Source organism: Histidinibacterium aquaticum (assembly GCF_008710275.1).
Lineage (GTDB): Bacteria > Pseudomonadota > Alphaproteobacteria > Rhodobacterales > Rhodobacteraceae > Oceanicola > Oceanicola aquaticus.
The window spans coordinates 166,714-387,103 of the sequence record NZ_VYQE01000001.1; the positions used below are offsets into that span (position 1 = coordinate 166,714).

Annotated in this window: 226 protein-coding genes and 2 tRNA genes (1 of these 228 cut by a window edge); 112 read left to right on the forward strand and 116 right to left on the reverse strand. The window is 67.7% G+C overall.

The features are described 5' to 3' along the window. Positions 1-76: 76 nt before the first annotated feature. Complete coding sequence (locus tag F3S47_RS00790) at positions 77-412, forward strand: DnaJ family domain-containing protein (RefSeq protein ID WP_150443325.1); 336 nt, start codon at positions 77-79, stop codon at positions 410-412. Positions 413-475: 63 nt separating this feature from the next. Here F3S47_RS00790 and F3S47_RS00795 read toward each other — a convergent pair whose 3' ends face one another. After that, complete coding sequence (locus tag F3S47_RS00795) at positions 476-1,552, reverse strand: Mrp/NBP35 family ATP-binding protein (RefSeq protein WP_150443326.1); 1,077 nt, start codon at positions 1,550-1,552, stop codon at positions 476-478. Positions 1,553-1,811: 259 nt separating this feature from the next. Here F3S47_RS00795 and F3S47_RS00800 point away from each other — a divergent pair, with 259 nt between their 5' ends. Both F3S47_RS00800 and F3S47_RS00805 read left to right on the forward strand, forming a co-directional pair. Beyond that, a complete protein-coding gene (locus tag F3S47_RS00800; protein ID WP_150443327.1) occupies positions 1,812-2,018 on the forward strand; it encodes a DUF1127 domain-containing protein in 207 nt (68 codons plus the stop codon). A gap of 427 nt (positions 2,019-2,445) precedes the next feature. Further along, entirely contained in the window at positions 2,446-3,414 is a 969-nt protein-coding gene (locus tag F3S47_RS00805; RefSeq protein WP_150443328.1) for a ketopantoate reductase family protein, read from the forward strand. On the opposite strand, the gene F3S47_RS00810 is transcribed toward F3S47_RS00805, so the two are convergent. The 3 genes from F3S47_RS00810 to F3S47_RS00820 form a co-directional block, all read right to left on the reverse strand. Then, a complete protein-coding gene (locus tag F3S47_RS00810; RefSeq protein ID WP_150443329.1) occupies positions 3,411-4,106 on the reverse strand; it encodes an alpha/beta fold hydrolase in 696 nt (231 codons plus the stop codon). The genes F3S47_RS00805 and F3S47_RS00810 overlap by 4 nt on opposite strands. 78 nt (positions 4,107-4,184) lie before the next feature. Beyond that, positions 4,185-5,054 carry an alpha/beta hydrolase gene (locus tag F3S47_RS00815; RefSeq protein ID WP_150443330.1) on the reverse strand — a complete coding sequence of 290 codons (870 nt, stop codon included), beginning with the start codon at positions 5,052-5,054 and terminating at the stop codon, positions 4,185-4,187. Then, positions 5,047-6,408 carry an MFS transporter gene (locus F3S47_RS00820; protein WP_150443331.1) on the reverse strand — a complete coding sequence of 454 codons (1,362 nt, stop codon included), beginning with the start codon at positions 6,406-6,408 and terminating at the stop codon, positions 5,047-5,049. Before F3S47_RS00820 ends, F3S47_RS00815 begins: the two co-directional genes overlap by 8 nt. Positions 6,409-6,524: 116 nt before the next feature. Here F3S47_RS00820 and F3S47_RS00825 point away from each other — a divergent pair, with 116 nt between their 5' ends. Next, positions 6,525-7,745, forward strand: a complete 1,221-nt coding sequence (locus F3S47_RS00825; protein WP_150443332.1) for an Hsp70 family protein — start codon at positions 6,525-6,527, stop codon at positions 7,743-7,745. 1 nt (position 7,746) lies between these two features. Here the strand turns inward: F3S47_RS00825 and F3S47_RS00830 are convergent, their stop codons facing one another. After that, positions 7,747-8,490 (reverse strand): alpha/beta hydrolase, encoded by a 744-nt coding sequence (locus F3S47_RS00830; RefSeq protein ID WP_150443333.1) that lies wholly within the window; start codon positions 8,488-8,490, stop codon positions 7,747-7,749. 125 nt (positions 8,491-8,615) lie between these two features. Here F3S47_RS00830 and F3S47_RS00835 point away from each other — a divergent pair, with 125 nt between their 5' ends. After that, positions 8,616-9,773, forward strand: coding sequence for an MFS transporter (locus tag F3S47_RS00835; RefSeq protein ID WP_191090038.1), 1,158 nt, complete (start codon positions 8,616-8,618; stop codon positions 9,771-9,773). A gap of 86 nt (positions 9,774-9,859) precedes the next feature. After that, positions 9,860-11,821, forward strand: a complete 1,962-nt coding sequence (gene thrS, locus F3S47_RS00840; protein WP_150443335.1) for a threonine--tRNA ligase — start codon at positions 9,860-9,862, stop codon at positions 11,819-11,821. A gap of 15 nt (positions 11,822-11,836) precedes the next feature. Here the strand turns inward: thrS and F3S47_RS00845 are convergent, their stop codons facing one another. Next, entirely contained in the window at positions 11,837-12,205 is a 369-nt protein-coding gene (locus tag F3S47_RS00845; protein ID WP_150443336.1) for a hypothetical protein, read from the reverse strand. Positions 12,206-12,253: 48 nt separating this feature from the next. Then, positions 12,254-12,580 carry an arsenate reductase family protein gene (locus F3S47_RS00850; RefSeq protein ID WP_150443337.1) on the reverse strand — a complete coding sequence of 109 codons (327 nt, stop codon included), beginning with the start codon at positions 12,578-12,580 and terminating at the stop codon, positions 12,254-12,256. A 180-nt stretch (positions 12,581-12,760) separates the two neighbouring features. Here F3S47_RS00850 and F3S47_RS00855 point away from each other — a divergent pair, with 180 nt between their 5' ends. After that, entirely contained in the window at positions 12,761-12,967 is a 207-nt protein-coding gene (locus F3S47_RS00855; RefSeq protein WP_150443338.1) for a cold-shock protein, read from the forward strand. A gap of 119 nt (positions 12,968-13,086) precedes the next feature. On the opposite strand, the gene thyX is transcribed toward F3S47_RS00855, so the two are convergent. Then, positions 13,087-13,995 carry an FAD-dependent thymidylate synthase gene (gene thyX, locus F3S47_RS00860; protein ID WP_150443339.1) on the reverse strand — a complete coding sequence of 303 codons (909 nt, stop codon included), beginning with the start codon at positions 13,993-13,995 and terminating at the stop codon, positions 13,087-13,089. A 432-nt stretch (positions 13,996-14,427) separates the two neighbouring features. Here thyX and F3S47_RS00865 point away from each other — a divergent pair, with 432 nt between their 5' ends. From F3S47_RS00865 to F3S47_RS00890, 6 genes are all read left to right on the forward strand, one after another. Further along, a complete protein-coding gene (locus F3S47_RS00865) occupies positions 14,428-15,513 on the forward strand; it encodes a hypothetical protein (RefSeq protein ID WP_150443340.1) in 1,086 nt (361 codons plus the stop codon). Positions 15,514-15,537: 24 nt separating this feature from the next. Next, positions 15,538-16,881: a porin family protein gene (locus F3S47_RS00870; RefSeq protein WP_150443341.1), complete on the forward strand. Its 1,344-nt coding sequence runs from the start codon at positions 15,538-15,540 to the stop codon at positions 16,879-16,881. 68 nt (positions 16,882-16,949) lie between these two features. After that, entirely contained in the window at positions 16,950-17,378 is a 429-nt protein-coding gene (locus tag F3S47_RS00875; protein WP_150443342.1) for a VOC family protein, read from the forward strand. Positions 17,379-17,383: 5 nt separating this feature from the next. Beyond that, on the forward strand, positions 17,384-18,091 hold the full coding sequence (locus F3S47_RS00880) for a DUF1194 domain-containing protein (RefSeq protein WP_150443343.1): 708 nt from the start codon (positions 17,384-17,386) through the stop codon (positions 18,089-18,091). Next, a complete protein-coding gene (locus tag F3S47_RS00885; protein ID WP_150443344.1) occupies positions 18,088-18,810 on the forward strand; it encodes a DUF1194 domain-containing protein in 723 nt (240 codons plus the stop codon). Before F3S47_RS00880 ends, F3S47_RS00885 begins: the two co-directional genes overlap by 4 nt. A 100-nt stretch (positions 18,811-18,910) precedes the next feature. Further along, the gene (locus F3S47_RS00890) at positions 18,911-20,101 is read left to right on the forward strand and encodes a DegT/DnrJ/EryC1/StrS family aminotransferase (RefSeq protein WP_150443345.1); all 1,191 of its coding nucleotides are present in this window, start codon (positions 18,911-18,913) and stop codon (positions 20,099-20,101) included. Positions 20,102-20,162: 61 nt separating this feature from the next. Here the strand turns inward: F3S47_RS00890 and F3S47_RS00895 are convergent, their stop codons facing one another. Then, a complete protein-coding gene (locus tag F3S47_RS00895; protein WP_150443346.1) occupies positions 20,163-21,062 on the reverse strand; it encodes a DMT family transporter in 900 nt (299 codons plus the stop codon). Continuing rightward, positions 21,059-22,156, reverse strand: a complete 1,098-nt coding sequence (locus F3S47_RS00900; protein ID WP_150443347.1) for a THUMP domain-containing class I SAM-dependent RNA methyltransferase — start codon at positions 22,154-22,156, stop codon at positions 21,059-21,061. The genes F3S47_RS00895 and F3S47_RS00900 overlap by 4 nt, the downstream gene beginning before the upstream one ends. Positions 22,157-22,250: 94 nt before the next feature. On the opposite strand from F3S47_RS00900, the gene radA reads away from it, so the two are divergent. Continuing rightward, positions 22,251-23,615 carry a DNA repair protein RadA gene (gene radA, locus F3S47_RS00905; RefSeq protein ID WP_150443348.1) on the forward strand — a complete coding sequence of 455 codons (1,365 nt, stop codon included), beginning with the start codon at positions 22,251-22,253 and terminating at the stop codon, positions 23,613-23,615. 19 nt (positions 23,616-23,634) lie between these two features. Beyond that, positions 23,635-24,225 (forward strand): CvpA family protein, encoded by a 591-nt coding sequence (locus F3S47_RS00910; protein WP_150443349.1) that lies wholly within the window; start codon positions 23,635-23,637, stop codon positions 24,223-24,225. A gap of 4 nt (positions 24,226-24,229) precedes the next feature. On the opposite strand, the gene F3S47_RS00915 is transcribed toward F3S47_RS00910, so the two are convergent. From F3S47_RS00915 to F3S47_RS00930, 4 genes are read right to left on the reverse strand one after another with little or no spacing between them, the layout of a single operon-like run. Then, positions 24,230-24,466, reverse strand: a complete 237-nt coding sequence (locus F3S47_RS00915; RefSeq protein WP_150443350.1) for a hypothetical protein — start codon at positions 24,464-24,466, stop codon at positions 24,230-24,232. Between the two features lie 14 nt (positions 24,467-24,480). Then, the gene (locus tag F3S47_RS00920) at positions 24,481-24,576 is read right to left on the reverse strand and encodes a DUF2474 family protein (RefSeq protein WP_150443351.1); all 96 of its coding nucleotides are present in this window, start codon (positions 24,574-24,576) and stop codon (positions 24,481-24,483) included. After that, positions 24,576-25,583 carry a cytochrome d ubiquinol oxidase subunit II gene (gene cydB, locus F3S47_RS00925; RefSeq protein ID WP_150443352.1) on the reverse strand — a complete coding sequence of 336 codons (1,008 nt, stop codon included), beginning with the start codon at positions 25,581-25,583 and terminating at the stop codon, positions 24,576-24,578. The genes F3S47_RS00920 and cydB overlap by 1 nt, the downstream gene beginning before the upstream one ends. A gap of 4 nt (positions 25,584-25,587) precedes the next feature. Beyond that, complete coding sequence (locus F3S47_RS00930; protein WP_150443353.1) at positions 25,588-27,024, reverse strand: cytochrome ubiquinol oxidase subunit I; 1,437 nt, start codon at positions 27,022-27,024, stop codon at positions 25,588-25,590. Between the two features lie 264 nt (positions 27,025-27,288). On the opposite strand from F3S47_RS00930, the gene purF reads away from it, so the two are divergent. The 7 genes from purF to F3S47_RS00965 all read left to right on the forward strand — a co-directional run bounded on the left by purF (position 27,289) and on the right by F3S47_RS00965 (position 33,221). Then, positions 27,289-28,746 (forward strand): amidophosphoribosyltransferase, encoded by a 1,458-nt coding sequence (gene purF, locus F3S47_RS00935; RefSeq protein ID WP_150444162.1) that lies wholly within the window; start codon positions 27,289-27,291, stop codon positions 28,744-28,746. 143 nt (positions 28,747-28,889) lie between these two features. Beyond that, positions 28,890-29,162: a hypothetical protein gene (locus F3S47_RS00940; protein ID WP_150443354.1), complete on the forward strand. Its 273-nt coding sequence runs from the start codon at positions 28,890-28,892 to the stop codon at positions 29,160-29,162. A 38-nt stretch (positions 29,163-29,200) separates the two neighbouring features. Continuing rightward, a complete protein-coding gene (locus tag F3S47_RS00945) occupies positions 29,201-29,767 on the forward strand; it encodes a hypothetical protein (protein WP_150443355.1) in 567 nt (188 codons plus the stop codon). A 32-nt stretch (positions 29,768-29,799) separates the two neighbouring features. After that, positions 29,800-30,438 (forward strand): SDR family NAD(P)-dependent oxidoreductase, encoded by a 639-nt coding sequence (locus F3S47_RS00950; protein WP_150443356.1) that lies wholly within the window; start codon positions 29,800-29,802, stop codon positions 30,436-30,438. 94 nt (positions 30,439-30,532) lie between these two features. Then, positions 30,533-31,321, forward strand: coding sequence for a 5'/3'-nucleotidase SurE (surE, locus tag F3S47_RS00955; RefSeq protein ID WP_150443357.1), 789 nt, complete (start codon positions 30,533-30,535; stop codon positions 31,319-31,321). Continuing rightward, positions 31,318-31,962 (forward strand): protein-L-isoaspartate(D-aspartate) O-methyltransferase, encoded by a 645-nt coding sequence (locus tag F3S47_RS00960; protein ID WP_263405962.1) that lies wholly within the window; start codon positions 31,318-31,320, stop codon positions 31,960-31,962. Before surE ends, F3S47_RS00960 begins: the two co-directional genes overlap by 4 nt. 65 nt (positions 31,963-32,027) lie before the next feature. Continuing rightward, positions 32,028-33,221, forward strand: coding sequence for a peptidoglycan DD-metalloendopeptidase family protein (locus F3S47_RS00965; RefSeq protein ID WP_223877671.1), 1,194 nt, complete (start codon positions 32,028-32,030; stop codon positions 33,219-33,221). An 18-nt stretch (positions 33,222-33,239) separates the two neighbouring features. Here the strand turns inward: F3S47_RS00965 and F3S47_RS00970 are convergent, their stop codons facing one another. Genes F3S47_RS00970 through F3S47_RS00985 form a run of 4 tightly spaced genes read right to left on the reverse strand, consistent with a single transcriptional unit; the run spans position 33,240 to position 35,774 of the window. Continuing rightward, the gene (locus tag F3S47_RS00970; protein ID WP_223877672.1) at positions 33,240-34,079 is read right to left on the reverse strand and encodes an ATP-binding protein; all 840 of its coding nucleotides are present in this window, start codon (positions 34,077-34,079) and stop codon (positions 33,240-33,242) included. Next, positions 34,076-34,981: a twin-arginine translocase subunit TatC gene (tatC, locus tag F3S47_RS00975; RefSeq protein WP_150443359.1), complete on the reverse strand. Its 906-nt coding sequence runs from the start codon at positions 34,979-34,981 to the stop codon at positions 34,076-34,078. Before tatC ends, F3S47_RS00970 begins: the two co-directional genes overlap by 4 nt. Beyond that, on the reverse strand, positions 34,978-35,490 hold the full coding sequence (tatB, locus tag F3S47_RS00980) for a Sec-independent protein translocase protein TatB (protein ID WP_150443360.1): 513 nt from the start codon (positions 35,488-35,490) through the stop codon (positions 34,978-34,980). Before tatB ends, tatC begins: the two co-directional genes overlap by 4 nt. 17 nt (positions 35,491-35,507) lie before the next feature. Further along, positions 35,508-35,774, reverse strand: a complete 267-nt coding sequence (locus F3S47_RS00985; protein WP_150443361.1) for a twin-arginine translocase TatA/TatE family subunit — start codon at positions 35,772-35,774, stop codon at positions 35,508-35,510. A 158-nt stretch (positions 35,775-35,932) separates the two neighbouring features. Here F3S47_RS00985 and F3S47_RS00990 point away from each other — a divergent pair, with 158 nt between their 5' ends. Continuing rightward, complete coding sequence (locus F3S47_RS00990) at positions 35,933-36,547, forward strand: helix-turn-helix transcriptional regulator (protein ID WP_191090039.1); 615 nt, start codon at positions 35,933-35,935, stop codon at positions 36,545-36,547. 9 nt (positions 36,548-36,556) lie between these two features. Here the strand turns inward: F3S47_RS00990 and F3S47_RS00995 are convergent, their stop codons facing one another. Next, entirely contained in the window at positions 36,557-37,324 is a 768-nt protein-coding gene (locus F3S47_RS00995; RefSeq protein ID WP_150443362.1) for a MipA/OmpV family protein, read from the reverse strand. Between the two features lie 122 nt (positions 37,325-37,446). On the opposite strand from F3S47_RS00995, the gene F3S47_RS01000 reads away from it, so the two are divergent. The 10 genes from F3S47_RS01000 to F3S47_RS01045 all read left to right on the forward strand — a co-directional run bounded on the left by F3S47_RS01000 (position 37,447) and on the right by F3S47_RS01045 (position 47,169). After that, positions 37,447-37,890, forward strand: coding sequence for a tellurite resistance TerB family protein (locus F3S47_RS01000; RefSeq protein WP_150443363.1), 444 nt, complete (start codon positions 37,447-37,449; stop codon positions 37,888-37,890). A 7-nt stretch (positions 37,891-37,897) separates the two neighbouring features. After that, on the forward strand, positions 37,898-38,650 hold the full coding sequence (locus tag F3S47_RS01005) for a phosphate/phosphite/phosphonate ABC transporter substrate-binding protein (RefSeq protein ID WP_223877673.1): 753 nt from the start codon (positions 37,898-37,900) through the stop codon (positions 38,648-38,650). Positions 38,651-38,746: 96 nt separating this feature from the next. Continuing rightward, complete coding sequence (locus F3S47_RS01010) at positions 38,747-39,523, forward strand: ABC transporter ATP-binding protein (RefSeq protein ID WP_150443364.1); 777 nt, start codon at positions 38,747-38,749, stop codon at positions 39,521-39,523. Positions 39,524-39,673: 150 nt separating this feature from the next. Continuing rightward, on the forward strand, positions 39,674-40,399 hold the full coding sequence (locus F3S47_RS01015; protein WP_150443365.1) for a transporter substrate-binding domain-containing protein: 726 nt from the start codon (positions 39,674-39,676) through the stop codon (positions 40,397-40,399). Between the two features lie 45 nt (positions 40,400-40,444). Further along, positions 40,445-41,329 (forward strand): ABC transporter permease, encoded by an 885-nt coding sequence (locus F3S47_RS01020; protein WP_150443366.1) that lies wholly within the window; start codon positions 40,445-40,447, stop codon positions 41,327-41,329. A gap of 31 nt (positions 41,330-41,360) precedes the next feature. After that, on the forward strand, positions 41,361-42,173 hold the full coding sequence (locus F3S47_RS01025) for an ABC transporter permease (protein ID WP_150443367.1): 813 nt from the start codon (positions 41,361-41,363) through the stop codon (positions 42,171-42,173). 227 nt (positions 42,174-42,400) lie between these two features. Further along, positions 42,401-43,717 carry a glutamine synthetase family protein gene (locus F3S47_RS01030; RefSeq protein WP_223877721.1) on the forward strand — a complete coding sequence of 439 codons (1,317 nt, stop codon included), beginning with the start codon at positions 42,401-42,403 and terminating at the stop codon, positions 43,715-43,717. Between the two features lie 78 nt (positions 43,718-43,795). Continuing rightward, a complete protein-coding gene (locus F3S47_RS01035) occupies positions 43,796-44,473 on the forward strand; it encodes a type 1 glutamine amidotransferase (RefSeq protein WP_150443368.1) in 678 nt (225 codons plus the stop codon). Next, positions 44,470-45,825, forward strand: a complete 1,356-nt coding sequence (locus tag F3S47_RS01040; protein WP_150443369.1) for a glutamine synthetase family protein — start codon at positions 44,470-44,472, stop codon at positions 45,823-45,825. Before F3S47_RS01035 ends, F3S47_RS01040 begins: the two co-directional genes overlap by 4 nt. Before the next feature lie 39 nt (positions 45,826-45,864). Further along, complete coding sequence (locus F3S47_RS01045; RefSeq protein WP_150443370.1) at positions 45,865-47,169, forward strand: NAD(P)/FAD-dependent oxidoreductase; 1,305 nt, start codon at positions 45,865-45,867, stop codon at positions 47,167-47,169. A gap of 175 nt (positions 47,170-47,344) precedes the next feature. Here F3S47_RS01045 and F3S47_RS01050 read toward each other — a convergent pair whose 3' ends face one another. The 3 genes from F3S47_RS01050 to F3S47_RS01060 form a co-directional block, all read right to left on the reverse strand. Next, positions 47,345-47,854, reverse strand: coding sequence for a MarR family winged helix-turn-helix transcriptional regulator (locus tag F3S47_RS01050; RefSeq protein ID WP_150443371.1), 510 nt, complete (start codon positions 47,852-47,854; stop codon positions 47,345-47,347). Between the two features lie 113 nt (positions 47,855-47,967). Continuing rightward, positions 47,968-48,240, reverse strand: a complete 273-nt coding sequence (locus tag F3S47_RS01055) for an FAD assembly factor SdhE (RefSeq protein WP_150443372.1) — start codon at positions 48,238-48,240, stop codon at positions 47,968-47,970. Then, on the reverse strand, positions 48,240-48,635 hold the full coding sequence (locus F3S47_RS01060; RefSeq protein WP_150444168.1) for a helix-turn-helix domain-containing protein: 396 nt from the start codon (positions 48,633-48,635) through the stop codon (positions 48,240-48,242). The genes F3S47_RS01055 and F3S47_RS01060 overlap by 1 nt, the downstream gene beginning before the upstream one ends. 97 nt (positions 48,636-48,732) lie before the next feature. On the opposite strand from F3S47_RS01060, the gene F3S47_RS01065 reads away from it, so the two are divergent. From F3S47_RS01065 to F3S47_RS01075, 3 genes are all read left to right on the forward strand, one after another. After that, on the forward strand, positions 48,733-49,935 hold the full coding sequence (locus tag F3S47_RS01065; RefSeq protein WP_150443373.1) for a pyridoxal phosphate-dependent aminotransferase: 1,203 nt from the start codon (positions 48,733-48,735) through the stop codon (positions 49,933-49,935). A gap of 23 nt (positions 49,936-49,958) precedes the next feature. Then, positions 49,959-50,369: a hypothetical protein gene (locus tag F3S47_RS01070; protein ID WP_150443374.1), complete on the forward strand. Its 411-nt coding sequence runs from the start codon at positions 49,959-49,961 to the stop codon at positions 50,367-50,369. 70 nt (positions 50,370-50,439) lie between these two features. After that, positions 50,440-51,171 (forward strand): fused DSP-PTPase phosphatase/NAD kinase-like protein, encoded by a 732-nt coding sequence (locus tag F3S47_RS01075; protein WP_150443375.1) that lies wholly within the window; start codon positions 50,440-50,442, stop codon positions 51,169-51,171. Here the strand turns inward: F3S47_RS01075 and F3S47_RS01080 are convergent. After that, on the reverse strand, positions 51,119-52,501 hold the full coding sequence (locus tag F3S47_RS01080) for an MATE family efflux transporter (RefSeq protein WP_150443376.1): 1,383 nt from the start codon (positions 52,499-52,501) through the stop codon (positions 51,119-51,121). The genes F3S47_RS01075 and F3S47_RS01080 overlap by 53 nt on opposite strands. A gap of 155 nt (positions 52,502-52,656) precedes the next feature. Between F3S47_RS01080 and F3S47_RS01085 the strand changes: the two genes are divergently transcribed. Continuing rightward, on the forward strand, positions 52,657-53,898 hold the full coding sequence (locus F3S47_RS01085; RefSeq protein ID WP_150443377.1) for a lytic murein transglycosylase: 1,242 nt from the start codon (positions 52,657-52,659) through the stop codon (positions 53,896-53,898). A 135-nt stretch (positions 53,899-54,033) separates the two neighbouring features. On the opposite strand, the gene F3S47_RS01090 is transcribed toward F3S47_RS01085, so the two are convergent. Together F3S47_RS01090 and F3S47_RS01095 are read right to left on the reverse strand one after the other, a co-directional pair. Beyond that, complete coding sequence (locus F3S47_RS01090; protein WP_150443378.1) at positions 54,034-54,933, reverse strand: NAD-dependent epimerase/dehydratase family protein; 900 nt, start codon at positions 54,931-54,933, stop codon at positions 54,034-54,036. 148 nt (positions 54,934-55,081) lie between these two features. Next, a complete protein-coding gene (locus F3S47_RS01095; RefSeq protein WP_150443379.1) occupies positions 55,082-55,711 on the reverse strand; it encodes a redoxin domain-containing protein in 630 nt (209 codons plus the stop codon). A gap of 471 nt (positions 55,712-56,182) precedes the next feature. Here F3S47_RS01095 and parE point away from each other — a divergent pair, with 471 nt between their 5' ends. The 4 genes from parE (at position 56,183) to F3S47_RS01115 (ending at position 60,330) form a co-directional block, all read left to right on the forward strand. Continuing rightward, positions 56,183-58,141, forward strand: coding sequence for a DNA topoisomerase IV subunit B (parE, locus tag F3S47_RS01100; RefSeq protein WP_150443380.1), 1,959 nt, complete (start codon positions 56,183-56,185; stop codon positions 58,139-58,141). Between the two features lie 26 nt (positions 58,142-58,167). Continuing rightward, positions 58,168-58,788: a DUF6338 family protein gene (locus F3S47_RS01105; protein ID WP_150443381.1), complete on the forward strand. Its 621-nt coding sequence runs from the start codon at positions 58,168-58,170 to the stop codon at positions 58,786-58,788. A gap of 428 nt (positions 58,789-59,216) precedes the next feature. Continuing rightward, positions 59,217-59,504 carry a putative quinol monooxygenase gene (locus F3S47_RS01110; protein WP_150443382.1) on the forward strand — a complete coding sequence of 96 codons (288 nt, stop codon included), beginning with the start codon at positions 59,217-59,219 and terminating at the stop codon, positions 59,502-59,504. A gap of 151 nt (positions 59,505-59,655) precedes the next feature. Continuing rightward, complete coding sequence (locus F3S47_RS01115; protein ID WP_150443383.1) at positions 59,656-60,330, forward strand: hypothetical protein; 675 nt, start codon at positions 59,656-59,658, stop codon at positions 60,328-60,330. A gap of 4 nt (positions 60,331-60,334) precedes the next feature. On the opposite strand, the gene F3S47_RS01120 is transcribed toward F3S47_RS01115, so the two are convergent. From F3S47_RS01120 to F3S47_RS01135, 4 genes are all read right to left on the reverse strand, one after another. Next, the gene (locus F3S47_RS01120) at positions 60,335-60,739 is read right to left on the reverse strand and encodes a c-type cytochrome (protein WP_150443384.1); all 405 of its coding nucleotides are present in this window, start codon (positions 60,737-60,739) and stop codon (positions 60,335-60,337) included. A gap of 24 nt (positions 60,740-60,763) precedes the next feature. Then, positions 60,764-61,363, reverse strand: coding sequence for an MliC family protein (locus F3S47_RS01125; protein ID WP_191090040.1), 600 nt, complete (start codon positions 61,361-61,363; stop codon positions 60,764-60,766). Positions 61,364-61,430: 67 nt separating this feature from the next. Further along, on the reverse strand, positions 61,431-62,105 hold the full coding sequence (locus F3S47_RS01130; RefSeq protein ID WP_150443386.1) for an ABC transporter ATP-binding protein: 675 nt from the start codon (positions 62,103-62,105) through the stop codon (positions 61,431-61,433). Beyond that, positions 62,098-63,423 carry an ABC transporter permease gene (locus F3S47_RS01135; RefSeq protein ID WP_150443387.1) on the reverse strand — a complete coding sequence of 442 codons (1,326 nt, stop codon included), beginning with the start codon at positions 63,421-63,423 and terminating at the stop codon, positions 62,098-62,100. Before F3S47_RS01135 ends, F3S47_RS01130 begins: the two co-directional genes overlap by 8 nt. A 200-nt stretch (positions 63,424-63,623) precedes the next feature. Between F3S47_RS01135 and F3S47_RS01140 the strand changes: the two genes are divergently transcribed. Further along, the gene (locus F3S47_RS01140) at positions 63,624-65,231 is read left to right on the forward strand and encodes an ABC transporter substrate-binding protein (protein ID WP_150444169.1); all 1,608 of its coding nucleotides are present in this window, start codon (positions 63,624-63,626) and stop codon (positions 65,229-65,231) included. Between the two features lie 87 nt (positions 65,232-65,318). Here F3S47_RS01140 and F3S47_RS01145 read toward each other — a convergent pair whose 3' ends face one another. The 3 genes from F3S47_RS01145 to F3S47_RS01155 are packed head-to-tail and all read right to left on the reverse strand — an operon-like array spanning position 65,319 to position 67,216. Next, positions 65,319-66,038 carry a ThuA domain-containing protein gene (locus F3S47_RS01145; RefSeq protein WP_150443388.1) on the reverse strand — a complete coding sequence of 240 codons (720 nt, stop codon included), beginning with the start codon at positions 66,036-66,038 and terminating at the stop codon, positions 65,319-65,321. Between the two features lie 60 nt (positions 66,039-66,098). After that, entirely contained in the window at positions 66,099-66,566 is a 468-nt protein-coding gene (locus tag F3S47_RS01150) for a hypothetical protein (protein ID WP_150443389.1), read from the reverse strand. Further along, entirely contained in the window at positions 66,563-67,216 is a 654-nt protein-coding gene (locus F3S47_RS01155) for a DUF2937 family protein (protein WP_150443390.1), read from the reverse strand. The genes F3S47_RS01150 and F3S47_RS01155 overlap by 4 nt, the downstream gene beginning before the upstream one ends. Positions 67,217-67,411: 195 nt before the next feature. On the opposite strand from F3S47_RS01155, the gene F3S47_RS01160 reads away from it, so the two are divergent. Beyond that, positions 67,412-67,918 (forward strand): hypothetical protein, encoded by a 507-nt coding sequence (locus F3S47_RS01160; protein WP_150443391.1) that lies wholly within the window; start codon positions 67,412-67,414, stop codon positions 67,916-67,918. Between the two features lie 41 nt (positions 67,919-67,959). On the opposite strand, the gene proS is transcribed toward F3S47_RS01160, so the two are convergent. Further along, entirely contained in the window at positions 67,960-69,303 is a 1,344-nt protein-coding gene (gene proS / locus F3S47_RS01165; protein WP_150443392.1) for a proline--tRNA ligase, read from the reverse strand. Positions 69,304-69,437: 134 nt separating this feature from the next. Between proS and F3S47_RS01170 the strand changes: the two genes are divergently transcribed. The 4 genes from F3S47_RS01170 to F3S47_RS01185 all read left to right on the forward strand — a co-directional run bounded on the left by F3S47_RS01170 (position 69,438) and on the right by F3S47_RS01185 (position 75,094). After that, positions 69,438-70,517 carry an AI-2E family transporter gene (locus tag F3S47_RS01170; RefSeq protein ID WP_150443393.1) on the forward strand — a complete coding sequence of 360 codons (1,080 nt, stop codon included), beginning with the start codon at positions 69,438-69,440 and terminating at the stop codon, positions 70,515-70,517. Continuing rightward, positions 70,517-71,188 carry an HdaA/DnaA family protein gene (locus F3S47_RS01175; protein WP_150443394.1) on the forward strand — a complete coding sequence of 224 codons (672 nt, stop codon included), beginning with the start codon at positions 70,517-70,519 and terminating at the stop codon, positions 71,186-71,188. Before F3S47_RS01170 ends, F3S47_RS01175 begins: the two co-directional genes overlap by 1 nt. After that, positions 71,185-73,386 (forward strand): RNA degradosome polyphosphate kinase, encoded by a 2,202-nt coding sequence (locus F3S47_RS01180; RefSeq protein WP_150443395.1) that lies wholly within the window; start codon positions 71,185-71,187, stop codon positions 73,384-73,386. The genes F3S47_RS01175 and F3S47_RS01180 overlap by 4 nt, the downstream gene beginning before the upstream one ends. A 163-nt stretch (positions 73,387-73,549) precedes the next feature. Next, the gene (locus F3S47_RS01185; protein WP_150443396.1) at positions 73,550-75,094 is read left to right on the forward strand and encodes a Ppx/GppA family phosphatase; all 1,545 of its coding nucleotides are present in this window, start codon (positions 73,550-73,552) and stop codon (positions 75,092-75,094) included. On the opposite strand, the gene F3S47_RS01190 is transcribed toward F3S47_RS01185, so the two are convergent. The 6 genes from F3S47_RS01190 to scpA all read right to left on the reverse strand — a co-directional run bounded on the left by F3S47_RS01190 (position 75,091) and on the right by scpA (position 80,453). Then, entirely contained in the window at positions 75,091-75,474 is a 384-nt protein-coding gene (locus F3S47_RS01190) for a hypothetical protein (protein ID WP_150443397.1), read from the reverse strand. The genes F3S47_RS01185 and F3S47_RS01190 overlap by 4 nt on opposite strands. Before the next feature lie 64 nt (positions 75,475-75,538). Beyond that, entirely contained in the window at positions 75,539-76,549 is a 1,011-nt protein-coding gene (locus F3S47_RS01195) for an endonuclease/exonuclease/phosphatase family protein (RefSeq protein WP_150443398.1), read from the reverse strand. Further along, positions 76,546-77,226 carry a molecular chaperone DjiA gene (locus tag F3S47_RS01200; RefSeq protein WP_150443399.1) on the reverse strand — a complete coding sequence of 227 codons (681 nt, stop codon included), beginning with the start codon at positions 77,224-77,226 and terminating at the stop codon, positions 76,546-76,548. The genes F3S47_RS01195 and F3S47_RS01200 overlap by 4 nt, the downstream gene beginning before the upstream one ends. Positions 77,227-77,257: 31 nt before the next feature. Then, entirely contained in the window at positions 77,258-77,728 is a 471-nt protein-coding gene (locus F3S47_RS01205) for a GNAT family N-acetyltransferase (protein ID WP_150443400.1), read from the reverse strand. Further along, positions 77,725-78,321, reverse strand: coding sequence for a VOC family protein (locus F3S47_RS01210; protein ID WP_150443401.1), 597 nt, complete (start codon positions 78,319-78,321; stop codon positions 77,725-77,727). The genes F3S47_RS01205 and F3S47_RS01210 overlap by 4 nt, the downstream gene beginning before the upstream one ends. Next, a complete protein-coding gene (gene scpA / locus F3S47_RS01215; RefSeq protein ID WP_150443402.1) occupies positions 78,318-80,453 on the reverse strand; it encodes a methylmalonyl-CoA mutase in 2,136 nt (711 codons plus the stop codon). Before scpA ends, F3S47_RS01210 begins: the two co-directional genes overlap by 4 nt. Positions 80,454-80,581: 128 nt before the next feature. On the opposite strand from scpA, the gene F3S47_RS01220 reads away from it, so the two are divergent. Then, positions 80,582-81,073 (forward strand): DUF4174 domain-containing protein, encoded by a 492-nt coding sequence (locus tag F3S47_RS01220; protein WP_150443403.1) that lies wholly within the window; start codon positions 80,582-80,584, stop codon positions 81,071-81,073. Positions 81,074-81,080: 7 nt separating this feature from the next. On the opposite strand, the gene F3S47_RS01225 is transcribed toward F3S47_RS01220, so the two are convergent. The 7 genes from F3S47_RS01225 to F3S47_RS01255 all read right to left on the reverse strand — a co-directional run bounded on the left by F3S47_RS01225 (position 81,081) and on the right by F3S47_RS01255 (position 87,005). Continuing rightward, positions 81,081-81,578 (reverse strand): hypothetical protein, encoded by a 498-nt coding sequence (locus tag F3S47_RS01225; RefSeq protein WP_150443404.1) that lies wholly within the window; start codon positions 81,576-81,578, stop codon positions 81,081-81,083. A gap of 74 nt (positions 81,579-81,652) precedes the next feature. Beyond that, a complete protein-coding gene (locus F3S47_RS01230) occupies positions 81,653-83,653 on the reverse strand; it encodes an acetyl-CoA carboxylase biotin carboxylase subunit (RefSeq protein ID WP_150443405.1) in 2,001 nt (666 codons plus the stop codon). Between the two features lie 114 nt (positions 83,654-83,767). Beyond that, positions 83,768-83,992 (reverse strand): hypothetical protein, encoded by a 225-nt coding sequence (locus F3S47_RS01235; protein WP_150443406.1) that lies wholly within the window; start codon positions 83,990-83,992, stop codon positions 83,768-83,770. Positions 83,993-84,320: 328 nt separating this feature from the next. Continuing rightward, a complete protein-coding gene (locus F3S47_RS01240) occupies positions 84,321-84,680 on the reverse strand; it encodes a hypothetical protein (protein WP_150443407.1) in 360 nt (119 codons plus the stop codon). Continuing rightward, positions 84,680-85,069, reverse strand: a complete 390-nt coding sequence (locus F3S47_RS01245) for a DUF6497 family protein (RefSeq protein WP_150443408.1) — start codon at positions 85,067-85,069, stop codon at positions 84,680-84,682. Before F3S47_RS01245 ends, F3S47_RS01240 begins: the two co-directional genes overlap by 1 nt. Next, the gene (locus F3S47_RS01250; protein WP_223877674.1) at positions 85,069-85,467 is read right to left on the reverse strand and encodes a RidA family protein; all 399 of its coding nucleotides are present in this window, start codon (positions 85,465-85,467) and stop codon (positions 85,069-85,071) included. The genes F3S47_RS01245 and F3S47_RS01250 overlap by 1 nt, the downstream gene beginning before the upstream one ends. A gap of 5 nt (positions 85,468-85,472) precedes the next feature. Next, positions 85,473-87,005, reverse strand: a complete 1,533-nt coding sequence (locus F3S47_RS01255) for an acyl-CoA carboxylase subunit beta (protein WP_150443409.1) — start codon at positions 87,003-87,005, stop codon at positions 85,473-85,475. Positions 87,006-87,179: 174 nt separating this feature from the next. Between F3S47_RS01255 and F3S47_RS01260 the strand changes: the two genes are divergently transcribed. The 3 genes from F3S47_RS01260 to F3S47_RS01270 all read left to right on the forward strand — a co-directional run bounded on the left by F3S47_RS01260 (position 87,180) and on the right by F3S47_RS01270 (position 90,383). Beyond that, on the forward strand, positions 87,180-88,394 hold the full coding sequence (locus tag F3S47_RS01260) for a multidrug effflux MFS transporter (RefSeq protein WP_150443410.1): 1,215 nt from the start codon (positions 87,180-87,182) through the stop codon (positions 88,392-88,394). Positions 88,395-88,452: 58 nt separating this feature from the next. After that, positions 88,453-89,856: a helix-turn-helix domain-containing protein gene (locus tag F3S47_RS01265; protein ID WP_150443411.1), complete on the forward strand. Its 1,404-nt coding sequence runs from the start codon at positions 88,453-88,455 to the stop codon at positions 89,854-89,856. Between the two features lie 62 nt (positions 89,857-89,918). Next, a complete protein-coding gene (locus tag F3S47_RS01270; protein ID WP_150443412.1) occupies positions 89,919-90,383 on the forward strand; it encodes a CoxG family protein in 465 nt (154 codons plus the stop codon). 49 nt (positions 90,384-90,432) lie between these two features. Here the strand turns inward: F3S47_RS01270 and F3S47_RS01275 are convergent, their stop codons facing one another. The 5 genes from F3S47_RS01275 to F3S47_RS01295 all read right to left on the reverse strand — a co-directional run bounded on the left by F3S47_RS01275 (position 90,433) and on the right by F3S47_RS01295 (position 93,733). Continuing rightward, positions 90,433-90,711 carry a YdcH family protein gene (locus F3S47_RS01275; protein ID WP_150443413.1) on the reverse strand — a complete coding sequence of 93 codons (279 nt, stop codon included), beginning with the start codon at positions 90,709-90,711 and terminating at the stop codon, positions 90,433-90,435. A 74-nt stretch (positions 90,712-90,785) separates the two neighbouring features. Next, positions 90,786-91,436 (reverse strand): thermonuclease family protein, encoded by a 651-nt coding sequence (locus F3S47_RS01280; protein WP_150443414.1) that lies wholly within the window; start codon positions 91,434-91,436, stop codon positions 90,786-90,788. 49 nt (positions 91,437-91,485) lie between these two features. Further along, on the reverse strand, positions 91,486-92,388 hold the full coding sequence (locus tag F3S47_RS01285; protein ID WP_396279621.1) for a DMT family transporter: 903 nt from the start codon (positions 92,386-92,388) through the stop codon (positions 91,486-91,488). Beyond that, on the reverse strand, positions 92,385-93,119 hold the full coding sequence (locus tag F3S47_RS01290) for a glutamine amidotransferase (protein WP_150443415.1): 735 nt from the start codon (positions 93,117-93,119) through the stop codon (positions 92,385-92,387). The genes F3S47_RS01285 and F3S47_RS01290 overlap by 4 nt, the downstream gene beginning before the upstream one ends. 188 nt (positions 93,120-93,307) lie before the next feature. After that, positions 93,308-93,733 carry a SufE family protein gene (locus F3S47_RS01295; RefSeq protein ID WP_150443416.1) on the reverse strand — a complete coding sequence of 142 codons (426 nt, stop codon included), beginning with the start codon at positions 93,731-93,733 and terminating at the stop codon, positions 93,308-93,310. A gap of 123 nt (positions 93,734-93,856) precedes the next feature. On the opposite strand from F3S47_RS01295, the gene F3S47_RS01300 reads away from it, so the two are divergent. Next, positions 93,857-94,342, forward strand: coding sequence for a hypothetical protein (locus tag F3S47_RS01300; protein ID WP_150443417.1), 486 nt, complete (start codon positions 93,857-93,859; stop codon positions 94,340-94,342). A 1-nt stretch (position 94,343) separates the two neighbouring features. Here F3S47_RS01300 and rnd read toward each other — a convergent pair whose 3' ends face one another. From rnd to purM, 3 genes are all read right to left on the reverse strand, one after another. Continuing rightward, the gene (gene rnd, locus F3S47_RS01305) at positions 94,344-95,504 is read right to left on the reverse strand and encodes a ribonuclease D (RefSeq protein WP_150443418.1); all 1,161 of its coding nucleotides are present in this window, start codon (positions 95,502-95,504) and stop codon (positions 94,344-94,346) included. Positions 95,505-95,579: 75 nt separating this feature from the next. Next, on the reverse strand, positions 95,580-96,170 hold the full coding sequence (gene purN, locus F3S47_RS01310; protein WP_150443419.1) for a phosphoribosylglycinamide formyltransferase: 591 nt from the start codon (positions 96,168-96,170) through the stop codon (positions 95,580-95,582). Beyond that, complete coding sequence (purM, locus tag F3S47_RS01315) at positions 96,170-97,213, reverse strand: phosphoribosylformylglycinamidine cyclo-ligase (RefSeq protein ID WP_150443420.1); 1,044 nt, start codon at positions 97,211-97,213, stop codon at positions 96,170-96,172. The genes purN and purM overlap by 1 nt, the downstream gene beginning before the upstream one ends. A gap of 157 nt (positions 97,214-97,370) precedes the next feature. Here purM and F3S47_RS01320 point away from each other — a divergent pair, with 157 nt between their 5' ends. Together F3S47_RS01320 and F3S47_RS01325 are read left to right on the forward strand one after the other, a co-directional pair. Further along, on the forward strand, positions 97,371-97,652 hold the full coding sequence (locus F3S47_RS01320) for a hypothetical protein (protein ID WP_150443421.1): 282 nt from the start codon (positions 97,371-97,373) through the stop codon (positions 97,650-97,652). 36 nt (positions 97,653-97,688) lie between these two features. Next, positions 97,689-97,761, forward strand: a tRNA-Ile gene (locus F3S47_RS01325). On the opposite strand, the gene F3S47_RS01330 is transcribed toward F3S47_RS01325, so the two are convergent. Beyond that, positions 97,759-99,078 carry an ATP-binding protein gene (locus F3S47_RS01330; protein ID WP_150443422.1) on the reverse strand — a complete coding sequence of 440 codons (1,320 nt, stop codon included), beginning with the start codon at positions 99,076-99,078 and terminating at the stop codon, positions 97,759-97,761. The genes F3S47_RS01325 and F3S47_RS01330 overlap by 3 nt on opposite strands. On the opposite strand from F3S47_RS01330, the gene F3S47_RS01335 reads away from it, so the two are divergent. Continuing rightward, positions 99,077-100,009 carry an MBL fold metallo-hydrolase gene (locus tag F3S47_RS01335; protein WP_150443423.1) on the forward strand — a complete coding sequence of 311 codons (933 nt, stop codon included), beginning with the start codon at positions 99,077-99,079 and terminating at the stop codon, positions 100,007-100,009. The genes F3S47_RS01330 and F3S47_RS01335 overlap by 2 nt on opposite strands. A gap of 69 nt (positions 100,010-100,078) precedes the next feature. Then, positions 100,079-100,153 (forward strand) — tRNA-Asn (locus tag F3S47_RS01340). Positions 100,154-100,305: 152 nt separating this feature from the next. On the opposite strand, the gene lhgO is transcribed toward F3S47_RS01340, so the two are convergent. Both lhgO and F3S47_RS01350 read right to left on the reverse strand, forming a co-directional pair. Then, complete coding sequence (gene lhgO / locus F3S47_RS01345) at positions 100,306-101,502, reverse strand: L-2-hydroxyglutarate oxidase (protein ID WP_150443424.1); 1,197 nt, start codon at positions 101,500-101,502, stop codon at positions 100,306-100,308. Positions 101,503-101,520: 18 nt separating this feature from the next. Beyond that, positions 101,521-102,789, reverse strand: a complete 1,269-nt coding sequence (locus F3S47_RS01350; RefSeq protein ID WP_150443425.1) for an aminotransferase class V-fold PLP-dependent enzyme — start codon at positions 102,787-102,789, stop codon at positions 101,521-101,523. A 149-nt stretch (positions 102,790-102,938) separates the two neighbouring features. Here F3S47_RS01350 and F3S47_RS01355 point away from each other — a divergent pair, with 149 nt between their 5' ends. From F3S47_RS01355 to F3S47_RS01380, 6 genes are all read left to right on the forward strand, one after another. Beyond that, complete coding sequence (locus F3S47_RS01355) at positions 102,939-103,898, forward strand: TAXI family TRAP transporter solute-binding subunit (protein WP_150443426.1); 960 nt, start codon at positions 102,939-102,941, stop codon at positions 103,896-103,898. After that, positions 103,895-104,359 carry a DUF1850 domain-containing protein gene (locus F3S47_RS01360; RefSeq protein ID WP_223877675.1) on the forward strand — a complete coding sequence of 155 codons (465 nt, stop codon included), beginning with the start codon at positions 103,895-103,897 and terminating at the stop codon, positions 104,357-104,359. The genes F3S47_RS01355 and F3S47_RS01360 overlap by 4 nt, the downstream gene beginning before the upstream one ends. Beyond that, positions 104,356-106,347 carry a TRAP transporter permease gene (locus F3S47_RS01365; RefSeq protein WP_223877676.1) on the forward strand — a complete coding sequence of 664 codons (1,992 nt, stop codon included), beginning with the start codon at positions 104,356-104,358 and terminating at the stop codon, positions 106,345-106,347. Before F3S47_RS01360 ends, F3S47_RS01365 begins: the two co-directional genes overlap by 4 nt. A gap of 273 nt (positions 106,348-106,620) precedes the next feature. Then, on the forward strand, positions 106,621-108,792 hold the full coding sequence (locus F3S47_RS01370) for an FAD-dependent oxidoreductase (RefSeq protein WP_150443427.1): 2,172 nt from the start codon (positions 106,621-106,623) through the stop codon (positions 108,790-108,792). Between the two features lie 97 nt (positions 108,793-108,889). After that, positions 108,890-109,801 (forward strand): peptidase associated/transthyretin-like domain-containing protein, encoded by a 912-nt coding sequence (locus tag F3S47_RS01375; protein ID WP_150443428.1) that lies wholly within the window; start codon positions 108,890-108,892, stop codon positions 109,799-109,801. 42 nt (positions 109,802-109,843) lie between these two features. After that, positions 109,844-110,596, forward strand: a complete 753-nt coding sequence (locus tag F3S47_RS01380) for a c-type cytochrome (protein ID WP_150443429.1) — start codon at positions 109,844-109,846, stop codon at positions 110,594-110,596. A gap of 12 nt (positions 110,597-110,608) precedes the next feature. Here the strand turns inward: F3S47_RS01380 and fliI are convergent, their stop codons facing one another. After that, the gene (fliI, locus tag F3S47_RS01385) at positions 110,609-111,991 is read right to left on the reverse strand and encodes a flagellar protein export ATPase FliI (protein WP_150443430.1); all 1,383 of its coding nucleotides are present in this window, start codon (positions 111,989-111,991) and stop codon (positions 110,609-110,611) included. Positions 111,992-112,058: 67 nt separating this feature from the next. On the opposite strand from fliI, the gene F3S47_RS01390 reads away from it, so the two are divergent. The 8 genes from F3S47_RS01390 to F3S47_RS01425 are packed head-to-tail and all read left to right on the forward strand — an operon-like array spanning position 112,059 to position 118,247. Then, a complete protein-coding gene (locus F3S47_RS01390) occupies positions 112,059-112,454 on the forward strand; it encodes a flagellar basal body protein (protein WP_150443431.1) in 396 nt (131 codons plus the stop codon). Positions 112,455-112,469: 15 nt separating this feature from the next. Next, on the forward strand, positions 112,470-112,880 hold the full coding sequence (gene flgC, locus F3S47_RS01395; RefSeq protein WP_150443432.1) for a flagellar basal body rod protein FlgC: 411 nt from the start codon (positions 112,470-112,472) through the stop codon (positions 112,878-112,880). Between the two features lie 10 nt (positions 112,881-112,890). Next, positions 112,891-113,220, forward strand: a complete 330-nt coding sequence (locus F3S47_RS01400; RefSeq protein WP_150443433.1) for a flagellar hook-basal body complex protein FliE — start codon at positions 112,891-112,893, stop codon at positions 113,218-113,220. Positions 113,221-113,231: 11 nt separating this feature from the next. Beyond that, the gene (locus tag F3S47_RS01405; RefSeq protein ID WP_150443434.1) at positions 113,232-113,501 is read left to right on the forward strand and encodes a flagellar biosynthetic protein FliQ; all 270 of its coding nucleotides are present in this window, start codon (positions 113,232-113,234) and stop codon (positions 113,499-113,501) included. 6 nt (positions 113,502-113,507) lie between these two features. Continuing rightward, on the forward strand, positions 113,508-114,269 hold the full coding sequence (locus F3S47_RS01410) for a transglycosylase SLT domain-containing protein (RefSeq protein WP_150443435.1): 762 nt from the start codon (positions 113,508-113,510) through the stop codon (positions 114,267-114,269). After that, complete coding sequence (gene flhA, locus F3S47_RS01415; RefSeq protein WP_396279626.1) at positions 114,266-116,356, forward strand: flagellar biosynthesis protein FlhA; 2,091 nt, start codon at positions 114,266-114,268, stop codon at positions 116,354-116,356. The genes F3S47_RS01410 and flhA overlap by 4 nt, the downstream gene beginning before the upstream one ends. A gap of 1 nt (position 116,357) precedes the next feature. Continuing rightward, entirely contained in the window at positions 116,358-117,113 is a 756-nt protein-coding gene (locus tag F3S47_RS01420; RefSeq protein WP_150443436.1) for a flagellar biosynthetic protein FliR, read from the forward strand. Between the two features lie 12 nt (positions 117,114-117,125). Then, positions 117,126-118,247 (forward strand): EscU/YscU/HrcU family type III secretion system export apparatus switch protein, encoded by a 1,122-nt coding sequence (locus F3S47_RS01425; protein ID WP_150443437.1) that lies wholly within the window; start codon positions 117,126-117,128, stop codon positions 118,245-118,247. Between the two features lie 76 nt (positions 118,248-118,323). Here the strand turns inward: F3S47_RS01425 and F3S47_RS01430 are convergent, their stop codons facing one another. From F3S47_RS01430 to F3S47_RS01445, 4 genes are read right to left on the reverse strand one after another with little or no spacing between them, the layout of a single operon-like run. Next, positions 118,324-118,938, reverse strand: coding sequence for a MotE family protein (locus F3S47_RS01430; protein WP_150443438.1), 615 nt, complete (start codon positions 118,936-118,938; stop codon positions 118,324-118,326). A gap of 3 nt (positions 118,939-118,941) precedes the next feature. Further along, complete coding sequence (locus F3S47_RS01435) at positions 118,942-119,340, reverse strand: flagellar motor switch protein (protein WP_150443439.1); 399 nt, start codon at positions 119,338-119,340, stop codon at positions 118,942-118,944. Continuing rightward, positions 119,324-120,271 (reverse strand): flagellar motor switch protein FliM, encoded by a 948-nt coding sequence (locus F3S47_RS01440; RefSeq protein ID WP_150443440.1) that lies wholly within the window; start codon positions 120,269-120,271, stop codon positions 119,324-119,326. The genes F3S47_RS01435 and F3S47_RS01440 overlap by 17 nt, the downstream gene beginning before the upstream one ends. A gap of 10 nt (positions 120,272-120,281) precedes the next feature. After that, positions 120,282-120,842, reverse strand: a complete 561-nt coding sequence (locus tag F3S47_RS01445; RefSeq protein WP_150443441.1) for a flagellar basal body-associated FliL family protein — start codon at positions 120,840-120,842, stop codon at positions 120,282-120,284. 141 nt (positions 120,843-120,983) lie between these two features. On the opposite strand from F3S47_RS01445, the gene fliF reads away from it, so the two are divergent. The 5 genes from fliF to F3S47_RS01470 are packed head-to-tail and all read left to right on the forward strand — an operon-like array spanning position 120,984 to position 125,645. Beyond that, complete coding sequence (fliF, locus tag F3S47_RS01450; RefSeq protein WP_150443442.1) at positions 120,984-122,672, forward strand: flagellar basal-body MS-ring/collar protein FliF; 1,689 nt, start codon at positions 120,984-120,986, stop codon at positions 122,670-122,672. Positions 122,673-122,674: 2 nt separating this feature from the next. Further along, a complete protein-coding gene (locus F3S47_RS01455; protein WP_191090041.1) occupies positions 122,675-123,316 on the forward strand; it encodes a FliH/SctL family protein in 642 nt (213 codons plus the stop codon). Then, a complete protein-coding gene (locus F3S47_RS01460; protein WP_317978250.1) occupies positions 123,309-123,728 on the forward strand; it encodes a FliM/FliN family flagellar motor switch protein in 420 nt (139 codons plus the stop codon). The genes F3S47_RS01455 and F3S47_RS01460 overlap by 8 nt, the downstream gene beginning before the upstream one ends. Then, the gene (fliP, locus tag F3S47_RS01465; protein WP_150443444.1) at positions 123,725-124,555 is read left to right on the forward strand and encodes a flagellar type III secretion system pore protein FliP; all 831 of its coding nucleotides are present in this window, start codon (positions 123,725-123,727) and stop codon (positions 124,553-124,555) included. The genes F3S47_RS01460 and fliP overlap by 4 nt, the downstream gene beginning before the upstream one ends. A gap of 22 nt (positions 124,556-124,577) precedes the next feature. Continuing rightward, positions 124,578-125,645 (forward strand): flagellar motor switch protein FliG, encoded by a 1,068-nt coding sequence (locus F3S47_RS01470; protein WP_150443445.1) that lies wholly within the window; start codon positions 124,578-124,580, stop codon positions 125,643-125,645. An 18-nt stretch (positions 125,646-125,663) separates the two neighbouring features. Here the strand turns inward: F3S47_RS01470 and F3S47_RS01475 are convergent, their stop codons facing one another. The 7 genes from F3S47_RS01475 to F3S47_RS01505 form a co-directional block, all read right to left on the reverse strand. Further along, a complete protein-coding gene (locus F3S47_RS01475) occupies positions 125,664-126,488 on the reverse strand; it encodes a DUF1217 domain-containing protein (RefSeq protein WP_150443446.1) in 825 nt (274 codons plus the stop codon). Then, the gene (locus F3S47_RS01480) at positions 126,485-126,904 is read right to left on the reverse strand and encodes a flagellar biosynthesis repressor FlbT (protein WP_150443447.1); all 420 of its coding nucleotides are present in this window, start codon (positions 126,902-126,904) and stop codon (positions 126,485-126,487) included. Before F3S47_RS01480 ends, F3S47_RS01475 begins: the two co-directional genes overlap by 4 nt. A 10-nt stretch (positions 126,905-126,914) precedes the next feature. Then, positions 126,915-127,313: a flagellar biosynthesis regulator FlaF gene (locus F3S47_RS01485; protein ID WP_150443448.1), complete on the reverse strand. Its 399-nt coding sequence runs from the start codon at positions 127,311-127,313 to the stop codon at positions 126,915-126,917. Positions 127,314-127,412: 99 nt separating this feature from the next. Continuing rightward, on the reverse strand, positions 127,413-128,264 hold the full coding sequence (locus F3S47_RS01490) for a flagellin N-terminal helical domain-containing protein (RefSeq protein ID WP_150443449.1): 852 nt from the start codon (positions 128,262-128,264) through the stop codon (positions 127,413-127,415). 116 nt (positions 128,265-128,380) lie between these two features. Further along, positions 128,381-128,770, reverse strand: coding sequence for a hypothetical protein (locus F3S47_RS01495; protein WP_150443450.1), 390 nt, complete (start codon positions 128,768-128,770; stop codon positions 128,381-128,383). After that, positions 128,767-129,084 (reverse strand): rod-binding protein, encoded by a 318-nt coding sequence (locus tag F3S47_RS01500; protein ID WP_150443451.1) that lies wholly within the window; start codon positions 129,082-129,084, stop codon positions 128,767-128,769. The genes F3S47_RS01495 and F3S47_RS01500 overlap by 4 nt, the downstream gene beginning before the upstream one ends. Continuing rightward, complete coding sequence (locus tag F3S47_RS01505) at positions 129,084-130,139, reverse strand: flagellar basal body P-ring protein FlgI (protein WP_396279742.1); 1,056 nt, start codon at positions 130,137-130,139, stop codon at positions 129,084-129,086. The genes F3S47_RS01500 and F3S47_RS01505 overlap by 1 nt, the downstream gene beginning before the upstream one ends. A 245-nt stretch (positions 130,140-130,384) precedes the next feature. On the opposite strand from F3S47_RS01505, the gene F3S47_RS01510 reads away from it, so the two are divergent. Then, positions 130,385-131,122, forward strand: coding sequence for a response regulator transcription factor (locus F3S47_RS01510; protein ID WP_150443453.1), 738 nt, complete (start codon positions 130,385-130,387; stop codon positions 131,120-131,122). Positions 131,123-131,128: 6 nt separating this feature from the next. Here the strand turns inward: F3S47_RS01510 and F3S47_RS01515 are convergent, their stop codons facing one another. From F3S47_RS01515 to F3S47_RS01530, 4 genes are all read right to left on the reverse strand, one after another. Next, positions 131,129-132,208: a flagellin gene (locus tag F3S47_RS01515; RefSeq protein ID WP_150443454.1), complete on the reverse strand. Its 1,080-nt coding sequence runs from the start codon at positions 132,206-132,208 to the stop codon at positions 131,129-131,131. 10 nt (positions 132,209-132,218) lie between these two features. Next, a complete protein-coding gene (gene flgK, locus F3S47_RS01520; protein ID WP_150443455.1) occupies positions 132,219-133,637 on the reverse strand; it encodes a flagellar hook-associated protein FlgK in 1,419 nt (472 codons plus the stop codon). A gap of 24 nt (positions 133,638-133,661) precedes the next feature. Then, entirely contained in the window at positions 133,662-134,951 is a 1,290-nt protein-coding gene (locus F3S47_RS01525) for a flagellar hook protein FlgE (RefSeq protein WP_150443456.1), read from the reverse strand. Between the two features lie 92 nt (positions 134,952-135,043). Beyond that, a complete protein-coding gene (locus F3S47_RS01530; protein WP_150443457.1) occupies positions 135,044-136,792 on the reverse strand; it encodes a tetratricopeptide repeat protein in 1,749 nt (582 codons plus the stop codon). Between the two features lie 97 nt (positions 136,793-136,889). Here F3S47_RS01530 and flgF point away from each other — a divergent pair, with 97 nt between their 5' ends. The 5 genes from flgF (at position 136,890) to F3S47_RS01555 (ending at position 140,481) form a co-directional block, all read left to right on the forward strand. Beyond that, entirely contained in the window at positions 136,890-137,639 is a 750-nt protein-coding gene (gene flgF, locus F3S47_RS01535; RefSeq protein WP_150443458.1) for a flagellar basal-body rod protein FlgF, read from the forward strand. Between the two features lie 22 nt (positions 137,640-137,661). Then, entirely contained in the window at positions 137,662-138,447 is a 786-nt protein-coding gene (gene flgG, locus F3S47_RS01540; protein WP_150443459.1) for a flagellar basal-body rod protein FlgG, read from the forward strand. Positions 138,448-138,451: 4 nt separating this feature from the next. Next, entirely contained in the window at positions 138,452-139,102 is a 651-nt protein-coding gene (flgA, locus tag F3S47_RS01545) for a flagellar basal body P-ring formation chaperone FlgA (protein WP_150443460.1), read from the forward strand. Beyond that, entirely contained in the window at positions 139,099-139,851 is a 753-nt protein-coding gene (locus F3S47_RS01550; protein ID WP_191090042.1) for a flagellar basal body L-ring protein FlgH, read from the forward strand. Before flgA ends, F3S47_RS01550 begins: the two co-directional genes overlap by 4 nt. An 84-nt stretch (positions 139,852-139,935) precedes the next feature. Then, the gene (locus F3S47_RS01555) at positions 139,936-140,481 is read left to right on the forward strand and encodes a hypothetical protein (RefSeq protein ID WP_150443461.1); all 546 of its coding nucleotides are present in this window, start codon (positions 139,936-139,938) and stop codon (positions 140,479-140,481) included. Between the two features lies 1 nt (position 140,482). Here the strand turns inward: F3S47_RS01555 and F3S47_RS01560 are convergent, their stop codons facing one another. The 6 genes from F3S47_RS01560 to F3S47_RS01585 all read right to left on the reverse strand — a co-directional run bounded on the left by F3S47_RS01560 (position 140,483) and on the right by F3S47_RS01585 (position 145,875). After that, on the reverse strand, positions 140,483-141,157 hold the full coding sequence (locus F3S47_RS01560) for a flagellar hook assembly protein FlgD (RefSeq protein ID WP_150443462.1): 675 nt from the start codon (positions 141,155-141,157) through the stop codon (positions 140,483-140,485). An 18-nt stretch (positions 141,158-141,175) separates the two neighbouring features. Then, positions 141,176-142,465: a flagellar hook-length control protein FliK gene (locus tag F3S47_RS01565; protein WP_150443463.1), complete on the reverse strand. Its 1,290-nt coding sequence runs from the start codon at positions 142,463-142,465 to the stop codon at positions 141,176-141,178. Then, on the reverse strand, positions 142,465-143,214 hold the full coding sequence (locus F3S47_RS01570; RefSeq protein WP_150443464.1) for a sigma-70 family RNA polymerase sigma factor: 750 nt from the start codon (positions 143,212-143,214) through the stop codon (positions 142,465-142,467). The genes F3S47_RS01565 and F3S47_RS01570 overlap by 1 nt, the downstream gene beginning before the upstream one ends. 82 nt (positions 143,215-143,296) lie before the next feature. Further along, positions 143,297-143,950 (reverse strand): hypothetical protein, encoded by a 654-nt coding sequence (locus F3S47_RS01575; RefSeq protein ID WP_150443465.1) that lies wholly within the window; start codon positions 143,948-143,950, stop codon positions 143,297-143,299. A 371-nt stretch (positions 143,951-144,321) separates the two neighbouring features. Continuing rightward, positions 144,322-145,359 (reverse strand): flagellar motor protein MotB, encoded by a 1,038-nt coding sequence (locus F3S47_RS01580; protein ID WP_223877677.1) that lies wholly within the window; start codon positions 145,357-145,359, stop codon positions 144,322-144,324. A gap of 60 nt (positions 145,360-145,419) precedes the next feature. Next, positions 145,420-145,875 carry a MucR family transcriptional regulator gene (locus tag F3S47_RS01585; RefSeq protein ID WP_150443466.1) on the reverse strand — a complete coding sequence of 152 codons (456 nt, stop codon included), beginning with the start codon at positions 145,873-145,875 and terminating at the stop codon, positions 145,420-145,422. A gap of 409 nt (positions 145,876-146,284) precedes the next feature. Here F3S47_RS01585 and F3S47_RS01590 point away from each other — a divergent pair, with 409 nt between their 5' ends. Then, a complete protein-coding gene (locus F3S47_RS01590; protein WP_150443467.1) occupies positions 146,285-146,944 on the forward strand; it encodes a response regulator transcription factor in 660 nt (219 codons plus the stop codon). On the opposite strand, the gene F3S47_RS01595 is transcribed toward F3S47_RS01590, so the two are convergent. Then, positions 146,903-147,904, reverse strand: coding sequence for a hypothetical protein (locus tag F3S47_RS01595; RefSeq protein WP_191090043.1), 1,002 nt, complete (start codon positions 147,902-147,904; stop codon positions 146,903-146,905). The genes F3S47_RS01590 and F3S47_RS01595 overlap by 42 nt on opposite strands. 98 nt (positions 147,905-148,002) lie before the next feature. Here F3S47_RS01595 and motA point away from each other — a divergent pair, with 98 nt between their 5' ends. From motA to F3S47_RS01610, 3 genes are read left to right on the forward strand one after another with little or no spacing between them, the layout of a single operon-like run. Then, positions 148,003-148,869, forward strand: coding sequence for a flagellar motor stator protein MotA (gene motA / locus F3S47_RS01600; RefSeq protein WP_150443469.1), 867 nt, complete (start codon positions 148,003-148,005; stop codon positions 148,867-148,869). Continuing rightward, complete coding sequence (locus tag F3S47_RS01605) at positions 148,862-149,122, forward strand: hypothetical protein (protein ID WP_150443470.1); 261 nt, start codon at positions 148,862-148,864, stop codon at positions 149,120-149,122. The genes motA and F3S47_RS01605 overlap by 8 nt, the downstream gene beginning before the upstream one ends. Further along, complete coding sequence (locus F3S47_RS01610) at positions 149,119-149,556, forward strand: hypothetical protein (RefSeq protein WP_150443471.1); 438 nt, start codon at positions 149,119-149,121, stop codon at positions 149,554-149,556. Before F3S47_RS01605 ends, F3S47_RS01610 begins: the two co-directional genes overlap by 4 nt. Positions 149,557-149,960: 404 nt before the next feature. Here F3S47_RS01610 and F3S47_RS01615 read toward each other — a convergent pair whose 3' ends face one another. From F3S47_RS01615 to F3S47_RS01625, 3 genes are read right to left on the reverse strand one after another with little or no spacing between them, the layout of a single operon-like run. Next, positions 149,961-150,935 (reverse strand): ABC transporter permease, encoded by a 975-nt coding sequence (locus tag F3S47_RS01615; protein ID WP_150443472.1) that lies wholly within the window; start codon positions 150,933-150,935, stop codon positions 149,961-149,963. Next, positions 150,932-152,452 carry a sugar ABC transporter ATP-binding protein gene (locus tag F3S47_RS01620; protein ID WP_150443473.1) on the reverse strand — a complete coding sequence of 507 codons (1,521 nt, stop codon included), beginning with the start codon at positions 152,450-152,452 and terminating at the stop codon, positions 150,932-150,934. Before F3S47_RS01620 ends, F3S47_RS01615 begins: the two co-directional genes overlap by 4 nt. Before the next feature lie 38 nt (positions 152,453-152,490). Continuing rightward, on the reverse strand, positions 152,491-153,408 hold the full coding sequence (locus F3S47_RS01625) for a substrate-binding domain-containing protein (RefSeq protein ID WP_150443474.1): 918 nt from the start codon (positions 153,406-153,408) through the stop codon (positions 152,491-152,493). A gap of 96 nt (positions 153,409-153,504) precedes the next feature. Between F3S47_RS01625 and F3S47_RS01630 the strand changes: the two genes are divergently transcribed. Next, on the forward strand, positions 153,505-154,971 hold the full coding sequence (locus F3S47_RS01630; protein ID WP_150443475.1) for a xylulokinase: 1,467 nt from the start codon (positions 153,505-153,507) through the stop codon (positions 154,969-154,971). Between the two features lie 21 nt (positions 154,972-154,992). Here the strand turns inward: F3S47_RS01630 and F3S47_RS01635 are convergent, their stop codons facing one another. Next, a complete protein-coding gene (locus tag F3S47_RS01635) occupies positions 154,993-157,317 on the reverse strand; it encodes a mechanosensitive ion channel domain-containing protein (protein WP_150444177.1) in 2,325 nt (774 codons plus the stop codon). Positions 157,318-157,895: 578 nt separating this feature from the next. Between F3S47_RS01635 and F3S47_RS01640 the strand changes: the two genes are divergently transcribed. Beyond that, the gene (locus F3S47_RS01640) at positions 157,896-158,189 is read left to right on the forward strand and encodes an SH3 domain-containing protein (RefSeq protein ID WP_150443476.1); all 294 of its coding nucleotides are present in this window, start codon (positions 157,896-157,898) and stop codon (positions 158,187-158,189) included. A 46-nt stretch (positions 158,190-158,235) separates the two neighbouring features. Here the strand turns inward: F3S47_RS01640 and F3S47_RS01645 are convergent, their stop codons facing one another. After that, positions 158,236-158,868 (reverse strand): class I SAM-dependent methyltransferase, encoded by a 633-nt coding sequence (locus F3S47_RS01645; protein ID WP_150443477.1) that lies wholly within the window; start codon positions 158,866-158,868, stop codon positions 158,236-158,238. A gap of 200 nt (positions 158,869-159,068) precedes the next feature. Between F3S47_RS01645 and F3S47_RS01650 the strand changes: the two genes are divergently transcribed. The 3 genes from F3S47_RS01650 (at position 159,069) to F3S47_RS01660 (ending at position 163,580) form a co-directional block, all read left to right on the forward strand. Continuing rightward, on the forward strand, positions 159,069-160,151 hold the full coding sequence (locus tag F3S47_RS01650) for a C4-dicarboxylate TRAP transporter substrate-binding protein (protein ID WP_150443478.1): 1,083 nt from the start codon (positions 159,069-159,071) through the stop codon (positions 160,149-160,151). A gap of 67 nt (positions 160,152-160,218) precedes the next feature. After that, positions 160,219-162,165 carry a TRAP transporter large permease gene (locus tag F3S47_RS01655; RefSeq protein ID WP_223877679.1) on the forward strand — a complete coding sequence of 649 codons (1,947 nt, stop codon included), beginning with the start codon at positions 160,219-160,221 and terminating at the stop codon, positions 162,163-162,165. 41 nt (positions 162,166-162,206) lie between these two features. Then, a complete protein-coding gene (locus tag F3S47_RS01660; RefSeq protein ID WP_150443479.1) occupies positions 162,207-163,580 on the forward strand; it encodes an amidohydrolase family protein in 1,374 nt (457 codons plus the stop codon). 78 nt (positions 163,581-163,658) lie between these two features. Here F3S47_RS01660 and F3S47_RS01665 read toward each other — a convergent pair whose 3' ends face one another. The 4 genes from F3S47_RS01665 to F3S47_RS01680 form a co-directional block, all read right to left on the reverse strand. Further along, entirely contained in the window at positions 163,659-164,117 is a 459-nt protein-coding gene (locus F3S47_RS01665; protein WP_191090044.1) for a hypothetical protein, read from the reverse strand. Positions 164,118-164,208: 91 nt separating this feature from the next. Beyond that, positions 164,209-164,541: an aldehyde dehydrogenase gene (locus F3S47_RS19250; RefSeq protein WP_191090045.1), complete on the reverse strand. Its 333-nt coding sequence runs from the start codon at positions 164,539-164,541 to the stop codon at positions 164,209-164,211. Positions 164,542-164,546: 5 nt separating this feature from the next. Continuing rightward, positions 164,547-165,809 carry a sulfite oxidase gene (locus F3S47_RS01675; RefSeq protein ID WP_150443481.1) on the reverse strand — a complete coding sequence of 421 codons (1,263 nt, stop codon included), beginning with the start codon at positions 165,807-165,809 and terminating at the stop codon, positions 164,547-164,549. A 102-nt stretch (positions 165,810-165,911) separates the two neighbouring features. Continuing rightward, positions 165,912-166,625, reverse strand: a complete 714-nt coding sequence (locus F3S47_RS01680) for a winged helix-turn-helix transcriptional regulator (protein WP_191090046.1) — start codon at positions 166,623-166,625, stop codon at positions 165,912-165,914. A 156-nt stretch (positions 166,626-166,781) separates the two neighbouring features. On the opposite strand from F3S47_RS01680, the gene F3S47_RS01685 reads away from it, so the two are divergent. Both F3S47_RS01685 and F3S47_RS01690 read left to right on the forward strand, forming a co-directional pair. After that, positions 166,782-168,224: an FAD-binding oxidoreductase gene (locus F3S47_RS01685; protein ID WP_150443482.1), complete on the forward strand. Its 1,443-nt coding sequence runs from the start codon at positions 166,782-166,784 to the stop codon at positions 168,222-168,224. 180 nt (positions 168,225-168,404) lie between these two features. Then, the gene (locus F3S47_RS01690) at positions 168,405-169,265 is read left to right on the forward strand and encodes a DUF6544 family protein (RefSeq protein WP_150443483.1); all 861 of its coding nucleotides are present in this window, start codon (positions 168,405-168,407) and stop codon (positions 169,263-169,265) included. A 7-nt stretch (positions 169,266-169,272) separates the two neighbouring features. On the opposite strand, the gene F3S47_RS01695 is transcribed toward F3S47_RS01690, so the two are convergent. Then, positions 169,273-170,475, reverse strand: coding sequence for an ROK family transcriptional regulator (locus F3S47_RS01695; protein WP_150443484.1), 1,203 nt, complete (start codon positions 170,473-170,475; stop codon positions 169,273-169,275). A 145-nt stretch (positions 170,476-170,620) separates the two neighbouring features. Here F3S47_RS01695 and F3S47_RS01700 point away from each other — a divergent pair, with 145 nt between their 5' ends. The 6 genes from F3S47_RS01700 to F3S47_RS01725 all read left to right on the forward strand — a co-directional run bounded on the left by F3S47_RS01700 (position 170,621) and on the right by F3S47_RS01725 (position 175,259). Continuing rightward, on the forward strand, positions 170,621-171,652 hold the full coding sequence (locus F3S47_RS01700) for a sugar ABC transporter substrate-binding protein (RefSeq protein ID WP_150443485.1): 1,032 nt from the start codon (positions 170,621-170,623) through the stop codon (positions 171,650-171,652). A 119-nt stretch (positions 171,653-171,771) separates the two neighbouring features. After that, positions 171,772-172,836, forward strand: a complete 1,065-nt coding sequence (locus tag F3S47_RS01705; protein ID WP_150443486.1) for an ABC transporter permease — start codon at positions 171,772-171,774, stop codon at positions 172,834-172,836. Then, a complete protein-coding gene (locus F3S47_RS01710) occupies positions 172,836-173,612 on the forward strand; it encodes an ATP-binding cassette domain-containing protein (protein WP_150443487.1) in 777 nt (258 codons plus the stop codon). The genes F3S47_RS01705 and F3S47_RS01710 overlap by 1 nt, the downstream gene beginning before the upstream one ends. Beyond that, complete coding sequence (locus F3S47_RS01715; RefSeq protein WP_191090047.1) at positions 173,602-174,222, forward strand: nucleoside/nucleotide kinase family protein; 621 nt, start codon at positions 173,602-173,604, stop codon at positions 174,220-174,222. The genes F3S47_RS01710 and F3S47_RS01715 overlap by 11 nt, the downstream gene beginning before the upstream one ends. Before the next feature lie 100 nt (positions 174,223-174,322). Beyond that, positions 174,323-174,856: a cysteine dioxygenase family protein gene (locus F3S47_RS01720; protein ID WP_150443488.1), complete on the forward strand. Its 534-nt coding sequence runs from the start codon at positions 174,323-174,325 to the stop codon at positions 174,854-174,856. 100 nt (positions 174,857-174,956) lie between these two features. Next, positions 174,957-175,259, forward strand: coding sequence for an SHOCT domain-containing protein (locus F3S47_RS01725; RefSeq protein ID WP_223877680.1), 303 nt, complete (start codon positions 174,957-174,959; stop codon positions 175,257-175,259). A gap of 96 nt (positions 175,260-175,355) precedes the next feature. Here the strand turns inward: F3S47_RS01725 and copM are convergent, their stop codons facing one another. From copM to F3S47_RS01745, 4 genes are all read right to left on the reverse strand, one after another. Further along, complete coding sequence (gene copM, locus F3S47_RS01730) at positions 175,356-175,733, reverse strand: CopM family metallochaperone (RefSeq protein WP_150443490.1); 378 nt, start codon at positions 175,731-175,733, stop codon at positions 175,356-175,358. 55 nt (positions 175,734-175,788) lie between these two features. After that, the gene (locus F3S47_RS01735; protein WP_223877724.1) at positions 175,789-176,397 is read right to left on the reverse strand and encodes a TVP38/TMEM64 family protein; all 609 of its coding nucleotides are present in this window, start codon (positions 176,395-176,397) and stop codon (positions 175,789-175,791) included. Between the two features lie 98 nt (positions 176,398-176,495). Further along, positions 176,496-176,924 (reverse strand): ion channel, encoded by a 429-nt coding sequence (locus F3S47_RS01740; protein ID WP_150443491.1) that lies wholly within the window; start codon positions 176,922-176,924, stop codon positions 176,496-176,498. Positions 176,925-176,931: 7 nt separating this feature from the next. After that, positions 176,932-177,318, reverse strand: a complete 387-nt coding sequence (locus F3S47_RS01745; RefSeq protein ID WP_150443492.1) for a DUF302 domain-containing protein — start codon at positions 177,316-177,318, stop codon at positions 176,932-176,934. Between the two features lie 274 nt (positions 177,319-177,592). Between F3S47_RS01745 and F3S47_RS01750 the strand changes: the two genes are divergently transcribed. Further along, positions 177,593-179,134 (forward strand): helicase HerA-like domain-containing protein, encoded by a 1,542-nt coding sequence (locus F3S47_RS01750; protein WP_150443493.1) that lies wholly within the window; start codon positions 177,593-177,595, stop codon positions 179,132-179,134. 13 nt (positions 179,135-179,147) lie between these two features. Here F3S47_RS01750 and F3S47_RS01755 read toward each other — a convergent pair whose 3' ends face one another. The 6 genes from F3S47_RS01755 to F3S47_RS01780 form a co-directional block, all read right to left on the reverse strand. Beyond that, positions 179,148-180,824, reverse strand: a complete 1,677-nt coding sequence (locus tag F3S47_RS01755; protein WP_150443494.1) for a GH32 C-terminal domain-containing protein — start codon at positions 180,822-180,824, stop codon at positions 179,148-179,150. Then, entirely contained in the window at positions 180,821-182,242 is a 1,422-nt protein-coding gene (locus tag F3S47_RS01760; protein WP_223877681.1) for a NosD domain-containing protein, read from the reverse strand. The genes F3S47_RS01755 and F3S47_RS01760 overlap by 4 nt, the downstream gene beginning before the upstream one ends. A gap of 5 nt (positions 182,243-182,247) precedes the next feature. Further along, positions 182,248-183,396 (reverse strand): ABC transporter ATP-binding protein, encoded by a 1,149-nt coding sequence (locus tag F3S47_RS01765; RefSeq protein ID WP_150443495.1) that lies wholly within the window; start codon positions 183,394-183,396, stop codon positions 182,248-182,250. Between the two features lie 4 nt (positions 183,397-183,400). Then, positions 183,401-184,249: a carbohydrate ABC transporter permease gene (locus tag F3S47_RS01770; RefSeq protein ID WP_191090048.1), complete on the reverse strand. Its 849-nt coding sequence runs from the start codon at positions 184,247-184,249 to the stop codon at positions 183,401-183,403. Further along, positions 184,242-185,120, reverse strand: coding sequence for a carbohydrate ABC transporter permease (locus F3S47_RS01775; protein WP_223877682.1), 879 nt, complete (start codon positions 185,118-185,120; stop codon positions 184,242-184,244). The genes F3S47_RS01770 and F3S47_RS01775 overlap by 8 nt, the downstream gene beginning before the upstream one ends. Before the next feature lie 62 nt (positions 185,121-185,182). Further along, positions 185,183-186,421, reverse strand: coding sequence for an ABC transporter substrate-binding protein (locus F3S47_RS01780; protein ID WP_150443496.1), 1,239 nt, complete (start codon positions 186,419-186,421; stop codon positions 185,183-185,185). Between the two features lie 178 nt (positions 186,422-186,599). Between F3S47_RS01780 and F3S47_RS01785 the strand changes: the two genes are divergently transcribed. From F3S47_RS01785 to F3S47_RS01805, 5 genes are all read left to right on the forward strand, one after another. After that, on the forward strand, positions 186,600-187,628 hold the full coding sequence (locus F3S47_RS01785) for a LacI family DNA-binding transcriptional regulator (protein WP_150443497.1): 1,029 nt from the start codon (positions 186,600-186,602) through the stop codon (positions 187,626-187,628). A gap of 126 nt (positions 187,629-187,754) precedes the next feature. After that, entirely contained in the window at positions 187,755-188,570 is an 816-nt protein-coding gene (locus F3S47_RS01790) for a helix-turn-helix transcriptional regulator (RefSeq protein ID WP_223877683.1), read from the forward strand. A 254-nt stretch (positions 188,571-188,824) separates the two neighbouring features. Then, positions 188,825-189,805, forward strand: a complete 981-nt coding sequence (locus F3S47_RS01795) for a hypothetical protein (protein ID WP_150443499.1) — start codon at positions 188,825-188,827, stop codon at positions 189,803-189,805. Beyond that, a complete protein-coding gene (locus F3S47_RS01800; protein ID WP_150443500.1) occupies positions 189,802-190,962 on the forward strand; it encodes a hypothetical protein in 1,161 nt (386 codons plus the stop codon). The genes F3S47_RS01795 and F3S47_RS01800 overlap by 4 nt, the downstream gene beginning before the upstream one ends. Beyond that, positions 190,931-191,956 (forward strand): hypothetical protein, encoded by a 1,026-nt coding sequence (locus F3S47_RS01805; protein ID WP_150443501.1) that lies wholly within the window; start codon positions 190,931-190,933, stop codon positions 191,954-191,956. The genes F3S47_RS01800 and F3S47_RS01805 overlap by 32 nt, the downstream gene beginning before the upstream one ends. A gap of 176 nt (positions 191,957-192,132) precedes the next feature. On the opposite strand, the gene F3S47_RS01810 is transcribed toward F3S47_RS01805, so the two are convergent. After that, entirely contained in the window at positions 192,133-193,149 is a 1,017-nt protein-coding gene (locus F3S47_RS01810; protein WP_150443502.1) for a substrate-binding domain-containing protein, read from the reverse strand. Between the two features lie 10 nt (positions 193,150-193,159). Next, complete coding sequence (locus F3S47_RS01815; RefSeq protein WP_223877684.1) at positions 193,160-194,539, reverse strand: ROK family protein; 1,380 nt, start codon at positions 194,537-194,539, stop codon at positions 193,160-193,162. A gap of 207 nt (positions 194,540-194,746) precedes the next feature. On the opposite strand from F3S47_RS01815, the gene F3S47_RS01820 reads away from it, so the two are divergent. The 5 genes from F3S47_RS01820 (at position 194,747) to F3S47_RS01840 (ending at position 200,522) form a co-directional block, all read left to right on the forward strand. Further along, positions 194,747-195,568, forward strand: coding sequence for a sugar phosphate isomerase/epimerase family protein (locus F3S47_RS01820; protein WP_150443503.1), 822 nt, complete (start codon positions 194,747-194,749; stop codon positions 195,566-195,568). 43 nt (positions 195,569-195,611) lie between these two features. Beyond that, a complete protein-coding gene (locus F3S47_RS01825) occupies positions 195,612-196,727 on the forward strand; it encodes a substrate-binding domain-containing protein (protein WP_150443504.1) in 1,116 nt (371 codons plus the stop codon). An 84-nt stretch (positions 196,728-196,811) separates the two neighbouring features. Further along, positions 196,812-197,975 (forward strand): levoglucosan dehydrogenase, encoded by a 1,164-nt coding sequence (locus F3S47_RS01830; RefSeq protein ID WP_150443505.1) that lies wholly within the window; start codon positions 196,812-196,814, stop codon positions 197,973-197,975. Next, positions 197,975-199,561, forward strand: a complete 1,587-nt coding sequence (locus F3S47_RS01835; protein ID WP_150443506.1) for a sugar ABC transporter ATP-binding protein — start codon at positions 197,975-197,977, stop codon at positions 199,559-199,561. Before F3S47_RS01830 ends, F3S47_RS01835 begins: the two co-directional genes overlap by 1 nt. Beyond that, positions 199,548-200,522: an ABC transporter permease gene (locus tag F3S47_RS01840; RefSeq protein WP_150443507.1), complete on the forward strand. Its 975-nt coding sequence runs from the start codon at positions 199,548-199,550 to the stop codon at positions 200,520-200,522. The genes F3S47_RS01835 and F3S47_RS01840 overlap by 14 nt, the downstream gene beginning before the upstream one ends. A 185-nt stretch (positions 200,523-200,707) precedes the next feature. Here the strand turns inward: F3S47_RS01840 and F3S47_RS01845 are convergent, their stop codons facing one another. The 6 genes from F3S47_RS01845 to F3S47_RS01870 form a co-directional block, all read right to left on the reverse strand. Continuing rightward, complete coding sequence (locus F3S47_RS01845) at positions 200,708-201,427, reverse strand: aspartate/glutamate racemase family protein (protein ID WP_150443508.1); 720 nt, start codon at positions 201,425-201,427, stop codon at positions 200,708-200,710. Continuing rightward, on the reverse strand, positions 201,427-202,725 hold the full coding sequence (locus tag F3S47_RS01850) for a TRAP transporter large permease (protein WP_150443509.1): 1,299 nt from the start codon (positions 202,723-202,725) through the stop codon (positions 201,427-201,429). The genes F3S47_RS01845 and F3S47_RS01850 overlap by 1 nt, the downstream gene beginning before the upstream one ends. Beyond that, positions 202,722-203,279 carry a TRAP transporter small permease subunit gene (locus F3S47_RS01855; protein ID WP_150443510.1) on the reverse strand — a complete coding sequence of 186 codons (558 nt, stop codon included), beginning with the start codon at positions 203,277-203,279 and terminating at the stop codon, positions 202,722-202,724. Before F3S47_RS01855 ends, F3S47_RS01850 begins: the two co-directional genes overlap by 4 nt. 27 nt (positions 203,280-203,306) lie before the next feature. Next, a complete protein-coding gene (locus F3S47_RS01860) occupies positions 203,307-204,335 on the reverse strand; it encodes a TRAP transporter substrate-binding protein (RefSeq protein ID WP_150443511.1) in 1,029 nt (342 codons plus the stop codon). Positions 204,336-204,525: 190 nt separating this feature from the next. Further along, positions 204,526-205,359 carry a MurR/RpiR family transcriptional regulator gene (locus tag F3S47_RS01865; protein ID WP_150443512.1) on the reverse strand — a complete coding sequence of 278 codons (834 nt, stop codon included), beginning with the start codon at positions 205,357-205,359 and terminating at the stop codon, positions 204,526-204,528. 196 nt (positions 205,360-205,555) lie between these two features. Next, positions 205,556-206,500: a tyrosine-type recombinase/integrase gene (locus tag F3S47_RS01870; protein WP_150443513.1), complete on the reverse strand. Its 945-nt coding sequence runs from the start codon at positions 206,498-206,500 to the stop codon at positions 205,556-205,558. A gap of 210 nt (positions 206,501-206,710) precedes the next feature. Here F3S47_RS01870 and F3S47_RS01875 point away from each other — a divergent pair, with 210 nt between their 5' ends. Next, complete coding sequence (locus F3S47_RS01875; RefSeq protein ID WP_150443514.1) at positions 206,711-207,433, forward strand: hypothetical protein; 723 nt, start codon at positions 206,711-206,713, stop codon at positions 207,431-207,433. A gap of 973 nt (positions 207,434-208,406) precedes the next feature. Here the strand turns inward: F3S47_RS01875 and F3S47_RS01880 are convergent. From F3S47_RS01880 to F3S47_RS01915, 8 genes are all read right to left on the reverse strand, one after another. Further along, positions 208,407-209,720, reverse strand: a complete 1,314-nt coding sequence (locus F3S47_RS01880; protein ID WP_150443515.1) for a hypothetical protein — start codon at positions 209,718-209,720, stop codon at positions 208,407-208,409. A gap of 421 nt (positions 209,721-210,141) precedes the next feature. Next, on the reverse strand, positions 210,142-210,930 hold the full coding sequence (locus F3S47_RS01885) for a shikimate dehydrogenase family protein (RefSeq protein ID WP_191090049.1): 789 nt from the start codon (positions 210,928-210,930) through the stop codon (positions 210,142-210,144). Between the two features lie 2 nt (positions 210,931-210,932). Beyond that, positions 210,933-212,447: an aldehyde dehydrogenase family protein gene (locus tag F3S47_RS01890; protein WP_150443517.1), complete on the reverse strand. Its 1,515-nt coding sequence runs from the start codon at positions 212,445-212,447 to the stop codon at positions 210,933-210,935. Further along, positions 212,428-214,062 (reverse strand): GMC family oxidoreductase, encoded by a 1,635-nt coding sequence (locus F3S47_RS01895; RefSeq protein ID WP_150443518.1) that lies wholly within the window; start codon positions 214,060-214,062, stop codon positions 212,428-212,430. The genes F3S47_RS01890 and F3S47_RS01895 overlap by 20 nt, the downstream gene beginning before the upstream one ends. Next, a complete protein-coding gene (locus F3S47_RS01900; RefSeq protein WP_150443519.1) occupies positions 214,059-215,606 on the reverse strand; it encodes an acyl CoA:acetate/3-ketoacid CoA transferase in 1,548 nt (515 codons plus the stop codon). Before F3S47_RS01900 ends, F3S47_RS01895 begins: the two co-directional genes overlap by 4 nt. Positions 215,607-215,616: 10 nt before the next feature. Continuing rightward, positions 215,617-216,351, reverse strand: a complete 735-nt coding sequence (locus tag F3S47_RS01905; protein WP_150443520.1) for an ATP-binding cassette domain-containing protein — start codon at positions 216,349-216,351, stop codon at positions 215,617-215,619. A gap of 5 nt (positions 216,352-216,356) precedes the next feature. Next, positions 216,357-217,346 carry an ABC transporter permease gene (locus F3S47_RS01910; RefSeq protein ID WP_150443521.1) on the reverse strand — a complete coding sequence of 330 codons (990 nt, stop codon included), beginning with the start codon at positions 217,344-217,346 and terminating at the stop codon, positions 216,357-216,359. Positions 217,347-217,410: 64 nt separating this feature from the next. Beyond that, a complete protein-coding gene (locus F3S47_RS01915) occupies positions 217,411-218,388 on the reverse strand; it encodes a substrate-binding domain-containing protein (RefSeq protein ID WP_223877685.1) in 978 nt (325 codons plus the stop codon). A 252-nt stretch (positions 218,389-218,640) separates the two neighbouring features. Between F3S47_RS01915 and F3S47_RS01920 the strand changes: the two genes are divergently transcribed. Together F3S47_RS01920 and F3S47_RS01925 are read left to right on the forward strand one after the other, a co-directional pair. Beyond that, the gene (locus F3S47_RS01920) at positions 218,641-219,411 is read left to right on the forward strand and encodes an enoyl-CoA hydratase/isomerase family protein (protein ID WP_150443522.1); all 771 of its coding nucleotides are present in this window, start codon (positions 218,641-218,643) and stop codon (positions 219,409-219,411) included. Beyond that, positions 219,411-220,390: the 5' portion of a LacI family DNA-binding transcriptional regulator gene (locus F3S47_RS01925; RefSeq protein WP_191090050.1), read on the forward strand. It continues 76 nt past the right edge of the window; the window shows 980 of its 1,056 coding nt (coding positions 1-980); it begins with the start codon at positions 219,411-219,413; its stop codon lies beyond the right edge, outside the window. The genes F3S47_RS01920 and F3S47_RS01925 overlap by 1 nt, the downstream gene beginning before the upstream one ends.

The following is a 220,390-nucleotide window of genomic DNA, read 5'->3' on the forward strand; positions in this document are numbered from 1 at the left end:
GCCTGGCCGCCGACTGCCTTCCCGGGCCGGCCAGGGCTCCATATCTTCGGCAAGAAGGGGGAATGGACAACAGAGAATGACCCGATCTCTCGACCGTCTCGTCGAACAGCAGATCCGGAAGGCCATCGCCGAGGGCCGGCTTCGCGGGCTGGAGGGCGAGGGCAAACCCTTGCCCGATCGCTCCGGCGAGGCTCACACCGACATGGCGACAGCCGTGGCGACGCGGATCATGGCGGAGGCCGGCGCCCTGCCCGAGGAATTCAGGCTGAAGGCGCTGCTCGACGCGGCGCGGCAGACCTACAGGGACGCGGAAGACGAAGAGGCCCGGCGCGCGGCAATGGCGCTGATCGCCGAGCTCGAGCAGCGCTACAATATCGCCGTGGAAGCGCGGCGCCGCTTCATGAAGCCCTGAGACTCCGCGCTCTCTATAAGATGAGCATTGAGGGAGGGCGCAACCGAGCGCCCTCCGCCGAACTCAGGCCATGCCGCCTTCGACGAAGCGGCGGGCAAGACGGCGGTAGCCCTCGGCCATCGGCCCCTCTCCGGACGCCACCGGCTGTCCGGCATCTCCGCCGAGCCGGGTATCGAGGTCGATGGGCAGGGCCGCCAGGAACGGGACGCCGATCTTCTCCGCCTCGGCCGCCACGCCGCCGTGACCGAAGAGATGCGCCTCGTGCCCGCAGTTGGGGCATATATATGTGCTCATGTTCTCGATGAGACCGAGCACCGGCGTCTTCAGGGTCTCGAACATCCCGAGCGCCTTGCGCGCGTCGAGCAGCGCCACGTCCTGCGGCGTCGAGACGACGACCGCGCCCGTGAGGTGGAAACGCTGAGAGAGCGTCAGCTGGATGTCGCCCGTGCCGGGCGGAAGGTCGACGATCAGGATGTCGAGCTCGCCCCAGTTGGTCTGGTTCAGCATCTGCTGCAGCGCACCCATGAGCATGGGGCCGCGCCAGATCACCGGCTTGCCCTCCTCGAGCATGAGCCCGATCGACATGAAGGTCACGCCATGGGCGTGCAGCGGCTCGATCCGCTCGCCGTCGGGCGACTTGGGCTGACGCTCCTCCCCCATCATCCGGGGGACCGAGGGGCCGTAGATGTCGGCGTCGAGCAGGCCCACTCTTCTTCCCTCGCGCGCGAGCGCGACCGCGAGGTTGGTGGCGACCGTCGACTTGCCGACGCCGCCCTTGCCCGAACCGATGGCGATGATGCGGTCGACACCCGCCACGGCGACGGGTCCGGCCTGGGGCTTGGGGTGGCCGCCGATCTTGAGCTGCGGCGGGTCCTTCTTCGGCTCCTGCGGCGCGGAGGGGCCATGAGCGGTCAGGACGGCCGAGACCGACTGCACCCCTTCCAGGCGCGCCACGGCGGATTCGGCGGCCTGCCGGACCGGCTCCATCTGGCGGGCCATGTCGGCGTTCGGAGCCTCGATCACGAATCGAACGCGGCCCTCATCGACCGCGAGAGCCCGCACCATGTCGCGGGTCACGAGGTCTCCGCCGTCCGGCAGCGAGATGCGGCCGAGTTCCCTCAGGATGTCCTTTTTATCCATGACGTGGCGTCCCTTCCGCTGTGCCGCACAATTTCGCGGCGTTTACCACATTTAGAGAGCAGTTTGAAACTGAACGGCCGTTCATTCTGACCCAGCGTCGCCCGTTAACCCCTTAGAATGTGACATTTTTTACTATGCGTTTTCTGCATGGCAGCGTTGTCGAACTCTGTATTGTGCAGGTGCAGCAATTCCCTATCTTGGGTCGTGACAGCGCTACCACGGCACCGAACGGAACAGTAGAGCAGAAAGGTTGACCGACATGGCTACCCTTACTCGCACCGGATTTATCGGAACCGCCAACCGCGGCTCCTTCATCGAGGCCTTCAAGACGCGCCGGTCCCAGAACCGCGTGTACCGCGAAACCCTGCGTGAGCTGAGCCAGCTCACCGACCGTGACCTCGCGGACCTCAACATCAGCCGTCACCGCATCCCGGACATCGCCCGCGACGCGGCCTACGGCAGCTAAGAGATACGGTTCGGGGTTCCCTTCCTCCTCCCTGGGGACCCTGAGCGCGGTTCGCTCCTCCTCCTCCCTGAGCGGACCGCACCTCGAAGACGCGGCGGCATCCTTCCTCCTCCCTGGATGTCGCCGCTCTTCAGGGGCAAACAAGACGAAGCGGCGTGACCCACAGGTCACAATCAGCCGCGACACGAAAAAGTCGGAAACCCTCTCCTCCTCCCTGGGTTACCGGCCTAGCGAAGCCGGCGGCATCCCTCCTCCTCCCTGGATGTCGTCGCCCCTTCGCGAAAATTCGGCGGATGCTCCTCCTCCTCCCTGAGCGTCCGTACGATACAAGCGGCGGCACCTTCCTCCTCCCTGGTGTCGCCGCTTTTTTATTGCGCCCCCTTCTGCCCCCTCTAGGGTCCGCCCCGGTTCAACCGGAGGCAGGCCAATGCGGATCATCGTTCTGGGACTCGGCGCGGTCGGCGGCACGCTGGCCGCCGCACTGCACGCCGCGGGCCGCGAGGTCGTGGGCATCGCACGGGGCGAGCATCTGGCCGCGATCCGTACCGACGGGCTCCTGCTGCGCACGCCCGGCGGTTCCCGACGCGTCCCGCTGGACGCCGTGCGCGATCCCACCGAGATCGACTGGCGCCCCGACGACATGGTGGTCGTCGCCGTCAAGACGCAGCACAGCGCCGAGGCCTTCGACCGGCTGCGCGCGGCCGGCGTGCATGAGCAGCCGGTCTTCTGTGCCCAGAACGGCGTGGAGAACGAGCGGATCGCGGCGCGGCTCTTTGCCAACGTCCACGGGGTCTGCGTCATGCTTCCCGGCGACCATTCAGATCCGGGCGAAGTCCGGGCCTACGGCGCGCCCAAGCTCGGCTTCTTCGACGTGGGTCGCTATCCCTCGGGGCGGGACGCGGACGACGACCGCTTCGCCGCCGCGCTGGAGGGCAGCGAGCTTCCGGCCTTCCCGGTCGCGGACGTCATGGCGAGCAAGTACGGCAAGCTCCTTCTCAACCTCGGAAACGCGGTCGAGGCGGCGCTCGGGCCGGAGGAGAAGAGCGCCGACATCACCGGCGCCCTGCGGGAAGAGGCCGAGGAGGTGTTCCGTTCAGCGGACATCGACTGGCGCGACGTGGGGGCGGGGGACGCGCGGCGCGACGAGCTCATGCAGATCAGCGAGATCGACGGCGTGACGCGCATCGGCTCCTCCTCCACCCAGTCGCTGGTACGCGGGGCGGGCTCGATCGAGAGCGACTACCTTAACGGGGAGATCGTGCTTCTGGCCCGACTGCAGGGGCGCGACGCGCCCCGGAACGCGGCGATGGCGCGGCTGGCGGCGGAATTGGCGCGCGACTGCAAGCCGCCCGGGTCAGTCTCCGTCGAGGACCTGCGCCGGAAGCTCGGCATCTAGCGGGCGAGCCAGCCCCGGAGCGCCTCGGTCACGGCCTGGGGCTCTTCCAGGCTGGGGTAGCGTCCGGACTGCTCGAGGATCTCCGGCGGGTCGCTGTCCATCAGTTCGGCCATGAACTCCAGCCGCTTGGGCGGGCAGAGCTTGTCGTGCCGCCCGCCGAGGAGCAGCACCGGACCGGCGATCTGGCGCAGCACCGGCTGTTGGTCGCGCCGTTTCTGCAGGGCCCGCGACTGGGTGCGGAAGACAGAGGGCCCGAGGTCGAGCGCCATGCGCAGGAGCGCGGCCTGGACGGCGACGCGCTCCGCGCCGGGGCCGTAGCCCGCCTGCCCCACGAAGCCGCGGGCGATCTCCTCGAAGCGGCCGGCGGAGGCCGCGACCATCTGCGGCTCGCGCGCCGTCGCCTCGGCAGGCGTGTCGGGCTGGAAGCTGGTGCCGACGAGGGCGAGCCGGGTGACCCGGTTGGGCGCTCGGCGCACGAGCTCCAGAGCGACGGTCCCGCCGAGCCCCTGCCCGACCACCGCGATCCGGGGCGGCAGCACCGACAGGAGGTCGGACGCGAAGTTCTCGATCCGGTCGCAGGTCGAAAGTGGCGCGCTCATCACCGCGTACTGGCCCGACAGTGCCGCGATCTGCGGCTCGAAGAGCCGCAGGTCGGTCATGGCGTCGGGCAGGAACAGAATGGGTTCGCGCATCGGCCGTGTCCTACCCTGCCTTGCCGCCGGGGTCAGGTGGTCCCGCGCAGGGGGAAGCGGATCGCCGCGCACGGGACATCATGTCTCGCCTCCCAGTCCCTGCCGCCGCGCCCAGTCGAGGGCCCGGGCGACGACCCGGTCGGTCTGCCCCGGCGAGAGGATGTCGCCCGCCACGACGTGTCCCATCGGGTCGTCGCCGCTCTCGAAGGCCACCTCGAAGCGCTCGACGGGCGCGCCCCATCGCCCGGCGACGCGCGCCACGGCGCGCGGGCTCACGACGCGGTCGTTCAGACCGTAGACGAAGAGCGCCGGGACCCCGATACGTTCGAACCTCACGGCCCTCGTCGCGCGCATGGCCTGCGCCATGGGGAAGAGCGCGCGAACCGGATAGCTCGAGGTCCAGTACCGTCCGTGCGCCTCGTTCACGAGATCGAAGCCCCGCTCGCGTCCCGCGATCCACGGGCCCCAGAGCCCCGCGCCGGGGGCGTCCAGCATCAGCGAGGCGATCCGCGAGCTGAGGGCGTAGTTCGGCGAGACGAGGATGGTCCCGGCAGCTCCGAGATCATGGCCAAGAGCCTCGGTGATCAGGGTCGCGCCGGTGGAGCAGCCGATCCAGAGCGTGCGCTCGCCCAGTTCCTCGCCGATCCGCGCGGCCTCGGCGATGTCGCGCCGCCAGTCCCCGAGGGTCGCCCGCCCCATCGCGGCCCCGTCCTGACCGTGTCCCGACAGGCGCGTGAAGAAAAGGTTGGCGCCAAGGCCCTCCGCGATCCGGTCGGGGACGGGGCGCAATTCCTCGGGGCTGGCGGAGAAGCCGTGAACGTAGACCACCGACAGCGGCGTGCGGGTGCCGGGCCTGCCGGCCCAGACGACGCGTTTCTCGCAGCCGGGGCGCAGGTTCGGCACCTCCGCCTCTGCCGCCGCGAGCCTCTCGTCCAGCCCCTCAGGCATGGGCGGCCAACCCGCGCGTGGCGGCACGGTAGAGGGTGAGCAGCACGAGGATCGACAGCGCGAAGATCGCCGCCGGGAGAAGCGTCAGCGCCCAGGTGAGCGTCGCCAGTGCCTCCGGCGTCTGTTCCACCGGGCCGCCGGTGCTCTCCTGCCAGCCGGCCCGGGCGAGCACGAGGCCGAGGATCAGCGGGGCGACCGCGTTCGCGACCTTCTGGCCAAAGAGCCAGACGGCGGAGAAGCTGCCTTCCACTGCGGCCCCGCTGCGGTTGCGCGTGACATCCATGAGATCGGGATACATCGCCCAGGGGATCTGCTGGTAGCCCCCGTTGGCGATCCCCGCCAGGAAGAAGAGCGCGGCCACCGGGCCCGGGGAGGCTGCCGGCAGCAGCCTCCAGATCAGCCCGAGCACGACGATGTAGAGGAGCACGGCGGCGACCAGCGCGCCGGTCTTGCCCCAGGCGGCAGAGGCGCGGACCCAGAGCCACTGGCTCGCCACCGCGCCCAGAACGAAGCTCGCGAAGAGCGTCGAGAACATGCCCAGCGCGCCGACCGCGCCGGAGAGCGGCCCGTCGCCCGCATCGGCCACGAGGTAGAGCGCCGCGAGCTGGAGCCCCGCGGCGATCAGGGCGACCGCGAGGGTCTGGATGCCGTAGAGCGAGACGAGAACGACGAAGGGCCGGTTGCCGAGGACGAGGCGCGCGATCTCCGCCGCGCCGGTCGAGGGTCCGACGTCGATCCGCGGCGCGCGGCGGGTCAGCCAGAGCATCCCCCAGATGGTCAGCAGGATCACCGGTGCGATCACGAGGACCGCGCGGGCATAGCCTTCACGGCTGTCCCCGGCGAGCGCCGGCAGGACCGCTCCCGCGACGAGCAGTCCGAGCGAGGCGAAGACCATGCGCCAGGCCGTCATGGATGAGCGCTCCTGCGCGTTGCGGGTCATCTCGCCCGCCATCGCCCCGTAGGGCACGGCGACGAAGGTGAAGCCCACAGTCGCCAGTCCGAAGAAGGCCACGACCCAGCCCATGTTGGCCTGCCAGGCCATGCCCTCGGGCACGCGGAACATGGCGACGATTCCGAGGGCGAGGAGCGGCGCCCCGGCGGCGATCCAGGGCACGCGACGGCCCCAGCGGCTGCGGGTCCGGTCCGAGAGGACGGCGACGAGCGGGTCGGTCACCACGTCGAAGGCGAGAACCGCGAAGGTCACCCATCCCGCGGCGGCGGCGGGAACGCCGAGGTAGGTCGTCAGAAAGGCGAAGACGAGGAGCTGCTTGACCACGACGAAGCAGCCGATCCCCATGTCGGCGAGCCCCCAGCCGGCCGTCTCGGCCCGCGTGAGCGTCCTGCTGCCCGTCATGCCTGCCCTCCTGCCTCGGCGCGACCCTAGACGCGGGGCGCGCGGAGGCCAATCGGAACCTTGCAGCCTCGCGCGGGCCGGGCTAGGCGGGCGCCTTTCGGAAAACGGAGGGTGGCATGGACTGGCTCGCAGTGGACTTCGGCACGTCGAACACGGGCGTCTCGGTCCTGCAGGACGGCGCGCCGCGCCTCGTGGCGCTCGAGGACGGCGCCGAGACCATGCCGACGGCGGTTTTCCTCGATTTCACCGAGAAGCGCACCCTCTGGGGCCGCGCCGCGGTCACCGCCCTGATCGAGGGCCGCGAGGGGCGGTTCATGCGCGCCCTCAAGAGCGTCCTGGGCACGCCGCTGATGCAGGAGAAGCGGCAGTTCTTCCAGGAGCGGGTGACGCTGGTGGAAATCACCGCGCGGTTCCTGGCGGGCGTCAAGGAACGGGCCGAGGCCGAGACGGGCCGCCGTTTCGATGCCGTGCTCTCGGGGCGGCCGGTTCGGTTTCACCCCGACCCCGATCGCGACCGCCGGGCAGAGGCCGATCTGCGCGCGGCCTACGAGATGGCGGGCTTCGAGCGGATCGAGTTCCTGCCCGAGCCCGAGGCCGCCGCGCTTTCGGCCGGGGAGGCGGAGGGCGTGGGGCTCGTCGTCGACATCGGAGGCGGCACCTCGGACTTCACGCTCTTCCGGCAGAGCGGCGAGGAGGTGGCGCGTCTCGCGAGCCACGGTATCCGCGTGGGCGGCACGGACTTCGACCGGTCCTTGAGCCTCGGGCACGTCATGCCGCTCTTCGGGAAGGGCAGCCTCCTGAAGGCGGAGCTGGGGGAGAAGACGCACCCCGCCCCCGCCGCGCTGTTCAACGGACTGGCGAGCTGGGAGCAGATCGCCTTCCTCTACGGCCCCGACACGACGCGGCAGGTCAAGCAGATGCGCAAGCTGGCGCTGGAGCCCGAGAAGTTCGCGCGGCTCGAGGAGGTTATCTCCATGGAGCTGGGGCACGACGTGGCCTTCGCCGTCGAGGACGGCAAGATCGCGGCCAACGCGGGCGACGCCGAGATCGACCTCTCCGTGGTCAAGCCGGGACTCTCGGCGCCCCTGCCCGGCGAGCGGCTCATGCTCGACCTCGGTCCCTTCGCCGACGAGATCGCCGAGGCCGCGCGCGACACGGTGAGCGCGGGCGGAATGGAGACCGTGGACGTGGGCCGGGTGGTCTTCGTGGGCGGCTCCAGCCTGCTGGGGGTCGTCTCGGGCGCGGTGGCGCGGGCCATGCCCGGGGCGGAGCTTGTCTTCGGGCGCGCCTTCACCGCCATCGCCGACGGCCTCGCGATCGAGACGGCCCGCCGATAATTCAGGCCGCGAGCGAGGCGAGGACCTCCTCGATGGCCGCCTCGATGACCGGCAGGTTCTCGGGCCGCGAGAAACGGTGGTCGGCGCCCTTCACCAGCGTCAGGCGGATGTCCGGCCCCTCCGCGTGGCCGAGGAGCCGCAGCGCGGTCTCGACGCTCACGTCGGGGTCATCCGTGCCCTGGAGCATCCGCACGGGCACGTCGAACCTGAGAGGGCTGCGCAGCACGAAGCGCTCGCGCCCCTCTTCGATCAGCCGCCGGGTGATGGGATAGGCCTCACCGTACTGCGAGGGCACGTGGACGACGCCCTGCGTGGCGAGCGTCTCCCGCTGAGCGATGTCGAAGCTCGCCCAGTAGCCGTCCTCGGTGAAGTCCGGTGCCGCGGCGATGGTCACGAGACCGGCGACGCGGTCGGGATGCTCGCGGGTGATGAGGCAAGAGATCCAGCCGCCCATCGAGGAGCCGACGAGGACGGCCGGTTCGCCGAGCAGGTCGAGCGCGGCAAGCGCGTCCTCGTACCAGTCGCCGATGGCGCCGTCCTCGAACCGGCCCGAGCTCTCGCCGTGCCCGGAGTAGTCGAACCGGAGGAAGGCCCGGCCCTGACGCCGCGCCCAGGCCTCCAGGTGGACGGCCTTCGTCCCGCTCATGTCCGAGCGGAAGCCGCCGAGGAAGACCACAGGCGGCCCCTCTCCCGCGGTCCGGCAAAAGGCGATCTGTCGTCCCTCGGGTCCGGTCAGCTTGTCCATGTCGCCCTCCTGTCCGTTGCGGTGGCGCAGATAGCCCTGAGCGCGGCAGCGGTCCAGCACGGGGGACGGGGCAGTTCAGGCGATTGGCGATTGACCCGGGGCGGCCGCCGGTTACGTCCGACCGCGTGTCAGACTCTCCGCGCCTCCTCATTCCCGTCCTCGCCGCGGCCAATGTCGTCGTCGGTCTCAACGCCTTCCTCGTGATCGGCGTGATCGAGCCGCTCGCCGGCGGCTTCGAGGTCAGCGAGGCGGCGGCGGGACGGCTGCTGACCACCTATGCCCTGAGCTACGCCCTGCTCTCCCCGCTTCTCGTCGCGCTGACGGGCCGGCTCGGGCGGCGGCGGGTGCTGGCGGGCGGAATGATGGTCCTCGGGCTCGCGACGGCGCTCTCGGCGCTGTCGCCGGCGCTCGTCCCGCTGCATCTCACGCGCATCCTGGCGGCCATCGGCGCGGGCGTCATCACACCGGTGACTGCGGCGGTGGCCGCGGGACTGGTGGCCGAGGATCACCGGGCGCGCGCCATCGCCGCCGTCATCGCCGGGCTGACGATCGCGCAGGCAGTGGGCGTGCCGGTCGGCACATGGCTCGGCTACACCTTCGGGTGGCGACTGGCCTTCTGGCTCGTCGCCGCGCTCGCCCTCCCGGCGGCCTGGCTGCTCTGGGTGACCGTGCCGAAGGGGCTCCGCTTCACGCCGGTCAGCCTCTCCGACCTCGGCCGGGTCCTTGCCACGCCACCGCAGATGGCGGCGATCCTGTTCACCGCGACCTTCCTTGGCGCGACCTTCCTGCTCTACACCTATCTCGCGCCGCTGCTGACCCAGGAACAGGGCGTCAGCCAGTCGGGAGTCTCGGTGCTGCTCTTCGTATACGGGCTGGGAGCCGTCGCCGGGAATCTGCTCGGCGGAGCCGCAACGGACAGGGTCGGCCCCCGGCGGATGCTGACCGGTCTCTGCCTCCTGCAAATCCCCCTCCTGACCGTGTTCTCCGCCCTGCCCCTGCCGCTCGTCGCGGTCTATGCGCTGGTCGGGGCCTGGTCCCTATCGGGCTGGTCCTTCGGTGCGGCGCAGCAGGTGCGACTGCTGAAGATCGCGCCGGAACGGGCGCAGGTCCTCTTCGCGCTCAATGCGGCCTGCATCTATCTCGGCATCTCGTTGGGCTCCTATGCGGGCGGCGCGGTGCTCTCGCGCTTCGGGCCGGGCGCGCTGGGGATCGCCGCCGCCATCGGCATCGCGCTGGCGCTCCTGCACCTGCTCCTGTCGGACCGCGCCACGCGGCGCGCTTGACGCGGGGCGCGGGAGGCGTCAGGAGAGGCGCGACATACCCGCAACCGGGCGTTCCGTGGGCGCCAAACCGACGAGGAGGAAGGCCGATGAGCCTCGACCAGTCCCAGATTTCCCTGACTTTTCCCGATGGCGCGAGCCGACCCTACCCCGCCGGCACCACCGCCGCCGAGGTGGCCGAGAGCATCTCGAAGTCGCTGGCGAAAAAGGCGATTTCCGCCCAGCTCGACGGCCAGCACTGGGACCTCCAGTGGCCCATCGAGGCGGACGCCGAGATCGCGATCAACACGATGCAGGACGAGGGTCCGGCCCTCGAGCTGATCCGCCACGACCTCGCGCATATCATGGCCCGCGCCGTGCAGGAGATCTGGCCCGAGGTGAAGGTCACCATCGGTCCCGTCATCGAGCATGGCTGGTACTACGACTTCGACCGGGCCGAGCCCTTCACGCCCGAGGACCTCGGCGCCATCGAGAAGAAGATGCGCGAGATCATCGCCGCTCGCGACCCGGTGAAGACCGAGGTCTGGAGCCGCGAAGACGCCATCGCCCACTACGAGGGCACCGGCGAGAACTACAAGGTCGAGCTTGTGCAGGCGATTCCGGACGACGGTCAGCCGATCCGCATGTACTGGCACGGCGACTGGCAGGACCTCTGCCGCGGCCCGCACCTCCAGCACACCGGACAGGTCCCGGCCGATGCCTTCAAGCTGATGTCGGTGGCCGGCGCCTACTGGCGCGGCGACAGCTCGCGCCCGATGCTCCAGCGGATCTACGGCGTGGCCTTCCAGAACAAGGAGCGGCTCAAGGCGCACCTGACCTTCCTCGAGGAGGCCGAGAAGCGCGACCATCGCCGCCTCGGCCGCGAGATGGACCTCTTCCATATGCAGGAAGAGGCGCCGGGCCAGGTCTTCTGGCACCCCAACGGCTGGACGATCTACACCGAGCTGCAGGATTTCATGCGCCGCGCCCAGCGCCGCGATGGCTACGTCGAGGTGAACACGCCCCAGGTCGTCGACCGCAGGCTCTGGGAAGCCTCGGGCCACTGGGAAAAATACCAGGATCACATGTTCATCGTGGAGGTGGACGAGGAGCACGCGCGGGAGAAGTCGGTCAACGCGCTGAAGCCGATGAACTGCCCCTGCCACGTCCAGATCTTCAACCAGGGGCTCAAGTCCTACCGGGACCTGCCGCTGCGCATGGCCGAGTTCGGTTCCTGCAACCGCTACGAACCCTCGGGTGCGCTGCACGGCATCATGCGGGTCCGCGGGTTCACCCAGGACGACGCGCATATCTTCTGCGAGGAGGATGCCATCGCCGCCGAGACGGAGCGCTTCATCGCGATGCTCTCCAACGTCTACCGCGACCTCGGCTTCCCGACCTACAAGATCAAGTTCTCCGACCGTCCCGAGACGCGCGCCGGCTCCGACGAGATCTGGGACAAGGCCGAGAAGGCGCTGCTCGACGCCACCCACAAGGTGACGAACGACGTCGAGCTGAACCCCGGCGAGGGGGCCTTCTACGGACCGAAGCTCGAGTTCGTCCTGACCGATGCCATCGGCCGCGACTGGCAGTGCGGCACGCTGCAGGTGGACTTCGTCCTGCCCGAGCGGCTGGACGCGACCTACATCGGCCGCGACGGAGCCAAGCACCGCCCGGTGATGCTCCACCGCGCGACGCTGGGCTCGTTCGAGCGGTTCATCGGCATCCTGATCGAGGAGCACGCCGGCCGCCTGCCCTTCTGGCTGGCGCCGCGCCAGGTGGTCGTGGCTTCCATCGTCTCTGAGGCCGACGACTACGTCTATGATGTCGTCGACCAGCTGCGCGCCAAGGGGATCCGGGCCGAGGCGGATACCCGCAACGAGAAGATCAACTACAAGGTGCGCGAGCACTCGGTGGGCAAGGTCCCGGTGATCCTCGCCATCGGCGCGCGGGAGGTCGAGGAGCGGACGGTGACCGTCCGGCGTCTCGGCGAGAAGCAGACCTCGGTGATGCCGCTCGCCGATCTCGTGGAGACGCTTTCGGAAGAGGCGACTCCGCCCGACCTCAAGTGACCTGCTTCCGGAGGCCTAGAAATGGGCCTTCGGCTCGTCCGGCTTGCCGGCGGCGATGGCCAGCAGCCCGCCCAGCGCGGCGAAGCCGATCGGGAACATGGTCCCGAGGTTGAAGCCGAAGGCCATGTAGAAGAGCCCCGCCGCAACGACCATGAGCGCGCCGCCCCAGAGCGCCCGCGACTTGGCCATGGCGCCGCCCGCAATAGCCAGCAACGGCGCGAAGAAGCTCGCGGCGCGCACCAGTCCGGGGTTCTCGAGCAGCCCGAAGGCATCGGCGAAGTCGGCGTTCCACTCGGTCAGCTCGGCGTAGCCGTAGCCGACGAGGCCCACCAGAATGCCGAACAGCCCGGCAATGATCCCCAGCATGAGGGCGGCGTTGCGCATCTCGTCTCTCCCTGTTGTCCGGACTGCGAGATAGGGACGGCCGCGCCGCTATCCAAGGACGTGCGTGCGTACCTCCGGGCTCCGGCCCAGGTGCCAGCCCTCCCCCGTCCGGATCACCGGCCGCTTCATGAGGGTCGGGTGCCGCGCCAGCAGGACCTCCGGCGGCTCGGCCCGCTCGGCCTCCGTGAGGCCGCGCCAGGTGGTCGAGCGGCGGTTCACGAGACCGTCCCCCAACGCCTCGATCATCTCGGACAGGTCGGCAGGCGGGACGCCGTCGGCGCGGACATCGACGACGTCGGGCTCGTGGCCGGTGGCGCGAATCTCCTTCAGCGCGCGCCGGCAGGTGTCGCATTGACGGAGGGCGTAGATCTTCATGAGCGCATCCTTTTTGGGCAGCGAACACGGATTGTTCCGGGGTTCAAGCACGCGTCATTTGATTTTCGTGTTCATTTGTTACCTCATCGGAACGGGGCCGGTCGCCCGACCCGTGTCGGACATGGATTCAGCCGGCCCTGTCTCTCCCGACGGGAGGGTCAAGAACGAAGGGAAGGCGGCATGCCCAAAGGAACCGTTAAGTGGTTCAACACCACCAAAGGCTATGGATTCATCGCGCCGGAAGACGGGGGAAAGGACGTGTTCGTCCATATCTCCGCCGTCGAACGTGCGGGAATGACGGGATTGGCCGACGATCAGCAGGTTGAATTCGAGCTGATCGAAGGGCGAGACGGCCGCAAGATGGCCGGCGACCTCAAGGCCGTCTGACCCGCGGCCCGGCCCCCGCCTGCACGGGGCGTCCAAACTTGGACAGGGGGCCAAGGTACTGATTTCGAACGGTAACCGTGGTTAACGGCCGCGGCCGTTAACCTTTTTGCCGCGCGATTTTACGAGGCGATCACCGCCTGGAATTCTCGCCATTCGCCCTTGGACATTCCGCTCGTTTCCTGGGTGACCTCTTCGCCATTCAGCATTCGACGCAGGCAATCGATTGCCGAGGCCGAAAGCGTGGCGCCGCCGAGGCGATAATCCTCGAAGGCCCGATAGGCGGAGGGCACCCAGTCCTTAACCATTTCGCAAATCGTTTCGGCGTATACCCGGATCTCGTACTGCGCGTGAGCGTCGGCACGCAGGCGAAGGAAATGAAACAGATTGTGGAGGTCCACCTTCCAGTACCATTGCGTATAGATATTGGCGGGCAGGTTCATTCGGGCGAGCTCACGGGCGAGACCCTGCTGGCCCTCGGTGGAGATCATCTCCTCGTAGTGGTCGTAGGAGCGCGCCGCGTCCGACTTCAGCCACTCGAGCACGCGGGAGGCCTCCTCGCCCGAGAGTGCCTCTCCCCGCCCCTGGTTGTTGACGACGGACTGGGCGGCGAGCGCGTCGGCCTCGGGAATGTAGAACTCGCGGTCGAGGATCGAGTAGCGCGCGGAGTATTCATTCACGTTCGCGGTGCGATGCCGAATCCACTGGCGCGCGACGAAGACGGGCAGCTTCACGTGCAGCTTGAGCTCGCACATCTCGAAGGGCGTGGAGTGCCAGTGCCGCATGAGGTAGCGGATCAGGCCCTCGTCGTTGCTGACCGCCTTGGTCCCGCGCCCGTAGCTGACACGAGCGGCCTGGCAGATCGCCGCGTCGTCGCCCATGTAGTCGATCGCCCGGACGAAGCCGTGGTCGAGCACCGGGCGGGCGAGGTAGAGGTGCTTTTCCATGCCCTCGCTCACGGCGCGCAACGTGGGCCGCGCGCTGGCACGAAGCTCGTCGATCTCGGCTTGCTGCTCGGGCGTGAGGGGCATTGGCGCTCTCCTTGGTGTCAGTCGCTCTTGGTGGCCGCCAGCACCTTGCCCGATGCTCTCGCGGGCGTCCACGTCTGGAGACGCGAGCCGAGGATCGTCCACGGCCCTCCGGATACTGTTCGGGCGGTCGCTCGGGGCCCAGAGCCGAGCGCATGCGGGATCAGAGCGGCGGGCGACCCGGCGCCCGGACCAGTGGCGAGTCCACATACACCGACAGCGCCCGGCTGCCGGCACTCTCCCCCACGTAACGGATCGAGGCGGTTCGCCCGGGACCAGCTCCCGCTGTCCCTCCAAGGACTGAAAAGGCCGTGACAATTGTGGAACATGGCCTCGGCGGGTTTACGCCGGGACATTGACAGAGAGGGGGTCCCCCCGAAGGATTGCATCCAAACACCGGACGCAGATCCGGGAATTCGAGCGAGAGCAGGTCACATGTCCCGATTTCTGATCGCCGTTTCGGCGCTTGCAATGCTGTCCGCCTGTGGTGACGGCCAACCCTTCTTCGACGAGCAAGGGGTCGAGGAGACCGACGGCGAGGACGGCGAGGCCGATAGCCCCGATACCGCGGACGAGGACACCGTCGACGAGGACGGGGGCGTCGAGAACGCAACCGGCGATCTGCCCCCCGGCACCTCCGAGCCCTCCGGCGACAGGCGGATCGTCCGCTACGAGCCCGACGGCTCGCTGATCGATCCCGTCGTCTACAACTCGGAAGACGACACGATCATCGTCAACAACATCCCCTTCGACGGCGCGAACGTCTACCAGCGCGGCGACGCGGTCTCCACGCTCGGCGGCTATGCCGTCTACGACGCGGACGTCGAGGTGCCGGACTTCCTGACCGGCGAGCCGATCGACCAGATCACGCCCTACCGCGCGCTCGTCGGCATGTCGCGCAACACCGTCGATCGGGACGGCGAAGAGGTGCCGCGCACCGCCTTCGCCATCGTCCGCACTGGCGGCTATGTCGAGTACGGCTTCGGCGGCTTCGTCTATTCGCGAGAGGGCGGCGTCACCCTGCCCGACGACGACGGCGAGGAGGTCTTCGCCGGACAGGCCCGGTTCACGGGCGACTATGCCGGCATGCGCGTCTTCTCGAACCGCGGGGGCCTTGAATACACCCGTGGCGAGATGCGGCTCGACCTCGACTTCTCTGACTTCGACGGCGTCGGCGCGGTCAAAGGCAGCGTCACCGACCGGCGCGCTTTCGACGTGGACGGCAACCGCCTCGCGACCGGACCGGGCGAGGACGACCTGAAGCTTCCCAACCTCATCATCGACGTGCAGGAAGGCTTCGACAGCAACGGTGAGGTATCGGGCGGCATCAGGTCCTATCTCACGACCGACACGGACACGCTCGAGGAATACGAGGCGGGCAACTTCTACGCCATTCTCGCCGGAGACACGACAGACGCGGACGACGGCGGCGAGATCGTCGGTGTCCTCGTCGTGGAATCGACCGATCCCCGCTATGACACCCAGGTTCAGGAAACCGGCGGATTCATCCTGTACCGCTGATCTCCGGGCCGCCATGGTGACCGCATGAAACCTCTCCTGTTCCCGCTCCTCGCCGCGGGCGCGCTTCTCGCGGGCCCCGCCACGGCGCAGGGCGTGGCGCTGACCCCGGGCGAGACCTTCGTCGTCGCCTCCGACCTGCTCGACGCGGGCCGGGCGGCGGAAGCCGGGCTGATGGCCGAGGCCCTGGTAGAGCGAGACCCGACCGACGTGCCCGCGCTGATCCTGCGCGCCGAGACGGCGGTGGCCTCCGGCGACTTCGAGACGGCGCGGCTCTCTGCACTCTCGGCCTGGGAACAGGCGGAGGTCGACGCGGCGCGCTACGCTTCCGCGCGGCTGGTCGCCCTCGCCGAGACCGAGCGGGGCCGCTATACCCCCGCGCAGTTCTGGCTGCGCCGGGCGCGGCAATATGCGCCGACGGTGGAGGCCGAAGAGCAGGTGGCCGAGGACTACGACGTCGTGCGGCGGCTCAATCCCTTCAGCTTCTCCCTCGATTTCACGATCGCGCCGAGCGACAACATCAACAACGGCAGTTCCAACGACACCATCGTGCTGCCGGGGCTTCCCTTCGTCTTTCTCCTGTCCGGCGAGAGCCAACCGCTCGCGGGGACGGAGTTCACCCTGGGCGGCGGGGCGCGCTACCGGATCCGGCAGACGCAGCGCACCCTCACCTACCTTCAGGCGCAGGGCTACGTCCGGACCTACCGGCTGTCCGACGAGGCGAAGGAGATCGCGCCGGGGGCCGAGGGCTCTGACTATGCCGAACAGCAGATCGCCGTCGGTATCGGGCACGCCTGGCTGCCCGAGGGCCAGCGCAACCCCTGGCGGTTCTCGCTGATGCAGGGGCGGTTCTGGTACGGCGGCGAGCCCTGGTCGGACTTCACCCGGGCAACCGTCGACCGGCGCGTGACGCTGGACGAGGACGACCGGCTCGACTTCAGCCTGACCGCCGAACGTCTGATCGGGCACGAGACGCCGGACAGCGACACCTACGGGCTGCGAGCCGGGTGGACGCACGCCTTCGAGGACCGGGGCGCGCTCACGCTCTACCTCAAGGCGCGGGAGGTCACCTCGGAGGGTTTCGACCGCGCCTACGAGGCGCGCGGCGGCGGGATCGGCTGGCAGTTCGAGGGCTCGGGCATCGAGGTGCTCTACGACTACGAAGCGCGGGAGTACGAGCGCAGCGCCTTCACCTTCGGCACCCGGGAGGACGACCGGCACAACCTGCGCCTTTCGGTGCCGGTGCCCGGTGTCGAGTTCTACGGCTTCCAGCCCGTCGTCACGGCAGAACGGAGCCGGACAGAGAGCAACATCAGCCGCTACGAGACGGACACGACGGGCGCCGGTGTCTCCTTCCGCTCGGCCTTCTGAGCGGCACTGGCCCCTGCCCCACGGCGTGCTAGGCTCAGGGCCGAAGCACAAAGACTGGGGAGCCCCGCATGACACTGCGTTATCTGCACACGATGGTCCGGGTGAAGGATCTGGAGGCGAACATCGCCTTCTACGAGCTTCTGGGCCTCAAGGAGACCCGCCGGATGGACAACGAGGGCGGGCGCTTCACGCTGGTCTTCATGGCGCCTCCCGGCCAGGAGGAGACGCCGGTCGAACTCACGTACAACTGGGACGGCGACGAGGGGCTGCCCTCGGACAGCCGTCACTTCGGTCACCTCGCCTACGAGGTCGATAACATCTACGAAATGTGCGAGCACCTCCAGGAAAACGGGGTGACCATCAACCGGCCCCCGCGCGACGGCCGCATGGCCTTCGTCCGCTCGCCTGACAACATCTCCATCGAGCTTCTGCAGCGGGGCGAGGCCCTTCCGGCGGCCGAGCCCTGGGCCTCGATGGAGAACACCGGGCACTGGTAGAGCCGGTGCGGGGCGCAGCCCTCGGCCTCGCCCTGGTCGCCGCGGGTCCCGCCGCGGCGCAGGGGATCGAGTGCCGCCTGGCGCTGGTGCTCGCGCTCGACGTCTCCTCTTCGGTCGACACCGGGGAGAACGCCCTGCAGCGCGGCGGGCTCGCCGCCGCGCTGGTCGCCCCCGAGGTCCGGGAGGCCTTCTTCCAGACCGATCTGCCGGTGGCCCTCGCGGTCTTCGAATGGTCGGGGCGCTGGAACCAGAAGCGGCTGCTGGACTGGACCCTGATCGAGCGCCCCGGCGATCTCGACACCGCCGCCTCTCTCATCGCCAGTTCCACGCGCTCGACCTCGGAGTATCCGACGGCCATCGGCTACGCGATGGGCTACGCCTCGACCGTGCTTCGGGAGGGCCCGGCCTGCCTGCGCCAGACCGTCGACGTCTCGGGCGATGGAGTGAACAACGAGGGGTTCGGCCCGCAGGCCGCATACCGCGAGTTCCCGTTCGCGGAAGTGACTGTGAACGGCCTCGTCATCGAGGAGCCCGACCCCGAGGCGCAGGCCGAGGTCTCGACCGCCGAATACTACGAGCGCGAAGTCCTGCACGGGCCGCTCGCCTTTCTCGAGGTCGCCCGGGGGTTCGAGGACTACGAAAGCGCGATGCGCCGCAAGCTCGAGCGCGAGGTCGGCTCCCAGGCCATCGGACGGCTGGAGCGCGGCCGGTGATCCGCGCGCTCGTCGCCGCGGTCCTGCTGCTGTCGGGGCCCGCCTGGGCCCAGTGTCGGCAGGCCCTCGCGCTCGGGCTCGACGTTTCAGGCTCCGTCGATGCGCAGGAATACCGGATGCAGCTGGACGGCCTCGCGGCCGCCCTGTCCAACGAGGAGGTCAGCTCCGCCCTGCTGGAGGGCAGCGGAACCGTCCGCATCGCCGTCTACGAGTGGAGCGGGCCGCGGGCGCACCGGATTCTCCTGCCCTGGACCGAGATCGCCGGTGCCGCCGATATCGCCGTCGCCGCCGGGCAGCTGCGCGCGACCGCCCGGGTCCGCAGCGAACCGACCACGGCCATCGGCGCGGCGATGGAGATGGGCGGCGCGATGCTCTCCGAGCAGGCCGCATGCTGGCAGTCCACCCTTGACCTCTCGGGCGACGGCAAGTCCAACACCGGGCCGCGGCCGCAGGATGTCCCGGAGGCCGCCCTGCCCCCCGGGACCACGGTCAACGGCCTGGTGATCGGGGCGGAGGCCGAAGATGCCGGCCGCCGCCGCCTCGTCGCCATCGGAGAGCTCGTCGCCTACTACCGCGCCTATGTCATCCGGGGACCGGGATCCTTCGTCGAGGTCGCCATGGGCTTCGAGGACTACGAGGCCGCCATGACCCGCAAGCTGCTGCGCGAGTTGCGGTCGCTGGCAATCGGAGGGGGCGCCGCATCGGAGAGTCGCGGCTGATCCCCTGCGACCGATCAGCCGGTTTTCGCCAGCCGAAGTGGACCCTCGAGATCCCGCGTGTTAGGACTTCCCGAAAGACGTTTTCAGGAAAGCCGAAAACATGACCTCTCTCCCCGATCTCTACGCCGCGGAACCGATCCCGGAGGCCGCCCGCGCCGAAGTCGAGCGGCTGCTCGCCTCGGGCGATCTCTTTCGCTACACCGCGCCTGAGAACGCGCCGGTTGCCCTGTTGGAGCGGGAGTTCGCGGATTTTCTCGGCGCGAAATACGCGTTGGCGGTCTCCTCCTGCTCGGCGGCGCTCTTCCTGTCGCTGAAGGCGCTTAGACTGCCGAGGGACGCCAGGGTCATGATCCCGGCCTTCACCTTCGCCGCCGTGCCCTCCTCCATCGTCCACGCGGAATGCGAGCCGGTCCTCTGCGAGTGCGGCGAGGACTACCGCATCGACATGGAGGATTTCGCGGCGAAGCTTCCCGGCGTGCAGGCGGTCATCATCAGCCACATGCGCGGGCACACCTCCGACATGGACGCGATCCTCGCGCTCTGCGCCGAGGCCGGGGCGCCGGTGATCGAGGACGCCGCGCATTCGCTCGGGACGACCTGGCACGGGCGGAACATCGGGACGCTGGGACGGGTCGGATGCTTCTCCTTCCAGTCCTACAAGCTGCTCAACAGCGGCGAGGGCGGCATTATGGTCACCGACGACGCGGAGCTGATCGCCCGGGCGGTCATCATGTCGGGCGCCTACGAGCATAACTGGACCAAGCACCCAGTCCTGCAGGAGGTCTTCGCCGAGGTGCAGAACACCCTGCCCCTCTACAACCTGCGCCTGTCGAACCTCGCGGCGGCCATCGTCCGGCCTCAGCTCGGCGAGGTGGGCAGGAGGGTGCGCGACGGTCGGCGCAATCACGACCGCGTGGCGGCCGAGATCTCGGTTTCGCCCTGGATCTCGGTGCCCGAGGCTCTGGGCCCCGAGGAGCGGGCGCCGGATTCCATCCAGTTCAACCTCGAGGGCATGGGCGAGGCAGAGACGCGCGCCTTCGTGTCCGCCGCGGCGGCAAGGGGCCTCAAGGTCCAGGTCTTCGGTCTCTCGGAGGACAACGCCCGTGCCTTCTGGAACTGGTCCTTCCTCGGCCGCGACTGGGACCTGCCGAAAACGCGCGCGATGCTGATGCGCGCCTGCGACCTCCGCCTACCCGCGCGGCTGACGGAGGAGGACTGCGACCTGGTCTCGGCCGCGCTGCTGGACGCGGTGGCCGAGGTCACGGAAGAGACCCGCGCCTACGGCACCTGACGGGGCGGAGGCGAGGGGCCAGCCCCTCGCGCTCCCCGAGGTATTTCCGGCTAGATGAAGATCAGGCGGGGCGGGCCCGTCGGGCGCGGCGCTCGGTCAGGATGACGTAGAGGCCCGCGCCCGCGATGATCGCCGCCCCGAGGTAGACCCAGTGGCTCGGCACGGTGCCCCAGACGATCCAGCCCATGAGGCTCGCCCAGAGCAGCGCGGTGTAGTCGAGCGGGGCCACGACCGAGGCGCGGCCCATCCGGAAGGCCTGGCTGATGAGGCTGACGCCGAGGGTCCCGAAGACCGCCGTCATTGCCAGCAGCCAGGGGTCGAGTGGCGCGAGAGCGGGCCAGTCGAGCAGAAGCGTGGCGCTGCAGAGGATGGCCGGAACCAGCGTCATCCAGAAGGTCAGCGTGAGGTAGCCGTCGCTCTTGGGGACGAAGCGGGCGGAGATCATCATGCCCGCGTAGAGCGCCGCGGCGAGGATCGGCAGGAGCATGGCGGGCTCGAAGGCGGCGGTGCCGGGGCGGACGACCACGAGGACCCCGGCGAAGCCCGCCACGACCGCCGCCCAGCGGTCGCGGCCGACGTGCTCCCCCAGCAGCGGTTTGGAGAGCGCCGCGATGAAGAGCGGCGCGGCGAAGATGAGCGCCGTGGCGAGGTCGAGGGCGAGGTGGCGCAGGGCCAGGATGAAGGCCCAGGTCGCGGCGATGGCGAGGCAGCCGCGCAGGACATGGACGCCTGGCCGCGACGACCGGAGCGCCGCCGGCCCCTGCCGCCAGAGGATCAGAGCGGCGAAGACGGGCGCCGCGAGCAGGCTGCGGACGAAGAGCAGCTGGAGCGGGTGGTAGCGCTCCACCAGCCACTTGGAGGCGGTGTCGCTGAGCACGAGGCAGAGCACGCCCGTGCACATCACGGCGACCGCGGCCCCGCTGCCCGCGGAGGCGGTGCCGGGACGGGCGGCGTCGGTCATGGTAGCGGGCTCGTGCGGTGGAACCGGACCTTCAGGGGCCCATGCGGGATGGGCGGGCCGGTCTCTTCGAAGCGCAGGCCGGTGGCGCGGGCGAGGCCGGGCTCGGAGGTGACGATGCCGACGCGCCAGCCGGAGAAGCGCTCGGTCAGGACCTGGCCGAGGGTGGCATAGAGGCCGTGGAGCGGGCCCGGCTTGCCGATGCGGGCGCCGTAGGGCGGGTTGGTCAGGACCAGGCCGGGCGGGCCCTCGGGGCGCTCCAGCTCGGAGAGGGCCTGGCGCGCGACGGCGGCGAAGGCGGAGAGGCCCGCGCGCTCGATGTTGGCGGTCGCGCCGGCGACGGCGCCCTTGTCGCGGTCGTACCCGAGAATGCGGGGAGAGGCCGGGGGCTCCGCCAGCTCCGGCGGCGCGCCGGTCTCCGGCGCGACCAGGAGATGGTCGAGGGCGAACCGGCGGGCGGCACCGGGCTGTGCCCCCGCGGCGAGGCCCGCGGCCTCCAGCAGGATCGTGCCGGAGCCGCACATCGGATCGACCAGCTGCTCGGTGCCGTCGTAGCCGCAGGCGCGCAGGAAGAGCGCCGCCATGGTCTCGCGCAGGGGAGCCTTGCCGACGAACTCCTTGGTGCCGCGGCGGTGCAGCGGCGCGCCGGAGGTGTCGACGGAGACGGTGACGAGGTTCTCCTCGATCCGGGCGGCGATGCGGATGGGCGCGCCGGCCTCGACCGGGGCGCCGGTGCTTTCGGTGATGGCGCGCGCAATCCGCTGGGCCGCGGCGCGGTCGTGGTAGATCTTCGACTTGCGGCAGGAGGCCTCGACGCTGACCGGCACCTCGGGACGCAGGAGCGCGGGCCAGTCGACCTTGCGCGCCCGCTTGTCGAGCTGGGCGAGGTGGACGGCGGGGAACTCTGCGATGCGGGCGAGCACGCGGGTCGCGCCGCGCAGTTCGAGGTTGGCGCGGCGGACCTCGGCCCAGCTACCCGTCGTCACGACGCCACCCGGCACGCTGCGCGGCGCGGCGAAGCCCGCGGCGGCGGCCTCGTCGCGAAGAAGCGGCTCCAGCCCGGGGGCGGTGGCGAGAAAAATCTCGAGCGGGTCCATCCCGCCGCCCTACCCTGTTCCCCGGCGGAGGGCGAGAGGCCCAGGGGCCCGACTGCGGATTGCGCGCGCGCGCGGCCTGCGGCAAGAGGCGGGCATGGCCAAGTCCTCCGCCTATGTCTGCCGCGCCTGCGGCGCCGAGTTCTCCAAGTGGTCCGGCCGCTGCGAGAGCTGCGGCGCCTGGAACACCATCGAGGAAGCGCAGCCGCTCTCCGAGGGGCCGGGCAAGACGCTCGGCACCAGGCGCGGTTCGTCGCTGACCCTGACCGATCTCGCCTCCAAGGAAGAGGCCCCGCCGCGCACGGCTTCCGGGGTGGACGAGCTCGACCGAGTGCTGGGCGGCGGGCTGGTGAAGGCCTCTGCCCTGCTCGTCGGCGGCGATCCCGGCATCGGAAAGTCGACGCTGCTGCTTCAGGCAGCGGCGCGCTTCGCCCGGGGCGGGCTCAAGGTGCTCTACGTCTCTGGCGAGGAATCGGCGGGTCAGATCCAGATGCGCGCCGAGCGGCTGGGCCTGACCGAGAGCCCGGTGCAACTCGCCGCCGCGACGAGCCTGCGGGACATCATGACGACGCTCGACGCCGAGGCACCGGACCTCGCGATCATCGACTCGATCCAGACCATGTGGCTCGACACCGTGGAATCCGCCCCCGGCTCGGTGAGCCAGGTCCGGGCCGCGGCGCACGAGCTGACGAGCTTCGCCAAGCGGCGCGGTGTGAGCCTGGTGATGGTCGGCCATGTCACCAAGGAGGGCACCCTCGCGGGACCCAGGGTCGTCGAGCACATGGTCGACACGGTGCTCTACTTCGAGGGCGAGCGCGGGCACCAGTTCCGGCTGCTGCGCGCCCACAAGAACCGCTTCGGCCCGGCCGACGAGATCGGCGTCTTCGAGATGACCGGGCGCGGGTTGATCGAGGTGAAGAACCCCTCGGCGCTCTTTCTGAGCGAGCGCGGCGAGGCGGTGCCGGGCTCGGCGGTCTTCGCGGGGATCGAGGGCTCCCGGCCGATCCTCGCCGAGTTCCAGGCGCTGGTCGCGCCCTCGGCCACGGCTCAGCCCCGCCGGTCGGTGCTGGGCTGGGACGGCGGCCGGCTGGCGATGATCCTCGCCGTGCTCGAGAGCCGCTGCGGCGTGACCTTCGCCGGGCTCGACGTCTACCTCAACGTGGCCGGCGGCCTGCGGATCTCGGACCCGGCGGCGGATCTCGCCGTGGCCGGCGCGCTGATGTCGGCGCGGGAGGACCAGCCGCTTCCTGAACAAACCGTACTTTTCGGCGAGATTTCTCTCTCCGGCGCACTCCGACCGGTGACCCAGACCGAAAACCGGTTGAAGGAGGCGGGGAAACTTGGTTTTACCCGGGCGATCCTGCCGCAGGCCCGGAAAGCACGCGGCGGCGATGCGGGGCTTCAGCTCACGCCGATGAGCGATCTGCCCGGTTTCGCCGCAGAGCTCTTCGGCGCCGGCTAGGGACTGGAGAGGGACGCTTATGGACGGCTTCACGATCGTCGACGCGGTGGTCGCCGTGATCATAGTGCTTTCGGCGCTGTTGGCCTATTCGCGCGGGCTGGTGCGGGAGCTCCTGGCCATCGCGGGCTGGGTCGTGGCGACCGTGCTTGCCTTCATCTTTGCCGACCAGGTCCAGCCGCTCGTGCAATCGGTGCCCGTCGTGGGCGAGTTCATCGGCGACTCCTGTGAGCTCAGCATCATCGCGGCCTTCGCCGCCGTCTTCGCCCTCGCGCTGCTGGCGGTCTCGCTCATCACGCCGGCCTTCTCCTCCATGATCCAGCGCTCGGCCATCGGGGGCGTCGACCAGGCGCTCGGCTTCCTCTTCGGCGTGGCGCGCGGGATCCTGCTGATCGCCGTGGCCTTCTTCCTCTACCAGACGATCCTCTCGGCGCAGGACATCGCCATGGTCAACGACAGTCGATCCGCCGCGGTCTTCGGCGACTTCAGCCAGCGGCTGCAGTCGCAGAACCCGGAAGAGGCCCTCGGCTGGGTGACCCGCCAGTACGAGCAGCTGGTTGGCCCCTGCGGCGCCCCGGCCGACCCGGTGACGCCGACCACCCCCGACGAGTGATCCGTCAGGCCTGCAGGGCCTCGCGCAGCGCGGCGCGCTCTTCCTCCGGCGTGCCGGGAAAGGGCTCGCGGCCGGCGCGGCGGTACCAGTAGGCGGCGTTGCCCTCGTCCCCTTCCAGGCGGTGAAGATGGGCATGGAGCCAGGCGGCCTCCGGCCCCGGATCGTCCTGGGCGATGTCGTGGGCGCCCTCCCAGTCGCCGGCGTCGAGGCGGTCGAGGGCCCGGGTCAGTTTCTCGTGCATGGCTGGGTCTCCGGTCAGAGGATCATCAGCCTGATACCGTAGGCCACGACCCCCAGCGCGGCCACCGACGCGGCCCAGATGAAGACGAACCAGAGGAGCTTGCGCCCCATCAGTGGTAGCCCTCGTTCGGGTCGAGCTTGCCGCGGAAGACCCAGTAGGCATAGGCCGTGTAGCCCAGGATGATCGGAATCAGGATCGCGGCGCCGACCAGCATGAAGACCTGGCTCGAGCGCGGGGCGGCGGCCTGGTGGATCGTGATCTCGGTGGGGATGATGTAGGGCCACATGGAGATGCCCAGCCCCACGAAGCAGAGCAGGAAGAGCGCCAGCGCGAGGACGAAGGGCAGCCAGTCGATGCCGTGCCACATGATCGACTTGGCGAGAGAGAAGATCAGCACCCCGACGAGGACCGGCACCGGCGCCACCCAGAGGATGTTCGGCCAGCCGTACCAGCGCTCGAAGTAGCCTGCGTCTAGGAAGGGCGTCGCGGCCGACACCGCGGCGATCCCGCCCACCGTCAGGAAGGCGAAGATGCGGGTCCAGTGGCGCACCCGCTTCTGGATCTCGCCCTCGACCTTGATGTTGAGCCAGCAGGCGCCGAGCAACCCGTATCCCGCGACGACCGACAGCCCGGTCAGGATGGTGAACGGCGTGAGCCAGTCCCACCAGCCGCCGCCGTAGGCCCGGCCGTCAACCTCGATGCCCTGCAGCAGCGCGCCGAGGGTGATCCCCTGCGCCAGCGCGGCCACCACGGACCCGCCGATGAAGGCGCGGTCCCAGAGCACCTGAGTCCAGGGCCGGACCGCGCGCCAGCGAAATTCGAAGGCCACGCCCCGGAAGACCAGAGCGAGGAGCATCGCGATGATCGGCGGATAGAGCGCCGGAAGGATGATCGCGTAGGCCAGCGGGAAGGCGGCGAAGAGCCCCCCTCCCCCGAGGATCAGCCAGGTCTCGTTGCCGTCCCAGACCGGCGCGACCGAGTTCATCATCAGGTCCCGATCCTCCTTCTTGGGGAAGAACGGGTAGAGAATGCCGAGGCCCAGGTCGAAGCCGTCGAGCACGACGTAAGTGAAGACGGCGAAGGCCAGCAGGAAGGCCCAGATGGTGGTGATGTCCATGGGGCTACTCCGCCGGGTGGGGTTCGGGGCCGGGCTCGCCGGTCTCGGGCGACTTGCCCGTCAGGCCGGCGGAGCGGATCGGACCGGGCTCGGACTCGGGGCCCGTCTCGCCCTTCTCGGGCGGATGCGCCATGAGCCGCAGCAGGTAGATGACGCCTGCGCCGAAGACGGCGAAGTAGATCACGATGAAGGCAATCAGAGAGGCTCCGACCGCCGGGGCCGCGATGGCGGAGACCGCTTCGGCGGTGAACATCTCTCCGTAGACCACGAAGGGCTGGCGGCCGACCTCCGTGGTGATCCAGCCGGCGATCATCGCCACGAAGCCCGACGGCCCCATGACGAGAGCCGCGCGATGCAGCCAGGGCGCCTCGTAGAGCCGGCCCTTCCACCGCGACCAGAGGCCCCAGAGCCCGACGCCGAGCATCAGCAGACCGATGCCGACCATGATCCGGAACGACCAGAAGACGACGGCGACCGGCGGCTCCAGTTCGTCGGGCACGGTGTCGAGGCCGGCGAGGGACGCGTCCCACCCCTTGTTGAGGATCGGGCCCCCGATCCGCGGGATCTCGATGCTGTAGCGCAGCTCGCCCGCCTCCTGGTCGGGGATGCCGAAGAGCACGAGCGGGATGCCGTCCTCCTGGCTCTCGAAATGCCCCTCCATCGCGAGGACCTTGGTCGGTTGGTACTCGTAGGTGTTCAGCCCGTGTTCGTGGCCGAGGATGATCTGCAGCGGCGCGGTGACGACGATCATCCACATGGCCATGGAGAACATCGTCCGCACGCCGCGGTTGTCGTGCCGGCCGTGCAGCAGGTGCCACGCGCCGACCCCGCCGACGACGAAGGCCGTCGTCAGGTAGGCCGCCGTCAGCGTGTGCGCGAGGCGGTAGGGGAAGGAGGGATTGAAGACGATCTCCCACCAGTTCTCGGGGACGAACTGGCCGACCTCGTTGATCGAGAAGCCCTGCGGCGTGTGCATCCAGGAGTTGACCGAGAGGATCCAGGTCGCCGAGACCGCCGTGCCTCCCGCGACCATCACGCAGGCGAACATGTGCAGGCCATGGCCGACCTTTTCGCGGCCGAAGAGCATGATGCCGAGGAAACCGGCCTCCAGGAAGAAAGCCGTCAGCACCTCGTAGGCCATCAGCGGCCCGAGGACCGGCCCCGTCCGGTCGGAGAAGACCGACCAGTTGGTGCCGAACTGGTAGGACATCACGAGACCGGAAACGACGCCCATGGCGAAGGAGATTGCGAAGATCTTCAGCCAGAACTTGAAGAGGCGGAGATAGGCCTCGTCCTTGGTCCAGAGGAACATGCCGTTCAGCACGGCGAGGTAGCTCGCGAGACCGATCGAGAAGGCCGGGAAGATGAAGTGGAACGCCACGGTGAAGGCGAACTGCACCCGGGCGAGGATCAGGGCGTCGAAGCCCAGGAATGTCTCCATGCGTCTTCCCCGTAGATGGCCACGCTCCATACACCTAGGCGACGGTCCGCCGGTGTCAGGGGTCTGCGACAGTATTGCCGGTCAGCCGGGGCCCCCGATGCCTGCCGCGCCAGCATGCTGCCTGATCGGGCGGCACCGGGCCCACGGTCGGTCACAGCTTCCGGCGGGCGCATGAATGTCCCGTGACACCTGCCGCAGGGGCGCGTATGGGGTGGGCCGTCTAGAGAGACACGGGATTCGGAGCCGCTGCCCTTGCCCAGATCCATGCCCCCCGCTCATCCCTTCGACGACGACAAGCTGAAGGAGGAGTGCGGCATTTTCGGCGTGATCGGCATTGCCGACGCGGCCAACTTCGTCGCCCTCGGCCTGCATGCGCTCCAGCACAGGGGGCAGGAGGCCGGCGGCATCGTTACCCACGACGCCGACGAGGGGTTCCAGTCGGTCCGCCGCTTCGGCTACGTCCGCGACAACTTCACCGACCCAGAGACCATGTCCAAGCTTCCCGGCACTCTGGGGATCGGCCATGTCCGCTACTCGACCGCGGGGTCCAAGGGCCAGACGCAGATCCGGGACGTGCAGCCCTTCTTCGGCGAATTCGCCATGGGCGGCGCGGCGATCGCGCACAATGGCAACATCACCAACGCCAACGCGCTCCGGCGCGAGCTGATCGAGCGCGGCTCGATCTTCCAGAGTTCCTCGGACAGCGAGTGCATCATTCACCTGATGGCCCGGAGCCTCCAGCGCGACATCCCCGCCCGGATGGAAGATGCCCTTCGCCGGGTCGAGGGGGCCTTCTCGGTCATAGCAATGACCCGCACGAAGCTGATCGGCGTGCGCGACCCGCTCGGCGTGCGGCCGCTCGTGCTGGGCAAGATAGGCGACGGCTGGGCGCTGGCCTCGGAAACCTGCGCGCTCGACATCATCGGCGCGGAGTTCATCCGCGAGATCGAGCCTGGCGAGATGATCGTGATCCGTCCCGACGGGATTGAGAGCGTCCACCCCTTCCGGCCCAAGCGGTCGCGCTTCTGCATCTTCGAGCACGTCTATTTCTCGCGCCCCGACAGCATCCTCGGCGGGCGCTCCGTCTACGAGACGCGCGAGGCGATCGGCCGCGAGCTCGCGAAGGAGGCGCCGGTGGAGGCCGACCTGGTCTGCCCGGTCCCCGACAGCGGCACGCCCGCGGCGATCGGGTTCTCGCTGGAATCGGGCATCCCCTACGGCATGGGAATCATCCGCAACCAGTACATGGGCCGGACCTTCATCGAGCCGACCGAGCAGATCCGGAACATGGGTGTGCGACTGAAGCTCAACGTCAACCGCGCGCTGATCCGCGGCAAGCGGGTCGTCCTCGTTGACGACAGCGTCGTGCGGGGCACGACGAGCCGGAAGATCAAGGAGATGATCCTCGATGCGGGCGCGGCGGAGGTCCACTTCCGCATCGCGAGCCCGCCGACCGCCTGGCCCTGCTTCTACGGCGTCGACACGCCCCAGCGGGAAAAGCTCCTCGCCGCCTCCATGTCCGAGGAGGAGATGCGGCGGCACTTGGCCGTCGACAGCCTCCGGTTCATCTCGCTCGACGGGCTCTACCGCGCCGTTGGCGAGGCGCAGGGCCGCGACAACGACAATCCGCAGTACTGCGATGCCTGCTTCTCCGGCTGCTATCCCGTGGAACCCGCCGACATGGTCGAGCAGGGATTCCGCATGAAGACCGCGGCGGAGTGACCTCACTCGGCGGAACCCTGCCGCAGGCGTCTTAACCCTCTTTTCAGAACCGGTCCGGCAGACCATATCGCGGGCATCCCCCGATGCGCGCACCTAGAAATTCCGGATCAGCCGGAGCAGCGCGCTCGGGGGCGCCTTGAGTGATGACTGTCGAAAGCGAACCGATGACCGACGAGACCAATCCTGAAGTCGCCGCCACCGAAGCCGGCAAGGCCGATCTGGGCGAGACGCTGCTGCTTGGCCTGATCGACGCGCCGGACGGACCGCGCGCCATGCTCCGCTTCACCGACGGCGACATCGAGACCGTGGCCCCCGGGACCTACACGCGCGAAGGCGAAGTCGTGGCGATCGACGAGACCCAGGTGGTCATCGCGCGCGGCGATGGCGCGCTCGTCCTCAAGATGCCCACTGGCTGACTTGCCGGCACGGGCCGGGGCCGGATAGGTTTCGGCCCATGTCCAGCGCCCCTCCCCCGTCGACGATTTTCGTCCTGAACACCGGGCGTTGCGGCTCGACGACCCTTGCGCGCGCCTGCGCCCACCTGACCACGCATACCGCGTCGCACGAGAGTCGGAGCCACCTGACGGGCCCCGAGAGGCTCGCCTTCCCGGCCCGCCACATCGAGATCGACAACCGCCTGGCCTGGTTCCTGGGCCGGCTCGATGCCGACTGGGGAGATCGGGCCGCCTACGTGCATCTGACCCGCGCCCCGGACGCGGTGGCGGAAAGCTTCGTCCAGCGCCCCAATCCCGGCATCCTCGACGCCTACCATCGCGGCATCCTGCTGGGCGCGCCCTGGAAGTCTCCGGGGCTGAGCAGGCGCGAGATCGCGGAGGACTACATCGCGACGGTGACGGCCAACATCCGGCATTTTCTCAAGGACAAGAGCCACGTCATGCACCTCCGGCTCGAGACTCTGGCCGAGGACTTCCCCCGCTTCGTCCGGTGGATCGGCGCGGAGGGCGACCTCGACGCCGCGCTCTCGGAGCTCGCGCAGCGACACAACGCCACCGAGGCTTGACCCTGCCGGTCGCCCGCGCCAAAGGGGCCGCCATGACACGCACCGCCCTCGTCACCGGCGCCTCCCGCGGGCTCGGCGCCGCGCTCGCCAAGGCCCTGGCCCCCACCCATCACGTCATCGCCTGCGCCCGCACCGTCGGCGCGCTGGAGGAGCTGGACGACGCGATCCGCGCAGGGGGCGGCGAGGCCACGCTGGCCCCCATGGACGTGACCGTCGACGCGGCAATGCAGCAGCTCTGCCGCTCGATCCACGACCGCTGGGGCGGGCTCGATCTCTGGGTTCATACGGCGGTCTACGCCGCGCCGCTGTCGCCCGCGGGCCACGTCGCGGAGAAGGAGATGACGAAGAGCCTGAACGTCAACGTCGCGGCCACGCGCCGGCTCATCTCCTACGTCGCGCCGCTCCTTGGCGAAGAGGGCCGCGCGGTCTTCTTCGAGGACCCGCAGGAGGGCAAGGCCTACTTCGGGGCCTACGGCGCGACCAAGGCCGCCCAGATCGCCCTCGCCCGCAGCTGGCAGGCGGAGAGCCGCCGCACCGGTCCCAAGGTCGAGATCCTCGCGCCGGAGCCGATGCCGACCGCGACCCGCGCCCGCTTCCATCCCGGCGAGGACCGCGAGGGGCTGACCGCGCCCGAGACCGAGGCCGCGCGCCTCCTGCCCTCCCTGATCTGAGGCCGTTTCCCGAAAGGCTCAACCGGGCCCCGGGGCGCCGCCCGGGGGGCCCGCGCCGCTTGCCGGGACCGCCTGCCTCGCATAGAGGGGACCCATGCGGATCCTCATCACGAACGACGACGGCATCAACGCTCCGGGCCTGGAGATTCTCCACGCGATCGCCACCGAGATCGCGGGAGAGACGGGCGAGATCTGGACCGTGGCCCCCGCCTTCGAACAGTCGGGCGTGGCCCACTGCATCAGCTACACGCACCCCACGATGATCGCCGAGCTCGGCCCCCGGCGCTTTGCCGCCGAGGGCTCTCCGGCGGACTGCGTGCTGGCCGGAATCCACGACGTGCTGGCCGAGAACCCGCCGGACCTCGTGCTCTCCGGGGTCAACCGGGGCAACAACTCCGCCGAGAGCGCGGCCTACTCGGGCACGCTCGGCGGCGCGATGGAGGCGGCGCTGCAGGGTCTCCCCGGCATCGCGCTCAGCCAGTATTTCGGCCCGAAGAACGCGACGCTCGACAATCCCTTCGAGGCGGCCGCGGCCCACGGCGCCGATGTCGTGCGCAAGCTGCTCGACCACGGCGCATGGGGCGCGCGCGGCGAGTATTCGATCTTCTACAACGTCAATTTCCCGCCCGTCCCGGCAGCCGAGGTGAAGGGCCTGAGGGCCGCCCCGCAGGGCCTGCGCCCCGGCGTGACTCACAAGGTCGAGCCTCAGACCGCCCCCTCGGGCCGCCGCTTCCTCTGGGTCCGCGGCGGGGACCAGCACCTGCAGACGGCGCCCGGCTCGGACGCCGCGGTCAATCTCGAAGGCTATGTCTCGGTGACACCGATGCGGGCGGACTTCACGGCGCACGACGCCCTGCCCGCCCTCGGGGACGCCCTGCGGTGACCTCGGAGGCGGAGCGCAAGATGCAGTTCCTCTTTGCCCTGCGCTCGCGCGGGGTGACCGACGCCCGCGTGCTGCACGCGATGGAGCACGTCGACCGCAAGGCCTTCGTCACGACCGGCCTGTTCTCGGACCGCGCCTACGAGGACATGCCCCTGCCCATCGCCTGCGGCCAGACGATCTCGCAGCCCTCCGTCGTGGGACTGATGACCCAGGCGCTCGATCTGCGCGACCGGGACAAGGTGCTGGAAGTGGGCACCGGGTCCGGCTACCAGGCCGCGATCCTCAGCCACCTCGCCCGCAGGGTCTACACCGTCGATCGCCACAAGAGGCTGGTGCAGGCCGCGGAGGCGATCTTCGAGCGGCTGGGACTTGCCAATATCACCGCCATGACCGCGGACGGCAGCCGGGGGCTTCCGGACCAGGCTCCGTTCGACCGTATCCTGGTCACCGCGGCCGCCGAGGACCCTCCGGGCCCGCTCTTGGCGCAACTGCGCGTAGGCGGTATCATGGTGCTGCCGGTGGGGCAGTCCGACGCGGTGCAGGCTCTCATTCGCGTCACCCGGACCGAGGATGGGTTCGATTACGAGGAACTGCGCGCCGTCCGGTTCGTGCCCCTGGTCGAGGGGCTCGGGCAGGAGTGAGGCGCCGGCGCAAAGGCGACGAGACGTCCCGATCAACGGGGCGCGCAGAATTGGGGACGAGACAGATGGTCACCGGACGACATTCGCGCCCCGCCATGGCCCGGCTCATGCTGGCGACCGCGGCGGCGGCCCTCCTCGCAGGATGCGAGGACGGCCGTTTCGACCTCGACATGCGCGGCGCGGGTAACACCTTCGACACCTCCGCCGCCGCGCGGAACGTGCCCGACAGGCCCGAACCGGACGCCCGCGGCGTCATCACCTACCCCAACAGCCAGGTCGTGCTCGCTCGTCGGAGCGAAACCGTGACCGACATCGCCACCCGCCTGGGGATCGAACCGGGCGCGCTGGCCCGCTACAACGGCATCGCGCCGGACACGCCCCTGCGGCGGGGAGAAGTCATCGCCCTGCCGAGCCGGGTGGACGCTTCCGGCGTGACGACCGGGCCGGTCTCGGCCCCGCCGCAGGTCAACGTGACCGAGCTGGCCTCCGCCGCGATCGACCGGTCCGCGCCGACCCAGAGCAGCACGCCCGCGCCGCAGCAGCCATCCGCGCAGCCGGCCACGCCCGAGCCGATCCGCCACCAGGTGCGCCGGGGCGAGACGATCTACTCGATCTCCCGCCTCTATAGCGTGCCCGTGAGCGCGCTGGCCGAGTGGAACGGTCTCGGCCCCGACCTCGCCATCCGCGAGGGGCAACAGCTTCTGATCCCGCAGGCCGGCGGCCAGGCCCCTCGGCAGACCGCGGCCGCCGAACCGACGCCCGCACCCGGAGCGGGCAGCCCGACGCCGGTGCCGCCCTCGGCCTCCGAACCGCTGCCCGAGCCGGAGCCCGCCGCGGCCGAGGCCCCGGAGGCGGAAGAGGCCCCCGAGACGCCCGACCTCAGCGCCGAACGGACCGAGCCGGAGACCGACTCCCGGCTGATCTTCCCGGTCGACGGCACGATCATCCGGGACTACGCGCGCGGCCGGAACGAGGGCATCGACATCGCGGTGCCGGCCGGCACGCCCGTCCGCGCCGCTGCGGCGGGCACGGTGGCCGCGATCACCGAGGATACCGACGGGGCGAATATCGTCGTCATCCGTCACCCGGACGACCTGCTCACCGTCTACGTGAACCTCACGGACCTCGAGGTGAACAGGGACGAGCAGGTCAGCCAGGGCCAGACGCTGGCGCGGGTCCCGGAGGGCGATCCGAGCTACCTGCACTTCGAAACACGCGAAGGGCTGCAGAGCGTCGATCCGAACGACTTCCTGCCCTGAGAGTGCCGCTCGCAGGGGTCAGGACAGGCGCACGCCCTTCCGCCCCGCGAGGTCGGTGAAGAACTGCCAGGCGACGCGGCCCGATCTGGCGCCGCGCGTCGCCTGCCATTCGATCGCTTCGGCCCGAAGCTCGTCCTCGCCGATCTCGACACCGTAGGCGTCGCAGTAGCCCCGGATCATCGCGAGATACTCGTCCTGCCCGCAGGGGTGGAAGCCCAGCCAGAGGCCGAAACGGTCGGAGAGCGAAACCTTTTCCTCGGTCGCTTCCGAGGGCGAGATCGCCGTCTGGCGCTCGTTCTCGATCATGTCGCGCGGCATCAGGTGGCGGCGGTTCGAGGTCGCATAGAGCACGACGTTGTCCGGCCGGCCCTCGATGCCGCCATCGAGCACCGCCTTCAGCGACTTGTAGTGCGCGTCGTCGTGGCTGAACGAAAGATCGTCACAGAAGAGGATGAAGCGCTCTTCGGCGCCTCGCAGCATCCCCAGGCAGCGGCCGATGGAGACGAGGTCCTCGCGCTGGATCTCGATGATCCTGAGTGCGGGGTACTCGGCCTCCACCGCGCCGTGCACCGCCTTGACGAGGCTCGACTTTCCCATGCCCCGCGCACCCCAGAGCAGGGCGTTGTTCGCGGGAAGCCCGGCGGCGAACTGGCGCGTGTTCTGCAGCAGCGTGTCGCGGGCCCGGTCGACCCCGAGAAGCAGGCTCACGTCGATCCGGTTTACCTGGCGCACCGGCTCGAGCCGGTCGGGGTCGGGATGCCAGACGAAGGCGGAGGCGGCGGAGAAATCCGGCGCCGCCCCGGCAGGCGGCGCCATCCGCTCGAGCGCTGCGGCGATCCGGTCCAGCGGCTCGCTCACGGGCGCTTGCTCTCGTCGTCCGGCTCCTCGGTCTCGACCTCTTCCTCGTAGAGGTCGTGCAGACCCTCGTCCGGTCCCAGGACGCCGGCCTCGCGCAGCTCTTCCTCGCGCTTCTTCTCGACGCGCTGGACCAGCTGGATCGAGACCTCGTAGAGGCCGTAGACCACCACGAAGAGGATGATCTGCGTGATGACGTCGGGCGGCGTGACGAGCGCGGCCAGGACAAGGATGCCGACCACGGCGTACTTGCGCACCGACCGCAGGCCGGGAGCGGTCACCAGCCCTGCCTTGCCCATGAGGGTCAGCAGCACCGGCAGCTGGAAGCAGAGGCCGAAGGCCACGATGAACTTCACCGTGAGGTTCAGGTACTCCTGCGCGGAGCCCTGGAAGACGACCGACAGCCCGTCGCCCACCCCTGCCCCCGGCACGGCCTCGCCCTCGTTCCCGAACTGCTGGAAGCCCAGGAAGAAGTCGTAGGCCAGTGGCGTGACGACATAGAACGCAAAGGCGGCGCCCAGGAAGAACATGAAGGGCGACGCCACCAGGAACGGCAGGAAGGCGCCCTTCTCGGACCGGTAGAGCCCCGGCGCCACGAAGCGCCACATCTGCAGCGCGATGTAGGGGAAGGACAGCATCAGCCCGCCGAGCAGCGAGACCTTCACCGCGACGAAGAAGCCTTCCTGCGGCGAGATGAAGATGAGGTCGCAATCCTGCCCGCGCGAGGACAGGACCTCGCAGAGCGGTGCGGTCAGGAAGTTGAAGATCGGCGTGGCGACGGTGAAGCAGATCACCATCCCGATGATGAAGCCCACGACCGAATGGATGAGACGGGACCGCAGCTCGCGCAGATGCTCGATCAGCGGGGCGGAGCTGTCTTCCAGCTCATCGGCCTCGTATGTCATGTCCGGTTACCCTCGTCCTCGGTCCGCTCGGCATCGGGCGCCTCGGGCGGCACGGACTCCTCCGTGGCCGCGGGGCGCGCGCCGGCGCTCTCGGCCATCGCCGCGTCGAGCTCGTCGTCTTCCGCCTCGGCGGCCATCGCGGCCTCTTCGGCCTCGCGCGCCTGGCGTTCCTCGGCCTTGCGGGCCGCCGCGTCGGAGATCTTGCGCTTGTACTCCGCCCGCTCCTCCGAGAGCTTCTGCGTCTCCGGGCCGAGGCCGGTCGCCTTGCGGATGCTGTCGGTCCCGAACTTCGCCGGGTTCGAAGCGGCGCGGATCGTCTTGTTGATCTCGTTCACGCCGGACTGATCCGCCGCGTCGTTCATCGCCTTGCTGAACTCGCGCGCCATTGCCCGCGCCTTGCCGGTAAACCGGCCGATGGTGCGGAACATCTGGGGCAGGTCCTCGGGGCCGACGACGATCAGCGCCACGATCCCGACGACGAGGAGCTCGGTCCAGCCGAGTCCGAACATGGGGGTCTACTCCAGTCTCAGCCGTGCTTGGTGCGGTCGGCGTCGGTGGGGTTCTCGCTGCGGGCCGTGTCGCCGTGCTCCGGCGGGGTCACGTTCTGGACGCCGTCGGTCGAGTCCTCGAGCGCGTTGGTCGATTCGCGGCTCCCTTCGTCGACACCCCGCTTGAAGGCGGTGATGCCCTTGCCGACCTCGCCCATGAGCGAGGAAATCTTGCCGCGCCCAAAGAGCACGAGCACGACGACGGCGATGAGAAGAAGGCCGGGAAGGCCGATATTGTTGAGCATGGGTCCATCTCCCTGACGACGCGCGGATCCCGCGCCTCACGTATCGGGGACTGTCCTAGCGCCTGTCGCCGCGCCGCCGGAAGGGCGATTCGGCAGGCGGCGTAGGGGAAGGCTGGTTCGAGGCCCGAATTCGTGACAGAAACCTGTCAGGAGCACCCGTGACCCGCGCAGACCGCCTCTCCTCCCTCATGGCCCGACTCAAGCATCCGGGCCCACACCGCGCCGCCGACCTGGCCGAGGCGCTGGGGGTGACTGTGCGCACCGTCTACCGAGACATCGACACGCTCCGCGAGGCCGGGGTTCCGGTCACCGGCACCCGGGGCACGGGCTATTCGGTCAGGGAGAGCGTCAGCTTGCCGCCGCTTCACCTGACCTCGGAGGAGATGGAGGCGCTGCAGGTCGGGCTGGCCGCCGTCTCGCAGTCCGGCGACGCGGACCTGGCCGACGCGGCGGCCCGGCTTGCGGAGAAGCTCGATGCCGCCCTGCCCGAGGACGGGCTCGCCGCCCGTCCCGCCGACGCCGCGCGGCGGGCGCTGCCGCATCTCGCCGTCCTGCGCCAGGCGATCCGGTCGCGGCAGAAGCTCCGCGTCGACGGACGGACCGTCCGCCCGCTGCGGCTGGATTTCTGGGGCCGTCTCTGGACGCTTCTGGTCTGGGACGAGGACCTGAACGATTTCAGCGAGTTGCAGGTCGATGCTCTGGCGGGGATCGAAGTCCTGCCGAGCCTGTTTCTCAACGAGCCCGGCAAGATGGCGCAGGATTTTTCCCGCTAGACCAGTCGTCTAGAAGTCGAGGCTCAGGTTCCGGGTGACACCCACGCTGATCGAGACCTGGTCGTCCGACCCCTGCTCGATGATCGGGCTGTCGGCGGCGGAGCCAACGAACTGCTCGTAGGTCACGGCCCCGTCGATGCCCCAGTTCTCGTCGATCTGGTAGGTCACGCCGAGTTCCACGCCGGTCGAGAGCGCGCCCGCCTCCGCGTCGTAGGCCGCGAACCGTCCGCCGGAGGCTGCGGCCTCGGACGGCGTGACGCTGAAATAGGTGTCGGCGTAGTCCTCGCTGCCGAGCAGGACCCGCGGGCCGAGCCGCATGGTCAGCTGCTGAGAGGGGCGGAAGACGGCATTGGCGCCCAGCTCGGCCACCAGCGACTCGTGGCCCTGGATGCCGTAGCGCAGGTCGGCGAAGGCCTCGAAATCGCGGCTGGTGTAGCCGACGCCCGCGCCGAGCTCGTAGGTGGCGTCGACATCCTCGAGGCCACGAAGTTCAGAGAAATCGGACGCGCTGCGTTCCGGCACGTAGCGGAACGAGCCGCGCAGGCCGAAACCGGTCTGCGGACCGCCACCCAGCTCGCGCGCCCCGTAACTGAGGCTGAGGTTGGAAAGGCCGACGTCCGGACCGAAGGCGAGATCCTCCGAGCCGAAGTACTCCGGCTTCGCCTGGATGCCTCCGCTCAGAGTGAAGGCGACGCTGGCATCGCTGACCTGCGCCTGTACGGCCGTGCCGCCGCCCAGACCGAGCGCCGCGGACACGAAAAGAGAAATTGCCTTCACCCGGGCAAACCTTTCTGCTCGACCTTCTTATCGGAACCTAGATCTCCGGCCCGATTCTGCAAACGGAACCGTGAGGGTCCCTCGCTCTTTCTTTCCGGACACTTGGCTAATAGGTAACGCCCATGATCGGAGACCTCCTGCGCCGCCTCACCGCGACGGACCCAGAGCCCCTGCCCGACGAGGACGCGCGCCTTGCGCTGACGGCCCTGCTCGTCCGCCTCGCGAAGTCCGACGGCTACTACGATGCTGAGGAGATCGCGCGGATCGACCGGATCGTCGCCACGCGCTACGGCCTCAATCCCGTCGAAGCGGCCAAGCAGCGCGCCGAGGCCGAGAGCCTCGAGAGCGAGGCGCCCGACACGGTGCGGTTCACCCGCGCGATCAAGGATGCCGTCCCCTACGAGGAGCGGGCCGCGGTGATCGAGGCGCTCTGGGACGTGGTGCTCGCCGACGGCGTCCGGGACGCCGAGGAGGACGCCCTCCTGCGGCTGGTGGCTCCGATGCTCGGCGTTACCGACCAGGACAGCGCGCTCGCCCGCCAGCGCGTGGAATCCCGCCAGGTATGAGCCGGCCATGAGCACGTCGCCCGTCCGTGCGGCGCTGCCCATGTACGACCGGCCCGAAACGCGCGACGCGCAGGACCGTCTCTGGGCGGGTTTGCGGGAGGCGTACGGCGGGCCATTGCCCGAGACGCTCGGCCAACCGGACGACCTCTGGGCACACTGGACGGACCCCGCGCTGATCTTCTCGCAGACCTGCGGCTTTCCCTTCCGCGCGCTTCTGCATCCCCATGTCCAATTGGTCGGGACACCCGACTACGGCCTGCCGGACTGCCCGCCGGGCCACTACCGGTCGGTCTTCGTGATGCGGTCGGAGGATGCCAGCGACGATCCCGCGCACTGGGCGGGGCTCCGGCTCGCCTTCAACGACCGGATCTCGCAATCCGGCTGGGCCGCGCCGCAGACCCACTTGGCCGAGCGGGACCTCTGCTTCGACGACGGTCTCGAGACCGGCAGCCACGCCGCGTCGATCCGGGCGGTGGCCGAGGGGCGCGCCGATATCGCCGCCATCGACGCCCGCACCTGGGAGATGGCCCGCACCTGGGACCGGGTCACCGACGGCCTCGCCGAGGTCGGGCGGACGGCACCCTCGCCCGGCCTGCCCCTCATCACCGGACCCTCGGGCGACCCTGCCGCCCTGGCCGCTGCGACCCGCTCAGCCATCGACGACCTGTCACCCGGGGACGCCCGGACCCTGGGCCTCGTCGGACTGGTCGAGATCCCGGCCGAGGCCTATCTCGCCGTCCCGACACCGCCCAAGCCCTAGGCATCTGCCGCAGCGTCGGGGACGGCAAGTACGTCCTGCCGTTGCAATCGGCGGCGTTCTGCGGTCCCTTTCCTGTCGGGACAACGGGAGAGGGGCATGACGGCAGAGCCTCCGGTCATCGAGATCCGCGACCTTCACAAGAGCTACGGCTCGCTGGAGGTCCTCAAGGGCGTCGACATCGCGGCGCCGAAGGGACATGTCGTCTCGCTCATCGGCTCTTCGGGGTCCGGGAAGTCGACGCTCCTGCGCTGCGCCAACCTGCTCGAGGACAGCCAGCAGGGCGACGTGATCTTCTGCGGAGAGCCCGTGACCTGGAAGGGCACGGGCGCACACCGTCATCCCGGCGACCGCAAGCAGATGATCCGCATCCGCACGAACCTCTCGATGGTCTTCCAGCAGTTCAATCTCTGGGCGCACATGACCATCCTGCAGAACGTGATGGAGGCGCCCGTCACCGTGCTCAAGCGAGACCGGACCGAGGTCGAACGCACGGCGCGCGCCTACCTCGACAAGGTCGGCATAGGCGACAAGGCCGACGCCTTCCCCGCCCAGCTCTCGGGCGGCCAGCAGCAGCGGGCGGCCATCGCGCGGGCGCTGGCGATGGAGCCCAAGGCGCTGCTCTTCGACGAGCCGACCTCCGCCCTCGACCCGGAACTCGAGCAGGAGGTCGTGCGCGTCATCAAGGCGCTGGCCGAGGAAGGCCGGACCATGGTCCTCGTGACCCACGACATGAACATGGCGCGCGACGTCTCCGACCACGTGGTCTTTCTCCACCAGGGGCGGATCGAGGAGGAAGGCCCGCCGGACGAGGTCTTCGGCAACCCGCGCTCCGAACGGTTGCGCGGCTTTCTCAACGCCGGCCAGGCCGCCTGATTGCCTGCCGCGAAAACGGGCAACGGCTCAAGGATTGGCCGGGTTGACGTGCCGCCCTGCTTGCCATCACGGCATTTTCGCATAACCCTCGGCAGCCAGTGAAGCGCCGGACAACAACCGGTGCACACGAAACACGGGAGAAAACGACAGATGAAGACACTCACGCTCACCACGGCCGCCCTCGCGCTGGCCGCCACCGGCGCTCTGGCGCAGGACACCATCCGCATGGGCACGGAGGGCGCCTACCCTCCCTACAATTTCCTGAACGACGCCGGCGAGGTCGACGGCTTCGAGATCGAACTGGGCAACGAGCTCTGCGCCCGCGCCGAGCTGGACTGCGAATGGGTGACGAACGAGTGGGACTCGATCATCCCGAACCTCGTCTCCGGCAACTACGACACGATCATGGCCGGCATGTCGATCACCGACGAGCGTGACGAGGTCATCGACTTCACCCAGGACTACTACCCGCCGACCGAGAGCGCCTATGTCGGCGCCTCCGAGGATGCCGATTGGGAAACCGGCGTCGTCGCGGCCCAGGCGGCGACCATCCAGGCCGCCCACGTGGCCGAGGGTGACGCAGCCCTGATCGAGTTCGCGACCCCCGAAGAGACCGTCGCCGCCGTCCGCAACGGCGAGGCCGACGCGGTCTTCGCTGACTACGATTACCTGCGTCCCATCGTCGAGGCCTCGGGCGGCGAGCTCAGCTTCGTCGGCGAGCCGGTTCCGCTCGGCGGCGGCATCGGCATGGGCCTGCGCGAGAGCGACACCGAGCTGCAGGAGACCTTCAACGCGGCCATCGACTCTATGAAGGAGGACGGCACTCTGAACGAGATGCTCGTGAAGTGGTTCGGCGAAGAGATTGGCCAGTACTGATCCCAACGGGGCGGGGCCTGTCCCCGCCCCTGACCGGCCCTAGCCATGTTCTCCTTCTGCACCGATCCCGCCGCGCTCGACGGCCTCGCCTGGCTCTCGTGCTACCTCACGACGGGCAAGCACATGGCCTTCTATGGCGCCTTCGGAACGGTGCTTTTGCTGCTGGCGATCACCGCGCCGCTCGCGCTCGCCTTCGGCTTCGCCGGCGCATCGGCGGCCCGGGGACCCGCCCCGGTCTCCTGGCTCGGCAAGGGCTACATCGCGATCGTTCGGGGCGTGCCCGACATCGCCTTCTTCCTCTTCTTCGTGATCGCCCTCGACCAGATGTTCGAATGGGTGCGGCACGAGGTGAAATGCCCCGGCTGGGACCAGCCGATCTACCAGGGCAACGACTTCATCGTCTGTCCCGAGGCCAAACTGCCCCTCTCGACCGCGCCGCAATGGGTGCACGAGGGCTACGGCTTCTTCCTCGCCGTGCTGACCTTCGCCATCGTCTTCGGCGCCTTCGCGGCCAACGTGCTTTACGGCGCCATGCGCGCCGTGCCGCGTGCGCAGATCGAGACCGCCGAGGCCTACGGCCTCAGCCAGGGCCAGACCTTCTGGCGCATCCTCGTCCCGCAGATGTGGGTCTATGCCTTGCCCGGGCTCTCGAACCTCTGGATGGTTCTCATCAAGGCGACGCCGCTGCTTTTCCTGCTCGGCGTCGAGGATATCGTCTACTGGGCGCGCGAGCTGGGCGGCACCAAGACGCCGCAGTTCACCGACTACCCGCACGGGGACTGGCGGATGTGGTACTTCCTCGCGCTGCTGGTCTTCTATCTGATCTTCACCCGCGTCTCGGAACTCGTGCTCGACCGGATCATGGCCCGGCTGACCCTCGGCCAGGCCACGGCGGCGGGCGAGCGGCAGCGCAAGGCGGCGGCGGCATGATCGGCGCGACCTCACCCGAAGGGCTGCGCTGATGGAGTGCTGGGACACCATCGCGGACTACGCCCTGCGCAGCCTCGGCTACGGCGAGCGCCTCCTGCCGCGCAGCGACTTCACGCTCTGCCAGCAGGTGACGCTGATCGGCTCGGGCATGATCTGGAACGTCTACTTCGGGCTGGTGGCCCTGCTGTCGGGCTTCTTCCTCGCGACCGCCGTGGCGGTGGGCAAGGCGGCCCGCAGCGCCTGGATCCGCAAGCCCTCGGAGTGGTTCATCTTCATCTTCCGGGGCTCGCCCCTCTTCATCCAGTTCTTCTTCGCCTACTTCGCCTTCCTCTCCCTGCGCAGCCAGTTCGAGGTCTTCGATCCCTTCACCTCCGCCTGGCTGGGTGCGGCGATCGTGCTCTTCTTCAACACGGCCGCGTACTCGGGAGAAATCTTCTACGGCGCGCTCCAGTCGATCCCCAAAGGCGACATGGAGGCGGCCGACGCCTACGGCCTCTCGGGCCTGCACCGGTTCCGCCGGATCACCTGGCCGACCATGCTGCGGCTGGCCTGGCCGGCCTACACGAACGAGGCGATCTTCCTCTTCCACGCCACGACGCTGGTCTTCTTCTCGGGCTTCCCGGCCCGGCAGCAGAAGGGAGACGCGCTCTATTACGCCAGCTACTTCGCGGACAAGACCTTCAACCCCTTCGTGCCCTACCCGATCCTCGCGCTCTACTTCATCGCGGTAACGCTGATGATCATCGCCGCGATGGGCCTGATCAACGCCCGCCTCAACCGCCACCTGCCGCAGGCCCAGCGCCGCGGCATCCGACTGCGCCCGGGGGCCTTGCTGGCCAGATGATGAAGTCCTTCGCAGAGGTTTTTCGCGCCCATTTCAAGGAAAGCGCTCTCGGGGCCAGTGAGCTGGCCAGAGTGTCCGGCGTTTCGAAGTTCGTCATTTACGATCTTGAAAGGGGCAAGGCTTCCACGACCAGTGTGGAAAACGCGGTCGCACTCTCCGAGGCGCTGGGGTTCAGGCTTCAGGAGGCCGACGAGCTTCCGGGCGCGCAGGATCCGGACTGGCTCTCTCTGCATCCAGAGATCCGCACGATCCGCGTCGCGGCCTCAGATCTCAACGGCGTCGCCCGGGGCAAGCGCGTGCCCCGGCGCTTTGCCCAGAAGGTCGCCGAAGACGGCACCCGTTTCCCGCTCTCGGTCCTGAACCTCGACATCTGGGGCGAGGACATCGACGACAGTCCGCTGGTCTTCGCCGCGGGTGACCCCGACGGCGTGGCGATGCCGACCGAGCGGGGCTTCCTGCCGATGCCTTGGCTCTCCTCCCCCTCGGCGCTTCTGCCCATGTGGATGTTCCGCGAGGACGGGCGCCCCTTCGACGGCGATCCGCGCCACGCGCTCGCCCGGGTGGCGGGCCGGCTGCGGGCCAAGGGGCTGACCCCGGTCATCGGCACCGAGCTGGAGTTCTACGCCATCGACGACCGCGGCCCCGAACTGCGGGTGCCGCCCTCCCCCCGTTCCGGGAAGCGCCGCCCGGGTGCGGAGATCCTGAGCCTCCGGGCACTCGACGCCTTCGACCAGTTCTTCACCGAGATCTACGACGGCTGCGAGACGATGGACATTCCCGCCGAGACCGCGATCAGCGAAGCGGGCATCGGCCAGTTCGAAGTCAACCTCAGCCATGTCGACGACCCGCTCAAGGCCGCCGACGACGCCTGGCTCTTCAAGCTCCTGGTGCGCGGCATCGCCCGCGCCCACGGCTTCGCCGCCTCCTTCATGGCCAAGCCCTACGAGGACTACTCGGGCAACGGCATGCACGTTCACGTCTCGCTGCTGGACCAGGAGGGGCGCAACGTCTTCGACGACGGCAGCCCGACGGGCTCCGCCACGCTTCGCCATGCCGTGGCGGGCTGCCTCGCCGCGATGCCCGCCTCGACGCTCGTGTTCTTCCCGCACGGGACCTCCTACGACCGGATCGTCCCCGACAGCCACGCGCCCACCTCGGTCGGCTGGGGCTACGAGAACCGGACCGCCGCCCTCCGCATCCCCGCCGGCTCCAGCAGCGCGCGGCGGTTCGAGCACCGCGTGGCCGGCGGCGACGTGAACCCCTACCTCATGCTCGCCGTCGTTCTCGGCTCGGCGCTGATCGGCATCGAGGACGAGATGGAGCCGCCCGAGCCGATCACCGGCAACGCCTACGACCAGGACCTGCCGCAATTGCCGGAGACCTGGGAAGCGGCCATCGATGCCTTCGAGCATTCCGAGATCATCGCGCGGATCCTGCCGCGCGATCTCATCGCCAACTTCGTCGCGACCAAGCGGCAGGAGCTGCACTACTTCGGCGAGCTCTCCGACCAGGAAAAGGTCGAGCTCTACCTCGACACGGTCTGAGCCTCTTCCCCGGCCGGACCCCCTTGCGGGGTCCCGCCGCGCCGCATAGCTTCGCGCCGTCAACGACATTGGTGCTTCATGCATATCGGCATTCTGCAGACCGGCCACGCCCCCGAGGCGCTGCAGCCGGAGCACGGCCTCTATTCCGACCTCTTCGAGACGCTGCTCGCCGGGCGGGGCTTCGACTTCACGACCTGGAACGTGGTCGACATGGAGTTCCCCGAAAGCGCGACCGCGGCCGACGGCTGGCTCGTCACCGGCTCGCGCCACGGCGCCTACGAGGACCTGCCCTTCATTCCGCCGCTCGAGGACTTCCTCCGCAAGGCCTACGAGGCCCAGATCCCCATCGTCGGCATCTGCTTCGGTCACCAGATCCTCGCCCAGGCCCTCGGCGGCCGGGTCGAGAAGTTCGCCGGCGGCTGGGCCGTGGGCCGCCAGGTCTACGATTGGGGCGGAGAGCCTGTGGCCCTCAATGCCTGGCACCAGGACCAGGTCGTCGAGAAGCCGCAGCAGGCAGAGCGCATCGCCACCCATCCCTTCTGCGAGAACGCGGCCCTGCTCTACGGCGACCGCGCCTTCACCGTGCAGGCCCATCCGGAGTTCGCGGCGCCCTACATCGAGGGGCTCATCACGCATCGCGGCGACAAGGTCCCCGACGACCTGCTCACAAAGGCCCGGCACGGCCTGACGGAGCCCGTCGAGAACGCCCGCCTGGCCGACTCGATCAGCCGCTTCTTCACGGAGCGCCGGATATGAGCCACTGGATGGAGCGTATCCCCGAGGCCGCCCGCGCCTACCTCGAGAGCCACCGCCTCGACGAGGTCGAGTGCGTCATCGCCGACCTCCCGGGCATCGCCCGCGGCAAGGCGGTGCCCGCCTCGAAGTTCGAGAGGCTGACCCATTTCCACCTGCCCAACTCGATCTTCTACCAGACGATCACCGGCGACTGGGGCGAGGAGGCCGCTTCGGACGGCTTCACCGAACCCGACATGGTGCTGACGCCCGATCTGACGACCGCCACCGCCGCCCCCTGGGCGGAGGACGGCACGCTCCAGGTGATCCACGACGCGCACGATCAGAAGGGCGCGCCGATCCCCACCGCCCCGCGCAACGTGCTGAAGCGGGTGGTCGAGCTCTACGAGGCGCAGGGCTGGACGCCGGTCGTCGCGCCCGAGATGGAATTCTACCTCGTCGCCCGGAACATCGATCCCGCCAAGGAGATCGAGCCGATGATGGGCCGCACCGGGCGCCCCGCCGCCGCGCGACAGGCCTATTCCATGACCGCCGTGGACGAATACGGCCCCGTCATCGACGACATCTACGAATGGGCCGAGATCCAGGGCTTCGAGATCGACGGTATCACGCAGGAAGGCGGCGCGGGCCAGCTCGAGATCAACCTGCGCCACGGCAACCCGGTCAAGCTCGCCGACGAGATATTCTACTTCAAGCGGCTGATCCGCGAGGCGGCGCTGCGCCATGACTGCTTCGCCACCTTCATGGCCAAGCCCATCGAGGGCGAGCCGGGTTCGGCCATGCACATCCACCACTCGGTGCTGGACAGCCGCGGCCGCAACCTCTTCACCGGGCCGCAGGGCGGCGAGACCGACGCCTTCTTCCACTTCATCGGCGGCCTGCAGGAGCACCTGCCCTCGGCGGTCGCGCTGATGGCGCCCTACGTGAACTCCTACCGCCGCTACGTGAAGGACCACGCCGCGCCCATCAACCTGGAGTGGGGCCGCGACAACCGGACGACTGGGATCCGCGTACCCGTCTCCGACCCCGCCTCGCGCCGGGTGGAGAACCGGATCGCAGGGATGGACTGCAACCCCTACCTCGGAATCGCCGCCTCGCTGGCCTGCGGCTATCTCGGGCTCATGTCCGAGCGCTGGCCGGACAAGCGCTTTCACGGCGACGCCTACGAGGCCGAGGACGCGATCCCGCGCGGCGTCTACGCGGCGCTCGACCTCTTCGACGGCGCGACGGCGCTGCACGAGGCCCTGCACCCGGAGTTCGCCCGCGTCTATTCCATCGTGAAGCGGGCGGAGTACGACGAGTTCCTGCAGGTGATCTCACCCTGGGAGCGCGAGCACCTGCTGCTCAACGTCTGAGGACTTGGCTTCGCCGCCGCGCTGCGGCATGAGACCCCGATGAGCCCGCTTTACCGAAACGACGACCCCGGCACCTACCCGGCGAGCTGGTACGCCGAGACATCCGACCCCGGACCGCAGCGCGAGCCGCTGCGCGGGGAGGAGAAGGCGGACGTCGCCATCGTGGGCGCGGGCTACACCGGCCTGTCGGCGGCGCTCGCGCTGGCGGAGCGCGGGATGCGGGTCATCGTGCTGGAGGCGCATCGCGCAGGCTTCGGCGCCTCGGGGCGCAACGGCGGACAGGTCTCCGCCGGCTACAACAAGGACCAGCGCTGGCTCGAGCAGCGCCTCGGCGAAGGCCCGGCCCGGATGCTCTGGGATCTCGGGCTGGAGGCGCGCGACCTGACCCGGTCGCTGGTCGCCGACCATGCGCCGGAAGCCCGGTTCATGCCCGGCGTGCTGCACGGCGCCTGGGGCGCGAAGGGCGCGGAAGAGGAACGTCGCTACGGCGCCTGGCTGGCCGAGCGCTACGGCTACCAGACGCAATACCTCGACCAGGACGCCTTCCGGGAGATTTGCCCCTCTCCGGTCTATTCCGGCGGGCTGCTCGACATGGGCTCCGGACATCTGCACCCGCTCCGCCTGGTCCTTGGGCTCGCCCACGGCGCGGAGGCGGCGGGTGCGGTGATCCACGAGCTCTCCGAGGTCAGGGAGGTGCGCACCGACGGGCCACGCCCGGTCCTGCGGACCGCCGAAGGCACCGTCGAGGCCGAGCACGTCATCCTGGCGGGCAACGGGTACCTGCCGGGCCTCTCGCGGCGATATGCCTCCCGGGTCATGCCGATCAACTCCTTCATCGCGGCGACCGAGCCGCTGGGAGAGCAGGCGGACGAGGTCCTCCGCCGCGACATCGCCGTCGCCGACGACAAGTTCGTGGTGAACTACTTCCGCCTCAGCGAGGACAAGCGCCTGCTCTTCGGCGGGCGGGAGAGCTATTCCATCGGCTACCCCAAGGACATCCTCACCGCGCTCAGGGCCCGCATGGCCCGGCTCTTTCCCGGGCTGCGCGACGCCGCGATCTCCCATCACTGGGGCGGGACGCTCGGCATCACCATGAGCCGCCTGCCCTACCTCGACCGGGTCGCCCCCGGCATCCTCGCCGCCGGCGGGTTCTCGGGGCACGGCGTGGCGCTCTCGCTTTTGTCGGGCCGCGTCATGGCCGAGGCCGTCGCGGGCGAGAAGGAGCGGTTCGATACCCTCTCCACCCTCCCCGTGCCCGCCTTCCCCGGCGGACCGGCCTTCCGCGCGCCGCTGCTGACGCTGGCGATGACGTGGTACTCCCTGCGCGACCGCTTCGGCATCTGACGTCTCTTCAGACGCCCAGAGCATCGGACACGGCAAGAGAGCGGCCTCCATCGCGGCTCGCCGCCGCGTGACGACCCGGTTCGCAGGCCAATTCGGGATCAACCCGACGCCCCCGGGCCTCATCCGCGAGGCCCGCGGGCTCCCGGCGCCCGGCCCATCGCCCCGGGGCCTGCACCTAGTAGATGTAGCGGATCCGCTCGCCCCAGAACCGTTCCAGCCGCTTGAGCGCGACCGTCATGTCCTCGATCCCGGCCATGTCGAGCACGCCCGTGCCAACAAGCTCCCTCGCGTGCCGCGCGAAGAGCCGCGCGATGATGTCGCGCACTTCCCGCCCGCGGGGGGTCAGCCGGACCCGCACCGACCGGCGGTCGATCTCGCACCGCTGGTGGTGCATGTAGCCAAGCTCCACCAGTTTCTTGAGATTGTACGAGACGTTGGACCCCTGATAGTAGCCGCGCGACTTCAGCTCCCCGGCGGTCACCTCGTTGTCGCCCACATGGTAGAGCAGAAGGCCCTGCACCGGGTTGATCTCGAGAACCGACAGCCGCTCGAACTCGTCCTTCACGAGGTCCAGCAGCAGCCGGTGCAGGCGTTCGACCAGCCCCAGCACATCCAGGTAGCGTGCCAGGAACCCCGCTTCCGCGGCAGAGGCGCCCGGCTGGTTCAGTGGCGCGAAAACGCTCATGCCCGGTCTCCAGATGGCCTGTCCGGGACCGTTTTGACGCCGAATGCCGAAAATATCGTTAACCGGACCGCCCTCTACCGAGGCGGGGATCCGGTCGCCATTTCAAGGCACTCTCAGCTGACCGGCCCGCCGGACACCTGCCGCGCGATCCGGTCGATCATCGGCGCGTGCCGCTCCGGCGGTGCGCTCTGCCCGCTCACCCAGGCGTAGAGTTCCTGGTCATTCTCCTCGAGCAGCGCCTCGAAGTCGTCGAGCTGTTCCGGCCCCAGGGCCGCCAGCTCGCTCTCGGCGAAGCGCATGAGGATCAGGTCCATCTCCTTGATGCCACGCCGTCCGGCGCGCATCCGCAGCCGCTTGAGCCGGGTCTCCCGCGTCTCCTGCCCCATCAGGCGCCGCCCTGAAGGTGCCGCTTCAGACGCTTCTCGAGGACGCCCATCCGCTCGCACAAACGCTCGGACTCGGTGCGCAGCAGCCGCAGCTCGGCCAGGATCTCCAGCCCGTCCTGCGGGATCTCCTCCGCGTCGGGGCCCGAGAGCCCTTCTCCCTGCCCGGTCAGCAGCCAGCGGAGCGACACGCCGAGCAATCCGGAGAGCATTGACAGGCGGTTCGCCCGAGGCTCCGCCTGGTCGTCTTCCCACCGGGTGAGCGTCGACAGCTTCACCCCGACCCGTTTCGCGAGGTCCTTCTGGCTCATACCCGCCGCCTCCCGCGCCGCCGCCAGGCGGTCGCCGAAGGTTGCACTCTCGTCGCTGAACCAGCCGTCCTTGGTGTCTGCGGCCATCTCGTCCTCGAAGTCCCGATGCTCGTCGCTGATGCTTGTGTAAGTCACGCAACCTCCCTAAGCCAATCGCCGCGCCATAACCCATCGGGAGCCGACCATGCGCCGCCTGTCAGCGACACTCGACCGCGTCTCACCCTCGCCCACCGTGGCGATGACCGGCCGGGCGCTCGAACTCAAGGCGGCGGGCAAGGACGTCATCGCCCTCTCCGCGGGCGAGCCCGACTTCGATACGCCACCCCACGTCCGCGCGGCCGGGATCAAGGGCATCGAGACGGGACAGACCCGCTACACGGTGGTGGATGGTAGCCCGGATCTCAAAAGGGCCATATCCGAGAAGTTCCGGAGAGAGAACGGCCTGAACTATTCAGTCTCTCAGATCAGCGTCGGCACCGGCGGCAAGCAGGTGCTATACAACGCCCTGATGGCCACGCTCGACCCGGGCGACGAGGTGGTGATCCCCGCTCCCTACTGGGTCTCCTACCCCGACATGGTCCGCCTCGCCGGAGCCACACCTGTCATCGTGGAGGCCGGCCCCGAGCAGGGCTTCCGCATCACGCCCGAGCAACTCCGTGCGGCCATCACGCCGCGCACCAAGTGGTTGATCTTCAACTCGCCCTCGAACCCGACGGGCGCCGGCTACACGGAGACGCAGCTCCGCGCACTCACCGATGTGCTGCTCGACCATCCCCAGGTGCTGCTGCTCTCGGACGACATTTACGAGCACCTGACCTACGGCGACTTCACCTTCACGACACCCGCCCAGGTCGAGCCCCGGCTCAAGGACCGGACGGTCACCGTGAATGGCGTCTCCAAGGCCTATGCCATGACCGGCTGGCGCATCGGCTATGCCGGCGGGCCCGAGGACATCATTGCGGCGATGCGCAAGATCCAGTCGCAGTCGACCTCGAACCCCTGTTCGATCAGCCAGGCCGCCGCCGTGGCCGCCCTCGACGGGCCGCAGGACTTCCTCGACGGCTGGCGCGACACCTTCCGCCGCCGCCGCGACCTCGTGGTCGAGCGGCTCTCGGCCATCGACGGCCTGCTCTGCCCGGTGCCGGAGGGCGCCTTCTACGTCTATCCCGCCATCGCCGGGCTTATCGGCAAGACCTCGGCCGGCGGCCGCAGGATCGAGACCGACGAGGATTTCGCCATGGCGCTGCTGGAGGAGGCCGGCGTCGCCGTCGTCTTCGGCGCGGCCTTCGGACTTTCACCCGCATTCCGCGTCAGCTACGCTTGCTCTGACGAGACGCTGATCTCCGCCTGCGACCGGATCGCCCGGTTCTGCGCGGAGTTGCGCTGAGGCAGACGAGGGCAGCCAGCAGCATGAATGAGCTTCCGGACTACTACTTCCGGGTGCGCGAGAATGGCGCGGTCGTCTTCCGCGTGGACAGCGAGAACCGCCAGAAGCGGATCGAGATGGACCAGATCGCGGTCGTCAACGTCAAGAAGCGCGAGATCAGGCCGCACGGGGACCGGGAGCTCACCCAGGCCGACCTCGACCGGATCGAAGCCTGGATGGCCGAACGCATCGCGCTACTCGCCAAGCGCGACATCGACGACATCCACCGCGCCGTGGACTACCTCAACACCACCACCCAGTGGGTCCAGTCCAACGCGACGGACGACCAGCTCGAGGAGGTGACCGACGCCCTCCTGCTCGCCATGCACGACCTCCGAACCGTGCTCGTGCGCAAGAAGGCCGACCGGCTGACCCGCGACCGCGGCGAGGAGTGACCCGGCGCTCCGAAGCCGGATCGCCGCCGCCGCCCTTGCAATGCCCGCCGCTCCGCGCCAAGTGACCGGCATGTCCGAAGGCTGGCTCAAACGACTGTCGCGCGCCGAGCAGAAGTGGCGCAGGGGCTTCGGACGGGACATCGTCGACCCGCTCGAGCGGCGGCGCTCGTTCTGGCACTACAACTGGCTCGACCACGCCCACCTTCGCCGTCTCTGGTCCAACGAGGCGCAGATCGCTCCCGGCGTCTGGCGCTCGAACCAGCCGACCCTGCGGCGGCTGCGGCGCATCCGCGACAAGCACGGCGTGCGCACCGTCCTCAACCTGCGCGGCGAGGATGTCTTCGCTCACTTTCTCTTCCTGCAGGAGAACTGCGAGCGGCTCGGCCTGCGGCTGGTCAACGTGAAGCTCAACGCGACCGTCGCGCCCTCTCGGGACAATCTGCTTGAGCTGCTGGACGCCTTCGAGGCGGTAGAGCCGCCGCTTCTGATGCACTGCAAATCCGGCGCCGACCGGACCGGCCTCGCCGCCGTGCTCTGGCTCATGATCAAGCAGGGCAAGAGCCTGGATGAGGCGCGCGGCCAACTCCACTGGCGGCATCACCACTGGCGCAACTCCCGCGCCGGCATTCTGGACGAGGTGCTCGACCTCTACGCAGCCCGGCTCCGCCAGGGCGAGATCGCGATCGACGACTGGATTCGGCAGGAATACACCAAGGAGGCCGCGAAGGAGGCCTTCGAGGCGCGCCGGATCAGCCGGAAGACAGCCGCCCGCTCCAGCCCCAGAACCTCGCCGAAAGCATGACCGCCGCGGCCCCGAGGCCGACGGACATGCCCAGCCAGACGCCCTGCCCGCCCAGCCCCAGCGGGAAGGCGAGCAGGTAGCCCACCGGCATCCCGAGGATCCAGTAGCTCACGCAGGCGATGGCGAGAGGCACCGCGGTGTCCTGCACGCCGCGCAGCAGCCCGATCGTCATGACCTGGGCGGCATCCACGACCTGGAAGAGCGCGGCGATGATCAGGAGCGCGACGCCCGCCGCCACGATCTCGGACCGGAGCGGGTCGGCCGGATCGACAAAGAGGCCCACCAGCAGCTCCGGCACCAAGAGGAAGACCGTGACCGTCAGGGCCACCGCCGCGCCGGAGAGCGCCAGCGCCACGCCGGCTCCCTCGCGCAGCGCGCGGCCGTCCCGGCGGCCATAGGCCCGGCCCGCCCGCACCGTGGCCGCCTGGCTCAGCCCGAGGTGCACCACGAAGGTCACCGAGGCGAGTTGCATCGCGATCCCGTGCGCCGCGAGCCAGACCTCGCCGATCCAGCCCATCATCACCGCCGCCGCCGAGAACAGCCCGGCCTCCGCCACGGTCGTCAGCCCCATCGGCAGGCCCAGCCGGAAGACCCGCGCCGCGACCTGCGCATCGAACCGCCAGAGCCGGGTGAAAAGGTCGTACTCCGGGCAGCGCCGCATCGCGTAGACCACGAACCAGACGAAACCCATGGTCTGCACCAGCGCCGTGGCGATGCCCGCGCCCCGCAGGCCGAGCTCCGGCGCACCGAGCTGGCCGAAGATCAGCACCCAGTTCAGCACGCTGTTGACCACCAGCGAGGCCAGCGAGATCCGCAGGATCACCCGCGTCAGCTCCAGCGCCGAGAGGAAGGACCGCAGCGTGATCGCGAAGAGCGCGGGGATCATGCCCCAGCCGGTGATCCGCAGGTAGGACTGCGCCAGCGCCGCGATCTCCGGGTCCTGGCCCAGCGCGCGCAGCACCGGCTCGGACCACCAGAACACCGGCAGGAAGACCAGGGCCGCCGCCACCGAAAGCCACAGGCCCATCCGCGTCACCCGCCGCGCGGTCACCGTGTCGCCGCCCTCTGCCGCCTCGGCCACCAGGGGCGTGACGGCCCAAGCGAAACCCGCGCCCAGGAGGAAGAGCAGGAACCAGAAGCTCGTGCCGATGGTGACCGCCGCCAGCGCGGTCACGTCGTACCAGCCCAGCATCAGCACATCGACGAACTGGATCGCCGTCTGCGCCACGTTCGACCCGATCAGCGGCAGCCCGAGCGTCAGCAGCGCCGCGGCGTGACCGCGTCGGGAGGGGCCGCCGCGGGCGGCGATGCTATGGGCGGGCGCGCTCATGGCCCGGGCCTTACGCCCGGGCCCGAGCCGGGTCCAGAGCGAAGCCGCCGCCCGATCGGCGAGCCTGCGCCTGCCGGGTGCGGCCCCCCTTGCGCCGCTGCGGACCAGCCCTCACCCTCCCGCGCGACGTGACCCCGTTGCCGGAGTACCCATCCATGAAAGCCGACCGCCGTACCGTGACCCTCGGCCTCGCCGCGACACTGCTCACCGCCTGCGGCGGTGCGCCGCCGATCCCCGGCGCCTCGGCCCAGACGCCACCGGACCCGGCGCTCCTGCCGCAGCCGAATCCCGGCTGGGACGCCTGGGTGGCCGCCTACCGCGACCGGGCGCTTGCCCGCGGCATCCAGCCCGGCGTCTTCGACCGGGCCTTCGCCGGGGCCGGCTACCTCCCCGGCGTGATCGAACGCGACCGCAACCAGACCGAGTTCACGCGCACCCTGCAGGACTACCTGCAGATCGCCGCCCGGCCCGAGCGCGTCGAACTCGGCCGTGCCGCCTACCGCCGCCAGGCCTCGACGCTCCAGGCCATCGAGCAGCGCTACGGCGTGCCCGCCACCGTGGTCGCCGCGATCTGGGGGCTGGAGAGCCGCTACGGCACCCGCCGGGGCGAGATCCCCGTGGTTTCCGCCACCTCGACGCTGGCCTACGACGGGCGGCGCGGAGAGTTCTTCGAAAGCCAGCTCACCTCGGCCCTGCGCATCCTGCAATCCGGCGACACTTCGCCCGACAACATGACCGGCAGCTGGGCGGGCGCCATGGGCCACACCCAGTTCATCCCGACCTCCTACCAGGAATACGCCGTCGACTTCGACGGCGACGGGCGGCGCGACATCTGGGCGGAGGATCCCACCGACGCCCTCGCCTCCACCGCCAACTACCTCGCCCGTGCCGGCTGGCGCAGCGGCGAGCCCTGGGGCTTCGAGGTCCGCCTGCCCTCGGGCTATTCCGGCCCCGAGGGCCGCAACACCACGCGCGCCCTGTCCGACTGGGCGGCGCGCGGCATCACCCGGGCCGACGGCAGCCCCCTGCCCTCCTCCGGGTCCGCTGCGCTGATCCAGCCGCAGGCCGGCGGCCCGGCCTTCCTCGCCTTCCGAAACTTCGAGGTCATCGCCCGCTACAACAACGCCACGAGCTACGTGATCGGCGTGGGCTACCTCTCCGACCGGATCGGCGGCGCGGGACCCTTGCAGGGCGGCTTCCCACCCGACCGCTACGGGCTCACTCTGGAGGACCGCCAGGCGCTCCAGCGCGGGCTGACGGCGGCTGGCTTCGATGCGGGCTCCCCCGACGGGGTGATCGGCACCGGAACCATCGAGGCCATCGAGGCCTACCAGGCCGCGAACGGCCTGCCCGTGACCGGAGAACCCTCCCGCGAGCTCCTCGCCCGCCTGCGCTGAGGGTCGCGAAGCTCCCGGAGCGGACTCAAGGCCGAGGGCCGCCGCGCCGCGGCCCGTCGATGGCGCGGCTCTGCACGCAAGGAAAAGGGCTCCCGAAGTCACCCACGGGAGCCCAAACTCACGTCCCTCGCAGACTCACCCGCGCGGATCGTCCAGAACGTCGCGCCAGGAGTGCTTCGGCGAATAGCCCACCATCCGCTGGGCCTTCTCGATGGAATAGAAGGTCTCGTCCGGCCCCATGTCCTTGCGCACCTCGACCCCCTGGTAGAAGCGGTCGATGATCTCGTCCGTCTTGGCGGCGACGGACATGTCGGGGTTGGCCACGTTGAAGACCTCGTAGCCCAGACCGTCCGTCTTCAGGCAGCAGTCCACCATGTGCCCGAGATCCCGCGCGTCGATATAGGCGAAGATGTTCCGCCGCCGCTTCTCGGGCGCCTCGAGGAAGTCGGGGAACATCTCCTCGTACTCGTGCGGCTCGATCACGTTGTTGATGCGCAGCCCGTAGTAGTCGTAGCCCGTCCGCGCATGGAAGGACCGGCCGCAGACCTCGTTCGCCACCTTCGACATGGCGTAGCTGTCCTGCGGGATGGTCGGGTGCGCCTCGTCGATCGGCACGTAGTCGGGCTTCACCTCGCCGTCGGCGAAGCAGATGCCGTAGGTCGTTTCGGAGGAGGCGAAGATCACCTTCTTCACGCCCATCTTGGCTGCCGCCTCCATCACGTTGTAGGTCGACAGCGCGTTGATCCGGAAGGTTTCCTGGTCCGGCCGATGCAGGATCGCGGGGATCGCCGCGAAGTGGACGATGGCGTCGTAGGACGGGATGCCGGTCCCCGGATCGAGCTCGTCGAAGCCCGCCCAGGCGTGGAGGGCCGAGTAGACCTGCCCCGCGTCCGTCAGCTCGACACGGAGGTTGTTCACCCCGGAATGATCGAGCGGCACCCAGTCGGCGTTGGTGACGCGATGCCCCTGCTCCAGCAGGTAGGGGACGACGTGCCGTCCCGCCTTGCCGCTGCCGCCCGTGAAAAAAATGCGCATGGCTCGAAGCCTCCCGTTTTGCCTTGTGGGCGGGACACTAGGCTGCTCCCAGCCATGCGCAACCGGCCTCAGTCTCGCCAGGGATCGGCTCGGGCCACCAGGTAGTCTCGGATCACGCGGCGCGGCCCCGAAGGCTGGCCCGGGCAGGCTACCCCCTCGGTTCGAAGCAATCGTCGCCGAGCTGCCAATCGGCACCCGTCACGACGTTGTGCTCCTCGACCGTGCGGAGCGCGTCGAGCATGCGGATGATCTCCTCGCTGCTCCGGCCGACGCCGGCGGGATACTCGCTGATCGCCCGGATCCTCAGGGAGGGGTCGATGATCACCGTCTTGCGCACCGGCGCGTTGGCGCAGTCACTCGCCGGATGCAGGGCGCCGAAGAGTTCGACCAGCGTCCCGTCCGGGTCGCAGATCACCGGGAAGTCGATCCGGCGGCCGAAGATCTGGGCGATGTCGGCCTGCCAGTCCCGCTGCGCCTGGAGTGTGCCGGTCGAGAGCCCCATCACTTTCGCCCCGCGCCTGCGCAGGTCGGCGGAGATCGTGGCCAGCATTGCCAGCTCGGTCGTACAGACCGGCGTGAAGGCGGCTGGATGGGTAAAGAGCACCGTCCAGGCGCCTTCCGCGTAGGTGTGGAAGTTGACGGGTCCATAGGTCGTTTCGGCCCCGAAGTTCGGGACGAAGTCGCCGATCCGCGGGATCCAGGACACGGTCCGCTTGTAGGCGCGAGGTACCTCCGCGAAGTTCCGGTGAACGGACTCCTTGAAGATCGAGTGTTTCATCAGGCCGGTCCTACGTCTTGTTCATTGCGTCGTTCGAGCTGGCGATCACGTCGGGGCCTGCGGTTCGGGACCGCGGCGCAACCGAGACTTGTGTCCGTCTATGGCGGAATTGCGGCGGATGTCCGCCGCCCGCGCTCAAGGGCGTCTTTGCAGATCTGCAAGCCGCCGGGCCCTTGCCTGATTGCTCCATCATTCATCCACGCCCTGAAAACCTGGCCTTCTCGCCGCGTAGGCTGACTTGATTGCGCCACCGTCAAGACCGCCGACCTAGCTGATTAGAATGCGACGGATCACCCGCGTCCGCCATCGCAGGCCGCCGACCGCTGCACGCCCAGGTTGTCCCGCGCCGCGCGACGCAACGACCGGGCGCCACCGCCCCGATCCTTCTGTGGACAAGCCCCGCCCCACCGTTGCTCCGGCGCCCGCGCGGTGCCACACTGCGCGCCAACCAACAAAGAGCAGAGCAGCGCCATGCCCGACGATCTTCTCTCCGAGACAGACGAGACCGCCTACGACGCCGCCTCCATCGAGGTGCTCGAGGGGCTGGAGCCCGTCCGAAAGCGGCCCGGCATGTACATCGGCGGCACCGACGAGCGGGCGCTGCACCACCTCGTGGCCGAGGTGCTCGACAACTCGATGGACGAGGCCGTCGCCGGTCACGCCAACCGCATCGAGGTGGAGCTGCACGCCGACCACTCCGTGACCATCCGCGACAACGGCCGCGGCATCCCGATCGACCCGCACCCGAAGTTCCCCGGCAAGTCCGCGCTCGAGGTGATCCTCTGCACGCTCCACGCGGGCGGCAAGTTCTCCGGCAAGGCCTACCAGACCTCCGGCGGCCTGCACGGCGTGGGCGCCTCGGTGGTCAACGCGCTCTCCGACCTCATGGTCGTCCAGGTCGCCCGCGACCGGAAGCTCTACGAACAGCGCTTCTCCCGCGGCAAGCCCGAGGGCCCGGTGCAGGAGGTCGGCGCGGCCCCCAACCGCCGCGGCACCACCACCACCTTCCACGCGGACGAGGAGATCTTCGGCTCCCACCGCTTCAAGCCCGCGCGGCTCTTCAAGATGGTCCGGTCCAAGGCCTACCTCTTCTCCGGCGTCGAGATCCGCTGGAAGTCGGCGGTCGAGGACGGCGAGACCCCGCAGGAGGCCACCTTCCACTTCCCCGGCGGCCTGGCCGACTACCTCAAGGAGACGCTGGGCAGCGCCTCTACCTACGCCGAGCGGCCCTTCGCCGGCACGGTCGACTTCCAGAGCCGCTTCGGCACCCCCGGCAAGGTCGAATGGGCGATCAACTGGACGCCCACCCGCGACGGCTTCCTCCAGTCCTACTGCAACACCGTGCCCACCCCCGAGGGCGGCACGCACGAGCAGGGCTTCTGGGCGGCGATCCTCAAGGGCATCCGCGCCTACGGCGAGATCGCGGGCGTGAAGAAGGCCCAGCAGATCACCCGCGAGGACCTGGTGACCGGGGGCTGCGCGCTGGTTTCCTGCTTCATCCGCGAGCCCGAGTTCGTCGGCCAGACCAAGGACCGGCTGGCCACCGCCGAGGCCGCGCGGTTGGTCGAGCAGGCCGTGCGCGACCACTTCGACACCTGGCTCGGCTCCGACACCAAGTCCGCCGGCGCCATCCTCGACTTCCTCGTGCTCCGCGCCGAGGAGCGCCAGCGCCGCAAGCAGGAGAAGGAGACGGCCCGCAAGTCCGCCACCAAGAAGCTCCGCCTGCCGGGCAAGCTGGTGGACTGCACCGACAGCGCCCGCGAGGGCACCGAGATCTTCCTGGTCGAGGGCGACTCCGCCGGCGGCTCGGCCAAGATGGCCCGCGACCGCCGCACCCAGGCGCTGCTGCCGCTCCGGGGCAAGATCCTCAACGTGCTGGGCGCGGCCTCGTCCAAGCTCGGCAGCAACGCCGAGATCAACGACCTCACCCAGGCCCTCGGCACCGGGCTGGGAACGAAGTTCCGCATCGACGACCTGCGCTACGACAAGGTCATCATCATGACCGACGCCGACGTCGACGGCGCCCATATCGCGGCGCTGCTGATGACCTTCTTCTACAGCCAGATGCGCCCGCTGATCGACGCGGGCCACCTCTACCTCGCCTGCCCGCCCCTCTACCGGCTGACCCAGGGGGCCAAGCGCCTCTACGTCGCCGATGAGCGGGAGAAGGAATACTGGCTCAAGAAGGGCCTCGGCGGCCGCGGCAAGATCGACACCCAGCGCTTCAAGGGCCTGGGCGAGATGGACGCCAAGGACCTCAAGGAAACGACGATGGACCCCAAGACCCGGAAGCTGATCCGGGTGACCATCGACGAGGACGAACCCGGCGAGACCGGCGACCTGGTCGAGCGGCTCATGGGCAAGAAGCCGGAATTGAGGTTCCAGTATATCTCGGAGAACGCGAGGTTTGTTGAGGAGTTGGATGTTTAGGGTGAATAGTTAGACGAGACGATTTGATGAACCACGCTCTGGCCCAACTCGCACTAATTTTCCTTCCGGGCATTATTTGGGCCAACTTGGACGCAATATACGGCTCTGGCCCTCGGGTAGACAAGCCAACGCTTGCTCTGAACTCGTTTCTCTTCGGAATCACTACCTATACACTCGTTTACGCAATCGGAAGCGCGTGCGGCTACGAGTTCACCTATCCAACATCTATTATCTCAGAAGAAGGGGCGCTCGTCGACTTCGCAGACGAGATACTTATTTCTGTTCCAGCCTCTATCATTCTGGCCACGATTTGGCTGTATATGGTGCGATTCAGGGTCATTATGAAGTTCTTTAATTGCATTGGAGCGACCCGTAGATTTGGACTGGAAGACGTCTGGAGTTTTACTTTCAACAGCAATCAAAGCCATGTTGAGTACGTGGACGTCAGAGACCCCGAAAGAGGTTTCATTTACTCTGGCTATGTTAATGCATACTCAGAAACAGAAGAATTTCGAGAATTACTACTGTTTGACGCACGCATATATACTTCTGAGGGCGATGAGGTGACAGAGGCGCCTCACTTGTACCTTTCAATGAGCAAAGATAGGATGTGGGTTGAGTTTCCATACCGAGGTAACAAGGAGTGAGAGATGTCTCACAAGGAAGTAAAGGGACCTGAGGTCAAACGAATAAATGAGGGGAGCACGATTAAGGGTGGCCATAACCCGACACCGACGAAGCTTGAAACTCGCCCCGCTCCTCCGAAGCCGACGAAGCCCAAGAAAGGCTAGCCTCAAAGAGCGGCAAAGGAAGGCGGATACGCTCCTATCCACTACCCCCTCGCCACACCTCCCCTCGAAGGGCAGCGCCCGACCCGAGGGGTGGGCGTGAAGCGCCCGCCCCGTGGGGGCGGGTCGGGCGCTGCCCTGCGCGCCTGCGGCGCGCACGGCGGGAGATAGGGCCGAACCGGTGTGCCCTGTGACGATCCGGGGACGGACCCCTGTCCCCCCCCCCCCCCCTTCCCTCGCCCCCCGCTCCCGGACCATAAACGGGGGACCACCGAGGAGGACCGCCCATGCCGCTCACCATCGTTGCCGACATCCACGCCGAGCCCGGCCGGGCCGACCGGCTTCTCGAACGCCTGCAGATGCTCGTCGCGCCGACGCGGGCCGAGGCCGGGTGCCTCGCCTACGACCTCCACCGCGACGACACCGACCCGGACCACTTCCTCTTCTACGAGACCTGGGAGACCCGCGAGCACTGGCTCGCCCACATGGAGAGCGACCACATCAAGGCCCACGGCCCCGCCACCGAGGGCCTCGTCGCCCGGGCCGATGTCTGGGAAATGAGCAAGCTGGACTGAGGGCGGTCACACCCCCGTGTGCTCAAAGGTTAACGAAATGTGGCAGCCGTGGGATTTCCATTGTAAATCAACACCTTGACCCTCTGTCCAACCTTGGACACCCCCGGCGGCACCCCCTTTTACCGCCCGCGGACCCGGCTATGCTCGCCCCATGCGCGCCCTGATCCTCTGCCTCGTCCTCGCCACCGTCTCCGGCTGCACCCGCGGCCTCACCCCGGCCGAGCAGGCCTTCGGCGCCCAGATCGTCGGAGAGACCGCCGCCTCCCGCGTCCGCCTCTTCTCCGCCGGCCCGGTCGGCGCCATCTCGCGGACCTACCCCGTCCGCCCGCAGACCACCTGCCGCCAGCGCCTCTTCCCGCCGCCCGAGGGCCCGACCTTCGAGAGCCGCACCGCCGGCGTCGCCCTCTGGGACCACATCGTCACCAGCCCCGGCTGGTACCTGGAGGACTACCTCGCCGACTGGCCTGAGCGGCTGAACCTCGTGGCCGCGATGTTCTTCGCCCACGAGCTGACCCACGTCTGGCAGTGGCAGAACACCGAGGTCACCGGCTTCACCCCCCTGCGCGCCGCCCGCGAGCACCAGGAGCTCACCGACCCCTACCTCTTCGAGGAGTCCACCGCCGCCCGCTTTCTCGACTACGGCTACGAGGCCCAGGCGAGCCTCGTGGAGGAATACGTCTGCTGCGCCGCCGTGGCCCCCGAGGGCGCGCGCACGGAACGCCTCCGCGCGCTGCTCTCGCAGGCCATGCCGATCTCCGAGTGGCGCGCGCCGGACGACGTGCTGATCCCCTGGGCCGACGCCGACCTCGCCGGCGTCTGCGACTGACCGCTCAGCGCTGCTGTAGCCCCTCCAGGTAGTCCGCCAGCGCCAGCAACCGCTCCGGCACCGGCGTGCCCATGCCGTCCGGCCCCTCGGTCATGATCGTCGGACCCAGGTCGCCCGCCCCGAACTCCGGCATGGCGTCGGAGAAATGCGCCCCCCGCCGGTAGCCGTCGATCACCGACATCACGTAGTCGCGCGGGAAGGTCCCGCCGTTCCGCGCGCTGAGCGTCGTGAGGTCCGGCGGCGCCACCGGCAGCCCCTCCGCCAGCGGCCCCCCGCCCCGCGCGTCCGCCCCGTGGCAGGCCGCGCAGTTCTCGGCGAAGGCCAGGGCCCCCTCCCGCTCCAGGTCGACGCCCTGTTCCGGCGCACAGGCCGCGAGCGCCAGGATGGCCGGTATCGCGAGTTTCTTCATGTCCCTCTCCTGCTCTTGGTCTTGTCAGCCCGCCGTGCAGGCCAGCTCCTCTCCGCCCTCGACGGAGAAGATCGCCTCCTCTCCCCTATCCCAGAGAAAGGTCCCGAACGAGCCCTCGTAGCGGCTGCCGGAGGCGGCGGGCGTCAGCGTGGCCGCGTCGACCCGGTCGCCCCATTCGAGCCTGGCGGAGGGGAGTTCGGTATCGAAGTAGAGAGCCGTCAGCTCCAGCGGCCCCTCGGCGGCGCAGAGGTAGGTGGCGGTGGCCGCGGGCTCCTCCAGCATCCAGAGCGCAACCAGCTGCCCCTCGCGCCGGAGGTAGGCCGCCTCCACGCAGCTGCGGAGGCCATCGGTCTGCCAGCACTCGTCCCGCCCTCCGATCCATCCGCGCTGGGTGGCGCGCAGCTCCGCCGCAGCCTCCTCCGCGCCGGCGTCGAGCCCCTCCGCCGCGGCCAGCGCCGCGGAGAACCGCTCCGCGAGTCTCCGGTCCAGCGCCGCGAGGGCGTCATCCTCGCAGATCAGCTCTTCCGCGCTGCTCTCCGCGGCGGCGCAGTCGAGGGACGGCCCCTCCTGCGCGAGCGCGGGAGCGGCGGCGAACAGGGCGAACGTGACGAGTGTGCGGTGCATGGGACGACCTCCTTGGCCCGGGACCATGCCACGAGTGTGCGCCGCGCCGCGCGATCCGGCAACGACTTCAGTCGACCACGCGCCCCGCGTCGAGCCGAACCACCCGGTCCATCCGGCCGGCGAGCTCCAGGTTGTGCGTCGCGATCAGCGCCGCGAGCCCGGTGCCGCGCACCAACTCCATCAGCGCCGCGAAAACCCTCTCCGAGGTCGCGGGGTCGAGGTTGCCCGTGGGCTCGTCCGCGAGCAGGAGACGCGGCCGGTTCGCCAGGGCCCGGCAATAGGCCACCCGCTGCTGCTCGCCGCCCGAGAGCGCGGCGGGACGGTGGCTCGCCCGTTCTCCGACGCCCACCGTCTCCAGCAGGCCGCGCGCGCGGCGCGACGCCTCGGCCCGCGCGACTCCGTTGGCAAGCTGCGGCAGGACGATGTTCTCCTCGGCGGAGAACTCGGGCAGCAGGTGGTGAAACTGGTAGATGAAGCCCACCTCGCGCCGCCGGGCCGCCGTGCGCCGCCGGTCGGAGAGGTCTGTCATGTCCTCGCCGCCGATGGAGACGCGGCCCTCGTCAGGCGTGTCCAGAAGCCCCGCGATGTGCAGGAGCGTCGACTTGCCCGCGCCGGAGGGCGCGACAAGTGCCACGACCTCTCCCGGAGCGACGCTCAGGTCGACCCCCTGCAGCACGCGCACCTCGTTGGGGCGGCCGTGGTTGTAGCCCTTGCTCACCCCCTGCAGCGTCAGCTCACTCATAGCGCAGCGCCTCCACCGGGTTCATCCGGGCCGCGCGGCGGGCCGGGAAGATCGTGACCACCCAGGACAGGAAGAGCGAGAGCGACACGGCCGAGAGCACGTCTCCCGCCTCCAGCTTGGCAGGCAGCGCGTAGATGCCCCGGATCGACGGGTCCCAGACGCCGCCGCCCGACACCCAGTTCACGAGGCTGAAGATCGGATCGATGTAGATCGCGAAGAGGCAACCCATCGCCACGCCGAGCGCGGTCCCGATGGTGCCGATCGAGGCCCCGCAAAGGAAGAAGACCCGCAGGATCGAGCCCTGGCTGAGGCCCATGGTCCTCAGGATGCCGATGTCGCTGCTCTTGTTCTTCACCAGCATGATGAGGCCCGAGATGATGTTCATCGAAGCGATGAGGACGAGGATCGAAAGGATCACGAACATGACGTTGTCCTCGACCGTCAGCGCCCGGAGGTACGCGCCCTCGTTGTCCTTCCAGGAATAGAGCAGCGACCCGGGCGGCAGGGCCGAATAGACCGGGTCGATCCATCGCTCCACCTCGTCGGGGTTCTCGACGAAGACCTGGATCTCGTCGACCGTCCCCTCGCTGTTGAAGAAAGCCTGGGCGCGCTCCAGCGGCATGTAGATGCGTGTGCTGTCGGTGATGTAGCGGCCGGTCTGGAAGACGTAGACGACCTCGAAGAAGGCGCGTCGCGGGGTCCGGCCCACGGCGGTCTGGACCCCGCCCGCGGTCGTCAGCGAGACCCGGTCGCCCGGGACCAGGCCAAGCGCGGTCGCCACGCCGGAGCCGACCGCGACGCCATCCTCGACCTCGCCGAAGTCCGAGAGGCTGCCTTGCGAGGCCTGGGGGTCCTGGATTAGCGGGATATCCGCGAACTCCTGCGGCGCGATCCCGTAGACCTGGACGAAGGTCCCCTCCTCGCCCCGGCTGGCGAGCCCCTCGCCGTAGACCACCGGGTTCGCCCGCTCCACGCCCTCCAGCGCGGCGAGCTGCGCGGCGGTCTCCTCGTAGTCGTCGATGGTGTCGACCATGCGCGGCACCTCGACCGTCTGGTCGCCCTGGGTGACCGTCACCACCTCCTGCCGTTGCTGGCGGACGGTGAGATGGGCATTGGCGCCCACGATGGTGTCGACGAAATCCGCCCGGAAGCCCGAGCGCACGGCGAGCGTGGCCACCAGCGCGAAGACGGCGAGCGTCACGCCGACAAGACTGATCCAGGTCATCACGCTGACGCCGCCCTCGGCGCGGCGGGCGCGCAGGTAGCGCCAGGCGATCATCCACTCGAAACGCGAAAACGGTCGGGGTGTGCGGCTCATGGGACGCCTTTCCAAAGTCGGCCCTCCTTCTCCCGTCCCTCCGGTCCGGTCAAGATCGGGTCAAAACGGATTGTACCGTCGGCGAGGGCCGGTAAGGTAACGGTCGCGAGGGCCGGCCGGGAGGGTCGGGCCATGTAAATCAGCCGGAGAGACCCGTGACTGAATTCTACAACAGGGACAAGATCCATCCCGCTGCCCACATGCACGCCGAAGAAGTGGCAAAGGGCCAGCTCAGCCGGCGCGAGTTCCTCACGCGCGCCACGGCGCTCGGGGTGACCGCGACCACCGCCTACGGGCTGATCGGCCTGCAGAGCCCGGCCCGGGCGGCGCAGCACATCCAGCCCGGCGGCACCATCCGCATCCAGCAGGACGTCCGCGCCCTCCTGGACCCGCCGACCTTCAACTGGCCGCAGCTCGGCAACGTCGTGCGCGGCTTCCTCGAGTACCTCGTCCAGTACAACGCCGACGGCACCTTCGAGCCGCGGCTGCTGGAGAGCTGGGAGGTCAACGAGGACGCCACGCAATACATTCTCAACATCCGTCCCGGGGCGACCTGGAACGACGGGCGGGGCGAGCTGACCGCGCAGGACGTGGCCTACAACTTCACCCGATGGTGCGACGGCAACTGGGAAGGCAACTCGATGGCCTCCCGCATGTCGGCGCTGCAGAACGAGGACGGCTCCGGCCCCGCCGACGGCGCGATCGAGGTGGTCGACGACATGACGGTCCGGCTGAACCTCACCCGGCCCGACATCACCATCATCCCCGCCGTGACCGAGTACCCGGCCGCCATCGTCCCCGACGGCTGGTCCGGCGACCCGGCCTCGGACCCGGTGGGCACCGGCCCCTACCGCCTGGTGGAATACGAGGTCGGCGTCCGCGCCGTGCTCGAGAAGGACCCCGATCACCCGTGGTGGGGCGAAGGCGCCTACCTCGACCGGATCGAGTTCATCGACTACGGCACCGACGGCGCCGCCCACGTGGCCGCGGCCGAGGCCGAAGAGATCGACATGACCTACGAGACCGTGGGCGAATACGTCGAGATCTTCCAGGCCATCGGCTGGAACGAGAGCGAGTCGGTCTCGGCCAACACCATCGTCCTGCGCACCAACCGCGAGGCCGAGGTGAACGGGATGCGTCCCTACGAGGACGCCCGCGTGCGCCGCGCGCTCGCGCTGGCCACGAACAACCAGGTCCTGCTCGAGCTCGGCTACGCCAACCGCGGCACCCTGGCCGAGAACCACCACGTCTGCCCGATCCACCCGGAATACGCGGACATCGGCCCGGCGGAATACGATCCCGAGGCGGCCGTCGCGCTGCTGGAAGAGGCCGGCATGGCCGACTTCGAGCACGAGCTGATCTCGATCGACGACGACTGGCGCCGGAACACCTCCGACGCGATGGCGGCGCAGCTGCGTGACGCCGGCATCCCGGTCTCCCGGACGATCTACCCCGGCTCCACCTTCTGGAACGACTGGGCGAACTTCCCGTTCTCGTCCACCGACTGGGGCCACCGGCCGCTCGGCGTGCAGATCATGGCGCTCGCCTACCGAACGGGCGTGGCCTGGAACGAGACCGGGCTCGCCTCGGAGGAGTTCGACTCGATGCTCGACGAGGCCTCGGCCATCGCCGACGCCGACGAACGCCGGGCGATCATGCAGCGGATCGAGGAGTTCCTGCGCGAGGACGGCACCATCGTGCAGCCCTACTGGCGCTCGCTCTTCCGCCACTCCCGTCCGGGCGTGATCGGTGCCGAGAGCCACCCGATCAACGAGATCCACGTCCACACGCTGGGCCTCGAGGGCTGACCTCAGGCGGCGGGCGGCCCCGGGCCGCCCGCTCCGGCAAGGCCTTTCCACAGGCCTTGCCCAAGCCGCGTCGAAGCGGCTTTCCCCTCAGAAGTGCTTGCCGGACGCCGCGAAATCGGCGTGGGACAGCCCCTCGGCCGTCGCCGCGTCGCGGCCCTTCGCCGCCCAGAGCAGGCCGCGCCGCAGCAACTCCCGCGCGGGGCCGTGGTCGATCACGTTCGCCTTGTGACCGAGCGCGTTGTAGTGCACCCGGCCGATCCCCCAGCGGCGGCACCAGATCTGCGGGACGTCGACCGGTCCGTTTGCGGAATGGTACCAGTCCACCACCGGGAACCGCGTGGTGGCGAGGACATGGTTCGCCGGATCGACCTGCATGTAGTACTGCTCGCTCTCGACCTCGAAGTCGTCGATCCCCCGCGTGATCTCGTGCTCGCCGTCCGTGATGCGCAGCGTATACTTGACCCCGTCGCCGCCGGGATGCGCCACCCAGTTCGCACCCGTCATGAACTGCCAGAGCACGTTCTCGCGGAAGGCGTCGCACATTCCGCCATGACACCCGGCAAGGCCCGCGCCCCGGGCAACCGCCTCGCTCACCGCCTCGGCCTGGTGGGTCTCGATCTTCGACATCGTCCAGACCGGCACGATCAGGTCGAAGCCCGCCACGCGCTCGGCGTCGTCGAAGCAGGCGAGCGTGTCGTGCATCTCGGTCTCGAGGCCCTCGGCCTCCAGCATCGTCGCGAAGAGCGAGGCGACCTTGTCGGGCTCGTGGCCCTCCCATCCGCCCCATGTGATCAGTGCCTTGGCCATGTCCGGTCCTCCCATTGGTCGGCCGGACCCTATGGGCCGCCCGCCGCGGAGACCAGTCCCTCAGCAGCCCGAAAGCGTCGCCGCGATTCCGCCGATCCGCTCTTCGAGCGCCGCGCGATCAGGAAGGTCCGTCGGATAACCGATCCGCAGGTGCGCGAAGATCGGGTCGCCGCCACAGCTCTCGGCCGCCTCGACACGGAGGTAGACGACCCGGTCCTCGCCTTCCCCGGAGAGGACGAACCAGTCCTCGCCCGAGGCCTCGTAGGTGATCTCGACTCCTTCGCCGCCCAGGGCGTCCTTCCGGTCGGCGAGGTAGGCGTCGAGCGGCTGGGACAGGCGATGGCGGCCGAAGACCGCGATCCGGGCCCCGGCCTCTCCGAGGTAGCTCCGGCCGTCGGCGTTCGCCGGGGGTGGCTCGGCCTCGAATCCCTCCGGCACCTCCACGCGCACGCCGAAGCGGCCGGGCTCGACCGGTTCCGGCTCAGCCATCGCCAGTCCGGGAAGGAGACAGAGCGCGAGGAACCTCATTCGCCCGGCTCCAGCCTCCGCCGCAGGGGCGGCTCGGACCGGCCGGGGCGGCGCAGGGGCGGCTCCTGCGGCAGCCCCCTTTCGGCCCGCAACTGGCGGGAGCGGGGCGGCGCGGTTTCCTGCTGGGGCTCGTCGTCGTATTCGTCGTAGGGATCGCGACGGCGCGCGCCCCCGCGGAACGGCAGTGCCAGAAGCGACAGCATGCCCGCCACCGCGAGCCAGCCGGCGAGATAGCCCGCCCCGGCGGCCACGGCGCCCGGTAGGGTCAGCGGCAAGGCGGGCTCGAAGGCCTCCCAGGTGCCGCGGAAGGTCTCCGAGTCGCCCATCCGGTGCGGCAGCATCAGCCGCTCCATCGGCGTGGCCGTGTCGAGCGCGACCCTCGCCTCGCTCAGGCTCTCGTACCGGCGGATGGTCCGGGTCATGTCCGCCCGGCGGTCGTCGAGGAACGGCGTCCCCGTCATCTGTGCGAGCGCCGCATCGCGGGTCAGCCCCGACCTCTCCGCCGTGGCATCGAAATCCTCGACCACGACCGTCAGAGCGTCGATCTGCCCGCCGAGCCGCTGGACGTATTGCTGGGTGAACTCGGGATATTGCGACAGCGCCGCTCCCCCGGCGAGACCGCCGGCCAGCGCGAGCATACGGATGATCATGTCTGCCTCACTCCGGGACCTGCTCCGACCCGTGATTTTGCAGGAAAGACTAGCAGCCCCGAGAGAATCGGCAAAGCCCGGCAGCCATTCGCCCTGAACCTGTTGCCCGGGCGACCAGAGACCCCGCTGGCAACCGCAGGTGGCAAACCCCTCTGGAATGAACACTCTCGCGCCCCATTCGGAACAGAGTCCGAGATGAAGAAGAGGTTAACGAAGCACGACCAGAACAAGACGGAAGACATCATGGAAGACCTCGGAACCCTCTGCCGCGACTCCGAGCGCACCGACGACATCGACACCATTCTCAGAAAGGTGAGGGAAAAATACCGGATGGAGGTGGCCTACCTCTCCGAGTTCGTCGGGAACTCGGCCGTCTTTCGGCACGTCAGCGCCCCCGGCCTCGAGGGTCTCGCCAAGGCCGGCATGTCGATGGACCTGCGGGAGGTCTACTGCCTGCACATCCTGAAGGGCGACCTGCCGAACCTGATGACGGATACCGGCAATTTCGAGCTGGCGCGCGAGATCCCGATCACCACCGCCATCCCGATCGGATCCCACATGAGCGTCCCCGTCGAACGCGCCGACGGCAGCAACTACGGCATGCTCTGCTGTCTGGCCCGGCACACGAGCCCCGAACTCGGCGCGCCGGACCTTGAGGAGTTCCGCGGCTACGCCGAGCGCGTCCGGGCCCTCATTCACTGAGCCCCGCCGCGCGGCCGCGAACGGCCGCGCTGTCCCGGTACTCAGAGGTGTGGCGCGTAGATCTCCGCCACCCGCTCGACGGCGGCCTCGGGCGTCAGCTCCTCGCTTTCGCCCGTGCGGCGCGAGGTCAGCTCGACCACTCCATTCTTGAGGCCGCGCGGGCCGACCGTGATGCGCCAGGGCAGACCGATCAGGTCCATGGTGGCGAACTTCGCGCCCGCCCGCTCGTCGCGGTCGTCGTAAAGAGGCTCCAGCCCCTTCGCCATCAGTGCCGCTTCGAGCTTCTCGCAGGCGCCGTCGGCCTCGGCGTCGCCCTGCTTGAGGTTGACGATGCCGCAGTGGAATGGCGTCACGCCCTCGGGCCAGATGATGCCGTTGTCGTCATGGCTCGCCTCGATGATCGCGCCCAGAAGGCGCGACACGCCGATCCCGTGCGAGCCCATGTGCACCGGCACGGGCTTGCCGTCGGGGCCCTGCACCGTCGCGCCCATCGGCTCGGAATACTTGGTGCCGAAGTAGAAGATCTGCCCCACCTCGATGCCGCGCGCCCGGCGGCGGCGCTCCTCGGGGACCCGCTCCTCGAAGACGGCTTCCTCGTGGGTGTCATCGGTGCGGGCATAGCGCGAGGTGAACTCCTCCAGCACCGACTGGCACTGCTCGACGCTGTCGTAGTCGATCTCGCGATCGCCGAACTTCAGCTCGGTGATTTCGCTGTCGTAGAAGACCTCGGACTCGCCGGTCTCGGCCAGCACGAGGAACTCGTGCGTGTCGTCGCCGCCGATGGGGCCGCTCTCGGCGCGCATCGGGATCGCCTGCAGGCCCATACGCTCGTAGGTCCGCAGGTAGCTGACCAGGTGGCGGTTGTAGGCGTGCAGCGCGTCCTCGCGCGTCAGGTCGAAGTTGTAGCCGTCCTTCATCAGGAACTCGCGGCCCCGCATCACGCCGAAACGGGGGCGGATCTCGTCCCGGAACTTCCACTGGATGTGGTAGAGCGTCAGCGGCAGCTGCTTGTAGGAGCCGACGTAGGAGCGGAAGATGTCGGTGATCAGCTCCTCGTTGGTGGGACCGTAGAGCAGGTCGCGCTCGTGCCGGTCCTTGATCCGCAGCATCTCGGGGCCGTAGGCGTCGTACCGGCCGCTCTCCTGCCAGAGCTCGGCCGACTGCAGCGTCGGCATCAGCATCGGAACGTGGCCCGCGCGCTGCTGCTCCTCGTGGACGATCTGCTCGATCCGGCGCAGGACCCGGTAGCCCAGCGGCAGCCAGGAGTAGATCCCCGCCGAGGCCTGCTTGATCATGCCGGCCCGCAGCATCAGCCGGTGGCTGACGATCTGCGCCTCGGCGGGCGTCTCCTTGAGAACGGGCAGGAAGTAGCGGCTGAGGCGCATGGGAGGGGTCCGTCATTTTGCGTGTCCCGCGGGGGTGTAGAGCCCCGCCGCCTGCCGTTCAAGCGTCCGCGCGCCCCTTGCGCTCGGACCCGCAAGTCTCGAAAAGGTTGGAAGGCGACAGGAGAACGAGACCGATGGCCCTGCCCGTTCGAGAACAGGCGAAGTACTGGGGGATCGCGCTCGCGGTCTTCGTGCTCATCCTGTGGTTCCTCGGGGACGTCCTGACGCCCTTCGTGCTGGCCGGCGCCATCGCCTACCTGCTCGACCCCATCGCCGACTGGTTCGAGGCGCGCGGCCTGAACCGGGGCCTCTCGGTGGCGATCATCAGCGTCATCGCCGTCCTGCTCTTCGCCCTGCTCCTGTTGCTCGTGATCCCGACCCTGATCGGCCAGGCCGAGGGGCTCTTCGCCTTCTTCGCCGACCTCGTGGACCGCGCGCCCCTGCTGGCGGACCAGGCGGGCACCTGGATCGACGCCCGCTTCGGCATCACCATCGACGAGCAGGCGGTCCGCGAGCAGCTGATCGCGGTCGGCGAATTCGTCCGCGACCGCTCCGGCCAGCTCGCGACGGGCGTCCTGAGCTCCGCAGCCAGCCTCGTGAACGTCGTTGTCCTCTTCGTGCTCGTGCCAGTCATCACCGTCTACCTGCTGGTAGACTGGGACCGGATGGTCGCCCGCATCGACGACCTGCTCCCGCGCGAGCACGCCCCCACGATCCGCCGGATCTTCGCCGAAATCGACCAGACCCTCGCCTCCTTTATCCGGGGCCAGGGCACGGTCTGCCTGATCCTCGGCACCTTCTACGCCATCGCGCTCGGGATCATGCAGCTCAACTTCGGCATCGTCATCGGCGCCTTCGCAGGGTTCGTGTCCTTCATCCCTTACGTCGGCGCGATCCTGGGCGGGCTGCTCGCCATCGGCGTGGCCCTTGTGCAGTTCTGGGGCGACTGGTGGTGGATCGTCGGCGTGGCGCTCGTCTTCCAGGTCGGCCAGGTCGTCGAGGGCAACATCCTCACCCCCAATCTCGTCGGCTCCTCGGTGGGCCTTCACCCGGTCTGGCTGATCCTGGCGCTGGCGGTCTTCGGCGCGCTCTTCGGCTTCATCGGCCTGCTGATCGCCGTTCCGGTCGCCGCGGTGATCGGCGTCGTCGCCCGCTTCGGCGTCACCCAGTACCGGCACAGCGAACTCTACCGCGGGCCGGACGGGGCGCCCTGATGGGACGGCAGCTCGCCCTCGACCTCCCGCGCCGCATCGCGCTCGGGGCCGACGCCTATTTCGTCGGCGAGGCCAACGCGGACGCCTACGTCCAGGCCACCGCCCCTGAGACTTGGCCCGAGGGCAAGCTCGCCCTGGTCGGCCCGCCCGGATCCGGAAAGACCCACCTCGCCCGGCTCTTCGCCGACCGCACGGGCGCCCTGGTGCTGGAGGCCCCCGCCCTGACGCCCGCCACGGAACCGCCCCGCGCGCCGGCCATCGTGGTCGAGAACGCAGACCGGCTGCCGCGCGAGGCCGAAGAGACGCTCTTTCACATCCACAACGCCGCCCGCGCCGCGCGCACGCCGCTCCTTCTGACAGCGGCGACGCCGCCCTCGCGCTGGCCCACTCTCCTGCCCGATCTGCGCTCTCGGATGGAGGCTGCCCCGGTGGCCCGGATCGGCGACCCCGACGACCGTCTGCTGACCGCCGTCCTGGTCAAGCTCTTCGACGACCGGGGCCTCTCGCCGCCACCCGAGGCCGTCCGATACCTCGTCACCCGCATGCAGCGCTCCTTCGACGAAGCGGCCCGCATCGCCGACCTGCTCGACCGCGCCGCCCTCGCGGAACAGGCCAGGCTGACCATTCCGTTCATCCGCCGGGTCCTGCCGCCCGAGGACGAGACCGCATGAGCCGCGCCCGGATCAGACCCGTGGCGGCCGCCTCCGAGGCGGACTTCCTCAACGCGCCCTGCCCGGCCCCGACCGATCCGCAGGGCGACATGTCCGGCCCCGACCGTTTCTTCAACCGAGAGCTCTCCTGGCTGGGCTTCAACTGGCGCGTGCTGGAAGAGGCCGAGAACCCCGCCGTCCCCTTGCTGGAGCGGCTGCGGTTCCTCTCGATCTCCGCCACGAACCTCGACGAGTTCTACACCGTCCGCGTCGCGGGCCTGCGCGAGCTCGCTCTGTCGGGCAACACGACGCCGGCCGCCGACGGGCTGACCCCGGCCGAGCAGCTGCGCCTCATCGATGCCGACGCGCGGTCGCTGATGAAGCGGCAGCAGGACGTGCTGACGGTCCTGCGCGCCGAGATGGAAGAGGCCGGCATCTCCATCCTCTCGGCACAGGACGTGACCGAGGCGGACAAGCCCTTCCTCACCGAGACCTTTCTCGAGCAGGTCTTCCCGGTGCTCACGCCGCTGGCGATCGACCCGGCGCACCCCTTCCCCTTCATCCCGAACGAGGGCTTCGCCCTCGCGCTGCAGCTCCAACGGCGGCGCGACGGGCGGCTGCTGCGGGCGCTCCTGCCGGTGCCGCACCAGATCGACCGCTTCCTCGCCCTGCCGTCGGAAAGCGGCCACCGCTACCTGCCGCTCGAGGAGCTGCTGCTGCTCAATATCGGCAGCCTCTTCCCGGGCTACGCCCTCTCCGGGCACTGCGCCTTCCGCGTCCTTCGCGACAGCGACCTGGAAGTCGAGGAAGAGGCCGAGGATCTCGTCCGGGAGTTCGAGGTCGCGCTGAAGCGCCGCCGTCGCGGCGAGGTCGTGCGGCTGAAGCTCTCCGCCGGGGCGCCCGAGGGTCTTCGGCGCGTCATCATGGAAGAGCTACCGGTGCAGACCGACGAGGTGATCGAGGTCGACGGTCTCGTCGGCATCGGCGCGCTCTCCGAACTGGTGACCGACGACAGACCCGAGCTGCTCTGGCCGCCCTTCACCCCGCGCGTTCCGGAGCGGGTGCAGGACCACGAGGGGGACATGTTCGCCGCGATCCGGCAGAAGGACATGCTGCTGCATCACCCCTACGAGACCTTCGACATGGTGGTGCGGTTCATCCGGCAGGCCGCGAACGATCCCGACGTAGTGGCAATCAAGCAGACCCTCTACCGGACCTCCCGCAACTCGCCCATCGTCGATGCGCTTTGCGAGGCGGCGGAAGAGGGCAAGTCCGTGACCGCGCTGGTGGAGCTCAAGGCCCGCTTCGACGAGGCGGCGAACATCCGGCAGAGCCGCACGCTCGAACGGGCGGGGGCGCATGTCGTCTACGGCTTCATCAACTACAAGACGCATGCCAAAATAAGCACGGTCGTGCGGCGCGAAGGCAATCGGCTCGTCACATACACACACTGCGGTACTGGCAACTACCACCCGATCACTGCCAAGATCTACACCGACCTCAGCTTCTTCACCTGCGACGCGGCGCTGGGGCGGGATGCGACCAAGGTCTTCAACTACGTCGGCGGCTACGCCCAGCCCGAGGGGCTGGAGAACCTCCGGATCTCGCCCGACGGCATGAAGAGCTTCCTGCTCGACCGGATCGGCGCGGAGGCTGAGGCGGCCCGCGCCGGCCGTCCCTCCGGCGTCTGGGCCAAGATGAACGCGCTGATCGAGACCGACGTGATCGACGCGCTCTACGAGGCCTCCCAGGCCGGCGTGCCGATCGACCTCGTGATCCGCGGCATCTGCGGACTCCGGCCCGGAGTGAAGGGCCTCTCGGAGACCATCCGCGTGAAATCGATCATCGGGCGCTTCCTGGAGCATTCCCGCATCGTCTGCTTCGGCAACGGGCACGCCCTGCCCTCGGAACACGCCCGGGTCTTCTTCTCCTCAGCCGACTGGATGGGGCGGAACCTCAACCGCCGGGTCGAGACGCTGGTCGAGGCGATGAACCCGACCGTGAAGGCGCAGATCACCGAGCAGATCATGGCGGCGAACCTCGCGGACACCGCGCAGAGCTGGGTCATGGGGTCGGACGGGCAGTTCCGGCGGGCCAAGCTGACGGGCAACGAGCGCCCGTTCTCCGCCCACCGTTTCTTCATGGAGACGCCCTCGCTCTCCGGGCGCGGATCGGCCGGGGCCGACGACGTACCCGACCTCACCCATAGCGCGGACTGAGACAGGGGCGGGTCGGCGGGCTTGCCGGGAAATGATCAACGGGCGCCGCGTTAATCATGTTTTTATATCCTTTTCAGTAGGTTAACCACCTGTCCAAATTTGGACACTGCCTGCCCCTTCGTTTCGCTTGCCTCCCCCGCTCCAGTCGGGCAACCCTGCGTGCATGGACGACGCGGCCGAGACCGGCGAGACGTGGGGCGGCTTCGGCGCGCCCCTGCTGGGGAATCCCGAGGCCCAGGACCTGTCCCGGGTCGGCGTCGTCGACGTGGGCTCCAACTCCGTCCGTCTCGTCGTCTTCGACGGCGCCGCCCGGAGCCCGGCCTATTTCTACAACGAGAAGGTCATGGCCGGCCTCGGCGCCGGGCTGGGTGAAACCGGCCGGCTGAACCCCGAGGGCAAGGCCCGCGCCCTTTCCGCCATCCGCCGCTTCGCCGCGCTCGCCGACCGGATCGGCATCTCGCCCCTCACCACCGTCGCCACCGCTGCCATGCGCGATGCCGAGGACGGCCCCGCCTTCGCCGCCGAGATCGAGCGAGAAACCGGCGTCGCCCTGTGGATCGTTGACGGCGAGGAAGAGGCCCGCCTCTCCGCCCAAGGTGTGCTGCTGGGCTGGCCCGGCTCCTACGGTCTCGTCTGCGACATCGGCGGCTCGTCTATGGAACTGGCCCGGCTGCAGGACGGCGAAGTCGGCCGCCGTCTGACCTCCCCGCTCGGTCCGCTGAAGCTCGCCGGGGTGAAGGGCGGCAAGAAGGGGATGGAGGCCCACATCAAGGGCGTCATGTCCGACCTCTTCCAGCGCATGGGAGAGGAGACCGGCCAGCGCCTCTTCCTCGTCGGCGGCTCGTGGCGCGCCATCGCCCGGGTCGACATGGAGCGGAAGGACTACCCGCTCCACGTCCTGCACGAGTACCGTATGCGTCCGCGCGACGTTGCCAAGACCGCGGAGTTCATCCGGAAGTCCGACCTCCAGGCCCTTCGCAGCCGATGCGGCATTTCCGACGCCCGGATGAGCCTTGTTCCGCTGGCGAGCCAGGTCCTCACCGAGGTCATCCGAACCTTCAAGCCGAAGGACATCACCATCTCCTCCTACGGCATCCGCGAGGGGATGCTCTACGAGCAGATGAGCCCGGAGCTGCGCGCCCGCGATCCGCTGATCGAGAGCGCCCGCTTCGCCGAGGCCAAGGACGCTCGCCTGCCCGGCTTCGGGCGCGTGCTCTACGATTTCATCCTGCCGCTCTTTCCCCGAGCCGATTGGCAGAAGAAGCGCATCATCCGCGCTGCCTGCCTGCTTCACGACGTGAGCTGGCGCGCCCACCCGGACTACCGGGCGGAAGTGACCTTCGACAACGCGACGCGCGCCAACCTCGGCGGCCTGAAACACGCCGAGCGCATCTATCTCGGGCTCGCGCTGATGCACCGCTATTCCTCCAAGAAGGAGGGCACGGTCTACGAGCACCTGCTGACGCTGCTGAAGCCCGAGGAGCAGGCCGAGGCCGAGGTGCTGGGCCGCGCCATGCGCTTCGGGGCGATGCTCTGGATCCAGGCGGACGAGCCGCCGGGTCGGCTGCAATGGCACCCGAAGAAGAAGGTGCTGGTCCTGCACCTCAATGCCGCCGCGCGCCCCCTCTTCGGAGAGGTGGCCGAGGCTCGGCTCAAGAGCCTGGCCTCGGCGCTCGGCGGCGGCTACCTCGTCAAGATCGGCCGCTAGAGCTCGATTTCCTCGCCCGGCTCGGGCGCGTCCTCGGGACGCTCGTAGGGCGGCGCGTCCGGCTTGCGGCGAATGATGATGTCGCCGTTCGGAAGGACCTCGGGGCCCTCGTAGTACTGGGCCTGGTCGATGAGCCGGACCATGTCGCGGATCGCGGGGCCCATCTCGGAAGCCAGGGCCCGGACGCTGTCGCGCATTTCTTCCGAGAGCCCCTCCATCTGGTCGATGGCCGGACCGAGTTCTTCGACCAGCCCGCGCAGGACGAGGCGGCTGCCCTCTTCCATCAGGCTGAAGCCCTCGTTCATCTCCTCGTCTTCCTGCGCGGCGGCGGGAAGGGCGACCGAGAACGTGAGGGCGGCGGCAAGAGCGATGTGTCTCATGGGAGGCACCTTGGGGTTGGGGTCATGCTGAGAGACATAGGGCCGCGCCCGCGTCCGCCCAAGGTCAGATTGAAAGATCGAGCGTGACCGGAAAGTGGTCCGAGGCGGTGAGCAGCGCCTTTCGCAGATCGGCGTCGGCGTAGCAGTCCGGGTCCTCGAAGGGATGCCAGATACGCCAGTCCGGACCGCGCCCGAGCAGGTCCTCCGAGACCATGATGAAATCGAGCATCGCCGTCAGGTATCGTCCGTCGGGCGGCACACGGAAGCGCGCCGACGTTGGCCGGGCGGCCGTCCGGGTGAGCGGCGCGCCCGCGTGCGGATCGAAGAGCCGGGGCCCGTCCCCCTCTCCGGCAACGACTTCGACGCCCGACCGGCCGAAGAGCGCCTCGTAGTCGTCGAGGCCGGGGCCGTCGTTGAAATCGCCGAGCACGACGAGGCTCTCTCCGCGCGCGAGGTGCTCCTCCACCCGGGCACGCAACCAGATGCACTGGGCGAGTTGCTTGCGCCGGTTGGCAATCGAGACCGCCATGATCTGATCAGGCGTCCGCGCACCGTGCGGAGCCTTGGACTTGGCATGCACCCCAATCATCCGCAGCTCCGTTCCCGCCTCAGTCCTCACGGCGAGTTCCAGCGGCGGCTTCGACCAGCGGATGGTCTCGGGCGCACGGTCCACGTCGACGTCGATCCGGTAGCTCTGGTCGAAGCGCGGGACGCCTCCTCCGTTCGTGGCCCCCTGCGGATCGTGCCGCGCCTCCAACGCCTCGGGGTCGTAGAGCAGCGCGATCTCCTGCTGGGTGTCATTGACGAAGCCCATGAGCGCGGAGCGGGTCCGCAAGCCGAAGTGCCGCGCGAAAGTCCTGAGGGCGGCGATGCCGTCCCGCTTGGAGTGGGAATCCGGAGCCTCGATCACCATGACCGCATCGGCGTCTATCCGGGTCAGCACATGGGCGATGGCCTCCGCCTGCTCGTAGCGGCGGACGTCGCGGCGACCGGACCAGCCCCCGCCGGGGAGGAACTCCCCCTCGTCGTCGAACAGGTGGGTGAACCATTCGACGTTCCAGGTGGCGATCCTCACGCGCGGGCCTCGCTGATTTCCTCCCAGGCCTGGTTCACGGCGACCATGCGCTTCTCTGCGAGCTTCACCGCCTCCTCGGGCACGCCCCGCGCGATCATCACGTCGGGGTGGCTGTCGCGCACGAGCTTGCGCCAGGCCGCGCGGATCTCCTCCATCGGGGTGTCCGGAGTCACGCCGAGAACATCGTAGGGGTCGCGTTCGGCATCCGGGACGAACTGCGCCCGCAGGCGTGAGAAGCGCCGCTCGTCGAAGCCGAAGATCATCGCGACCTCGTGGAGAAACTCGTCCTCGTTCGGATGGTAGGCCCCGTCGGCGACGGCGATGTGAAAGAGCCCTTCCAGCAGGTCGGCGAGCGTATCGGCCTGGTCCTCGAACATCGCGGAGACCCGGCGGGCGTAGTCGCGGTACCCGGCGACGTCGGTGCGGGCCATGTTGAAGATGCGAGCGGCGTTCTTCTCCTGCGCCTCGGGGATGCTGAAGACCTCGCGGAAGGCCGTCACCTCGTTCCGGGTCACCTGGCCATCGGCCTTGGCCATCTTGGCGCCCAGCGCGATGACGGCGATGGCGAAGGCCGCGCGCCGCTCCGGCGGGCTGCGCAGCGCGTCGAAGATGGCCGTGAGCCCCTCGCCCTGGCGAAGGGCGGCAAGAGCGTCGGCGATGCGAGACCAGATTGACATGGGCGGAGCCTATCGGGGCGCGCCGGGATTGTCAGAGCCGTTTTTGCATCAGGACCAGGTCGATCCAGCGATCGAACTTGCGCCCCGCCTCGGGCAGCGTCGCGACCTGCGTGAAACCGCAGGCGGCATGAAATCCGATGCCGCTTTCGTTTTCGGCGCTGATCGCGGCCCAGAGGCTGTGGAACCGCGCCACCCGAGCATGATCCTCCACGGCCGAGAGCAGCGCCCGGCCGAGCCCGTGACCCTTGGACGCAGGATCGACGTAGAGGGTATGTTCCGCGGTATGGCGGTACCCGTCCCCCGCCCGGAACTGGCCGTAGTGCGCGAAGCCGACGACTTGCCCCGCGCCTTCTGCCACGAAGACCGGCGCTGTCGCGATGCGGTCGCGCACCTCCTCCGGAGTCTTCTCGACGGCGTGGAAGGTGGCGGTCGTCTCGCGGATATGGCGGTTCCAGATCGCGCGAATGATCTCCGCGTCGTCCGGCCGGGCGGGACGGATCACAGCGTGACCGGCCCGTTCGGCGTATCGATGACGGCCGTGAGACCGAGGGGCCCCTCTTCGATCGTCACGCGCGGGTCCACATCACCGAAACGGGTCGCGATGGTCGCGGCATCGGGATGGCGGACCGTCAGGCTCTGCAGCCTGCACCCGCTGTCACGCAGGCGATCGGCAGGGTGCAATGTGCCGGGAGCCCACTCCAGGAGCGTGGGCCAGGCGCCCTCCATCGGCAGGTGGCCGTCCTCCGGCACCGCGATCCGCCAGGAGAGGTCGCCCCGGGCGAGCGGTACCGGACGGCCGGCGTCAAAGGGCGTCTCGCCGAGGGCCACGTCCAGGTCCTCAACCGCGCAGAGCCAGGTCGCGAGCCGCGGCGCCCCCGCGTGATCGAGGCCGAACCAGCGGGGGCCGTCGGAGGCGGCGCCGGGGTCCGGAGCGATGACCTCGAGATAGATGTCACCGAGCCCAAGCAGGCGGTTGTGGGTCCCGTAATGGGCGTGGCTGCCGCCGTGCTCCAGCGCGACGCCGAGACGGGTCTCGGCCCAGGCGGCCCCCTCGGAGAGGGTTGCGCAGGCGATGGCGAGGTGGTCGAGCTTCATGCCCGCGCCTCCCGGACCAGCAGCAGGATGTCCTTGGCCGCTGCGGGGATATTCGTGCCGGGTCCGAAGATCGCCTTGACCCCGGCCTTCTGCAGGAACTCGTAGTCCTGGTGCGGGATCACGCCGCCGCAGATGACGATGATGTCCTCGGCCCCCTGCGCGCGGAGCGCCTCGACCAGCTTGGGCGCGAGCGTCTTGTGACCGGCGGCCTGCGAGGAGATGCCGACGATGTGCACGTCGTTGTCGACGGCGTCCTGCGCCGCCTCCTCGGGCGTCTGGAAGAGCGGGCCCACGTCCACGTCGAAGCCGATGTCGGCGAAAGCGGTGGCGATGACCTTGGCACCACGGTCGTGGCCGTCCTGGCCCATCTTCACCACGAGCATCCGCGGGCGGCGGCCTTCCTCCTCGGCGAAGCGCTCGACCTCCTTCTGGATCTCGGCAAATCCCTCGTCGCCCTCGTAGGCCGCGCCGTAGACCCCGGCGAGCGTTTTCACCTCGGCGCGGTGGCGGCCGAAGACCTTTTCCATGGCCATGCTGATTTCTCCGACGGTGGCGCGGTGGCGGGCGGCCTCGACGGCGGCCTCCAGCAGGTTGCCGCCCTCCTCCGCGCGGCGCGCGAGCTCGGTCAGCGCGGCGTCGCAGGCGGCCTGGTCGCGGCTGGCGCGGATGCGCTCCAGCGCGCGGATCTGGGAGTCGCGGACCTTCACGTTGTCCACGTCGAGGATGTCGATCGGGTCCTCGTGCTCCTTGCGGTACTTGTTGACGCCGACGATCACGTCCTCGCCCCGGTCGATCTTGGCCTGGCGGCGGGCGGCGGTCTCCTCGATCCGCAGCTTGGGCATGCCCGAGGCCACGGCCTCCGTCATCCCGCCCATGCGGTCGACCTCTTCCATGAGCTCCCAGGCTTTCTCGGCGAGGTCGTGCGTGAGACGCTCGACGTAGTAGGAGCCCGCAAGCGGATCGACGACATTGGTAATGCCGGTCTCTTCCTGCAGGATCAGCTGGGTGTTCCGGGCGATGCGGGCGGAATGGTCGGAGGGCAAGGCGATCGCCTCGTCGAGCGCGTTGGTGTGCAGGCTCTGCGTGCCGCCCAGCACGGCCGACATGGCCTCGTAGGCGGTGCGGACGACATTGTTGTACGGGTCCTGCTCGGCGAGGGAGACGCCGGAAGTCTGGCAGTGTGTGCGGAGCATGCTGCTGCGCGGGTTCTTCGGCGCGAACTCCGACATGACCCGGTGCCAGAGAAGGCGCGCGGCGCGGAGCTTGGCCGCCTCCATGAAGAAGTTCATGCCGATGGCAAAGAAGAAGCTCAGCCGCCCGGCGAAGCGGTCCACATCCATGCCCCGGCCGATGGCCGCGCGGACGTATTCGCGCCCGTCGGCGAGGGTGAAGGCGAGCTCCTGCACGAGGTTCGCCCCGGCCTCCTGCATGTGATAGCCGCTGATCGAGATCGAGTTGAAGCGTGGCATCTCGTTGGCCGTGTACTCGATGATGTCCGCCACGATCCGCATCGAGGGCTCGGGCGGATAGATGTAGGTGTTGCGGACCATGAACTCCTTGAGGATGTCGTTCTGGATGGTCCCGGAGAGCTGCGCGCGGTCGACGCCCTGCTCCTCTCCCGCCACGATGAAGCTCGCGAGGATCGGGATCACCGCGCCATTCATCGTCATGGAGACCGAGATCTCGGAGAGCGGGATGCTGTCAAAGAGGATCTTCATGTCCTCGACGCTGTCGATGGCCACGCCCGCCTTGCCGACGTCGCCCTCCACCCGGGGATGATCGCTGTCGTAGCCGCGGTGGGTGGCGAGGTCGAAGGCGACCGAGACGCCCTGCTGGCCGCCCGCGAGCGCGCGGCGGTAGAAGGCATTGCTCTCCTCGGCGGTGGAGAAACCCGCGTACTGCCTGATGGTCCAGGGCCGGCCGGCGTACATCGTGGCCTTCACCCCGCGTGTGAAGGGAGCCGCCCCGGGGATCGATCCGAGGTGTGGCAGACCCTCGAGGTCGGCCTCGGTGTAGAGCGGCTTGACCGGTATGCCCTCGAGCGTCTGCCACGTCAGCTCTTCCGGGTCGCGGCCCTTGCGCTCCTCGCGCGCGATCTCTTCCCAGCTCCGGCGGGCGGCGTCCTCTGCCATGTTCCTATCCTCCTGACCGGCGCGCGGCGACGCCCGGTCGCCACACTGCGCACCCGATTCTAAAATTGTCGTGGGGTGAGAGGGACCTGCTCTGGGTCCGGCGGCCCTCACGCCCTATATGTGAGGGCATGATCCGGTTCGTTCTCGCCCTCGCCCTCCTGTCGGCTGCGCCCGTTCTGGCGCAGGAGACGGCCTCTTCCACCATGCAGACCACGGATGCGGAGCCAGATCCCATGACCGCTCTCGACCGCTGGCGCGCGGCGCCGACGACCGTCTTCGATGCCGCCGAAATCTCGCTCGACGATTTCATGTGGGAGGCGCGGCCCATCGTGGTCTTCGCCGATAGCCCGAACGACCCGAACTTCCGGCGGCAGATGCAGCTGATCGAGAACCGGCCGGAGGACCTTGCCGAGCGGGACGTGCTGGTCGTGACCGACACCGATCCCTCCGCGGAATCCGACATCCGCCAGAGGCTGCGGCCGCGCGGCTTCATGCTGGCGCTCATCGGCAAGGACGGCCAGGTGAAGCTGCGCAAGCCGCTCCCATGGGACGTGCGGGAGCTGTCGCGCTCCATCGACAAGATGCCTCTGCGCCAGCAGGAAATCGACGACCGCCGATAGCGGGCGCCTAGACGTTCCCGCGCATGAAGACGGCGAGACCCCGGTCGAAATCCGCGAGCACCAGGGCGTTGCCGCCGGGATCGTAGATCGTCCATGCCCCGGGCGTCATCAGGACCGCGAAGACGCCGCGCGCGATATGCTCCGGCATGCATTCCCGCGGTCCGGTGGCCGACGACAGCAAACCAAGGCCCTTGGGCAAGTCCTTCGACATCATCGCCCGGCTGAAATCGTTGGGCGAACGGCCTGCCATGTGGATAGCCACCGCATGCCCCTGTCCGACGTGCCAGAGCGCCCGATCCACGTCCGAGACGTGGTAGAGCGTGCCGCGCGCCCTGTTCCGCGTCAGCCGGTAGACCGCCACGGCGCAGTACGGCGAGGCGTTGAAGAAGACCTCCTCCCCCGGGTAGAGCCAGGCCTCCGTCGTTGCGCGCGCAGTCTGTGAGCTGTCCACGCGGCAGCCCGAGAGCGTCATCGAGACAACCAGAATGACAATGAACCGTGCCACGCGTGTGCCGCCCTTTCCCCCCGGGAGAGAGCCTAGCCGCGAGAGCTTTCGGATCGGTTAGGGCGCGCATGGCCTCATTCGAACTCCATGATGACGTCGTCCACCGCGAGGCTGTCTCCCGCCCCCGCGTTGACCCTGGAGACCACCGCCCGCCGCTCGGCGCGCAGGATGTTCTCCATCTTCATCGCCTCCACGGTGCAGAGCGCCTGGCCCTCCTGCACCTCCTGGCCCTCCTCCACGTCGATCTTCACGACGAGGCCCGGCATCGGGCAGAGCAGCATCTTGGAGGTATCGGGGGGGACCTTCTCGGGCATCAGCGCGGCAAGCTCGGCCTGCCGGGGCGTGCGGACATGGACCTTGAGGTCGGCGCCGCGTGAGCGGAGGCGGAAGCCGCCGGAGATCTTCTCGACCTTCAGGACCAGGGGCTGACCGCCGACCGTCAGCCGCGCCAGGGAGCGCCCCGGCGTCCAGTCGCTCTCGACACGGGTCTCGGCACCGTCGGCGAAACGCACCGTTGCGCCCGAGCGGTCGGCGTCGACGGTCACGGCCTGGGACTGGCCCTGCAGCGAGACGACCCAGTCCGCGCCCACCCTGCGTTCGTGGTTGCCCAGCCGGCCGGAGACGCGGGTGCGCCGGATCTCGGCGACCCGGTTCATCGCGGCGGCGGCGGCGGCGATCCGGCGGATGGCCTCGTCGGGCAGGGTCACGCCCTCGAAGCCCTCGGGGTACTCCTCGGCGATGAAGCCCGTGGTCATCTTGCCCGAGACGAAGCGCGGATGGTCCATGACGGCGGAGAGGAACGGCAGGTTGTGCCCGATCCCCTCGACCTCGAAGCCGTCGAGCGCGCGGCGCATCTCCTCGATCGCCTCCGACCGGGTCGGCGCCCAGGTGCAGAGCTTGGCGATCATCGGGTCGTAGAACATCGAGATCTCGCCGCCCTCGAAGACCCCGGTGTCGTTGCGCACCGCGCGGGTCGGGCCAGCCTCTTCCGCGGGCGGTCTGTACCTGGTCAACCGGCCGATGGACGGCAGAAAGCCCCGGTAGGGATCCTCGGCGTAGAGCCGGCTCTCGATGGCCCAGCCCGTGAGCGTCACGTCCTCCTGCCTGATCGAGAGCGGCTCGCCGTGGGCGACCCGGATCATCTGTTCGACAAGGTCGATGCCGGTGATGAGCTCGGTCACCGGATGCTCCACCTGCAGGCGGGTGTTCATCTCGAGGAAGTAGAAGTTCCGCTCGCCGTCCACGATGAACTCGACCGTCCCGGCCGAGGCGTATCCCACGGCCTGGGCCAGCGCGACGGCCTGCTCGCCCATCTTCTTGCGCGTCGCCTCGTCGAGGAAAGGCGACGGAGCCTCCTCGATGACCTTCTGGTTGCGGCGCTGGATCGAGCACTCACGCTCGCCGAGGTAGATGCAGTTGCCGTCGCCGTCGGCGAGAACCTGGATCTCGATGTGCCGGGGTTGGGTGACGAACTTCTCGATGAAGATGCGGTCATCTCCGAAGCTGGCGGAGGCCTCGTTCTTGGAGGACTGGAAGCCCTCGCGCGCCTCCTCGTCGTTCCAGGCGATCCGCATGCCCTTGCCGCCGCCCCCGGCACTGGCCTTGATCATCACCGGGTAGCCGATCTCGCCGCTGATCTTCACCGCCTCGTCCGCGTCCTCGATCAGCCCCATGTATCCGGGCACGGTGGAAACCCCGGCCTCCTGGGCGATCTTCTTGGAGGTGATCTTGTCGCCCATCGCCTCGATGGCTCCGACCGGCGGGCCGATGAAGGCCACGCCCTCCGCCTCCAGCGCCTGCGCGAACTTCGGGTTCTCCGAGAGGAAGCCGTATCCCGGGTGAACCGCCTGCGCGCCGGTCTGCCGGATCGCTTCCATCACCCTCTCGATGGCGATGTAGGACTGGTTGGCCGGCGGCGGGCCGATGTGCACGGCCTCGTCGGCCATGCGGACGTGCAGCGCGTGGCGGTCGGCCTCCGAATGGACGGCGACGGTGGCGATACCCATGCGCCGGGCCGTCTTGATGACCCGGCAGGCGATCTCGCCCCGGTTGGCGATCAGGATCTTGTCGAACATGTCCCCTCGTTCCCTTCGGGCCCTTGCCCCGGACAAGCGAAAGCCGCCGGCGCTCCTCGCACCGGCGGCTCTCCATTGGTCTTCGATGTCCCCGTGGGGACGATCAGGCAGTCTTCAGCAGACGCCGGCCGAGTTGGCCACGGCGCCAGCGGCACCACCGGCGAGCGCACGGCCCGCGGTGACGCGGTTGTCGCCACCGGAAAGCAGGCCGGAGGCCGCACCGGTCGCCGCACCAATCGCGGCGCAGTCGGCGCCGGTCGTGGTGTTCGGGTTGTAGGCGCAGGCCGAGGCCGTGATGCCGAAGACCGCGATGACGGCGGGTTTAATGAGCTTTTGCATTCCGTTACTCCGAGAGTCCTTGGTTGTGTTTCGCAGCCTGCATGCCCAGCGCTGTTGGCGCAAGGGTCAGATGCGGCTCTCTTCACCGCCCCATGGGGGTGGGGTGGCCTGCTTGGGGAAAGACAGGGCCACCCCGAAGGGGAAGGGTAACGTTTTGGACAAAAGCCCGGCCAAGTATCGCTGGACGCCCGGCCGGTGATCCGAGACTGGCACGACTTGGCCCCGCCTCTGAGGGCAAATTTCGCCCCCCCTGCCGGTTTGGCCGAAACCCGCCAACGGGCGGGGGACGTCGGCATGATAGCGCCGACCCGGACCGGAGGCAGCAAGGTCATGGGGCCCAGTCCGGATCGAAAATCTGGGGGAAACTGGCCCGTGCCCGGTCCATGTCGACCCGCAAAAGCGAATCGTAGCTCTCGGGATCGAAGGGCTCCTCGGCCGCCACCACCTCCCGTCCGAAGAGCCACGAGAGGCGGCCCGCGTCGAGATTGCCGCGCTCGAAGGGCTCCTCTCCGAAGTGCTCCTTGAGCGCCCAGAGAAACCCCTCGTCGGCGCGGCGGTCGGCCGGACGGCGGTCGGCGTAGCGCTCGCGCGCGACGAGCTTGGTCGCCCCCGCCTTGTTCGCCCGCCGGATGGTGAACTGGTAGTCCGTGCCCGGCAGACGGGAGGGAAAGCCGCGGTGCTTTTCCATCAGAAGCCCTCCCAGATGCAGCCGTCCTCGGCGTCGACGCTGAAGACCTCGAAGAACTGGACCGCCTCCGGGTCCCGCGTGCCGAACTCCACTTCGCGGTCGGCCATGGAGATGACGACCTCGGCCGCCTCCCAGGTGTTCTGCGCGAGCGCGGGAAGGATCACTGTCTCGCAGAGCCAGGGAAAGACCTCGGACATGTCGGTGTAGGTGATGCCGTTGTCCTGCTCGATGGCGATGCCCGGGGCGAGGAAGAGGAAGCGCGCGATCCCCATCTCCTTTTCGAGGATGACGTCGTAGAGGACGACGGCCTGGCCTGTCGGCGTTTCGATCTCGGCCGAGAGAGCGGGGCCGGCGCTCAGGGCAGCGGCCAGAGTGAAGACACGCAGCATCAGTCGGGCCTCCTCGCGAGGCAGTCGATCTCGACCAGGGCACCCACGGCCAGCGCGGTGACACCTATGGTGGTGCGCGCGGGGCGCCGTTCTGCGGGGAAATAGCCCTGGTAGACCTCGTTGAACGCGGCGTAGTCCCGCTCGAATGCGGTCAGGTAGCAGCGGCACTGGGCGACGTCGGACAGAGCCAGTCCGAGACCGTCCAGAACGACCTCGAGGTTCTCCATCACCCGCCGGGTCTGGGCATCGATCCCCTCGGGGAGCGGCCCGTCCGGCGCCGCGGGGTCGGTCGGCATCTGTCCCGTCAGCATCACCCAGCCGCCGCCCTCCACGGCGTGGGAGAAAGGCGCCACCGGCCGGGGCCCGCCGTCGATCATGTGAAAGAGAAGGTCGGACATGGGGCTCACAGCGGGATGTTGTCGTGCTTCTTCCAAGGGTTGGACAGCTTCTTGGAACGCAGGGCGGCGAAGGCCCGGCAGACCCTCCGGCGGGTCGAGCGGGGTTGGATCACCTCGTCGATGAAGCCGCGCTCGGCCGCCACGAAGGGATTGGCGAAGCGGTCCTCGTACTCCTTCGTGCGTGCGGCGATCTTGTCGGTGTCGCCCAGCTCGGAGCGGTAGAGGATCTCGGCCGCCCCCTTGGCTCCCATGACCGCGATCTCGGCGGTGGGCCAGGCGTAGTTGAAGTCGCCACGCAGGTGCTTGGAGGCCATGACGTCGTAGGCGCCGCCGTAGGCCTTGCGAGTGATGACGGTGACCTTCGGTACCGTCGCTTCGCCGTAGGCAAAGAGCAGTTTCGCGCCGTGCTTGATGACGCCGCCCAACTCCTGACCCGTTCCCGGCAGGAAGCCCGGCACGTCCACGAAGGTCAGGATCGGGATCTCGAAGGCGTCGCAGAAGCGCACGAAGCGGGCCGCCTTGCGCGAGCTGTCGATGTCCAGGCATCCGGCGAGCACCATGGGTTGGTTGGCCACGACGCCGACCGTCTGTCCCTCCAGCCGGACGAAGCCGGTGATGATGTTCTTCGCGAAGTCTTCCTGGATTTCGTAGAAATCGCCCTCGTCGGCGACCTTCCAGATCAACTCCTTCATGTCGTAGGGCATGTTGGCGTTGTCCGGGATCAGGGTGTCGAGGCTCTCCTCCACCCGCTCGACCTCGTCGAAGAAGGGTCGGACGGGGGGCTTCTCGCGGTTCGACAACGGCAGGAAGTCCACCAGCCGCCGGACCTCGGCCATCGCCTCCACGTCGTTCTCGAAGGCGCCGTCGGCGACGGACGACTTGCGGGTGTGGGTCAGCGCGCCGCCCAGTTCCTCGGCCGTGACATGTTCGTTGGTCACGGTCTTCACCACGTCGGGGCCGGTGACGAACATGTAGGACGAGTCCTTCACCATGAAGATGAAGTCGGTCATCGCGGGGGAGTATACCGCGCCGCCCGCGCAGGGCCCCATGATGACGCTGATCTGCGGGACCACGCCCGAGGCCATGATGTTGCGCTGGAAGACTTCGGCATAGCCCGCGAGGGAGGCCACGCCTTCCTGGATGCGCGCACCTCCGGAATCGTTGATGCCGATCACCGGAGCGCCATTCTGCATCGCCATGTCCATGATCTTGCAGATCTTCTCGGCGTGCGTCTCGGACAGCGAGCCGCCGAAGACGGTGAAGTCCTGGCTGAAGACGTAGACCATGCGACCGTTGATCGTGCCCCAACCGGTGATCACGCCGTCGCCGGCGGGCCGCTGCGACTCCATCCCGAAGTCCGTGCAGCGGTGCGCCTTGAACATGTCGAACTCCTCGAAGGAGCCCTCGTCGAGCAGCAGCTCGACCCGTTCGCGTGCGGTGAGCTTGCCCTTGGAATGCTGGGCCGCGATCCGCCGCTCTCCGCCGCCGAGGCGCGCGTCGGCCCGGCGCCGCTCGAGTTCCTGCAGGATGTCCTTCATGGCGCCCCCCTTTCGTTCCGCAATAGGCCAACCGGCGTGCCGATTGAAGCGGGAAGCGGAATATTTGCAAACCACGCCATTCGCCCGCCATCGTTTTTGCAAAGCAGCAAACAGCCCTCCACTTTGTGCACCAGAGCACATGGACCGTGACGCTCCAATCGCTAGATAGGCTCCATGACCACAATGCCCGCGATCCGATTTCTCGACCGGAGCACTCCGCCCCACGTCCTGACGCTCATCCTGATCGCCGGGATCTCGGCGCTCAACATGTCGATCTTCCTGCCGTCCCTCTCGGGGATGGCCGACTATTTCGACGTGGACTACGCTGTCATGCAGCTTGCGGTCTCGGGCTACCTGGCGACCACCGCCGTTCTGCAGATCATGATCGGACCGATCTCCGACCGGTACGGGCGCCGCCCCGTCATGGCTGGCGCGCTGATGATCTTCATCGTGGCAACCATCGGGGCGCTGCTGGCTCCGACCGCCGGGGTCTTCCTGCTCTTCCGGATGCTTCAGGGCGCGGTCGTGACCGGCATCGTTCTGGCCCGCGCCATTGTCCGGGACATGGTTCCGCAGGAGCAGGCCGCATCGATGATCGGCTACGTGACGATGGGCATGGCGCTCGTGCCAATGGTCGGCCCGATGATCGGCGGTGCGCTCGACCAGGCCTTCGATTGGCACGCGACCTTCATCTTCCTGGCCCTGGCGGGGGGCGGAGTTCTGGCCCTCGTACTGGCGGACCAGGGCGAGACCATCGAGGGAGACGGCACCGGCTTCCGCGACCAGTTCCGGACCTACCCCGAGCTCCTGCGGAGCCCGCGCTTCTGGGGCTACACCTTCTGCATGGCCTTCGCCTCGGGCGCCTTCTTCGCCTACCTGGGCGGCGCCTCCTTCGTGGCGCAGGACGTCTTTGGCCTCTCGCCGGTCCTGACCGGTCTCGCGCTCGGCGCGCCGGCCATCGGATACGCTCTCGGCAATGGGATTTCCGGCCGCTTCTCCGTCGCTCTCGGGATCAACCGGATGATCCTGATCGGGGTGGGCGTGGCGACCGCCGGGTTGTTCCTCTCGCTCGTCCTCGTCATCGCGGGCCTCTCGGGGGCCTTCGTCTTCTTCGCCTTCTGCACCTTCCTTGGCTTCGGCAACGGCATGACGCTGCCCAACGCAACGGCAGGCGTCCTCTCGGTCCGCCCGCACCTCGCCGGGACGGCGAGCGGGCTTTCGGGCGCCTTCATGATCGGCGGGGGCGCCGTGCTCTCGGCGATCGCGGCGGCCATGCTGACACCGGAGACCGGTGCGCGGGTGCTGCTGTCGATCATGCTGGCCTCGACCGTGCTGTCGGGCGTCGCGATCCTTGGCGTGATGCGGCGGGAGCGAAAGCTGAGCCTCTAGACTTGAGCCACTGGTTAGCTTTGGCTAACCCTGCATCGCAAAGCTGCAAAGGCGGGCGATGGCGGTTCAGAAACTCTATGCCGGGGCGAAGCTGAGGGAGTTCCGGGGACGGCTCTCGCTGACCCAGAAGGCCTTTGCCGAGAAGCTCGGCGTCTCCCTGCCCTACCTGAACCAGATGGAGAACAACAACCGGCCGGTCTCCACGGCTGTGGTCCTCTCGCTGGCGCAGGAGTTCGGCTTCGACGTGACCGAGCTTACGAGCGGGGACGAGGCGCGGTTGATCTCCGACATGCGGGAGGCGCTGGCCGATCCGGTCTTCACCGGCCCCGCGCCCGCGCTCGCCGATCTCCGGCTGGTGGCCTCCAACGCGCCGGGGCTGATGCGGGCCTTCCTCGACCTGCACAAGGCCTACCGGCAGGGCCACGAACGCCTGGCCTCCCTCGATGCGGCGCTCGGGCGGGAAGACGCGCGCGTGAGCCCCTCCCCCTGGGAAGAGGTGCGCGACTTCTTCCACTACTGCGACAACTACATCGACGCAGTGGACCGGGCCGCCGAGCGCCTCGCCACGCGCGGGCGGCAGGCGGGCCGAAGCCCGGCCCAGGCGGGTCACGACCTGCTGGAGCGCCGGTCCATCCGCGTGGCCGAGAGCGCCGACGGGCCGGTGAGGGCCTTCGATCCGGACAGCCGGACGCTCTATCTGTCGTCGCGCGCGCCCGCCGCGACGGGGGACTTCCAGCTGCTCGTGCAGGTGGCGCTGCTCACGCAGGGCGACCTGATCGACGCGACGCTCGATCTCGCGCGGTTCCAGACGCCCGAGAGCCGGGCCATCGCCCGCGTGGGGCTCGCCAATTACTTCGCGGGGGCCGCCCTCCTGCCCTACACCGACATCCTCGAGGCGGCGCAGCAGGAGCGCCACGATCTCGAACGTCTCGCGGTCCGCTTCGGCGCGAGCCTCGAGCAGGTCGCGCACCGGCTCTCGACCCTCCAGCGGCCGGGCGCGAAGGGGCTGCCGTTCTTCTTCGTCAGGGTCGACCAGGCCGGAACGATCACCAAGCGGCACTCGGCGACCTCGCTGCAGTTCGCCCGTTTCGGCGGCGCCTGCCCGCTCTGGAACGTCCACCGCGCCTTCGAGACGCCGGGCCGCTGGCTGCGCCAGCTCGCCGAGACCCCCGACGGCGCGCGCTACCTCTGCCTCGCCCGCGAGATCGCCAAACCGGGCGACGCCTGGCGCGCGCCCGTCCGCCGCTATGCCATCGGCCTGGGATGCGAGGTCCGCCACGCGGGCGACCTCGTCTATGCCGACGATCTCGACACGGCCAACGCCGCGGCCTTCGAGCCCATCGGCATCTCCTGCCGGATCTGCGAGCGGAAGGACTGCCACCAGCGCTCGGTCCCGCCTCTGGAACGGCGTCTCTCGGTAGACCCGGACCGCCGCGACGGCCTGCCCTATCGGGTCGAGTGATCGGGATTGCACCTGCCCGCGGCTTCCCCGATAGTCCGCCGCGCAGTCAAGGAGACCGACGCATGGAGCTTTCCGGCACCCGCACCATCGACGCCGACCGGCAGACGGTCTGGGAACACCTCAATGACCCGGAGGTCCTCAAGGCCTGCGTGCCCGGCTGCGAGGAGCTGACCGGCTCCGCCGAGGAGGGCTTTCAGGCGGTGGTCAAGCAGAAGGTCGGCCCGGTCAAGGCGACCTTCAAGGGCCAGGTCCGGATCGAGGACGCCAATCCGCCCGTCAGCTACAAGCTGGTCGGCGAGGGCAAGGGCGGCGTCGCCGGCTTCGCCAAGGGCTCGGCCATCGTGACGCTCCAGGAGGTCCCCGAGGGGACCGAGCTGGTCTACGACGTCGAGTCCCAGGTGGGCGGCAAGCTCGCCCAGCTCGGCAACCGGGTGGTCGGCGGCTTCGCAAAGAAGATGGCCGAGGAGTTCTTCGAGCGCTTCCAGGCCCAGGTCGAGGGCCCCTCCGAGCCCGCCGAAGAGGGCTGACCTGCGGCGGGCGTCCAAATTTGGACGCCCGGGCAAACCCTTGACAAACCTAGGAAACCTCTCCGACCCGGCCCGGCGCGCGCGGACCGGCCTTCGCCGCGAGCAGGGCCGCGATCTCGTCCTTGAGACGCATCCGCTCCTTGCGCAGCTCGGTCATGTGCTCGTCCGACACCGGCTCGACGTCGGTTTCGGCCCGGTGCACCTCGCGGTTCACCGCGTGATAGCGATCCGCGAGCTGCGCGAAATGCGGATCGGTGGCGCGCAGCGCGCGGATGTCGTCCTCGCGACCGGGGAAATCGTCGGTCAGCTCGTGCGGGGTGTTGGACATGTCTGTCTCCTGCTCCTCGTGATGGCCGCAGGATCACCCGGGCCGCCGCGCAGCGCCTTGATCGGGATCAAGTTTCAGCGCCGCGCCCGACGCCAGCCGGCCGCACGCGCCTCGGCCTCGGAGCAGAACCACCGCTCGCCCCGGGCCGGGTCGATCCGGGTCTCCGCGTAGTAAGTGTCCTGCGGCATGTGATAGATGCGTCCGTTGTTCGACACGTTGCCCTTGATCCGGCAGTCCCCCGCGGGAGCTGGGCCTTCGCTCTCCCCCGCTCTCCGGAAGGCTGCCGGCGAGGTCACCTCGTAGCCCCAGAGGCCGAGCGCCGCCACCGCGGCCCGCTTCTCCGCCAGGTCGTAGTCCATCGAGTAGCGCCTGTACGCGAAGGCGAGCCCGTTTCCCACGAGCCAGGCGCCGAGGTCCCGTTCCCCCGTCGCGCAGCGGGCGACGGCGCGGCCGTACCGGTCGGTATCCAGCTGCCGGCAGCTGACCGCCCCGTCGCCGATGCGCTCCCCGAGACGCGAAGCGACCCAGCGCCCGCAGGCCCAGTCCGCCCCCGAGGCGCTGCCGCAGGTCTGGTCGATCTCCGGAGCATCGATCCCGTGCAGCCGGACCGTGGTCCCGCCCACCTCGAGGGTATCGCCGTCGACCACCCGCGCGGGGCCCGCGATCTGGGCCGTGGCCGAACCGGACGCGAGGACGAGAGCGAGACAAAAGGCGAGGGATTTCATGCACCGATTGTGCCCCGGCCCTCGCCGTGGCCGCAAGCCGGACCGGGCGTCAGTAGCCCTTGGGCTCGTGCACCCCGGGGGTGACCCGCCGCCGCGCCCGCTGCTCTCGCCAGGTGATGAAGGTGACCGAGCCGACGATGATCGTCCCCCCCAGGACGACCCAGCCATCTACCGGCTCACCGAAGACGGCGGCACCCAGGATCATCGCCCAGACCAGCTGCAGGAAGGTGACCGGCTGCGTCACCGTGAGCGGCGCCGCGGCGAAGGCCCGCGTCATGCAGTAATGCGCGGTCGTGGCGAAGGCCGCGACGGCGAAGAGCCAGGCGACTTCCACCGGCGTGGGCCAGACCCAGACCGCCAGGGCGAAGGGTCCGAGTCCGATGGTGACGGTGATCGACAGCATGGCGACGACCACGGAGGCCGGCACGTCGTCGGACAGCCGCTTGGCCTGCAGGTAGCCCGCGGCGAAGAAGATCGCCGTGCCGATCATCGCGAAATGCCCCGGATCGAGCGCGCGGAACCCCGGCCGCAGGATGATGAACGCCCCGAGCAGCGCCGCGCCCACGGCAGCGAGACGGCGCGGCGGCAACGGCTCGCCCAGGAGCAGCGCCGCGCCCACGGTCACGTAGACCGGGTTCATGTAGTTCATCGCCGTGACCTCGGCGATCGTGATCCGGGTCATGGCGTAGAACCACAGCATCACGCCGAGGGTATGCGCCGCGCCGCGCCCGGCGAAGAGCCGCAGCTGGCGCCGGGTGAATTCGTGCCGCCGCAGGGTGCCCAGGACCGGCAGCAGGAAGACGAGGCCGAGCAGGAAGCGGATGAAGGCGGATTCCGCCGCCGGGATCCGCCCGCCGAGGTGCTTCACGATGGCGGTGACGGCGACGAAGTTGATGCCCGTCGCGGCCATCCAGGCGATCCCCGCCAGCGGCGACCGCTCGTGCGCGCTCACCTGCAGAGATCCACGAAGCGGGCGAGGATGCGCTCGGGCACCGTCACCTCGGCCGCCCGGCACATGGCGATGAGGTCTCCCGCCTCGGAGGGGTCGAAGTAGCCGCGGTCCTTGTAGATGCGGATCCGGGTTTCGAAACCCGCCGCATCGGCCTCCGGGTGGAACTGGGTGGCATAGACGTTCCGGCCTGCGCGGATCATCTGGTAGGGACAGGCTTCCCCCTCCAGCAGGTGCGCGACGCCGGAAGGCAGCGCCTGTGCCGCCTCCTTGTGGCCCACGAAGACGTCGAAGCGCTCCGGCAACCCGGCCAGCAGCGGATCCTCGGCCCCGGCCTCGGTGACCCGGCAGGGCACCGCGCCCACCGGCTCGCCGTACCGGTCCTTGGAGACGTCGCCGCCCAGGGCATGCACCAGGATGCCGATGCCGTAGCAGCAGCCGAGGAAGGGGATGTCGCGCTCCAGGATCGCGGGCATGAGGGAGAGGCAATCCGCCTCGATCCGCGCCTCGAGCGGCCGCTTGGCCTCCGGCGGATCGCTCACGCAGCCCGGCCCGCCGCCGACGATGACGCCCGCGTAGTCGCCGGGATCGAGGTCGGCGGGCAACGGATCCTGGTCGAGCCGGATCCGGTGCACCTCGTCGCGGAGGAGCCCGCCCTTGCCCAGGATCGCCGCGAACTCCTCGTCGGCGGCCTCGGCCTCGGGACGGAGCTGCAGGATCAGAAAGCGGGCCATGTCCGGGACTTACTCCCGGGCGCGGGGGATGACCAGATTCCCGCTCCCTCTTCTGGGCGAAAATATTCCCGGGGGGCCGCGGCGCAGCCGCGGCGGGGGCAGCGCCCCCTCCCCGGCCCGCCCCGGCAGGGCGCGGCCCGCGGGACGGCGGGCGGGGCGTCTTCGCAGAAGAGCGCCGTCCCGCCGGCCTAGGCGGCGGCCTGCGCGGCGAGACCGCGGATCCGCTCGATCATCGCGCGCAGCCCGTTGGAGCGCTGTGCAGAGAGGTGATCGTTGAGGCCGAGCCGGCCGAACTCGGCCCGGGCGTCGACCTCGCCCACCTCGCGGACCGAGAGCCCGTCGTAGAGCGCGCGCAGGACGGCGATCAGGCCGCGCACGATCATCGCGTCGCTGTCGCCGCGGAAGCGGAAGGTGGCCCCCGGGCCCTCGCCCTCGATGCGGGGCACGAGCCAGACCTGGCTGGCGCAGCCCTCGACCTTGGTCGCGGGGACTCGCAGCGCCTCCTCGAGCGGCTCCATGGCGCGGCCGAGCTCGATCACGTGGCGGTAGCGCTCTTCCCAGTCGTCGAGAAACTCGAAGGTCTCGGCGATCTCCTCGAAGGCTTCCTGGGCCATGTCCGCTCCTCTTTGCCGTTCCGGGGGACTTATGCGCCGTGCGCCGCCCCGTCCAGTGAAAGGCTTTCCCCTTTTCCGGCGATCGGCTAGCAAGTTCGGGGACGAACGACGGACGGACAGACCATGCGCCTCGCCACTCTCACGCTCTGCGCGGGCCTCGCCCTTTCGGGCTGCGGCCAGACCGGCTCTCTCGGATCACTGGGGTCGCTCGGCTCGATCAACCCCTTCGGCTCTCTGGGCGCCCGGACGCAGGCCCCCGCCAACGCCCCCCGGCGTCCGCTGATCACCGCGGAGCAGCGTCAGAGCGTGGTCGAGGCGCGGCCGCTGGTGGCGCAGGTCACCGGGGTCCGGTTCGAGCCCTCGGCGACCGGCGCGGTGGTGAGCGCCGCCGGCGTGGCCCCCTCAGCAGGCGCCTTCAACGCACAGCTCACGCGGGAAGGCTACGAGAACGGAACGCTGGTCCTGGCATTCCGGGCCGAGCTCCCCTCGGACGCGCGGATCGGCCAGCGTCCGATTACCGCGGCCGTGCACCTGGATGCCGAGGATCTCGCCGCGATCCGGGCGGTCCGCGTCGTGGGCCAGGGCAATGCCCTGACCGCGCGCTACTGACTCAGAGTTCGATCAGGATCACGTCTGAACCCTTGGCGGCGAGCGCGATCTCGCCATTCACGAGCTTCAGCGCGTCGGCCCCGAAGACCTCCTTGCGCCAGCCTTTCAGGGCGGGAAGATCGCGATGGCCGGCGGCGATTTCGTCGAGTTCGGAGGCGGTCGCGATGAGCTTCTGCGCCACGCCCTCGCCCTCGGCCTTGGCCTTGAGCAGCACCCGCAGCAGGTCGGCCAGGGCGGGGTTCACGGTCATCTTCTCGCGCGAGCGGTCGGGCTGCGGCAGGTCGGCGGTATCGGCCTCCTTGCCCGCGGCGACCGCGGCCAGAATGCCCTCGGCGATCTCTCCCTTGCGGGCCTCGCGCAGCAGCAGGCGCGAGCGGCCGAGATCCTGGACGGTGGCGGGCTTGGTGGAGGCGAGTTCGACCAGCGCGTCGTCCTTGAAGACGCGGTTGCGCGGCACGTTCTTCCGCTGGGCATAGGCCTCGCGGAACTTCGCGAGCTCGCGGACCATGCCGAGGAACTTGGCGGAGTTGGTGCGGGTGCGCACGCGCTGCCAGGCGTTGTCGGGGTCGACGCGGTAGGTCCCCGGGTCCTTCAGCACCGCCATCTCCTCGGCCAGCCACTTGGTGCGGCCGGACTTGTCGAGTTGGGCCTTCAGCTCCTCGTAGATCACCCTCAGGTGCGTGACGTCGGCGAGCGCGTAGCGCTGCTGCGCGTCCGAGAGCGGGCGGCGGGACCAGTCGGTGAAGCGCGAGGACTTGTCGAGGGACTGCTTGGCGATCTTGCGCACCAGCGTCTCGTAGCCGACCTGCTCGCCGAAGCCGCAGACCATCGCGGCGACCTGCGTGTCGAAGAGCGGCTCGGGGATGACGTCGCCCTCGATGCAGAAGATCTCCAGATCCTGCCGCGCCGCGTGGAAGACCTTCACCACGCCATGGTCACGGAAGAGATCGTAGAGCGGCGCGAGATCCATTTCCGACCCCTCGATGGGGTCCACGAGCACGGCGTCCGTCTCTCCATCGCCCGGATAGGCGAGCTGAACGAGGCAGAGGAGCGGGTAGTAGGTCCGTTCGCGCAGGAACTCCGTGTCGACCGTGACATAGGGGGCGCGGGCCGCAGCCTCGCAGAAGCTCTTGAGCTCCTCGGTCGTGGTGATCGTGCGCATGTAGTCTCCGTCTCGCAGGGCCTTGTCTCCGGCGGCCCCTCTCCTATCGGAGCCGCCGAGGAAAGCAAAGACGGGTCAGTCGCCCTCGATCTCGACCGGCGTGCGGTCGCCCGCCGCGAACCGGGCGAGCACGGCCGGGTAGAGCCGATGCTCGAGGCGCAGGACGCGGGACGCAAGCGTTTCGGGCGTGTCTTCCGCCCGGACCGCGAGCCGCGCCTGCCCGAGGATGGGCCCCTGGTCGAGTTCCGACGTGACCTCGTGGACGGTGCAGCCGTGGTGACTGTCGCCCGATGCGAGCGCGCGGGCGTGCGTGTCGAGCCCGGGATAGAGCGGCAGCAGAGAGGGGTGGATGTTGAGCATCCGCCCCTGCCAGCGCGCGACGAAGCGCGGCGTCAGGATGCGCATGAAACCCGCGAGGCAGACGAGGTCGGCCCGCGCCTCGGTCAACCGGGCATGGATCTCGTCCTCGAACTTCTCGCGACCGGCGAAGTCGCGGTGATCGACGACGGCGGTCGGCACGCCCCTTTCGGCGGCACGGGCGAGGCCGCCCGCCTCGGGGCGGTTCGAGAGGACCAGCGCAGGCGTCGCAGGATGGTGACCGGTCATCGAGTCCACGAGCGCGACCATGTTCGAGCCGCCGCCCGAGATCAGGACGGCCGTCCGCATCAGGCCAGTGCGCCGGTGTAGCTGACGCCTTCGCCGGAGGTGACCACGCCGATCCGGTGCACGGTCTCGCCCGCCTCCGTCAGCAGGGCGGCCAGCGCCTCCGCCCGGTCGGCGGCGACCACGGCGACCATGCCGATCCCGGCGTTGAACGTCTTGAGCAGGTCCGCCTGGTCCAGTCCTCCGGCCTCCGAGAGCCAGCGGAAGACTGGCGGCAGGTCCCAGGCGCCGAGGTCGATGTGCGCGCCCAGCCCCTCCGGGAGGACACGCGGCAGGTTCTCGGTCAGCCCGCCGCCTGTGATGTGGGCCAGGGCATGGACGCCTCCGGCCCGGACGGCGGCAAGCGTAGGTTTCACGTAGAGCCGGGTCGGCGCGAGCAATGCCGCGCCGAGCGTACCGTCGGCGAAGGGCGCAGGGGCGTCCCAGGCCAGGCCCGCACGTTCGACCACCTTGCGCACGAGGGAATAGCCGTTGGAATGCACGCCGTCCGAAGCGAGGCCCAGCAGCACGTCGCCCTCTGCGACGCCCGCGGGCAGTGCCCCGCCCCGCTCCATCGCGCCCACGGCGAAGCCCGCGAGGTCGAAGTCCCCTGCCGGGTACATCCCCGGCATTTCGGCCGTCTCGCCGCCGATCAGCGCGCAGCCCGAGCGGCGGCAGCCTTCCGCAATGCCCTCGACCACCCGCGCGGCCGACTCGACCTCGAGCTTGCCGGTGGCGAAGTAGTCGAGGAAGAAGAGCGGCTCGGCGCCCTGGCAGACCAGGTCGTTGACGCACATCGCCACGAGGTCGATGCCCACGCCAGAGACCTCTCCCGTGTCGATGGCGATGCGCAGCTTGGTCCCCACCCCGTCGGTCGCGGCCACGAGAACCGGATCGGTGTAGCCCGCCTCCTTGAGATCGAAGAGCGCCCCGAAGCCGCCGAGCCCCGCCATGGTCCCGGGCCGCTCGGTCGATTTCGCCGCGGGCTTGATCCGCTCGACGAGGGCGTTGCCCGCGTCGATGTCCACGCCAGCTGCCGCGTAGCTCAGGCCGTTCCTGTTCGTCATGTCGCTCGTCCCCTGCGGCGCGCCTCGCCGGGGCGATACAAGAAGCGCCGCGACAGGGCAACGCGCCACCCGCGCCTTAACGGAGCCGCAATCCCTTGGTGTTCTGCTGAACCGGGCCGCCCCTCACGGCGTTACCCAGTCGAAGGAGACCCTGATCATGATCCGCCTCGGCCTTGTCCTCGCCCTCTTCCCCCTCGCCTCCGTCGCGGACGGCCCGACGACCGCGTCCTATGCTCCGCCGGTGGCCGAAGGGATGCCGATGGACGGCGGCTGGTCAGAGCCCGATCCGGCCATGCTTCAGCCCATGACTCCGGCCGATCTCCGCGCCATGGTGGAACAGGACGGCGATCCGGAAACGCTGACCGCCGACGAGGCCGCGATGCTGGAGCTTCTCGGCCAATTGCTCGGCGCGAGCCCTCTCGAACAGCAGGAGCCTTGACCGGCCCCGGCGCTCTGCTAGGCAGGGTGCGCGGTCGGGCCTGTAGCTCAATGGTTAGAGCAGGGCGCTCATAACGCCTTGGTTGGGGGTTCGAGTCCCTCCGGGCCTACCGCGCGATCCTCAGTTCAGCCCGCAACCCTCCAAGATCCTCGCTCTCCCCCAGCAGCAAGCCGCCGCCATGGGCGCGCGCCACGTCGGAGACGATGGAGAGGCCGAGCCCGACGCCGGAGCCCCTGTCCTGGTTGCGCGAGGGATCGAGCCGCACGAAGGGACGCATCGCCTCTTCGCGCCGGTCCGGGGGTATCCCCGGGCCATCGTCCTCGACGGCGATGCGCAGGAACCGCTCTCCGAACCGGACGGACACCCGGGCGCGGGTGCCGTAGCGCAGGGCATTGCCCAGCAGGTTGTCGAGCGAGCGCCGCAGGGCCAGCGGCCGGAGGCGAAGCCGCGTCGCCTCGCCCGTGACGGGCCCCATTTCCACGTCGCGGCCGGATCGGCCCGCGTCCTCGACCGCAGCCCGCACGATGTCCAGCGGATCGACCTCCTCCACCTCGTCCTCGGCATCCGCCCGGGCGAAATCGAGGAAGGTGTCGAGGAGGTGCTGCATCTCGTCCACGTCCGCCAGGAGGGGTTCCGCCTCCTCTTCGTCGAGCATCGAGAGCCCGAGCCGCAGCCGGGTGAGCGGTGTCCGGAGATCGTGGCTGACGCCCGAGAGCATCATGGTCCGCGTCTGGGTCTGCCTCTCGATGCGTCCGCGCATCTCCACGAAAGCCCGTCCCGCGGCGCGCACCTCGGTCGCACCCGACGGCTGGTAGGGCACCGTCCGGCCTTTCCCGAATTCCTCGGCGGCCCGCGCCATTCGGGTGATCGGCCGCAGCTGGTTGCGCAGGTAGACGTAGGCGATCCCGGTCAGCAGGACGCCGAAGACGATCATGACCACGAGCAACTGGTGCGGGTTGGAGGCGGAGACCCTTTCCCGCTCGGTCTCCACGCGCAACGGGCCGTAGGGAGTCTCGAGCCAGACCCGCACCGTCCGGTCGTCGGGAAGCGCGGTGGCGATGAGGCTGGGCACTTCCTGATCGAGCACCTCGAGCACGACGTTTCCGGAAAGATCGTAGAACCGGCGGATCTGTCGCGTGGGGACATCCCTTGCCGGAAGCATGGTATCGAGGTCGAGGGGCGCGCCGATCTCGACGGCCCGCTGCCGGGCCGCGGCCAGGTCGGACGCTTCGGAGACATTGGACACCAGGTAGCGAAGCTCGTAGGCCAGCGCCTGGGTCATCTGGGTGGTGACGTCCTCGAAATGCCGCTGGATGAAGGCCAGCGTCACGATAAGTTGCAGGCCGAAGACCGGAAGCGCCAGGATGAGCGCGGCCCGGCCGTAGAGGCTGCGGGGCATGTATCTCTTGAGCCAGGCGAAGGACATGAGCGCGACGCTACCCTCATCCCCCGCCCAAGGAAACGCACCGCGGCCCGGCATCGCCGAGGAGGTGGCCGAGGGTGTGCTGCGCGTCCTCGCGCCCAATCCCTCGCCGATGACCTTCTGGGGCACCAACAGCTACATCGTCGGTCGACGCGACCTGCTCGTCGTCGACCCGGGGCCGGACCTGGCCGATCACCGCGAAGCCCTGCGCCGCGCCATCGGCGGACGGCCCGTCCGGGCGGTCGTCCTGACCCATGCTCACCGGGACCACGCCGAGCTGGCCGCTCCGCTCGCCCGGGAGCTCGACGTGCCGGTGCTGGCCGGGGGCGCCGCCTCGGATGGCCGCAGCGCCGTCATGTCGCGTCTCGCCGCCGAGGGCCTGTCGGGAGGCGGCGAAGGGGTGATCGCGGGGTTCGTGCCCGACCGGGTCCTTGCCGACGGAGAGGGTCTGGAGGGCGACGGCTGGCGACTCGAGGTGCTGCGCACTCCAGGCCACATGGGCCATCACATCTGCCTGCTCTGTCCGGAGTACGGATTGTCGGGCGATCACGTCATGGGCTGGGCGAGCACGATGATCTCGCCACCCGACGGGGACGTTGCGCAATTTCTCGAGAGCTGCCGGCGACTAAGGGAGCACCCCCCTGCCCTCCTCCTGCCGGGCCACGGCCCGGCGATCGAAGACCCGGTGGCCCGCATCGACCGGCTGGTCCGGCACCGGCGCGACAGGGAAGCGCAGCTCCTCGAAGCCCTCGGCCCGGGAGACACGGTCTCGACCCTGACCGCCCGCCTCTATGCCGAAGTGCCTCCGTCCCTCCACCCCGCCGCCGCGCGCAACGTCTTCGCCCACCTCGCCGACCTCCACGAGCGCGGTCTCGTCACCGCCGAGCCGGGCCTCTCCCCGGAGGCCCGTTTCGCCCCTGCGCGCACCGCCTGATCGGCTTCGAGTTTTCTCGCGCGACCCTCTGGACGCCCCTGCGCACCATTGCTATATCCGCCCCCGTGTTCCGGCGTAGCTCAGCGGTAGAGCAGTTGACTGTTAATCAATTGGTCGTAGGTTCGATCCCTACCGCCGGAGCCAAAATCAAACTTTCTTAGCGAAATCAGGCCATGAGCTCTCAGGGCCTTTTCTCCTCCCGTGCAGTAGCCGCGCGGCCGAGGGTCCTCCGCTCTTCGCTTCATTTTCCCAACAGCCGTCTCGCCTGGGACTGCCCCTGGCAAGCACCGCCCTTCCTATCGATTCCGGCCCAGGAGCCGCTCGGCGATCATGTCGCCGATGGGGAGGGCCGAGGTGGCGGCGGGGGACGGGGCGTTGCAGACGTGGAGGGAGCGGTCGGTGTCGAGGAAGAGGAAATCCCCGGCCATCGTGCCGTCGTCCAGGATGGCCTGCGCGCGGATTCCGGGCTCCATGGGCTGCAGGTCCTCGAGTTCGAGGGAGGGGCAGTAGCGGCGGCATTCGGCGAGGTAGCGGCGCTTGAAGAGGGTGTTGCGCAATTCGTTGAAGCCGGGGCGGATATTGCCGGCGATGGATTTCCAGAAGCCCGGGAAGCTCAGGGTGTCGCGCAGGTCGCGGAGATCGAGTGAGCCCTTCGGGTACCCCTCTCGGGCGAGGCCCAGGACGGCGTTGGGGCCAACGGTCACCGAGCCGTCGATCATAGGCGTCAGGTGGGTGCCGAGGAAGGGCAGGCCCGGCTCGGGCACCGGGTAGATCATCGCGTGGACCACGTCGTTGAGCCGGGGCGCGAGGCGGTAGTACTCGCCGCGGAAAGGCACGATGCGATGCGCGATCTGCAGTCCCGCAAGCCGGGCGATGCGGTCAGACTGCAGGCCGGCGCAGGCGACGAGGCGCCCGGCGCGGAAAGTCTCTCCACCGCCTCGAAGCTCGACGGCATCCCCGGTGTCCCGGATCGCCTCGACGGGCGTGCCGAGCCGGATCTCGGCGCCCTGCCCTTCCAACTCGCGGGCCAGCGCCTCCAGCACGGCCCCGTAATCGACGATGGCAGAGGCCGGCACGAAGAGGGCCGCAAGCCCCGCAACGTTGGGCTCGCGTTCGGCGATGCCCGCGGGGTCGAGGCGCTCAACATCGATCCCGTTCTCCCCCGCCCGGGTCTGCAGGGCGTCGAGTCGGGGGACCTCGTCCGGCCGTGTGGCGACGATCAGCTTGCCGCGGTTTTCGAAGGGGATGCCGTGCTCGGTGCAGAACTCCTTGGTTCGCGCCGAGCCTTCGCGGCAAAGCTGCGCCTTGAGGCTGCCCGGCGGGTAGTAGATGCCGGAATGGATGACGCCGGAGTTGCGGCCGGTCTGGTGGCGGCCGAGGGCACCCTCCTTCTCGAGCAGCAGCAACGAAGCGCCGGGCCTGCGCGCCAGAAGGGCCCGGGCGGTGGCAAGACCCACGATGCCGCCGCCGATGACGCAGAAGTCGTAGGTCATGGCGCAGAGGCCATCCGATCAGGCCCCGTCGCCCGGGCCCAGCAATCCGTGCATGAGCGACAGGAAGCGGGAGACCTCGGCGACCGTGTTGTAGTGGCAGAAGGAGACCCGGACGCAGGAGGACTGGCCGAGGGGGTCGAGGATGTTGCCGGAGTAGTGGTCTGCCTTGCGGGTATGCGTGCGCACGCCCTCGGCGTTGAGGGCGGAGACGATCTCTTCGGCGGGAATGCTATCGGTCCAGAAGGAGACGAGACCCTCGCGGGCCGCGTTCTCGACGCCGCCCACGATGTTGACGCCGGGCATCTCCGATAGTCCGGGCTGGTTGCCGGTTCCGTAGAGGGCGGCGTCGGTCAGGGCCTTTTCCTGCGCGTGGATGGCGCGCCCTGCCGCGAGGATGCGGGAGCGGCGGTCTGTCTCCCCGGAGACCTCTCCGCCCAGCCAGTCGAAGTAACCGACGACATCGGAGAAGGTGGCGTAGGCCCCCGTGTCGCGGGTTCCGAATTCCCAGCTCTCGGGCGGGCCGCCGGCGAGACGCTCGTGGTCCAGCGCCTTGAAGCGGTCTGAGACCCAGGCGACGCCGTAACCGTGGCGGGAGAAGACCTTGTAGGGCGAGACGACGTATCCATCGACGTCGTAGGCGTCGATGTCGATGCCGCCGTGGCAGGCGTGCTGGATGCCGTCCACGATGACGAAGGCCTCCGGCGCGACGGCCCGGACCTCGCGCACGATGCCGGCCACGTCCATCGCCATGCCCGTCACCGGCGAGGTGTGCAGGATCGTGACGACGGAGGTGTCGGGCGTGATCGCGCGGGCGTAGTCCTCGGGCCGGACGAGCCCGGCCGCGTCGTCGTGCGGCACGGTCTGGTACTCCCGTCCCAGCACGCCGGACCAGTGCCGGGCGGCGCTGCGGGTCGCGGGATGCTCGACGGTCGAGCCGAGAACTCGGCCGGGCATTGCGGTCACCGCGGTGCGGATCAGGCGGAAGAGGAGCTCGGTGCCGCTCTCGCCCACGAAGAACTGGCCCGAGGAGGCGCCGAAGAAGTCGCCCATGTCGGACTTGGCCTTGGCGATGATGCGGACGAGTTCATGGGCCGTGGCATTGTCCCGGCCCTGGTTGTCCGGAATCGCCGCGAAAAAGGTGCTGGTCTCGACGACGGACTTGAGTGTGAGCGCGCCGCCCGCGTTCTCGAAGAAGATGCGGGGGCCCGCGATCGGGCAGCTCTCCACGTGCGCGAACCTGTTGCGCACCTCGCCGATCAGGTCTTCGGTCATCGTCGGCTCAGTCATCGCATCCCTCTTTCTGGCTCCCGGGTTGCATGCCGCCTCGGGCCGCGGCTGACAACCGTTTCCTGACTTTGAAGGCGCGCGCCGGCGAATCTTGTGTTGGACCCGCGCCCTGCTAGGCTCGGGCCGTACTGATATCTGGGAGGATACACATGAACACGATGAAAGCACTCGCCGCCGTCGCCGCTCTCGCGGCCGGGCCGGCCGTGGCGCAGACGCAACTGTCGATCGCGACCGGCGGCACCGGAGGTGTCTATTACCCGATGGGCGGCGGTCTCGCCGAGGTGATCAACCAGAACGTCGAGGGCTATGCCGCGACCGCCGAGGTCACCGGCGCATCGGTCGAGAACATGGGCCTCGTCGCCACCGGCGATGCCGACCTCGCCATCGGCCTCGCCGACACCGTGCAGCAGGCCTACGCCGGCACCGGCCGCTTCGACGGCCAGCAGCTGGAGATGATCCGGGGCGTCGCGTCGCTCTACGCGAACATGGTGCAGATCGTGACGCTCGCCGACTCCGGCATCGAGTCGCTGGAGGACCTCGAGGGCATGCGTGTCTCCGTGGGCGCGCCGGGCTCCGGCACCGAGGTCAACGCGCAGACCATCCTCGAAGCCAACGGCATGTCCTTCGACGACTTCACCGCCGAGCGGCTGAACTTCAACGAGACCGCTGACGCGCTCAACAACGGCGACATCGACGCCGGTTTCTGGAGCGTGGGCGCGCCTACCTCGTCGATCCTCAACCTCGCGACCACGAACGACATCGCGATGATTTCGCTGACGGAAGAGCAGATCGCCGCGGCGCAGGAAGCCTCCGACGTCTTCACCGCGCTGTCGCTCTCCGCCGATACCTACGAGGGGCTCGAGGAGGACGTCTCGACCATCGGCGTGCCGAACGTCCTGGTGGCGTCGTCCGAGATGGACGAGGAGACGGTCTACCAGATCACCAAGGCCATGTTCGAGAACATCGCCGATCTGCAGGCCGTGCACCCGGCGGCGAACGAGACGACGATCGAGTTCACCATGGCGGCGACCCCGGTGCCGCTGCATCCCGGCGCGATCCGCTATTACGAGGAAGCAGGCGCCGACATTCCGGACGCTCTCCGGCCGTGAGGCGGAGCACTTCGGCAGGAGGGCTTCTGGCCCTCCTGCTTCTCGCGTCGGCGGCCCACCCGGCCGAGCTCGTCGCGAGGCTGGACGACGGACGCCGGATCGCCGCGCTGCCCGTGGCCGAGGGAGGCGAGTGGTGCGTTCTCTGGCGGCACTCCGTCCAGGGCTTTGAAGTCCAGGACTGCTACGAAAACCGAGAGGGGCGCATGGTCCTTGTCCGCTCGCACCAGCCGGACTTCGCCGCCGGACTGGGCCACATCGTCGGGCGCGGGCGGCAGGTTTCTGACGGGCGTGGCGGATACTGGATCGTCGATCTGGACGAGCCGGTGCCCGGCAACGCCTATGTCCTGCGCCCTGGCGGACCGGAGGTCGATCACCGGCTGAGAGCTGGCGACCGCGAAGTCTCGCTGACCGATCTCGCGGCCCATGACCGGGTGACGCTCTCGCTGGAGGAGACCGAGTGACCGAGGTGAGCCAGATCTCGATGCCCCGCCCTACCTTGCTGCTGAAGGTCACGGCGGCCGTCGGCATCTCGCTGTCTCTCTTCCAGCTCTACGCCGCGGGGATCCAGCCGCTCGGCCTCTTCTTCCAGAGGCCCATCCACCTCGGCTTCATCCTCGTCCTCTGCTTCCTCATCTACCCCGTTACCCGCGACAAGCCGCGAGGCGTGCTGGGCTGGGCCATCGACGGGCCGCTCATCCTGTGCGGAATTCTCGTCGGCTACTGGGTGCCCGCGAACATCGACGCCATCGCGAACGCCATCATTCCACGGGACCAGGATATCTGGGTCGGCATCATCACGACGCTGGTGGTCCTCGAAGCCTCGCGCCGGGCGATCGGGCTGCCGATGACGATCATCGGCCTGGTGTTTATCGCCTATGCCTTCGCCGGGAACCGGGGCGAGCTGCCGTTTCTGGCCGACTTCATGCCCGGTATCCTCAATCACAGGGGCTATTCGCTGGAGCGCCTCGCGAGCCAGCTGACACTGGGCGCCGAGGGGATCTACGGCATCCCGCTCGGGGTCGCCGCGACTTTCATCTTCATCTTCGTACTCTTCGGCGCCTTCCTGGAGGTGACCGGAGCGGGCAAGTTCTTCATCGATCTCGCCTACGCCACCACTGGCCGCCAGCGCGGCGGGCCCGCGAAGGCCGCCGTCATCGCCTCCGCGGGGATGGGCTCGATCAGCGGCAGCGCCATCGCCAACGTCGTGACCACGGGCGCCTTCACCATCCCCCTGATGAAGAAGCTCGGCTACCGTCCCGCCCAGGCCGGCGGGGTCGAGGCCGCGGCCTCCACGGGCGGGCAGATCATGCCGCCGCTCATGGGCGCGGGGGCCTTCCTCATCAGCGAGTTCACGCGGACGCCCTACATCGATATCGTCCTGGTCTCGATCTTTCCCGCGATCCTCTATTTCGGCGCGGTCTACCTGCTCGTGCACATCGCCGCCGTGAAGCAGGGGCTGACGGGCATGCCCTCTTCCGAGCTGCCGCGGGTGCGGGACGTGCTCATGGAGGGCTGGCATTTCCTCCTGCCGCTGGTCGCGCTCGTGGCCCTGCTTATCATCGGTTACTCGCCCATGCGGGTGGGCTTCTACGCGATTCTTGCCGTGGCCGCCTCGGCGGTGCTCCGGTCTCTTCTGCACTACTTGGCGAACGGGCCGACGCTCGCGGGCGGGATCGCGCTCTGCAAGGCGGGGTTCATGAAGACGCTGGATGCGCTCGAACTCGGCGCCCGGAATGCCGTGGCCGTCTCCGTCGCCTGCGCGGTCGCGGGCATCATCGTCGGCGTGGTCGGGCTCACGGGACTCGGGCTGAAATTCTCGGCCATGATGCTGGCCTTCTCCGGCGGCAACCTGCTCCTCGCACTTATCCTGGTGGTCATCGCCAGCCTCATACTCGGGATGGGCCTGCCCGTGACGGCGGCCTACATCGTCCTCATCATCCTCGTCGGACCGGCGCTGACGGAGGAGTTCGGCGTTCCTCTCCTGATCGCCCACCTCGTCGTCTTCTGGTGGAGCCAGGACTCCAACGTCACGCCTCCCGTGGCCCTTGCCGGCTTCGCGGGCGCGGCCATCGCCGGGGCGAAGCCGATGGAGACCTCCGTCCAGGCCTGGAAGTTCGCGAAGGGCCTCTACCTCATCCCGCTCTTCATGGTGTTCAACGAGCCGATCATCCTGGGCGGCCCCCTGCCCCTCGTGCTCTGGAACGGCCTGCTCGCCGTCCTCGCGCTGACCGCCTTCGCCGCGGCGATCGAGGGGTTCCTCTTCTCGCCGCTGCTGCAGTGGCAGCGGGTCGTCGCCATCCTCGCCGTCGTCGCAGTCTTTTGGCCCGCGATCGCGATCGAAGCGGTGGGCGCCGGGGTCATCCTGCTGCTGCTCGGGTCGAACGCGCTGGCCGCGCGGCGATCTGACGGCGGCCGCCCCTCCGCCGCCACCGAAGGCCCCGCGGCCTGAATCGTATAACCTTATCAATGGCTTGAAGCTGGCACCGAAGGCACCTCTTGCGGGGTTGCCCAATCTTAAGGCAGAGACGATTTGCCGCACCGGCGGGAAACTGCTAGCCTCGATTCGGGAACAGACGAAGCACGGTCGGCACTCAACGCCCGACGATTGAGCCTCGACCTATTGCCGCCCCGGCGGCACGACAGCTTTGACATGAGGGGACGCTCAAGTCCGCTGCGAGGAGGCAGCGGAGCAGGTCAGCGCAGAGCTGAGGAGGAGCGAGCCATGACCAGAAAGCGTAACAATCCCAAGAACAAGCGGGACGACCACAAGACGGACGAGTCCGGCCTGAGCCGGCGCGAGTTCTTTGCCGCGGGTGCCGCGGCCGGTGCGGGGGCCGCAGCCCTGGGAGGACCGACGGCCGTCCAGGCCGCCGCGCACGAAGAGGGAGAGATGCAGTGGGACTACGAGGCCGACGTGGTCGTCCTCGGTGCCGGGTGTACCGGCCTCCCTGCCGCGATCCGGGCCCGTGATCTCGGCGCGTCGGTCATCGTCATCGACCAGAACTTCGACGCCGGCGGACGCATGCTGCACAGCGGGGCCTGGGTCTCGCTCGGCGGCGGCGACCCGATCCAGCAGCGCGACGCTGCCGGCGAGCTCGACGAGGAGGGCTTCATCCAGGTCGATCCGCTCGTTCCGCAGGAAGCGCTCGACGACGACGTCGAGCTCCTGTTCCGGGATGTGACCGACTGGTCCGTGCTCGACGAGCAGGGCTATGCCTACTACCGCTACAACAATCCCGACCAGCACCGCGGCTGGGCCGAGAACTGCCCGCCGACCCGGCAGTTCCTGATGGACAACTACTGTCGCTTCGCACGCATCGACGGCACCCACTTCGGCGGCGGCGTGTCGCGGGCGCGGGCCTCGTCGGTATTCCTCACGCTGGGCGACACGACCGACATCGAAGCGGGGACGATCACGCAGGAGGACGCCGGCGTGGCCGATCCCGAGCGGTCGAGCCCCATGTGCCCCCGGCAGCTCTCGATCTCGGCGGACCGCGTGGGCCTCAACGCCGTCCACGGCGGCGGCGCGATGTCCCGGTGCCTCGAGTACTCGGCCCGCCAGAAGGGCGTCGAGTTCATGTTCAACCGGCACATGGACGAGCTCATCCAGGACAGCTCCGGCCGGGTGATCGGGGTACGGGCGACCTATACGCCCCGACAGGACCCCGAGACCGGCGAACAGCTCCAGAGCTTCTGGTCCAACGGCAACATCGAGGAGACGGCCGAGACGGTCACCATCAAGGCCAATCGCGCCGTGATCGTCGGCACCGGCGGGCACGCGGGCAACCCGAACTTCCGCAGCCAGTTCTATCCGCGGATGAACGAGCCCTACTACCCGACCAGCGGCTGGGCGCTTCTGGGCGGCGAGGGCCGTGCGGCGGACGCCAGCGGCATCCTGGCCGGGATGAAGGCGGGCGCGAGCCTCGATGGCCTGCACCAGAACTTCGGGCGGCGGACCTATCACATCCAGACGCGTCTGGGTGTGCGGGATGCCTATACCGACATGTACCCGGGTCACCCGACTTTCCCGTTCCGGGGCTCCGCAGGGTTCAACGTCGGCCAAGCCGGGTTCGAGCATCTCATCGCCGTGAACCAGGTCGGGCGTCGCTTCTTCAACGAGATGGCGCTGCCGGACGAGCCGATCGAGCCCCGGTACCCCGGAGGCATCGAGCACGCCGTGCCCAACACTTGGGACGAGCACACTCCCTACGACTGGCGCAACTGCCGGATCGACTGGGTGCGCGAGATGTACCACTTCACCCACGGCGTGGATGCGGCCCTGCAGATAAACGAGGGGTCCGAGGCTCCGGAGTACTACTCCGGTCCCATCTGGGCGATCTTCGACAGCGCGGCCGTCGAGCGCGGCGACTTCCCCATCCGGGAGCCCTTCATCTCGACCGAGAACGGCCAGTTCTTCCAGGCCGACACGCTCGAGGAACTCGCCGAGCAGATCCAGTCGGGCAACGAGTTCCAGCGCGTTCCTCTGGAGCATCTCGTCGAGACGGTCGAGCAGTGGAACAGCTACGTAGACGAGGGATCCGACCCCGATTTCGAGCGGGGCCAGGACGATGCTCCCATGCACCGGATCGATCAGCCGCCCTACTACGCGGCCTCGATCATGGTGGTCTGGCACGACTCCTACGGCGGCCTCCGGCTGAACCGGAACTGCCAGGTGCTCGACAACGAGATGCAGCCGATCCCGGGGCTCTTCGCCGGCGGCGAGGCCAGCGGCGGCGGCCAGATGCACGGCCTCGGCCGGGCGACGGTCCACGGCTACATCGCGGGCACCGAAGCGATGTCGGACGAGACCAACCCCATGCCGGCGACCGACGCCTCCACCGAAGGGTCGGCCGACATGGAAGACGCGGACGTCCCGACCGAAGACGTGGACTGATCCACCGAGATGCCGGCGGGTGCCCGTGCCCCGCCGGTCCGGGACCGGCCGACCCGGTTTGGCCGGTCCCTTCCCCACTCTGACAGGACCAAGGACAATGACTGCTGCATTGAAAGCCAGCGGCCTGACCGTCACGCCGGAGACGGTCGATGCCGGCGCGACGATGACCCTCACAGCAAAGCTTGCCTCCACGCCGCCGCGCGACATGACCGGCCAGACCCTCCAGATCATCGACCATGACGATGCGCCCGCGGGGGAGCTCGAGATCGTGCAGTTCGACGGCCGCGTGAACCGGACGGGCAAGCTGACGCTCGACGTGCCCTCCGAGCCCGGAACGTATGAATGGCGGGCCGTGCCGCTCGCCGGCGCGAAGCAGGACGATCTGCAGGAGACCGAAGCCCTGGCCTTCACGGTCACCGTCACCGCCCACACGACGAGGCTCAACGTCTGGGGGGTGCCCACCGCGATCGAAGCGGGCAGCCGGTTCACCGCCGAGATCGGGCTAAAGTGTTCGAGCGGCTGCGAGATGACCGGACGCCGGTTCGAGGTGGTCGATGCGACGGGCGAGGTCATGGGGAACGGCACCCTTTCCGGCGAGATCCTACCCGGCACCCAGAGCCTCTATGTGGCCCGGGCCGAGCTGACCGCTCCGGAGACGGAGGGCCGCCATGACTGGTCGATCCGCGTCGACGCTGGCGATGCCCTGCATCCGGGGGCCGAGGCCCCGCTCCGCATCCGGACGACCGCGGCCGCCGAAGCGCTGGTTACGGTGCGCGTGACCGACAGCGAGAGCGGGGACCCCCTGCCCGGCCAGAGCGTCGTGATGCACCCCTACCGCGCCACAACCGACGAGGACGGCTGCGCGAGGCTCCGCGTCGCGAAAGGCAGCTACACCGTCTTCGTCTCCGGCCGCGGCCGGTACCCCATGCGGCGCAAGCTCGATGTGGAGGACGACGTGACGACGGAGGCCGCGCTTCAGGCCGAACCGCCGCCTTCCGGCAACTGGTAGGCCACTGCCCGCCATCTGAGAGAAAGCAGGAGACACAACAGGATGACCAGACGCGTACTTGCAGCGGGTTTCGCGGCCCTCGCGCTCCCCACAATAGCCCTTGCTCAGGACGGCGACCTCCTCGGCGAGGGCGAGCAGATCTTCGAGACCAACTGCGCGCAATGCCACCAGTCCGACGGAGAGGGGTTGCCACCGAACTTTCCCGCATTGGCCGGTAACGACCGCCTGTCCGATCCCTCGCTGATCGTTCAGCGGGTCCACTACGGCCTGAAGTCCATGCCGGCATTCCCCGATTTCGGACCACGCGACCTGGCGGCCGTCGCGAGCTACGTCCGGACAAGCTGGGGCAACGACTTCGGAACCGTGGACGAGTCGCAGGCCGAGGAATTGCTGGCCTCCGTGGAGCCCCCAGAGCAGGTGGCGACCCGGACAATCTGGGACGGCGTCTTCACAGAGGACCAGGCGCAAGGCGCGCGCCTTCTTTACCAGGGCGGATGCGCGCCGTGCCACGGCTCGCGCCTGAACGGCGCTCCGGACACGGCCGACATGTCACCGGCCCCGCCGCTGGCGGGCACCGCCTACATGCGGAGCTGGAACGGGAGCACGGTCGGGTCGCTCTTCGAGTTCACGAGGTCCTCGATGCCGATCAGCAATCCGGGCCAGTTCACGGACCAGCAGTACATCGACATCATCGCCTACATGCTCTCGTATCACGGAGCGCCGGCCGGGGATGAGCCGCTGCCGCCGGACCTGGACGTCCTGAACGACATCGTCATCGAGCCCGAGGAGGAATAACGCCCCGCCGAGCTAGACCCGGGCGGGCGGCGGCGCCGCCCCCCGACCATCCGGCAGGGCCACGTCGATGTTCGCTTCGGCGAGCAGCCGGTAGAGTTCGGCGAAGGTTTCGCTGGAGGGTGTCGCCTCGCCCTTGCGCTGCGTGAGGAAGTCTCCGACCGGTTCCGCAAGCCGGATGGCGGCGTCGGTCTCCTCGTCGCTGCCGGGCCGGTAGGCGCCGATCCGGATCAGTTCCTCCATGTCGGCGTAGCGGGCCAGCGCCCGCCGGGCGCTCTGCAGGATCGCGTACTCGTCGGGGCCATGGCAGTCGGGAAGCATCCGCGAGATGCTCCGTTGCAGATCCACCGCGGGGTAACGGCCCCTCTCGGCGATGCGCCTGTCGAGCACGATGTGCCCGTCCGTGATCCCCCGGACGGTATCGGCGACGGGTTCGTCCATGTCGCTGCCCTCGACCAGGACCGTGAAGAGCGCGGTGATGTCGCCCTGCCCCTCGCTGCCGGGCCCCGCCCTTTCGAGCAGGCGCGGCAGTTCGGAGAAGACCGTCGGCGGATAGCCCCGCGAGGTCGGCGGCTCGCCCCCCGACAGGCCGATCTCGCGCTGCGCGGTCGCGAAGCGGGTGATGGAGTCGAGCAGCAGGAGCACCTGTTTCCCCTGCTCGCGAAAGTGCTCGGCCACGGCCATCGCCGTCCAGGCCGCCTGGCGGCGCATCAACGGCGGTTCGTCCCCGGTGGAAACGACGAGAACCGCCCGGGCGAGTCCTTCGGGCCCGAGGTCGGTCTGGATGAAATCCTGCACCTCTCGCCCGCGCTCGCCGATCAGGCCCACGACGATCACGTCGGCATCGGCGTTGCGGGCCAGCATCCCCATGAGGCTCGACTTGCCCACACCCGAGCCGGCGAAGACACCCATCCGCTGCCCCCGGCAGAGCGGGGTAAAGACGTCGAAGGCACGTATGCCCGTCTCCATGCGCGCACCGACCCGGCGCCGGTCGAAGGCGGGCGGCGGTGCCGCCCTGACGCTGCGTGCCTCGCGACCTTCCGGAAGCGGCCCGGCACCGTCGAGCGGCCGCCCGAGCGCATCGACCACCCGTCCGACCCATCCGTCCTGCGGCCTGACGCTCTCACCGATGGGGCTGATCTCGACGCGGTCCCCGGCCACGACTCCGTCCCAGGTCCCGAACGGAAGGACATGGCTGCCGGTCCCATCGACGCCCACGACCTCGCCCAGGACCGGGCCGGAAGCCCCTAGAACACGACACCTCTGCCCGATCCCGATGGCGCGCTCGAGGCCCGTCGCCGTCAGCAAGAGCCCCCGCACGGAAGAGACCTGGCCCGTGATCCGGGAGGTTTCCATGCGCCGTGCTGTCGATGTCAGCTCGGAAAATAAGGTTTGCATGGATACATTCCCGATTGATCTTGGATTTATTCATGTTAATACTTGTGAAAGAGAAAGGGAATACCGGATGAAGCTCGAAGCAATGTCCTTCTTCCAGGTCGCCTCCCAGCGGATGCAGTGGCTGGGCGCGCGTCAGCAGGTCGTGTCCGAAAACATAGCGAACGCGGATACCCCGGGCTTCCGGGCCCGCGACGTCTCGCCGTTCGAACAGATGCTCGACAGTTCGGGGAGCGGCGGCGGCCTTGCCGCCACGAACACCGGCCACATCGGCGGGTCGACCGCCGGCGGCGACGTGGCCGTCCGCGAGGACGAAGCCTCGTGGAACGTGAGCCTCGACGGCAACACGGTGGTCCTCGAAGAGCAATCCATCAAGGCCAGCCAGATTTCCGAGGACTACCGCCTCGCCGCACAGCTCTACCGCAAGGGCTACGAGCTGATCGGCCTCGCGGCCTCGAGCAAGTAACCGGGAGCAGACGTCATGGATCCGCTCAAGTCCATCACTTCGATCGCCGCCAGCGGGATGCACGCCCAGGGGCAGCGCCTGCGGATCGTCGCGGAGAACGTCGCCAACGCGGACTCCCGGGGAACGACGCCCGGCGCGGATCCGTACCGCCGCAAGACGGTCTCGTTCGAGGAGATGGTCGACAGGAACAGTGGCTCGTCCATGGTCCGCGTGGCCGAGATCGGCCGGGACCAGAGCGAGTTCAGCCTGATCCACGATCCGGCTCACCCCGCCGCGGACGAGAACGGCTTTGTGAAGGTGCCGAACGTCAACTCGATCATCGAGATGAGCAACATGCGCGAAGCGGCCCGCAGCTACGAGGCCAACATGAACATGTTCGAGGCCGGTCGCCGCATGCGCAACCAGATCCTCGACCTGCTGAAGTGAGCCAGCGCCGATGAATGACTTCACATCCATCGTCTCGACCGGCGCCGTCCGCGGCGCCTACAAGAGCGCGCAGACCCTCACCTCGGAGCGCGGCCCGATCGAGCAGGGCCCGGAGACAAAGGAAGCCGACTTCGGCTCCTACGTTCAGAAGGCCGCCTCGGACGCGGTGAACACGGTTCGGGACGCAGAAGGGGCGATGCAGTCCGGCCTGCAGGGCGAAATGGACACCCAGGCGGTGGTCGAGGCGACCCTCGCGCTCGAGTCGACGGTCAAGGTCGCGGTCTCGGTCCGCGACAAGATGGTCGAGGCCTACCAGCAGGTCATGCAGATGCCGATTTAAGGAACAACGGGATGACGGCCGCCGATACCTATGCCGTCCTGTCGGACGCGATCCTGGCGGTTCTCATCGCGTCCGGGCCCGTCCTGGCCGTGGCGCTCATCGTGGGTCTCGGCATCGCGCTGTTCCAGGCCCTCACGCAGATCCAGGAGATGACGCTGACCTTCGTGCCAAAGATCGCGGCGATCCTCGTCGCCTTGCTGGCCTCCCTGCCCTTCATCTACGCGACCCTAGACGGGTTGTCCGACACGGTCTTCGACCTCATCGTGAACGGAGGCTTCTGAGCAGTCATGCGGCGGATCCTTGCAGCACTGGCTCTTGTCACCTCCGCCGGCCCCGCGGTCGGCTGGAACCTCTTCCAGACCGCGCCGAGCGCCGTCCCGCAGCAGGCCGCCCCCGCCGGGGACGCCGCCCTCTGCCTGAGGGAGATCCTCGCGGCGCAGGAGCGCTACGGCATCCCCGACAACATGCTTCTCGCGATCGGCCTGCAGGAGGCCGGGACGGGCCACACCGGTCAACTGACGGTCTGGCCCTGGGCGGTGAACGCCGCCGGGGAGGGGCGCCTCTTCGAGTCCCGCAGCCATGCGCTCGACTGGGTGGCGCTCAAGCGGCGCGAGGGCGTCGACTCCATCGACCTCGGATGCATGCAGATCAACATGCGCTGGCATCCGGACGCCTTCGACAGCGTCGCCGAGGGCTTCGATCCGGCGGTGAACGTCGACTACGCGGCCCGCTTCCTCGTGCGGCTCCACCGGCAGACCGGCGACTGGCTGACCGCGGCAGGCTCGTATCATTCGTTCACGCCAGAGAAGCGGGAGATCTATCTCGCCTCGCTCGAGCAGAACGTCGCGGTGGCCAATGCCCGCTCCGCCAGCTTCCACGCCATGGCTGACCGCGCGCCGCGCCAGGTGGCCGAGGCGGGTCTCACTCCCCGGGCGGGGATCGCCTGGAGTTCCCAGCTCTCGGGCGGCCGCACGAGCCTCTATTCCAGCCGGGAGTTGCAGCCGATCCTTCCGGCCTTCCAGCGAGCCCATGAAGGAGCACCCTCGTGAGCGCGCCGGACACCAACGGTCGCGGCATGGTCGCGCTCGGCCTGAACAACCGCGACACGGCCTTCGCGATCGGCATCGCGCTGGTGCTGGGGATGCTCTTCGTCCCGCTGCCGCCGGCGGTGCTGGACCTCGCACTGGCCTGCTCTCTGTCGGTCAGCGTGCTCATCCTGATGGTGGCGCTCTGGATCCCCAAGCCGCTGGATTTCAACTCTTTTCCGACGCTTCTGCTCGTCGTGACGATGCTGCGGCTGTCGCTCAATGTCTCCTCGACCCGGCTCATCCTCAGCGAGGGCCACACCGGGACCGGGGCCGCGGGCGACGTCATCGAGGGCTTTTCCCGGTTCATCGTGGGCGGCGACTTCGTCATCGGGATCGTGATCTTCGCGATCCTCGTCGTCATCAACTTCGTGGTCATCACCAAGGGCTCGACCCGCATCGCAGAGGTCTCGGCCCGTTTCTCGCTCGACGCGATGCCCGGCAAGCAGATGGCGATCGACGCCGATCTCGGCTCGGGCCTGATCGACGAGGCACAGGCCAAGGCGCGCCGGAAGGAGCTGGAAGACGAGAGCGGCTTCTTCGGCGCGATGGACGGTGCCTCGAAGTTCGTGCGCGGCGACGCGGTGGCCGGGATCATCATCACGCTGATCAACGTGATCGGCGGCATCCTCATCGGTGTCCTGCAGCACGGCATGAGTGTCGGCTCGGCAGCCAGCAACTACACGGTCCTGACCATCGGCGACGGCCTCGTGACGCAGATCCCGGCGCTGGTGGTGTCGCTCGCGGCCGGCCTGATCGTGACCAAGGGCGGCACCGAGGGCGCGACCAACGAAGCGATCCTCTCCCAGCTCGGCCGCTTCCCCAAGGCGCTCTTCATGGCCGCCGGGCTGCTCGCCTTCATCGGCCTGCTTCCCGGGTTTCCGACGGCGATCTTCCTTCTTCTCTCGGCCGGGCTCGTCGGACTGGGCGTTGTCCTGAGGCGCCACGCGGCCGAGACGGCGGACCGCGAGAAACGGGAATCCGCTGCCGCCGAGCGGTCTGCGACGGCGGAGGAAGAGGACAGCGTCCAGGAGAAGATGCGGCTCGACGATCTGCGGCTCGATCTCGGCTCGGGCCTCGTCCCGCTTATCTCGCGGTCGGACGCCGCCCTGCCCGGCAAGATCAAGAGCCTGCGCAATCTCTTCGCCCAGGACTATGGCTTCGTCCTGCCCGCGGTCCGGATCAAGGATGAGCCGAGCCTGCCGACCAACACCTACGCGATCCTCGTGCAGGGTGTTGAGGCCGCACGCGGCGAGCTGCGGCCGAACGGCATGATGGTCATCAACCCTGCCGGAAACGACATCGACCTCGCGGGCGAGAAGACCCGGGAGCCGACCTTCGGCCTCGACGCCGTCTGGATCGATCCCGGCCTCGTCGGCGAAGCCGAGCAGCGGGGCTACACGGTGGTCGATCCCGAGAGCGTCGCGACGACCCATCTGACCGAGGTCATCAAGGAGCACATGCCCGAGCTCCTGACCTACGGCGCGGTCCAGCAACTGGTCGAGGGCCTGGAGCGCAGCTACCAGAAGCTCGTCGCGGAGATCTCCGCACCGACGCCGCAGATCCTGCTGCAGCACGTCCTGCAATCGCTGCTGACCGAGCGCGTCTCGATCCGCAATTTGCCCCTGATCGTCGAGGCGGTGGCCGAGATCACCCGCAGCACGAGCAACGTGACGATGGTGACCGAGCACGTCCGCCAGAAACTCGCCAACCAGATCTGCCGGGGCCTGATGGACGACAAGGGCTTCGTCCCGGTCATCACGCTCTCCGCCACGTGGGAGCGGGAGTTCAGCGAAGCGGTCCGGGTGAACGGGGATCAGCGCAACTTCCTCATGTCGCCCCAACGGGTGCAGGAGTTCGTCCTGGCCGCGCGCCGCGAAATCCAGACCTTCGCCCAGCGCGACGAGTGGCCCGCCCTCATGGTGGGCCCGGAGGTCCGGAGCAACGTGCGGGGGATGCTCGAACGCGTGAGCCCGATGACGCCGGTCATCTCCCACGCCGAGGTCCACCGGAAAGCCTCGCTCCGGACCGTCGCCACGATCGAGACCTGAAATGGAGCTCGAGGAGGTCATTCTCGGTCAGCTGGGCGGGTTCATCCTCGCCTTCGCGCGGATGGGGGCGGTGATGGTCTTCCTCCCTGGGTTCGGCGAGCGGCAGGTGCCGGTGCGCTACAGGCTCTTCATGGCGCTCGCCATCTCGCTTGCGCTCTACCCCGCCACCGGCATCGGCGAGATCGTCTTCGGCGGGCCGCTCGACTTCGCACCGATCGTCGCGCTCGAGATCACAATCGGCCTCTGGATCGGAGTCTCGGCGCGCATCGTGATGTCGGCACTGCAGTTCGCGGGCTACCAGATCGGTTATGTCTCCGGTCTCTCGAACGCGCTCGCGCCGCAGACCGGCCAGTTCGAGGGCGCGACCATGATCGCGGGGGTCCTGATGATGGCGGCGACGGCTCTGATCTTCGCCACCGACCTGCATCACGTGATGATCCGCGCGCTGCTCCAATCCTACGAGATTTTCCCTGTCGGGCGGATCGTCCCGGGGGACCTCGCGGAGCAGATCGTGGCGGCGGCCTCGGCGAGTTTCTACGTGGGCCTCGCTCTTTCCGCCCCGTTCTATGTCATGGGGCTCGTCCTCAACGTCGGGCTGGGCCTGGCGAACCGGATGATGCCGACCCTGCCCGTCTTCTTCGTCGCCGCGCCGGTCCTGATCGCCAGCGGGCTCTTCGTCCTGCTCGCCGCGGCGCCGACGATGTTGAACTGGCATCTCCAGGAAATGGCCGACTGGCTGGAAACCTTCACCTTCTGACGCGGGGCTGAGATGGCCGACGAAGAGGACAAGCAGAACAAGACGGAGCAGCCGACCGAGCGAAAGCTCAAGAAGGCGCGCGACCAGGGCGACGTTCCGGCCTCCAAGGAGACCGGAACCGCGATGACGGTCTTCTCGCTCATGATCCTCTCGGCCTTCCTCATCCCCTCGGTGGGGGTGGGTCTCGTCGGCGCCCTGCGCGGCATGATCGACATGGCGGGACAGACGGATATCGGCAGCGGCGCGCGCGGGCTCTCGGACCTCGCCGCGGCCTCCTCGGCGATGACGCGGGAGGTCGGCCGGGTACTGGCGCCCGTCTTCATCGTGATGATCCTCGGCGCGCTCTTCGGCGTGCTGATCCAGGGCGAGACGGTCGTCTCACTGGAACGCATCAAGCCCAAGGGCAGCAAGATTTCACCGGTCGCGGGCCTGAAGCGCCTCTTCTCGGCCGACACGATGGTCGAGTTCCTCAAGAACACCCTGAAGGTCGCCATCGTCGCCGCCATCGGCACCTGGATCGCCCGACGGGCGGTCTCGGAAACCTGGATGGGTATCCTGCCGCCGGAAGGGCTCCTCGCGTTCATTCGGTCCGAGGTGACGACGATGCTCATCGCGACGACGGTGCTTCTCGTGCCCATCGCGATCGGCGACATCCTCTGGAAGCGCGCCCAATGGACCAAGAAGCAGAAGATGTCGCACAAGGAGCTGCGCGACGAGCACAAGGAGTCCGAGGGCGACCCCCACCTCAAGAACCGCCGGACCGACATCCGGCGAGAGCGGGCCCGCCAGCGGATCGCGGTCGCCGTGCCGGGCGCGAGCGTCGTCATCACCAACCCAACGCACTACGCCGTGGCGCTGCGCTACGAGCCGGGACGCGATTCAGCACCCGTCTGCGTGGCGAAGGGCGCCGACCATGTCGCCGCGCGGATCCGAAAGCTGGCCCGGGAGAACGACGTTCCGATCCTCGAGAACAAACCTCTCGCGCGCAGCCTGCACGCAGTGGCGGAGGTCGACGAGGTCGTCCCGGTCGAGCACTGGCAGGCGCTGGCGGAGATCATCAGCTTCGTCATGGACCTTCGGCGCAACATCCGCCGGGCGCCTCCCGCGGGCTCCAGCCTGCGGGACGAGCTCTAGGGCCGGGCCCCGGCGAAACCGAAATCCACCTCACTCTGGTCATTGAGGATGACGCCGGCCCGGTCGGCCGGGGGTCCTATTCGACCCGGATGTTCTCGAGCCGCTGGTCGCCGGGGAGACGGGCCCGCTCGAAGATGATCCGCGAGATTGCCTGGGCTCGGACGGGCGCCAGCTGCGCAAGGATGGGCGCGGCGTCGCGCTCTTCCATCGCCCCGAGAAGGGTCACGGTGACCTCGAGATCGAGCTCGTTCATGATGGCCGCCGCTTCGGCGGGCTTCATGTTCCGGTAGAGGTTGATGAGCCGATCCATGTCGCCCTGGTGCGCCGCCTCAACCTGGGCCAGCACCTCCTGGAGCTCGGCTTTCAGGTCGGAAAGCTGCGACGCCTCGATGGAGAGCTGCTCGCGCGCAAGGTCGATCTCGGCGCGTCGCTGGGCCGCCTCTTCCTTCTGAACCGCAAGCAGCTCCCGCTCGTGCGAGATCGCCTCGAAGATGTCATCGGGCATCTCGCAGGCTTCTGGCTCTGCGGGCTGCGACACCTCCACGGTCTCGGCCTCCTCGGAGCCGGCCGCTTCCGCGGCCGCCACGAGGTCCAGGCCCAGTTCGGAAAACGAGGCGCCGGAGAGCGACAGCCCCGCCTTCACAGCACCGACCGATGCAAGGGAGAGGATCAGCAAGCGGAACTTGCTCATGGATTATGCCTCGCTGCCGCGCGTCGCGTCGAAGAACTGGCGCACGAGGTCCGACTTCTCACGGCGCGCGGGCTTGGCGGGCTCGCGCGGCGGCTCGGGGGCTCTCTGCTGCGTCGCCTCTTCGCGACGTTCGGCGGCCTGTTTCGCCGAGACGCGCTTGCGGACGGCACCGAGCCGGGGATCCGTGGTCCCCCGCGTGCTATTGCGGGCGCTCTCGGTCGCGCGCTTGAGCTCCGAGACCGAGCTCTCGGACTTGTCGACCGCATCCGAGAACTGCCCGACCATCGGGCCCAGTTCGGCGAGCGCCGTCATCAGCCGCCGCAGCCGTCGGTCCACGAAGTAGGCGTAGCCCAGCGTTCCGGCCAAGAGCACGAGGATGAGCGTATCAATCAGTTGAGACATCGGCATCTGCGGCCTCCAGTTCGACCTTTTCTTCGGTAAGGCGCAGGGCGACCTGCCCGGTTGCGCGCCGTCCCATCTGACCACGGAACATCGTCTTGTCTCCGCAGATCACGTCCACGGGCTGATCGGGCCCGATCCCGAGGTCGATCGTCTGGCCCTTCCGCCATCCGAGCGCCTCCTGGACCGGCACCTTCAGGCTGTGAAGGTGGGCGGTCAGTGTCACCGTGGTGTCTTCGATCTTGGACTCGAGGTCCTTACGCCACCCGCTGTCGCCGCCGAGCTTGCCGCCGAGGAACGGCTGGCTGAGCAGGAGGCGCACATTCTCGAGTGCGGTGTAGGGAATGAGGAAGGACAGGGTCCCGCCCCTCTCCGCCAGCGTGAGATAGAGCGTCACGCGGACGCAGGGGCTGCTGACAGGCGCGAGCGCGACTGCCTCGGGACTGCTTTCCAGGCTCTCGATCTCGAAGGAGACCTCGGAAAGCTGCCGGAAGCACAGCGCGAATTCGTCGAGCACGAGACGCGCCAGGCGGTTGCCGAAGCGGCGCTCGATGGCGGTGAAGCTGCGCGGCGTCCAGCCCTTCGGCCGGGCCTCTCTTCCGCCCAGCAGGATCTCGAGCGTCGAGAAGAGCAGGTCGGGCGAGAGCGTCATCAGCAGCGACCCGTTCCACGGGTTGGCCAACGTCAACGCCGACAGGGATGGAGACGGGAGGCTCTTCATCGCCTCGCCGCAGGTCAGGTAGTCGAAGGACTCGAGCCGCACGTCCACGGGAAGGCCCGCGAAGCTCTTCATGGCGGTCGCGAGCGACAGCACGTAGCGATCGAACATGACCTCGAGCATCGGCATCCGCTCGAAGTTGAGCGAGGAGAGCCGGATGATCTCCTCTTCGACGGTCTCGCTGCCGTCCAGGTTTTCGCTCGCGCGGGCGTTCATCTGCTGTCCGTCATTGGATCACGAGGTCCGCGATGAGGATGTCGCTGGGTGCATCGCCTCCCGCGACCGCGCGGGCCCGGCGCAACAGCTCGGCCTTCAGGCGCTGCAGCCCGATGCTCCCGTCCAGGTCGCTCTCGTTGAGTTGGCGGAGGTAATCCTGGAAGGCGTCGCGAACGAAGAGGTGGCGCTCCTCGAACTTGTCGCCGCCCTCCCCTTCCGGGTCGTAGACGACGGCGATGTTCACCTTCATGAACCTTGAGCTGAGTCGGCCGCTGGCCCCAACCGAGGTGACGTTGACGACCATTTCCTCGAGCTGAAGCAATGCCTGACCCGGCACGCCGCCATGCTCGCCAGCCTCCGAAAGTCCTTCGCCCGTGGATCCGTGGTCACCGGCGGCCTCGGTCTCATCGCTCCCGCCGAACGGAAGCGCGGCCTTCACGCCATCGTAGCCCGCGCCGAAGACCAGCCCTCCGGCCAGAGCGGCACAGGAGAGGGCGCCGGCGAGCAGGACAACACCTGCCCGACCGCGTCCGGTCGTTCCGCTCGCCATTTCTGCCTGACCTGCCGCCATGGACTCAAAGTCTCCGCTTCTTGCCTAAACTATCTCAAGACAAGACGATTATTTCAAGTATAAATATCTATTAAAAGATTGCTAAGCGGCAAAGATCATGCATACTATTCTTGTGTTACCAAGAACAAACAGCGGCTGGCCGTGAAGTCTATCCTTGATAACCTGATGTCGCTGGGGCGCAATCGCCTCATCGCGCTCGGCGCGACCGGCCTGGGCCTGGTCGCCGCCCTGCTCCTTGGCGTGGGCGCGGTGATGGCGCCGTCCTACACGCCCCTCTACAGCGGTCTCTCGCCGGCCGGCGCCTCGCAGGTCGTGAACACGCTCGAACAGGCCGGCTTCCGCGTCGAGCTGACCGGCGGAGGCTCCGTGGTCAGCGTGCCCGAGCCCGACGTCGCCCGCGCGCGCATGGCCCTGGCGGACCAGGGCCTGCCCGAAGAGGGGATCCCGGGGTGGGAGCTCTTCGACAACGCGACCGGGCTGGGCATGAACAGCTTCATGCAGCGCATCAACCGGCTGCGGGCGCTAGAGGGCGAGCTGGCGCGCAGCATCCAGACGATCGACACCGTCGATAATGCACGGGTTCACCTCGTGATGCCGGAGCGCGAGGCGTTCTCCCGGTCCCGTCCCGAACCCAGCGCTTCGGTCATCGTCCGGGCCTCCGGCTCGGGCGAGATCAGCCGGAACCAGGCCCGGGCGATCCGCAACCTGGTCGCCTCGGCGGTCCCGGATCTCTCGCCGAGCAAGGTCACCGTGCTCTCCGCGAGCGGCGAAACGATCCTCGCCGAGGACGGCGAAGCCGGCAGCGACATCTCGCTCCAGTCCGTCCGGACCTCGCTCGAAGAGCGGATGTCGCGCAGCATCGAGCAGATCCTTTCCGCCCGGGTCGGCGCAGGCAACGCGCGGGTCCAGGTGAGCGTGGACCTGACGAACGAGCGGCAGGTCATCCGCCAGCAGAGCTACGACCCGAACCAGCAGGTCGTGCGGTCCACGGAGACCCGGCAGGAGACGATCGAGGATACGGAATCCGGTCCCGAAGAGGTCGACGTCGGCGGCAACCTTCCCGAGGCGCTCGGCGGTGATCCCGCGGGCGCACCCGGCACCCGCAGCACCCGCTCAACGGCGGACGAGATCGTGAACTACGAGATCGGTTCGACCCAGAGCGAGGTGGTGCGGGAGCCGGGCGATATCGAGAAGGTCTCCGTCGCCGTCCTTGTCAACGGCATCTACAACCGCCTGCCCTCCGGCGACGTGGAATACGAGGAGCGCGCCCAGGAAGAGCTCGAACAGCTCACGCGGCTCGTCGAAACGGCGGTCGGCTTCGACGCGCAGCGCGGCGACACGGTTTCGGTCGAGAGCCTTCGGTTCATGGACTACTCGATGGAGCTCGGCGAGGCGACGGGCCCCTCCCTCGGCCGGCTTGTCGCCGAGAATGCCGGGGCCGCGCTCCGGGGTGTCTTCGCCGTGGCGATCGTGGCGCTGGTGGTGCTCTTCGGCGTGAAGCCCGCCGTCACGCGGCTGACCGCCGAGCGGTCCGAACCTTCCGGCATCATCGCCCATCAGTCGGACGCCGCCGCTCCCGCGGCGCCCCGGCGCACCGACGCCGGCGGCCAACAGGCGCCCACCCAGTCCGGCGAGGCCGGACCTCGGCCGAACGCCACGGAGGACGAGCTCTACGATCCGCTCCGCGGCGTCGAAGGCGACTACGTGAAGCTCGCGGCTGTGAACGGCAGCGTGCGGCGCAACCGTCTCCAGGCCATCGGCGAACTGGTCGAGAGCGAGCCCGATGAATCGCTGCGCGTCCTTCGCACATGGCTCGCACAGGAGGCCTAGGGATGGACCCGGTGATCCTGCAGAATTTCGACGAGCTGGACGAGCCCATCGGGGGGCCCCCGCTCTATGACGCCGAGGCCCTCGACGCGGCAAGGACGGCCGCGTTCGCAGAGGGCCACGCGGCGGGAAAAGCCGACGGACTTGAAGAAGCCGCCCGCTCGCTTCAGGCGCGCGAGGCCGAGACCCTCGAACGGCTCGGAGACAGGATCCGGACGCTCCAGCAGGGCGCGGAAGCCCACCGCACGGCGCTCGAAGAGCAGGTGCTGGCCTTCGTGCTCCAGATCGCCGAGCAGGTCTTTCCCGAGTTCATCACGGATCACGGCCCGGCCCGCGCCGAGACGGAGCTCCGGCGCACGGTGCGCATGGCGCTCGGCAGCCCGACACTCACGATCTCGGTCTCGCCCGAGGTCCTGCCGGGCATCCGCCGGGCCATCGACCTGGCGGCGGAAGCTCAGGACTACCCCGGCCAGCTGGAAATCCGCGCCGACGAGGCCCTCGCCCCCGGCGACGCGACCGCGGCCTGGCAGACCGGTTTCATGGAATACAGCTACGCGGCGATTTGCGACCGCATCCTCGCGAGCCTGAGGGCGAAACAGCCCCAGCCCCGCAACGACACACCCAGCCGGAGCAAAGAACATGAGTGATCCGAAGGCCGGTCGAGATCCGGACGCGCAGGCGACCAAGAAAACCGAGACCGCCGCAACGGCGGAAGAGGACATGGTCCTCCCCGAGTTCGAGAACGAACAGAACCAGACCGTGCTCGAGAACATGGTGGGCGACGAGGTCCGTGCGAACGGCGGCGGACGCAGCATCGAGGCGATGCTGAACGTCGGCCTGGACGTGAACATCGTCCTTGGCCGCAGCCGGATGCCGATCTCGCAGCTTCTCAAGCTCAGCCGCGGCTCCATCATCGAGCTGGACAAGCGGATCGGCGAGCCGGTCGACATGATCGTCAGCGATCGCCTGGTGGCCCGCGGCGATCTGGTCCGCGTCGGCGAGAACCGGATCGGCGTGACCCTGACCGAGATCGTGAAGGACTTCGTCGGCGACACATGAGGCGTCCGGTCGGCCCCACCCTCCGCTGGCTTGTCATGGCCGCGGTGCTGCTCGCTCCTGGCGCCGCCATGGCACAGGATGGCGGAGAGCTTTTGGGTGCGCTCGCCGACGCTCTCGGGGAAACACCGCCGGGTTCCGACGGCACGGCGGAGCTGAGCGGCCGCATCCTTCAGCTCATCGCGCTGATCACCGTCCTGAGCCTCGCGCCGGGGCTGCTGATCGTGATGACCAGCTTCACCCGCTTCGTCATCGTCTTCTCGATCCTGCGCTCCGCCCTGGGCCTCAACCAGACGCCGCCCAACGTGGTTCTGACCAGCATGGCGCTCTTCATGACGTTCTTCGTCATGCAGCCCGTCTTCGAGGATGCCTGGGAGGGCGGGCTCGAACCGCTCCTGTCGAACTCGATCACCGAGGAGCAGGCCGTCCAGCGCATCTCGGACCCGTTCAAGGTGTTCATGTTCGCCAATACCCGGCCGCGCGACCTGGAGCTGTTCCGCCAGATCGCGGCCCGCGCCGACGGCGAAGAGGCGGCCGAGGAAGAGCCCCCCCTCCCCGAGACAGCGGCGGACGCGGCCTGGCGGGAGCTGGTGCCGGCTTTCATGATCTCGGAGCTGCGCCGGGCCTTCACGATCGGCTTTCTGATCTTCCTGCCCTTCGTGGCGATCGACCTGATCATCGCCTCGGTCCTGATGAGCGCCGGCATGATGATGCTGCCGCCGGTCCTCATCTCGCTTCCGTTCAAGGTAATCTTCTTCGTGCTGATCGACGGCTGGCACATGCTGGCGGGCAGCCTCATCGAATCCTATCTCCCGGCGGCGGGCGGATAGCAGGAAACCGGGAGACGACCCGATGCAACAAGAACTGCTTGCCGATCCCAAGAAGAAGGATGGAGCGGTCCCGGTCCCGAAGTCGGCCAAGCCAGCCGCGCTGAAAGGCCCGGAGAAGGCTGCGATCCTGTTTCTCTGTCTCGGCGAAAAGCGCGGGACCGAGCTGATGAAGCAGCTGGACGAGTACGACATCCAGACCATCACGCGGGCGATGTCCGGACTCGGCACCATCTCGGCGGAGGTGGTCGAGAACGTCATGTCCGAGTTCACCGAGCAGGTGACCGATCTCGGGGGAGTCGTCGGGTCCTTCTCGGTCGCAGAGAACATGCTCAAGAACTTCCTGCCGGACGGCCAGGTCGCCGACATCATGAAGGAGATCCGGGGCCCGAAACGCGAGCGCGGCATGTGGGAGCGCTTCGAGTCCCTCAACGAGTCCGTCATCGCGAACTACCTCAAGGGCGAGCACGAGCAGACCTCTGCGGTCATCCTCAGCAACGTCTCGCCCGAGGTCGCGGCCCGCGTACTGCCACTCCTCGATACCGACCAGATGCAGGACATCGTCGAGCGGATGATCGGCCTGGATGCCGTGCCGAACCACATGCTGCGCGAGATCGAGGAAACGCTTCAGCAGGACGTCATGGCCTCCGCCTCGCGCCCCACTGCGACGGAGCTTCAGCAGCGCATGGCGGAGCTCTTCAACCGGCTCGATCCCGACGCCTTCGAGCGCATCTCCTCGGCGCTCGACGAGCGGCTCCCGGAGACCTTCGGCAGTATCAAGCAGAAGATGTTCACCTTCGAAGACCTGGCGCGCCTGGACCAGCAGAGCCTCGCCCAGGTCATGCGCGGTGTCCCCGGCAATACGCTGCCCCTGGCCCTCCGTGGCGCGAGCAAGGAGATCCGCGATCTCTTCCTGGCCGCCCTGCCCCAGCGGTCGCGCGACATGCTCGTCGAAGAGATGGCGACGATGGGCCCGGTACGCGGTCGCGAGGTCCGCGAAGCACAGTCCGAACTGGTGGATTTCGCCAAGGACCTGGCCGACCAGGAGGTCATCCGACTGCCGACCGGCGAGGACGACGAGCTCATAGAGTAAAGTCGGGCGAGCCCCGCCTTACCGGTAGGGGGCAGAGGGCTTGGCGGAGATCGCGGTGATGTCGAGCGTGATCGGAACGTAGCGGCGCGAGGCACCGCTCGCCAGGTTCGTCATCATCTGGACGGCCGCGTTCCCGGCCACGGCCGATCCGTCGAGCGCGTCGGAGATCGCCGTGTACTTCCGGACCAGCGCCTCGACCTCGGCCGGGTCCTTCAGCTTCGCGATGTCGAACTTCTTGGCGAAGAGCTCCGCCTGCTTGTCGATGTCGAGCTGCGCAACCTGTTCGGGGATCCCCAGCGCGGTCCGCATGAACGTCGCGTGTCCCTTGTCCTTCAGGACGTCGAGCCAGGTCTTGACCTCGGGCGCTGCCCTGCGGAATTCGAGGGCGATGCCGACCGCCTCGTTCTGCTCGGCCTGGTTGTTGATGAACCGCTGCTCGACGTAACGGTCGACGATCGCCTCCTGCCAGGAGGGGTCCAGCGTGTTGGCGTTCTTCGCTCCGGCGTCGGTGAAGCCCATCGAGATGTGAAGCTCCCTGAACCGCGGATCCGTCAGTCGATTGACGAGAGCCTTACGGTCGTTGATGTCGCTCTCGAGGATCTTGCCGATCATCGCCTTGCCGAAGATCTGATCCTCGAGATCGAAGGCCCGCATGACGAAGGTATAGACCTCCTGGTCGTCCAGGAGGTCCTCGACGCTCTGGATGTCGCCGATCCGTTCGCGGAAAGTCGAAATGGCGCGGGAATGGCGGGCGCTGCTCTCGATCAGTTCGAGCTGACGATCGCGCGTCGCGTCGACGAGGCGCATCGCCGTCTGCGTCCCCATTCCCGCGAGGGGTATCACTCCGCCGCCTCCAGGTAGGGCGTCTGTGCCGCCGCGGCGAAGATTTCCTGCTCGCGCTTCATGAGCGGCCGGAGCGCGCGCAGCGCCTTGTAGTAGTCGCTCGCGCTGACGTAGTTCGCCGCCTCGAAGACATTGCCGCGACGCTCCGCGCCAAAGACGGGCACCAGTTCGGCAAGCTTGACCTGGATGGCCGGCACGAGCTTCTTCCGAAGATCGGCACGGGTCAGAGCCGTCTGGATCAGGAAGTAGACCTGGGCGACAGGCGTCGCCGCATCGCCCTCTTCCAGCAGGTCGTGCCCGCGGATGATGTCGCCGTGCGTCTCGATGACCATGACGTGCCGGCGGCTGGAATTGCGCATGACGCAGCCGTTCACGACGATGCGCTCCTGCGGCTTCAGTGTGAGTTTCAGTGCCATCCGTGCGCCCTCAACCCATCGGGCCCGGCGCGCGGCCGGCCAGTCCGTCGACGATGCTGCGGTTCACTGCCGCCAACGAGCGGAGCCCTGCCCCGCCGCCGAGGATCGCGTTTGTCTGACGTTCGATCCAGAGCGACAGCGAAATCAGCTGCGCCCGGAGTGACGCCGGAAGCGCGTTCTCGGGGCTGGCGAGGTCGTACCGAAGGTGGTGCCAGATGGTGAGGTTCTCGGTCAGCGCCTCGCGCAGGCCGTCGGCGAGGATGCCGATGCGGTCGCTCGACGCTTCGGCGGCGTCATAGCTCTCGGCCTTCTCTTCGAGACGAATGGTAACTTGGGAAAGGACGCGGCGCTCGATCTGGCGCGGCGTTTCGCTTTCGCTGATGGTTCGCTTGTAAGCTGCGATGCTCATGGCTTCTGCTCCATGTCGGTCACGCCGTTCTGGCGCTGACCCCTGCCTGCCTCGTTAGTGGAGGAGAGGCCGGCGAACCGGCCCCTCCCAAAGACGTCCTCAGCGGAAGAGGCTGAGGATGTTCTGAGGCGCCTGGTTCGCCATGGACAGCGACTGGGTCGCCAGCTGCTGCTGAACCTGCAGGGCCTGGAGGCGGGCAGCCTCCTCTTCCATGTTGGCGTCGACCATCGAGCCGACACCGGCGTCGAGACGATCGCTCAACTCGTTGAGGAAGTTCTGCTGCGTCTCGATGGCCTTCTCGGCGACGCCGAGATTCGTCGCCGCACCGATCACGGTCTGGAGCTCGGCTTCGGCCGCGACCAGTTCGGCCTCTAGTGCTGCCTGGGTCGTCGCGCCACCGATGTTACCGGCTATCGTTGCGAAGTTGCCCGCGACGGCCTCCAGGTCAGTGTTGGTGAAGCTCTGCGTGGTGGTCGAGATCGTACCACCCGCACGGCTCACACCCGTGGTGACGTCCTTGGTCGCCTGAGCGGTCACACCGGCCGTGGAGATCAGGTTCTCGCCGTTGAAGGACGACTGGCTGATCGCGGTCAGCATCTGGTCCGTCAGAGCCACGAGTTCCTTCTGGACTTCGGCCTGGTCAACGCCCGTTTCCTGGGCGAAGGCCGCGCGCTCCATGAACTGCTGGGCGAGGTCCTTGACCGTCTCGGCACCGAGACGGGCCGTGGAGATCGAGTTCTTCGCCAGCGTCAGGCCTTCGTTGACGGCCTTGTTCATCCCGCTCTCGGCGCTCATCGTCGTCGAGATCGAGAAGTACGACGCGTTGTCCTTGGCGGAGTCGACCTTGAGACCGGTCGAGATGCGGTCCTGGGTCTGGCTGAGGTTGTTGTTGATGTTCCGCAGAGTCGACAGGGCGTTCATCGCGGAATTGTTGGTCAGAATGGAAGACATGCTTCACTGCTCCGTTTTCGTTCTGATAACGTGTGCATCGTCTTTCTGACGAAAATCGGCATAAGCCGTGATCAGGAGATGGGAAGCGAAGGTTAAGTGAAGGTTAAAACTTCGACCTAAAGCGAGGCGTCTATGCGCGCGGACCCGGCCTGTGGCCGTTCCTGCGTCTGGCCCGACTTTCCGTAGAGCCCGCCAAGGCTGTGCCGGTCCCGGATCCGCCGAAGCTCCCGCCCCACGTCACCGGCTGCGGAGGCGACCCGTTCCAGGAGGACACGGTCCTGTTCGATGAGACCGGCGAGCGCCGCGAACTCCCGACGCAGCTCCAGGCGCGCGCTGTCGTCCAGAAGGGAGGCCGCCGCCTTCAGCTCGGCCCCCAGGCGCTCCTTCTCGGCCTGAAGTTCCTGGACCGCGACGAAGTCACCGGCCTGCAGGGCCTTGATCTCCTGCCGCAGGACGCCGTTCAGCGCCTTTATCGCGGTCACGCAGGCACTCTGCTCGCTCGTCATTCCGACGCTCCTTCTGTGGTCCTGGCCCGATAGGCGTTGATCGCCGTCTCGATGCTCGCGGCGATGCCCGTCGTTCCCGACCCGGCGATCTCCTCGGCGAAGGCGCGGCTCATGAAGCCTCGCCAGGTCTCCTCGGCATGCCCGCCACCGAAGATGCCGCTGTCCACGGTGCTCATCATGTGTTCGACGGCCTGCGACAGGAAGACCGCCTCGAACTCCTGCGCCACGCGGTGGGCCTCGGTGTCCTCGCCCGTGTCGCGGGCTCTGGCCTGCGAGGCTTGAGGCGGACGCCCGGCATCTCCCGGGATCTCCATCAGATGATCTCCAGATCGGCGTGAAGGGCACCTGCCGCCTTCATCGCCTGCAGGATCGAGATCGTCTCGGTCGCGCCGAGACCTATGGCGTTCAACCCGTCCACGAGTCTCTGCAGGCTGACGTCTCCTTCCAGGATCGCGAAATTCGTCTGCCGCTCTTCGACCGTCACGCTCGTCTGGGGCACGACAACGGTCTCCCCCACGGAGAAGGGCTCGGGCTGGCTCACTTCGATCTCCTCGCGGACCATGACCGTCAGCCCGCCCTGGCTGACCGCGACCTTGCCGATCCGGACATCGGCTCCGATCACGATGGTCCCGGAGCGCGCGTCGATGACGACCTTGGCCACGGTGTCCGGGTTGACCCTAAGGTTCTCCACCCCGGCGATGAGACCGGGAATGTCGGACTTGTCCGTCGGGTAGATCTCGATGGTTCCCGGGTCGAGCGCCCGGGCCGTGCCGCCGCCGAGCGCGCCGTTGATCGCCGACTCGACGCGTACCGCGGTCGTGAAATCCGGCACACGAAGCGCGATCCGGATGCTGTCGAGTTCGCTGAGTTCGAAGTCGATCTCGTTCTCGATCGTCGCACCGTTCTCGATCCGCGCCACGGTCGGGACACCCTCGACGATGCTCGCGTTCGCGCCCTGCGCTGCGTAACCCGCGACGGCAATCGGACCCTGCGCGACCGCGTAAATCTCGCCGTCCGCGCCGGTGAGCGGCGTGACGATCAACGTGCCGCCCCTGAGCGAGGACGCATCCCCCAGCGAAGAGACGACCACGTCTATGGTCGAGCCGCGCCGCGCGAAGGGCGGGAGCGAGGCGGTCACCATGACGGCGGCCGTGTTCTCCGTCTTGATCTGGTCCTCGGAGAGATTGCCCACGCCGAGCCGCTCCAGCATCCCCTCGATGGACTTCTCGGTGAACGGGCTGTTGCGGAGGCTGTCCCCCGTCCCCGCGAGACCGACGACGAGGCCGTAGCCCACGAGCTGGTTTTCCCGAACCCCCTCGAAGGTCGCGATGTCCTTGATCCGCACCTGAGCCGCGGCGGCCCCGGCCATCGCCAGCACAAGGCCGGCGAGGACGATGGTCCGAAAGAGACCGCGCGGGCGGCTCGGGTGGGGGACGGGCATGTAAATCGCTCCGATATCTTTGGAGGCATTAGACCATAGAGCCCTCAATCCATCAATAGATATGTATATCGCCTCATTTGTTCTTGTTTTTGCTTGACTAAACTTGACCGCCACACCAGTCTGACCGGGAACAGCAGGCTGGCAGGTCTGGATCAATTAATGAGGGAGGCGGGATGCACATCTACCTCTATGAGCCCCGCTCGGAGCGTCATCAGGGCCTGACCCGGGAACTCGGCTCCGTTTCCATGTCGCCGGTCTTCATCGGGCCGGAGTTCTTCCGCACCGACCTGACCCTGCTGAACCGCGGCAGGAACGATCAGCGCCCCTTCCTGCTCGCCGCCGAAGCCGAGAACACCATCGAGCAGGTCCGCCTGCTCCGCTCGTCCGGCTGCGGCAATCCGATCATCGTCCTGCGGGATTTCCGCAACTCGAACCACGCCGCCGCCGCGCTCAACGCCGGGGCGGATGACGACATGACGATCCCGCTCAAGGGGATCGAGCTCAAGTCGAGGCTCAACAGCGTGATGCGCCGCGCCAAGGGCCACGCCTCGGAAAGCGTCACGGTGGGCGAGGTCACCGCCTTCTTCGATGGCCGGGACCCGATCGTCGCCGGCAAGCGCGTGCGCCTGTCGCGCCGCGAGCACGCGATCTTCCAGCACCTCGCGCTCAGCCCCAACCGGCTGGTCAGCAAGGCCGCGATCTATGACGCGGTCTACGGCATGGCCGAGGAGCAGCCGCTCGACAAGGTCATCGACGTCTACATCTGCAAGATCCGCAAGAAGATCGATGCCGCCTCGGTGACAGGCCGACAGTACATCGAGACGGTCTATGGCCGGGGCTACAAGCTCTCGATCGACCAGGCCGACGAGCCCGTCGCCACCCCCGACGAGCGGCAGGCCGAGGTCGCCTGAGGCGGCCTACATGAACTTCAGGAAACTCATTTCGGACAGGCGGCGCGTCACCAGGTAGGAGGCCTCCAGCCGGGTCTCCAGCTCTGTCAGGCGGGTCGCAGCCTCGTAGGGATCGACGTTCTCCATGGCCCCGATCTGTCCGGCGTAGAGATCTCTCCGGGATTCCAGCAGGGCGATGGTCTCGTCGAGCCCCTTCTGTGCGCCACCCAGGCGCGCTTCGGCTTCCAGCAGCCCATCGAGACCGCTGGACAGGGCGCCGAGCGCCTCCTCCATCCAGGTCTGACGGGCGGCGGCATCCGGGATCTCGGTCGCATCCGTGGCCGCGAGCATCGCCAGACCTCGGTAGATATCGCGGAAGGCGGGGTCGTTCGCCTGTACGCCGTAATCCAGCGTCACGCCCTCGTCGATCCGGGCCGACTGCCGGGGCACCGGCACACCGCCGCCGTCGAGCAGCGGAGCGCCGCTGTAGAAGGTCTCTTCATATGTCCGGGCGGCCGGCAGGGCCGTGCCGTCGAAGACCTGGGCGAGCTCGGCCGCCTTCGCGGTCGCGTCCGCCGCGCTGACCACACCCCCGCCAATCACCCCGTCGATGACCTGGCTCGGGACCAGGCCCGTCACCGGGTGGGCCTCATCCCAGGCCGTCATCGGAGAGACGGCGGTCTCGATGCCCGAGAAGAGCTGCGTGCCGGAATGGCTCGTGTTCAGCTGGCCGAGGATCCGGTCCAGCGCCGAGGCGGCGGCCGCCTTCAGCGCGCCATTGTCGGAGGCACCGGCGCTGGTGACTCCCAGCGCGGCGGCGCGGACCTCGTCCGCCATCGTGCGGACCGAGCCCATCACGGCCGACATGGCATCCATCCGGGCCGCCAGGACCTTGTTCGTGTCGATCTGCTTCACCTGGCGCTCGTGCATCGCGTGCAGCTCGATCAGCTCGCCGGCGCCCGATCCCAGAGCGCCGTAGATGTCGGTCCGCTTGCCCGAGGCGACCTCCTGGCCGGCAGTATCGAGCCGTTCCCGCAGCACGGCGACGCCGTGGCGCAGGCTCGTGAGCTGGCTGTAGATCGGTGCGGGGTTGGAAATCACGGGCATCCCGATGTCCTCAGATGGAAGCGAGCAGGTCGTCGATCATGCGGGCCACGGTGGTGAGCACCTTCGAGTTGGCGGCGTAGCTCTGCTCGATCGCCAGAAGGCGCTGCATCTCGCTGTCGATATCGACGCCTTCGGCCTGTGTTCTGCTTTCGGCGACCGCTGCGCTCGCGGTGCGGATCCCGGCGAGGTCGCCCTCGGCCTTCGAACGGACTGCCTGCTGGTCCGAAATCAGCTGCGCCGCGAAGCTGGCGACCGTCACGCCGTCCTGCAGCCCTGCCGCCGGGTCGTAGGTCCCGGGCAGCGCCAGCCCGTCGAGGACGCTTTCCAGCGTCGCGGTTCCGCCCGCCGGGCCCTCCGCCCCAGCCCCGATCCCGTCCCGCAGCCGCCAGAGCGCCCCACCCGCTTCGGGGCGCACGGCGTCGTTGACCGCGATACGACCGGCGAGACCCTCGCGCAGCGCGGGGTTGTAGGCGGCCCCCGCATCGGTAAAGAGCCCCACCCCGCCGGGGGCCACCGTCGGGTCGGAGGCGCTGAAGCCCTCAACGAGCTCTCGCGCGGCCTCGTCGAGTTGGAGCCGGAAGCGCGGAAGCGTCCCGTCCTTGAGAGACATGAGGCCCGCGAGCCGTCCCCCGGAAATGCCCCGGTTGGGAGCGGCGCCCGGCGTCACGTCGATGCCGCCGAGGCTCAACCCCGCGACCGGATCGTATTCCAGTGTCTCGGCCCGGTCGCCCACGACCATCGCCGTCCCGTCCTGAGTGAATATGTCGAGCCCGCCGTCGATTCTCTCTCGGACCTTGAAGTCCATGGACTGGGACAGCGCGTCGAGCCGGGCGTCCATCCGGTCACGCAGCTCGGCGGCGGCCGCCGTGTTCGGCTCCATCCGGTTGATCCGCTCGTTCAGGGCGGCAAGTTCGCCGAAGATCCCGTTCACCCGCTCGACTTCCAGCGTCGTGTCCCGCCGGATCGCGCCCGACACGTCGTCGAGCTTGTCCGACAGCATGTTCAACGTGCCGGTGAGCGCCTGGGCGGCGTCGAGGACTTCCCTCTGCCGCGGACCGGACCCCGGATCGGTGATGAGCGCCGTGATCGAGTTCTCCAGCGCGCCCAGCCTGTCGCTCAGGGTAGTGCCGTCGCCCGGCTGACCGAGCGCCGCCGAGTAACCCTCGAGCAGGGCGGAGACGGTCGACTGGGTCGCCGCCATCCCGAGGTGCTCGCGGTGCATCTGCGCGAGCGCGGCGGAGCTCTCTCGCGAGAGGCCGGTCACACGGACGCCTGACGTGCTCCCCCCGCCCTGTGTCGCGAACCCGACGTCGCGCCGGACGTAGCCCTGCGTGTTCGCGTTCGAGATGTTGCCGGCGGTCGTCTCCGACCACCGGCTGACGGCCTGGAGACCGCTGCGGCTCGCGATGAGGGCGCCTGTGAGACTCATTGGCCTGAACCGGTCCTACAGTGATCAGCGCTTGATACGGGTTGTTTCGTCCAGCATCTCGTCCGCCGTCGTCACGACCTTCGCGTTCGTCGAATAGGCGCGCTGGGTCGCGATCAGGTCGGTCAGTTCCTCGGCAATATCCACGTTCGAGCCTTCGAGCGCACCAGAATAGACGCCGCCGGCGCCGCCTTCCCCGCCGATGCCGAGCGTCATCGACCCGCTCGAGCGGGAGAGCTTGTAGGCGTTGCCGTTGCCGGCCACCAGGCCCTCCGGGTTGGCGACCTGGGCGACCGGCACGCTGTAGAGGGGCATCCGCTGGCCGTTGTCGAAGAAGCCGAAGACGGTCCCCGCCTCGTCGATCTCGACGCGCGTCAGCTGGCCCGCCTCGGAGCCGTCGCGCTTGATGACCGGGGGCGTGTAGTCGCCCGCGAACTGGGTCATCCCGTCGTAGGTGCCGGGCGCGCCGAGGTCCAAGGTCAGTGTCTGCGGGGTGGTGCCGTTGTTGATCTGGAGCGTCGCCTGCCCGGTCAGAGGGTCGAAGGCGAAGTTCGGACCGGCCGTTCCGGCATAGGCGATCGGTGCGCCGGCCGAGGGTCCGGAATCCGCGAAGGTCGCGGTGATGTCACCCATGTAGGTGCCGTCCGGTCCCGAAACGGTGAGCGTCCACTCGTTCTCGGCTCCGACGCCGCCCGGCTGCCAGACAAGCTCAAGCCGCTCGGACGCGCCGAGCGGGGTGAAATACTCCGCGGAGCTCACGAAGGGGTCGCCGGGGGTGGCGAGACCGGTCTCCTGCGAGGGCAGGTTGCCGCTCAGGGAAAGGGCCGAGGTCGGCGCGCCGGGAATGCTGCGGTCGGTGATGTTCACGGTGTCGAGGTCGCCGAACCCGGTCCGGTCTATCCCGCCCGTGTTGCCATCGCCGTCGGTCGGGAAACCGGCGAGGTAGTAGCCGGCACTGTTCTTCAGGTTGCCGTTCTCGTCAGGCAGAAAGGACCCGGCCCGCGTCAGGACGTAGTTCGTGGCGACCGGATCGTTCGGACGGCTCGACACGACGAAGAACCCTTCGCCCTCCAGCGCAAGGTCGGTCGGACTTCCCGTCGGACGCATGGAACCGGGGGTCGCCATGTCAGTGCGCTGCGCCGCGAGGACGCCCGCCATCGAGTCGGGGTTCGAGGAGGTCGACGTCACCATCTGGGAGAAGCTCCGCCGATAGCCGTCCGTATTCGCGTTCGCGATGTTCTCGGAGATCGTGCCGACAGCCTTGGAGTTCGCCTGCAGCCCGCTCACGCCGGTCTTCATGGCGCCTAGAATGCTCATGGTTTTCTGCCTCTCGTTTTCCTTGGCGCATAGTTAAACATTGAAATGCGGCAAGATCTTTTCATGAAGGTTAAAGCATAGATTGAACCAATCTATGTGCCTTCATCGTCACGCGTCTCTCCCGTGACCTGTTGGAGCATGCGGTCCGCGCTCTCCAGCGCATCCACCGCGTGCTGCCGCCTGAGCGGCGTCCCCGGCGGACGGGGCGCGTCCTCGTTGATACCTGCGAGGATCTTGGTCGCCTCGAGTTCTGGGAATGCACCCGCGACCCGCTCCACCGTCGCGGCGTCGCCCAGTCGATGGGCCGCGAGCATGAGTTCTATGGCGTCGCTCTGCGCGAGGTCGCCGTCGGCGTCCCAGAGCTCCAGGTAGCCGGACCTTGCCGCGTCCCAGTCGCCGCTCTGGTAATGGGCGCGCGCCAGGATGCGGAGAACGCCGGGCGAGCGGCTGTCCCGTTCCATCGCCACCAGCCGTTCCGTGCCACCGGTTTCCGAGAGCACCTCCGCCGACATCGTTCCGAACCTGGCCCGCAGGTCCGGGTCTCCGGATAGGAGGCCGCCAGAGAGGACGCTCTCGGCCTCGGAAAACCGCCCTCCCCGCATCAGCGCCTCGGCCTCGTTCAGCAGAAGCCGGTCGAGGGTCACCGCGTCGACATCGAAGAGGTCAAGTTCTCCGGCCGCCGTCATGTGCTCCCGGAGCGCCCGGTATTCGTCCGCAGCCGCGCCGGTCACGCCGCCCCGCACCAGCCGTTCGGCAAAAAGCTCGGCGCTTTCGGAGAAGGACGGCTCGAACCGATAGCGCGCCGCGATCCGGCGATGGCCGGCGAAGAACTCGGCTAGCCCCAGTTCTTCTTCCGCGCCCAGCTCATACCAGTCCCGGATCAGGGTCCCCGAAAGCTGGCGCGCTTCGGCGGCGGCTTCCGTCCCCGGAAAGCGGTCCCGGATCCGCGCATAGGTCTCGATCGCATCAACGGTCCGGTTCGCCTCGACCTGTGCCTGGGCCAGCATCCGCAGCGTGGCTCTCTCCGGCTCTCCGCCCTTCCAGAGACCCTGCATGACATCGAGCAGGTCCAGCCCCTCCTCCGGGCTCAGCGTCTCGGTGGAGCGACCCATCCGGACCAGGGCCAGCCGCGCCAAGTGGGCATCCGCCGTCTCCCCGCGGGAGGCCCGCTCGTAGCGGTCGAAGGCCGCGACAAGATCGCCGCTCTGCTCGGACACTTGCCCCATCAGGTACTCGAACCGGGGCGTGCTTCTGAGCGCGCCGATGGTCTCGATCTGGCTCGCCATCGTACCGGCCAGTTGCCACTGCGCATTGGCGATCGTCGCCGCGAAGAGATCGAGCAGGAGGGCTTCCTCGATCTGGCGCGGGTAGGACGAGAGATCGAAGTAGGCCCGCTGCAAGACCGGCGCCGCCGCACGGGACTCCCCCCGCCGGATCGCAGCAATTGCGGTCCAGAGCGCACCGGCGCCGCCCACCTCCATGCCCTGGGGCGGGGCTGCCCCCTCGACGACCAGCCGCAACTGCATCCGCAAACGGTCGAAGCGCGCGCGCTCTCCTACGCCCAGGGCCTCACGGTCGATGCCGTCCAGAGCCGACAGGCCTTCGGGCACCATGACATGCGCGAGATAGAATGAGGCCAGGTCGAGCAGCGCCCGGCGCTCCTCCGGGCTTTCCGGGTCTGCCGCGAGCATCTCCTCGAGCAACTGGCGGCGATCCTTCAGGAAGTCGGCGGTCTCACGGGCCTCCAGCGAATACCCCATGTCCGAGACATCGCCCGATGCCGCCGTTGCGGCGGAAACCGACAGCAGCCCGGCGAGGATGGCCCGGAGGGAGACGGACATCTGGCGGCTATTTCCTTGACAATCCATGTTTAGTCATGCATTTATCACCGATAAAGCAAGTTAATGCAAGAACGCTCAAGTCGAGGTTGACGCAGACATGGAAAATTCGAGCTATGTCGCGCTTTCCCTGGCGACCGTGATGCGGCGGTCGATGGACGTGGCCGCGAACAACATGGCGAACGCCAATACGGCCGGGTTCAAGGGCGAACGGGTCGTCTTCGACAGCTACCTGCACAAGGGCGACGCCGGCGAAGACAACGGCGCGCATTTCGTTCTCGACCGGGGCTCCTACCTCGACAGCACGCAGGGATCCATCCAGCACACCGGCAACCCGCTCGACGTCGCCCTCCAGGGCGAGGGATGGTTCTCCTACCTGACGCCCGACGGGCAGCAGGCCTTCGGCCGCGACGGTCGCTTCAGCGTCGATGCGCAGGGCAACCTCGTCACCCAGTCCGGCGCACGGGTGCTCGACGCCGGCGGCCAACCCGTCGCGATCCCGCCCGAAGCGGCTGCGGACCTCGTGATCTCCGGAGACGGCACCATGTCGACCCCGGACGGAGGCGCCCTGGGCCAACTCGGCGTCTTCGAGGTGCCGGACCTGCAGTCCTACGAGCGGGTCGGCGGAGGGCTCTTCATTCCTCCCGGCGGCGGCGCTCCGGTGGAGGCTCCCCTCCCCGATCGCGCCACGCAGGTCGTCCAGTTCTCCGTCGAGGGCAGCAACGTGCAGCCCATCGTCGAGATGACCCGCATGATGGCCATCCAGAAATCATACGAACGGGCGGTCAACCTGATGACCACCGGAGACGATCTGCGCAAGGACGCCCTCAAGCGTCTCGGCCAGGCCTGAGCGATAGGAAGGAAACGGCGACATGAAGGCGCTAGGCATCGCGACGACCGGCATGTTGGCACAGCAGACCAACGTCGACGTCATCTCGAACAACATCGCGAACGCGAATACCACCGGCTTCAAGAGCAGCCGGGCGGCGTTCCAGGACCTGATCTACCAGAACGTCGTCCGCGAGGGCGCACAGACCTCGGACCAAGGGACGGTGCGGCCGACCGGCGTGGACATCGGTCTCGGCGTGCAGACCGTCGGCACGGTCCGGCTGAACACGCAGGGCGGTCTCATCGCCACCGGTAACGACCTGGACATGGCGATCGACGGACGCGGCTACTTCACGGTCAACCTGCCCGACGGCTCCGAGGGATATACCCGCGACGGCAGCTTCCGCATGAACGCGGAAGGCCAGCTCGTGACCCTGCAGGGCCACGAGGTCGGGCCCGGCATCGTGATCCCCGAGAATACCGTAAAGGTCGAGGTGAACGAGAGCGGCGTGGTCATGGCCTTCGTGGAGAACGATCCCGAGCCGGTCGAGCTCGGCCAGCTCACGCTTACCAGCTTCATGAACGAGTCCGGCCTCCGCCCGATCGGCAACAACACCTTCCTCGAGACCGAAGCCTCCGGCGAGCCGGTCCCCGCCGTGCCCGGCGATCCGGGCCTGGGCATCATCCGCCAGGGCCACCTCGAAGGCTCCAACGTCAACATCATCCAGCAGATCACCGATCTGATCTCGGCGCAGCGCGCCTACGAGATGAATTCGAAGGCGATCGAGACCGCCGACCAGATGATGAACACCGCCAACCAGGTTCGCTGACCGGATGCGCGCCCTGATCCTCATCTCCTGCCTTCTCGCCGGCCCGTCCTTCGCGGAAGACCTCGATGTGCTCGTCGAGGAACGGGCACGCGGCCAACTGGGCGCAACGCTCCCGGCGGAGGCGGAATTCGAGATCAGCCTGCGCGAGAGCGACGTCACCGACGTCCTGATGCTGGCGGAGTTCTGGATGGACTCCTCGACCGGCCAGTTCGCGGCGAACGCCGTGCTCCCGACCGGAGAGACCCGCCGGGTCATCGGCGTGGCGGTCGCCACGGTGCCGGTCCCGGTCCCGGTGCGCCGCCTGCTGCCGGACGAACTGATCGGGCCAGGCGACCTGCACACCGTGCGCCTGCCCCTCGGCCGGGTCGGCGCCTTCGCCGTCACCGACGCCGACGCGCTGGTCGGGATGCAGGTCCGCCGCGTCCTCTCCCAGGGCCGGCCGATCATGACCCAGTCGGTGATCGAGCCCCTCGTCATCGAAAGAGGCGACGACGTCTCCATCCGCTACGAGGATGGCGTTCTCGCCCTGTCGGCGCCGGGACGGGCGCTCTCGGGCGCGCACCGCGGACAGGATATCCGTGTCGTGAACCTGGTCAGCAACAAGCCGGTCACCGGTGTGGCCCAGACGGATGGAATTGTGGAGGTCCGCCGATGATCCGCCCCCTCATGACGCTTTCCGCCGGGGCCCTCGCCGCCGGCTGCGCAGTCGCCCCGGCCTTCGACCGCGACCCCGAGATCTCGAACGTCGCCCTGACCTCCGAGACGGTCCCCGAAGCGGCCAGCGTTCAGGTCCCCCTGCCCGACCCCGAGCCCGTCGTGATCCCGACCCGGGCCGAGTCCGCTTCCCTCTGGGCGCCTGGCGCCCGCGGCTTCTTCGGCGACCAGCGTGCGACCCAGGTGGGCGACATCCTCACGATCGACATCGAGATCGACGACGAGGCCCAGCTCGCGAACGCCAGCAGCCGGGAGCGCGAGGGAGAGGCCTCCGTCGCCTTCCCCACGGCACTCGGCTACGAGAACCAGCTGGGCCGGCTTCTCCCCGGTGTCGAGCAGGACGACCTCGGCGACCCGCTGGTCGGGGTGGAGTCCGAGACCGCGGCCTCCGGCGCGGGGACGATCCGCCGGAACGAGTCCATCAAGCTCAAGATCGCGGCCATGGTCGTCCGCGTGCTGCCCAACGGGAACATGGTGGTTGCCGGCCGGCAGGAGGTGAAGGTGAACAACGAGCTCCGCGAGCTTCGCGTCGCCGGCATCATCCGTCCCCAGGACATCCAGATGAACAACACCGTCCCCTACGAGAAAATCGCCGAAGCCCGCATCACCTACGGCGGTCGCGGCTCTCTCTCGCGCACGCAGGAGCGCGGCTACGGCGAGGACGCGATGGACGTGATCCTCCCCTACTGATCCGGAAACGGCCCCGAAGAGGGAGAAATCCTGACACAATCTGCATGCACGGTCTGAGCATCCAAAACGGGGGCCTTGGATCGCATGAAGACACTTGCGCTACTTGTCGTCTCTCCGATCGTTTTCGGAGCGGCAGGCTATGCAGCCGGTCTATCGATCAAGCCGGAGGCCGCAGAGCACGCGTCCGAGACAGCCACCGACACCGCCGAAGAGACGCATGCGGCGACACCCGAGCCTGAGCACGAGGCGCCGGAGGAAGCCGCGGAGGCCCACACCGAGGCCGACGCTCACGGCGAGGAGTCGGAGGAAATGGCCGTGCTGCGGCTGGGCCGGATGACCCTGCCGATCGAGCGGGCACATTCAATCAGCTACTACGTCATGGACATCGCAGTCGCCTTCGGGGCCCCGGACCTCGTCGAGGAATACCGCGCCGACTCCGGCTTCACCGCCCTCCGCGACGCCAGCCTATCGGCGATCCACCGCGCCTCGGAAACTCGGCTCATGCATGGGGCGGCCGTCGACTCGGACCAGCTCGCGGCCTTCGTCGCCGAGGAGCTCAGCCAGAGCTTCCCGGACGTGGAAGACGTGCTCTTCCTGTCGCTTTACAAACAGGACGTCCCGCGGACCTGATCTACCGGACCTCGGCCACGTTGACGGCAGGCACCGCGTCGCCGTTCGCCATGGTCAGCGTCCCGCCTTCTGGCCCGAACTCCAGCGAGCGGGCCCGGGAAGAGGCAAATCCGGTATAGCCGACCGTCTCTCCCTGTGCGTCGACCGCGCGGAGCTCGGCAATATACGTCCCGTCGCCCAGGGGCCGGCCCGCGGAATCTAGACCGTCCCATGTCACGGAATGGCGTCGGCCGGCCTCGGTCGGGAGCCCGGTCAACTCGCGCACGACCTCGCCGTCCCGGTCCTTCAGCACGAGCGTGCTCGCCGCCGCATCGCCGTCGAGGCTGAAGGCATAGTCGGCGGTTCCGCCTTCCAGAGAGACCGTGCCCGAGCGATAGGTCACGTCGCGCCCCAGCAGCTGCACGTCGGCCATCGCTCCGAAGGCTTCGACGCCGGAAATGATCTGCTCCAGGTTCTTGTTGGTCTGGACGGTCTGCTCGACCTGGGTCAGCTGCGCGAGCTGGGTGACGAAGGTCGTCGAGTCCATCGGCTCCAGCGGGTCCTGGTTCGACACCTGCGCCGTGAGCATCCGCAGGAAATTCTCGTAGTTTTCGTCGAGCGCCGCATTGCTCGCGCCCTGCCCCGTCGGCCGGGTGCTCTGCGCCTGCGGCGTGTTCGCGTTTCCTGTAATCTCCACGAGAAGGCTCCCTTCGCCTCAGGTCAGAATGTCGACGCGCCCGTCTTCGAGAACCTCGGTCCGGGCGACGCCCGGTGTCTCCAGGATAGCCCCCATATCGCCGGGCTCGCTTTCGTCGCGGTCGGTCCCGCCGTCGTCCCTGCCGCCGCCGAAGGTGCCGAACTCGAGCTCTCCCTCGGCCACGTCGCTGCCGGCCTCGCCGAGCACCGAAAGCAGCATGTCCCGGTCGGTCCGAAGCGCCTGGAGCACGACCGGGTTCTCCACCTTCATCACGATGCGGAGGGCGCCTTCCTCTCCGCGCGTGACTTCCACTTCGATCTGACCCAGGCCGTCCGGCCTCAGCTGGACAAGCGTGCGGCCCTCGCCCACGCCGACGGACTTGATCTGCGCGGCGATCCGGTTGGCGAAGGCGGCGGGGTTGGAGGCGGGCGGCTGGCTGGCATTCGGTGTCGTCGGCTCGGCGACGGCGGGCCGGGACAGGCCTTCGACCGGCCTTGCAAGCTCGGGGACCTCCGACGCGGGCCTTTGCGCGGTTCCATCGGCCGCATTCGCGAAGGCCGCGACCGCCACGTCGACCTGGCGGGCCGTCAGCCGGGCTCCGGACGTCTCCTGCCCGGCAGGGCTGTCAGTGAGTTCTGTGGGCGCGAGGGGCGTCGCCTCGGCCACCTTGGACCTCGGTGCGGGCTGGCCGTCCATGCGGAATATCGTAGGCCCCCCGGCAACCTGCGCGGAACGGTCCAGGGCTCCTGTCTGCGCGGTCGCGGGCGCGTCCGTGACATGGCCATGTTGCGGCGCGCCGGTCGGAAGGGGCCTCTGCGGCGCGCTCTCGCCGGCGGCCTGCACCGTGCCGGCGGCGGCCTCGACAACGGCGCCCCTGATCCCGGCGAAAAGGTCCTCGGCCACGAGCGTCGAACCGCCCTGCCCTCCGGCCCCCAGTCCCTGGAGGTGAGCCACGACTGCCTCCAGCGTCCCCGCTCCCGTCAATTCGTCGAACCCGGCCAGCAGATCGGCGACAGCCGCCATGGCGTCGCCGAGGATCTGCTCGGCCTCCTCGGGCGTCCCGGCGGCGGCCAGTTGCTCTCCGACGAGCGCCTCCAGCCCGGACAGCGCATCCATCAGGTCCGCGAGTGGCCCGAGGCTCTCCGGATCGCCGGATGTCCCCGCCCCGGACGAAGTGGCGCCCTGCAGGGCCAGCACGGACCTCAGCGTTTCGGAGAAGAGCGTCCCGGCGGAGCTCGCGGCCCCCTGCTTCGTCACCGTCGGCGCGGTGGTCGCCCCGGGGGTGAGGATGGAGATCAGCCCGGCCATCAGTTCAGCATCGCCTTGGTAAAGCCGATTTCGAGCAACCGACGCCGCAACCGGCTCAGCGCCCGTGTCTCGACCTGCCTCAGGCGCGCGACGCTCATGCCCAGTTCCGCGGCCAGCGTCTCGGCCGAACAGGGGTTGTCCGCCAGCTTGCGCCGGTCGAGGATCCTCCGCTCGGTCGGGGTGAGGGAGAGCAGCGCATCGCCAAGCATGCGCTCCGCGGCCCCCCGGCTGGAATTGACGACGAGCCGGTCCTCCGGTGTCGGGTCGGGACAAGCGAGCCTGTCGGCCAGTTGTTCATCGTCCGGCCCGCTCGGGAGCGGATCGAGCGCGACGATGTTGCGGGCGGACCGCAGCGCATCCCTTTGGGTCTCGCAGGCCCGCCGCCCCGACCGCGCCTCGCCGAAGGCCTTGGATGGCACGTCGATCACCGCGCTGATCCGGGTATAGGCCTCGGAGATCCCGGACTTCAGCCACCACGAGGCATAGGTCGAGAAGCGCACTTCGCGCGACAGGTCGAACCGCTCGGCGGCCCGCATGAGGGCGATCATGCCCTCCGCGACGAGATCCTCGATGTAGACGGGGTTGTCGGTCCAGCGGGTCGCCTGGGCGTATGCCTGGCGGGCATGCGACCGAAGCAGCAGTTCCAGCGCCGCCCGGTCACCCTCGCCCTGCCACCGTTCGATGGCGCGCCGTTCCTGCTCGACACCGAGGAGGGGCTCGTTCAGGGCATCTGCGTAACTGAGGGCCATGTTGTGCTTATCTATTCTTGCTAACCAAGAATAGATAAGCACATTATCGCTCTTCGGGAAACGCTGGTGTCGTTTCCAAACGTTAACGGTCGCGGCTCATGGCGTGGCGGGAGCTCTGGACTTCTCGCGCGATATGGCTCGAGACCGAGCGTTCCGCCTCTTCGAGCCACTCGTCGTAGCTCCGGAGACCGCCATGGAACGACATGAGGGAGGCCGGCGTCGACCGCGGCGCGCGGAAGCTCGCGTCGCAGCTCAGCAGGTAGGCGTGAAGCCGGGCATCCGAGAGGAAGTCGGGGCTGACGAACATGCCGCTCGTCTCAGTGCGGCTCGTCCGCGCGCCGGACCAGTAGGCGCCCAGCGAGGCACCGAGGCCCGACCTGAACCATTCCGGCGAGAGACCGAGGTGACGGAATTCCGCCCCTTCGGCGAGCCGGGAATAGGAGGCGGCCATGGTGAAGAGGGCGCGGTTTTCCACGTCCAGGCCGAACATGCCGCGCTCGATCAGCCCGAGCATGGCCTCGCCGACCACGGTGCCCACCTGGTAGGACACGGCACCCGGCATGGCATCGAGCGCGCCTTCCGGCTGGATCACGATGAGCGAACCGTATGGCACATCGAGGTCGAGCTCTTCGGCCAGAACGTCGCCCAGTGGCAATGTCGGCATGAGTTCGGTTTCGTCACTCAGAACGACCGTGCGGTCGATCCCGTGACTGGCTTCGAGCGTAACGGTGCTCACGGGCAAGAGCCGCCGAAGCAGCCCATTGGCGATGGGGGTGTCACACGTGCTGGAAGGGCCAATCGCCCCCTGCCAGACGAGCTCAAGGAGGGTCCTGTCTCTCATTTTATTGCGGCTTTCTGCCTACTGCCTCGGTTTTGTTATTGTCTCCAAGCTATTGCGGCAGATTGCTCAAGTGAAGCTTACGATGGTTAACGCTTTTTCAACCGTGGCGGGTGGGAATCGCCTCTGGTTGCGGCTTTTTCACGAAAGCCGGACACGCGTATCGTTAAGGTTGATTAAGGCAGAAGCGTGTTCCGGACGGCCGAAACACGAAGGTTAACTAAAAAACCTCAACGCCCTGCCTTTACAAAACTGCGCTTGACAGAAGGTCACCTTCCGACGCCCCTCGTCGCGTCAGTGATCTCCGGATAGCGCAGAAGGACCTCGATCCGGCGGTTCTCGGGCGCGGAGGGGTCCTCGGCGTCGAAGGGTTCGGTCGCCGCGAGTCCGGCGATCTGGACGATCCTGCCGGGCTCGATCCCCGCATCGTTCAGGATACGCCGGGCCGCATTGGCGCGGTCGGCCGAGAGCTCCCAGTTGCCGTAGCCGGCCTCGTCGCTCGCGAAGGGAACCGCATCCGTATGGCCCTTGATGGCCACCGGGTAGGGAAGATCGCGGATCGCCGCCCCGATCACCTCGAGCAGCTCGCGCGTGGCCTGCTCGATCTCGGCGCTGCCCGACCGGAACATCGAGGTGCCCTCGTGCTCCACGACCTGGAGCCGCAAACCCTGCCGCGTCGCATCGACGACGAGATTGTCCGACAGGCGAGCGAGCTCCGGAGCATCGGCCAGCCGCCGCTCGACTTCCTCGCGCAGGGCCTCCAACTCGGCTTCGCGCTGCTCGGTCAGCTCGGCTTCACGGCGCTGTTCCTCGCTGAGCGCCCCGCCCTCGGCAATCTCCGAGCCCTCTTCCGAGACCTCGGTTTCCGCCTCGCCGGCCGCGGCGGCCGCCGTCAGCCGCGCGAAGGGATCCATGCTCGGCTCGTCCGACTGCAGGTATTCCACCACGATGGCCGGCGGCGCATCCGGCGAGGGGCTGTCGTAGGCATCCATCGGGTTTTCCTGGCCGAAGCTGGGAAGGTCGGGGACGGCCCCGCCGCCGCGGGTTCCCTTCCCCTCGATCGCTTCGCCGTCCAGCAGGCCGGTGCCCGCCCCGTCCGCGGTCACGACGCTCGGCGTGAAGTAGTCCGCGATACCGCGCAGCTTCTCCTCGTCGGAGGCCGCGATGATCCACATGAGCAGGAAAAACGCCATCATCGCCGTCATGAAGTCGGCATAGGCGACCTTCCAGCCGCCACCATGGTGACCGTCGTGCGCGTCCTCTTCGACGCGACGGATCACGATGGGCTTCGGTTCTTCCTTCGGCACGTTGTCTTGCCTCTTTCCCGCTCTTCTTCAGGCCCTGCCCGCCCGACCCGCGTGAGTCGCTCAGGCGAGCTTTTCCGCGTCGGTTGTCTTCGCCTTCTGCGTGGCGTGACGGTCGTACTTTCCGAAACCCGCATCCTTGGCGTAGCTCGCCTTCTGGCGGCTGTAGCTCGGCGCGACGAGCGGCATGTCCTCGGGGAGGCCGAACCGCAGGCGGTACTCCTGCTCGGTCAGGCCGTGTTCGGCCCCGAGGTGGCGCTTCAGCATCTTGAAGCCGCGGCCGCAGCACAGGCAGAAGACGCGATCCTGCGTCACGGCCTGCTCGATCGGCATGATCGGCTCGGCGGTATCCGACGGAGCCTCGACAGCGGCGGGTGTTCCTTCGGTCTCGGCGGAGCCAAGCTCACGGCGCAACTTGGAAAAAAGCTCGACGATCTGATCGGGGGCGGCATCCGGCCGCGAGGCGAATGCCTGGACGATCTTGAGGACCATCTCCTCGTCTTGTTCTGTCTTGCTCATGTCAGTCTCTCGATGTCTGTATCTTTAACTATGCCCAGAAGGATAGTTATCCTTATAGATGCGACCAACCCGATTCGTTCGACTTGGCAGTCCCCCGCCTAGTCGCCGGCGTCATCGCACCTGCACTTCCCCGCTTCATCTTCGACATCGCCTTCTGCGTTCGGGGCATTCTCTTTCCTTCCCGAGAGCGGCTCCTCGCCTGCGTTTGTTTGCCACGCAGGCCTTTATTCTTTGCACAAGCCGCTAATCTCAAGCATGTATATGGTCACTCAAGATTAAGAGAGGGTTGAAGGTTCCAACATCTCCAATCTTTCCCTTGCGACACCGTCCCGGCAGTTCCCCTCTTCAAAGACCTGCGGTAGCTATCACGGGATAGTGCGTTGCAGACCAAGGCCAGGGTTTGTCCGAATTGTTCAAAGACGGTGAAAGCCGGCGGGCGGAGGTAACCGCCCTTGTCGTTGAGGACCAGGAGACGCAGCCCGTCCGGACCTGGCTCGCCCAGACCGAGGGGCTGGAGCTACTGCGCACCCGCAGCTTCGAGCGCGCCCGTCGCCTCGCGGGCTCTGTCCGGCAGCTCGACTTCATGGTCGTGCCGTCCGACGACCAGACGATCGGGCTCATCTTCTTCACCAAGCTCAGGCATCCCGACTGCCGGGTGGTCGTCGTCGACAGCATGACCGACGAGGAAAGCGTCGTGGAAGCGCTCGAGGCGGGCGCGGACGACGTGGTACGCGCCGATGTCTCCCGCCGGGAGTTCTCGGCCCGCCTCCGGCTCCCGCGCGAGGGAATCGACGCCGCCGAGGCGGGGACCATATTGGCCCGCCTTCAGCTTACACCGATCGAATACGCGATCGCCGCCCGCCTCATGCAGACCCCTGGGCGCGTCGTCACCCGCGACGCCCTCTCGCAGGTCACCGACAGCACGACATGGACTTACGGCGACCGGAAATTCGACGTCCATGTCGCCAAGATCCGTCGCAAGCTGGAGCAGGAGTTCGGCGACCGCTATGTGATCAGGACGATCCGCTCAATCGGCTACGTGCTGAGCGACGGCCCCGTCCAGGGCTGAGACAACCTCGGCGGGACGACCGTCGAGCCCCGCCTGCAGGGCCGCGCCGAGCAGCGCCGAAAAGACGAAACTCGTCGCGACGAGCGCCGCCGCGCGCTGCGCGACCGGCAACCGCCAGCGGCGGATGACCGGCTTCGGAGCCGAAACAGCCTCACCGAAACTCACGAAGATACCGTCTCGCGTGACCGTGGCCACACCGGACCGACCCGCAGCGCCTATCCTGTCGAGCATGCAGTCGGGAAATGCCTCGCAGGGCAGAAGGAGACGAAACGCGATGTCGTCGTCGCCAAGGTCGGCATAGGCGTCATGGGGCAGGAAGAGCCCGCCGAAATCCTTCCGCAGCGCGACCGAATCCGCCTCGACGGCATGGATCGCCTGCTCTTCCTCCGGCCCGCAGGACAGGCTGACCCAGTCCTCCGAACAGGCGATCGACACGTCGAGCAGAAGCGCGCCGTGATCCTCTTCTCGAAGCAGCCGGTAGCCCTCGGGAAAGCTCCGCCCCGGCTCGGCGGCAGGCTGAGGTGCCGGGGGCCTGTCCTCGGCAGAGGGGGCGAGCGTCCAGCTTCGCGGCTCCGTGCTGCGCTCGGCCGGGCGGGTCACCAGCCCGGGGTCGAGCCCCTCTTCCTGAGCGAAAGCGAAGTTGATGGCGTGATCCCGCGCCTGCTCGACAAGCCCAGGGCTTTCGAGCGTCAATCGGTGGAGTTCCTGCTCCTCCGAGAACAGCAGGCTCCGGTAGGGAATGCCCTCGACCCGGTGCGTCGCCGCGAAGGCACCGACGGGAAGCCCGAGCCGCTCCGACACCCGGTCCAGCACCTCCTCCGCTTCGCCGGAGTGGAAAACGACGGGGGTGCAGGACTCGCGGGAGACGCAGAGCGCGACATTCATCGATGCCGGCCACTCGCCCACGAGACCCTTCATCTCGAGTTCGTCGATCAGATGCACGAATGCGCCAAGCCGCACCATGGAAGTCCCTGTGTTGCTCAATCTATTGTTGCTTTTTCTTGCCTATCCGTCAATGCTGTCCTGCATCTATCCTTATCCGAGGCTGACGAGACATCATGAACCTTCTCCTGGGCATCATCCTGGTCTTCGGCTTGGTCTTCGGCGGCTTCATGCTGTCGGGCGGCAAGATGGACATCGTTCTGCACGCCCTCCCCTTCGAGGGCATGATGATCGGCGGCGCCGCCCTCGGCGCCTTCGTGATCGCCAACTCCTTCCACGTCCTCAAGAAATCGGGCGCGGGTTTCCTCAAGGTGCTCAGCGGTCCCAAGTGGAAGGCCTCCGATTACGCCGACCTCCTGAACCTGCTCTACGAGCTGAGCCGCCTCTACAAGTCGAAGGGCATCCTGGCGCTGGACGAGCACGTCGAGGCCCCCGAGCAGAGCGAGATCTTCACGCGCTACCCGCGCATCCTCAAGGATCACTTCGCGACCGAGCTCATCACCGACAGCTTCCGGATGCTGTCGATGAACTTCGACGACCAGTTCCAGACCGAGGACGTCATCAACCGCAAGATCAAGAAGCATCACCACGAGGCGCTCGCCTCGGCCAACGCCATTTCGACCATGGCCGACGGCCTGCCGGCCATCGGCATCGTCGCGGCGGTTCTCGGTGTCATCAAGACCATGTCCGCCCTCGACCAGCCGCCGGACGTGCTCGGCAAGATGATCGGAGGCGCGCTCGTCGGGACCTTCCTGGGCGTGTTCCTGGCCTACTGCCTCGTCGCCCCGATTTCCGGGCGCCTGCGCCAGATCGAGGAAGAGGACGGCGCCTTCTACATGATCATCCGGGACGTCTTCGTCGCGATGGTGGCGAACCACTCGCCGAACATCTGCATCGAGATCGGCCGCGGCAACATCCCGACCTCCAAGCAGCCCAACTTCTACGAGGTCGAGCGCGCCCAGAAGGAGCTTCCGGTTGCCTAAGGCCGGACGCAGCCTCGCTCTCCTGCTGCTCCTGACCCCGGCCCTGGCCCTGGCGGCCGGGGGCGGAGGCGGCTCCTCCGGCGGCTCGAACGGTGCCGGCCCCGCGCGGATCACCGTCCCCGGCCCCGTCCAGCCCCTCCCCTCCGAGATCCTCGACGCCATGCGCGCCCGCCTCGTGCTGATGACGGCTGAGCCCGGCACCGTGGAGCCGGTCTCGCCGGAGGAGACCGAAGCAGCACACGGCGACCAATGACCGCCCAGCGTTCTCGCATCGCGGCCCTCGCCCTCATGGAGAAGATCGGCCGCTACGAGATGGTCGAAGAGGCGAAGCGCCTCGGCGAACTCCGGCAAATGTCGTCGGCCCTGCGGAAAGACTCCGACGCGCTCCAGGCCAAGCTGGTCAACGAGACCTCGGACGTGCCGCTGGAAGCCCAGCCCTATCTCTCCGGCTTCATCCGGTCGGTGCGCAGCGAGGCTGCCGACTGCCTGGATCGCGCCGGCAAGATCGACGCCGAGGCCGAGGGCCTCGAGGAACGCGTCCTCGAGGCCTTCCGTAACCTCAAGACGGTCCAGATCGCATTGGAGCGCACGCGCCACGAGGCCCTCCTCGCGAAGCGGGCGGCAGAGGACGCCAAGACGGACGACCTCAACAGCTTCGCCTACGGCACGCACCGCCGCCGAGGGTAGCCGCCGGCGATTCTCGCCGAAGTCGCGCCACATTTTCGCCCCCGATTGTCGCGTCCAGGCGTACTCTGACGCCCTCTTTCGCCGTTTCGTTTCCGAATACCGGTCCAGTCTCGGGCAAACTTGACCAAAATGCGGCAAAGGCGTGAGCTTTCCTCGGCGCCCGGGGTCATCTGCCGGTCCCGGCGCGCAGAACCGGGGAAGACCAATGCTGATCGAGCTGCCGCATCGACCGACCGTGAGACCTATCGTGAGACCCGTCCGCCAGGGTGCGGACCTGGGCAGCGATCAGGCGCCGCCCCCACCGCCGAGAGCCCGGCGCCGGGGCGCCATCGTCCGCGTGCTGATCGCTCCGAAGACCGCCTCGCGCCTCTACGCGACCGAACGAGAACGGCAGACCTGAGCTGTCACCTCCGGCGCGCGGCGCCCCTGCGGCCCAGCGCGCTCAGCCCGACGGCGAAGAGGATGATCGCACCGACGAGCACCTCCCGCACGTAGCTGTCCACCCGCATCTGCGTCAGCCCGTTGTCCAGCACGCCCAGCACCGCCACGCCGGCCAGCGTGGCGAGCACCTTTGGCTGTCCGTCCCGTGTCAACGTCATGCCGAGGAAGACAGCCGCGATCGCGGTCAGCATCAGCCCGTCGCCCTGCGTCGGGTTGGCCGATGCCACGCGGCTCGCGTACATGAGCCCCGCCAGCGCCGCGCCGACGCCGGTGAAGGCGAAGGCCGACAGTCTGAGCGGCACCACCGGGATCCCCGCCAGCCGCGCCGCGTCGCGGTTGCCCCCGATGGCGTAGAGCCTGCGACCGTAGCTCGTCTGTTCGAGCACGATCCAGATGACAAGGACCACCGCGATGGCCACCAGCGTGAGGTTCGGCAGGACCAGCGCCCGCTCGTCCGCCATGCCGATCACCGGACCGCCCCGCGCGAAGTCGCCGAAGCCCGGCGGGATGTCGCGGCCGAAGATCGTGCGCCCGTCGCTCACGACGAAGGCGAGCCCGCTGAAGACCGTCAGCGTCGCGAGCGTGGCCACGAAGGGGAGGATCCCGACGACACTGACGACGATCCCGTTGAAGAGCCCCCCGGCCAGGCCGACGGCCAGCGCGACCCCAACTGCGGCGGGAACGGACCAGTCCTGCGTGAAGAGGATCGCCGCGACCACGCCCGAGAGCGAGGCCATTGATCCGACCGAGAGGTCGAAGTCGCCCATGACCATCACCACGGTCATCGTCGCCGCAACGACCGTCAGCATGCTGATCTGCTGGCTGATGTTCAGCAGATTGCGCGGCGTCAGGAAGGTCTCCGGCAGGTTGATCGCGAAGAAGGCGATCACGGCGAGCATGCCCGCGACTCCGCCGAACCGTCTGGCGACCTGCATCATGCGGCCTGCTCCTCTTTCGAAAGGTGGTAGAAGCGCGAGAGCAGCTCCGCCTCGGTCAGGCCCTCGGCCTCGACGAACTCGGAGAGCCTGCCGTCGCGCATGATCGCGATGCGGTCGGAGAGGCCGAGAAGCTCGGGGAGGTCCGACGAGGCCATGACGACCGCCAGCCCGGCGTCGCTGAGCTCGCGGATCAGGCGATACAGCTCGGATCGCGCGCCGATATCGACGCCCCGCGTCGGCTCGTCCAGCAGCAGGACCTTCGGCGCGCCGGCCAGGGCCCGCGCGAAGAGAACCTTCTGCTGGTTCCCGCCCGAGAGCTCCTCGCAGGCCTGGGTGATCGAGGCGGCCTTGAGCTGCACCTGCCCGCCGAGGTCGCGCGCGACGCGCCGCTGCCGCCGGTGATCAAGGAAGTAGCGCAGCCGCGCGAGCCCCGAGAGGTGAGGCAGCGCGACGTTTTCGAAGATCGCCCGCCGGAGCATGAGCCCCTCGGACCGGCGCTCCCTCGGGACATAGGCCATGCCGCCGCGCCAGGCCTGCTTCGGCCCACCGTTCAAGGTCCGTCCATCAAGCGTCACCGTGCCGTCGCTCCGGGATTGTTCGCCCACGAGCGCGCGCAGGAGGGCGCCCCGGCCCGATCCGGCGATCCCGGCGACGCCCAGAACCTCGCCCGCCCTGAGCTCGAACGTGGCCTCCTCGAGCGGGCCGGCCGAGAGCTGCTCGACCCGCAACACGACCTCGCCCGGCGTGGCATCGGACCGGCGCGGCGGAAAGAGCGCCGAGAGGTCGCGGCCCGTCATCTCCTCGATGATCCGGGCCTCCCCCGTCTCCGACAGCGGGCGGGTGGAGACATGGCGTCCGTCGCGCAGGACGGTCACGCGGTCGGCGAGCCGCAGCACCTCGGGCATCCGGTGCGAGACGTAGAGCACCCCGCCCCCCTGCCCGATCAACTGGCCGATCACCGTGAAGAGGCGCTCGGACTCACCGCTCGTGAGGGCCGCCGTCGGCTCGTCCATCACGTAAAGCCAGGCGGGCCGGTCGCCGTCGGCGATGAGCGTGGAGGCGATCCGGACCAGCATCTGGTCGCCGGGCCCGAGGTCGGTCATCGGCGCGCGCGGGTCGATCGTCTCCAGCCCCAACCGGGCGAGCGCCTCCGACGCGGCGGCGTTCAGCGCCCCCCAGTTCACGAGGCCGGCCCGCCGGGGATAGGGATGGTCGAGATGCATGTTCTCGGCCACCGACAGGCCCTTCACCGCGTGCAGCTCCTGGTGAATGAACCGCAACCCGGCTTCCCGCATCGCAGCGGGCTGGCCGGGCGGGATCTCCTCCCCGCCGAGCATGATCCGCCCCTCGTCCGGCCGGTCGAGCCCCGCGAGCACGCGGATCAGGGTCGACTTCCCCGCCCCGTTCTCTCCCATCAGGGCATGCACCTCTCCCGGGCGGAGCGAGAGGCTCACGCCGTCGAGGGCCGTGACCGCGCCGAAGCGGCGGCTGATCGTTTCGAGGTCGAGCTGGGGCATGAAGGCGTCTGGGGAGCGCCGGAGCGCCCCGCCAGCGGTTACTCGGCGTCCGCGTTGGCGACGGTGACCAGCGTCGTGGGCACGTAGATCACCCGCTGCACGATCTCCTCGCCTTCGAGGATCCGCGCCACCGTGTCGGCGGCGGTCTGACCGATGCCCTCGAAGTCCTGCGCGACGGAGGCTTCGAAGTTGCCGCCCGCCGCGATGGCCTCGCGCGCCTGGGGGTTGGCGTCGATCCCGGTGATGACGATCCCCTCGTCGGCGCGGCCGGCAGCCTCGATGGCCTGCAGCGCGCCCAGCGCCGGCTGGTCCCAGGCGGCCCAGACGGCGTCGATGCTGCCCTCTTCCGGGTTGGCGGCGAGCAGGGCTTCCATCTGCGCGCGGCTGTCGGCGATCCCGCCGTCGCTCACGTCCGGGGTGATGCGGTCGAGCACCTGGATGTCGGGGAAGTTGCCGAAGACCGCGTCGGCGATCACGCCGCGCGCCTGCACCGGCGGGAAGGGATCGAAGGTGAACATGACCACGTTGCCCTCGCCGCCGATGCGGTTGGCGACGTAGACCGCGGTCTCGGCCGCCATGGCGTAGCCGTTCGAGGTGACGTTCGCCGCGACCAGCGGGTCGCTCCCGGCATCCATCCCGACGACCGGGATCCCCGCGTCCTCGGCGGTCTGAAGGCCCGCCCCGATCTGCGCCGGGTCGACGTTGATGACGATGGCGTCGACGCCCTGGTTGACCACGTCCTCCATCCGGCTGATCACCGCGGCGACGTCGCCGGCGGTATCGATCACGTTGAGGTCCCAGCCAAGCTCCTCGGCGCGCGCCGTGAAGCCGTCGACGTAGAACTGCGTCCCCGGCTGCGCGAGGTAGGGAGTGATCACCGCAACCTCTTGCGCCAGGGCCGGTACGCCGAGACCGGTGGCGGCCGCCAGGCCGATGAATGTGGTGCGAAGCGTCATGCTCTGTCCTCCCCGTGGTGTCGCTTTCTGGCTCGGCCTATCTTTGGCATCGCCCCGCCGGATCGTCCATAAGTCTGTTGTTCCAAGGAGTCGCCCATGCCTTCCACCGCTACCGGACCACTGTTCATCGGCCTCGACATCGGCACCAGTTCCGTCAAGGCGCTGATGGGCGGCCCCGGCGGTGAGCGGGTCGACAGCTACGCGGGCCGCCATGCGACAGCCCGGGAGGCCCCCGGCATGGCGGAGCAGCACCCCGCCGACTGGATGCAACACGTCGAGGCCGCTCTGGCGCAGTTCGCCATCCATCCGCGCGCCGGGGAGGTTGCCGCCATCGGCATCACTTCGCAGGTCAACACGCATGTCTTCTGCGATGCGGATCTCGTACCGCTGCACCCCGCCCTCACCTGGCAGGACACGCGGCCCGCCCCGCAGGCCGAGGCGCTCGATGCGCGGTTAACGGCGGAAGAGAAGACGGCGGCCCTCGGGGCCCCGATCCCGATCGACGCGAGCCACGCCCTCTCTCGCATGGCGTGGATGGCCGAGCGCCACCCCGACCTCTGGGAGCGGACGGAGCATGTCCTGCTGCCCAAGGACTTCGCGATTGCGCGTCTCACGGGCGAGACGACGGGCGATCCGATCTCCGCCGTGGGCCTCGTCGGCCCCGAGCTGCGCTACGCCGAGACTGTCCTGGGCCTCGTGCCCCGGGCGCCGGACCTGCTGCCGCCCCTGCGCGATCCGCTGGCGGTCGCCGGGCTCGTGGCAGCGGGGCCCTTCACTGGCGTGCCGGTCGCCTCGGGGACCATGGACGCCTGGGCCGGCATGTTCGGCCTTGGGGTCACGTCCGAGGCCACGGCGATGTACCTCTCCGGCACCAGCGACGTCATCGGGCTCATCTCCTCCAAGGGCTCCGGCACGGCGGGGATCATCACCTTCCCCGAGTGGCGCGGCATCACGCTCCACGCCGGCCCGACGCAGTCCGGAGGCGGCTCGCTCTCCTGGCTCGCCTCTCTCCTGCGGCGCGACGTCTCCGAGCTCGGGCCCCTTGCCGACAAAGCCACGATCCACCGCCAAAGCCCGCTCTTCCTGCCGCATCTCGACGGTGAACGGGCCCCGATCTGGGATCCGTCCTCCAGGGGGTGCTTCTCCGGTCTCACGAGTTCGACCGGTGAAAGCGAGATCGCGGCCGCCGTCATGGAAGGCGTCGCCTTCTCGGCACGGCTCGCGATGGAGGCGGTGGAAGGGGCCGGGGACCGACGGATCGAGATGTTCCGCCACGGCGGGGGCGGCGCGGCCTCGGACACCTGGTGCCAGATCCGGGCCGACACGCTCGGCCGGCCCCTGGAAAGGGTCGCCGAGCCCGACACCGGCGCCCTCGGCGCATTGGTCATCGCGGCCGTGGCCTCGGGCGAGCTCGCGGATCTCGCCACGGCGGCGGCGTCCCTCGTCGCCACCGACCGCACCTTTCACCCCGACCCCGAGCGCAGCGCCCTGGCTGACGCGCGCTTCGCGGCCTTCCGCGAACTCTACGCGGCCTTCGGCAAGGTCAATCGGCTCCTCGGCTGACGCCTTGCCTGCGCCGCGGGATCAATCGTCCTCCTGCGGTGCATCGGTCGTGCCGGGATCGATCTCCCCGTCTCGTGCCGCGCCCGTATCGGTCGAGACGGGCTCCGGCCGGTCGTCCCGCGTCTCCGCGATGCGTAGCTTGGTCGAGGTCCCGTCCTTCGCCTCGCCGAAGTAGATGGTCTGGTGCGGGAAGGGGATCTCGATGCCGCGCTCGTCGAAGATCTTCTTGAGCACCATGTTGTAGGCCCGGCCCACGCCCCACTGCGTCCCCGGCACGGTCTTGATCCGGGCCCGCAGCACCACGGCGCTGTCGCCGAAGCTGTTCAGGCCGAACCACTCCAGGTCGCCGAGGACGTTCGGGGACTGCTCGGGATCCTCTCTCAGCAGGTCGAAGGCTTCGAACATGGCCGCCTTCGCCTCCTCGTAATCCTCGCGGTAGGCGATGCCCATGTCCGCGACGTGGTAGGAGAAATCGCGCATGTAGTTCGAGACGAGATCCACCGACGAGAAGGGCACGATGTGAAACACGCCCTGGACGTCGCGCACGCTCACCGAGCGGACGGTGAGCTTTTCGACGGCGCCGGTGACGCCGCCGACGGTGACCACGTCGCCCACGTTGATCGCGTTCTCGAACTGGATGAAGATCCCGGTGATGATGTCCTGCACCATCTTCTGAGCCCCGAAGCCGATGGCGAGACCCAGCACGCCCGCGGAGGCCAGCAGCGGCCCGATGTCGAGGCCGATCTGGCTCAGAACGAACATCAGCGCGAGGACGACGATGGCGATGGTCGCGGCGTTCTTGAGCAGCGTCAGCAGGGTCGCCTCCCGCGCGGTCGCCACGGTCCCGACCTCGGGGTTGAGCCGGTAGTCGATCCAGCTCGTCATCGCGAGCCAGATGCCGAAGGCCACCAGCAGCGTGAGCAGCACCCCGATCACCGTGCCGGTCGCCCGCGCGCCGATCTCGCTCGCCATCCACCCGCGCAGGTCGATGCCCCCTAGGATGTCGAGCACGATGACGGCCGCGACGGCCAGGATGACCAGCCGCAGCACCGAGAGGGTCTTCGGCACGAACTGGTTCAGACGTCCTTCGAGGAGCGGGAGCTTCTGTCCGAGGTCGGGCGGAACGGCGATGCCGCGCGCGACCGAGCGCGCCAGCATGCCCGACAGGAAGATCCCCAGAAGCAGCACGAGGGCGATCTTGCCGGAGCCCGCGAGGACGTCGAGCACGACTTCGATGGGTCGCGTCAGCGCCACGATCAGCAGGACGGCGAGGAAGACGAGCGCCTGCCAGTGCCAGTTCTGCGCGAGCGCCGCGACATTGCCCCGCGCGGTGGCGGGCTCCGGGCCGGTGACGGGGCGTTCGGTGGCCGTCCCGGCCGCCGGATCATCGTAGGTCTCCGCCGTGTCCGCGTCGGGGGCGGTCGCCTCCTCGCTTTCGTTGTCGACCGGAGCCGGGGCATAGGTCAGCTCGCGCATCATCCAGTCGGTGACGGGCTGCCGGTTCCGCAGCACGATCCCCGCAGCGTAAAGGATCACCGCCACGGTGATCAGCGCGCTCGCGCTGCCGCCCGCGGCGAAGCCCGCCGACTGGTTCAGGACCGGCACCACGAGCAGGAAGCCGTAGCCCAGGACGCTGACGATGATGCCGAGCCTCCGCGACAGGTAGCGCGAGGCCCCGTCCGACAGCGGCAGGAACCGCAGGTGCCCGGTGGAGGGTGACAGGATCAGGCGGACGACGACCTTGATGAGCTCCACGGCCAGGAAGGCGTTCAGGTAGAGAGACTGCAGGATGTCGATCTGGCCGAACTCTCCGACCAGCGACGTGATCGCGGCATAGCCCAGCGCCCAGGCCACGAGCACGACGAGGATATCGATCAGTCCCGATCCGAGGAATATCAGCAGCCTTCGCGCGAATCCTGCCGTCTCCGCACGTTCGCCCATCCGGCGGTAGAGCGGGATCGCGAGCCGCCGCAGCACCAGGTAGGCCGCGATTGTGACGACGATGGCGACCAGCAGCTCCTGGGCCGCGCCGAGCAGGACGCCGACCTGGTCGCCCGCCAGCCCGTCGAAGACCGAAGGCGCCGCGCCCAGCGATCGCCAGAGACCGGCCGCCTCTCCCGCGATCCTCTCCGCCGCGCCCTGCGTCAGCAGCGCGAGCCGCCGCCCGAGGGAGATCTCCTCCTCGGTGACGATATCCTCTGCGACGAGGGCCCCCTCGCCCGCGACGCGTTCGAGTTCCTCAATCAGCGCCTGCCGGGCCGCGTCGTCGGATAGGATGTCGATGAGCGCCCGGGCCGGGGTGCCATCGGTGGGCTGGGAGGCCGGATCGCCGCCATCCTGGGCCATGAGCTGGCCGGCGCAGGCGAGAGCGAGGAAGACGCTCAGGGCGACGAAACGAGCAAGCGGAAGGGTCGACTTTCCAAGGATCGAAAGCACGGCACGCCTCAAAATGGGGATGTTTCGGCGGATTTAGCCGATGCTGTAGCGGATCTCCAGCCGGTGCGCGGACCCGCGACGCTTCGCCCGGGGCCGGTCCCGGGCCCAGGCAACGGGTCCGCGCGCCGATGAAGGCACTTGTTAACCCAGCCGCGCTAGACCTCTCCGTGATCGATCCGCGGGCCTCACAGCCCCGCGCCATGTGGACACATCGCGGTCGGCCGGCCCCTCGGGGCGGGTCCCTTGCGCATCCGACCCTGGAGGGGGTGACGCCCCTTCACGGCCCACACCGTTCCTTCCCGACCGGAACGACAGCGACTTCGGCCCGACGGGCCTTCAGCCCGGCGCCACCCACGGCGACCCGGGCCAGACCCGCGTCCGCCTTCCCGTGCGACACGCCTTCGTTCCGCGCCGGATTCGGGGTAGAGGACGATGGATCGCGGAGTTCGGCCCCTGCCCCTCCGCCAGACGCATTGCCGGAGAATGTCATGCCCCGCGCCACCGCACCGATCGGTCTGTCCCTGTTCCTCGCCCTCCTCGCGGGCTGCGGCGCCGTCACCGGCGACCGCGTCGTCGTCTCGGGCGCCGGCCCCGAAGAGCTTCTGAAGCTGCGTGCGGGACCGGGTCTGGGCTACAGCGTGATCGCGGGCCTGCCCGACGGTACGAGCCTGACACGCCGGGACTGCGTGACCGAGGTGGGCCAGCTCTGGTGCGAGGTCTCCCTCGCGCAGGCCCCCGGCCTGTCGGGCTACGTGTCGGCCGACTACCTCTCCGAGGACTGAGCCACAGCCCCGTACCGGGGCCCCGACCCGGTTCGATCCGCCTTCCCTAGCGCGGCGTCGCCGAGGTGCGCCTGAAAAGGCTGAACTGGAAGGACTGCGTGCTCCCCCAGGGCGTTCGGTGCTTGTGAGAGCGGTGCTCCACCAGCGCGAAACCGTCTTCCAGCGCCTCGGCCAGGTCGGCGGGGCTGTAGCGACACACCGGGAGACCGCTGCAGGAGGTCGGCCCGTCCGGCGCGAAGGTGGCGATGATGGCATGTCCGCCGGGCTTCAGGGCCCTTTCCATGCGTTCCAGGTAGGCGTCGCGCGCCAGGGCGTCGACGAGGAAGTGAAACACCGCCCTGTCGTGCCACAGATCGTACTGGCGAGCGGGCACCCAGGTCGTGATGTCCGCGCAGAGCCAGGTGACCGACTCGCCGGCCGGCCCAAGCCGCTCCCTGGCCGCGGTGAGGGCGACCTGCGACAGATCGAGGACGGTCACGTCCCGGAGCCCCCGGTCGAGCAACGCCTCCGCGAGCCGCGAGGTGCCCCCGCCCACGTCGATGACCGAGGCTGTCGGCCCGATACCGGCCCGTCCGATCAGGTCGAGCGAGACCTCCGGATCGTCCTGGTGCCAGCTGAACTCGGCCTCGGACTTCTCACCATAGACGGCGTCCCAGTGTGTCCTTTTGTCATCCGTCACGTCTGTCTTCCCCCTCGGCCCCAAGGATAACACAGGTGCCCGAACCGAGTGCTGTCACTCCCGGCGGAGGCCGCCATGGGCGCATTCTCCGGGTCAATATTGAAATTGACACCCCTCGTCCGGCTGGGCTACGCAAACGTTTGCGGAGGAGGCTCTCGGCGGTTCGTGAAACCGCGGGAGTGCGTACAAGGGAGGTTACCATGAATATCAATCGACGTAAGGCCATGGGGCTCGTCGTGGGCGCGACGGCCGTGCCGCTGGTCGGCACCGGGGCAGCCCGAGCCCAGACGATGATCCGCCTGACGATGGCCTCGAGCCATCCGACGGTGCTCGCCTGGGTGGGTCCGCTGGAGACCGTCTGCGAGCGGGCCAACGCGGCGCTGGAGGAGCGCGGCTCGGAGTACCGCATCGACTGGACCCAGTCCTATGGCGGCCAGCTCTACGGCGCGGGTGAGACGCTCGAAGCGGTGACGCAGCTGATCACCGATGCCGGCTGGATCGGCGCGCTGTTCGAGCCCTCCGCCCTGCCGCTGCAGAACATCATGTACGCCACGCCCTTCTCGACCAGCGATCTGCGCGTCGCGGTCGAGACGATGAACGCGATGAACCGCGAGCTCCCCGCCATGCAGGCAGAGTGGGACAAGCACGACGTCATGTTCTTCGGCGCGAGCTGTTCGGACGGCTACAGCCTCTTCACCAAGGAGCCGCTGGACGACATAATGGATCTCCGCGGCCGCCGCATCGTCGGTGCGGCCTCCACGGCAAGCTACATTGAGCCGCTGGGCGCCGCGGCGATCAACTCCGCCCTGCCCGAGTTCTACTCGCAGCTGCAGACCGGCGTCGCCGACGGCGTGATCATCGTGGGCACCGGGGCCTATCCCCTCAAGCTGCACGAGGTCGCCCCCTACGCCACGCGGTCCGATACGGGTCCCTTCACCTTCGGCGCCTTCGGCATGAACAAGAGCGTCTTCGACGGCCTGCCCGAGGAGGTCCAGGAGGTCCTGGTCGAGATGGGCCAGGTCTATTCGGACGAGAACGCCAAGATCATCGAGGCCCGCGACGCGGCCGTCTGGGAAGCCTTTCCCGAGGAGGGCGCCACGGTGCGGGTCATGCCCACCGAGGAGAAGGTCCGCTGGGCCGAGGCGCTGCCGCCGCTGGGCAAGATCTGGGTCGAGGCGAACGAGGGGCCGGACGTGCCGGCGCGCGAAATCCTCGTCGAGTTCATGCAGCGTCTGCGCGATGCCGGGGCCGAGCCGCTCCGCGACTGGGCCGCCGACCTCTGACCTGACCTCCAACGGAGCCGCGGCGCGGCCCCACGTGGGCCCGCGCCGCGGCAAGGGGAGCTATCGAATGTCGACGATGACGGACGGCGAGCGCGGCTCGTCTCTCGGCCCGGTTCTCGCACGCCTGGACGGGGCGCTGGCGCGGGTCTCCTTCATGGGCACCGTGCTGACGGCGCTGGTCATCGTTTCGATGATGCTGCTCGTCGTCGCCGACATCCTCGGGCGAAACCTCTTCGAAACGCCGGTGCCGGGCGTCAGCGACTTCGTGTCCTACGCCATCGTGGGCTGCGTCTTCCTGCCGCTCGGTGCGACGATCCGCGAGGGCAAGCTGGTCCGTGCGGTCTTCCTCGCCGAACCGCTGGCCGCCGCGCGGCCGCGCCTGGCCCGGCTGCTGGAGCTGGTCTTCGGGCTCGCCGCCCTCGCCATGCTCTGGATCGCCGCCCGGTACCTCTGGGCGGACGCGCTCTCGGCCTGGCGGGAGGGGGAGTTCCTCGGCGCGGTCGGCGCCTACCAGATCGCCACCTGGCCGTTCAAGCTGACCGTGGCTCTCGGCTGCACGCTGGCCCTGGCCGAGCTGGTCGCCGGACTCGTCCGGACGGCCCTCGCGACGGAGGGAGGACCGGTGGCCCGAACCCTCGTCACGGTCCTTGCCGTGCTGGTATTCGCCGCGGCGATCTTCGGCTCGGACCAGGCCGCCGCCGCCGGGTTCGACCGGGTCGGCGTCGGCCTCGCGGCGCTCGCGGCGCTGCTGGTGCTGATCTCGCTGGGGATGCCGATCGTCTTCGGACTGATGGTCACCTCCTTCGTCGGCATCTGGCTGGTGCGCGACATGATCTTCGTCGCCGAGAACTCGGTCGGCATTTCCGCGGCCAGCGCCGTCCGGTCGCAGGGCTTCGGGGTCATCCCGCTCTTCGTGATGATGGGGCTGCTCCTGGACCGGGCCGGCGTGGGGCGCGACGCCTTCCAGATCATGGCGATCCTCGTGCGCCGCATCTCCGGCGGGCTCGGCGTCGCGACGGTGGGGGCCAACGCGATCTTCGCCTCGATCACCGGCTCCTCCATCGCCTCTGCCACCGTCTTCAGCCGCATCGCGGTCCCGCCGATGACCGAGGCGGGCTATTCCAAGCGCTTCTCGCTCGGCATCGTCGCGGGCAGCTCCGTACTGGGGATGCTGATCCCGCCCAGCCTGCTGATGATCGTCTACGGGCTGCTCTCCGAAAGCTCGATCGGCGACCTCTTCATCGCGGGGATCGTGCCCGGCCTCCTGCTGACGGCGGCCTTCGCCGCCATCATCATGCTCATGGCGCGCTTCGCGCCCGGGTTCGCAGGGGACACCCGCGCGGGCGGGCTCGATGATCCGCTCACCGGCGGGGAGATCGCGACGCGACTGCTGCCGGTAGTGGCCATCGTCGTGCTGGTGATGGGCGGCATCTACGGGGGCTTCTTCTCACCGACCGAGGCCGGCGCGGCCGGCGCGGCGGGGGCGCTTCTGATTGCGCTCGCGCGCAGGTCGCTCGACTGGAGCGAGTTCCGGCGGCTGGCGATCGAGACCGGCGCGATCACGGCGGGCCTGCTCTTCCTGATGATCGCGGCCAACATCTACGGCCGCATGCTGGCCATGAGCACGATCCCGAACGTCATGGCCGGCTTCGTGGCCGAGCTCGACCTGACCCTTGTCGGCCTCGCGCTGCTCTACGCGCTGATCGTGGTCGCCCTCGGCATGATCCTAGACTCGGTCTCGATCATGCTGATCGTCCTGCCGATTGCCCTGCCGATCATCGAGCCGATGGGCGCGGACCTCATCTGGTTCGGCATCGTCACCGTGATCGCCATCGAGATCGGCCTGCTGACCCCGCCCTTCGGGCTCAGCGTCTACGTCGTGAAGGGCTCGCTGCCCGAGGGCTACGCCACGCTGGGCGACATTTTCATCGCCGCGGCGCCCTTCGTCCTGACCATGGCCGCCGTCACCACGCTGATCATTCTCGTCCCGGGCATCGCGCTGGTGCTGTTGTAGCCGGCCTCCGGTCGCCCCTCATTGCTCGAAAGGAGATGCCGATGACCACCACACTGATCCGCAACGGCCTCGTGCTCACGCTGGCGGAGGGCGGCAAGCCGCTGCCCGGCCACGATGTCCTGCTGAAGGACGGCAAGATCGCCGAGATCGCGCCCGGCATCGAGAGCGAGGGCGTCGACGAGGTGATCGACGCCGAGGGCATGATCGTGATGCCCGGGCTGGTCAACGCGCATATCCACACCTGGCAGACCGGCCTGCGCGGCCTCGCACTTGACTGGACCGCCACGAACTACTTCCGTGCCATGCACGCGGGCCTCGCCGGGTTCTTCACCCCGGACGACATCCGCATCGCCAACCTCGTCGGCGCGCTGAACCAGATCAACAACGGCGTCACCACGATGGTGGACTGGCACCACAACAACCCCACGCCCGATCATTCCGACGCCGCCATCGACGGGCTGGAGGATGCGGGCATCCGGGCCATGTTCCTGCACGGCTCCGCGAAGCCCGACCCCAAGCCGGGGCAGAAGCATTTTTCCGAGATCCCGATGTCGCGCTCCGAGGTGGAGCGGCTCCGGAACGGCAGGCTCTCCAGCGACGACGCCATGGTGACGATGGGCATGGCGATCCTCGGGCCGCAGATGTCGGTCGAGGAGGTCGTTCTAGAGGATCTCGGTCTCGCCAAGGACCTCGACCTCGTCACGTCGATCCACCACTCCGGCGCCAAGATGCCGGCGCCCGAGGGCTACGTCCGCGCCGCCGAGGCAGGGCTGATCGACCGCCGGGTCAACGTGGTGCACGGCAACGAACTGACCGACCGGGATCTCGACATCCTCGTGGACAACGGCGCGACCTTCAACGTCACGGCCGAGATCGAGATGCAGATCTGCTACGGCGACCTGCTGGCCGGGCGCCTGATCGAGCGCGGTGTGCCCTTCTCCATCGGCACCGACATCGAGAGCGCCTATGCGCCCGACATGCTGGCCTGCACCCGCTTCACCCTGCAGGCGGAGCGTCACCTGACCAGCATGCGGCACAAGGACAAGACAGGCGAGCGGCCGCACCCGCAGCCGGTCTCGGTACGCCAGGCGCTGAACTGGGCGACCATCGAGGGCGCCAAGCTCGCGCGGCTCGAGAAGCGGACCGGGACGCTGGAGGTGGGCAAAGCCGGCGACGTGATCCTCGTTCGCGCGAACGACCTGAACATGTCCGGCGCCTTCGACCCGCACAACGCGGTCGTGGGCTACGCCAACCCCGGCAACGTGGACACCGTGATCGTGCAGGGCGTGGTGCACAAGCGCGGTGGCCGGATGCTGCGTGCGGATATCCCGAAGCTGCAGGAGGCCCTCGCAACCTCCGGCCGCCGCATCTTCGAGGAGTTCAAGGAACGCGCAGCGACTGCGGAATTCGCCTGAGCGACCTTGCGGAGCATTTGCCAGGGAAAGGGCACGCTCCGGCGCTGCCCTTTCCCTTTTGGCGGGCCGGAGAGGCGGTCAGTCGGCGAGAGGCAGGACCTCTCCCGTCGCCTGGTTGACGGTGAAGACGAACTCGTCGCGGGTGTCGCTATCGCCCCCGAGGATGCGGACCGGCACGGAGAGCGTCAGCCCCCGCGCGGGGTCGTAGCTGGCCGTCGCGTCCTCCACGTAGACCTCCGCGACCATGCCGTTGGAGGTGCGCTCGCTCATCACCGTGGTGCAGGCCCGGTTCGTGGCGATGCCGTCGTCCCGGGGGTCGGGGTGGAGGACACCGAGGAACGCGCCCTGCGCCACGTGGGGATCGACGTAGACCTCGAAGATCCGGATCGCGTTCTCCGCAAAGCTCCGCGTCCGCGTCTCCCAGGGCTCGACGATCTGCGTCACGTCCACGCGGTCCCCACAGGGGCCGACGACCTGGGCCGAGGCGGCTGAAGGACCAAGCAAGATTGCGGCGATAGCTGCGAGCACTCTGGTCATGGTGCCCCAGCCTACCGAATTTGGGCGGTCTGCCAAGACTTTCCGCGGAACGCCGGCCCCAGGTCAACGCGCCCGCATCGTACTGACCGCACTACTGCGGGAAGTGCGGGCGGTCCGTGTTGTAATGCGTCGAGAGGTAGTCGAGCACGATCTCCCGCTCGTCCTCGAAGAGCGGCTCCATCCCCTGCTCCTCGACCATCCACTGAAGCAACTCGTCCCAGCCCTCCCGGGTCTGGCCCTGCTGGGCCACGATCATCTCGGAGTGGCAGGCCGTGCAGATGTCATAGGTCAGCTCCGCCCCCTCGGCCGGGTAAAGCGCGCCGACGTCGCCGATATCGGACGCCGGATCCTCCCCCTCCTGCGCGACCGCCGGGAGGGTCATGGCGGCGGAGAGTGCCGCCGCCATGATGGTCTTCAGTGTCATTCCGGTCATGCGGCCCCCGCGCGGACGGCGACCTTGTGGTAGGAGTTGTTCAGGTAGCCCTTCGGGTTCCACTTGATGGCGAAAGGCTGCATCACCCCCTCGCTGTCGGTCGCCCGCGCCCAGACCTCGTAGTACCCGGCCTGCGGCACCGAGACATTCGCCCGCCAGTTCTGCCAGGCGCCGTCGTTCACGGGATCGTCGAGTTCCGCCTCCTGCCAGCTTTCGCCGAAGTCGGTGGTGATCTCCACCCGCTGCACGGTCCGGTCGCCGGACCAGGCATGGCCGCGCACCTCGAACTCGCTCCCGACCTCGGTATCCGTCTGCGGATGGGTGATGAGCGACTTGACCGGCATTGCGTGGATCGTCTCGAAGTCCTCGTTCGGCACGTCGGTTCCGGGAGCCACCGGGTAGGCCGGGACGCTGTAGGAGGGCGCCTCCATCTTGGCGCCGTCGTGCTTGTGGTCGAGCAGCTCGATGCGGGTCAGCCACTTCTGCGAGCAGGAGCCCGGCCAGCCCGGCACCACCAGCCGCAGCGGTGCGCCGTTCATCGGGTGGAGCGCCTCACCATTCATCTCGAAGGCGATCAGGATGTTGTCCGTCATCGCCTTCTCGATCGGCAGGCCCCGGGACAGGGGCGCCTTCTCGGGGTCGCCGGACAGGTGCATGTCCGCCCCATGGTGGCCGGTGTAGACCACGCTGTCCTGCACGCCCGCGGCCTCGAGCACGTCGCGCAGGCGGACACCCGTCCATTCCGAACAGGCGACCGCGCCATAGGTCCACTGGTTGCCCGACGCGGGCGGGTCGAAGAAGGCGCGCCCGTTGCCGCCGCATTCCAGCGTGAGGGCCAGGGTCACCACCTCGAAGCTGTCGCGCAGCTCGTCGATGGTCATCTCCATTGGCGAGTCGACCAGCCCGTCCACGGTGAGGGTCCAGCCTTCGGCGGAGGTGTCACCCGGGGCGATCCCGTTGTTGCGGATGAAATGCCGGTTGGTCGGCGTGATCGCATCGTCAAGCAGGTGCGCCGGTGTCTCCGCGTTGACCGGGCGGTCGTTCAGCAGCGTGAGACCCTCCTTGCCCTGCAGGGCCTCCGACTGCGCCAGCGCGCGCGTCGCGGTCAGCTGCAGCGGGATGCTGACGCCGAGGACGCTGCCGACCACGCCCAGGGCAGACGCCCCGAGAAAACCGCGCCGTCCGGTATCGGCCGGCCCCCCGTCGCTCTCTTGGTTGGCCGTGTCCGGCGCATCGGTACGATCCAGAAAATCACTCATGGCTGTATCCTCCCTAGGGAAAACCTACCACGACACATGCGATTCTCATAATGTTTCGTCGAGGCTCCGCGCACGGGTCGCCCCGGGGATAGACGGACGCCGTCAGGTCGCAAGGCTCACGGGCTGCGCGGCGCGAGGGCGGCTCGGTGTCGAGGCGAAGGCGCTGAGGCCGAGCCACGATTCCATCGTCGCCACGAGCGCCCGGTCCCCCTCCAACGACAGGCGGCCCGCCCGGCGCTCAATGTCGATGGAGGTATGGCCCATCCAGATCATGGTCATCACGCGGAGGTCGCACTCCACAAGGAGGTCAACGTCGAACCCCGGATCGACGTAGCAGAGATCGACGGACTCGCCGTCGACGACCAGCCAGTGCTTCTGCTTCTTCGGCGGCAAATCCTGGTACACGAAATGAATCACGCGGCGCCCGGGCGGCACCTCGTTGACCTTGATGCTCCGGCGCATGTCCCACATCAGCAGTGTCGGATCGAGATTGCGCAGCGAGATCTCGCGATCGACCCAGCTCTGCGCCCAGTGGCCGAGCGACATGATGATGGGTCTCAGGGCCTCTCCGGCCTCGGTCAGCCGATAGGCCGACCCGCCGTTTCCCTCGCGTGCGATGAGACCCGTCTCTTCGAGCTCCCGCAGCCGCTTGGAGAGCAGCGCCGGCGAGATTCGCGGCAGGCCCCGCCTCAACTCGTTGAAGCGGGTCGATCCGCACAGAAATTCCCGCAGGATCAACGGTGTCCAACGCGAGCAGAAAATCTCGGCGCCCATCGCGACAGGGCAGAACTGGCCGTAGCTCGACGTGATCGTCATGTGCCCCACCCCCACTGGCTCCCGAGTCGGACGCCTGAAGCATAGCACGGAATCGACCGGTTCAGATCGTGAACTTGCCGCAGGGTCACTCAGGGCGGAGGCTTGGATGGTCGGCACCCGCCGCATTTCAAAAGCCATTCATTTGGGGGGAAGCCCATGACCATGATGTCCATCAAGACCTTGAGCGGCACGCCCGCCTCCTTGTCGGAGGAAACCGTCGCCGCCTTCGGAGCAGGACTGCGCGGCGGTCTGTCGAAACCCGGGGACGCCGGCTTTGAGGCGGCCCGGACGGTCTGGAACGCGACCATCGACCGCCGTCCCGACCTCGTGGTGCATGCCGCCGGGCCCGCGGACATCCTCGCCGCGGTCCGGTTCGCCTCCGAGCACCGCCTGCTCGTGGCGGTGCGCGCCGGGGGCCACAACATCGCCGGCAAGGCCGTCGCCGACGGCGGCCTGCTCATCGACCTGTCGGGGATGCACGGCATCCGCGTCGATCCCGCCGCGCGGCGCGCCTGGGTGGAGGCCGGGGCCACGCTCGCCGATGTCGACGCGGAGACGCAGGCCCATGGCCTCGTGGTGCCGGTCGGCATCAATTCCACCACCGGGATCGCGGGGCTCACGCTCGGCGGCGGCTTCGGCTGGACGACCCGGGCCTTCGGGATGACCATCGACAATCTCGTCTCCGCGGACGTCGTCACGGCCGACGGTCGCCTCGTGCGCGCGAGTGCCGAGGAAAACCCCGATCTCTTCTGGGCACTCCGCGGCGGCGGCGGCAACTTCGGGGTCGTCTCGGCCTTCGAGTTCGAGCTCCACCCCCTCGGGCCGGAGGTCACCTCGGGCCTGATCGTGCATCCCTTCGATGACGCCGGACCGGTGCTCCGGCAGTGGCGCGACTTCGTCGACACCGCACCGCGCGAAGTCTCGGCCTGGGCCGTGCTGCGCAAGGCGCCGCCCCTGCCCTTCCTGCCGGAGGAATGGCACGGTCGCGAGGTGGTCGTTCTTGCCGCCTGCTACGCCGGCCCCATGGAGGACGGCGAAACCGCGCTGGCTCCGCTGCGGGCCATCGGATCGCCGATTGTCGACGTGATCGGCCCCCATCCCTTCGCCGGGTGGCAGCAGGCCTTCGACCCGCTCCTGACGCCGGGGGCCCGCAACTACTGGAAGAGCCACGACTTCAAGGAGCTTCCAGACGCGGCCATCGACCTGCTGACGGACTACGCACAGCGGCTCCCGTCGCCGGAGTGCGAGATCTTCGTGGCGAGCCTCGGCGGCGCCATGTCGGAGGTGCCGGAGGACGCGACGGCCTATGGCGGGCGCGGGGCGAACTTCGTGATGAACGTGCACACACGCTGGCAAAGCTCCGAGCAGGACGATGACTGCATCGGCTGGGCGCGCGCCTTCTTCGACGAGACGGCGCCACACGCGATGCCGACGATCTACGTCAACTTCCTGCCCGACGACGAAAGCGGGCACCTGGACGCGGTCTACGGGCCGAACTACGCGCGGCTCGCCGAGGTGAAGGCGACCTGGGACCCCGGCAACATGTTCCGCGTCAACCAGAACATCGCACCGGCCGAGGCCGCGCAGGCCGCGGAGTGACGCCGGGCTTCCCGGGCAGATCGGTGCGCCGCCTGCCCGGGGAGGCTCCGCCTAAGGGGAGCATGCTTTCGGCCCGCCGTGTCGTGCACGCGTCGAAACGGTAGGGCTGGGGAGACGGGCGTCGTGCGTCCTTGATCCATCTCAACGCATCCCGGGTCCCGATGCTTCAGATCGGGCGTCATGCTCATGAAGTCCGGTCTCGTCGTCATCGCCCTGATCCTCGCCGCACTGCTCGTCCTGTTCGGCCTGCGGCTGCTGGACGCCCGTGCAGACCGGCAGGTGTGGCGCGATCTCGAACATCGGGCCGTTGAAGGGCCACGGTTCGATCCCGCGATGCTGGATGGCCTGCCCGAGCCTGCCGCCCGCTTCTTTCGGTTCGCCATCGCGCCGGGCACGCGCCTCCGGAGCGTCGCCGTCGTGGAAATGGGGGGCTCCCTGTCCCTCGGCGACCGGGAGGCCCCGAGCCCGCAACCGATCGTCGCCCGCCAGATCCTCGCACCGCCCCACGGCTTCATCTGGCAGGTGCGGCTGGAGAGCGCCGCCCGCGTCACCGGCAGCGACGCCCATACGCCCGAACTGAGCTGGGGCCGGTTTCGCCTCCTCGACCTTGTCCCGGTCGCCCGGGTTTCAGGCGACCCCGATCACCTGAGATCGTCATTCGGTCGCATGGTCGGCGAGGGCCTGTTCTGGACCCCTGCCGCGTTCCTTGCCGAGACGCAGGCGGGCTGGGATCACCTGTCGTGGGAGGCGGTGGACGCCGGCACCGCCCGGGTGACGGTCCGCCGTTCCGGGCTGGAGCAGACGGCGGACATCACGGTCGACGGCGAGGGACGCCCGGTGCGCGTCGTATTTCCGCGCTGGAGCAACGAGAATGCTGATCGGCAATACCGGGTTCAGCCGTTCGGCGGCGACCTCGCCGGGTTCGAGAGCTTCGATGGGTACACCTTGCCGACGCGCGTGACGGGCGGCAATCACTATGGCACCGCGCTCTACCACCCCTTCTACAAAGCAGAGGTCACCGCGATCCACTTTTCGGAGTAGTTTAGGGCTACTCGATCAGGTAGCGCGCCGTCAGGGGCAGGCTCGCCGCGCCGAGGGGACGGGCATCGGGGCCGACTGTGCCCATCTGGATGTGCGGACGCGTCATGCCGGTCATATCGATGGCATCGACGTCTCGCCGGACCCGCTCTGCCAGGTCAGCGAGAACGTCCCGCGGCAGCCAGCCGTCCAGCAGGATCGCCTCGACGTCGAGCGTGCTTTGGGTCGACCGGATCGCGTAGGCGAGCGCGTTCGCGGCTTCGGCAAGCCACTCCTCCAGGATTTGGTCTGGCACGTCCCAGTCCGCCGGGCTCTGCCACAGCTGACTGGCATCGAGACCGGCTTCAATCATGCGCGTCTCGAGCGTGGCCAGGGACGCGAGATCGATCAGTGGTCGGGTCCGGCCCTCGAGATCCGGAACGAGCAACGGACCGAAGCCCGCCGCGTTCCCCGACGAGCCGGTGAAGAGCGATCCGCGGAGGACCAGGCCGCCGCCGATGAAGAAGGCCAGGTAGAAGCACGTGAAATTCGCAGGAAGATCGGTCTGCCCGAAGACGAGCTCGGCGCTGCAGGCCGAGGTGGCGTCGTTCTGCAGGAAGATCGGCAGGTCGATCCGGCCGGAGAGTTCCTCGTGGATGTTGCGGCTCTTCCAGTCGACCATGAGCTCGGGAGAGACGCCTATCTTGGGCGCCCAGCTCCAGAGATGGAAGGGGATCGCAATGCCGAGGCCGGAGACGCGCTCGCGCCGGTCCGGGCCGAGGCGCGCCACCACTTCGGCGCACTTGGTGGCGGCGAAGTCGAGGACCGCTTCGAAGTCCGGGTAGGCGTAGACGCGCTTTTCGCGGTCGACGATACGACCGAGGAAGTCGATCAGCACCAGCTCGACCGACCGGCGACCGACCTTGAGCCCCTGGAAAAACGCGCCCTCGGGATTAAGAGACATCGGGATGGAGGGCTGACCGACACGCCCGCGCTTGGGCTCGCCGCGAACGATCAGCCCATCATGTTCCAGAGCGCTGATGATGCGTGCCGCGGTCTGCGCGGAGAGCCCCGTGAGCCGCGCGATCTCGGCCTTGGCGAGCCCTCCGCGTCGGCGCAGGAGGGTCAGGACCAGCCTCTCGTTCCGCTCGCGCATCTCCGTCTGGTTGGTGCCGGACACGGAGAGACCGTTGCCGTTGGGGTCCCACCCCCCCTGTTCGTCCCATGTGTCCATGCTTCCGATGTCCGACGAATAGGAGCCCGGCGCAAGTGGCTCCCTAATACTAACTCTCTGGAATTTATTTATTGACTCGCTCGGGGATTCGATCAACCCTTGTTGCCGTCGGGCTGCGTAGCCTGAGCAGATTTGGGAGGAAGAAATGTTCAAGACCGTAACGCTCGGATCGATCGGGGCGGCGTTCCTGCTGGCTGGCAGCGGCACCGCATTCGCTGCCGAGCACGAAGACATCTCGGCGTGCCTGATCACCAAGACCGACACCAACCCCTTTTTCGTAAAGATGCGCGAGGGCGCCACGGCGGCCTCCGAGGAACTCGGGGTCGATCTCAACAGCTACGCCGGCCAGGTCGACGGCGATAACGAAACCCAGGTCGCGGCCGTCGAAACCTGCATCGCCAACGGCGCGTCCGGCATCCTGATCACCGCGTCCGACACCGCGGGCATCGCGCCGACGATCCAGCGGGCGCGGGACGCCGGGCTCCTGGTGATCGCGCTCGACACGCCGCTCGACCCGCCGGAGGCCGCGGATGCCACCTTCGCGACCGACAACTACGAGGCCGGTCGGCTGATCGGCGCATGGGCCAATGCGCAGATGGGCGACGCGGCCGAGGATGCGGTCATCGCGACGCTGAACATCAGCCTCGCCCAGCCGACGGTCGGTGTCCTGCGCAACCAGGGCTTCATGGAGGGCTTCGGCGTCGACCTGGGCGATCCCAACCGCTGGGGCGACGAGGACGACCCCCGCGTGGTCTGCGACGAAGTCACCGCAGGCAACCAGGAGGGCGGACGGACTGCGATGGAGAACTGCCTCGCTGTCAATCCGGACATCAACCTCGTCTACACGATCAACGAGCCTGCCGCCGCCGGCGCGTACGAGGCGCTGCTCGCGATCGGCCGGGAGAACGACGTTCTGATCGTCTCGGTCGACGGCGGCTGCCCGGGCGTCCAGAACGTGGCCGACGGCATCATCGGCGCGACCTCGCAGCAATACCCGCTGGACATGGCGCGGCTCGGCATCGAGGCGATCCACGAGTACGCGACCGAGGGCACCGTGCCTCAGCCGTCCGAGGGTCTCGACTTCTTCAACACCGGCGTGAACCTCGTCACCGACGACCCTGTCGAAGGCGTCGAGTCGATCTCGGTCGAGGAAGGCCTGGAGCGTTGCTGGGGCTGAACCCGAAGTGTCGGCAGGCCTGACCGCCTGCCGACACGACCCAGACCATCGTGCTCGGGCAGGTCCTGTCCCCTCCCGGTGGGCAGGACCGCCCCGAAGACACGCCGAGGGAGGCTGTCATGGCGAACCAGGAAAACTACGACTCCGCCGTCGGATCGAGCGAGGCACCCGCCGAGTTCGACTACGAGCAGAAAGGGATCGTCCACCGGATCCAGCACACGCTTCACACGACGCCGTCGCTGGTGCCGCTCGTGGTCCTGCTGGCGGCGATTGCGATCTTCGGCGTGCTGCTCGGCGGGCGTTTCTTCTCGGGGCCGACGCTCACCCTCATCCTGCAGCAGGTGCAGATCGTCGGCATCCTGGCCGCCGCGCAGAGCCTCGTCATCCTGACCGCGGGCATCGACCTCTCCGTCGGCGCCATCGCGGTCTTCAGCTCGGTCATCATGGGCCAGTTCTCGTTCCGCTACGGGATCCCCCCGGCCCTCTCGGTGGCGGCGGGGCTCGCGGTCGGCACGGGGATCGGCGCGCTGTCGGGCTGGCTCGTGAGCAAGGTCAAGCTGCCGCCCTTCATCGTGACGCTCGGCATGTGGCAGTCCGTGCTGGCGGCGAACTACCTCTATTCCCGCAACGAGACGATCCGCAGCCAGGACATCCGCGAGCAGGCGGCGTTCCTGGGCTTCATGGGCAACCGGTTCGAGATCGGCGGCGCAGTGATCACCTTCGGCGTCGTCGCTATGATCCTGATCGTGGTCGTCCTCGCCTACTGCCTGCGCTCGACCGCCTGGGGGCGTCATGTCTACGCGGTGGGCGACGACGCCGAGGCCGCGGAACTGGCGGGTGTGAACCGGCACGGCACGATCATGTCGGTCTACATGCTCACGGGCTTCATCTGCGCCGTCGCCGGCTGGGTCATGATCGGTCGTCTCGGCTCGGTCTCGCCCTCGGCCTCGACCGGCGTCGTCGGCAACATCCAGTCGATCACCGCCGTGGTGATCGGCGGCATTTCCCTCTTCGGCGGACGCGGCTCGATCTGGGGCGCATTCTTCGGCGCGCTGATCGTGGGCACCTTCGAACTCGGGCTGCGGATGGCCGGGGCCAACGCGCAGTGGACCCTTCTTCTCATCGGCGTCCTCATCATCGCGGCCGTCGCCGTCGACCAGTGGATCAGAAAGGTCTCTCTCTGATGACCCAGGAACCGGTTCTCTACGCCCGTAACCTCGTGAAGCGCTATGGCCGCGTCACGGCCATCAACCGCTGCGACTTCGACCTCATGCCCGGCGAGATCCTCGCCGTGATCGGCGACAACGGCGCCGGCAAGTCCAGCCTCATCAAGGCCGTCTCGGGCGCCGTCGTCCCAGACGAGGGGGAGATCTACCTCGAGGGCAAGCAGGTCCTGTTCCGTTCCCCGATCGAGGCCCGCGAACACGGCATCGAGACGGTCTACCAGACGCTCGCCATGAGCCCTGCCCTCTCGATCGCCGACAACATGTTCATGGGCCGGGAAATCCGGATGGACGGCATGCTGGGCAAGGTCTTCCGCAAGCTCGACAAGAAGAAGATGGAGGAGATCGCGCGGCAGAAGCTCAACGACCTCGGGCTCCTGACCATCCAGAACATCAACCAGGCGGTCGAAACCCTGTCCGGCGGCCAGCGTCAGGGCGTGGCCGTCGCCCGCGCAGCGGCCTTCGGGTCCAAGGTGATCATCCTGGACGAGCCCACCGCGGCGCTCGGCGTCAAGGAAAGCCGCAAGGTGCTGGAGTTGATCCTCGACGTTCGCTCGCGAGGCATCCCGATCATCCTGATCAGCCACAACATGCCGCATGTCTTCGAAGTCGCCGACCGCATCCACGTCCACCGTCTGGGCAAGCGACTCTGCGTGATCGATCCCAAGGACTACTCGATGTCGGACGCGGTGGCCTTCATGACCGGAGCGAAGGAGCCCGATACCGTTGCAGCCTGAGGAGATCGCCGAAGCGGCGCTCCCCTCGGTGCTCGCGCTGCCGCGTGGCCGCAGGCTCGTGGCGCTCGCCGGCCCGCCGGCCGCGGGCAAATCCACGGTGGCGCAGTGCCTGTGGGCTCTCCTGCTCAGGCGCGGGCGGGAGGCGGTCGTCCTGCCGATGGACGGGTTCCACCTCGACAACCGGCTGCTCGAGCGCCGCGGGCTGCTCGACCGCAAGGGCGCGCCCGAGACCTTCGACGCGGCAGGCTTCGCCAAGCTGATCGCTCGTGCGGTCGCCGGAGAGGCGCTCGTCTTCCCGGTCTTCGACCGCGAACGCGATATCGCCATTGCCGGGGCCGAAGAGCTTTCCGCCGAGACGGAGTTCGTCCTGGTCGAGGGAAACTACCTGCTTCTCACCGACCCGCCGTGGTCGGGACTGGCGCAGTCCTGGGACCTCGCGATCTGGATCGACACCGCTCCGGAGGAACTGCGGCAGAGGCTCGTCGATCGCTGGATCGCCGAGGGCATGAGCACGGAGACGGCACGCAGGCGAGCGGAGTCGAACGACATCCCGAACGCGAACCTGATCCGCGCGAGACGCGGCCGCGCCGATCTCGAGTTCATCGCCTGAAGAGGCCCGTCCGTCCGGTAACGCGACCGTCAGCCGACCGGGCAAGACTGGCCGGGCGGATCGTGGTAAGATGACCTCAGGTCATCACTGGAGGTCCGCCATGTTCGATCTCGAGAGGTTCGTCTCCGACTGCAGGGACGCGGTGAAGGATGACCCAAGTCACAAGGCGGTCTCGGAGATCATGGCGCGGGCGATGTCCGATCCCACCGCCGTGCTCGACGCGCTGGGGGAGCCCACCAAGCCCGGCATCGAGGCGATCTACCAGTCCGACGACCTGACCATCGTGAACCTTGCCTGGAAACCCACGATGATCCTTCCGCCGCATAACCACGAGATGTGGGCCGTGATCGGGATCTACGGCGGACGGGAAGACAATATCTTCTGGCGCAGGATCAAGGACGACCCGGAGGGACGTATCGAGGCGGCCGGCGCCCGGTCACTTCAGACGGGAGATGTCTGTCCGATGGGCCCGGACATCATCCATTCCGTCACGAACCCGATCCCCCGCCTGACCGCGGCACTTCATGTTTATGGCGGCGACTTCTTCGAGACCGAGCGGAGCGAGTGGGAACCCGGCGATCTCGTCGAAAAGCCGCTCGATATCGAGACGCTCAAGGCGCGTTTCTCCAACTGAGCAGGGCGCGGCTCGCCGCCCGGCACCTTGTGCTGGATCAAGGCGAGCGGGCTCGCTGCGACGCAATATCTGTGCAGTTCGAAACGCGATGGAGGTTCCCGTGATCCGAGGAATTCTGGTTGCCACGCTCTTTGCAACACCGGCCCTGGCCGATCCCGACGTCTACGCTCACATGGACGGCTGGAGTTACGGCCATGGGGTCGGGATGATGTTCGGGCCCGTCCTCTGGCTCATCGTGCTCGGGCTCGTCGTCGCCGGCGTGATCTGGTTCGCCCGTCAAAACGACGGCACCACCCCTCGTGGCGGCAAGGGCTCCGCCCGCAACGAGCTCGACATGCGCTTTGCGAAGGGCGAGATCGACGCCGACGACTACGCCGCTCGCAAGAAGCTGCTCGAGTACTGACATGGTCTCCAACAAATTCGGCGAGCTCCCGGTTGCCGGCACCGCGACGTGATGCCGGAGGCCAGGGAGCTCGCCGTCGGTCTGACATGACGCCTGTCAGTAGCCGTTCTTCTCCAGCCAGCCCTTCATCCAGGCGATTTCCGCGGCCTGTGCCTCGATGACCTGCTGCGCGAGCGCGCGGACCTCGGGGTCGTCGCCGTGCTTCAGCACGATCCGCGCCCTCGCCACGGCGCCCTCGTGATGGGGAATCATGCCCCGAATGAAGTCGACGTCTGCATTGCCAGAGAACTCGAAATCCATGCCGGCATGCATCGCGGCGTTCGCGGCGCGGAAGGCTTCATCGGCGCTCCCCGCAGCATCTTCAAAGCTGCTGCCATGCATCGCATGACCTCCGTGATCGTCCTGTGCGGTTGCGACCTCTGCCGAGAAAATCAATGCGGCAACGATCGCCGAGAAAAGAATCGGATGGCCCATTTTCGGCTCCAAGCTTCGAATGCCGTATCCCAGCCTGAAGACGGATTTTCGCAAGTCACAACGGCGTGTTTCGACCCGCCCTCCAGCGCGATGTTCGGCGGAAGGCGAGCAGCAGCAGCGGCACACCGGTGGCGACGCCGAGCCCCGCGGCGATCCAGCCGGAGCTACCGAAATCGCCCTTCATCGCGGCCGTGCCGATATGGGCCAGAACAAAACTCGCGGGCAGAATCCCCGCCAAGGTCGCCAGTGCGAACCGCCAGGCGTGCAGGCAGCTGAGGCCTGCCGCGTAGCTCATCGCGTCGAAGGACACGAATGGCATGAGGCGGCTGGCGAAGACGGTGAACGTGAGCGCGTTCTGCGACCCCAGGAGGCCGTAGTCCGCCTTGTCTCCAAGAAATCGTTGCACCGCGCCGCGACCGAGCCCGCGCGCGATGGCGAAGGCGATGATGGCGCCAATCTCGGACCCGATGGCGACATAGGCGGCTCCGGCATAGTGGCCGTAGGCGGCACCGGAGGCCATTGCGATGGGCGCACTCGGGATCGGGCTCGCGACCACTGCGAGGATCATCAGGGCGATGACGGCAAGCGGCCCCCAGAAACCGGCCGTGTCGACCCAGGCTTCTATGGTCGCCTGGTCGACCCGGCCCGACAGTTGAATGGCCAGCACGACAATCACTGCCAGCGCCAGAGCCGCCGCCACGCCGCCCCAGATGCGCCGTTTGCGTCCACTGCCCGAGGTGTCAGGATCGTAGCCCACCACTTTCACTCTTGCTGCCAGCTCTTCTGGCAGGCGGAGAAGAGGAATGTCGCCGACCAGGTCAGCAGCATGAAGCCCAGCAGGGCCTCGAACATGAGAACCAGACGAAAGCCCTCCACCGCGTCGAGAGACGTATACCCGAGCGTCGTGAAGGAGATCGCCGTGAGGTAGAGCATATCCGTAAAGCTCGGTGCCGGCCCAGCCAGCGCGTCCGGGCTCCAGCCTCCGGCGATCCACTGGTTCAGCGCGGCGAGCAACACGATCTCGGCCGTATGCAGGACCAGGAGCGCGGAGAAGGTCAGCGGGGCGATAGAATGACCACGCCGCCCGTCATGGGGCGCTACCTTCAGGATGCCGGTCAGCGAGAAATGATGCGCCACGCCGAAGGCGAGCGCGAGGACGAAACCGAAGAAGAAGCCGGGAACAGGTTGCATATCATCCTCAGGCCGCTTCCACCGCGCGAACCAGCATCTCGCGGACGCCCTTGGCAACTTCATGAAGCTGGTCGTTCTCCACCGACGACATGGACGCGACGGGGTCGACCGCGCTGACCTCGGTGCCATTGTCGACACGGCGCAAGATGACGTTGCAGGGCAGCATGGCGCCGATGCGCGGTTCGATCCCGATCGCCTTGTAGGCCATCTCCGGATTGCAGGCCCCGAGAATGAGGTAATCATCCATGCCGGCGTCGATCTTCTTTTTCATCGTCGCCTTCACGTCGATCTCCGTGAGCACGCCGAACCCTTCCGATTTCAGGGCCTCCCGCACACGGCGGTCAGCCTCTTCGATGGAGGCTCCCTCCAGCAGACGGTTGTGAGTGTATCCCATTGTCCTTCTCCTCCTTTCTGAATCTGTAAGCACAAGAAATGAGCGACTCCGTGCGTTCCAGAATACACCCGGCCCCCGGTCGGTGGGAACGACGGTTCACCTTGATCGCCCCGGGCCCGCCACGCCCGAACGGCAAGCCGGGCAAGGGCGCAACGGCTTCCGCCCTCTGCCCTCGACCAATAGGGTCCTACCGTATGCGATGCTCCGGTTTGCTCTTTCGCAGCGATCGGATGCGGGTAGCGTGGTGGCCTCAAGGACGGGGGAAAGACACGGCATGGACGACACGATCTTCGTCGGGGGTGGGGGACCGGACTATCGCGATCCGCAGGCGCTGCGGCTCGACTATGCCAACCGTCACGGGCTCATCGCCGGGGCGACCGGCACTGGCAAGACGGTCACCCTCCAGATCTTGGCCGAGGGCTTTTCAGCGGCGGGCGTGCCGGTCTTCCTGTCGGACGTGAAGGGAGATCTCTCGGGCCTTGCCGCATCGGGCCGGGAGGACTTCAAGCTCCATCAGGCCTTCGCCGAGCGAGCGGCGACCATCGGGTTCGGCACGTATCGCTACACGAGTTTCCCGGTCACCTTCTGGGACCTCTTCGGCGCGCAGGGTCACCCCGTCCGAACGACCGTCGCAGAGATGGGGCCTCTACTGCTGGCCAGGCTGATGGACCTGTCGGAGGCGCAGGAGGGCATTCTCAATATCGCATTCCGTCTCGCGGACGAGCAGGGTTTGCCGCTGCTCGACCTGAAGGACCTCCAGGCCCTGCTCGTCTGGGTGGGCGAGAACCGGGCCGATCTGTCCCTGCGCTACGGCAACGTCTCCCCGGCCTCCGTCGGTGCGATCCAGCGACGGCTGCTGGTGCTGGAAAACCAGGGCGGCGAGAGGCTCTTTGGCGAACCTGCGCTCGATCTTGCGGACCTCATGCGCACGGACACGGACGGTCGCGGCCGCATCAACATCCTCGCCGCAGATACGCTGATGACGAACCCCAGGCTCTACGCGACCTTCCTGCTCTGGCTGCTGAGCGAGCTTTTCGAAGAATTGCCCGAGGTCGGCGATCCGGAGAAGCCAAAGCTCGTCTTCTTCTTCGACGAGGCGCATCTGCTGTTCGACGACGCGCCCAAGGCGCTGGTCGACAAGGTCGAGCAGGTGGCACGTCTCATCCGCTCCAAGGGGGTCGGCGTCTATTTCGTGACCCAGAACCCCGCCGACGTGCCCGAGGGCGTGCTGGGCCAGCTGGGAAACCGGGTGCAGCACGCGCTCCGTGCCTTCACCGCGCGCGACCGCAAGGCGCTCAAGCAAGCCGCCGAGACCTACCGCGAGAATCCGGGCTTCGACACGGAGACGGCGATCCGCGAGGTGGGCGTCGGCGAGGCCGTCACGTCGCTGCTCGAGGACAAGGGCGTGCCCGGCATCGTCCAGCGCACGCTGATCCGCCCGCCGTCCTCCCAGCTTGGGCCAATCGATCCGGCCGCTCGGGCGGAGGTCGTTGCCACCTCGCCCATCGCCGGGAAATACGAGCAACTCGCCGACCGCGAGTCGGCGCACGAGATCCTCGCCGCGCGGGCCGAGCGCGCCGCGCGGGAGGCTGAACAGGCGGAGACGGAGGAGGCGCGCTTCTCCAGCGAGGTGCGGGAGTACAACGCCGGCCGGCGCTATACCGGGACGCGCGTTTCGCGCATGTCCTCCACGAAGTCGTCCCGGACCGAGACCCTCGGAGAGGCCATCGGCTCGGTCGTCATCAAGGAGCTCAAGGGCACCACGGGCCGACGCATTGTCCGCGGCATCATGGGCGGGCTGTTCCGCGGGCGGTAGGCCGCCGCGCGCTTCAGCTTCCGGTCGTCCAGGCGTCGAGCCGGAGGTTTGCCGAAGTCTCCACCTGTAGCCTGTCTGGCGAGACGTTGTCGTAGCTTCGCCTCGTCCCGCAGACGCTGCCGTTGTCTGCGAATATCTCCAGGATGCCCCTGTCGTGCAGGACGCGAAGATCCCGGGCTCCGGGAATCTCCGCGGAATAGGTGATCTCTCCGTCGTCGCAGGGCACGCGAACGGACAAGACGCCATTCTCAACGCTGATGACGAAGGAGTCATCGCCGTCCTGCGTTGCGACGATACGGGTTCCGTCAAGTGAACCGGTGAGAGAGAGGTCGATGGGCGCGTCGGGAAGATGAAAGCCGCCCCCGGGCTCCCCGGGGATCGTCTGCGCCGGGCAGGCCTCCGCGATCTCGTCGACAAGGCTCATGCAGAGACGTCCTCTTGCGTCGACCGAGAGTTCACGCGGCAGGCTCATCTCGCCGGAATATGGAGAGCCCGGCGGCTTGCGATTTTCCCAGTTGAAGAGCCAGGCGATGGCGACCTGCCGGTCCCCCGCCCGGCAGGATTGCATGGCGTAGAAATCGGTCCCGAAGTCGAGAAGCTGGAGAACCCCGTCGGTCTCGAACCGGTCGTTCTCGAAGTCGCCCACGAGCGCGAAGAGCAGGTTGTGCCGTCCGCTCCCGGGGTCCGTGTGACCGACGAAGCCCATGACGAGCACCCATCGGCCGTCGAGGGGGAAGAAGTCCGGGCACTCGACAGCGCGCGCGCCTTCCGCCTTGAACTTGGCGGGGGCGCGGTAGAGCGGGCCGAGATAGCTCCAGCTCACTTGGTCGTCCGAACCATAGAGCAGGACCGCCGGATCGCCGTCGATCGCTCCGCCGAGGACCATCCGGTACGCGCGGGCGGCTTGGTCCCACCAGACCTTCGGGTCTCGGAAGTCGTGCACCACGCCGTCCGGCCGGTCCTCGAGAACGACGGTCGTGCGCTCGACGCCCAGAAGGCCGGGGCCGGGCTCGGCCCGCTTCTGGATCTCGGTATAGCCCTCGACGAGGTCGTAGGCCGGCAGCCGCTCGGTGTAGAAGATCACGGGCGCCCCCTCGCGGTCGAGGAAGGTGCTGCCCGAGAAGGCCCCGCCGGTCGCGCCGAGCGGCCAAAGCGGCTGCTCGGGGTGCAGGAAGACCGGCAGATGCGTCCAGTGGACGAGGTCTTTGCTCGTCGCGTGCCCCCAGTGCATGGGGCCCCAGTCCCGGCTCGCGGGGTGGAACTGGTAGAACAGGTGCCAGGTGTCGCCGATGCGGCAGAAGCCGTTGGGATCGTTCATCCACTGGCGGACCGGGGAGAAATGGATGCGCGGCCGGTCGGGATCGGCGCACATCCACTCGGTGATCTCCTGACCCGTCCGGCGGGTGATGCCGTCAGGGCCGAAGTCCCAGGCCGTGATGCCGGTGTGCGCCACGTCGTCGGGGTGCCAAGAATAGGCCCACGAGATGGCCCCTGCCCCGGACCATTCGATGGTCGCTCGGTCCGTTGACATGTGCCGGTAGCTGAAAAAGCCCGGCTGCTCCGGAAAGCTGGGGACCTGCCAGACGACACGCTGTCCCACCCGGATCCGCAGGGTACCCGGCGCGCCTCCGGCCCAAAGCTCGAGCCGCGCGCCGGGGGCGAGTTGGAGGTCTTCGGTCGCTTGGGTCATGGGGTGACTCCTGCCGCAGGGACGGGCGTGGCGAAGAAGGCGTTGCGGCTGCGGTCCATCTCCACCTCCGCGTCACTGCCGGAAAAGAGCACCGTGTTGCCGGCGGAGGCCTCGTCGATCAGCACCGTGCGCATGTCGAGCGGGGCCGCGTCGCCGGCCGAGAGGAGCGCGCCGACCTGCGTGGCGAAACAGGCGCTGTTGGGAGCCTCGTCCGAGGACGAGCCGGCGACGGTCCCGACGACGTTGTTGTTCGCGATATAGTTGCCGGCTCCCGTGGCGACCCGGATGGCAATGGAGGTGGCCCCGTCGGGAGTGATCGCCTCGGGCGGGAGAGACTGGGAAATATGGTTGGCAATGATCGAGTTGTTGCTGCCCTCGATCCGGACGAGGCCGAAGAGGTCGTCCAACCCGTTGTCGTAGCCGAGCATCGGGGCCCAGGGCTCCCGGTCGCGGAGGAAGTGGTTGGCGGAGACGAGGTTCTCCGATGCGCCGTCGGAGAGAACCAGCATCCCGGGGTAGAAGGAATGAAAGCGGTTGGACGTAACCGACGACCGCACGACTCCGGACAGGTGGACGCTGCTCTTGCCCCGCGGAAAGACGTTGTTGCCGGAGATGAGCAGCCCGCCGTGGTTCTCGGCGTAGATCGAGTGGCCCCGGTAGCCCGCACCGATCAAGTTGTTGGCGATCCGCGAGGCCTGCCCCATGCCCCTCAGCTCGATGCAGTTGCCGCATTCAGCGATGAAATTGTTGTCGACCGAAAGGGCGTCGGCGTCGTCGATCTTGAGCCCGTGCTCGAGATAGATGAGCCCCATCCCCGTGATGCGGAACGAGTCGTTGGCGCTGACGACGTGGATGCCGGTCTTGCCGTTGAGATAAGAGTTCTCCGCGTCGGCGCCGCCGGTCTCCCGAGCCTCGAAATGCAGCCCGTCGATACAGAAGTCCGCGAATTCGACCGAGCTGATCCGCGGATTGCCCTCCCTCCGGACGAGGAAGGCAGCCTCCTCCCTCGCCGCGAGGTCCACGACGATGCGGCTCCCCCCGGGCCAGATCTCGTGCCAGTTCGAGAGTTCCTCGGGCGGCGTGTTGAAACGGATGCTGGACGAGGTGAAGCCATGCCCCGCCCCGACGATCCGCAGGTAGCTGATGTCGATCACGACCTGCGTCCGAAGCCGGTAGTCGCCCGGCGGGATGAAGATCACGCCCCCCGGCTTGCCGCCATCGCCAGCGTCGCGGGCCTGCTGACGCGTCTTGATGTCGGCGATGATGGCGTTGATGACCGCGCCGATGTCCTCGGATGCGTCGCCACCGGGCCACCGGGTCACGTCGTAGGAGTTCTGCCCGGGCTCTGCGCGGGCCGGGCCCGGCATCCAGCCATCCGGAGCCTGCGCACTGGGGGCGTCTTGGGTCTTGTCGGGCATTCTCGTCACCAGATGCTGAGGCGCGTGTCGCGGTCGAAGAAGTGCAGGTTCTCGGCGGTCACCGCCAGGCGCGCCCGGTCCCCCGGTCTGACCTGCGTGCGGGGAGCGAACCGCCCGACCGCCGAGGCCGGCCGACGACCTTCGGTGCCGTCGTCCACGCCCTCGGCATCCACCTGCGGTGCGTCGATTTCGAGATGCGCGAGCGTCTCGGCACCGAGGGACTCGACCAGCGTCACCGGGGCGGAAATTTCCGCGAAGGCGCGCTTCTCCGTCACCGAGGCGTCGTCGATGTCCTCGGGCCGGATGCCGACGATGACGGGCCGTCCGGCGTGAGACCGCAGGCTCGGCCGGGTTTCGAAGACGGGCGCGGGCAGCGGGATCTCCTGGCTGCCAAGGCGCAGCGTCTCGCCGTCGAGCTGCGCCTCGAAGAGGTTCATGGAAGGTGAGCCGATGAAGGCCGCGACGAAGACGTTCGCGGGCCGATTGTAGAGGTTCTGCGGCGTGTCGACCTGCTGCAGCCGGCCGGCCTTCAGCACGGTGACCCGGTCGCCCATGGTCATCGCCTCGACCTGGTCGTGGGTAACGTAGACCGTCGTGACGCCGAGGCTGCGCTGCAGACCCGCGATCTCGGCCCGCATCTGGACGCGAAGCTTCGCGTCGAGGTTCGACAACGGCTCGTCCATGAGGAAGGCCTTGGGCTTGCGGACGATCGCCCGCCCCATGGCAACCCTCTGGCGCTGGCCGCCCGAGAGATGCGCGGGCTTGCGGTCGAGGTGCGGCGTCAGCTCGAGGATGCGCGCCGCCTCGTCGACCTTGGCGTCGATCTCGGCCGATTTCATCCCGGCCATGCGCAGGGGGAAGGCGATGTTTTCGCGGACGGTCTTGTGCGGGTAGAGCGCGTAGGACTGAAACACCATCGCGATATCCCGGTCCTTGGGGTCGACGCCGTTGACCACGCGGTCACCGATCGAGACCTCGCCCGAGCTGATGCTCTCCAGTCCGGCGATCATGCGCAGCGCCGTCGACTTGCCGCAGCCGGAGGGACCGACGAAGACCATGAACTCTCCGTCTCGGATGTCGAAGGTGAGGTCGTGGATCGCGTGGAAGCTGTCTCCGTAGACCTTGTTGACCTTGTCGAGTGTGATGTGCGCCATCGTCTCAGCCTTTCACCGCGCCGAAGGTCAGCCCGCCGATGATCTGCTTTTGCAGGACCAGAGTGACGAGAATGACGGGAAGAGAATAAAGGACGGCCGCCGCCGTCATGGGCCCCCAGGCCAGACCGTAGACGGAGTTGAACTCCGCGATGACGATCGGGGCCGTCTTGCTGTTCTGCGACGTGAGCAGCAGCGCAAAGAGGAACTCGTTCCAGCTCGCGATGAAGCTGAATAGGGCCGTGATCGCCATGCCGCCGCGCATCACCGGCAGGATAATGTGAAGGAAGGCCTGGAAGCGGCTGCACCCGTCGATCCGGGCCGCCTCTTCGAGGTCCTTCGGGACGTTCTCGAAGAAGGCCGCCATCAGCAGGAGCGCCAGCGGAACCGCGTTGGAGGTATGGGCCAGCACGAGGCCCGTCGTCGTGTCGAGAAGCCCAAGCGACTTCAGCAGCTGGAACAGGGGCACGCCCAGCGAGACCGGCGGCACCATTCGCGTGACCAATGCGAAGAGCAGGAAGGACACCGTCAAGGGACGCCGGTAGCTGGTTGCGACATAGGCCGCCGGGACCGCGATCAGGAGCGACAGCACCGTCGTGAGCACCGCCACGATCGCCGAGTTGAGAAAAGCCTGCGGCAAGCCGGCGGTGCCGATCGCGGTCTCGAAGTTCTCGAGCGTCACGCGGTCGGGAAAGAAAGACGGCGGGATCTGCTGGACGTCGGCCGCGGGCTTGAGCGAGGTCGAGACCAGGTAGACGTATGGCACGGCGTAGGAGAGGACGAGCAACAGGGCCAGGCCGTTGATGACCGTCTTCCCGACGTCGGGGTTGGCACGGGAGGTCAAGCGATCAGCCATGATCGACCCTCCAGATCTTCCAGTAGGCCAGACCGGCCAGCGCGACCATGAAGAGCAGGAAGAGCGTCGCCAGCGCCGAGGCCTCGCCCAGGTCGCCGTAGCGCACCATGCGCTGGTAGATGTTCATCGACAGCACCTCGCTTGCCTGCCGGGGGCCGCCCTGCGTCTGGATCCAGATCAGGTCGAAGGTCTTGAGCGCGTCGATCCCCCGGACGATGAGCACGACCGCGATGACCGGGCGCATGAGCGGGAGGGTGACGTGCCAGAACCGGCTGAGGGCCCCTGCCCCGTCGATCCGCGCCGCCTCGATCAGGTCCTTGGGGATGTTGGTCAGGCCGGCATAGCTGACCAGCGCGACGAAGGAGGTCGTCAGCCAGATGTCGGCCGCGGCGACGGAGTAGATCACGATATCGGTGTCCGACAGCCAGCGGATCGCGCCCGGGTCCGGGATCACGCCGATCGCGGTGAGGCCGTAATTCAGGATGCCGATGTCCCCCACGAGAAGGAAGCGCCACAGCAGGCCCGCGACGATGGGCGAGATCATCAGCGGAAGGGCGAAGATCGTGCGGTGCCAGCGGGACCGCTCCGCGATGGAGGCAAACAGAAGCGCCGCGCCGAAGCCGAAGAGGAACTCGAAGAAGAGCGCGAAGCCCGCGTACTTCAGTGTCCGGATCGCGGAGTCGTGGATCCGCCCCGAGGTCAGCGCGTCGGCGTAGTTTCCCAGGCCCACCCATTCGCGGGCCGCGGGGGCCATGAGCTCGACCTCGAAGAACGAGTTGTAGACAAGGAGCGCGACCGGATAGGCGACCAGGAGCCCCAGAAAGAGCACGGCCGGCGACAGCATCGCGAGAACGAAGCGGCGTTCAGACACGGGTCCCCCCTACTCGAAGAAGCGGGGCCGGAGGCAGCAGGAGCCGCCTCCGGCCGTCGCGATTACTGGTCGAGAATGTCCCGGGCGATCTCCGCCGCCTCTTCTAGAAGCTCCCCGACGTTGTCGTCGCACTCCAGCGCCCCCTGGAAGGCGGGGATCACGGCCTGATCCAGCAGTTCCTGGTAGTCGGGGTGGATCGGACGGCCCTGCGTCGCGGGCGCCGAGAGGGTGGTCAAGAGAGGCTCGAAGTGCTCGTAGCCCTCCGTGTCCATGTAGCTCTCGTAGGCGGAGTTCGCGGCGGCCAGCCCCAGCGGCGCCTCGATGCCGAGCCCGTTGTTGGCGATGGCATAGGCGACGAACTGCTTCGCGGCCTCCTTGTTCTCGGAAGTCGAGGGAACGACGTTGTACCAGGGCCCCGGGATCCCGGCGATGCCCGCCTCGCCCGCGATCATGGGCGCGACCCCCACCCGGCCGGAGACCTGGCTATCCTCGGGCGTCAGACGGTAGGCATGGGCCCAGAACTTCATCATCGCGGTCTGACCCTGGTAGAAGAGGTTCTGCTCCTCGCCCCAGCCGATCTCGAGCGCGTTCTCCGGGGCGGATCCATCTTCGCAAAGCGGGGCGCGGTAGAATTCGAGCGCGGCGCGGTGCGCCTCGTTGTCGAGGATGACCGTGCCGTCCTCGTCGAGAACCACGCCCGGCGAGCCCGCCTGAAGGACATGCGCCATCCACTCTTCCGGGTTCAGACCGTTGACGGAGGTCCCCATCATGTCCTCGGTCGTGAAGAACTCGGCCATGTCGCGCCACTGCTGCCAGGTCTGGGGCGGGGCGAGGTCGTAGCCGTATTCTTCAGCGAAGGCTTCCTGGTTCTCGGCGGACTCGAAGAGATCCTTGCGGTAGAACACGACCTCGGCGTTGGCCCAGGCCGGCATCCCGATCATCCGACCGTCGACGTTTGCGTCGTCGATGAGCGCCTGCGGCAGGTCTGAGCGCACCTCTTCGGTGAAGAGGTCGCTCAAGTCCTCGACATGGTCGGCGAAGGCAGCGTTCCAGACGACGTCGATGGTCGCGACGTCGAAGTTCGAGGTGCCCGAGGCGATCTCGGCGGACAGCCGATCGAAGACGCCCTGGTACGGGACCTCGACGAAGTTGACCTCGATGCCGGTCTCCTCGGTGAATTGCTCTGCCATCTCCTGCTGCAGCATGAGGCCACCGCCCTCGACGAGAACCGTGATCTCCTGCGCCTGGGCCGCACCGGCCGCCAAGGCGACAACGGCCGCCGAAGTGTAAAAGGTCTTCATTGTGGGCTCCTCCCTATCTTCGACAGCGCGATCCTGCAGCGCTGACGAAGTAGACAAAAACAGACTATGTCGACGTCGTCAAACTAAATGTCGACGTCGACATAGCTGATTGTCGACGTCGACAGTTGCGAGGGGATGAACCGCCCGCTACATTGCCGCCGAGGCAGGAGGCACGGGCATGGTCAGCATCAAGGACGTCGCGAAGGCGGCGGGCGTGTCGGACAAGACCGTGTCCCGGGTAGTCAACCGAGAGCCGAACGTGAGCACCGACACGGTCGAGAAGGTGCGCTCCGCCATCGACCGGCTTGGCTACATCCCGAACCTTGCCGCCCGCAGCATCCGCTCCAGCCGGTCGGGCATCGTCGGCATCATAACCGACTACGTCTCGACGACCCCCTACTCCGGCGACATCGTCCGGGGCATCCAGGCCTGGGCGGAGGCACAGGGGCGCACGGTGCTGCTGGCCAGCACCAACGGTGACCCCCACCGCGAGCGGGAGGTCTGGCGCACCTTCCAGGCGCACCGCCTCGACGGCGTCCTGCACGTCGCGATGTATCGCCGGGTGGTCGAGCCCGAGAACGGCGACATCCACATCCCGACGGTCCTCGTGAACGCGCGCCCGAAGCGCGCGGGCTCGTTCCATTCCATCGAGCCGGACGACTTCGGCGGCTCGCGGGCGCTCGCGCGTCACCTGCTGGAGCTCGGTCATCGCCGGATCGGGTACATCCGGCTGAACCCGCTATTGCTGGGCGCCAACGAACGGTACGAGGCCTTCAGGGAAACCCTGCAGGAGGCGGGTCTCGGGCAAGCGGACCTTGATGTCCGCCTCGGCATGGAAGGTCCGATCGGGGAAGAGGAGAACTTCGTGTTTCGCGAGACGACGGCGATGCTGTCGGCGCCTGACCGCCCCTCGGCCGTGGCCTGCGGCAACGACGAGATGGCCCTTCAGGCCTACCTGGCCGCCCTTCAGCTCGGCCTTCGGGTACCCCAGGACGTCACGATCGTCGGTTTCGACGACTTCCGGACCATCTCGCTCGCCCTGAAGCCCGAATTGACGACCGTGGCCCTGCCCTATTTCGACCTTGGCTGGCAGGGAGCGGAAATCCTCGACGGGGTCATCGCGGGGCCGGCGGAGAGCGGTCGCAACCGGTCCCTCGAATGCCGGCTCGTCCCGCGCGCCTCCTCGGGACCTCCCCACCAGGCGTGAGGATCATCGCCGGACCCGCCCCCGCGCTTCTGGCGACCGTCAGGGCTTTGCCGGGAGAAAACCCGGGCTAGTGACATGCAAGAGTCTTGGTCAATCCGCCGAAAGGCGGCTAGGCTTCCTGTTCGGATGACTATCACTCTTACCTCCAAGGAACTGGACGAGATTGCGAGACTGCAATCCGGCTTGCTCGCCGCCGAGCACCTCGGCACGCCCGACCGCATCAAACCGCTGCTCGTCGGCATCCGCAGACTGATAGCTGCCGAGCGCTCCTTCGCGTCGTACCAGTTCAGCGACGGACCGGTCTTCTTGTCCGACGGTGTCGGTCCGCACATCGCCGACTACTTCGACAGGGTGTTCACCGGGGTCGACCGTGACGGCAACTACCTCTTCACCGATAAGGCCCTCCAGGAGATCAATCAGCGTCGGCGCCAGATGGGTGCTGGAGTCCATCACGAAGCCCGGCTCAAGAACCGAGCGCTGATTACGGACGCGGACTACTTCAGAGAGGCTTTCGAGCCAGCTGGCATGCACCACGTCATCGGCATGACGACGCCGCTCCCCATCGGCGAAGCCATCTTCGCGTTCGGCTTCGGCGGCCCCGACGATCCGGGTTTCTCAGGAGAGCGAAGCATTAAGTTGCTCAACCTTCTGCTTCCCGCGTTCCGAGCCGGATTCTTCGCCGCATGGAACCTTCATGCGCAGCAAGCAGGGCCGGCATCAGCCCCGGAACACCCAAAAGAAGAGGCCTCAGAGGCTTTGACGCCTCGGCAGCGTGAGGTTGCCGCTCTTATCGTGGCGGGTCTGACCGACCGACAGATCGCATTGAAGCTCGGCATCTCGCTCAATACGGTGCGCCGCCATAGCGAGGCGATCCTCTCCCGGCTCGGGTTGAGCTCTCGGTCCGGTCTCGCGGCCCGCCTCGGCGGCCTGAACAACTCATAGGGCATTTGCACCATTCCGCGCGCGGTTGCGGGTGGCAGGATGACCAAGGGTAAGAATGCCCGGGGTCATTGGCCGAATGACTGTTTTTTGAACCCGGCAAGTACTGTGAACGATTACGGCCGAGGTTTTTCAGATCGACGGACGGGCAAAACTCGGGGAAGGGGATCTTGATGCGATCAGTTAGAGGCAGAACCGGTATCGGCTGGGCTCTCGTCGCCCTAGCCCCGTTTACCGCCGCGGCGGCGGCACAACCAGTGCCGACGGGCCAGCTTTCCGGAACGATCGACGGTCAGGCCGTCGACGTGAAACTCGATTGCAGCAGTTGGGACGCAGAGCAGCAGATGGTCTATTCGCTCGGTGACGATCGGGGACAGTCCGACACCAGCGGCGACGGCGTCATCTTCAGATTCTCGCATTTCGCGCCCGCCGGCATGACTGATGCCAGCGTCTCAATAAATGGAGAGACGTTCCAGGTCGGCCCCGCCTTCCGGGCGGAGGATGACACGGAGTGGAGCGTCGAGGACGACATCGCGACGTTCGACGGGCCCTCCGGCGCGGCAGAGGACCGCCCCGTCTCGCTCACTCTGGACTGCGCCCCGCGCAGCCCGGAGGAGGATGGGTATGTCGGACGTGTGACCGGCGTCGTCGACGGGATCGAAATCGACGCCCCGCTTTCCTGCGCGACATGGGAGGATCGCGAGGCCACGCAGGAGAGGACCCCGCCGGATACCGGCAACGAGGTCGAACTCTTCGTGATCCGGCAAAGCGGGCATGGAACGGTGACCGTTTCTACCGAAACGGAGACCTATCAGATGGTCGCGACTGGCGATGCCTTCGTGATCTCACCTGATACCATTGCCTTCGAAAGCAGCTACCGCCGGTCGGACGACACCACCTACGACGCAGCGCTTACGTTCGATTGCAGCCAACGGACCAGTTCAAGGGAGGCCGTCCCGATCACGGAGCTTCCGCCGATGCCCGAAGCCCTTACGGCCGGTCAGAACTTCGCATTCTCGTTGGCGGATATTCCCGGCTCAGCTGGCGACATGATTGTCATCACCGATGGCAACCCGGGCTGGCTGTTCACCGCTATGCGCGATGGCGATGGCGATGGCGATGGCGATGGCGATGACGTCACACTGACCGCGCCCGAGACACCAGGCGCCTACGTAGTCGAGTACCTCGGCGGGCCGGACATGACCCCCACGGCCCGGATGGAGATCCTCGTCGAATGAGGCACGTCGCGTCTTTCGGCCTCGGTTTCGGTCTTGCCCTGCTCTTCGCTTGGCCGGCGCAGGCCCAAGGCATCGGGTCCTACGCCTTCGTCTGCCCCGCGCCCGAGGCGCCGGAAATCTATGACGAAAAGGCCTGCGGGGAATATCCCGATCATCAATGGATGATGCAGGGCATCCGGCAGCGTGTGGAGGACGCCACCACCTTCATGACTGATCTGGGCGCGGATTTCCCGAGTTTCGCGCCCCGTGATACCCGGGACGGTCCGGCGCAGGAGTTTTGGCTGAGCCCCGGACAGACCGGTGACGAACTGGTGATCTACGAAAGCGGTGCCCTGGGCTTCGGGCCCGGCTCGGATCTCGTTCAGCTGGATGCGAACGAGACTCTGCTCGCCTATATCACGCCAGCTCTCTGGCAATACGCCACTGACACAAAAACGATGGTGCCGCCGAACGACTGCGGCGCATGGCTGTACCGCGTCGTCATCAACGGGATGTCTCACTACAATCTGGAACGGGTCAAAGGCGTCGGGCTGATCGAGCGCCTGAGCCGCGAAGGCGACGGGGCGCCGCTCCTCCCCAAGTGGGACACCAGCCTGCACATTCCCGAAGGTCGCGGACAAAGCGACCGGATCATCGACAACCGCATCTCAGTAGCCTGCGGCGATGACCCCGTGAACGGGCAATCGAGCTTTCGCGACGACCTGCTATTCGGGCGATGGGCGGTTTTCTACGATCAGCTTTACCGCGTGATCGCAGGCGAAAACGCGGACGAGGCGCAGCGGATGGAACTGGCGATGTTCCTTCTGCAGAGTGTGCCGGGATTCTACGACGACATTGCAGGGGCTGCCGCCCCCCGCCGGGGCGTGGTCGTCGCGTTTCACCAGGTCCTGCAAGGGTTCCATGAAGAGGGGCTGACCCACTTCTACCCGTCCGTGATCGCACGCTTCGTTGATCCCGCACGACCGGAATTGGCGCAGCTTCCGGTGTTCGACGACCCCGAGTTCATCGATGTCGGTATCGGTGAAACGCACGTGTTCCTGGATCAGCGCGTGGCCCCCTTGGCCACGAATGCCTATGCGCTCACCCTCGCCCCCCCCCAGCGCACCGGAACTCTCGCGCCGCCTTGTGGTCGATGCCGCTCTTCCACCGGCGTTTAAGGATCACGCCGACGATCTGCACATCATCCTCAACGGGGAGGTCTACTCCGACATCGTACAGATCGCCGGGGACGGGGAGCGAAAGACGGTACGCGCCACAATCACCATCGACGATCCCGCCGTCGACCGGGCACTTGTCGGTATCGCGCAGGCCCCGCTCGAACTGACCCCAGCGACTGCCGACGAACGGTTGCGCCGCCTGGGCTACGAACTCGAGATCACGCTCGAAGAGGTCGATTACTGCGACATCTCCCTATTTCAGCAGTTCACGAACCCCCGGCTCGCCCGCGTGTCAGGAAATGTCGCGGCGGACGGGACTGTCAGCCTGCCCTGGCTCTCGCAAGAGTTGGGGCCGCGCACGCATTCCACGATCGCACTCTCATCCACCTGGCGCTCCGTCGCGGAGGGCGTAGTCTGCGTCGACCACCTCGCCGCCACGCAATCTCGCCGCCCGGTGATTTCAATTTACACTCCGAGTCCTCTGACGTTGATGGGTGGAGGCTTTGCGGGCCTGACGGTTGAGCACGACGGATGGGGCGGCTGGCCCGCAGACTCCAGTTTCAAACTGACGGTCGTTCTTCCCGACGTCACGGTGGGAGATCTGCGCGAAGGCCGCACTTACCGCGCAGTTCTGCCGGGCATGATGGCCGAGGGCTTCTCCTCGATCTATACGGACTACGAGGGAAGCTTTACCGGCCCCGGGCCGAGTGATTTCGAAGGACGGAGCAACGTGCTCGTGGCGAAAGGGGCGCAGGGCATCTTCGCGGTGGAAGAAGCTGCCGCCGGCTTCTTGAGCGGGGAACTGACGATCACCGGTCCTGCCGAGTTCATTACCTGGGAACACTCCCAACTGAGCGACGGGAGATACCAGATGGATGGTGAAGACATGCAGGGCAGCCTGATCATCTCGGGCAACATCATGATCGAGGCGACGGAAGACAGCCTTCGGCTCATCCGTGAAGGCGGTCAGGTGAAGACGACGGTCATCGACTAGGCTCGGCAGGCGCCAACGGAATCGTCGAAGCGCGGCGAGACCTGCCGTCACTCAAGTGCTGAGTTTCGTGGTGCCGGGGGCGGAATCGAACCACCGACACGAGGATTTTCAATCCTGTCCAGACCACAGCACACCTGTTTGCGTAAACGTTGTCTGAACGTCTACGCAAACTTCAGTCACCTTACGGGCTTCACTAGCGACACCCCCTCGAGAACAGCGCGTGGCACCACTTCGCGCCAGACGGCCTGATAGGTCTGCACCACGTTGTCGCGGGTGACGGGGAGGCCGGGGAGCGCGATCCATTCCGGGCAACTTCGGCCGAGGATGGCGGTGACGAGCGCCTTGGCCACGGCCTCCCCCTGCTGAAAGGGACGCTGCGCGGCGATCCCGACGACGGGGCCTCCGCTCGCGAGGCTCCCGGCAACTTCGCGGCCGAGGTCAATGGTCGTCACCGGGACGTGTGAGCCGCAGGCGACAAGACCGCGGAGCGCTGCCAGACAAGGCGTGTCCCAGACGACGAACAGCCCGCCCAGACTGTCCCCGTCGCGGCGAACAAAGTCCTCTGCGAGCCGCTCAGCGTCCGCAAAGGAGGAAAAGCGACCGACATCGAGCCTTGCATCGGACCGGTTTTGTTCCATCCAGCTGCGGAATGCGATCTCGCGCTGATCGGTCGGGAAGAACTCCGTATCATAACCAATAAGGCCGACCCGCGCCCCTTTAGGTAGGTGCGGCGACAGCAACTCTGCCGCCATCCGGCCGAGACCAAAATTGTCGGCCGAGACCAAGGCCGAGTAGTGCTGGCCAGGGGTCAACCCGGTGGGGACGTTGTCGATGAGGGTGAGGTGGATGCCGTCCTCAGAAACCCGTCGGTGTGCCTCTGCGACATCGGCGTTTGCCACCGGCAGCGAGATGATCGCGTCGGGTCGTTGCGCACGGAGGCACTCGAGCGCCGCGCTCTGCGCGTCGGCGGAAAAGCCGCAATCGATCACGTCAATGACCGCGGCACCGCATTCGCCCAGCATGCCGACGATCCCGCGCACGACGCGCGTGGACCAGTCGCCCTCCAGCGTATGCATCGCCAGGCCTACGCGCAAACCCCTCGCGCGAGCGGCCTTGATGTCCTCGGGCAGCAGCGACACCCGCTCGGGCGGCGACGCGCGCTCTCCATGCGGACCGAGTCCGAGCACTTTCATCCGATCCTCCCTATGCCTTGTCCGGCCCCTCGACCCCGTCCTCTGCCTTGTCCGGCCCTTCGCCCCCGTCCTCGCTCACTCGCTGCTCTGACTTTGCGAGGTTGTCCCGCAAGGCGCGGAATGCGGGATGCTGCAACGGAGTGCCCGTCAGAACCCACTCCCGCAGCACGTCAGGTCGAAACAACTCCTCCGTGCCAATCCACGCCGCGCCGAGCAGCGCCGCCGAGCCACTAAGTTGCGAGCGTTGGATCTGGAGATCGCGCGTGACCAGCGGAGGCGAGGCGCCGTAAACCGTCTCGCGAACCGCGGCGAGGAAGATGTCGTTCGATTGCGCCACCGTTCCCGCGAGCACGATAAGCTTGGGATCGAGCATGCTCGCCAGCGATGCGATGACAGCGCCGAGTTGCCGGCCACTATGGGACACAATCTCGACGCTCGCCGCGTCGCCCATCTGTGCGGCCTGGCAGACCTCGTTGACGGTAATTTCTGCGCCCCGGCGCAGCAGGTCCGCAAGGACCGGCGAGCGGCCCTCTTCAGCGACCTGCCGCCCCGCGGCCTCGACATGCCCTGCCCCGGCGCAGGCATCAAGAGTGCCGCCTTGTCCAGCAAGCGCGATCTGTCCAATCAGACCGACCGCCCCGCTCGCACCCCGATAGAGACGGCCCTCGCTGACTAGGCCGGCGTTGATGCGGCGGCCGACCCGGACGAACAGCATGCTCTCGGCGCCCCTACCCAGCCCGCCCCGCAGCTCGCCCATCGTCATCGCGTCGTGACTTGAGCGCATCCAAACCGGCACGCCGAAGGTCTCCACCAGCCGTTCGACCAGCCGCGCGCGCTCCCACCCGGGCATGAAATCCGGAGTTCGGCCCATGAACGGCTCGAGATCGGCGAGCGTTACCGGACCTGGCGCCGAGATCGAAATGCCCCAGGGCTCGGGTCCGGCCGTGTGCCGAGACAGGAACCATCTAATGAGGCCGATGACGCGGTCGACTGTGATCGAAGCGTCGAGGCCGGTCTCGATCGCCTCGTGGTGCTCAGTAAGCAGTCGGCCCGACAAGTCCGCAAGGCCAACGCCGATGGCGGTTTGGCTCACGGAGACGACCACAATCGAGGCGCGTGCCGCACTGAAGCGCACGAGCTTGGGCGCACGCCCACCGGTAGCAACGCCGGAGGCGCTCTCGTCTACGAGACCCAGTTCGCCTAGAACGGACAGCCTGTCGGCGACGATGGAGCGGCCGAAATTGCTCGCACTCTCGAGTTCTTGACGGGTTTCGGCGCGGCCGGTGCGAACAATGTTGAGGATGTCTGCGAGGCTCGTGGCCGCGCTCTCACTGCCGCGAGGGCGGACCTTCTGCTTGGCAGCCGTTGCCTTGATCTCCTGATCCGTCACTGCGTTCGCGCTCGGTTCTTCGCACTTCCGAACGTCTCTATCCCGTCAGGTTTCGCTCGGCAACAAGCATGTTTTGCCGTTTTTCTGCAAAAGTGGCCAGACTTTTGCTTATTATGGTTGACCGTGTGCTCGATAGTGACTTAGGCCCATGCCAAGCGGAGAGAGCGCCGACGAGATTCGCCGACGCGCCAGATCAGGGAGAGAGAAATGGGCGACTGGAAACTCGCTTATCACGCGAACTGCTGGGGGCCGCTCGGCGGCAGCGCGGAAGGAGTGACGTCGATCACTCAGCTGAGCTACCAAACCTTCGGCGACATGGACCGGGCCTTCGCCGACATTGCCGGCGCCGGCTACGCGGGCGTCGAGTTGTTCGACGGCAACCTTCTCGAACGCTCCGCCGCAGAGCTAGGCAAGGCTCTAGCCGACAATGGCCTCTCTCTTGTCGCGGCGTATTCCGGGGCGAACTTTATCTTCGACGAGGTCCTGCCCGAAGAGCTTGCCCGCGTTGCCCGCGCCGCCGACCGTGCCGCAGAGCTGGGGGCGCCGCACCTCGTCGTCGGCGGCGGTGCGAAGCGCTTCGATGGCATCCGCGAGACCGACTACCACAAGCTCGCCGCGGCCCTGGACCGAGTGAAGGCTCTGGCCGACGATCGTGGCCTCACCGCACACTACCATCCGCACCTTTCTACGATCGTCGAGGGGCCGGAAGAGGTGCACAAGATCTTTGGGCTAACTGAGATCGACTTCTGCCCGGATACGGCGCATCTCGCGGCCGCAGGCAGCGACCCGGCCCGGCTCGTCCGTGAGCTGTCCGACCGGATCAGCTACATCCACCTCAAAGGCCTGCAGCGCGAGCCTTTCATGTTTACGCCGCTCGACGAGGGCGACGTGCCCTCCGGCCCAATCCTCGATGCCATCCGCGACACGGATTTCAGCGGCTGGATCTGCGTCGAACTCGATGCCTGGGAGGACCCGGCGGAGGGCGCACGGCGCAGCCGGAAGGCCCTTGAGCCGGCTCTGGCAAATTAACACCCAACCGCACCACCGATCTGATCACTGGGAGGACAACGAAATGATCAATCGCAGAACCCTGCTCGGCACCGCCGCGCTTCTCGCCACAGGCCTCGCGGCCGTCCCGGCCGCGTCAGACCCTGCGGAAGCGCTCGCCGAACTGCAGACTACCGTCCTGTCGCGCGGCCCCAACGGCGAGGAGCCCGCGCCCGCGTCCGACGTGACGCTCACCGAGGACGAGCTCCAGCAGATCCGCGACATGGACGCCACTGCGGCCATCGTCATGCATTACGGCGGCAACGACTGGAGTCAGGCGCAGATCAACGGGCTCGAGACCCGCTTTGAGGAGATGGGAATTGAGGTCATCGCAGTGACCGACGCCGGCTTCAAGCCGGAGAAGCAAGTCGCGGATCTCGAGACAATCATGGCGCAGTCACCCGACATCATCGTGTCGATTCCGACCGACCCAGTCGCGACCGCGTCGGCCTACCGCGCGGCGAGCGAAGCCGGCGTCCACCTCGTGTTCATGGACAATGTGCCCTCCGGCTTCGTCGCCGGCGAGGACTACATCGCTTCGGTATCCGCCGACAACTACGGCAACGGCGTTGCCGCTGCCCACCTCATGGCGCAAGCGCTCGATGGCGCCGGCGAAATCGGCCTAGTCTACCACGCTGCCGACTTCTTCGTGACCCGGCAGCGCTACGACGCGTTCAAGGCGACAATCGAAAGCGACTACCCCGAGATCGAGATCGTCGCGGAGCAGGGCATCGGCGGTCCAGACTTCTCCGGCGACGCCGACCGCGCCGCCAACGCAATGCTGACCTCGAACCCGGGGCTAGATGGCATCTGGGCGGTCTGGGACGTGCCGGCCGAAGGAGTCATCGCCGCCGCTCGCGCCAGCGGCCGAAATGACCTCGTCATCACGACGATCGACCTCGGCGAGAACGTGGCGATCAACATGGCCCAGGGAGGCTATGTTTACGGCCTCGGCGCCCAGCGCCCCTACGACCAAGGCGTGACCGAAGCAACCCTTGCGGGCTACGGCCTTCTCGGCAAGGAGGCGCCCGCCTTCGTCGCTCTGCCCGCACTGCCGGTCACCCGCGACACCCTGCTGGACGGCTGGGAGACGGTCTACGCCTCGCCGGCGACCGACAACATCACCAACAGCATGGACTGAGCCGGCGCGGCGCCAGCCGCCGCCCGCATGACTGCAAGGCCGGGAGGGCACGGCTCTCCCGGCAAGCCCTCCCGGAGAACAGCAATGACAAAGACGATGAATGTCGCCATGATCGGCGGCGGCTTCATGGGCAAGGCGCACGCCATGGCCTATGCCTCGATGCCGATGTTTTTCTGGCCCGCGCCTGCGATCCCACACCGCAAGGTTGTCGTCGACGTGAGCGAGGAAATGGCCCAGGACGCCCAGGCGCGCTTCGGCTTCGACGAAGCCTCGACCGACTGGAAGGCCACGGTGCACCGCGACGATATCGATGTCGTCGACATCTGCACGCCAAATAACGTGCATGCCGAGATCGCGATCGAAGCCGCGAAGGCCGGCAAGCACATCATCTGCGAAAAGCCCCTGGCCCGGACCGTCGAGGAAGCTGAGGCGATGGCGCAGGCGGTGCGTGACGCTGGTGTCATCCACATGGTCGCCTACAATTACCGCCGCACGCCGGCGGTCGCCCTCGCCAAGCGGCTCATTTCGGAAGGTCGCATCGGAGACATCCTGAACTTTCGGGGCACCTACCTGCAGGACTGGTCGGCGGACCCCGATGGCCCCCTATCGTGGCGCTTCCAGAAAAAGGTCGCTGGGTCCGGCGCCATCGGCGACATCGGCACTCATGTCGTCGATATGGCACATTATCTTGTCGGTCCAGTTGCCGAGGTGAACGCGATCACCAAGACCTACGTGCCGACCCGCCCCGTGCAGTCGGGCGGTGTCGACAAACTCGGCGCCTCTGAAAAGACCTCCGGCGGTCAACGCGGCGAGGTCGACGTCGATGACGAGTTCACCTCGCTGCTCAAGTTCGAGAACGGAGCCGTCGGCTCGCTCGAGGCGACCCGCAACGGATGGGGGCGCAACAACTTTATCACTTTCGAGATTCACGGCACCAAGGGATCGATCCACTTCAACTACGAGCGCCGCGATGAACTAAAGGTGTTCTTCGCCGACGATCCCGGCGACGCCCGCGGCTTCCGCACCATCTACACCGGACCGGCACATCCCTACGGCGAGGGCCTCTGGCCAATCCCCGCCCTCGGCATTGGGTATTCGGAGACGAAAATCATCGAGTGCCACGACTTCTTCAAAGCCATCGTCATCGGAGAGCAGCCAAGCCCGAACTTCGAGGATGGCCTGCTCATCGAGCGCGTGGCCGAAGCGCTGATCCGCTCGGGGACCAGCGGAGCCTGGGAGGCCGTCTGATGTCTTCGGTGCCCGAGTTCGCCGTCCGCATGACAGGCATCTCCAAGAGCTTTGGAGGCGTGCGCGCCCTCGACGGCGTCGACTTCGAGGTCCATGCCGGCGAGGTCCATGCTCTGCTCGGCGGCAACGGCGCGGGTAAGTCGACGATCTTGAAAGTGCTGAACGGCGTCCACACGCCGGACAGCGGCAGCATCGTGGTCGGGGGCAAGCCCCTGACCACACACGCGCCGGAAGCATCCCGCGCCGCCGGTATCGCGATGAATTACCAAGAGATGAGCCTCATCCCCACGCTGACAGTGGCGCAGAACATTTTCCTCACCCGAGAAGCGAAGACAGGAAGCGGCCTTATCAACGACCGCGAAGCGGAACGCCGTGCCGGCGAGCTGTTCAACATGCTCGAGGTCCGCGTGGACCCGCGCAAGCTGGTGGGCGATCTAGGTGCGGGGCAGAAGCAGCTGACCGAGATCGTGAAGGCGATTAGCCAGGATGCGAAAGTCCTGATCCTCGACGAGCCATCGACAGCGCTCGCGGTCTCGGACGTCGAGCGGCTCTTCGTGTTCCTGCGAAAGCTCACTCAGCGGGGCGTGGCGGTGATCTACGTGAGCCATCGCATGGACGAGATCGCCCGTATCGCTGACCGTGCGACCATCCTGCGCGACGGCAAGCACATCATCACCGCGCCGATCTCCGAGTTGCCGATCGACACGATGATCGAATACATCGTCGGCAAGCGCTCGCTCGGGCTGGCAGACGTTGTGCGCGGCGACGCCAGCCGCGGCGAGGTCCTACTCGAGCTTCGGGGGGTGAGCGGCCGGCACAAACCGTCGGACGTCTCCCTGACGCTGCATGCGGGCGAGGTAGTCGGCCTCGCGGGCCTGCTCGGCTCCGGGCGCACCGCCCTCGCTAAGGTCATCGCGGGGCTGGAGCCCGCCGCCTCGGGCGAGATCCGCGTGCGCGGCAAGCGCGTCGACGTCCGCTCGCCATCGGATGCGATCGAGCGAGGCATCGCGCTGGTGCCGGAAGCTCGAGCCACGCAGGGCATCATCCCGGACCATTCGGTAGCAGCGAACATGACATTGTCCGTTATCGATGACATCTCCGTGCGTGGCTTCGTCGACCAGCGCCGAGCGCGTGACATCACCGATGAGCAAATCCGCCGCCTCGCCATCAAGACGGGGAGCCGCGAACACGCGGTCTCGACCCTCTCCGGTGGGAACCAGCAAAAGGTGGTGATCGGCAAATGGCTCGCCTCAGACCCGGACATCCTGATCTTGGACGAGCCCACTGCGGGCATCGACATCGGCTCCAAATCCGAAATCATCCGGCTGGTCCGCCAGCTTGCGCGTGAGGGCAAGGGCGTCTTGATGATCTCGTCCGAGCTTTCGGAACTGCTCACAGCATGCGACCGCATCGTCGTCATGGCTGACGGACGCGCCCACGAAGACCTGCCTCGCGAAGCTTTCGACGATCCCGCCGCGGCGGACGGCGACCTCGCGCACCGGCTTCAAGCCGCCGAACAGCGGCTCCAGATCAAGATTCAGGAGGCCCTCGTCGGGGGCAAGGAGGAGAGCCATGTCGGCCACTGACGTCAACAGCGGGGAGCAGTCCCCAAGCAAACTGCGCACGTTCCTCGGGGACTGGCGCCAGAACATCATCTACATTGGGTTCGTCGTCATCTTCGTCGTCTTCGCGCTGACACTGAACGACAAGGGCTTTCTGAACCCCAACAACCTCCTAAACATCGTCCGCCAGACTGCGATGATCGCGGTCATGGCGATCGCCATGACCTTTGTTCTCTCGGCGGGCGAGATCGACCTCTCAGTGGGCGCGGTGGCGGGGCTCGCCAGTGTCACCGTCGCGCTCGCGATTTCGGCCGCCGGGCCGCTCGCGGGCGTGCTCGCGGGTATTGCCACGGGCCTCGCCGTTGGCGTCTTCAATGGCTGGCTCACCACACGGATCGGAATTCCGTCATTCCTGACCACCCTCGCCATGATGGGCATCGCCAAGGGGATCGCGATGTGGGTTTCCGATACTGCCGCTGTGCCGATCCTGCACCAAGGCTTCGCGTGGCTCTTCGGCGGCGGCGCGGTCGGTCGGATTCCCGTCCTGTTGTTCTGGACCCTCGTTCTCGGCGTGATTGGGCACGTGGCCCTGAAGCGGACGGGCTTTGGAAGGCGGGTGCTTGCGACCGGCGGCGGCGAGACCGCGGCCCGCTTTTCCGGCATCGACACACGCAGCATCAAGTTCCGGGTCTTGGTGCTTTCCTCCCTCGCGGCGGCCCTAGCCGGAATGCTCTATGCAGGACGGCTGCAATCGGGGCGCTTCCAACTCGGAGAGGGCGACGAGCTCTCTGTCATCGCCGCCGCGGTCCTCGGTGGAACCAGCCTATTCGGCGGCAAGGGCACGGTGATCGGCACAATCGTTGGCGCCATGATGATCGGCCTCATCAACAACGGGCTGATCCTGATGGGCCTCGAGTTCAGCCAGCAGCTCATCGCACGGGGCGGGATCATCATCCTCGCGGTTGCACTTAGCCAGAAGCGATAGCGGCGGTCAGCAAGGGGCACGCAATCTAGGTTGCGTGCTCCGTGATCGTCATGCAGCGAGCAGATCGCTTTCCAGCTTCTCGAACATCGCGACGACTTCTCATGCGTTTTTGAGGATGTGGCCGAACGTAGGCTTGACCACCTGTTGTAGATGGACGCGCAGCCTTCTGCTATTTGACGATCGGCTCAACTAGTTGGTCGATAACCCCGCATTCGGCAGGAGGACGCCGCCGCGAGCTCGCCAAGGCTTATTGCAGCCTCGATGCTGTCGATGACCGGGATCCCGTGGCGGCGGATCAACGCCTCTGCCCGCCCGGCGAGACCACCGGAGCCCAGGATGATGACCTCCGCTCCGTCGTAGTTGCGGGCGGCCTCGATTGCGGCATCGATCCGGGCGTCCGCGTCCGACACCGCAGAAGCGGCATCGGCAACCCCGACCCCCGAGGCCCGAACGGAGCAGCGGTCGGCGACGCCTAGTTCTCGGGTGAGCGCCCTGATGCCGGGCACCATGGACTCCACCGTCGTGACGATCCCGAACCTCGGTGCGTAGAGTCGGGCGAGCGAGACGGACGCCTCGACGGCTCCGACGATGGGCGCCCGCAGAAAGCGCCGAGCACTGCCGATGCCAATGTCGTCGAAGCAGGCCATGACGTAGGCATCGTAGCCGTGGTGACGCGCCAGCAGGTCGATCGCCAGGGGCTCCGCCCTGCTCCGGTCGTCGAGAGTCTCGATCGAAAGCGGACCGCCGTCGGGGTTCACGGCATCGACGACGGTGCCCTGACCTACCACACGGTCCGCGGCTTCCTGCACCAAGGCGGTCAGACCCCGGTTGCTGTTAGGATTGACGACCAGAATCCGGCGGGTCCGTGTCGGCTCGAACTTCGTGAGATACCTGCTCTCGTTCATCATTGAGCTCCCAGTCCGGGGAGAAAGAGCGCGACGCCTGGCACGAAGATCAGGAGCCCGGCGAAGGCGATCATGATAAGGGTGAACGGCAACGCACCCTTCACCACGTCGTTGAAGTCGCCGCCGCCCTTCCGGATGCCCTGCACGACGAAGAGGTTCATGCCGACCGGCGGCGTGATGAGGGCGATCTCGCACATGACGACAACGAAGACGCCGAACCAGACCGGATCGGCCCCGAGGGCCGTGATCATTGGCACCGCGATGGGGACCGTAAGCACCAGCATAGACATCGCGTCCATGAACATGCCGAGGATCACGTAGAAGACCACGAGCAGCAACATTAGCGCAGTGAAGCTGAGGCCGAGGTCGGCAACCCAGCGGGTCACGGCCTGGGTGCCTCCGGTCATCGAGAGCGTCACGTTCAGCAGAAGCGCGCAGACGATGACGAGGACGACCATGCCCGTTGTCCGCGCCGACTGGATGAAGCAGGCCTCGAGCAGGCGCCAGGTCAGCTTGCCGTTGCGCCAGACGAAGAAGAACGCCGCTATGACGCCGAGCGCGGCGCTTTCGGTCGGCGTCGCGAGACCGCCGTAAATCGAGCCCATGACGATGAAGAAGATGATGGCCGGCGGCACGAGGTGGCCGAGCAGCCGCCGCTTTTCCGCGGAGTCGATTTCGGGTTGGGCCGAGGCGCGGCCCGCGTCCGGGTAGCGGAAGGCGACGTAGGCCGAGAACAGGACCGTGAGCAGAAGACCGGGAAGGATGCCGGCAATGAAGAGCTGGCCGACCGAGACGTTGGCGAGCGAGCCATAGACCAGCAGGTTGACCGAAGGCGGGATCAGGATGCCGAGCGTGCCGCCCGCCGCAAGCGTGCCCAGCGCCGGGCGCACGGGGTAGTTTCGTTCACCGAGGGCCGGGAGAGCGATAGTCCCGACCGTCGCCGCCGTTGCGACAGAAGAGCCGGAGGTCGCCGAGAAGAGCGCGCAGGTCCCGATATTGGTATGCAGGAGACCGCCCGGCAGGCGACCGAGCCATACAGCCAGGGCGTCGAACATCTTATCGGCAATACCACCCCGCAGGAGCAGCTCTCCCAGCAGCATGAAGAGCGGGATCGCAGTCATGACGGGGTTGTTTAGCGTCCCCCAGACGACACCGCCCATGGTCTCGACCAGCGGCATTCCATAGGCGAGGTAGCCGCCTAGCGCGCCGACCGACAGAATCGAGACGGCCACCGGCAGGGACAGGAACATGAGGAGAAGCATGCAGGCGAAGCCTGTCGCGATGACGGTCATGCTCATGCCCGGGCCTCCAAGTCCGAAAGCTCCGCTTCGAGCTCGTCCTCGACGGAGTCAGGCCCGAAGTCGCGCAACAGGGCGTCGGTCCGCCCCTGCAGAGCAAGCCGGCAGGCCCGGAGGGCGAGTAGCAATGATGCGATGGTGAAGACGCCGGTGGTGAAGAGCCAAGCGGCCTGCGGCCAAATCAGCGGCGTCATCCAGGGTGTTTGGGCGACCGAGCCGAAGAGCTGTGTTTCCCGGACGGTCCCCACGGTGAATACGGCAAGGAAGATCGCGAGGCTTGCGAGGGCGAGGGCCGACATTAGGTTAGTCGCGGCCTTGAGGCCCCGCGGCATGCGCATGTGAAGCAGATTGATGCGGATGTGGCTCTGTTCGACCGCCGCGACTGCGAAACAGAGCGGCGCGCCGATGGCGATGGCATAGCCCGACAACTCGTCGACACCCGCCAGCGAGTGATTGAAGAGCTTGCGCAGGACCGTCTCGATGGCGATGACGACGCAGAGCGCCGTCATCATCACACCGAAGGCAATCGCGCAGAGTCTCGAAAACGTCTGCATCGGGCGATCTCCCTTGCTGGCTGAGGTTTAGAGGCCGAGTTCGGCGCCGACGGTCTCCATCCAGAGGGCTTCGCAGTCCGGGTTGACCGCGTTGCACTGCTCGGTCCAGGCCGGTAGCGAGCTCTCGACCAGCGCGCCGGAGACCGCCGCGAGGTCCTCTTCGGAGACCGGAACGGAGGTCAGGGAGTATGGCGTTCCGTGCTCGCAGGGCTCCTGCCCGGTGTTGCAATTCATCGCGTCGGAATAAAGCTCTTCGGAGTAGGCCCAGATTTCACTCACAAGGCTGTCGATCGACTCCTCGAGCTGCACCTGAGTGCTCTCGTCGAGACTGTTCCAGGTGTCGAGGTTGATCGCATAGCCGTTCATGGCGAGCTGCAGCGCGATCGGCAGCACGGTGGTCGTGACTTCGGGCCAGCCGGCCGAGTTCGCGGACGCTGGCCCAGTGATCGCGCAGTCTACGACGCCGCGCGACAACGACTGCTGGACTTCCCCGAAGGGCAGCGGAACGCCGGTCGCGCCGAATTGGGCGACGAAGGCCGCGGCGGACTGGTCGCCGACGCGGACCTTCAGGCCTTCAAGATCGGAGAGGCCGGAGATCTCCGGCTTGCAGAAGATCACCTGCGGTCCGGCTGGCCAGACGCCGAGGAGCTTCGCATTGAAACGGCCCTGCACTGCCGTGTCTACAACCGGGAGAAAGGCGTCGGCATGAACCCGGCCGCTTTCGTAATCGGGGTTCAGACCCACGAGGTCGAGACCGAGCATCGCCGGCTCATCTCGACTGACCTGCGGACCGCGGACCGAGACGATGTCGAAGAGCCCTGTCCGCAGGACGCGCATGCCGTCGGTGTCGGGGATTCCCGCCACGTCCACCGGCAAATATTCGACCTCGATGTCCATGCCCGAGGTCTCGGCCAGGTTTTCGAAGAACGGCTGTTCCTTCTGCTGCTGGATCAGACCGGAGCCCACGGGCTGGCCGAGCACTCGAAGCGTCGTGGTGTCGGCCTGGGCGGTGGCTGCGATGCAAGCAGCGGCTGCAGTTGCAAAGATCGTGCGCATGTGTCGGTTCCTCTCTGTTGAGCCAGCGAGGCCGGCGGTCGACGCCGGTCTGCCATCACTCATAAGAAAATGAATTTTCACAACGCGGCAAATATATCCGGATCAGGAAAACATATTTTCTCCCCTCGAAGGAAGCGGTGCCTGCGTCTTGATCCGCCTGCGAGAAAATGAGGCGGCCTGCGAGCGGCGCCTAGAGCTCGCCGAGCCGTTCGTTGAAGGTCTCGATGCGGTTGAGCCTCAGTCGCCCCGCCTCGGCGGCAGTGTCGATCGTGCGATTCGCGATCAGGTTCAGCAGTGCCATGACGCCGACGTGACTGAAGAGCGAACCTGGAGATTCGGTGCTGCAGCGGAAGTGCCAATCCGCGCCCTCTGCTTCGGTCACGCTCTCGTCGGTGATGTAGGCGATCCGTGCGCCGGTGTCGGCTACTGCGCCCACGGTCGTCTCAAACGAGGCGATGCGCCTGCGCAACCCGAAGACGATGACGAGATCGTCCTGCGTGATGCTGGCGAGATGCTCCCCGAGCGTCTGCCCCGCTCCAGGGACCGCAACGATGTTCTCAACTACCTGGGTCAGTTGCCATTGCAGGTAGGCGGCCAGCGGATTGGCTGATCGGAAGCCGACAACCCAGACTTTCCGCACGTCGAGGATGGCTCGCGCGAGGCGGTCGACCTCGCCCCCGCCGATGGGGTCGAGCGTGTTGCGAAGGTTGCGGATGTCGGCTTCGGCGTAAGTCCCGGGCTCACGGACCACCTCACCGGTCACGTGGCCGAGATAGAGCCGCGACCCGCTCGCGCCGTCCTCGCGCGCATGGCGCCGGGCCTCGTCGTAGGAGGAATACCCCAGTCGGCGGACGAACCGGGTCACAGTGGCGTTCGACACGCCGGCGAGTTCCGCGAGTTCGGTCGCGGAGTAGCTGGCTAGCTCTCCGGGAAAGTCCCGCACCAATTCGCCAAGCTTGCGCTCGGCTGGGTGAAGCGACGGCAGCACGCCACGGACGCGCGAGAGGAACGATCTGTCCGACATCTTGGACCCCAAAATCAAACCAGACCCTCTTGCGGCGACGCACGACCTGGGTCTCATCCATTTCATGAAGTGAATGGATCTTGGTGAACCGTTAACGATTCGAGATCGAAACGGATAGTCTCGTCACCGCGTGCACGGGTCCGGCAACGGACCGGGCACAAGAGTTGCACGAGGCACGATCTGAAGCCTGGCTGGATCACGCAGCGAGCAGATCGCTTTCCAGCTTCTCGAACATCGCGACGTCTTCCTCGGCATTCTCGAAGAGGTGGCCGTAGGTATCCATTGTCAGAGTGATCGAAGCATGTCCGAGCAGGGTCTGGATCTTCTTCGGCGTCCAGCCTTGTTCGATGAAGAGCGACGCCGCCGCGTGACGAAGCGAGTGGATACCGAACCGGGCGTCACCGTCCTCATCGACGATGTCGAGATCGACCAGCATTGGCTTGAACACCCTGTTGTAGATGTTCGCGTAGTTCTGGACCCTGCCCTTCCCGTTCGGGAACACCAGATCGAGGTCGCTTGCCGGCGCGCTATGCTTCCAAGCTCGAAGCGTATTGAGCAGCATCGGAGCCATGGGGATCGTGCGCAGACCCGCCCGGCTCTTCGGGGGTCCGATCTCGCACCTTTCGTCAGCTCGCTGAAAGACCCGGATCGTCCTCGTCTCGAAATTCACCGCCGCCCAGGTTAGCCCTCTTAGCTCCGAGATGCGCATTCCGGTGAAGATCGCAGCGACGAACATCGCTCTGTGTGACGTCGGCGCCCGATCGAGGATCATCCTGATCTCCGCCTTGGTCGGGATCACCTTGTCCTTGTCGTGGCGCCCACTGCGGCGCTTGAGCTTCACATCAGATGCTACGTTCCGATCCACCCACTCCCGGTCGACAGCCTCAGCCAGAACCGCCCTCAGGCTCACCATGACTTTGCGCACCTGGGTCTGGGAGACGCCCGCATCGAGCATGTCGTCGATGAAGTCCTTGACGTCAGACCGCGTGAGCTCCGCGACCAGAAGATGACCTATCTTTGGGTCAATGTGGATTCGCACGTGACTGCGGTAGGCCTTGAGCGTGCCACTCTCGAGCTCGTTGCGCTCGCAGGTTTTGAGCCAGCTCTGGCAGGCGTCGGCGATCGTGCGCGGGCGGGACATGGTGGGCTCTCCATCTTGATGTTTTCTGCTCGCAGTATACTCGACCACCAGACGTCCGTCGGGCGTAATCCCATCTCCTGCTTGAAGATTTCCTGCCCGTCCGGCCTTAGGCCCTACCAGCCCCCCACGGGTCCCCGAACGATTTTGGCATTTTCCTTTGGGGATCCATGAGCCTATGATCTCACGTTGTAACAACGTTAATGGAATTTCATGCCCAGACGACTCGTTGGCGCCTACATCCTGCTAAGCCATGGCCCCCGGCCCGCGGACGGGATCGCGGGCCACTCCGCCGCTCGACAGCAGAAACGCAATCTCAAGTGCTATCTGGAGGAAAGAAAGATCACGGACTTCGCGGTCCTCTACGACTATCGCAGAACTTGGTCGCGTCTCGAAGAACTGCCGGCACTTGCCTCAGCGCTCGAGCTCTGCCGTCAGCTCGCCGAAGGACATGTCGTGTTGATGGATGATCTCAACCGCCTTTTTCGGGGATGCGACGACCGAGCGAAGCCCGACTTCTTCGCGGAGGTTTCACGGCATAACGAGCACCTCTTTGGGCTCCGGCAGGGTAAGGTGCTGGCGAATTGCACGACTGCCGAAGCAGGGCTCGTCCTCCACGGCTACGGAACCGCAAGGTTCATCTACAACAAGAAAGCCTACCGCAGACCTAGATCACTTCAGGCGCGTCAGAGGCAGACCAGCGCTGCAACGGTTGCGTCGACCAACTCTCGAACCCTGGCTGCGAACGCCGCGGCCCGCGCGATCGCCGATGTTCGAGACGATCTCGCAGCTGCCGTGGGAACGCCCACACTGCAGGCCGTGGCGGACGAAGCGAACAGACGTGGGATCAAGACGGCGCGCGGCTCTTCGTGGAGCGTTTCATCCGTGCACCGCGCCCTCGCCCGCCTCTCGAAGTCCGATCGAGACGAAGCCTGACACATGACCGAACGCTTCGCGCGAGAACCGCTCGTAGGCGCGCCCTTCGCTCGCTCCGCTACCCTCGCATAGGAGTGACCCATCCCGCGCACCTAGCGCGACCTCACGCAGCCTGAGAGCAAGTTTGAACCGAGGGCACGTGTGGGCCCTCAGCGCCAGGAAGGCAGATGACCGAGCCGCGCTATCCGTCGGCTCGCGGGAAACGCGCGTAGGCGAGCTCCTCGTTCGCTCCGCTACCCTTCATTAGGAAGCGCACGAGTCGCTCACCACGGACGCAACCACAGAGCCTCAGAAGCATACCTAAGTCGGGGGACCCCTGCCCGATCGTCAGGCGTGTGGAAGCAACCGCGAGACGGGCTCCAAGAGGGAGGAGACGACACTTGCGGCGGTTGTCGGCACGAGGACCGCGGGATCAGACGCGTCGCTATCCAAGGAGAGGGCGTTCGGAAGTGCAGCCCTTCATCGATCTCGCGAGTTCTCCCGGTGACTCTTGGAGATCAGTCCAGGCTTCGTGGCCGTGGCCATCGCGCAAATCAGCTCTTGATGAAGGCAGAAAGTCTTCCCACAGCTTCGGGGCGGGCCATGCTCACCACAGTCGCGGCACCTGTTCGCTCCGCCCCGTCGAGCAGAAGGTCACACCTCCCTCGCTGCTCGCGGGCACCCGGGTGGCCCGAGCAACATCGCCGCGACTTCTGCGTGCCAGTTCCGGCCGGACGTGGCCGACACGAACGACCGGCATCTGCCGCCAAGCACTAGGAGACCGTCACTCCAGCTCCCTATCGCAGGGCGATCTCGCAACTTTTTGCGACGAGAGGGAGCAGCAGCTGATCCTCGAAGCAGGGCCACGGCCAGGGGCATTTCCACCTTGTAGAAAACGCCCCTGACCAAGCTGACCTCGCGCTCAGGGAGCGTTCTCAGCCGTGCCGCTGCTTCTGAGTATTACTAGACACAGCCACGATCGACCTAGAGCTCCTCAGGCAGCAAGACGGAGAGCCAGAGGCTCTTCACCAAGATACGCCTCCACTGTCTTGCTCATAGCACGGCGCACCATGTCGTTCAGCTGAGAGTAGGCCATCAGCCTCCCCTTCTCTTCTAGAACGCGCGGCGTAGGGGCTCGGCTCCCTCTGCGGTGCAGTGTCTTCGCTCTCTCCTGCTCGTTCCGAGACCGGTGATAGAGGTCCAAGCCCGTCACACCCGTTCTCTCGAAGATCGACCACTCCTTCAGGTCCGGCGTGTTTGCTTCGGTCACGCCGAACGTAGGCAGGCTGAAGTTGAAGAATGCCTTGCGGAGCGTGTCCGGCTTGAAGCCGTGTAGGTCGGCGACATCCCGTAGATCGAGTGCGCCAAGAAGTCCTTCCTCCTCCCAGTCCTTGTTCACGAGCGAGACCTCGATCCTCGACCGCCGTTCCTTCAGTGGCAGCGGATCGTAGTCCTCCTCAGACTTCCGGTTGTCGCTGATCTTGTCCTGGAGACGGTAACGGATGGGCCGGCTCTTCGCGCCGAAGTAGAGTGTGCTGTTCAGCGGCACTCTTTGATGGAAGAAGGGCGTCCCGGCGGCACGAAGCAACCGCTCGCAGTCATTCATCGACCGCGTCCCTTCACCGATCCGCTCTTGGAACAGATGGCCCTTACCTGGTCGTCCATCACAGAAGCGCGGCCAATCTTGACAAGTCCCAAGCAACTCGGGGTCACGAAACACCCCCGGCATGGCGAAGAGCTTCCGCAGCAAGTCCGACATGCGCGCACGCCGCCCGATTAACTCGAGATCGGACAGCTCGCGTGCGTGCCGGACGTAAAAGTCGATCGCCAGCTCCATCCCGAAGAGCTGCGGCGTTGAGATCACCGCGGCGCCCTGTTCAGCGACTGCTTCGCTGAGATGCTGGCAAAGCTCCGACACTTTCGCCCTGGTCGGATCTTGCAGCCGGGCAACGATCACATCGCCATGGTAGTGCTTCTTTCTCTCCGGGCCGCTGATCCAGATCTTAGGCCCTCGACGCTTGATCGCGCGATGCACCGCCTTTGCCGAAACCAGGTCGCTACAAAGGACCGCGATGTCCAGCCAGTCGAAGACGGCTGCGCACTTGTAGAGCTTCAAATCGATGTCCGGTTCGGCGCGGAGCCGATCCCGAAGAACGCGTTGAGGAGATCCGGTCGGACAGAGCCGGTAGTCAACTCGGAGGTCCTCTGCGGCGAGGGCATCCGCGTCATGCGTGCGGCTGGTCGCAATCTGGACTTGCTTGCAGTGGGTTTCATCAGTGGGCGCGCGCACGCGTAAGCTGTCTTTCATGGAGCCATTCTATATTCTGCAGCAGAAGCCCCGCGTTGGCGGTGCCTGCGGTGAGATCTGAGTTGGATGGTCCCATGAAGCCAGAGGCGTAGCCGGCCCTGCTTCAGCCAAAACAGCTATGAAGGCGGGGGGCTCGATACAAGTCGTCGATCGCCGGCAACAAAGCTGACCTTACGGCAACTGCATTCCTCGCGCTGATAGCCATCTTGTCGGCTAGGCAGAGGAGTGAAGGAAGCACGAGGAGATCGCGCTCAGCGCGCGCTCGCAGCCTCTACGGCCGCGCTTCGGAACGCATCTGACCCTTCTCACGCCTCGCGCGATGTCCTAGTCGGCCGGCGCGAACTTAGAGGAGCTGTCCCAGCTTGACCTGCGGGCCACTGACCGATCCTTGGCTCCAAGAGGGTCCTGGCTGAAAGGAGCGCTACTTCACCTCCTGGACTGCCGGCTGGCAGGACATGCCCAAGAAATCCCAGATAGCAGGCACCTGCCCATCCAACATGTGCGATCCCTCGTGGATGCTGTGCCCACGACGCGCGGCTTCCTTTAGGAGTGGCGTGACCGGCGGCTTCATGATTGCCTCAGCGACGAGGGCGGCCGGGCCGAGATCATCGAGATTGAGCGGCAATTGCGGATCCCCGGCCATACCTACCGGCGTCGCATTCACGACCAAGGAGTGCTCGAGACTGGGCTTCCGAACCTCGATGTGACCGACCGAGGAAAGCCGCCGAGCTGCCTCGCTCGCCTTCTTCCCGTCGATGTCCGTGATCGAGACCCTCGCGCCCGCCGATAGTAGGGCCTCGGAGATCGCGACACCGGCGCCCCCCGCCCCTACCACTGACACGAACTGCCCCTCGACGCTGTGCCCGGACGCACGCAGCCCGGCGACGAACCCGATCCCGTCGGAGAGGTCCGCCTCCCACCCTTCAGCAACAGGACGGAGTAAGTTGGCGGCTCCGACACGCTCGACCCTCTTGCTGCGCCTCGAGGCGATGCGCGCCGCGGCGAGCTTGTGAGGAACAGTCACGACGAGACCGGCAAAATTCGCAATCGCGCGGAGCCCGTCGAGACAGTCTTCGAATCTCTCAGGTGCAACCTCGAGCGGCATCATGACCGCATCCTCTCCGGCCTGCCGGAGAAGGTCGTTGAAGACCTCGGGCGAGCGAGCCTGGCCGATCGGATACCCGATGATCCCGTAGAGCCGCTGGGCCACTGTCAGCCTGCCTTCGCGTCGGGCACCCAGCGGTCCGCACGCGGGCCGCGGTGAAAGAGAACGGACTTCATCTCGGTGAATTCCTCGATCGCCTGGGCCCCCTGCTCGCGACCCTGCCCGCTCTGCCGGACACCGCCAAAGGGCATTTCCGCGAAGCCGTCCATCCAGCAGTTCACCCACACCGTGCCGGCACGAAGGTCGCGGGCGGCGGTGAGTGCTCGGTCGTGGTCGTTCGTCCAGATCCCGGCGGACAGCCCGTATTGGGTGTCGTTCGCGATGCCGATGGCCTCGTCTAGGGTGTCGAAGGTGAGGATCGAGAGCACCGGCCCAAAGACCTCTTCCCGCGCGATCGCCATCTCCGGCGTCACGCCCGCCATAAGCGTCGGGGCGTAGAAGCGGCCCGCCTCGGTTTTGAGACGCCTGGCACCGCACAGCGCCCGGGCGCCGTCCTTTTCGGCCGAGGTGATGTAGCCTTCGATCTTGGAGAGTTGGTCTTCGTTGATGATCGCCCCGACCTTGGTCTCCGGGTCGAGCGGATCGCCCACCGGCACCCGCGCCGTCAGCTCTTCGAGCTTCTGCTGGAATCGGTCCGCGACGGAGCGCTCGACGATGAGGCGGCTCGAGGAGTTGCAGCACTGGCCGACGTTGAAGAAGACGCCAAAGACGACCGCGTCCGCCGCAGCCTCAATATCGGCGTCGGCGCAAACGATCTGGGGGTTTTTGCCACCCAGTTCGAGGGCCACCTTCTTGAGGTTCCCGGCGGCGGCTCGCGACACCGTCCGGCCAACCTCGGTGGAGCCGGTGAAGGAGATCATGTCGACATCGTCGTGTTCGGCGAAGCGCTGTCCGACGGTATTGCCGTAGCCCACAGTGATGTTGACCGTTCCGTCTGGCAGGCCAGTCCCTTCGAGAAGTTCGGCAAATCTCAGCGTGGAGCCGGGTGTCAGCTCACTCGGCTTCAGGACGACTGTGCACCCCGCCGCAAGCGCGAAGGGCAACTTCTGGCTCAGGATCACGAAGGGGAAGTTCCAGGGTGTGATCATCGCGACGACGCCGATTGGCTCTCGCTCGATGAGACCCAGCATGTGTTCTCCAAGGCCGGAGGGGACGATGCCGTGCAGGGACCGGGCCTGACCGGCGGCGAAGCGCCAGAGATCTTCGGCTCCTTGTAATTCGCCGCGGGCCTGCGAGATCGGCTTGCCGCTTTCGAGCGCATCCATCCGCGCAAGTTCCTCGGCGTTCTCAGCGATCCTGTCAGCAATCCGATCGAGCACCAGGGACCGCTCCTTGCCCGACATCCGGGGCCAATCCCCGCGATCGAAGGCCCTCCGGGCCGCGGCAATCGCCGCTTCGGCGTCTTCCACGTCCCCCAGCGGATAGTCCCCGACGGTTACGCCGTGGGCGGGGCTCTCGCGCGTAAACCGCTTTCCGGAGACGCTTTCGCCGAGTTTGCCATCGATAAGCTGCTCATAGCGGCGCACTTCGATCCGCGAGAGGTCAGTGAGCGGGGCGTTCATGGAAGGTCTCCTTCGGTTCGGGGGAACGCCCCAGGATCATGTCCGCCGCCTTTTCCGCGATCATGATCGTGGGCGCGTTTGTGTTCGCACTGATTTCGGTGGGCATCACCGAGCTGTCGCAGACTCGCAGGCCCTCGATGCCGTGCACCTTGAGCTCCGGCGACACGACGGACATCGGGTCCGTCCCCATCTTGCAGGTGCCGACCGGGTGGTAGTCCGTCTTTGCCCACTGACGGACGTAAGCGGCGAGGTCTTCGTCCGTCTGGACGTCGGGACCAGGCATCCTCTCGCGCGCGACGAAGTCCGAAAAGGCGGGCTGGTTCATCACCTCCCGCGCCAGCTTCAGGCCCTCGATGGCCATTTTCCGGTCGTAGGGGTCCGCGAGGTAGTTGGGATCGATGAGGGGCGCATCCTCCACCCGGTCGCTGGACAATCGCACCGTGCCCCGTGACCTGGGCCGCAGGAGGTTGGAATAGAGGCTGACGCCGTATCCCTTGATCCGCATCATCCCGTGGTCGACCACGTAGGCTGGCAGGAAGTGCAACTGGATGTCGGGACGGTCGTATTTGGGGTCTACACGCGCAAATGCCCCGGCCTCCACGATATTCGTGGTAACCGGGCCGTTCTTGTAGAGCAGGTATTGGAGCGCCCAACCGGCCTGCCGGATATACTGGTCGGACCCATTGTAGGAATGCGGGCCGTTCATGTCGTAGACCGTGTAGCAATCCAGATGGTCCTGAAGGTTCTCGCCGACCCCGGCGATATTTGCCTTCACCTCGATCCCGTGCTCCTTGAGATGCGCCGCCGGGCCGAGACCGGAGAGCATCATCAGTTTAGGCGAGCCGATGGCCCCCGCTGTGACGATGACTTCCTTTCGGGCATGAGCCGTCCCTGGCTGACCCTTGTGGGAGCGGTATTCGACTCCGGTCGCGCGGCCCTTCTCGATGAGGATGCGTCGCACCTGCATTCTGGTGAGAACTGTGAGGTTCTTTCGCTTGCGTGCGGGGCGCAGGTAGGACACCGCGGCGCTGCCCCGGCGTCCGTCCCGGGTTGTGGTCTGGTGGTATCCGACCCCCTCCTGCTCGGCGCCGTTGAAGTCGTGACTGTAGGGCAGACCGGCCTGCTGGGCGGCTTTGATGAAGGTTGCGGTGATCGGCAGCGGGCTGATCGGATCGGAGACCCGCAGTGGACCACCGACACCATGGTAGGCATTGCAGAGCCGGGCGTTGTCCTCGGCTTTGCGGAAATAGGGCAGCACCTCGGCGTAGGACCATCCCTCGGCTCCGAGTTCCGACCACTCGTCGTAGTCTGCGCGATGGCCGCGGGTGTAGATCATCGCGTTGATCGACGATCCGCCCCCTAGAGTCTTACCCTGCGGATACCACATTTCCCGGTTATCGAGATGCTTCTGTGGCACTGTGCTGTAGCCCCAGTTGACCCGAGGACCCGAGAGCTTGGTGAAGCCCGCAGGCACGTGAATCAACGGATGGCTGTCGCCGTAGCCCGCCTCGAGGAGAAGAACCTCGGCCCCGCTCTCGGAGAGACGCGCCGCGAGGACGCAGCCGGCCGAACCTCCCCCGGCGATGATGTAGTCGTAAGTCGTCTTCGAGGTCATGCCGCTTTCTCTGCAATGTCGCGGAAGAGCTCGACCTCCATGCGGACCGGGTCGTGCACGATGGGCGTGAACCCCATGCGGTCGAGCACGTCGGCCTTCAGATCGATCCCTGGCGCCAATTCGGTGAGCTCCACGCCCTCGGGCGTCAGCTCGAAGACCGCGCGCTCCGTGATGTAGGTCACCCGCTGACCGCGCCGGATGGCTTCCGCACCGCTGAAAGTGACGCCGCCGACTTCCGGAACGAGCTTCTGCACTTCGCCATGCCGATCGATGCGGAGCTTGTCGTTCTCCACGGAGACCCGCGCCCCCTTCGCGTCGAAGGAGCCGCAAAAAACGATCCTTTGCGCGCCCTGACTGATGTCGATGAAGCCGCCCGGACCACTGACCTGGCCTCCGAAGTGCGAGACGTTGACCGATCCATGCGCATCCATTTCGGCCAGTCCCAGATAGGTCTGGTCGAGTAGTCCGCCGGAATAGAGGTCGAACTGCTGCGCCGAGGAGAGGATCGCCGCGGGATGGGCAGCGATGCCGAAGAGATCGCCGGTCAGAAGCTGCCCGCCGTGGATCCCCTGCTCGATGGTAAACCAATAGTTCGACCGTTCACCACGCCGAGCGACGATCTCCGCGACCCCTGCCGACATGCCGAAGCCGAAGTTGATGGTCGCGCCCGGCACCAGCTCCTGCGCGGCCCGTTCGGCTACGATGCGCCGGACTAGGTGATGCTCCGGCATGGTCTGGAATTGCTCGCTGCCGTCGGAGAGGCCCGCAAGCGCGGGGCTGTAGGGACCATGATAGGTCTGCGTCTGCTCGGGTGCGGGCAGAACGTAGTCCACCAGCTTGCCGGGGACGGTGACCTCGCGCGGACGGATGTCGCCCACCTCAACCTGGTCGCGCACCTGGGCGATGACGATGCCGCCCGATGCCTTTGCGGCGAGCGCGATGGCGTAGCTGTCGAGATCGGCGGGCTCGTCCCGGGCAGTGATGTTGCCGTTCGCATCCACGGCCGTGCCGCGAATGACGGCGACGTCGACCTTGAACGGCAAGTATCTCAGCACGTCCTTGCCGTCGATTTCCATCAGCTCGACGATGGGCTCCTGCGCCGCCGTGTTGCAGCGCCCGCCCTGCAGGCGGGGATCGCAGAAGGTTCCGAGACCAACGTGGGTGAAGAGACCGGGGCGCTTCGCGCCGATCTCCCGGAAGAGGTGGGTGAGCACGCCGGAGGGGAGGCAGTAGGCCTCGATCCGGTCACGTTGAGCGAGGTCCAACATCCGCGGCGACCAGACCCAGTGCCCCCCGATCACGCGCCTGACCATGCCCTCGTAGGCGAAACGGTTGACGCCTTTTTCCTTGCGGTCGCCCATGCCGAGCGCGTGAACCAGAGTGAGGCCCCGGGGACGGCCGGCATCGTGAAAGGCATCCTCGAAGGCCTTGAAGGCCTCGTCGGGCTCGAGCAGTCCGCCGCCTGCGCCGGAGATGGCGACGGTGGCGCCATCGGGCAGGTTGGAGACAAGATCGCGAAGGGCGGCGTTGTTGACGGTCTTCATCTTCAGCCCCTCAGTGCGCGCCAACGATGTGTGCGACCACATCCTGCATCGTCGTGTCCTCGGTGCGCTCGTCCGCGATCACCACGCCCTGGCGCAGGGCTACGATCCGGTCTGCCACCTCGAAGACGTCCGTCAGGCGGTGGCTGATGAGGATGACGGCGATGCCGCGGCTCTTGAGCTCCTTGATCAGGTCGAGAACGTGCTGAATCTCGCGGACGGCGAGCGCTGCGGTGGGCTCGTCCATGATGACGACCTTCGGAGAGAAGGTCAGTGCTCGCGCGATGGCGACCGATTGCTGCTGCCCGCCTGAAAGGTTGCCGACCTGGATGTCGACGGAGGGCAGACGAGCGCCGAGTTGCTCGATCATCTCCTCGGCCTGAGCCCGAGCCGACTTGAAGTCGATCACGCCGGTTTGGAAGCCCATGATCTTCCGCGTAGGTTCGCGCCCTAGAAAGATGTTGGCGGTGACGTCCTGTTGGCTGGCCAGCTCAAGGCTCTGGTAGATCATCTCGATCCCCAGCTCGCGGATCTCGCCTGGCGCCGTCCCGGTGATGGACCGGTCGGCCAGTGTTACCTCGCCCGAGCTCGCGGTGTAGACGCCGGTGATGATCTTCATCAGCGTCGACTTGCCCGCGCCGTTGTCGCCTACCAGCGCCACGCACTCGCCGGCATCGAGGCCGAAGGAGACGCCGCGGAGGACTTCGACGGGCCCGAAATTCTTTTTGACGTCGGTGATCTGAAGCATCTGCCTTACTCCTTCTGGCGCTTGGCGAACTGGTCGAGCCAAACGGCCGCGACGAGAACGACGCCGATCGAGATTTCCTGCCAGAACGACGGAATCGCCAGCAGGTTGAGGCCGTTCTGGAGCACGCCCATGATCAGCGCGCCGATGACCGTCCCGAGAATGGTGGCGCGTCCGCCGAAGAGGTTTGTCCCACCGATGATTGCTGCGGTGATCGCGGAGAGCTCGAAGGTCATCCCGGCGGTCGGATCGCCCGCGTTTACCCGGGCGGTGGTCAGCAGGCCGGCCAGACCGGCCATGAGCCCCGACAGCATGTAGATCTTGATGCGCAGCGACCGGACGGGAACGCCCATGGCGCGCGCGCCACGCTCGTTGTCGCCGATGATCAGCGTGTGCCGACCGAAGCGCGTGTAGCTGAGTAGCAGGTGAAGGACGACGGCCATGACGAGAAAGACAATGGCAGGCACCGGGATGCCGAAGGGACGCCCCTGCCCCAGCCAGATCAGAGGCTCGGGCAGTCCGTAGATCGCCTGGCCGTCGGTGATCAGCAGCGCGACGCCGCGCGCCACGCCCATCATGCCCAGCGTCACCACGAAGGCCGGGACATGTCCGTAAGTGATGACGAGCCCGTTGATCCATCCAGCGAAGGTGCCCGCCGCGAGCGCGGCGAAGATCGCGACCCACCAGGGAAGGCCGAGCGCCGCCACGCTGAAGGCGCCGACGACGCCGGCGAAGGCGAGGAGCGACCCCACGGAGAGGTCGATGCCGGCCGACCCGATGACAAAGGTCGCGCCCAGGGCGAGAATCCCGATCGTCGAGGTCGCCAGGATCACGTTGAAGATGTTCGGCAGGGTGAAGAAGAATGGGGAGGCGAAGGACATCACGACCACGAGCAACGCGAGGACGATCAGCGACTCGATCCTCAGTGCACCCTTGTTGCGGATGACGACGGTTTTTTTGGTCGATGCGCCGGCCGACGCGCTGTTCGCGGTGGTCATCGAAGGCTCCGTGGATTGGCTTGGATGGCGCCGCCGAAGAAATCGGCAGCACCGGAGGTTTGGCTCAGCGGAGATACTGGATCATCTCGTCGGTGCCCTCTTCGAGAGCTTCCTGAGTGATGACCGACTGGCCGGTCGACTGGTAGCTGTCGAGTTCGGCTCCCTCCATGTTGATCTGGTTGAGCAGCTCGACCGCGCGATGACCGACGAGGTAGGGGAACTGCGCCACGGTCGCCGTCATGCGTCCCGAGCGGATGGACTCGATGGCGTCGGAGCTGCCGTCCACGCCCACCACGACGATGTCGTCGCGGCCGGCCGCCAGCAGCGCCTCGGTCGCGCCCAGCGCCATCGTGTCGTTGGCGGCAAAGACAGCCTGCAGGTTCGGGTTCCGCTGCAGGATGTCGTTAGCGATGTTCGCCGATTTGCCGCGATCCCAGTCACCGTTCAGGGTCGTGACCTCGAGATCAGGGGCGATTTCGGCGAGCCGCTGACGAAAGCCCTCGCCTCGGGACGCCCCTACTGGGTTGCCCGGCAGGCCCTCAATCACAAGGACTGGGCCGGACGGGTTCTCGCCGAGCTGCTCGGCAACGAATTCGGCACCGACAGCGCCGGTGTCATGGCCGTCGTTACCGGCAGTGAAGGTCACGTCGACTCCGGCACCCTCTGCGATCTCGCGATCGAGGTTATAATCGAGATCGACGATGTCGATGCCCTGCTCCGACGCGCGCTGAAGGCAGGGCAAAAGAATGTTGGAGTTGATCGCGCCGACGATCAGGGCGTCGGGCTCCCGCAGCAACATTGTCTCGCAATTGTTGAGCTGCTGCTCCGCCGCGCCCTCGTTGGCCACGGTCGAAACCACCACCTCGACGCCATCGGCGCTCGCTGCGGCGTCCTCGATGCCCTGGGTCATGGCGTTCCAGTGCGGGTTGGCCGGCGTCTTCAGGATCGCGCCGTAGAGCAGCCCGTCATCCTGCGCGCTGACCGCCGTCGCCCCGGCGACGAAGAGGGCAGCCAGCGCTGCCGTGTTCTTGAAGTTCCTCACGACTAGTCCTCCCTAGGATCAGAGTTCTTGTTAGAACGATCTACCTAATACGCCCTCGGCGGCTCTCGTGTCAATCTAAGGCGCCTGGTAGATTGCATCCAATATCTTTTTCAATGCCTTACAAGCAGGGCTCAGACCCAAGAACCGACCTCGGACGAACCAAGGCGACTCGGAATGTTGCCAAATTCCGAGTTCTCCTCTATCTATCTTGATAGAACGATCCAACATCACTTGGCGGAGCCGAACCCAGCGATGTCACTTGTCACTTTCGAAACCGACGGGCCCATAGGCCTTCTGCGCCTCTCTCGCCCTGAGAAGCTCAACGCTCTGACGCCCGACATGCTGGAGGAGATTGCCGCAGCGGTGGATCGCGCCGAAGTGTCGCCCGATCTACGCGCCCTGGTGATCCACTCCGAGGGCAAGGCCTTCTCGGTCGGCGCAGACATCAACATCTGGTCCGCCCTTACGCCCGAAGAGTTCCGGACCAGGTGGATCAAGGGCGGTCATCGGGCTTTCGATTCAGTCGCCGGGTGCCGCCTTCCCGTGATCGCCGCGCTTCACGGGATGGCCTTCGGCGGCGGGCTCGAGCTGGCGCTAGCAGCGGACCTGAGGATCGCCGAGCGAGGCACGATCCTCGCCCTCCCCGAAACCTCGCTTGGCACCGTGCCGGGATGGGGCGGCACGCAGCGCCTGACCGAGATAGCCGGACGGGCCCGCGCAAAGCAGATGATCCTTGCAGCCGAGCGCATCGATGCCGAGACCGCGGCGCAGTGGGGGCTCGTCAACACGCTCTGCGAGGAGGGCGACGCTCTGACCGCTGCCAAGCAGCGAGCCACGGAGATCGCTGCGCGCGCGCCGATCGCCGTGCAGATCGCGAAGCAGGTCATCGACGGCCGGGCTGGCGAAGGTCTGCCTCAGACACTGGAAATGCTGGCCGGAATGGCGACACAATCCACCGGAGACCTGAAGGAGGGCATTTCTGCCCTGAAGGACAAGCGCGACCCGGTCTTCGGAGGACGATAGTGCGCTCAGAGAACCGCGTCACAATCAACGACATCGCACGTCATTCCGGCGTGTCGCGGTCTACCGTCTCGCTTGTCCTTCGCGGCAGCTCTCGGATTTCAAAGGCCACCGTCGACAAGGTCAAAGCGTCCATCGACGCCCTCGGCTACACCTACAATCGGAGCGCGGCCAACCTGAGAACTCAGACCTCCCAGGCGATCGGGCTCATCATCAACGACCTGATGAATCCCTTCTTCACGGAGCTGACGGCCGCAATAGAGGAAGCGGCAGACCGGGAGGGTTTTTTCGTCTATCTCGTTCAGTCCAACGAGGACCCCGAACGCCAGAACAAGCTCTGCACATCGCTTGTCGAGCACGGGGTGGCAGGGCTGATCATCTGCCCGGCCACGGGGTCGCCACGAGAGACCTTTGACCGGCTGCACACGCAGCGGGTCCCGGTCTGCATTGCCGTCCGCCCCTTTCCCGATGATCGGTTCGACTTCTCCGGCCCCGACAATTTCCGTGCCGCCGAGCTAGCCACCAACGAGCTCTTGGAACTGGGCCACGAACGCATCGCCTTTCTCGGTGGCGAGCGCGGCAATCCATCGAGAGACGATCGCGTGGCGGGATATTTCAAGGCTCTGCAGCAGGCCGGCATCACCTTCGATCCCGAACTCGTAGTCGAGAGTCGCCCGAGCAGGCAGAGCGGTGTGGCCGACGTCGAGAAGGTGCTCGGCCTGCCAAACCCACCAACGGCCGCACTCTGTTACAACGACTTCGTGGCCATCTCGGTGATGCACGGCTTGCGACGGAACGAAATGGAGCCCGGTCGCGACATGGCGCTGATCGGCTTTGACGGGATGCCCGAGGCAGAGATGTCCCACCCCACCCTTTCCACTGTTTCGCTTCGCCCTCGCTTGATTGGAACGGAGGCCGCAAACCTGGTGATCGACAGGATAAAATCGGCAGACAGGCCCATCTTGCGACGCGTCCAGTCACC

Coding starts and splice junctions, on each gene's coding strand:
- F3S47_RS00790 (WP_150443325.1), top strand. CDS start 77: ATGACCCGATCTCTCGACCGTCTCGTCGAACAGCAGATCCGGAAGGCC.
- F3S47_RS00795 (WP_150443326.1), bottom strand. CDS start 1,552: ATGGATAAAAAGGACATCCTGAGGGAACTCGGCCGCATCTCGCTGCCG.
- F3S47_RS00800 (WP_150443327.1), top strand. CDS start 1,812: ATGGCTACCCTTACTCGCACCGGATTTATCGGAACCGCCAACCGCGGC.
- F3S47_RS00805 (WP_150443328.1), top strand. CDS start 2,446: ATGCGGATCATCGTTCTGGGACTCGGCGCGGTCGGCGGCACGCTGGCC.
- F3S47_RS00810 (WP_150443329.1), bottom strand. CDS start 4,106: ATGCGCGAACCCATTCTGTTCCTGCCCGACGCCATGACCGACCTGCGG.
- F3S47_RS00815 (WP_150443330.1), bottom strand. CDS start 5,054: ATGCCTGAGGGGCTGGACGAGAGGCTCGCGGCGGCAGAGGCGGAGGTG.
- F3S47_RS00820 (WP_150443331.1), bottom strand. CDS start 6,408: ATGACGGGCAGCAGGACGCTCACGCGGGCCGAGACGGCCGGCTGGGGG.
- F3S47_RS00825 (WP_150443332.1), top strand. CDS start 6,525: ATGGACTGGCTCGCAGTGGACTTCGGCACGTCGAACACGGGCGTCTCG.
- F3S47_RS00830 (WP_150443333.1), bottom strand. CDS start 8,490: ATGGACAAGCTGACCGGACCCGAGGGACGACAGATCGCCTTTTGCCGG.
- thrS (WP_150443335.1), top strand. CDS start 9,860: ATGAGCCTCGACCAGTCCCAGATTTCCCTGACTTTTCCCGATGGCGCG.
- F3S47_RS00845 (WP_150443336.1), bottom strand. CDS start 12,205: ATGCGCAACGCCGCCCTCATGCTGGGGATCATTGCCGGGCTGTTCGGC.
- F3S47_RS00850 (WP_150443337.1), bottom strand. CDS start 12,580: ATGAAGATCTACGCCCTCCGTCAATGCGACACCTGCCGGCGCGCGCTG.
- F3S47_RS00855 (WP_150443338.1), top strand. CDS start 12,761: ATGCCCAAAGGAACCGTTAAGTGGTTCAACACCACCAAAGGCTATGGA.
- thyX (WP_150443339.1), bottom strand. CDS start 13,995: ATGCCCCTCACGCCCGAGCAGCAAGCCGAGATCGACGAGCTTCGTGCC.
- F3S47_RS00865 (WP_150443340.1), top strand. CDS start 14,428: ATGTCCCGATTTCTGATCGCCGTTTCGGCGCTTGCAATGCTGTCCGCC.
- F3S47_RS00870 (WP_150443341.1), top strand. CDS start 15,538: ATGAAACCTCTCCTGTTCCCGCTCCTCGCCGCGGGCGCGCTTCTCGCG.
- F3S47_RS00875 (WP_150443342.1), top strand. CDS start 16,950: ATGACACTGCGTTATCTGCACACGATGGTCCGGGTGAAGGATCTGGAG.
- F3S47_RS00890 (WP_150443345.1), top strand. CDS start 18,911: ATGACCTCTCTCCCCGATCTCTACGCCGCGGAACCGATCCCGGAGGCC.
- F3S47_RS00895 (WP_150443346.1), bottom strand. CDS start 21,062: ATGACCGACGCCGCCCGTCCCGGCACCGCCTCCGCGGGCAGCGGGGCC.
- F3S47_RS00900 (WP_150443347.1), bottom strand. CDS start 22,156: ATGGACCCGCTCGAGATTTTTCTCGCCACCGCCCCCGGGCTGGAGCCG.
- radA (WP_150443348.1), top strand. CDS start 22,251: ATGGCCAAGTCCTCCGCCTATGTCTGCCGCGCCTGCGGCGCCGAGTTC.
- F3S47_RS00910 (WP_150443349.1), top strand. CDS start 23,635: ATGGACGGCTTCACGATCGTCGACGCGGTGGTCGCCGTGATCATAGTG.
- F3S47_RS00915 (WP_150443350.1), bottom strand. CDS start 24,466: ATGCACGAGAAACTGACCCGGGCCCTCGACCGCCTCGACGCCGGCGAC.
- F3S47_RS00920 (WP_150443351.1), bottom strand. CDS start 24,576: ATGGGGCGCAAGCTCCTCTGGTTCGTCTTCATCTGGGCCGCGTCGGTG.
- cydB (WP_150443352.1), bottom strand. CDS start 25,583: ATGGACATCACCACCATCTGGGCCTTCCTGCTGGCCTTCGCCGTCTTC.
- F3S47_RS00930 (WP_150443353.1), bottom strand. CDS start 27,024: ATGGAGACATTCCTGGGCTTCGACGCCCTGATCCTCGCCCGGGTGCAG.
- purF (WP_150444162.1), top strand. CDS start 27,289: ATGCCCCCCGCTCATCCCTTCGACGACGACAAGCTGAAGGAGGAGTGC.
- F3S47_RS00940 (WP_150443354.1), top strand. CDS start 28,890: ATGACTGTCGAAAGCGAACCGATGACCGACGAGACCAATCCTGAAGTC.
- F3S47_RS00945 (WP_150443355.1), top strand. CDS start 29,201: ATGTCCAGCGCCCCTCCCCCGTCGACGATTTTCGTCCTGAACACCGGG.
- F3S47_RS00950 (WP_150443356.1), top strand. CDS start 29,800: ATGACACGCACCGCCCTCGTCACCGGCGCCTCCCGCGGGCTCGGCGCC.
- surE (WP_150443357.1), top strand. CDS start 30,533: ATGCGGATCCTCATCACGAACGACGACGGCATCAACGCTCCGGGCCTG.
- F3S47_RS00965 (WP_223877671.1), top strand. CDS start 32,028: ATGGTCACCGGACGACATTCGCGCCCCGCCATGGCCCGGCTCATGCTG.
- tatC (WP_150443359.1), bottom strand. CDS start 34,981: ATGACATACGAGGCCGATGAGCTGGAAGACAGCTCCGCCCCGCTGATC.
- tatB (WP_150443360.1), bottom strand. CDS start 35,490: ATGTTCGGACTCGGCTGGACCGAGCTCCTCGTCGTCGGGATCGTGGCG.
- F3S47_RS00985 (WP_150443361.1), bottom strand. CDS start 35,774: ATGCTCAACAATATCGGCCTTCCCGGCCTTCTTCTCATCGCCGTCGTC.
- F3S47_RS01000 (WP_150443363.1), top strand. CDS start 37,447: ATGATCGGAGACCTCCTGCGCCGCCTCACCGCGACGGACCCAGAGCCC.
- F3S47_RS01005 (WP_223877673.1), top strand. CDS start 37,898: ATGAGCACGTCGCCCGTCCGTGCGGCGCTGCCCATGTACGACCGGCCC.
- F3S47_RS01010 (WP_150443364.1), top strand. CDS start 38,747: ATGACGGCAGAGCCTCCGGTCATCGAGATCCGCGACCTTCACAAGAGC.
- F3S47_RS01015 (WP_150443365.1), top strand. CDS start 39,674: ATGAAGACACTCACGCTCACCACGGCCGCCCTCGCGCTGGCCGCCACC.
- F3S47_RS01020 (WP_150443366.1), top strand. CDS start 40,445: ATGTTCTCCTTCTGCACCGATCCCGCCGCGCTCGACGGCCTCGCCTGG.
- F3S47_RS01025 (WP_150443367.1), top strand. CDS start 41,361: ATGGAGTGCTGGGACACCATCGCGGACTACGCCCTGCGCAGCCTCGGC.
- F3S47_RS01035 (WP_150443368.1), top strand. CDS start 43,796: ATGCATATCGGCATTCTGCAGACCGGCCACGCCCCCGAGGCGCTGCAG.
- F3S47_RS01040 (WP_150443369.1), top strand. CDS start 44,470: ATGAGCCACTGGATGGAGCGTATCCCCGAGGCCGCCCGCGCCTACCTC.
- F3S47_RS01045 (WP_150443370.1), top strand. CDS start 45,865: ATGAGCCCGCTTTACCGAAACGACGACCCCGGCACCTACCCGGCGAGC.
- F3S47_RS01050 (WP_150443371.1), bottom strand. CDS start 47,854: ATGAGCGTTTTCGCGCCACTGAACCAGCCGGGCGCCTCTGCCGCGGAA.
- F3S47_RS01055 (WP_150443372.1), bottom strand. CDS start 48,240: ATGGGGCAGGAGACGCGGGAGACCCGGCTCAAGCGGCTGCGGATGCGC.
- F3S47_RS01060 (WP_150444168.1), bottom strand. CDS start 48,635: ATGGCCGCAGACACCAAGGACGGCTGGTTCAGCGACGAGAGTGCAACC.
- F3S47_RS01065 (WP_150443373.1), top strand. CDS start 48,733: ATGCGCCGCCTGTCAGCGACACTCGACCGCGTCTCACCCTCGCCCACC.
- F3S47_RS01070 (WP_150443374.1), top strand. CDS start 49,959: ATGAATGAGCTTCCGGACTACTACTTCCGGGTGCGCGAGAATGGCGCG.
- F3S47_RS01075 (WP_150443375.1), top strand. CDS start 50,440: ATGTCCGAAGGCTGGCTCAAACGACTGTCGCGCGCCGAGCAGAAGTGG.
- F3S47_RS01080 (WP_150443376.1), bottom strand. CDS start 52,501: ATGAGCGCGCCCGCCCATAGCATCGCCGCCCGCGGCGGCCCCTCCCGA.
- F3S47_RS01085 (WP_150443377.1), top strand. CDS start 52,657: ATGAAAGCCGACCGCCGTACCGTGACCCTCGGCCTCGCCGCGACACTG.
- F3S47_RS01090 (WP_150443378.1), bottom strand. CDS start 54,933: ATGCGCATTTTTTTCACGGGCGGCAGCGGCAAGGCGGGACGGCACGTC.
- F3S47_RS01095 (WP_150443379.1), bottom strand. CDS start 55,711: ATGAAACACTCGATCTTCAAGGAGTCCGTTCACCGGAACTTCGCGGAG.
- parE (WP_150443380.1), top strand. CDS start 56,183: ATGCCCGACGATCTTCTCTCCGAGACAGACGAGACCGCCTACGACGCC.
- F3S47_RS01105 (WP_150443381.1), top strand. CDS start 58,168: ATGAACCACGCTCTGGCCCAACTCGCACTAATTTTCCTTCCGGGCATT.
- F3S47_RS01110 (WP_150443382.1), top strand. CDS start 59,217: ATGCCGCTCACCATCGTTGCCGACATCCACGCCGAGCCCGGCCGGGCC.
- F3S47_RS01115 (WP_150443383.1), top strand. CDS start 59,656: ATGCGCGCCCTGATCCTCTGCCTCGTCCTCGCCACCGTCTCCGGCTGC.
- F3S47_RS01120 (WP_150443384.1), bottom strand. CDS start 60,739: ATGAAGAAACTCGCGATACCGGCCATCCTGGCGCTCGCGGCCTGTGCG.
- F3S47_RS01125 (WP_191090040.1), bottom strand. CDS start 61,363: ATGCACCGCACACTCGTCACGTTCGCCCTGTTCGCCGCCGCTCCCGCG.
- F3S47_RS01130 (WP_150443386.1), bottom strand. CDS start 62,105: ATGAGTGAGCTGACGCTGCAGGGGGTGAGCAAGGGCTACAACCACGGC.
- F3S47_RS01135 (WP_150443387.1), bottom strand. CDS start 63,423: ATGAGCCGCACACCCCGACCGTTTTCGCGTTTCGAGTGGATGATCGCC.
- F3S47_RS01140 (WP_150444169.1), top strand. CDS start 63,624: ATGCACGCCGAAGAAGTGGCAAAGGGCCAGCTCAGCCGGCGCGAGTTC.
- F3S47_RS01145 (WP_150443388.1), bottom strand. CDS start 66,038: ATGGCCAAGGCACTGATCACATGGGGCGGATGGGAGGGCCACGAGCCC.
- F3S47_RS01150 (WP_150443389.1), bottom strand. CDS start 66,566: ATGAGGTTCCTCGCGCTCTGTCTCCTTCCCGGACTGGCGATGGCTGAG.
- F3S47_RS01155 (WP_150443390.1), bottom strand. CDS start 67,216: ATGATCATCCGTATGCTCGCGCTGGCCGGCGGTCTCGCCGGGGGAGCG.
- F3S47_RS01160 (WP_150443391.1), top strand. CDS start 67,412: ATGAAGAAGAGGTTAACGAAGCACGACCAGAACAAGACGGAAGACATC.
- proS (WP_150443392.1), bottom strand. CDS start 69,303: ATGCGCCTCAGCCGCTACTTCCTGCCCGTTCTCAAGGAGACGCCCGCC.
- F3S47_RS01170 (WP_150443393.1), top strand. CDS start 69,438: ATGGCCCTGCCCGTTCGAGAACAGGCGAAGTACTGGGGGATCGCGCTC.
- F3S47_RS01175 (WP_150443394.1), top strand. CDS start 70,517: ATGGGACGGCAGCTCGCCCTCGACCTCCCGCGCCGCATCGCGCTCGGG.
- F3S47_RS01180 (WP_150443395.1), top strand. CDS start 71,185: ATGAGCCGCGCCCGGATCAGACCCGTGGCGGCCGCCTCCGAGGCGGAC.
- F3S47_RS01185 (WP_150443396.1), top strand. CDS start 73,550: ATGGACGACGCGGCCGAGACCGGCGAGACGTGGGGCGGCTTCGGCGCG.
- F3S47_RS01190 (WP_150443397.1), bottom strand. CDS start 75,474: ATGAGACACATCGCTCTTGCCGCCGCCCTCACGTTCTCGGTCGCCCTT.
- F3S47_RS01200 (WP_150443399.1), bottom strand. CDS start 77,226: ATGTCAATCTGGTCTCGCATCGCCGACGCTCTTGCCGCCCTTCGCCAG.
- F3S47_RS01210 (WP_150443401.1), bottom strand. CDS start 78,321: ATGAAGCTCGACCACCTCGCCATCGCCTGCGCAACCCTCTCCGAGGGG.
- scpA (WP_150443402.1), bottom strand. CDS start 80,453: ATGGCAGAGGACGCCGCCCGCCGGAGCTGGGAAGAGATCGCGCGCGAG.
- F3S47_RS01220 (WP_150443403.1), top strand. CDS start 80,582: ATGATCCGGTTCGTTCTCGCCCTCGCCCTCCTGTCGGCTGCGCCCGTT.
- F3S47_RS01230 (WP_150443405.1), bottom strand. CDS start 83,653: ATGTTCGACAAGATCCTGATCGCCAACCGGGGCGAGATCGCCTGCCGG.
- F3S47_RS01235 (WP_150443406.1), bottom strand. CDS start 83,992: ATGCAAAAGCTCATTAAACCCGCCGTCATCGCGGTCTTCGGCATCACG.
- F3S47_RS01240 (WP_150443407.1), bottom strand. CDS start 84,680: ATGGAAAAGCACCGCGGCTTTCCCTCCCGTCTGCCGGGCACGGACTAC.
- F3S47_RS01245 (WP_150443408.1), bottom strand. CDS start 85,069: ATGCTGCGTGTCTTCACTCTGGCCGCTGCCCTGAGCGCCGGCCCCGCT.
- F3S47_RS01250 (WP_223877674.1), bottom strand. CDS start 85,467: ATGTCCGACCTTCTCTTTCACATGATCGACGGCGGGCCCCGGCCGGTG.
- F3S47_RS01255 (WP_150443409.1), bottom strand. CDS start 87,005: ATGAAGGACATCCTGCAGGAACTCGAGCGGCGCCGGGCCGACGCGCGC.
- F3S47_RS01260 (WP_150443410.1), top strand. CDS start 87,180: ATGACCACAATGCCCGCGATCCGATTTCTCGACCGGAGCACTCCGCCC.
- F3S47_RS01265 (WP_150443411.1), top strand. CDS start 88,453: ATGGCGGTTCAGAAACTCTATGCCGGGGCGAAGCTGAGGGAGTTCCGG.
- F3S47_RS01270 (WP_150443412.1), top strand. CDS start 89,919: ATGGAGCTTTCCGGCACCCGCACCATCGACGCCGACCGGCAGACGGTC.
- F3S47_RS01275 (WP_150443413.1), bottom strand. CDS start 90,711: ATGTCCAACACCCCGCACGAGCTGACCGACGATTTCCCCGGTCGCGAG.
- F3S47_RS01280 (WP_150443414.1), bottom strand. CDS start 91,436: ATGAAATCCCTCGCCTTTTGTCTCGCTCTCGTCCTCGCGTCCGGTTCG.
- F3S47_RS01290 (WP_150443415.1), bottom strand. CDS start 93,119: ATGGCCCGCTTTCTGATCCTGCAGCTCCGTCCCGAGGCCGAGGCCGCC.
- F3S47_RS01295 (WP_150443416.1), bottom strand. CDS start 93,733: ATGGCCCAGGAAGCCTTCGAGGAGATCGCCGAGACCTTCGAGTTTCTC.
- F3S47_RS01300 (WP_150443417.1), top strand. CDS start 93,857: ATGCGCCTCGCCACTCTCACGCTCTGCGCGGGCCTCGCCCTTTCGGGC.
- rnd (WP_150443418.1), bottom strand. CDS start 95,504: ATGCGCACGATCACCACGACCGAGGAGCTCAAGAGCTTCTGCGAGGCT.
- purN (WP_150443419.1), bottom strand. CDS start 96,170: ATGCGGACGGCCGTCCTGATCTCGGGCGGCGGCTCGAACATGGTCGCG.
- purM (WP_150443420.1), bottom strand. CDS start 97,213: ATGACGAACAGGAACGGCCTGAGCTACGCGGCAGCTGGCGTGGACATC.
- F3S47_RS01320 (WP_150443421.1), top strand. CDS start 97,371: ATGATCCGCCTCGGCCTTGTCCTCGCCCTCTTCCCCCTCGCCTCCGTC.
- F3S47_RS01335 (WP_150443423.1), top strand. CDS start 99,077: ATGAGCGCGACGCTACCCTCATCCCCCGCCCAAGGAAACGCACCGCGG.
- F3S47_RS01330 (WP_150443422.1), bottom strand. CDS start 99,078: ATGTCCTTCGCCTGGCTCAAGAGATACATGCCCCGCAGCCTCTACGGC.
- lhgO (WP_150443424.1), bottom strand. CDS start 101,502: ATGACCTACGACTTCTGCGTCATCGGCGGCGGCATCGTGGGTCTTGCC.
- F3S47_RS01350 (WP_150443425.1), bottom strand. CDS start 102,789: ATGACTGAGCCGACGATGACCGAAGACCTGATCGGCGAGGTGCGCAAC.
- F3S47_RS01355 (WP_150443426.1), top strand. CDS start 102,939: ATGAACACGATGAAAGCACTCGCCGCCGTCGCCGCTCTCGCGGCCGGG.
- F3S47_RS01370 (WP_150443427.1), top strand. CDS start 106,621: ATGACCAGAAAGCGTAACAATCCCAAGAACAAGCGGGACGACCACAAG.
- F3S47_RS01375 (WP_150443428.1), top strand. CDS start 108,890: ATGACTGCTGCATTGAAAGCCAGCGGCCTGACCGTCACGCCGGAGACG.
- F3S47_RS01380 (WP_150443429.1), top strand. CDS start 109,844: ATGACCAGACGCGTACTTGCAGCGGGTTTCGCGGCCCTCGCGCTCCCC.
- fliI (WP_150443430.1), bottom strand. CDS start 111,991: ATGCAAACCTTATTTTCCGAGCTGACATCGACAGCACGGCGCATGGAA.
- F3S47_RS01390 (WP_150443431.1), top strand. CDS start 112,059: ATGAAGCTCGAAGCAATGTCCTTCTTCCAGGTCGCCTCCCAGCGGATG.
- flgC (WP_150443432.1), top strand. CDS start 112,470: ATGGATCCGCTCAAGTCCATCACTTCGATCGCCGCCAGCGGGATGCAC.
- F3S47_RS01400 (WP_150443433.1), top strand. CDS start 112,891: ATGAATGACTTCACATCCATCGTCTCGACCGGCGCCGTCCGCGGCGCC.
- F3S47_RS01405 (WP_150443434.1), top strand. CDS start 113,232: ATGACGGCCGCCGATACCTATGCCGTCCTGTCGGACGCGATCCTGGCG.
- F3S47_RS01410 (WP_150443435.1), top strand. CDS start 113,508: ATGCGGCGGATCCTTGCAGCACTGGCTCTTGTCACCTCCGCCGGCCCC.
- F3S47_RS01420 (WP_150443436.1), top strand. CDS start 116,358: ATGGAGCTCGAGGAGGTCATTCTCGGTCAGCTGGGCGGGTTCATCCTC.
- F3S47_RS01425 (WP_150443437.1), top strand. CDS start 117,126: ATGGCCGACGAAGAGGACAAGCAGAACAAGACGGAGCAGCCGACCGAG.
- F3S47_RS01430 (WP_150443438.1), bottom strand. CDS start 118,938: ATGAGCAAGTTCCGCTTGCTGATCCTCTCCCTTGCATCGGTCGGTGCT.
- F3S47_RS01435 (WP_150443439.1), bottom strand. CDS start 119,340: ATGTCTCAACTGATTGATACGCTCATCCTCGTGCTCTTGGCCGGAACG.
- F3S47_RS01440 (WP_150443440.1), bottom strand. CDS start 120,271: ATGAACGCCCGCGCGAGCGAAAACCTGGACGGCAGCGAGACCGTCGAA.
- F3S47_RS01445 (WP_150443441.1), bottom strand. CDS start 120,842: ATGGCGGCAGGTCAGGCAGAAATGGCGAGCGGAACGACCGGACGCGGT.
- F3S47_RS01455 (WP_191090041.1), top strand. CDS start 122,675: ATGGACCCGGTGATCCTGCAGAATTTCGACGAGCTGGACGAGCCCATC.
- F3S47_RS01460 (WP_317978250.1), top strand. CDS start 123,309: ATGAGTGATCCGAAGGCCGGTCGAGATCCGGACGCGCAGGCGACCAAG.
- fliP (WP_150443444.1), top strand. CDS start 123,725: ATGAGGCGTCCGGTCGGCCCCACCCTCCGCTGGCTTGTCATGGCCGCG.
- F3S47_RS01470 (WP_150443445.1), top strand. CDS start 124,578: ATGCAACAAGAACTGCTTGCCGATCCCAAGAAGAAGGATGGAGCGGTC.
- F3S47_RS01480 (WP_150443447.1), bottom strand. CDS start 126,904: ATGGCACTGAAACTCACACTGAAGCCGCAGGAGCGCATCGTCGTGAAC.
- F3S47_RS01485 (WP_150443448.1), bottom strand. CDS start 127,313: ATGAGCATCGCAGCTTACAAGCGAACCATCAGCGAAAGCGAAACGCCG.
- F3S47_RS01490 (WP_150443449.1), bottom strand. CDS start 128,264: ATGTCTTCCATTCTGACCAACAATTCCGCGATGAACGCCCTGTCGACT.
- F3S47_RS01495 (WP_150443450.1), bottom strand. CDS start 128,770: ATGACGAGCGAGCAGAGTGCCTGCGTGACCGCGATAAAGGCGCTGAAC.
- F3S47_RS01500 (WP_150443451.1), bottom strand. CDS start 129,084: ATGGAGATCCCGGGAGATGCCGGGCGTCCGCCTCAAGCCTCGCAGGCC.
- F3S47_RS01505 (WP_396279742.1), bottom strand. CDS start 130,139: ATGGCCGGGGCCGCCGCGGCTCAGGTGCGGATCAAGGACATCGCGACC.
- F3S47_RS01510 (WP_150443453.1), top strand. CDS start 130,385: ATGCACATCTACCTCTATGAGCCCCGCTCGGAGCGTCATCAGGGCCTG.
- F3S47_RS01515 (WP_150443454.1), bottom strand. CDS start 132,208: ATGCCCGTGATTTCCAACCCCGCACCGATCTACAGCCAGCTCACGAGC.
- flgK (WP_150443455.1), bottom strand. CDS start 133,637: ATGAGTCTCACAGGCGCCCTCATCGCGAGCCGCAGCGGTCTCCAGGCC.
- F3S47_RS01525 (WP_150443456.1), bottom strand. CDS start 134,951: ATGAGCATTCTAGGCGCCATGAAGACCGGCGTGAGCGGGCTGCAGGCG.
- F3S47_RS01530 (WP_150443457.1), bottom strand. CDS start 136,792: ATGTCCGTCTCCCTCCGGGCCATCCTCGCCGGGCTGCTGTCGGTTTCC.
- flgF (WP_150443458.1), top strand. CDS start 136,890: ATGGAAAATTCGAGCTATGTCGCGCTTTCCCTGGCGACCGTGATGCGG.
- flgG (WP_150443459.1), top strand. CDS start 137,662: ATGAAGGCGCTAGGCATCGCGACGACCGGCATGTTGGCACAGCAGACC.
- flgA (WP_150443460.1), top strand. CDS start 138,452: ATGCGCGCCCTGATCCTCATCTCCTGCCTTCTCGCCGGCCCGTCCTTC.
- F3S47_RS01550 (WP_191090042.1), top strand. CDS start 139,099: ATGATCCGCCCCCTCATGACGCTTTCCGCCGGGGCCCTCGCCGCCGGC.
- F3S47_RS01555 (WP_150443461.1), top strand. CDS start 139,936: ATGAAGACACTTGCGCTACTTGTCGTCTCTCCGATCGTTTTCGGAGCG.
- F3S47_RS01565 (WP_150443463.1), bottom strand. CDS start 142,465: ATGGCCGGGCTGATCTCCATCCTCACCCCCGGGGCGACCACCGCGCCG.
- F3S47_RS01570 (WP_150443464.1), bottom strand. CDS start 143,214: ATGGCCCTCAGTTACGCAGATGCCCTGAACGAGCCCCTCCTCGGTGTC.
- F3S47_RS01585 (WP_150443466.1), bottom strand. CDS start 145,875: ATGAGCAAGACAGAACAAGACGAGGAGATGGTCCTCAAGATCGTCCAG.
- motA (WP_150443469.1), top strand. CDS start 148,003: ATGAACCTTCTCCTGGGCATCATCCTGGTCTTCGGCTTGGTCTTCGGC.
- F3S47_RS01610 (WP_150443471.1), top strand. CDS start 149,119: ATGACCGCCCAGCGTTCTCGCATCGCGGCCCTCGCCCTCATGGAGAAG.
- F3S47_RS01615 (WP_150443472.1), bottom strand. CDS start 150,935: ATGATGCAGGTCGCCAGACGGTTCGGCGGAGTCGCGGGCATGCTCGCC.
- F3S47_RS01620 (WP_150443473.1), bottom strand. CDS start 152,452: ATGCCCCAGCTCGACCTCGAAACGATCAGCCGCCGCTTCGGCGCGGTC.
- F3S47_RS01625 (WP_150443474.1), bottom strand. CDS start 153,408: ATGACGCTTCGCACCACATTCATCGGCCTGGCGGCCGCCACCGGTCTC.
- F3S47_RS01630 (WP_150443475.1), top strand. CDS start 153,505: ATGCCTTCCACCGCTACCGGACCACTGTTCATCGGCCTCGACATCGGC.
- F3S47_RS01635 (WP_150444177.1), bottom strand. CDS start 157,317: ATGGCCCAGGATGGCGGCGATCCGGCCTCCCAGCCCACCGATGGCACC.
- F3S47_RS01640 (WP_150443476.1), top strand. CDS start 157,896: ATGCCCCGCGCCACCGCACCGATCGGTCTGTCCCTGTTCCTCGCCCTC.
- F3S47_RS01650 (WP_150443478.1), top strand. CDS start 159,069: ATGAATATCAATCGACGTAAGGCCATGGGGCTCGTCGTGGGCGCGACG.
- F3S47_RS01655 (WP_223877679.1), top strand. CDS start 160,219: ATGTCGACGATGACGGACGGCGAGCGCGGCTCGTCTCTCGGCCCGGTT.
- F3S47_RS01660 (WP_150443479.1), top strand. CDS start 162,207: ATGACCACCACACTGATCCGCAACGGCCTCGTGCTCACGCTGGCGGAG.
- F3S47_RS01665 (WP_191090044.1), bottom strand. CDS start 164,117: ATGACCAGAGTGCTCGCAGCTATCGCCGCAATCTTGCTTGGTCCTTCA.
- F3S47_RS19250 (WP_191090045.1), bottom strand. CDS start 164,541: ATGACACTGAAGACCATCATGGCGGCGGCACTCTCCGCCGCCATGACC.
- F3S47_RS01675 (WP_150443481.1), bottom strand. CDS start 165,809: ATGAGTGATTTTCTGGATCGTACCGATGCGCCGGACACGGCCAACCAA.
- F3S47_RS01680 (WP_191090046.1), bottom strand. CDS start 166,625: ATGACGATCACGTCGAGCTACGGCCAGTTCTGCCCTGTCGCGATGGGC.
- F3S47_RS01685 (WP_150443482.1), top strand. CDS start 166,782: ATGACCATGATGTCCATCAAGACCTTGAGCGGCACGCCCGCCTCCTTG.
- F3S47_RS01690 (WP_150443483.1), top strand. CDS start 168,405: ATGCTCATGAAGTCCGGTCTCGTCGTCATCGCCCTGATCCTCGCCGCA.
- F3S47_RS01695 (WP_150443484.1), bottom strand. CDS start 170,475: ATGGACACATGGGACGAACAGGGGGGGTGGGACCCCAACGGCAACGGT.
- F3S47_RS01700 (WP_150443485.1), top strand. CDS start 170,621: ATGTTCAAGACCGTAACGCTCGGATCGATCGGGGCGGCGTTCCTGCTG.
- F3S47_RS01705 (WP_150443486.1), top strand. CDS start 171,772: ATGGCGAACCAGGAAAACTACGACTCCGCCGTCGGATCGAGCGAGGCA.
- F3S47_RS01710 (WP_150443487.1), top strand. CDS start 172,836: ATGACCCAGGAACCGGTTCTCTACGCCCGTAACCTCGTGAAGCGCTAT.
- F3S47_RS01720 (WP_150443488.1), top strand. CDS start 174,323: ATGTTCGATCTCGAGAGGTTCGTCTCCGACTGCAGGGACGCGGTGAAG.
- copM (WP_150443490.1), bottom strand. CDS start 175,733: ATGGGCCATCCGATTCTTTTCTCGGCGATCGTTGCCGCATTGATTTTC.
- F3S47_RS01740 (WP_150443491.1), bottom strand. CDS start 176,924: ATGCAACCTGTTCCCGGCTTCTTCTTCGGTTTCGTCCTCGCGCTCGCC.
- F3S47_RS01745 (WP_150443492.1), bottom strand. CDS start 177,318: ATGGGATACACTCACAACCGTCTGCTGGAGGGAGCCTCCATCGAAGAG.
- F3S47_RS01750 (WP_150443493.1), top strand. CDS start 177,593: ATGGACGACACGATCTTCGTCGGGGGTGGGGGACCGGACTATCGCGAT.
- F3S47_RS01755 (WP_150443494.1), bottom strand. CDS start 180,824: ATGACCCAAGCGACCGAAGACCTCCAACTCGCCCCCGGCGCGCGGCTC.
- F3S47_RS01760 (WP_223877681.1), bottom strand. CDS start 182,242: ATGCCCGACAAGACCCAAGACGCCCCCAGTGCGCAGGCTCCGGATGGC.
- F3S47_RS01765 (WP_150443495.1), bottom strand. CDS start 183,396: ATGGCGCACATCACACTCGACAAGGTCAACAAGGTCTACGGAGACAGC.
- F3S47_RS01770 (WP_191090048.1), bottom strand. CDS start 184,249: ATGGCTGATCGCTTGACCTCCCGTGCCAACCCCGACGTCGGGAAGACG.
- F3S47_RS01780 (WP_150443496.1), bottom strand. CDS start 186,421: ATGAAGACCTTTTACACTTCGGCGGCCGTTGTCGCCTTGGCGGCCGGT.
- F3S47_RS01785 (WP_150443497.1), top strand. CDS start 186,600: ATGGTCAGCATCAAGGACGTCGCGAAGGCGGCGGGCGTGTCGGACAAG.
- F3S47_RS01790 (WP_223877683.1), top strand. CDS start 187,755: ATGACTATCACTCTTACCTCCAAGGAACTGGACGAGATTGCGAGACTG.
- F3S47_RS01800 (WP_150443500.1), top strand. CDS start 189,802: ATGAGGCACGTCGCGTCTTTCGGCCTCGGTTTCGGTCTTGCCCTGCTC.
- F3S47_RS01810 (WP_150443502.1), bottom strand. CDS start 193,149: ATGAAAGTGCTCGGACTCGGTCCGCATGGAGAGCGCGCGTCGCCGCCC.
- F3S47_RS01820 (WP_150443503.1), top strand. CDS start 194,747: ATGGGCGACTGGAAACTCGCTTATCACGCGAACTGCTGGGGGCCGCTC.
- F3S47_RS01825 (WP_150443504.1), top strand. CDS start 195,612: ATGATCAATCGCAGAACCCTGCTCGGCACCGCCGCGCTTCTCGCCACA.
- F3S47_RS01830 (WP_150443505.1), top strand. CDS start 196,812: ATGACAAAGACGATGAATGTCGCCATGATCGGCGGCGGCTTCATGGGC.
- F3S47_RS01835 (WP_150443506.1), top strand. CDS start 197,975: ATGTCTTCGGTGCCCGAGTTCGCCGTCCGCATGACAGGCATCTCCAAG.
- F3S47_RS01840 (WP_150443507.1), top strand. CDS start 199,548: ATGTCGGCCACTGACGTCAACAGCGGGGAGCAGTCCCCAAGCAAACTG.
- F3S47_RS01845 (WP_150443508.1), bottom strand. CDS start 201,427: ATGAACGAGAGCAGGTATCTCACGAAGTTCGAGCCGACACGGACCCGC.
- F3S47_RS01850 (WP_150443509.1), bottom strand. CDS start 202,725: ATGAGCATGACCGTCATCGCGACAGGCTTCGCCTGCATGCTTCTCCTC.
- F3S47_RS01855 (WP_150443510.1), bottom strand. CDS start 203,279: ATGCAGACGTTTTCGAGACTCTGCGCGATTGCCTTCGGTGTGATGATG.
- F3S47_RS01860 (WP_150443511.1), bottom strand. CDS start 204,335: ATGCGCACGATCTTTGCAACTGCAGCCGCTGCTTGCATCGCAGCCACC.
- F3S47_RS01865 (WP_150443512.1), bottom strand. CDS start 205,359: ATGTCGGACAGATCGTTCCTCTCGCGCGTCCGTGGCGTGCTGCCGTCG.
- F3S47_RS01870 (WP_150443513.1), bottom strand. CDS start 206,500: ATGTCCCGCCCGCGCACGATCGCCGACGCCTGCCAGAGCTGGCTCAAA.
- F3S47_RS01875 (WP_150443514.1), top strand. CDS start 206,711: ATGCCCAGACGACTCGTTGGCGCCTACATCCTGCTAAGCCATGGCCCC.
- F3S47_RS01880 (WP_150443515.1), bottom strand. CDS start 209,720: ATGAAAGACAGCTTACGCGTGCGCGCGCCCACTGATGAAACCCACTGC.
- F3S47_RS01890 (WP_150443517.1), bottom strand. CDS start 212,447: ATGAACGCCCCGCTCACTGACCTCTCGCGGATCGAAGTGCGCCGCTAT.
- F3S47_RS01895 (WP_150443518.1), bottom strand. CDS start 214,062: ATGACCTCGAAGACGACTTACGACTACATCATCGCCGGGGGAGGTTCG.
- F3S47_RS01900 (WP_150443519.1), bottom strand. CDS start 215,606: ATGAAGACCGTCAACAACGCCGCCCTTCGCGATCTTGTCTCCAACCTG.
- F3S47_RS01905 (WP_150443520.1), bottom strand. CDS start 216,351: ATGCTTCAGATCACCGACGTCAAAAAGAATTTCGGGCCCGTCGAAGTC.
- F3S47_RS01910 (WP_150443521.1), bottom strand. CDS start 217,346: ATGACCACCGCGAACAGCGCGTCGGCCGGCGCATCGACCAAAAAAACC.
- F3S47_RS01920 (WP_150443522.1), top strand. CDS start 218,641: ATGTCACTTGTCACTTTCGAAACCGACGGGCCCATAGGCCTTCTGCGC.